This is a genomic window from Stenotrophomonas sp. WHRI 8082 (genome assembly GCF_040223995.2).
Lineage (GTDB): Bacteria > Pseudomonadota > Gammaproteobacteria > Xanthomonadales > Xanthomonadaceae > Stenotrophomonas.
Genome location: NZ_CP167826.1, coordinates 853,289 through 1,083,974, shown reverse-complemented (window position 1 = coordinate 1,083,974; position 230,686 = coordinate 853,289). Strand labels below are relative to the sequence as shown.

Genomic DNA, 230,686 nt, shown 5'->3' with positions numbered 1-230,686 from the left:
CTCCGGATTCCCCTGCGGAACGACAATGCCGTTGCAGGGGCCGCAGATTCTAGCTGGCTGCGCGGCCGGACACAAGCACCTTCGGCGGCAGGCGGGGGGACTGGACAGGCGTGGCACAATGGACGTCCTGATGAAGACGGTGGCCTGATGTCCTATCTCGTCCTTGCCCGCAAGTGGCGTCCGAAGCGGTTTGCCGAGCTGGTGGGCCAGGAACACGTGGTCCGCGCGCTGACCAATGCGCTGGACAGCGGCCGCGTGCACCATGCTTTCCTGTTTACCGGTACCCGCGGCGTGGGCAAGACCACCATCGCGCGTATTTTTGCCAAGTCGCTGAACTGCGAACAGGGCACCAGCGCGGATCCGTGTGGTCAGTGCCCGTCGTGCCTGGATATCGATTCGGGCCGTTACATCGACCTGCTGGAAATCGATGCGGCGTCCAACACCGGCGTGGACGATGTCCGCGAGGTTATCGAGAACGCGCAGTACATGCCGTCGCGCGGCAAGTACAAGGTCTACCTGATCGACGAAGTGCACATGCTGTCCAAGGCGGCCTTCAATGCGCTGCTGAAGACGCTGGAAGAACCGCCGGAGCACGTGAAGTTCCTGCTGGCCACCACCGATCCGCAGAAGCTGCCGGTGACCGTGCTCAGCCGCTGCCTGCAGTTCAACCTCAAGCGCCTGGACGAAGATCAGATCCAGGGGCAGATGACCCGCATCCTGGCGGCCGAGGACATCGAAGCCGACGAGAGCGCGCTGGTGCAACTGTCCAAGGCCGCCGATGGCAGCCTGCGTGACGGCCTGTCCCTGCTCGACCAGGCCATTGCCTACGCCGGCGGTGCACTGCGCGAAGACGTGGTGCGCACCATGCTGGGGACGGTTGATCGGACCCAGGTCGCGGCCATGCTGGAAGCGCTGGCCGACGGTGATGGTCAGCGCCTGCTCAAGGTAGTGGCGGCGCTGGCGGAGTTTTCGCCGGACTGGAGTGGCGTGCTGGAAGCGCTGGCCGAGGCGCTGCATCGCATCCAGGTGCAGCAGTTGGTGCCTGGCGCGATCGCCGCCGACGGTCTGGACCTTGCCCGTTTCGCGGACAGTGTGCGGCCGGAAGTGGTGCAGCTCTGGTACCAGATGGCGCTCAATGGCCGCCGTGACCTGTCGCTGGCGCCGAGCCCGCGCGCGGGCTTTGAAATGGCCGTGCTGCGCATGCTGGCCTTCCGTCCGGCCGCTGCGGTGCCGCCGGTGCCGCGTGCGCCGGAAGGAGGCGAGGGCGCGCAGCCGGGTGGCTCGTCAGGGTCGGGGGTGAATCCGGGGCCGACGGGTATCGCGGCCGCGTCCGCCGAGCAGGACGCGCCACAACCGAAGCAAGCGGCCCCCGCGGCCGTGAAGCAGGCAGCGCCGGACCCCAAACCGGTGCAGGAACCACCGCCTGTGGAAGATCCGCCGCCGGCACCGCCCGTGCCGGTGGAAGAGCCGCCGCCATCGTCCCCGGATGATGCCGATCTGCCGCCGTGGCAGGTGCAGGCAGCCGAGGGTGATGATGAGCGTGATGCCGCCCTGGCGGCTGAAATGGCCGGCCCGGACGCCGCCATGGTGGCGCCGTGGCAGCCGCCGGCAGAGCCGGCACCCGCGCCGGTCACGCCGTTCCAGGCCGAAGGCATCGCCATCGCGCCGGTCGCGACCAAGAAGGCGGACGCGTCGTCTGCAGCCGGCGAACTGTCAGCGCTGGCGTGCGCCGAAGACTGGCTGGAGCTGGTGGCTAGCAGCGGCCTGAGTGGTCCCTCGCGGCAGCTCGCCGCAAATGCGGCCTTCATCAGTTTCCAGCATGGGGTCTTGAAACTGGGCTTGTCGCCCGGATTTGAATACCTGAGCTCCGAGCGCGCCTTGGGTGCGCTGTCGGAGATGCTGGGCAAGGCGCTGGGTTCGCCGCCGAAGATCGTGGTCGATACCACGCAGGCGTCGGCCGAGACCCTGCACCAGCGCTCGGACCGTCAGCGTGGCGAACGCCAGCAGGCGGCCGAGGCGTTTTTCATGGCCGATCCGGAAGTACAGGTGCTGATCCAACAGCACGGTGCGCGGCTCGTGTCCGAATCCATCCGTCCCTTTGAAGAGTAAAGAACCATGCGCGGCAATATCGCCCAGATGATGCAGCAGGCCCAGAAGATGCAGGAGAACCTGCAGAAGGCCCAGGAAGAAATCGCGAAGCTTGAAGTCACCGGTGCGGCCGGTGGCGGCATGGTCAGCGTCACCCTGACCGGTGCCAAGGAGTGCCGCAAGGTGCGTATCGATCCGTCGCTGCTGGGCGACCAGGAAATGCTGGAAGACCTGGTGGCGGCTGCATTCAACGACGCCTCCAACAAGGTCGATGCGGAGTCCAAGACGCGCATGGGTTCGGCCACCGCCGGCATGCAGTTGCCGCCGGGCATGAAGCTGCCGTTCTGAGCAGCGGCTCCATCACCTGCAGCGGGCCGTCGGCCCGCTCCATCGAAGCGCGACCATGACCGCCCCCCTGCTTGAACAGTTGATCGATGCACTGCGTGTGCTGCCGGGCGTGGGCCAGAAGACGGCCCAGCGCATGGCGTACCACCTGCTGGAGCGTGAGCGCGAGGGCGGCGAGAAGCTGTCGGCGATCCTGGCCCAGGCGATGGAGCGCATCGGCCACTGTGCGCAGTGCCGGGACTTCAGCGAAACCGAACTGTGCGCGACCTGCGCCAACGGCAGCCGCGATCGTGGCCAGTTGTGCGTGGTGGAGTCACCCGCCGATCGCCTGGCCATCGAGACCGCAACCGGTTTCCGTGGCGTGTACTACGTGCTGCAGGGGCGCTTGTCGCCGCTTGATGGCATCGGCCCGCGCGAGCTGGGGCTGGAGCAGTTGGACCAGCGCCTGGCGCAGGGCGAAATCAGCGAGATGATCATCGCCACCAGTGCCACCGTGGAAGGCGAAGCGACCGCGCATTATCTCGCGCAGCTGGCGCGTGCACGCACCGTGCGCCCCAGCCGCTTGGCGCAGGGCCTGCCACTGGGCGGTGAGCTGGAGTTCGTTGATCGCGGCACGTTGTCGCATGCGTTCGGTACGCGCAGTGAAGTGCGGGAATAACCATCATCGAGGCAGCCATGAGCAACGAAACGCTTTTCAGCAAGATCATCCGCCGGGAAATCCCTGCCACCATCGTCTATGAAGACGACGAGGTCCTGGGCTTCAACGACATCGCCCCGCAGGCGCCGGTGCATGTGCTCTTCATTCCCAAGCAGCACATCATCCCCACCCTGGATGACCTTCAGCCTGAGCAGGCCCACCTGATCGGCAAGCTGGCGTTGGCGGCCGCCTCGTATGCGCGTGACCAGGGGCTGGCGCAGGATGGCTACCGTATCGTCATGAACTGCCGCGAGAATGCGGGCCAGACCGTCTTCCACATCCACCTGCACCTGCTGGCCGGTGCGCCGCTGGGTCACTTCGGCGCGCCGGGCAAGTAAGTACGCCGTGCACGAAAAAGCCGCCCGAAGGCGGCTTTCTGGTCAGCAACGAAACGGCAGGTGGCTTACCACCAGCCGTAACGGCCATAGCCCCACGGGCCCCATGCCGGACCCGGACCCCACGGGCCATACGGGTAGGGCACCACGTCCACCTGACGCTGCACCGGCCACAGATAGATCACGTCGGCGGCGAGTTTGGGCAGGCGGTAGTCGTACTCTCCGATCTTGACGCTCTCGAAGCCGTCCACGCGGCCGATGAAGGTCACATCGCGGCCCTCTTCGAACACGGCCGGATCGTAGAAGCCGGCGCGACAGGCCACGAACCGGCCATCGCTGGCGTCGGTCGAGGTGGAGGTCGGGCGGCCACTGGCGGTCAGCGGGCGCGAGATGATCTGGAAGCAGGTCTGGCCCTGCACCGGCATCGTCTCGATGATGCGGCCACCCCAGCGCACCGGCGCACCGACCTGCTGGGTCGATACCGAGTCACGGGGCGTGACGGGGTTGAACTGGCCCTGCAGCGGCTTGGGCGCCGTTGCGCAGGCGGCCAGTACAAGCGAAGCCGCCAAGGGAAGCAGAAGTTTCAGGTTCATGGTGTGGCTCCGGAAGTCGGACGATGCCTGCGCAGGTCGACCAATAATGAGGCGTGGTCGACGTGAGTGCCAGCGTAGCGCGCGTCGACGAAACGCTGGCTGAGCGCCAGCAATGCAGGGTCGCTCCGTTGGGCGTGAACGCGGCGTGCCCAGTCCATGGCAGGCTCGGCCGATTCGCGTCCCAGACCGCGCCGCGCGTACCGCCGCCCAAGGCGATGCCACGCGCGCAGAAGGGGGTCGCGCTCGCGTTCGCCGCGTGCCAGCACCCACGCCATGGCACCGACGGCGAGCAACGCGATGACCACGAAGCCGATGATCAGTTGCCCCGGCTTCAGGTCCGGCATGCCGAAGGTGCGCAGTAGGTGCTGCTGGCGGTTGGCATCGAAGGACAGCACCAGGTCGTTCCAGCCACGCCGCAGCCAGTCCAGGGCTTGTCCGGTCTGCAACCACGCCCCCTGCACGCCGCCCGGATTGGCGCCCAGGCGATCGTCGAGGGTGTCGTAGATGCGCTCTGGTGCCACCGCAGCGGTGGGGTCCACGCGAACCCAGCCGCGCCCCGCCAGCCACACTTCGGCCCACGCGTGAGCGTCCATGCGGCGCACCACCCAGTAGTCGCCGATGGGATTGCGCACGCCGCCGGCAAAGCCGGTCACCACGCGTGCCGGCACCCCCGCATTGCGCATCAGCACCACGAAGGCAGAGCTGAAGTGTTCACAAAATCCCACCTTCTGGTCGAACAGGAATTCGTCCACGGCGTTGCGGCCCGGCAGCGGGGTTTCCAGCGAGTACGCAAACTCGGCGCGTATCCACTCCAGGCTGCGGCGTACCAGCGCGGCGTCATCGGTGCCGGCCTGCGCGCGCCATTGCCTTGCCAGCGCGGCGGTGCGCGGGTTGAAGTCGGCAGGCAACTGCAGGGCCAGTTCGCGCTGGATCGGTGACAGGTCGCCGGCAAATACCTGCGGGGGGGCGGACTGCAGCGTCCATCGGGTCAGTGCGCTCAGCGGGCGGTCGCTGACCAGGCTGTAGTCCGCTGTCAGCCGGCTGCCTTCGGGCGCTGCGCCGGGCAGATCCAGCGCGACCAGCTGCCGGCGGTCGGTGGGTTCGTAATCGATGGTGTAGTCCCAGCGCTGCGCACCGGGCTGTACCGCTGCCGGCGGGGCCTGTTCCAGGCCGCGATCGCGCTGCCAGCGGCGCCCGTCGAAACGGCTCAGCACGGGGCCGCGCCAGTAGCGCTGTTCGGCCGCCGGCACCGGCCCGCGGAACTGCGCGCGCAGGGCGGGGGTGTCGTCTGCCATCAGATCCAGCCATTGCCCGGGTTCCATGCTGTCGGACAGGCCGGGTCGGGCGACCGCGCGCTCGGGCAGACCCCACAACGGTTGCGACAGCCGCGGGAACAGCCAGAACGTGGCCATCGCCAGCGGCAGGCCGATCAGCAACAGGCGCATCACGCCGCGTAGCTGCGTGCGCAGGGCCGGTGGCGGTGCATGTCCTTCAGCCTGCGCCAAGCGCTGCAAGGCGAGCAGAGCGCAGGTGCCGGCCAGTACCGCCAGCATGGTGGTGATCGGTCCCTGGTCCAGCAGGAAGGCGGCGAACGGCGCGAACAAAGCAAAGCCGAGCAGGCTGCGGGCATCACGCAGCGTGCGCAGTTCGCTGGATTTGATCGCCAGCATGGCCGCCAGCAGGGCGCAGCCGGTATCGCGTCCAGGCCGCATGCCCATCTGCGCATAGATCAACGCCAGCATCGCCACCACCAGCAGCAATCGCACGGGCACCGGTAGCAGGCCACGACGCGATACCAGCGCGGTCAGCACGGCCGTGCCGGCAATGGCCGACGCCAACAGCGTGGGCAACTGCAGCAACAGCGGAAGCAGGGCCAGCGCAGTGCTGGCCAATGCCCAACCGCGTGCGTGGCGATCCAGCAAAGCGGCAGGTTCAGTCATGAGGCAGCAGCGCCAGCGCGCGCAGGCAGAGGTGATGATGGGGCGCGCCCTGGGCCGGCCCCAGCGGTGGCTGCCCCGGCAGCTTCAAGGTGTAGCGCCGCCCCTGGCGTTCGGCCAGGTCGACCCAGCGCGCCAGACGGGCCACGCGTTGTTCCGTGCCCAGTCCCTGCAGGTGGCGCCAGTCCAGTACGGCATCGATCCCTACCGGTTTTTCGTACTCGCGCACCAGCAGCGTGTCGCGGCGCGCGGAATGCTTCCAGGAAATGCTGCGGCGAGGATCCCCTGCGCGATACGGACGCAACTGATGCAGCTCTTCGCCGGCAGCGTCCATGCGGCTGTGCAGCGGGTCGCTGCCCTGTTCGGGTAGTCCCGGTCCCTGCGTTTCCGCTTGTGGATACACCAGCAATGGCTGGTCCGGCCAGAACCATGCCCATGCGCGTACCAGGCCGAGCGGCTGCGTGGTGGACAGGCGGATGCGCTCCAGGTCCAGCCAACCGCGCTGTTCCGTAGGCAGGTCGAGCGTGGCTTCCACGCGGCCGCTGGCCGGCAGCGTGACCCAGCTGCGGGCATCACCATGATCCAGTTGCAGGCCAGGGCGGTTGCGCTGTTCGCGCTGCGACAACGCCAGCCGCAGCCGCAGGGGCTGGCCGGCCGGCACCGGCTCGGCGGCCACCGCATCAAGGCTTACCCCGGAGAGCGCGAGGTGGGCGCTGATCGTGCTGGCCACTGCCGCGCCAGACAACAGCAGGGCCAGCAGCAATGCGGGATTGTTGTTGTAGTTCAGCGCCCCCAGCAGCATCGCCAACAGCAGTGCCGCGACGAACAGCCCGAACCGCGTGGGCAGCACGTAGATGCGCCGCCGATGCAGTCGCTGTGGCAGGGTTTCAGTTTGACGCGGCTGGGCAAGCGCCAGCAGACGCTGCCGACGCGAAGGCGCAGGCGCGTTCAATCCACCGGCACCGTCTGCAGGATGGCGCGTGCGAGCGCAGGACCGGCGGAGGATTCCGCCTCGCCCACCAGGCGATGGCCGGCGACCCCAATGAACAGCGTCTGCACGTCTTCGGGCACCACGTGCGCACGTCCCAGCAGCAAGGCATGGGCCTTGGCCGCTCGCAGCAGGGCCAGCCCGGCACGCGGCGACAGGCCCACGCGCACGCCGGCATGCTGGCGGCTGCGGGTCAGCAGGGCCTGCACGTAGTCCACCAGCGCATCGCTGACGTGTACCTGCAGCACGGCATCGCGCAACTGCCGTACCTGGTTGTCGTCCAGCTTCGGGGTGGCACGCGCGATCAACTCGCGGCGGTCCACGCCACGCAGCAGCTCGCGTTCGGCATCCACGTTCGGATAGCCCATCGCCAGCCGCAGCAGGAAACGGTCCAGCTGCGAATCCGGCAGCGGGAAGGTGCCCGAGAGGTCCACCGGGTTCTGCGTGGCGATAACGAAGAACGGGTCCGGCAGGGCATGGGTCTGCCCGTCCAGCGTCACCTGCTGCTCGGCCATCGCTTCCAGCAGGGCGCTCTGCGTACGGGGCGGGGCGCGGTTGATTTCATCGGCCAGCAGCACGTGGGTGAACACCGGCCCGGGATGGAAGGCGAACTCGCGGCTTCCGGGATCGAGGATCGACACGCCCAGCACATCGGCAGGCAGCAGGTCGGAAGTGAACTGCACGCGCTGGAAGCCGAGCCCCAGGCTGGATGCCAGCGCGTGGGCGAGGGTGGTCTTGCCCAGGCCGGGCAGGTCCTCGATCAGCAGGTGCCCGCCGGACAGCAGCGCCACGAAGGCCAGCCGCACCTCATGGGCCTTGCCCAGCACCAGCGAATTGACCTGCTCTTGCGCAGCATGCAGGGCCTGAAGCAGTTCATCGGTTAGCATGCGGGACACGCGGGGCGAAGATTCCATCGTCGTCTCTGGCTCGGTCTTCCTTCGATTCTATAGAGCAATGCAGGGCGAACAACGCGCACGCACGATATTTCTGTGGTTATGGACGCTGATCACGGCTGTGAAGCTGGTCGTGGCGGCGCGTCTGCCGTTGTTCGTGGACGAAGCGTTTTATTGGCAGGAAGGTCAGCATCTGGCCGCTGCGTATTCCGATCTGCCCGGGCTCACCGCATGGTTGGCGCGGGTAGGCGTGGAGATCGGTGGCCATCACGTGCTGGCGTTGCGGCTGCCGTTCCTGGCCATCGGCGCCTGGCTGCCGTGGGCGGTGTCGCGCATTGCCACGCGCTGGTTCGGCAATGTCGCCGGCTGGCAGGCAGGCAGCCTCACGCTGCTGATGCCGCTGTCGGCCACCTTGGGCATGCTGGCGGTGCCGGACGTGCCCATGGCGATGGCGGCGGTGTTGTGCCTGGGTGCCGGTGCGCGCCTGCTGCGCCAGGTTGACGCCGGCGCGGCGGTACGGCTGGCGCTCGGCCTGCTGATCGGTGCATTGAGTCATTACCGTTTCATCGGCGTGATCGCGGTGGGCTTCGTTGCGCTGTTGTTGATGCCGCAGGGCCGCCGCATGCTGCGCGATCCGCGCATCTGGGTGGCACTGGCGGTGGGCGTGCTCGCATGGCTGCCGTTGCTGGCGTGGAATGCAGACAACCACGAGGCCGGCCTGAAATTCCAGATGGTGGATCGCCATCCCTGGGATTTCCAGTGGTCGGGGCTGTGGTTCCTGTTGATCCAGCCCATGCTGGTCACCCCGTTGCTGTGCATCGCGATGTGGAAAGTGGCCGTGGCCGGCACCCGTGCAGGCGACGGCGCGCGCGCGCAGTGGCGCTATTTCGGCCTGGTGGGTGGGGTGTCCACGCTGGCGATCTTCGTGTTGGGCTTCTTCACCGACGTGGAGCGCATCAGCTTCCACTGGCCGCTGCCGGGGTACCTGGCGCTGCTGGTGGCCGTGCCGGTCGTACTCAACGGTTGGCCGCGCTGGCTGCGCCGTACCGCCTGGTGGACCGCAGGCGTCGGTCTGGCATTGGCCTTCAGTTACTACCTGATGGTGTCCTCACCGGCGCTGCGCGAGCAGCTTGCCGGCTACAAGTATTACCCGCGCAACTTCGCCGGCTGGGAGCCGCTGGCCGCGGCAGTGCGCGATGAACTGAAACAGATGCCGCCGGAAACCAAGGTGCTGGCCGGTAACTTCAAGGTCGGCGCGGAGCTGGGTTTCCAGCTGGGCAATGCGGAGATCGAGGTGCTGCCGCACCCGTTGAACGACAAGCACGGCCGGAGTGTGCAGCTGGGGCTGTGGGGGCTGTTGCATGAGGGTCAGCGCGATGGACCGCGCTTGCTGGTGCTGTCGCCCAGCGACCAGCGTTACCGCGAGCTGTTGGACCGCTACCACGCCATCTGCACGCAGGTCGGCCCCTTGCCGCCGCCTCGCGTGGTCAGCAACGATCACGGTTTCCAGCGTTTCCTGCTGTTCCGCTTGCCGCCGCAGCGCGACGAGCGGCCGTGCGTGACCCCGGCGATGGCGTGGTTCGATACGCCGTCCTCGGGCGACCGCGTGGATGCACAGATGCCGGTGAAGGGATGGGCATTCAAGGACGGGGTGGGGCTGTCGCGCGTGGAAGTGCTGGTGGATGGCCGCTACGTCACGGACGCGGTGTACGGGCGCACGTTCGATATCCGCCCGGCCTGGCCGCAGTCGACCGATCCGCAGCATCCGCAGGTGGGCTTCGACGCGCGCATCGACACCACCACCCTGGCACCCGGCCGGCACTGGCTGGGCCTGCGGCTGCACGGTCACGACGGCAGCGTGGAAACATGGCAGGAACAGCCGTTCGTGGTGCCTGCGCGGTAGGGCGATAGCTGCCGGGATTCCGGTTGGTGAGGCCGGGCCTGGGCGCTCAGGGAACGGCGAAGCCGGCCTGCCGCAGCAGCCCGCACAGTGCGATCAGCGGCAGCCCGACCAACGCGGTGGGATCGCGGTTGTCGATTGCGTCGAACAGGGCAATCCCCAGGCCCTCGCATTTGAAGCTGCCGGCGCAGTCGAGTGGCTGTTCGGCGTCCACGTAGCGCGCGATCTCCGCCGCCTGCAGATCGCGGAAGCGCACGCTGGTGGTGTCCACTGCGTGCAATTGCTCCGTATCACGCATCAGGCAGATCGCGGTGTGGAAGTGCACCATCTTGCCGGACATGGCCGCCAACTGCGCCTGCGCGGCCGGCACACTGCCGGGCTTGCCCAATGGATGGCCGTCCAGATCGGCGACCTGGTCCGATCCGATCACCCAGGCGCCCGGGTACCGCTTGGCGACCTCCGCTGCCTTGGCTGCCGCCAGCCGCACCGCCAGCGCACGCGGTGGCTCGCCAGCCAGCGGCGATTCATCCACGTCGGGCCGTACGCAGTCGAAGGGCAGGGCCAGCCGTTGCAGCAGCGCGCGGCGGTAGGGGGACGTAGAGGCCAGCAGCAGGGTGCTCATGCGGCATGATGACAGTCTGGGCGGGCCAGTCTGGCCCCTGCGCGGCCCCTGCGACAACCCTGAAGTCATCGGCATTTGACAGGGGCGGCGGCGATCCTTAACATTCAGCGGCTTATGTCCGCGAACGTGCCCGAAACGCTGGATGCTTGGCGGATGGTCGCAGCGCGAAGGCGCTTCGACGGCCAAGTCGATCTGGCTCAATTCACCCGCCTGCAAGGCCTCGTTGCCGATGCGGAAGGTCAGTGCACGTTTGCGCTGGAATTCTCGCACGACGACATCCTGCGGGTATCCTATGTGGAATTGACCATCGATACCGAGCTGCCGCTGATCTGTCAGCGCAGCCTGCAGCGTTTCCTGCTGCCGGTGAAGCTGGTGCAGAAGATCGGCCTGATCCGCGAGGAAGACGAGGAATCGTCGCTTCCGGAAGACTTCGAGGCTTTGCTGGTGCCGGTAGATGGCCAGTTGGCACCGTTGGAGCTGGTCGAGGATGAGTTGGTGTTGGCGGTTCCGGTCGTAGCCCTCTCGCCCGATGGCGAAGCAGTCGAGCGCGAATGGGCACCGACGAAGGAAGAAACGGACAAGGTCAACCCGTTCGCGGCGCTGGCCTCTCTGAAGAAAAAAGATCCGTGATGTCGAGTTCGCTCGACTGACGAATTTGCAGCCGGGTATCGTCGGCGGCTGCGGCGAAAGCGAAAAGTGTGCTGGACGCTGGCGTCCTGTGCGACGAAACGACGAAGAAAATCGAACCGAGTTTGGAGCAATCCCATGGCTGTGCAGAAATCCCGTGTTACCCCGTCCCGCCGCGGCATGCGCCGTGCGCATGACGCCCTGAGCGCAAAGCAGCTGTCGACCGACCCGACCACGGGTGAAGTGCATCTGCGTCACCACATCACTGCCGATGGTTTCTACCGCGGCAAGAAGGTCATCCAGACCAAGACTTCTTCCGTCGAAGAAGATTGATGTGAGTGAAGGCCGCTGCCGTCCAGGCAGCGGCCTTTGCCGTATCTTCCCGGGTTACCGTCTGCGGTTACCCGCGCAACAGGAATGTCGATGAGCAAGCGGATCTACTCGAGGATCGCGGGCACCGGTAGCTATTTGCCGGAGAAAGTGCTGACCAACGCCGACCTGGAACGCATGGTCGAGACGTCGGACGAGTGGATCGTTTCGCGCACCGGCATCAAAGAGCGGCACATCGCCGCTGATGAAGAAACCACCAGTGACCTCGGCTACCACGCTGCGGTAAATGCACTGGAAGCGGCCGGCATCGATGCCAGCCAGCTGGACATGATCGTGGTCGGTACCACCACGCCCGATCTGATTTTCCCGTCCACTGCGTGCCTGATCCAGGCCAAGCTCGGTGCGAGCGGTTGCCCCGCTTTCGACGTCAATGCCGCCTGTTCCGGCTTTGTGTTCGCGTTGAGCGTGGCCGACAAATTCATTCGTTCCGGTGATGCACGCTACGTGCTGGTCATCGGTGCGGAAACCCTCACCCGTATCGTCGACTGGAAAGACCGCACGACCTGCGTGCTGTTCGGTGACGGTGCCGGTGCGGTGGTGCTGAAGGCCGATGAAGAGACCGGCATCCTCAGCACCCACCTGCATTCGGATGGCAGCAAGAAAGAACTGCTGTGGAATCCGGTCGGCATCTCGGTCGGGTTCGGCAAGGGCGAAGAAGCCCGCGGCGCGATCCTGATGAAGGGCAACGACGTCTTCAAGTACGCAGTGAAAGCACTGGACTCGGTCGTCGATGAAACCCTGGCAGCCAATGCGCTGACCAAGGACGACCTGGACTGGCTGATCCCGCATCAGGCCAACCTGCGCATCATCGAAGCGACCGCCAAGCGCCTGGACCTGTCGATGGACCAGGTAGTGGTGACGGTCGACCAGCACGGCAACACCTCATCGGCTTCGGTGCCGATGGCGCTGGATCACGCGGTGCGTTCGGGCCGTGTGGAGCGTGGTCAACTGCTGCTGTTGGAAGCCTTCGGTGGCGGCTTCACGTGGGGTTCGGCGCTGCTGCGTTATTGATAACCCTCTGTTACGACATCGTTATATCGTCGTTGCGGCCCTTCGGGGCCGTAGTGCGTTATGGAGAAACCCCATGGTCGAACCCATCACCCTCGAAGGCCAGCGCGCTTGGCTGAAACAGTACGGGGAAGGCAGTCGCGCCGTTGCGCTGGGCCTGCTCAATTTCATCGCCAATCGCTTCCATCTGGATGCACTGCGCCCGCCGCCGCACCGCGGGGGTGATGCCGCTGCGCGTACCGAGGCGCGTCGGTTGGGTGAGTTGCAGGCGCAAGGGGTGAACGTACCCGCTGTGCTGGGCACCGGCCACGCCGCGCTGGTGCTGGGCGATAACGGCAGCTCGTTCAATACCTGTCTGCGAGAAGCCAATGACGCCGGTCGTGATCGGCTGGTGGCTGCTGCGATGCAGGCCATGGCGGACGCGCATGCGCAGGGTGCCTACTTCGGTCAGCCGCTGCCGCGCAATCTCACGTGGGATGGCGAGCGTGTCGGCTTCATTGATTTCGAAGAAGATCCGCTGGAAGTGATGGACCTGGCGCAGGCGCAGGCCCGTGACTGGCTGATGTTCGGCTACGGCGTGGCCAAGTATTACGCTGACCGGCCGCAGCAGTTGCAGGCGTTGATGGCCGCAGCGATGGACGGCGCGAACGAACCCGTGCGTGAGCATGCGCATGCGGTGACCGGCCGCCTGCAGCACGTCGCCAAGGCCAGCAAGAAGCTGGGTCGCTCGGCGCGTGCGCTGGCCAACGCCATCCTGATCGTGCACGGGGCCACCACGCTGGGCGTGCTGATGGTGCTGATGGTGTGCGTGGACTGGTTGGCCGACGGCCACCTGGACCTGCTTGAACTGCTGACCTGATCGACCGGGCTGGCGGCCTACGGCCGTCACTACCCCCCGCCGCACACATTCCGCCCAGCCGACCTCCCGGCAGAGCCGAGGGTAGAGCCGACTTCAGTCGGCTGCCTTACCTTCCGCGCGACTCACACATTCCGCCGAGCACGGCTCGGCGCTACCACCTGCGAGCTCCCGCCCGTGCCCCGGCGCGCCCCCTGCATACGCGCACGTACAGACGGCCGACGGCAATCGCCTTTATCATGGCCTGCTTCGATTAAACCAAGCGGATGACCGCGTGACCGATTCCACTCTTGCGTTCGTGTTCCCCGGCCAGGGCTCCCAGTCTGTGGGCATGCTGGCCGAGTTGGCTGAGCTGCACCCGCAGGTGCGTGAGGCGTTCAGCGAAGCATCCGATGGCGCCGGTGTCGACCTGTGGGCGCTGTCCCAGGGTGGCCCGGAGGAAATGCTCAACCGCACCGAGTACACCCAGCCGGCCCTGTTGGCGGGCAGCATCGGGGTGTGGCGCACATGGCAGGCCCTCGGCGGGGCACAGCCTGCCGTGCTGGCCGGCCACAGCTTGGGTGAGTACACCGCGCTGGTTGCCGCTGGGGCGCTGAGCCTGCACGACGGTGCCCATCTGGTACGCCTGCGTGGCCAACTGATGCAGGAAGCCGCGCCGGCCGGCGTGGGCGCCATGGCCGCCGTGCTCGGCGCCGAAGACGCCCTGGTGCTGGAGGTCTGCGCCGAAGCCGCAGGCAGCCAGGTGCTGGTGCCGGCCAACTACAATTCGCCCGGCCAGATCGTGATCGGGGGCGACGCCGCTGCAGTGGATCGCGCGCTGGCGCTGCTCGCTGAAAAGGGCGTGCGCAAGGCGGTCAAGCTGGCCGTCAGCGTGCCCTCGCATACCCCGTTGATGCGCGAAGCTGCCAACCGCCTGGCCGAAACCATGCGCGGCCTGGCCTGGCAGGCGCCGCGCTTGCCGGTGGTGCAGAACGTGGATGCCAAGGTGCATGACGGCGTGGAAGCCATCGCCCAAGCGCTGGTGCAGCAGTTGTACCAGCCGGTGCAGTGGACGGGCTGCGTGCAGGCGCTGGCTGCACGCGGTGTCACCCGCATCGCCGAATGTGGCCCGGGCAAGGTGCTGACCGGCCTGATCAAGCGTATCGACAAGACCATCGACGGCCGTTCGCTGGCTACCCCGGGCGACGTTGAAGCCGCCCGTGAGGCATGGTCGGCCTGACCCCTTCCCGTTACCCGCCGCGCCGTGCCGTTCTGGCAGGGCCGTGCGCGGGTTACCGAACTGTTTCGAGGACTCCATCATGAGCAAGCCCCTGCAGGGTGAAATCGCACTGGTCACCGGCGCAAGCCGCGGTATCGGTGCCGCCATCGCCGATCTGCTGGCCGCCCAGGGCGCCACGGTGATCGGCACGGCCACCACCGATTCCGGCGCTGCCGCCATCGGCGAGCGTCTGGCGGCACAGGGTGGCCATGGCCGCGCGCTGAACGTCACCGACGCCGCTGCGCTGGACGCCGTGCTGGCCGACATCGCCAAGGAATTCGGTGCGATCAGCATCCTGGTCAACAACGCCGGCATCACCCGCGACAACCTGCTGATGCGGATGAAGGAAGAGGACTGGGCGTCGATCATCGACACCAACCTGACCAGCGTGTTCCGCACCAGCAAGGCCGTCATGCGCGGCATGATGAAGGCACGCAAGGGCCGCATCATCAACATCGCCTCGGTGGTGGGTGTGACCGGCAATGCCGGCCAAGCCAACTACGCCGCGGCGAAGGCCGGCATCATCGGCTTCTCCAAGTCGCTGGCCAAGGAGATCGGCTCGCGCGGGGTGACCGTCAATGTCGTCGCGCCGGGCTTCATCGACACCGATATGACCAAGGCATTGCCGGACGAAGCGCGCGCTGCGCTGGTGGGCAACATCGCCCTGGAACGCCTGGGTTCGCCGGAGGATATCGCCCATGCGGTGGCCTTCCTGGCCAGCCCGGCGGCAAACTACATCACCGGAGAAACCCTCCATGTGAACGGCGGCATGTACATGCCGTAAGCACCGGGCGCACGGACCGCGCCGCAAGTGGTTGATCTGGATCGCATTTTGCAAGCATGCAAGGCGCTGCCGGTTTCCACTACACTATCCCACGGCCATCGCCACCGATGGCGTCTTTTTTGAACCACTACTCCATCTGGAGCGATACCCCATGAGCACCATCGAAGAACGCGTCAAGAAAATCGTCGTCGAACAGCTTGGCGTCAAGGAAGAAGAAGTCGTCACCACCGCATCGTTCGTCGATGACCTGGGTGCCGATTCGCTGGACACCGTTGAACTGGTGATGGCGCTGGAAGAAGAGTTCGAGTGCGAAATCCCGGACGAAGAAGCGGAGAAGATCACCACCGTCCAGGCGGCGATCGACTACGTCAAGGCACACATCAAGAACTGATGTACGGCCGCTGGTGCGCGGAGACGGCCTGCCCGTACCCGCGCACGGCACCCCATGGGGCCGCGCATGCGGCCCTGTGTGTTTGCATGGTTCCACAAACTGAGCACCACCCCGCGTCATACCCGCACCACCTTCGGGTCAGGAGAGAGCAATGAAGCGTCGCGTCGTCGTTACCGGCATGGGCATGGTTTCGCCACTGGGCAATGACCTGGCCAGCAGCTGGCAAGGTATCACCGAGGGCCGTTCGGGCATCGGCCCGCTGACCCACGTTGCAGACTCCTACCTGGACCGTTTCACCACCAAGATTGCAGGTGAGGTCAAGGATTTCGACATCACCGCCGACAACGAACTGTTCGGCAAGTACCGCGTGTCCGGCAAGGACGCGAAGAAGATGGATCCCTTCATCCACTACGGCCTCGGCGCATCGTTCATGGCGCTGGCCGATTCGGGTCTTGAGATCAACGAAGGCAATGCCGAGCGCATTGGCGCCATCGTCGGCGCCGGCATCGGCGGCCTGCTGGGCATTGAAGAACAGACCATCGACTTCCACGAAGGCAAGAAGATCTCGCCCTTCTACGTGCCGAAGACGATCATCAACATGCTGCCGGGCCAGCTGAGCATCATTGCCGGCCTGAAGGGCCCGTCGTTCTCGGCGGTGTCGGCGTGCGCCACGTCGAACCATTCCATCGGCACCGCGATGCGCATGATCCAGTACGGCGATGCCGACGTGATGGTCGCCGGTGGCGCCGAGCGTGGCTCTTCGCCGACCGCACTGGGCGGCTTCTGCGCGATGAAGGCCATGTCCACCCGCAACGATGCCCCGACCGAAGCGTCGCGCCCGTGGGACAAGGACCGCGATGGCTTCGTGCTGGGCGATGGCGCCGGCATCCTGATCCTGGAAGAGTACGAGCACGCCAAGGCACGCGGCGCGAAGATCTACTGCGAACTGGCCGGCTTCGGTGCCAGCTCTGATGCGTACCACATGACCGCCCCGGCAGAGAGCGGCGAAGGCGCCGCGCGCTGCATGGTCGCGGCCATGAAGGACGCGGGCGTCAACCCGGATCAGATCGGTTACCTCAACGCGCACGGCACCTCCACGCCGCTGGGCGACCTGGGCGAGACCATGGCGATGAAGACCGCTTTCGGCGACCACGCCTACAAGATGCTGGTCAGCTCCACCAAGTCGATGACCGGCCACCTGCTCGGCGCGGCCGGCGGCGTGGAAGCCATCTTCTCCGTGCTGGCCCTGCAGGACGGCGTGATCCCGCCGACCATCAACCTGCACCAGCCGGGCGAAGGCTGCGACCTGGACTACGTGCCCAACGAAGCGCGCCAGGCCAAGGTCGACGTGGTGATGTCGAATGGCTTCGGCTTCGGCGGCACCAACGGCACCCTGGTGTTCAAGCGCGCCTGAGCGCGACCACCAGGCTCCGGTAGAGCCGACTTCAGTCGGCTGTCCTAGCCCGCAGGGCGGCCGCCACCGCCCGGCCCTGGTAGAGCCGACTTCAGTCGGCTGCCGTAGCCTTCGGTGTGACAGCTGCCGCTTCGCTCGCCGAGCATGGCTCGGCGCTACCCTCCAGGCTCAGGCTTCCGCAGCATGCCCGATCCGACTCCAAGCTCAGGCTTCCGCAGCATGCCCGATTCGACTCCAGGCTCAGGCTTCCGCAGCATGCCCGATTCGACTCCAGGCTCAGGCTTCCGCACCATGCCCGATCCGACCCCACGCTCAGGCTTCCGCGCCATGCCCGATCCGATCCTGATCCAGTCCCTGAGCACCCCCGTCGATCTGCTCGCCCTGCAGCAGGCCGACCCGGCGCGGTTCCCGTTGCTCATGGAATCCACGGCATCGGGCACCGCCCAGGGCCGCTGGGACCTGCTGCTGGTCGCCGGCGAGGAATACCTGCGTCTGGACGCCGACGGCGTCACCCGCGACCACCACGGCCGCGCGCACGACGGCAGCTTCCTCGACGCCCTGGACGGCGCGTGGCACGCCGAGCGTCTCCCGTCATCCACCGACCGCAGCCTGCCGTTCCGCGGTGGCTGGGCGCTGCTGCTGGACTACGAAGTGGCCAGCCAGATTGAAACCGTGCTGCCGCCGATGGCCCGTATCGACGGCCAGCCCGCCGCGCTGGCCCTGCGCTGCCGCGCCGCGGTGCTGCACGACCACCAGCAAGGGCGAAGCCACCTGATCGCCGAAGCCGGCCAGGAAGCGGTGCTGGAGGCCCTGCGCGCGCAGCTGACGCAGCCGCAAGCCGAAGCAGGGGAGGGCTGGCAACCGCCCGTCAGCGTCGAAGAAGACGCGCCCATCCGTTTCACCGACGGCGTGCGGCGGATCATCGACTACCTGCGTGCCGGCGACGTGTTCCAGGTAAACCTGTCGCGGCGCTGGTGCGCACGCTTCGCCGAGCCGGTGAGCCCGCAGGCGCTGTACGCCCAATTGCGCCGCGCCAACCCCGCGCCGTTCGCCGGCCTGTTCACCGGCCACGGCCGCCACGTGGTCAGCTCATCGCCCGAACGGCTGGTATCGGTGCACGGTGGCCATGCCCAGACCCGCCCGATCGCCGGCACCCGTCCGCGCTTTGATGGCGACGACGATGCCGCCCGCATCCAGGAGCTCGTCGGCCACCCCAAAGAGCGCGCCGAACACGTGATGCTGATCGACCTGGAGCGCAATGACCTGGGCCGCATCTGCACCCCCGGCAGCGTGGTGGTGGACGAACTGATGACCGTGGAAAGCTATGCCCACGTGCACCACATCGTCAGCAACGTCAGCGGCCAGCTGCGTGCGGAGGTAACGCCCGGCCAGGTGATCGCCGCTACGTTCCCCGGCGGTACTATCACCGGCTGCCCCAAGGTGCGATGCATGCAGATCATCAGCGAACTGGAGCAGGTGCCACGCGGTGCCTACACCGGCGCCTTCGGCTGGCTGAACCGCGACGGCGACCTGGACCTGAACATCCTGATCCGTACCGCCGAAGTGGACGGCCACGAGGTCAGCTTCCGCACCGGCGCCGGCATCGTCGTCGATTCGGAGCCCGACAAAGAACTCGACGAAACCCGGGCCAAGGCCCGCGGCCTGATGCGCGCCCTCGGCCAGACCGGCTGACCGCACCCGGTAAAGACGGCCGCTTGACCCGGTAGTGACGGCCGCTGGCCGTCAGCCGTTGCCCCGGCGTCGCTCACGCCGCGCACGGCTCGGCCTGCACGTTCGCGGTATCCTGCTCTCCTGATTCAAATCCCGAGGTAATCCATGGCGGCAGCCAAGCGCGGGTGTCTGTTTGTCGTAGGTACGCTGATCATCCTGGGCGCCATCGCGGTCGGTGCCGGGGCCTGGTTCTACTACGAACAACGCCAATTCGCCGATACCCCGCTGACCCCCAGCGAGGAGAGCATGGTCATCGCCAGCGGCGATGGCTTCAACACCGTGCTCGGCAAGCTGCGCACCGCCGGCGTGGACGAAGGCCAGGACGCGCAGTGGCAACTGCTCGCGCGCCAGCTCGATGCTGCCGGCAAGCTGAAAGTGGGCGAGTACGCGCTTGACGCGTCGCTGACTCCGCGCGAGCTGTTGCTGCGCATGCGCCAAGGACGCGTGCTGCAGCACCGCCTGACGATCATCGAAGGCTGGAACATCCGCCAGGTGCGCGCCGCACTCAAGCGCGCTACGCCGCTGGTGCACACCACCGATGATCTCGACGACAGCGCGCTGATGCAGCGCCTCGGCTTCGGCGGCGAGCACCCGGAAGGCCGTTTCCTGCCGGAAACCTACGTCTACCAGCGCGGCGACACGGATCTGGACGTGCTCAAGCGTGCGCATGCCGCCATGGAGAAGGCCCTCACCGAGGCCTGGGAAAATCGCGCCGCCGACCTGCCGATCAATTCGCCGTACGAACTGCTCACCCTGGCCTCGATCATCGAGAAAGAAACGGCCCTGGCCAGCGAGCGTCCGCAGATCGCGGGGGTGTTCGCCCGTCGCCTGGAAATGGGCATGCGCCTGCAGACCGACCCCACGGTGATCTACGGCATCGGCCCGGCCTACGACGGCAACATCCGCCGCGTGCACCTGACCACCGACACGCCGTACAACACCTATACCCGCACCGGCCTGACGCCGACCCCGATCGCCATGCCCAGCCGTGATGCGCTCAATGCGGCTGCGCAGCCAGCGCCAGGCAACACGCTGTACTTCGTCGCGGTGGGCGATGGCAGTGGCGCGCACATTTTTTCGGCCAGCTATGCAGAGCACAACGTGGCCGTAGCGCGTTACCTGCAGCAGTTGCGCCAGAACCGCAGCAAGGAGACCCCGGCGCAATGAGTTCCGCGCTACTGCGCCACCCGCGTTTCGTCAGCCTGGAAGGCGGCGAGGGCGCTGGCAAGACCACCGCCATCAATGCCATCTACGCCGCCCTGCGCGCGCGCGGACACGAGGTCGTGCTGACCCGCGAACCCGGCGGCACGCCTCTGGCCGAACGCATCCGCGCCATCGTGCTCAAGCCCGACGCCGACATCGCCGACGAACCGCTGAGTGCCGAGGCCGAGCTGCTGCTGGTGTTCGCTGCACGCGCCCAACACGTGCGCCAGATCATCCAGCCGGCCCTGCAGCGCGGCGCCTACGTGGTGACGGATCGTTTCACCGATTCCAGCTATGCCTACCAAGGCGGTGGCCGCGGGCTGGAGGCCGACTGGATCGCCGATCTGGAGCGCCGCGTGGTCGGCCTGCTGCCCGGGCTGACGCTGCTGCTCGACGTGGATGTGGATGTCGGACGCGCACGCGCCAACAGCCGTGACATGTGGCCGGACCGCATCGAAAACGAGCAGGACGATTTCTTCCAGCGCGTACGTGAAGTCTTTCGCGACCGCGCCCGCCACGATGCACAGCGCTTTGCGCTGATCGATGCCAGCCAGCCGCAGGACCGCGTCGCTGCCGATGTGGTGGCGCGCGTTGAGCAGTGGCTCCAGGAACAGGAGCGCGCATGAGCACGACACCACTCCACGGATTCTCACCGTGGCAGCAGCGCGCCTACGACCAGATGATTGCGGCACTGGATGCCGGGCGTCTGGGCCATGGCTTGCTGATCTGCGGACCGGCCGGGCTGGGGCAGCGTGCCGTGGCCGATGCGTTGGCGCTGCACGTGCTGAGCCAGGGCGGCGGCCCGCAGGCCGAGCGTACCCGGCAGCTGATTGCCGCCGGCACCCACCCGGACCTGCAGATCATCAGCTTCATTCCCAACAAAAGCGGCGACAAGCTGCGCACCGAGATCGTCATCGAACAGGTGCGCGAGATCGGCCAGAAGCTCTCGTTGACCCCGCAATATGGCGTCGCGCAGGTGGTCATCGTGGATCCCGCCGATGCGATCAACCGCGCGGCCTGCAATGCGCTGCTGAAGACCCTGGAAGAACCGCAGCCCGGCCGCTACCTGTGGCTGGTGAGCAGCGATCCGGCACGGCTGCCACAGACCGTGCGCAGTCGCTGCCAGCGGCTGGAGTTCAAGCTTCCGCCGCGCGAAGAAGCGCTGGCCTGGCTGCAACAGCAGGGGCACCGTGAAATCGATGCCCTAGAAGCGCTGGACGCCGCGCGCGGCCACCCCGGGCTGGCCGATTCCTGGCTGCGCGAAGAGGGGCTGGAGCTGCGCCGCGAAGTCACCAAGGACCTGGAGCAGCTGGCCGCCGGCCGCACCGGAGCCGTAGCGCTGGCGCAGAAATGGACCGGCGATGACGATGCCGCGTTGCGTCTGCGCTTTGCGGCGGACCTCGCGTTGGCCCAGGCCAGCAGCGATGGCTTGACCGCGCCGGAGCGATTGCACAAGCTGGCAGCCTGGTTCGACGCTGCCAACCGGACCCGCGACCTGCTGCGCACCACCGTGCGCGCGGACTTGGCCGTGGTGGAACTGTTGCTGGCCTGGAACAAGGTCAACGAACGGCAGCACCCAAGGGGTAATCGATGAGTGCCACCAACGCCCGACAGGGCATCCTGTCCCTTGCCGTCAAGGACAAGGCCGCGCTGTACAGCGCCTACATGCCATTCGTGAAGAATGGCGGCGTGTTCGTGCCTACGCCCAAGCGCTACTTCCTGGGTGATGAAGTGTTCCTGCTGCTGACCCTGCCCGATTCCAGCGAGCGCCTGCCGGTGGCTGGCAAGGTGATCTGGGTGACCCCGGCCGGAGCGCAGGGCAATCGCACGGCGGGCATCGGCGTGCAGCTGGCCGACGGCCAGGAAGGGGAGAGCGTGCGGCACAAGATCGAGACGCTGCTGGCGGGTCTGACCACGTCGGAAAAGCCGACGCACACGATGTGAAATCGGCGATGTGAAAAGTGTTGACGCTCTCGGAAAAGTTCCTATAATGAGCGGCTCAGCAGCATCGGGCGGTTAGCTCAGCGGTAGAGCATTGCCTTCACACGGCAAGGGTCACAAGTTCGAACCTTGTACCGCCCACCATGATTCAGTCGAAAAAGCCTCCGGAAACGGGGGCTTTTTTGTGTCTGTGGGGCTGGGGTCTGCAGATCACCCGGCACGGCATCCCAAGAGTTAGTTGTTTCGCAGAAAGGTCGGCTGAAGCGCCTGTCGTATTGAGCCCGTTAACCGATCCACGGACTGGCAGCACGTCTAATCACCGGAGATGCGTAACTTGGCTATCGATAAGGGCCTGTGCCTTGATCGACGCTGGCTTCTCTACATCCAGGCGCCTCAGCCAGGCGCTGTGACCGCTAACGAATGATATTGACCGTCGAACTTGTCTTCCGGTTAATCAGACTGACATTCTCGCCGGCCGCACTGCAGACGAGACAGGGTGACATGATTTGAGGATGCCCGCAGACTCTCCTGTGGCCGTGCATCTCAGCTCCTATGTCGGCAGGATGTCCCGCTAAAAAGCAAATTTCGCGTCATGGCACGCAGGCGCCGTCTCCAGTCGGGGCCGTCACGTTCGCCACCGATCTCACGCTGCTTGCTGGAACATCCGTGCCGGAATAAGATCAAATCGTCAAGGATTGGCGTCAGTACTATCCCTGACTGGGTGCTTGAAGGCCTGTCTCAAACAACTCGTCGCTCAAGGTAAACAGGGAGTCAGGGATGAATAATAGTTTGCATGATGCCGGTAAGGCGCCTGCCGCCAGGATCACCTCTTCGCGGCGTTTGGATCGAACCACTGACGAGATGGTAGGCATCTGTAGGGGCCTGCTTGCCGACGGACACGTGTCCCAGCAAGAGGCCGAATTTCTAAAAGGATGGATAGAACGGAACTCCGAGTTCATCGGTGAATATCCGTTTGATCGTCTTTACAGCCTGCTCGCTGACATTCTCAGCGATGGCTTCATAGACCTCGACGAGTCTGGCGACCTGCATGACACGCTTATCCGCTTCGTCGGCGGAGAAGTGTCGGACCCTGAGAACGGCGCTGCATCGGTTTCCACCTCACTCCCACTCTGTATTCCAGAGCCCACCATTTTCTATCCGGAGAAGACCTTCTTGGTGACGGGTACGTTCTCCTACGGGACGCGCCGAGAGGTGCATTCGGTAATTGAGGCGCAGGGAGGACGTGTCGCGAGTAATGTCTCACGAAAGATGAACTATCTGATTATTGGTGACTTGGGGTCCAGGGACTGGATCAACAGCAATGCTGGTCGCAAAATTCAAGCGACCATCGACCTTCGTAGTCAGGGGCTTCCCATATCGATTGTCGCCGAACGTCATTGGTCAGCAGGTCTGAGTTGATAAGCTGAAGCGCCCGCCGCAGGCGACAAGCCAAGCCCCCGCGAAAGTACCAGTGACCACTGCTGTGAGAATGCTGCAAGACTGAAGGCGATCTCATTGTAGTTATTAACGGATAGGCTCGGGCTGATTGTCTAGCGGCGCTGCGCAATCAAGTATCGATCCCATGCGTGCGACTTTTACACGGTTGCCGTCTTCGAAGCTTCGTCCAGGTCTTGCTCTCCACGGACGCCATTACCGCATCCGGCACGTCGATCACGACGTGCAGGCCGAGCTCAGTCAGCACGGTGAAGAGCTTCTCCCACTGAACGGTGCCGCCGCCACGTTCCACTTTGGCGAGGAAGTTCTCGCTGACGCCGATTCCTTCAGCGGCGTAATCCTGCCGCATGCCTTGCTGCTTGCGCGTGGCGCGCACCAAGGGCCCTAGATCCTCGGGTCGGTGCAGCCTTATCTTCATCGGGAATCCTTGCGATCGTGCGGATTTTCAGCTTCATCGACGCCGGCGGGTGATTTTCCCCACGATCGTAAGGATTTTCAGTCCAGCCCACGTGTGCCGGGTTGTTGGGTCTGCGGAAGCTTGCGTAGGTCGGGCCATGGATGTCGAGCCTCATCAGCCCCGTTGCGTGTCGCATGCTCCTCGTGCCAATGAACACGCCCTCTCAGCGCCTCTGCGAGTAAAGGTCGAGTGCAGGGGAAACGCGTCGATTCGACCTGATGCGATGGGCACGCATCCGCAACACCCACTTCCCAACTTTCCTCATGGACGCAAGCACTTACCGCTGCGCACGATAGCCACGCTGTCGCCACGGGGTGGCAGCCGGGATTGCCATCCTGTCAGAAGAAATCAGTGAAGCTCTGTTATGCCCTCGGGGCACGGCGGAGAATGCACTGCGCTGCCCTCCGGTTACATGGCGGGCGGTGTGGGGGATCCCTGATCCGCCGGTTTCTCGATTTCTTCTCCGGTATGGCAACCCGCATCGTCCGCCACCTTGCGCCCTCGCGCGGGTGGCCTCAACGCATCCGAGGTCGTACCGATGACAGCCGAACAGCCCTTGGGCAGCGCGCGCGTGGCGGCGCTGCTGGGCGAGCAGATCCACGACGTGCCGTCCTGTTTCATTGCAAAGCTGGAGCGTCGGCTGCAGGAGTTCGAGCGGCTGACGCCCGTGGTAGGTCATCTCAGCAGTCGAATGGTCGTGCCCGCTGCGCGGGCCGCCGTAACCCCGTGCTTCGAGGACCTGGAGCGGCACGGCAAGGTCGCCGTTCCCCTGCGCGTGATGCAGGCACTGGATGCAGCGCTGGAGATTCTCCATGCCGAACAGATAGCGCGGCGCGATGGCGATGACGGCACACTGTTGGGTGATCATCTGCTGGAGGGGTTGCTGATCGCCGGACGCGAGTTGATCAAGGCATCGGCAGGCACGCAGTTGTCCCTGCGATGACGGGTTCCTCACCGTCCAGTTCGAAAGCGGGCGCACGCGTGGCCTGATCCAGAGCGCGTCACCGACGCGCCGTAGATGCTGGTTGCGATGCCTTGGTGGCATGGAATCTGAGGGGTGTCGCTGGCTCGCGGGAAGCGGGACGGCCAGCGGCCGTCACTACCGAAAGCTGGGATGGCCAGCGGCCGTCATTACCGCAAGTTGAGGCGTAGCCGGAAGCCAAAACGCAGACGGGGCCGCATCCGTTGGGATGCGACCCCGTTACCTGCTTACTTGGGCAGCGCGTACGCCACCACGTAATTGCCGCGCGGGGTATGCATGAAGTGGTGTCCCGTTGCGGTGATCACCAGGTACTCCCGGCCGCCTTCTTCGTAGATCATCGGCATGGCTTGGCCGCCGGCGGGCAGCGGGGCCGACCACACGGTCTTGCCGGTGGTGATGTCGATGGCGCGGATCAGGTCATCGGTGGCTGCGGCGATGAACACCAAGCCGGATTTGGTCACCACCGAGCCACCGTTGTTCGGTGTACCGATGACGATCGGCAGGCCAGTCGGCAGACCGAACGGTCCGTTCTTGCGGGCGGTGCCCAACGGGCGGTCCCACACGGTGCGGCCGTCGCGGACGTCGATCGCGCGGATGCCGCCGTACGGGGGTTCCTTGCACAGCATGCCGGTGAACTTCATCTGCCAGCCAGCGTTGACGTCCACCGCAACCGGCAGCCCTTCCTGGGGATCGCCGTCGCCTTCGCCGTGTGCCTTGTAGCCCGGATCATTGATGATCTGCGGCGCCTTCCAGCCCTTCTTGTCAGCCTCTGCACGCGTCACCAGACGGGTGTAGTTCGGCATGTCGTTGTAGTTGGCGATGATCAGGCCACGGGCCGGATCCAGCGCGACGCCACCCCAATCCGATCCACCGTTGTAGCCGGGATAATTGATGATCGGCTTGTCCACGCTGGGCGGGGTGTACTGACCGCGATAATCCGCCTGGTGGTACTGGATACGGCACGCCAGCTGATCCAGCGGCGTCAGGCCCCAGGTTTTCTCCGGCGTCATGTCACCCTTGGCCAGGCTGTTGAACAGTGAGAACGGCTGCGTTTTCGAGCGCGCAGCCGGCTCGAACCCACCCTGCGGGACAGCGCGTTCTTCCACCGGGAACAGCGGCTTGCCGGTCTCGCGGTTGAGCACGTACACGTCACCGCTCTTGGTCGGGAAGATCACGGCCGGCACGCGCGTGCCATCGGCCTGCGGATAATCGAACAACGTAGGCGGTGAGCCCGGATCGTTGTCCCACACATCGTCGTGCGTGTTCTGGAAGGTCCAGCGCGGCTGGCCGGTTTCCACGTCCAGCGCAGTCAGCGACGGCGAATACTTCAGCTCTTCGGGTGTGCGCTCGGAGGAATAGTAATCACCCGACGCATTGGCCACCGGCAGGTAGACCAGGCCCAGCTTGTTGTCGCCGGTGAACGAGCTCCACACATCCGGCGAACCGCGCTTGTAGACGTCCGTGCCGGTACGCGGTGCCGTATCCATCGGCGTTGCAGCGTCCCACGCCCACTTCGGCTTACCGGTGCGCACGTCGTACGCCTTGGTTACGCCGGACGGGCCGTACGCGCGCTGGCCGTCGATGGTGGTGTGGCCAACGATCAACGTATCGCGCACCACGACGGGAGCGGAGGTGATGGCCACGTAGCCTTGGTAGACCTCGCCCATGCCTTCGGTCAGTTTCACTTCGCCATTGTTGCCGAAGGATGCGCAACGCTTGCCGTCACGTGCATCCAGTTCGATGATCCGTGCGTCCAGTGTGCCCACGATGATGCGGGCCGCGCAGGCACCCCCGGTGGCGGCGACGTCGGTGTTGGGCGCGGCGGCGGGCTCTGCGAAATAAGCCAGCGAGCGGCAGGCCGGGGTATACGGCACGGCCTTGGAGGTTACGCCGGGGTCGAAGGTCCACTTGGTCTTGCCGGTGGCGGCGTCCAGTGCGGTCACCGTGTTGAGATAACCGCAGACGAACAGCGAATCGCCGATTTTCAGCGGCGTGTTCTGTACACCCCAGCGCGAATCCGTGGGTGTCTTGCCGACTTCCGCGGTCCAGGCAACGCTCAGATTCTTTACATTTTCCGGGGTGATCTGACTGGCCAGCGAATAACGCATGGTGGCCTGGTTGCCGCCGTAGCTGGGCCAATCGGAGGAGGGCAGTGCACTGTCGGTGCCTTCGCCGGTACCGGCTTCGAACACGTTGCCGGCGATGGCGGGCACGTTGTCTGCTTCGGTTACGCCATGCGGCACGAATGCCAGTCCAGTGGCGACCAGGAAACCCGCCACCAGCACGCCGGTCACTGCACCGGCCTTGCGGCGGCTGATGCGCGCATGCAGCGTGGGCAGCAGCAGTGAGAACGCAATGGCAAAGACCAGCACCAGCGCAAAGCGCGGCACCCACGCCCAGTAACGCGTACCGGCTTCCCAGATGGTCCACGCCAAGGTGATCAGGAACATGGTGCCAAACCACAGCGAGGCCGATGGTCGCCTGCGTGCCAAGGCGATCGCACTGGCCAGGCTGAGTACGCCGGCGATGGCGTAATACCAGTTGCCGCCCAGTGATATCAGCCAGATACCGCCGCCGATCATGTACAGGCCGAATGCGCCCAGTATCAGTGACAGTAGCCACCTGCCTGCGCGAGTGATGGGTTTTTCCGAGGAGTTCATTTTAATTCCGAGGGAGGTGGACGTCCCTGTGACCCATCCGGACCGTCTTGCGGTGCGTGGTGGAGGGAACCGATGGCCAGGTGACTGCGCGGTTGGCACAGAGGCATGGCGCCAGATGCCATGCCCTCTCCGCATGACCGTGCAAGGCTATGCCTGCCGGAGTGAAGAGGGCATGGAATTTGGACCCTGTTTCATGCGATTGTTTTGCAGCATCGGGCGGCTTGCGGGGACGCGGGTTGTTGGCGAAACAACAGGTCGTGTCGAAGCCGCTATGCGCCATTTCTTTTGAATAAGCGGAGCGACGACAATGGACAGAACCGACACAGGGAAATCGAACGCTTCGGATTACTACGCATTCCGAATCAAAAAGCGCGACGCTCGCTACATCGCGGCGATTGTGATTTTCTGGTTTATCTGGAGCGAGGCCGGGGAGTTGTCCGCCCTGTTTCAGCGACTTGGTGGGTCGGTAATCTAAGCCTCTCTTCGGACCCCTATTCAGCTTCCATCAAAAATATGAATGCGTTCAGCTGATACGCTTTCGGCTTGGTTTAGGCCGCGCAGAAGCGCAAGGAGTTTCATGTCCTTGGAAGCTGTGGTGTACACAAGCCGGGTCAGCAAGCGTATCGACCCCCATGAGCTTCAGGCGCTGGTATCCGATGCCGAAGCATTCAACAGCGGTGCCGATGTCAGCAGCGTGTTGCTGTTCGACGGTGGGCGCTTCCTGCAGTATCTCGAAGGCCCTGCCAGGGGCCTCACCGATGCGTATGGACGCGTGCGGCAAGCCAGCCGCCATACGAACATCATCGAAGTCGCCAAAGGGGTGGCCGGAAATCGGCTGTTCCGCCACTGGCCGATCAAACGGTTCGATGTGGACAGCATGGTGCTGGGGTCCATCGCACGTGCTGACTGGTCCGGCTTCCTGCAGGGGCACCATCGTCCCGGTGCGGTGGATCACCTGCTCGATGTGGTGAGTCGCCGGCTGGATCCTGCATAAGGGTTATCCACCCTCATCAGCCTGCACGACATTGACCCGACTCCATGGGCGTGCGATAGAAACGCATGACGTGGGTTACCAACGGAGTTTGGAATGAGTGCAGGGACGATGGCCCTCAGAGGGTATTGGTTGCTGGGGACGCTAGCCGTGGCCGTCGCGATATGGGGCGTGCTCTTCAAGCGCGATGCGGCAACTGAGAAAGTCGATACGACACATGCGATGTCGGCCAGTGAAGCTTCAGCGGGCGTGTCAGCGGATGCTGGACACGTGCAGACCGCTGGCACCTCAACGCTACCGCTGGCAGGTGAGACGCAGCCGGGCGTGCACGGTTGGGTCCAGGGCTATCCGTGGGATCCGGCGCGGCCCGGAATTGCGATCAGTGAGGCGGACGCAGCGTGGCTGGACAGCCACGGTTTTCCGAGCGTGGATGTGGAGATGCGCCTGCGTGGCCTGCCACTGCCGACGCTGCAGGATCTGGCCAACAACGGAAATGAGCCTGCCAAGGCAATCTATGCGTACCGCATCGCGCGGCAGGGCGCACCACGCGCTCAGGTGCTTGAACTGCTTGAGAGCAGTGCCATGGCAGGTTCCGTCTATGCATTGAAGACCGCAGGCGATATCCACATGCTGGTGGAGGGGTATCAAGATCCCGCGATGGCAAACGCGTACTACATGTTGCAGGCACGGGCGGGCGATCAGGCGGGCTTTGCACAAGGCACCCTCATCGACTATCACCTCGCCCCCGAACAACGTTTTCGCGCGCGCGTGCTCGAGCAGGGGCTGTGGGATCGCCTCGCGCTCTCCGAGCACGCCGATTCTCCGGCCAGGCCAGGCTATGACGAGTTTGTCGAAACTGTCTTCGCGGCACCGGGCGAAGGCCCTTGATGCAGCGCACCGTGCATTCCGCCTAGATCGATCTAATACTGAAGCCATCAATCCGGTTTGGGGAGGGCAGGGCATGGCGCTGGGCAGGAAACTGATCGCTGTGGCAATGGCAGCAACCCTATCGTTCGGCGCGCTCGCAGCGCCTGCGGGTCAAGACAGCACGAACGCGATGTCTGGCAATCCCATCCTGCCCGGCTGGTACGCCGATCCAGAAGCCGCGGTGTTCGACAATACCTATTGGATCTATCCCACCACCTCGCGCCCCTACGCGGAACAGGTGTTCTTCGATGCGTTTTCCTCGCCGGACCTGGTGACCTGGACCAAGCATTCCGCCGTATTGAAGATTGAAGCCATCAGCTGGGCCAAAGAGGCGCTGTGGGCACCGTCGGTGGTGGAAAAGGACGGCAAGTACTATTTCTTCTTTTCCGCCAATGACATCAAGAACGATGACGAAGTCGGCGGCATCGGGGTCGCCGTGGCGGACAAGCCCGAGGGCCCGTTTCGCGACCATCTGGGCAAGCCGCTGATCAGTACCTTCCATAACGGCGCGCAACCGATCGATCAGTTCGTCTTCAAGGATGACGATGGTACGTGGCACCTGATTTATGGCGGCTGGAAACACGCCAACATCGTGCGCTTGAAGGACGATTTCAGTGGTCTGCAGCCGTTGCCGGATGGGACGCTGTACAAGGAAATAACGCCCGCGCCGGAATACGTGGAGGGCTCGCTGATGTTCAAGCGCGATGGACGCTATTACTACATGTGGTCCGAAGGCGGATGGGGGGAGCCGGACTATGCGGTGGCCTACGCCATCGCCGATACACCCACCGGTCCGTTCAAGCGAATCGGCACGATCCTGCAGCAGGATCCGGCCATCGCCACCAGCGCCGGCCACCACTCGGTGATCCATGCGCCGGGCAGCGAAGACTGGTACATCGTCTACCACCGCCGCCCGTTGGGTGAGACCAGCCGCCACCACCGCGCGACCGCAATCGAGCGCATGTCGTTCGACGCGCAGGGGCACATCCTGCCGGTGAAGATCACGCACGAAGGGGTCAAGGCACATCCGCTGAAGTGACAGGATGGACAGGGCGCTGGCGTGGGCGGTCGAGCGCACAGGGTGAGCGGCGTGGCGGGCGTGGCGCGTTCAGTCCACTATGCCGATCGACCCTTCTGCTTTCCCACCTGACCACAGGCAACCGCCACCATGGCCGATCCGTACAACAGCGCAGCGCGTCCTTCCACCGGCCACCTGCTGGCTGATTCCATGGTCACCACCGCGCTGGAGCTGCCGGGCTTCCGCGTGGTGCGTAACCTCGGCGTGGTGCGCGGCATCACCGTGCGCTCGCGCTCCATCGTCGGCAACTTCCTGGGCGGCATCCAGACCCTGTTCGGCGGCAACATCACCATCTATACCGAACTGTGCGAGCAGGCCCGCGAAGAAACGTACCGGGACATGGTCAAGCACGCGCGCGTCCTGGGCGGTAATGCGGTGATCGCCATGCGCTACGACGCCACCGACATCATGACCGGGCTGACCGAGGTGCTGTGCTATGGCACGGCCGTGGTGGTGGAGCCCAGTCGCTGACAGGCCATGCGGGCCTCTGGAACGGGGCTGGAGGTGCGGGCGGCTTGGGCACCCATCAGGCCGCCACGTGAGATGATCCGAGCAACCTCGCTGCAGCGGAGAATGCGTACACATGGACGTCCGCTACACGAGCACGACAGAGGGAATCGACTGGGACGCGCTTGCCTACCTGTTGAGCCGGGCAGGGCTGGGAAATCGACCTCCTGCAGTGCTCGAATCCCTCTTCCGGCAGAGCCAGGTCACGGTGTTTGCATACGACGACGGCCAGTTGGTCGGAGCGGCGCGCGCGCTGTCCGATTACACGCTCTGGTCCGTTGTTTTTGATGTCGCCGTAGATCCCGCATGCCAAGGCAAGGGCATCGGTGCAGCGCTCGTCAAACGCATTCTGCAGTTGGCGGGCACGCCGAATGCCATGCTGAAGTCGAATCCGGGCAAGGAGCGGTTCTACGAAATGCTGGGATTCGAGATCATGCCGCTCGGGATGGAGCGCAGGTCGTGATGTTGTCTTCAGGACAGGCGCTGCCGCCGTAACCAGCGCGCCGCCTCTGCTTCCGGCGTTGCCCCTTTGAGTGCTTGTGCGCGCGCATGCTGCAACCCATTCCGTCCTTGGCAGAGCGCTCAGTCTACTGCCGTCGCGGCTCCTCTTGCTGCAGCTCCGGCGAGTGGAGGATGCGATGAAAGCCGTGCCGGACGTCCATGTCAGCGCGGCTGCCAGCGCACCGGATGCGGCTGAGGCCTGCGTTGCTACACTTCCGCGTTGTCAGTGATTTCAGGGAAGCAGTGCAAATGGATGTAGTGCGACATTTTCTCAGCACCGCGATGATGGTGGTGCTGGCGGTTGTTGGTGTAACGCCGGCATTGGCAGCGCAGCACAGCCTTGAAGGGCCGGCGGTGTACTACGTCAGCTATACGATCAGCAGTGAGGCCGCCGACGAGGGTGAGGTCTCCAACATCGGCTATTACCGCGCAGACCTGCACGCGTCGCGTCGCGGATCTGCGCAGCTGGAGCTGGCTCCCCTCTGGACGCGGCAGGTCGACGCGTCGGGCGTGATGCGTTATCTGCTGGATCTGCAACCAGGCACGGACGACGAAGTTCTCGATGTACTGACCGACGGGTTTGCTGCGCCGCTGACCAAAGAAGGTGAGCCGGGACCGCTGCGTCCGATGGACCAGAACGCCTGGTCGGTGCTGACGAAGGCATCACCCGACGAGGCAGGCGCGTTGCTGGCAACGTATCAGGCACCCGGCCTGCGGCCGGTGCTGCTGCCTGCGTCGGTGGCCGTCGGTGACCGCATCAGCGGCTGGCAACGTATCGAGCCCTACGGCAACCTGAAGACCACGCTGCGCGTCATCGAGGTGACGGACACGGCGGTGTTGATGGGCATGACACTCGACGGCGCGCGCGGCGACGGGCGAATGGTCGTGCAGCGCGTTGATGGCATGCCGATTGAGCTGCGCATGGACGTAAACCTTCCGGGCAGCAAGGGACAGCCGGCGACCCGGCATCGTGTCCATCTGGCCGACATGCGCCATGACCTGATGCTGCAGATGGCAGACGAGGTGGAGAGCTACGTCAGCTATGTCGAACAGATCAATCAGCAGCTTGCCAGGCCGCCCTTCAGCGCGCCGTCCCCGGCGTCGTCTGCGTATACCCACCATCCCGCGCCATTGGGTGCGCTGGAGGACTACATGGTCGGTGCGGAGGTACTTCCTGCACTGGCGCCGCACATGGGGTCGCTGTGGATCCCTGCAGAGACCGGCAGCGGACGGTGGTTGGCCATCGGTGCGCGCATGCCTGCCACCACGCCTGCAGGCGGGCGTCGAAGCGCGCACGAGCCCATGCTGATGTCGCGGCTGCATACCGTTGAGCTGTTGGACGCACAGGCGGCACCGATCATCGGCCTTGAAGCCCAGCCTGTTGCGCGGACCTTGTTCTTGTCAGAGAGGTACTCGGCGGCACAGAACGAGCTGAGCTTCCCGTTCCACCTGCCGCTCGGTGCGTCGCGCGCGCTGTTGGGGCAGGTGGAAGCCGTACGCATGTCGGTGGATGCCGAGGTCTACGCCTTCGACACGTCGGAGACCCTCGAGGCAGGCGCGCTTGCTACACGCAATCCCGATGCAACGCTGCTGAGGCCCTCTGCCCACCGTGTGACGCTGGTGCAGGGACGGCAGACCTGGAAACAGAAGACGGGGCTGTACACGGTGGTCGTGCCACTCGATGCGGACGGCAACGTGATGCCATCCGAACAGATATCGGTCGCTCCGCTGAAAGCCGCGCAGCCCACGCGGATCGCCGAGCTGCCCTTGGCCTGGGAGAACAGCACGTTGCCCATCCGCACTGAAATCGCGACGCCCCGGCCGATTGCCCGACTGCAGGTGCGGCACTACCGGTGGACGTCGATCCCGGTCCAGTGGACCTTCCCGATGTATCCCTGATGGCTGGGATGGACGTGCGTTAGCCGGGTCAGGCCGTCAGCCAGACCCGGATCAACGACACCAGCTTGTCCACGTCCAGCGGCTTGGCCACGTAGTCGTTCGCACCCGCCTGGATGCATTGCTGCTGGTCGTCGGGCATCGCCTTGGCGGTCAGGGCGATGATCGGCAATGTGTCGAAGCGCCCGTCCTGGCGTATCTCGCGACTCGCGGTCAGGCCATCCTTGACCGGCATCATGATGTCCATCAGCACCAGTTCAATGGGGGCAGGACCGGTGACGGCAGCGGTCAGGACATCGATGGCCTCCTGACCGTTGCGCGCGATGGTGACCTTGCAACCGTGTGGCTCGAGCACGTTCATCAGTGCATAGATGTTGCGGACGTCATCCTCCACGATCAACACGCGGCGCCCTTCCAATGCAGTGTCCCGGTGCTGCGCGGTGCGGAGCATGCCCTGTTTGGATTCGGGCAACTCGCTGACCACCTGGTGCAGGAACAGCGTCACCTCATCGAGCAGACGTTCGGGTGAGCGCGCGCCCTTGATGATGATGGAGCGGGAGTAGCGGCCCAAGCGCACTTCTTCGGCGGTCGATAGCACCCTGCCGGTATAGACGATGATCGGGGGCAGGGCCTCTGCGCTCTGCGCGCTGAGCATCTCCAGCAACTCGAATCCAGACGCATCGGAGAGCGTCAGGTCCAGCACCATGCAGTCGAAGGAATGTTCGCCCAGCGCTTGGAGGCACTCTGCCGCCGAACGCGCACCGATCGTTTGCACATCCGCCAAGGCCAGCAGCTCGCGCACGGCATCCAGCTGGACGGCGTCATCTTCAACCACCAGTACCAGGCGCGGACGCAGCGAAAGGCGGCGCTCTAGAGACAGGAGCACATCGGCGAGCTCATCGCGGGTGGCAGGCTTGCCGAGGAAGCCCACTGCGCCCAGCGACAGCGCCTTGCGCGAATGATCCAGCGCGGACACCACGTGGATGGGGATATGCCGCGTGTGCATATCGCGCTTGAGCACGTCCAGCACGGACAGACCCGATTGGTCGGGCAGGCCGACGTCCAGCACGATGGCATGCGGCAGCTCTGCGCGCGCAGCCGCCAACGCTTCGCCTGCCGTCTGCGCCACGCGCGCGCGGAAGCCCATCTCGGTCGCCAGGTCGCTGACGATCTGCCCGAAGGCGATGTCGTCCTCGACGATCAGGATCAAGCCGCGCTCGGTGCTGTCGGCTCTGTTGCCTCCGCCGCTGGTCGGACGCGGCTCCGGTGTCGCCGCCGGGGCGTTGGCAACGTACGTGGCGCGAGCGGATGCTGCGGCCGTGACCGCTACGGAGACAGCAGGGCGCGCTGCGGTCGCCAACCGGGTCGCAACGACCAGCCGGAAGCAGCTGCCCTTGCCCGGCTCGCTCTCCACGGTGATGTCGCCGCCCAACAGACGTGCAAGCTCCTGCGAAATGGAAAGCCCCAGGCCCGTTCCGCCGTAGCGACGGCTGATCGATCCATCAGCCTGCTGGAATGCCTCGAAGATGCGCGCCTGCTGCTGGGGTGCGATGCCGATGCCGGTGTCGGTCACTGAGAACACGATGTGGCCATCGCCGCTGGCCGAAGCGGAGACCGTGACGCCGCCCTGTTCGGTGAACTTCAAGGCATTGGACAGCAGGTTCTTGAGGATCTGCTCGATGCGCTGGCGATCGGATTCGATCACCGGCGGGCAGTCGGCTGTCATCAGCACGTCCAGCGACAGGCCCTTCTCACTGGCCACAGGGCCGAGCAGGGCCGCAATGCCGGACAGCAGCTTCTCCACGCCGAAGCGCTCGGCATGCACCTCGATGTGGCCGGCCTCGATCTTGGATAGATCGAGGATTTCGTTGATGAGGACGAGCAGGTCCGTGCCGGAAGAATGGATGGTCCGCGCGAACTTCACCTGCTCTGCGGTGAGGTTGCCATCGCGGTTGTCGCCCAGCAGCTTGGACAGAATGAGCGCGGAGTTGAGTGGCGTGCGCAGCTCGTGCGACATGTTGGCCAGGAACTCCGACTTGTACTGGCTGGCACGCTGCACCTTGTGCGACTCGGCAAGGATGGCGGCGTTGGCGCGTGCGAGTTTGTCGCGCTCTTCCTCGAGTTGTTGTGACTGGTCGAACAGCTGGCTGTTGGTCTGCTCCAGCTCGGCCTGCTGTTCCTCCAGCTCGTGCTGGCTGCCACGCAGGGCACGGCTCTGCTCCTCCAGTTCCTCGTTGGAAACTTTCAGCTCCTCGCTCTGCACCTGCAGCGCTTCGGTCTGCCGCTGCGTCTGCGCCAACAGCTCGGAGAGCCTTGCCCGGTAGGCCGCTGACCGCAAGGCGACCGCCATGTCGGCGGAGGCCAGTTCAAGCAGTTCGACGACCTCTGTCGGTACCGCTCCGAAGAAGCCCAGCTCGATGACCCCGCTCACCTCGCCCTCGTGGATGCTGGGAGCGATGACCAGGTGGCGCGGCTGCGCCTGCCCAAGACCCGAGCCCACCGTGAAGTAGCCCGGCGGCACATCCGATACCACCAGGACGCGTTTCTCATCCACCGCACGACCGAGCAGGCTGCCGCGGTCACGCTGCACGTTGGCGCCGTCGGGGGAGGACGCGGCGCCCACCGCGCCGATCTGGCGGAAGCCCGTGGTTGCCGGTTCGAACAGCATGCCGGCCTCTGCGCCGGTGAAGCGCGTCAGGAAGCCGAGGCTGGCGCGTGCCAGTGCGACGCTGTCCAGGTCGCCACCGGTGGCGGTGGCCAGCTCCAGCCGGCCCCGCTGCAGCCAAGCATCGCGCTCGCGTGCCCGCGTATGGCGGCGGAGCAGGAAGGCGATGAAGATCGTCAGCACAATGCCCAGCACGGCGCTTGCCGCACCGGAGCTCAGCGCTGCGCTGTAGGCAGATTCCATCTCTTCCAATCGCCGGGCGCGCTTGTCCAGTTCGACTGCGCCCATGGCGGCCAAGCGCGCACGGATGTCATCCATGGCCGCCTTGCCGCGGTTGGAGCCGACCACGGCGAGCGTGGGCTCCAGCCCCTGCGTGCGCCGCACTTCGATCGTCTCGTGCAGTTCGTCCAGCTTGTCCTGCACCCTGCGGGCCAACAACTTGAGCCGGTCCCGTTGCGCCGGGTCATCGGCCAAGGCTTCCTTTACCGCCTCCAATCGCGTGCTGGCCACACCCAATGCGGCCCGGTAAGGCTCGAGGTAGTTGTCATCGCCGGTGAGCAGATAGCCGCGTTGGCCGGTTTCGGCATCCTGCACCGACGAGAGGACATCCGCCAAAGCGGTCATCGTCTCCTGGGAGCGGATCACCAGCGCGCTGCCCTCGCGGATGGTGTGGATGTTCTTGACCGCCAGGAACCCGCTGGCGAGGAAGAACACCATGACCGCCAACAGCGGCCACAGCGTGCGGGAGGCAGTTCCGGTCTGGATGGCTGCGCGGGGTTTGGGCGAGGAGGGCATGGCGTGGCAAGGGGCGGCGGATGCAACCGTTCAGATTAGCATGGTGGGGTGGGTGACCGGTGGCTGGGTTGGGGCGGGGTTGTCGGGCTGGGTTTGCGGTGCGGTTGTTTGCTGGGTGGTGGCGGGGGATAAACGCATGGTGCGATCAGGGTATGTGGGACTGGTCAGCGGAACCATGCTCGCGGACCTGGATCAGAAATGATCGGGCCGACGCATTCTTTTGTGGTTGCAGTGGCCGCTTTTGGCCAGAAGCGGACACTCGGTGAGGTTCGTCGGCCACGCCCTGGCAGCCGAGCGCCAAGCAGCAACAGTGCATATACTTCGCCTCAACCATGATCCAGCTTGGATTACAGCCCCATGCGTTTCACTGCATCCGCCGGTTCTATTGTCGTCTTACTGACCATGTCGTCCGCTGTCCCGGTATCTGCGGCGGAAACTGACATTTTCGGCATCAAGTTAGGGGCGCCACTAACGCTGCCCGTTTGCGAACTATCCTTACCCGCTCCAGCTGCCCGGAAGAGCAACACCGGATTGGGGGCGAGGGCGTTCAACAAGCTGACGGCCCCGCCGCCGGAGCCGCTGAAGGCCACGCCACCTGCAACGGGCTTGTGCGTCGCGCCAGGCACGACAAACATGGCCGTAGGCAATACCGAGTTCGGGCCAGGCGAGTACGGTTACCTGGTCTTTGCCACGGCTGAGGCCCCGGCGTGGGTGGCGCCCATCGGCATGGCGATCGGCGCGGGCGCAGGTGACGCTTTCTCTCTGGAAGGTGCGGGCGGCCTGGTTTTGCTGCACAACGGGCGGGTGATTGCCTTGCGCTTCAACACCTCGGGGTTCGAGGCGGAGCCGCGCGTGATGGAGCTGCTCAAGCGCAAGTTCGGTTCGCCCGGTTCGCAGAGGGCCGTGACCTGGAACAACGACTTGGGCGGCAGTCGCGATTCGATTTCTGCGCAATGGCGCAAGCCCGATTTCTTTGCGGATTATTCTTCGGTCGTGCAAGCGCAGGCTATGCGAGCACAAGGGCTGTCGGGCGGGATCGGATTCCTCAACATCGGCAATGATCTAGGGCAGCAAGTGCTGCAACCTGCTGCTAGCAAAGAAGCGGAATTCTAAAGAACCGACGACCTGGCGGGAGGCAGTGGTTAGATCCCGCATTGAGTCCTTGGGAGGAACGCTCTTGTGGGCGAAGGAGATGACCTGACGATGTCCGGTTCTGGCCGAAAGTGGACGTTCGGCGAGGACGGAGGCGCCGACCGCTGGTAATGTCCGCTTTCGACGGCGGTTTCAACTGGTCAATGCAACAGCTTGTTGATATCGCTCGATCGGTGTCTGGAAGTCCAGGGTCTTGCGTGGCCTCTCGTTTAGTTGCCTGGCCACGCTGTTGAGCTTGGCTTGGGAGAAGCTCGACAGATCAACGCCTTTCGGGAAGTACTGACACAGCAGCCCGTTCGTGTTTTCGTTCGAGCCGCGCTGCCAAGGATGCTGCGGGTCGCAGAAGTAGACCTGGATGTCCGTGGCGAGGCTGGTGCGGCCGTGGTCCGCCGTCTTCTGGGTGCGGTGGCGCGACCGGCGGATCGCGCGTGTCCGCCGCAAATGCGCCAGCAGCTCCTTTTCCGGGCACCGCGCGACTGGATGACGAGCGTGCGATAGATCGTCTCGTGTGAGACCTGGCAGCTCGGATCGTCCGGGTAAGTCCGCTTGAGCCAGCCAGCGATCTGTTCGGGCGACCACTGCTGCTGCAGCTTGTCCGATACCCGTCTCGCCAGCGTGGGATGCAGCGCCAGCTTACGAGCCTTGGAGCGGTGTGCCTGGTCCCAGGCCGCTCGGTCGGCATGGCTCGCCCGGTAGTGGTCGATGCCTCCGTAGCGCCCGATCTCCCGGCTGATCGTGCACGGAGCGCGGCCCAGCATCGACACCACGGGCGACGACTCAGCGCCATTTCGTCGGCGATCCGGGTGATTCATCGGCGGCGTCTGTGGCTTGGTCGCAAACGGGTTGCTACGCCCCCCGCGCGGATGGCAACTTGCAGCGGCGATGACGTCGACATGGAGCCCCGCATGACCCCCGTTGCCCTGTATTCGCCCGATCCGGCGCGCGGCTGGCTGCCCTGGGCTTGGCTGACGCCGATCCTGATGATCCTGTTCAACGCGGTACCGGTGATCGCGCTGGACGGGTGGATGCAGTCGCAGCATTGGTCGACGCCGCGCGGCGATCCGATCGGCCTCGCTGGCTTGTATGCGCTGCTGTGGATCGGCGTCGCGCCGACGCTGGCGGCCGTGCTCGCCTGGGTACGCTTCGTCGAAGGGCGCTCGCTGGCGAGTATCGGGTTGACCGGTCCGGCGCCGCTGAAAACCTTCCTGCGCGGACTGGCCTTTGGAATCGGCACGATCGCGCTGGTCGTAGTCGCGATCTGGATGGCGGGCGGCATGCAGGCGGCGGGCTTGGGGCAGGCTTGGCGGTCGCCCGTCAGTCTGCTGCACATCGGTCTGCTCCTATTGAGTTTCATATTCCAGGCGAGCGTGGAGGAAGTCATCTTCCGCGGCTGGATGCTGTCGGTGGTGGCGCGCAAGACCAATGTCGCGGTGGCAGTGCTGCTGGTGTCGCTCGTTTTCTGCTTCCTGCATTTCAGTCCGCACCAGCCGCCCCGGGTCATGCTCGGCACGTTCCTGTTCTCGCTGTTCGCCTGCGCCTGGGCGCTGCGGACCGGCAATATCTGGGGCGTGATGGGCTGGCACGCGGGGTGGAACTGGTTGCTCGCGACCGGCTTCGAACTGCCCGTCACCGGCATCGATGCGCACTTGCCGGCGCTGCTGGTGGCGCTGCGCCCGCAAGGCCTCGACACCCTGACCGGTGGCGCGCATGGGCCGGAAGGCAGTTACCTGTGCAGCGTCTTCTTCGTCGCCGCGATCGCGTGGATCCAGTGGCGAAAGACGCGCGGAGCTCAGAACTTCTCGCCGACCAGCAGGTAACGCCACTGCCCGGGCGGCATCGCCCCGTCCGGGCCCTCGCCGATCGGATGCTGGTTCGCGCCGTACCGGCGACAACCAAGCAATGGAGCGTCTGCTAGCGCTCGGTGGGCCGATCAACGCTCCGCTACGGGGTTTCTCGGTATCGACCGACCCGCGGCCGGGCCCTTGCTGATCGGGAAGGCCTTGCGTGCTCTGACGGCTGAGTTCGCGATCTATGCCTTCTCGCTCTTGGCGGAGAAAAGCGCTGTAGCCCAAGCGGTGAATGTTTGGACGATGGGCGATCCATAGCGGTGATGCGGATACAGGATCGAAACCGGCACCGACGGCGGACGCCACTGCTGCAGCACCTCGACCAAGCTGCCATCGCGCAACTGCTTCTCGACCAGTACGCGTTGCAACTGTGCCAAGCCGTATCCCTGCATGCACAGCTTGATGTAGAGCTCGGTCTCATTCACGGCAACCGAGCCGTCAATGGCTACCACCCGTCGCTTCCCATCGACAGAGAAGAGCAGGTTGCCGCCGCCCCTCGAACCAGGGGAGAAATGGTGGACCGCGCGGTGGCCGGCGAGGTCTTCAAGTGATTGCGGGACGCCATATCTCTCCAGATAGCTTGGCGCGACGCAGGTGATCCAACTGAAGTTTCCCAGCGGCCGGGCCACGAGGCTGGAGTCTTCCAGCGGCCCAGTCCGGATCACGCAGTCCACGCCTTCCTGGACGAGGTCCACCGGTCGGTCACCCACGCCGATCATCAGATAGATCTCGGGATACTGGCGGCGGAAACTTTCCAGATTCGGAAGGATCACCGAGTGCGCGATGCCGCCCGGCATGTCGATCCTCAACCGCCCCCGCAGGTCCTTTGGCGCGGGCTTCAGGCCGGTCTCCGCCTGTTCGATCAGGTTGAGGATCTCGCGGCACTGGGCGTAGTAGCGTTCGCCGTCCGAGGTGGGGCTGACGCTGCGCGTTGTCCGGTTGAGCAGGCGGACGCGCAGGTGCTTTTCCAGGCCCTTGATCAGACCGGTGACGGTGGAGGGAGGCAGGGAGAGGGCCTCGGCGGCACGCACGAAGCTCTTGGCTTCCACCACGCGCACGTAGACCTGCATTGCGAGGATTCGATCCATTTCGCTCACCCCCCTTGGGCTGACGGCACGTTCGATCCAGATTATGCCGATTTTACAAATAATAAAACCGGTAAAAGCGGCTTTTTCGCACGGAAGGACGGCAATAGAGTGCCTGCATTCCAGAAGCCGAGCCTTCCTCAATGAGCACCTACTCGCGAGACATCCTTCAGCATTCCGCATCTACTGCCGAAAAGACGCTTATCCGAGGCGCAACCATCATCAGCATGGACCCGGACGTGGGCAACCTTGTGCGGGGGAACATCCTGGTCACGGGACGCACCATCACTGCCGTTGGGGAACACGTGAGCGCAGAGGACGCCGTTATCATCGACGCCAACGACATGATCGCCATTCCGGGCATGGTGGACTCCCACCGCCACGCCTGGGAGGGGCAGCTGCGACGGATCAACTCCAACGCCGAGACGCTGGAGCACTACTCCAACGCCACACATTTCTCGTTTGCCAAGCATTACCGGCCGCAGGACATGTATGTGGGCACCCTGCTGTCCGCGCTGGGGGCGATTGATGCGGGCATCACCACGGTGATCGACAATTCCCACAACAGCCGCACTGCCGCGCACTCCGACGCGGCAGTCGACGCGCTGCTCGATGCCGGTATCCGTGCGCTGCATGCATCAGGTGCGCCGGTTTCTGGCACCTGGGACCACGCACACTGGCCGGGCAATCTTGAGCGCCTGCAGGAAAAGTACTTCAAGGACCCGGCCAACGAGTTGGTCACACTGGCCACCATGGCCAACATCGAGCCGGAGCTCTGGGCCGAGGCGCGCCGGCTGGGCATCCCGATCGTCACCGAGTTCTTCGGTGAACAGATGGGCGCCCAGCTCCCCGAGCTGCATGCCCAAGGCCTGCTTGGACCGGACAACATCTTCAACCACTGCACCTGTCTTAAGGATGAGGGCTGGGAAATTCTTCGCGATGCCGGTGTGCACATCAATGTCTGCCCGCGCTCGGACGCGCACTACGGCATCGAAGATGGCATGTTTGCCTGGGATGCGGCGGTCCGGCATGGGCTGCGCCCTGGTTTCAGCGTCGACAACGAGACGTCCTACAGCGGCGACATGTTCATGGAAATGCGCGTGGCCTATTACCTGGAGCGCGTGCTGCGTGTCAACGCCCGCCCGCCACGTACTGCTGGCACAAAGCAGGACCCGCTGAATTCCCACCGCCTGCTCGAGGCCGCCACGCTCGATGGTGCGGCTTGCGCAGGGCTACAGGACAAGATCGGCAGCCTGAAGCCTGGCAAGCAGGCAGACATCGTGCTGTTCCGCACCGGCGACATCAATCTGTATCCATCCAACAATGCGTTCGGAACGGTGGTGCACGCCGCTGAGCGCAGCAACATCGACACGGTGATGGTCGGTGGCCGCGCGCTGAAGCGGGGTGGCGAGATGTGCGGCCTGGATCTGACCAAGCTGCGCGCTGCGGTGGACGAATCCTGCGAGCACCTGTTCTCGGCAGCCGGCTACGAGCCGGACGTGTTCGGCACGTCCTTCCCCGCACTCGCCCCGAACTGAGGACCACCATGAACAGCTTCGGCGTTTGGGCCTTTCCGTTGGCGATGGTTGCGGGAATGGCCGTCACATTGCAGACAACGCTCAATGGACAGTTGTCGAAAGGCCTGGGTGGCGACCCTGTCGCAGCCGCCATGTTCTCATTCATGGTGGGTCTGTTGTCGCTCACCATCATCGGCCTTGTGCGGGGTGATACGTTGAGCCTGCTTGCAGGCATCCCCGCGCAGCCGGCCTGGGTGCTGCTGGGAGGTGTGATGGGCGCATTCGCATTGCTCAGCAACGTAATCCTAGTACCCCGCATTGGCATGGTCGCGCTGGTGGGGCTGGTCATCGCTGGGCAGCTGCTTTCCTCACTCGCCATCGACCATTTTGCGTTACTGGGTTCTGCCCATCGCCCTGTTTCCATCATCAAGCTTGCAGGTGCGCTGATCATGATGATGGGGCTTGCCATCTCTCTGTTCGGAGAGCGTTGTCAAGATTGATTGCGTGACGGCGAGATGGCCGACGCAGGAATGCATCGAGGGGCAAGCCTATAGTCCGCGCTTTCAGACCTTGCCTTGGCCGCCGGAGCGGACCCACCAATGTGAGCTATCTCCGTCGCCAAAGCGCCGCGTATTTCAGACGCTGGATAGCGTGAGTGCTCTCTTCTGAGTCAACGCACGGATATCAGCGAACGTCGCGGTACAGCGCCGCCATCCTGCCGGTGGACTCTACCCAGCCATCGTTGTCGAGCAGTCGCTGCAGCATCTCGGCACCTGCGCCCGCTCATCGTTGCAGCCATGCCAGGACACAACCCAATCCTAGCCAACCTTCAGCCCCCTCAACAACAGATCGAGCGCTGCCTTCGCCTGCACCAGACGCACGTTTCCGTCATCGCCTTCCGCGATCCAGAACGCAGCCTCGGCGAGGCTGCCGTAGATCAGTGAGGCCAGCGCCAGTGCATCCACCTTTGCAATCACGCCGCGCTCGATGAGCCCTTCGATGAGCCGTTGCATCGACGTCACGCAGTAGCGCTGCGAATCCGGTGAGGCACCGCCCAGCACGGCACGTGCATCGCGCAACACGATGCGCTGGATGTCCGGCTCCAGCGCCATGTCCAGGTACGCGCCGCAGCGCTGACGGAAGCCTTCCCACGGGTCGGCCATCTGATCGCTGATCGCCTGCAGACGTGCGTCGGTCTCTGCATCGATCTGGTCGACCACCGCTGCCAGCAGGCCACGCTTGTCCCCGAAGTGGTGGTACAGCGCGCCACGCGTGAGCCCTGCTTGGGCCGTCAGGTCATCCATGGAGGTCGCGGCATAGCCGTGTTCGCCGAACACCCGTCGGGCGGTGGAAATCAGGCTGGCACGGGTCTGTTCCATCTCTGCACGGGTGCGGCGAACCATCGGAGCTCCTGGTGGTGGGCATGCATGATCGTTTACATACGGGGCGTATGAATGTAGCCTCTTATTCATACGCACTGTATGTATTGTCATGTCCAAGCCTGCCTGAGGCAAGCGTGGACCCTTCTGGAGAACCCAATGGCAACGCCTTACCGCGAGCTCTTCGACACGACCGGCACCCGCGCCCTCGCTTTGGCCGGGCTGATTGCACGCGTACCACTGCCGATGACCGGCATCGGCATCATCACCCTGCTGTCCGCCGTAAAAGGAAGCTATGCGCTTGCAGGCGCGGTGTCGGCGGTGTTCGTTTTCACCTATGCCGTTGTGTCACCGCAGGTCTCGCGGCTGGTCGATTGGCACGGACAGGGCAGGGTGCTTCCCCTTGCCACGGCCATCAGCATCGGCGGGCTGCTGCTCCTTGCCGTCAGCACCTTCGCGCAGGCGCCGAACTGGGTGCTGTTTGCCGGCGCCCTGCTTGCGGGGTGCATGCCCAGCGTCTCGGCGATGGTCCGCGCACGTTGGACCACGCTGCACCGGGGTCGTCCCCAGTTGCAGACCGCGTTCGCTTTGGAAACGGTGTTCGATGAGCTCAGCTTCATTGCCGGCCCGCCCATCGCGGTTGCGCTGTCGATCGGGCTGCTGCCGCAGGCGGGTGTGCTGGCGGCGGCTGTGCTGCTGGCTGTCGGAGTAGCCGCGCTGGTGGTGCAGCGGGGCACCGAGCCTGCCGTGGAAAACAACGCCCTGGCACGGGGTAGACAGCGGTCGATGATCGCCTTGCCAGGTGCGCGCTGGCTGGTCCTGCTGATGCTGGCAATGGGCCTCATTGTCGGCACCATCGACATCACCAGTGTTGCATTCACTGCATCCCTTGGCCAACCCGCCGCAGCCAGCCTCGTTCTTTCCGCATACGCCCTCGGTTCCTGCGCGGCAGGATTGCTGTTCGGCGCGCGGGTGTTTCCGTTTCCCCTGCATCGGCTGCTCTTGTGGGGCGGCGTCGCCACAGCGCTCACCACGCTCCCGCTGCTGTACGTCGCGGCTGTCGTTCCGCTGGCACTGGCGGTACTGGTGGCCGGTTTGTTCTTCGCGCCAACCATGATCGTCGCCATGTCATTGGTTGAACGGCAGGTGCCCGCGCATCGCGTCACCGAGGGCATGACCTGGCTGCTGTCCGGCCTGAATGTCGGCGTGGCGGCAGGCGCTGCCTCCTCGGGTCAGGCGGTGGATCGCATGGGCCCTTCGGCTGGGTTCGTGGTTGCGCTCGGCGCGGGCGGCCTCGTGCTAATCAGTGCCCTGATGGCCAGCCGCGCACTTGCGCGCTTGGATCGTGTTGAACCCATCGCGCGAACCGTCACCGATGCCGGTTGATATCGACTCCTGTCTCGTTAGAGGTCACTCCCATGCCCACCCCCTCGTCGGCGGCCGCCCAGCCGCTCGCGCGTCATCCTTGGCTGGCCGTTTCGGCCGTAGGCCTGTCCACGTTTTCCGTCGTCACCACCGAGATGTTGCCGGTGGGATTGTTGACTCCCATTGCTGACGCACTGGGCATCAGTGCCGGCGACGCTGGCTGGCTGATCTCGCTGCCCGCACTGCTGGCGGCAGTGTGTGCACCGTTGCTCGTCATTGCCGCCGGCACGCTTGACCGCCGACTGATCCTGCGCGCACTGCTGGCGTTGCTGGTGGTGGCCAACCTTGCATCGGCGCTGGCACCAGGCATCGGATCGATGCTCGCGGCGCGGGCGCTGGTGGGCCTGTGCATGGGCGGCGTGTGGGCCATCGCGGGCGGGCTGGCTGCACGTCTGGTGGCTGCACACCGTGTCGGGCTGGCGACCTCGATCATCTTTGGCGGCGTGGCGGCGGCGTCTGTGCTGGGTGTCCCGCTGGGCACGATGATCGGCGAAGCGCTCGGCTGGCGCGCCGTATTCTTCGCGATGTCGGCGTTCAGTGCATTGGTGTTGCTGCTGCATCTGGGCGTCATGCCCGCACTACCCGTAGCGCTGGGTACGACTGCGCGGCTGTTTCTGCAGCAACTGGGCAACCGTGCCTTGCAGGTGGGGCTGCTGCTGACTTTGCTGCTGGTGTCCAGCCACTTCGTGGTGTTTACCTTCGTGCGTCCCTTGCTTGCGGCCTGGTCCGGCATCGATGCACGCTGGATGGGCGCGTTGCTGTTCGCCTACGGCGTCGCAGGGATTGCCGGCAACTTCGTCATGGGCCCACTCGCTGCGCGTCGTACGTGGCCGGCAGGTGTAGCCCTCTCGGTCGGGCTGCTGTTGACGCCCTTGCTGCTGTTGTCCGTTGGTACGTCCTTTGGGGGCGCTATCGTCGTGCTGGTGGTGTGGGGACTGACGTATGGAGGCGTGTCGGTGGGTCTGATGACCTGGATGATGAAAGCCGTGCCCCGTGCGATGGAGGTTGCCGGATCGTTGTATGTGGGCGTGTTCAACATCGGTATTGCGGCCGGAGCCTGGGCAGGAGGCTGGTGGTTGGATCGCACCGGGATCCAAGGGAATCTGTGGATTGCGGCAGCGCTGTCACTGGCCGCACTGATCCTCTGCCTGATTGCGCGCTGCCTACCGCGCGCGGTGCCGTGGGTGCGGGGGTAATCGTCTTGGGCGTGGGAGCGTCGTAAAGAATGGGGTCATCAAATCTGAGTTGGTTGAGCAGCCACGCTTACATCGGAAGAAGTTCCTGACTGTGCGTGCTTGGCGCCAGCGCGCTCAAGGAGTCGGCGGCATGCGCCGACTGCTTGAGGCACCTACGAGGGTATGGAGTTGCCGTGCGGACGCGCGGTCAAGGTGCCGCGTGGGTCTGAAACACTTTGCTGATGACCAGCCACTTGCCATCGATCTTCAGCAGGTGGAAGAAGTCAGTGAACGAGAGGCCCGACATTCCATTGGCATCAATGCGGGCGCTGGCCGCTGTGCCGACGATTTCGATTCGGGTGACTTCCGCCTCAGCGTCAGGAGAGGGGTGGAAGTGCGTGTCGATACCTTCAAACAGCACCGTGATGGCGCCACCCGACAGCTTGCCCTCGGGGTCGATGCTGTACATCGTTGCTTGCGGGGCGAATGCAGGCTTCATGATGCTGCTCTGGCCCTGCCTGCAGCCCGCGATGTACTGGTTCAGTACCTCCGCGATGGCGCGGTAATCCTGGACGTAGGTTGATTCGGTCATGACTGCTCCTTGATTGAGGTGTGGGGTTGAGGCCGTTCGGTACGCTTTCGCGTCAGTTGGCGAGCGTCGGCCAGTCGGTGTAGCCCTTCTCACCATTTCCGTAGTACGTATCGCGCGGCGCGTCGGCGAGCTCGGCCCCTTCTTTCAATCGACGCACGAGATCCGGATTCGCGATGAACGGGCGGCCAAATGCCACCGCATCGATCTTGCCTTCTTCCCGACGCTTCACTGCCAACGCCAGGTCGTAGTTGTTGTTGCCGATATAGGGGCCGCTGAAGAGGGCGCGCAGTGCGTCTAGATCAACGTCTTCCGGCACCACGCGAGAGTTTGCCGTGGCGCCTTCCACAAAGTGCAGGTAGGCCAGTTGGAATCGGTTGAGCTGCTCGATCAGGTAGCCGTACGTCTTCATCACCTGGCTGTCCAGAGGCGTGTTGCCTGCATCAGGCGTCACCGGCGAAATCCGGATGCCGACCCGGTCGTGACCCCAGACCTCAACCACTGCAGCCGTGACCTCCAGCGTCAGTCGGCTGCGATTCTCGATGGTGCCACCGTACGCGTCGTCACGTTGATTGGTGGAGTCGCGCAGGAACTGGTCAAGCAGGTAGCTGTTGGCCGAATGCACTTCCACACCATCGAAGCCGGCGCGCTTTGCGCATTCGGCGGCATGCCGATACTGCTGGATGATGCCCGGAATCTCGGACGTCTCCAGCGCCCGGGGTGGCGAGACATCGAGCATTCCCTTCGCGGTAAACGTCTGCCCTTCTGCCCGGATCGCCGACGGTGCGACCGGCTGGGCTCCATCCGGCTGCAGGTCCACGTGGGAGAAACGCCCCACATGCCACAGTTGGCAGACGATCAGGCCACCGGCCGCGTGTACTGCGTCGGTTACTACTTTCCAGCCGGCCACCTGTTCTTCCGACCAGATACCGGGCGTCAGGTCGTAGCCCCGCCCCTGAGCGGAGATGTTGGTGGCTTCACTGATGAGCAAGCCGGCGCTGGCCCGCTGTGCGTAGTACCGCGCATGCATCTCGTTCGGCACACCATCCGCGCCCATGCGGCTTCGCGTCAGCGGCGCCATGACGATCCGGTTCGCCAGCTTCAGCGCGCCGAAGGCTGCCGGAGAGAAGAGATCACTGGGAGAGGTGCTGGGCATCATCGCTGTTCCTTTCGGCAACCGGGTTGCCTGCTGAATTCATTTGATTTCAGGAGTATGCGAGCGTGCGATAATGACGTGAATAGACACAACGGGACATACGGTATGGACCATAAGTTCACAATCCGGTCTGCAGCGCAGGGTGACAGTGCGGCAAATGCTCACTCTGCTCCCCCGGTGTATCTGCAAGGACTCCTGACGTTCGAGTCAGTGGCCCGACATCTGAACTTCTCCAAGGCGGCAGGCGAACTGGGCGTTACCCCGACTGCGGTGTCCCGCACCATCAAAACCCTTGAGGCGCAGTTGAATGTCCGGCTCTTCAACCGGACCACGCGCAGCGTCAGCTTGACCGAAGCGGGGGCGTCACTCAGCTCCACGTTGTCACCCGCGCTTGCGCTGATCAGGACCTCTTTGTCAGAGACGCTGCAGGCAACCGATCAGCCCTCCGGCACCGTGCGGGTCAACTCTTCCTACGTGGCCTACCGGACGTTGATCGAGCCGCATCTTCCCGAGTTCCTCGCCAGATTTCCCTTGATCCACGTCGAGATATCACTGGACAACGTGCTTGGCGACATCGTCGGTAGTGGCTATGACATCGGCATCCGCATGGGAAAAAGAGTGCAGAACGATATGGTTGCCAAACAGCTCGGGGCTGCGCAGAAACGGATCGTGGTGGCTGCGCCAGAGTACTTTCAGGAGCGGACGGAGCCCAGGACGATTGACGATCTGCTGCAGCATGACTGCATACGACAGCGCTACTCCGGGGGAGGACGATGGTTCGACTGGAAGTTCGATGCCGATGGGCAGACCGTCCAGATCGAAGTTCATGGACGCCTCCTCTTCGATGAAATGAAGTCTGTCGTGGATGCCGCCGTCCAGGGCCAGGGCATCGGCTTCGTGTTTGAGGATTTTGCGAAGCAGGAGCTGGAGGGCGGCCGATTGCAGCGAGTCCTGCAAAAGCACAGTGGAATGGACGACGCGTTCCATCTGTACTACCCACATCGAACGCATATGCCAGGCAAGCTTCGTGCATTCATCGATTTCATGACGGACAAGAATGCAGCGTAGCGAGCCGGGTCGAGCTGCTCAAGGGCGATACCTGCAGCTCGCGTGCCACGACGGCTACATCGCCCTGATCAGGAAGGTAAAGTCCCCCGCATCGATGCCACTGTGCACTTCAACTTTGTACGCAGCCTCAGGTGCCTGCAAGCGTTTGGGTGAAGAACGCCACCAGCTTGTCGAATGGAATCAGATCCACGCGATCATACAGATCCACGTGCCCTGCGCCGGGTACCAGGTAGAGCTCCTTTGGCTGTCCGGCGAGCGCGTAGGCCTGCTGGCTGAACTCCAGCGAATGCGCCTTGTCACCGGCGATGAACAATAGGGGGCGCGGCGAGATGGTCTCGATGTCAGTGAACGGATAGAAGTTCATGAAGCGCACCTCGCTGGTCAGCATGCGGTTCTGCGTGGTTTCCAGCGTACGGCCCTGCGGAATCGAGATGCCGCGCGGCGTGCGGTAGAACGCCCAGAACTCCCGCGTCACCGGATCGGCGTCGGCCGGCAGTTTCACGGGCAGATAGTCGAGGAATACGCCCTGGCCCGTGGTGAACTCCGCATAGCGCTGCTCCGCTGCTTTCGCCAACAGATCCTTGCGCTGCTGCAGCGATACCGAATTCCCCAGGCCGTGGCGTGTCACCGCGCCCATGTCGTACATGCTCACCGTGGCGATGGCACGCAGGCGTGGATCCAGTTTCGCGGCGCTGATGGCAAAGCTGCCGCTGCCACAGATGCCGAGCACGCCGATCCGGCTGCGGTCGACGAAATCGCGGGTCCCCAGATAGTCCACGGCCGCGCTGAAGGCTTCGCTGTACATCTCCGGCGCCACCAGATTACGCGGCTCGCCGGCACTCTCGCCCCAGAAGGGCAGGTCGATGGCCAAGGTCACGAATCCGTGTTCTGCCAGTTTCTGCGCGTACAGCAGGGAGCTCTGTTCTTTGACCGCACCCATCGGGTGGCCCACGATCACCGCGGGCAAGTTGCCGGTGGTCGCAGCTGGATACGTGGGGCGCACGAGGCTGCCCACAACCTCCATGTGGTACTGATTCTTGAAGCTCACTTTCTCGATGGTGACGTCGTCGCTTCGGTAGAAATTGTCTGCGCCGGTCGGCATGGTGGCTCCCATCGCGGTGAATGTGCTGGCGGTGAGCGCCAGCAACAGGGCAAGGTGTTTCATCGGGTCTACTCGGTAAGAGGGCAGGGCGGCGTCGCACAGGAATGGCGCAGTCCACGGTAGCCGCCCGCAATGCCCCTGATTAGCCGGTGCATTGTTGAAGGGTTACTGAGCCCTGCTCACCAATCGCGGTGATACTGTCGGTCACCACGTAGGCGCCTGGGCGGAATCAGCAATGGCAGGGTTCAAGACCAATGATCTGCAAGCCTTCCTCGCTGTCGCGCAGGAGCAGAGCTTCACCAAGGCGGCCGCCAGGCTGGGCGTGTCGGCGTCGGCGCTGAGCCACACCATGCGCCAGCTGGAAGAACGCCTGGGTGTGCGGCTGCTGGCGCGGACAACGCGCAACGTGGCGCCCACCGAGGCGGGTGAACGCCTGATGCGCTCCATTGCTCCGCATTTCGATGCCATCAGTGCGAGCGTGGAGGCGCTTGGTGACCTGCGCGACCGACCAGCGGGAACCCTTCGCATCACCTGCAGCGACGATGCCATCGAGATGGTGATACGTCCGCGGCTGGCCGCCTTCCTGGCGGCCTATCCGGACATTACGCTGGAGTTCCATGTCGATTACGGCTTCTCCAATGTCGTGCTGGAGCGGTTCGACGCGGGGATCCGCTTGGGTGAGGCCTTGAGCAACGACATGATCGCGGTACGCATCGGTCCGGATTGGCGACTGGTGGTGGTGGGTTCGCCGGCGTACTTCCAGCGTCACGCCATGCCCACCACGCCGTATGACATCACCGGGCTGCCCTGCGTCAACATCCGCCACCGCCCGACGGGGAGCATCTACGCCTGGGAGTTCGAGAAGGACGGGAAAGAGTTCACCGTGAAGGGTGAGGGGCAGCTCGTTTTCAACAGCATGTACCACGTCATCAACGCGGCCGTTGATGGTATCGGCCTGGCCTACGTCACCGAGGACCTTGTCGCTTCGCACATCGCCCGCGGTGAACTGGTGCAGGTGTTGGATGCATGGTGCCCGACGTTCGCCGGTTACCACCTTTACTACCCCAACCGCCGCCAGCCATCGCCTGCGTTTTCTGCGCTCGTCAACGCGCTGCGATACCCGACGTGATCGTCGTACGTGCGGTCAGCGCGGCCAGCAGCGCACCGACCACCAGCACGACGGCGCTGGCGGTGAAGGTCGCGCGGTAACCGCTGCCGTCGAACAGCAGCCCGCCTACCGTGGACCCCAGCGCGATCGCCAACTGCACGATCGCCACCATCAGTCCGCCGCCGGCCTCGGCATCATCGGGCAGCGATTTGGCCAGCCAGGCCCACCAGGCCACCGGCGCGGCCGTAGCCACCAGTCCCCACACTGCAAGCAGGACGAACACCGCGCTGCCGGACTGTCCGAACACCGTAAGGGTGAGGGCGATGGCGGCCATCAGCAGCGGAATGATCATCAGGGGGCGGTACACACTGGTCTTGATGAAGCCACCGATCAGCACGGTGCCGATGAAGCCCGCCACGCCCAGCGCCAGCAGCATCAGGGACAGCGTGGCCACATCCACCCGTGTCACGGTCTCCAGGAACGGGCGCAGATAGGTGAACAGCATGAACTGTCCACAGAAGAACACGCCCGCAGCTGCCATGCCACGCAGCACGAGTGGCCGCCTCAGTACGGCGAAGACGCTGGGCGTCACGCCGGAGCGCGTTGCTACCTTCAACGAAGGAAGGCTGATCCACTGCCAGACCAGTGCGACCAGCGCGACCGGTACCAGGCACATGAAGGCACCGCGCCAGCCGATGATGCCGCCCAGGTAACTGCCCAATGGTGCAGCAATGACGGTGGCCAGCGCGTTGCCGCCGTTGAACACCGCCAGCGCCTTGGGCACGCTTTGCGGTGGCACCAGCCGCATCGCGATGGCGGCGGACATGGACCAGAAGCCACCGATGACGACGCCGATCAGTGCCCGACCGACCATGTAGACCGGGTAATTCGGGGCAAGGCTGACGATGACTCCGGAAACGCCCATCAGCACCGTCAGCAGCAGGAGCAGGGTCTTGCGGTCCAGGTCCCCCGCGATGCGACGGATGGACAGGCTGGTGATGACGGCGAACGCGCCCGAAATGGCGATGCCGTAGCCCGCCCACCCCTCGCTGACGCCGAGCGACGTCGCGATGGGGGTCAGCAGGCTGACCGGCATGAACTCCGATGCGATCAGCCCGAACACGCACAGGGTCATGGCAAAGACACCGGCCCAGTGCGCGGGGGCGTCGGCAACGGGCGCGGGTACACGCTCCGCAGCGGCGGATGTGGTGACAGGATTCATGGGAAACAGCCTTAGGGGGAGTCAGGGTGCTGCCGCAACATGGGATGCGACAGCATCCGGCGCGCTGCACCGGAGACCATGATCTCCTGCTCCACCGCCTCCGATAAGGGGGGCTGATCTGGATGAACTGTTGAGTGATATTCAGGAGTCAGCGCGCTGGCGAGGGGCGGGCCATCGCGCGGGCTCAGCGCAGTACGTTCTCGGCATCCACCAGTTGCACATCGTGCATCAGGTTGAGGTACGCCTCGTAGTACGGCTTGTGCGATGCGCCGACGATGGCCAGCAGGCGCGTGCCGGGCGCGTGCCCCAGCACATCACGGATGTTGGCCACCATGCGCAGGTTGCGGGTTTCCCAGTAGCCCACGTAATTGCGCCCGAAACCCTGCGATGACGTCTCCATCAGCGCCGCGCCGAAGTCACTGCGATAAGTCTGCAGGGCCGCTTCCGGCGCGTTGTACGCGCGATAGATCGCCAGCAAGCCGCCGGGCTTGCCGAGGTTGGCATGCAGCGCATCGTCGGCGTCAGAGCGCGCCTTGGTATACGGGTTGTCCCATGCCTTCATGATGGCTTCGCCGGAGGCCTTCTCCAACGCCTTCGGTGTGGCCGAATCGGCGGTGTGGTCATCCACGGCCCACACGCGCTCCAGGCCGAGTTTTGCAGCCAGCGTAGCGGCGATAAGAATCGACTCGTCGCGCCGTTGCAGGCGTTTGTCCAGGTAGGCGACCAGATCATCGGTCAGGCCGTCGGCCGCGATGCGCTGCGGCGGGGGAAGACGCAGCCACTGCACGATGGCGGAATTGCGTTCGCCGGCCGCCAGCAGCACCAGGGCCAGTCGGCGTCGCTGTGCGGAGGTGGGCGCGGCGGGCAGGCTGGCCAACAGCCGCTCGGCTTCGGCGTTCGCCGCAGGCACGTCCAGGCCGGCAGCGATCTGCGCAGGGCCGGTATCCGGGCAGTAACTGTCGATGCTGTCGACGTAGCGGGACGGGAAGCGCCGCATGTAATCGCACTGCAGGCCGGATACCGCCTCCACCGCGATGGCGTCCGGCTTCCACGCCGTCAGGCGCTCCATCAGGGGCTCCAGCTGGGCAGAGGTGAAGGTGTCCGGCAGCCCGGACAAGTGGGGCGAGCCGAGCACCAGCACCTCATTGGCGCGGCCCGCTGGCGGACCCTTCAAGGTCTCTGGGTGGAAGTCGGGCTGATAGCCGGGGCTGGCTGCCAGTGCGGTGGCGCTGCACAGTCCAAGGATGAAACTACCGCCGATGCGCCTGATCATGCTGCTTCCTCTGCAAAGGCCGATGCCTTGCCTGTGGCCGATGCTGGGCGACACGGAGCGTGGACGAAAGCCCCTTTGGTCATTGCAACCATCCCGCTGTTTGCCGCATCGCCGGCATGCCGTCAGGACAGGTCGTGTAGATCTTTTCCTGAAGCAGGTCCCAGCGTCCAGTCCGAGAACGTGACACGGAGGCCCCCGCGTTTCGGGCTGCACGCCATCGGACCCACCTGGTAATGCGCGGCAATGGGCACCGGGCAGAGTCGAACCAGGGGCCAGTGTGTGCCGTCCGCAGAAACCTGCAGCCGCAGCACGCCGGCGTCGACGGTGGCGCGCATCCAGAAGTCCGTGGGGTCGCCCGGGTAGGGCGCCGTTGCCCAGTCGGATACGCCATCGGTGCGGACGCTGCTGAGCATGGCCCGTCCGTCGCTGAGTTCGATGCCGGCCTTGATCCAATGCTGCTCGTCCACGCGCACCATGATGCCGGCCTGATCGTAGAGTTCCTGGTAGTCACCGCGTACACGCAGTTGGCAGGTAAAGCGAGCCGGGGCCTTCACCGCAAGGAAGTGACCGTTGTCATGGGTGAATCCGTAGTGGGTTTCGCGCCAGAAATCGGTGCCCGGTGCGGTGACGACCTGAAGCTGGCCGTCCGCATCAAGCGGGTGTTCTGCCGGCGCGTTGTGCCAGATGCCGTGCTGCAGTGTTGGGTAATGCATGTGGGTGCTCGTCGTCTCTCGTTAAGCGGTCGGTTCATGCGGTGAGGTGGGCGGCGGGTTGCGCGGGCGACTCACACGCCGCCAGCGCGCGGCGTCAGCCGCAGCAGCTTTCCCTCGACCCCATCGGTGAGCACATGGATCGACCCATCAGGAGCGACCTTGACATCGCGTATGCGCTCATCGAGGTCAGCCAGCAGCAGCTCCTGTCCCACGATGCGACGGCCATCGCGCAGCACACGCCGCACCGCGCGTTCCTTCAGTGCAGGCACGAGCAGGTTGCCGCGCCACGCCGGAAACAGGTCTCCGTCGTAGACCGCAAGGCCCGCTGGCGCAATCGACGGTGTCCATTCGAGCATCGGATCCTGGTAACCCTGCAGGCGGCGGAAAGGCGTCACGCGGGCGAAGGGATAGTCGATGCCACCCGTGACGAGCGGCCAGCCGTAGTTGCCGCCCGCCACGATGCGGTTGATCTCATCGCCGCCGCGGGGACCGTGCTCTGAGAGCAGCAGATCGCCGGTGGTGGGGTCGACGGTGATCCCCTGCGCATTGCGATGGCCGAGGCTGTAGAGTTCCGGCGCGGTACCGGGCTGGCCGATGAAGGGATTATCGGCGGGCGGGCGGCCTTCGCGGTCGATCCGGATCACGGCGCCCAGGTGGTTGGCGGGATTCTGTGCTTCCTCACGCCGCGCGCTGCCGTCGCCGACCGTCAGCACCAGCGTGCCATCGGCAAGAAACGCGATGCGGCCGCCGTTGTTGCCGGCACTCGCTTTTGGCGTTGTATCGAACAGGACGCGGACCTCCTCGATCCTGTCGTCGGCAAGGCGTGCACGTACCACGCGTGTGCCATTGGCCGACGCCACACCGTAGCCCATCGTCAGGTACAGCCAGCCGTTCTGGTCGAACTGCGGGTCCAACGCGATGTCCATCAGGCCGGCGGTGCCGCCCTGCCGGAAGATCGGGGCCAATCCGTCCAACGCAATCTCCGAACGGGTGCCATCGGCGGCGATGGCCAGCAGCCGTCCGCCCATCTCCGTCACCAGCACGCGGCCATCGGGCAGGAACGCGAGTGACCAGGGGCGGTTCAAGCCGCTGGTGACCGTCTGCACCTGGTAGCTCGCAGCAGGCGTGTCGACCGGCCTGTCGCCGGCAAGCGGCACGATGGTGAAGAACAGCAGGGCAGGTACCAACAGCAGCACGGCGGCCAGCACACCATGGCGCCACGGCCACCCCGGTGCGGTCGCCTGCGCTGTGGCACGCCCCGGCGCGCTCATCGTGGCGTACAACACACCGCCGACCCCGCCTGCCAGTGACATCAGGATATGGCCGAGTGGACCACGCGTTCCGGGCAGGGCCGGCATGGGAATCACCGAACGCATCATCCAGAACGCCACCCACACACCGGCCAGAGAGGCGGCAGCGAACACGCCGTTCCGCCATGCACCGGGGGTGATGCGCATGATCCGATGCGCCACCACGATGGCAGGCAGCAGGGCAGCGAACGCGATGCCGGTCATGACCGGGCCGAACATCGCCAGGTCTCCCAGCGTGGTCCACGTCCGCAGAGCCGCAGGCAGGGGAATGCCGAAGCCCGACAACTCACCGAGGACGAGCTGCGTCTGCACGATGCTGGCCACAACACCGGTCGCGGTGGCGGCGGCCAGCAATGCAGCGATGTGGGGAAGGTAGCGCTTCATCTTCAACCTGTCGTTCCTCTTTCAGGATCGGCATCGCCGTCTGCCTCCATTCTAGGGGGCGAGGGGCGTCTGCACGGCTGACGGACGCCGCAGGCAGGTATCCTGGAAGTTCCAGGCGACCGGTAGCGCCGAGCCATGCTCGGCGGCGTGCTAATCGCCAGGCACGCCGTACATCAAGCCGCCGCGGTTCTTCAGTGCGATGGCGCTGACGTCCTTGTGTCCCTTCTCTACCAGCATCGCGCCGGTCTGCTGCAGATACGCGCTGAAGTGCGGCGTCTTCCTGTGTGCAGCGTAGGCGTCAGCATCGGCGTAGATTTCGAAGAAAATCCACTTCTCCGGATGGTCCCTGTGGGTGACCGCATACATCGCAAGCACGCCGGGCTCGACGGCCATGGATTCGCGCATCTCTGTGATGACGATCTGGCGGAATGCTGCCAGATCGGATCGCTTGACGGTGACCTCGACGATCCGGACCTCGGGTGTTTTGCCGCGCGTCATGACGGAGAGCGGTTCCGGCTTCTCCGCCAGGAAAGCCGGTGTGGTGTCGATGACGGTTTTCTTTGAGATCAGTCGCTGCGTCTGACGGAGGAAATCCGCGTAATGGGACGTCGCCAGGTGAGCTTGATAGGCCTGCGTGTCCGCATAAATCTCAAACACGTAGACCATCCCCGGCTGACGACTGTCGGCTGCCGTGTGGATCGCCAGTACGCCCGGCTCCGAGGCGAGCGATGCGGCCATGTTCTGCCTGCCCGCGGCGTCGAAGGCGTCCTGCTGCAGCGGATCGGTCTGCAGCTCGAACAACCGCACCACAGGCTGGGCAGCAGCGTCGCCGGCAGCAAAAGCCAGTGACGCGAGCATCAGCGCATTCCATCCCATCATGACGATATTCCGTTCATTGGAGGGCAAGACATCTAGTCGGCCAGGCTCTGCCGGCGTGCGCTGTCGGCACGCGCTGCAGCATCGGTACCGACCTCTTCGCGGAGTGCATCAACCACACCCTGCAACTGCACTTCGCTGAGTCCCACGTTGCGGCTTATGCGCATGTGCGACTGCACCTGTGATTCCGCGCCCGCGAGGGCGGACAGTGCCGCAACGGTGGCAAGCTCCCGGTCGCGCCACGGGAGATTGTCGCGGGCGAAGACCGCGCCGAACAGGTGTTCCTTGAGGTACCGGTCAATCTGCGGCGAGAACGCGAACAGTGGACCGGCGACCGGTTGGCCCGACAGCGTGGTCTGGTTCTCAGTGCCCACCTCCAGCATGCGCTCAGGGGCCGGCAGGGGGCCGGGTGCATTTCCCTCCACGTCGGTGATGCCGTGCGCCTTGCGATCATCGACTACCTTCATGAACGTGCCGAGCGCATTCAAGGCGCGCGGGAAGCCTGCATAGGCATACAGCTGGCCAAGGATCTCTTTGATCTCATTGATGGTCAGTCCTGCCTCCAGGCCGGTTCGAAGTGCATCGTCCAGCCGTTGCAGATCACCGGCCATGGTGAACGCGGCGATGGGCAGGATGGCCTTTTGGCGGGGGGAAAGTGCGTGCTGGGTGCTCATGGTGTCATCCGTGGAAGGGGGTGGGGTCGGTCTTCTGGCGTGTGCCCCTCCCCCGGTAGAGCCGACTTCAGTCGGCTCTATCAGGGCATTCCGTGCATTCCGTGCATTCCCTGCAGATCACCGGAGGCCTAGGGTGCCCCGCTTCTTTATCTGGATAAACCCGCTGGCGACGAATAGAGTCATAAACACAGCTTATCAATGGGGCGATCATGCGGCGCGAGCACTACAACGACCTACGGGCGCTGATGGTGGTGGCCCAAGAGCGCAGCTTTACCCGTGCGGCAGCCCAACTGGGCGTTTCGCAGGCGGCGTTGAGCTACACGGTGCGCATGCTTGAGCAGCGGTTGGGCATCCGCCTGCTGACCCGCACCACCCGCAGCGTCACCCCGACCGAGGCAGGCGTGCGACTGCTGGCGCAGGTGGGGCCGCTTTTCGCGAGCATCGACACGGCCATCCACGATCTGGGTGAGCTGCGTGACAGACCCAGTGGTCGACTGCGGATCAACAGCAGCGACCCTGCCAGCGAGCTCGTGTTGTGGCCCAAAGTGGCGGCCCTGATGGACGCGTACCCCGACATCGAGGTGGAGATCGCAGACCAATCCGGCCTGACCGACATCGTGGCCGAGGGCTTTGATGCCGGCGTGCGGCTGGGCGAGCAGGTGGCCAAGGACATGATTGCCGTGCCCATCACACCGCCGCTGCGCATGGCGGTGGTGGGCACGCCGGAGTACTTCAGGCGGCACGGGGTGCCACGCGCGCCACAGGATCTCACCGCGCACGATTGCATAAACATGCGGCTGCTGACGCAGGGCGGGCTGTATGCGTGGGAGTTCGAGAGAGCGGGCCGCAGCGTGAACGTGCAGGTAGCGGGTCGGTTGACCCTGAGCAGCGTCCGCCTGATCGTGCAGGCCGCGTTGCAGGGCCGCGGTCTGGCCTGCGTGCCCGACCTGATCGTGGCGGAGGCGCTTGAGACCAAGCGACTGGTGCGTGCAATGGGTGACTGGTGTCCGCCGTTTCCCGGATTCCACCTCTACTTCCCGAGCCGTCGCCAGAACTCGTTGGCATTCACGCTGCTGGTTGATGCGCTCCGGTGGAATGCAGAGTCGCTTGGCGCTTGAGGTGAAGATTCCGCTACGCTCGCCGAGCAACGCTCGACGCTACCAATCATTGGTTAAAGCCAGATGAGGCGAAACATGATCAACCTTCAGGCACGTGACGTGCGCACCTTCCTTCCTGCACAGGATTTCGCGATATCGCAGGCGTTCTACACCGCGTTGGGGTGCGTGTTGGAGTGGTCCAGTGCGGACCTGGTGCTGTTCAGGCTAGGCGAATCGCGTTTCTACGTGCAGGGACACTACGCCAAGGAATGGGCCGAGAACACCATGCTCCACGTGTCGGTCGAGGACGCTTCGGCTTGTTTCACTGCGGTGCGGGATGTCTTGGCTACCGGCGCGTTTCCCAAGGCAAGGGTCGCGCCGCCGAGGGCTGAGCCTTACGGGGCGGTGGTGACCTACGTGTGGGACCCGGCGGGCGTGCTGCTGCATCTCGCGCAATGGGACGACGCGGTAACAGGGGGATAACGCCGCGCACTGCACGCTCTGGGGTGGGCGTACTGTACGTGCCGGCCAGGCCCATCCCGTCGTTTCTGCTCAGTCCAGCGCGCAGTCGCCCTCTCGTCTGGTCCCACATCTCCGGAGATCCCCATGCGTTTCAGAGCGCTGCTTGCCAGCCAACACAACGACACCATCAACACTGAAATCGTCGATCTACAGGACCACGACCTGATGCCCGGTGACGTCACCGTTGCCGTGGAGTATTCGACGGTCAATTACAAAGATGCGCTGGCCCTGAGTGGACGGTCCCCGGTGATCCGTAAGTTCCCGTTGATTCCCGGCATCGACCTGGCGGGCATCGTGGAGAGCTCCGGCCATGCCGGTTTCTCGGCGGGTGACCGCGTACTGGTCAACGGCTGGGGATTGAGCCAGACCCACCATGGCGGTTTTTCACAGAAAGCGCGCGTACCCGGGGAATGGTTGGTCAAGGTCCCCGAGGCATTTTCCACGCAGGATGCGATGGCGATCGGAACGGCCGGCTATACGGCGATGCTGTCCGTGCTGGCGCTGGAACACGGTGGATTGACGCCCGACCACGGCGACGTGCTGGTGACGGGGGCGAATGGCGGGGCCGGGTCCATCGCGATCGCGCTGTTGTCCCGGCTCGGTTATCGCGTCGTGGCGTCGACAGGGCGCCTGCAGGAAGCGGAGTATCTGAAGGAACTCGGTGCCGCTGAGATCATCGACCGCGCCACGCTGTCGGCGCCGGGAGCGCCCATCGCGAAGGAGCGCTGGGCTGGCGCCATTGATGCCGTGGGCAGCCATACGCTTGCCAATGTGCTGGCCCAGATCCGCTATCGCGGCGTCGTGGCGGCGTTCGGGCTGGCGCAGGGGGCGGATCTACCAGGTTCGGTGTTGCCCTTCATCCTGCGCAATGTGACCTTGGCCGGCATCGACTCGGTCAATGCGCCGTACGCCGCGCGCGAGCAGGCCTGGGCGCGACTGGCCACGGATCTGGACCTGCACAAGCTTGCCCGCACCACCCGGATGATCGGCCTGGCGGACGTTCCCGGACTGGCGGCGGACGTGTTGCAAGGGCGCGTGCAGGGCCGCACGGTGGTCGACGTCAACGCGTAAGGGGCGGAACAGGGCATGCAGTGAGAAACTGATTTCTCGGATATCTCGATAATCGTGACCGGGGTCTCAAAGTTAATCCTCAAGGTAATCTGCGAACTGCCGTTACAAACTTCGCGGCATTCTGCTCTCCCTGCTGCGGCCTTCGTTCGTCCCCACGCCACCGCGTCGCCCCGCCGTGTATCTGCACGGCCCAGCCCTTCAGCCTGTTGGACCCGAGGACCCTGCAATGCCCAGCCCAACTGTCGGTACCCGGGTACCCGCACGCCTCTCTGCCTTTCTGTTTCGACCGTCCGCCACCCGGCACGCGGCGGCGGACGCGGCGGCGCGCAGGGACCAGGACCTGCAGGCGCAGGTCGATGCACTGCACCGGGTACAGGCGGTCATCGAGTTCGGGTTGGATGGCACCGTGCTGAAAGCCAACGCCAACGTGCTGGCGACCCTCGGCTACACGATGGAAGAGATCCAGGGCCGGCACCATTCCATGTTCATGGAGCCGGAGCAGGCGCGCAGTGCAGCGTACAAAGCCTTCTGGGAAAAGCTGGGCCGTGGCGAATTCGATGCGGGTCAGTACAGGCGGGTAGGCAAGGGCGGGCGTGAAATATGGATCCAGGCGTCCTACAACCCGGTCTTCGACAGCAAGGGCACGCCTTGTAAAGTCGTGAAGTTCGCCACTGACATCACGGAAGAACGGCAACGTGCCGCAGATGTCGCGGGCCAGCTTGCCGCGATCAACAAATCGCAGGCGGTCATCGAGTTCAGCCTGGACGGGCGTATCGAGACCGCCAACGAGAACTTCTTGGAGACCACGGGCTACTCGCTCGATGAGATACGCGGCAAACACCATTCCATGTTCGCCGACCCCGTGTATGCCCAGAGTGCCGAATACCGCCAGTTCTGGGAGAAACTCGGGCGCGGCGAATACGATGCGGGACGCTATCGTCGGTTTGGCAAGGGCGGCCGTGAGGTGTGGATCCAGGCCTCGTACAACCCGATCCATGACATGGATGGGCGGCCGTTCAAGGTGGTCAAGTACGCAAGCGATATCACGGCGCAGGTGATGGAGTCACAGGCACTGCAGCAGGCGGTGGACCAGACGCGGGACGTGGTCGCTGCCGCGCAGGGCGGTGACCTGAGTCGCCGCATCGACCTCAACGGCAAGCGCGGCGCGATCGGCGAGCTTTGCCAAGGGATCAACCTGCTGGTGGAGTCGATGGCCGGCATGATCGGGCGGATCAAGGCATCCGCGGATGCGGTCGCGATGGGCGCAGGCGAGATCGCGGAAGGCAACGATGACCTGGCACGGCGAACCGAGCAGCAGGCAGCGTCGTTGGAGGAAACCGCCGTATCGATGCAGGGTCTGACCGCAGCCGTGCGGCAGACCGCAGACAGCGCACAGCAGGCCAGCGAGTTGGCCGGCGCGACGGTGCGGGTGGCCGAACAGGGCGGTCAAGCCGTGCATGACGTGGTCTCGACCATGTCGCTGATCGCGGCGTCTTCGCATCGCATCGGCGACATCATCGGCGTGATCGACGGCATCGCGTTCCAGACCAATATCCTGGCATTGAATGCTGCAGTAGAAGCGGCGCGTGCTGGCGAGCACGGCCGTGGATTCGCCGTGGTTGCATCGGAGATCCGGTCGTTGTCGCAGCGGTCGGCTACCGCCGCCAGCGAGATCAAACAGATCATCAGCGATTCGGTCGGCAAGGTCGGCGCCGGCAGCACGCTGGCGCAGGGGGCAGAGCGCACGATGGACGACATCGTCCAGAGCGTGCGGCGGGTCAACGATCTGATCCGCGGCATCAGCGCGGCCGCTCAACACCAGAGCGAAAGCATCGTGCAGATCAACCAGGCGGTGGATCACATCGACGAGGGAACCCAGCAGAACGCGGCCCTGGTCGAGGAGGCATCCGCGGCCGCGCGCAGCATGGAAGAACAGGCGACGCAGCTGCTGGGCACCGTGGCCGCGTTCCGCACCGAGGCGTTGTCCCGCTAACGCGGGCAGCGTTGATACGTGTTGGGTATCACTGCTGGCAGACAACGGTATTGGCCGTTGTTCATCCGGTCGTTCAGGCTGGACGGATGCATACCCCTGTTTCTTTCCAAGGCCAGGTTGGCCTCATCACCGGCGCCGCAGGCGGCCTTGGGCTCGCTTACGCGCGTTTGCTGGCGGGTCGTGGCGCAACGGTCGCGATGCACGATGTAGGTGCCGATACAGATGGCAGAGGCCTCGATGCGACCCGCATCACCCGCGCAGCGGAGCAGTTGCAGGCGCAAGGTCGCACGGTCAGCAGTCACTGCCTGCCCATCAACACGCGCGCGCAGTGCCACGCACTGGTCGACGACGTGCTGCAGCAGCACGGGCGCCTGGACTTCCTGATCCACAACGCGGGCTGGGTGGCCTACCAGCCGGTGCAGGACGTAGACGAAGCGCAGCTGGAGCACACGCTGCTTATCGCGGCCAAGGCGCCGCTGTGGTTGGCTCAGGCGGCATGGCCGAGCATGCGCGCCAATGGAGGCGGGCGCATCGTGGTGACGACCTCTGATCGGGCGCTGTATCCGCAGCATGTACAGCAGGGGCTGATCAGCTATGCGATGGCAAAGATGGCCGCTGTCGGACTGGTCAACGTGCTGGCCGCCGAAGGGGGTGCGGACAACATCGTGGTCAACGCGATATCGCCGGTAGCGAAGACACGGATGTGGGGACAGCAGGGCGAGCCTGATGAGCTGCATCCTGATGCGGTGGCAACGGGCGTTGCGTGGCTGGTGTCCACCCGTTGCACGGAAGGCGGCTGGATCCTGCGCGCAAGCAACGGGCAGTTCCATGCCACGCGCGCAGGCGAAGCGGCCGGCGTGGATTATCCGCGCGATCTGAAGGCGGTCGCGGTCGACACGGTTGAAGGATTCAATGCCGCGTGGTCACGCATTGCGTTGGCCAACATCGAGTCGCGCTCGACGCATTCCGGCTGAGCGCTGCTGCTACCCTGAGTGCCTTGTCTGCAAGGCGACCGCCATGATCGATCTCCGTCTGCTGCGCCAGTTCGTGGCCGTGGCAGAAGAGCTGCACTTCCATCGTGCCGCGGCGCGCCTGCACATGTCCCAGCCACCCCTCACCGCCGCGATCCGCCGCCTCGAAGAGCACGTGGGTGCCATGCTGGTGTTGCGCGGGCACAGGACACTTGGGCTTACGGCTGCCGGGAAAGTGCTGCTCGTCGAAGCACGACGCACCTTGCAGCAGGCCGACCATGCGCTCGCTGCGACCCGCGAAGCGGCAGCGGGGCGCACCGGCGTGGTGCGCGTGGCGTATGTCTGCAGTGCGCTGTACGGCAGCCTGCCGCAGCGGATCCGTTGCTTCCGGCGAAGCCATCCGGGCGTGCGCCTGGAGCTGCGCGAGGCGACCTCATTCCAGCAACAGACGATGCTGCGCCAAGGACAGATCGATGTCGGTATCCTTATCCCGCCGCTTCCCTCTTCCGCAGACCTGCGGCTGCACGCGTTCGACAGCGACACGTTGGCGATCGCACTGCCCCGCGATCATCCACTCGCCACCCGCGCCTCATTGCAGGTGGCCGACCTTGCCAGTGAGGAGTTTGTCGGCTGGCCGGCGGCCGAAGGGGAGGGTTTCCATGCGCACGTGATGCAGCAGTGCAGTGCTGCAGGCTTCATACCCAATGTCGTGCAGGAGGCACACGGCATGCATGCCGTACTTTCGCTGGTGGCAGTGGAAACCGGGATTGCGATCATCCCGGCCAGCATGATGGGCTTCCGCGCCGCCGAGATCGCCTATGTCCCCTTGTCGGCGCCGGTGACCACGTTCGATCTGTGCTTCTGCACCACCGTGCTGAACGATACGCCGGCGCTGCAGGCCTTCCTGCACGCGGCAGACGGTCGCATGGTGGCCAACGGCTGAGATCCAGCGCGCGGGCGACGCATATGACTCTTCAAGGGCGAATGCTTCGTCGCTAGCGTCTGATCACACGTTCCGGACACTCAAAGGATGATGTGATGACCGCGCACTACGACAACATGGTGGATCAGTACGTGGCCTACGCCAGCTCCTCGCCCACCCGTCCCATCGAGATGCGCACCATGCTGCAGTTGGCGGGCGAGATCGAGGGCAGGTCGGTGCTGGATCTCGCCTGTGGGTCCGGCTATTACGGACGCGAGTTTCTTCGCCACGGTGCCGGCTGCGCGCACGGGGTAGATCTATCGCAAGGCATGATCGACTACGCCCGCGCGCTTTCCGCGGACCGCGGTGACGACATGACCTTCGAGGTGAATGATGTGACCGCAATGCATGCAACGGCGGAGCACGACATCGTGCTGGCGGCCTATCTGTTCAATTACGCGCAGTCGCTGCACGCGCTGCAGCAGATGTTCGAATCGGTGATACCGCACGTGAAGCGTGGCGGCAGGCTGGTGGTGCAGACGCTCAATCCGGAATTCCGTATGGCGCTTGGCAACTATTCTGCTTATGGGGTGAAGGCGATCGAGGAGGTGCCGTGGCGGGAGGGTGCACGGCTGGTGTTCGAGTTCCCTGGCTCGCCCCCGGCGCGGATCACCAACTACCGGTGGGCGAGAGAACACTATGAGCATGCGATCCGGTCAGCGGGGTTCCGTGCTGTCAGCTGGCATGAACCGCATCTGTTGGAAACGGATATCCGCGGCCGTCCTGCCGGCTATTGGGAGGGATACGTACACAACTGCATGTCGGTGAACCTGGTGTGCGAACGTTGACGCATCAGCGCCGGGACAACACCCGGTCGAGTGCATCCATCGCGCGCTGTGCCACCGTGCGGACATCCTCTGCCTTCAACGCATCGTTGAATACTTCCAGGCCCACCGGGCCGGAATAGCCCATGTCCTGCAGCGCATCCAGCAGTTCGGGAAGTGGCCAGATGCCTTCACCCGGCAGGCAACGCGCGTGGCGGGCGGTGTCGATCATGTGGCCGGGCAGGGGCTGCTGCTGCACGTCACTCAGTTGCACCAGCGCAATGCGGTGCGCCGGAATGCCGTGCAGGTCGTCGACGCTGCGGCCTGCGGCAAACAGATGGAACGCGTCGATGACGATGTCGAGATTGTCAGCGTCCACCGCCTGTACCTGGCGCCAGACGGCGGGAAGCGTGGAGTTGAGCACACTCCACGCCATCCCCTCATATGCGATGCGCAGTCCTCGTGATGCCGCTTCCGCGCACAGCCAGCGCAGATCCGGCCCGACGCGATCGCCGATGCAGCGCGTGTCGGTGGAGGCGGGCACCAGCACCGTCCGGGCCCCCAATGCAGCCGCCAGATCCAACAGGCTGATGGCCTCGTGGCGTTTATCACGGCGATGCGGGTCGGGTGCACCGTCAAAATCGAGGAGCACCTGGACGTCGGTAAGTCCCATCCCGGTGTCCTGCAGCGCGGAACGCACCGCAGCGGCCGACGTCGGCTCTACATCCTGGCGCCATATTTCAACCTGATCGAACCCGGCGGACGCTGCGGCGGCGAGCTTCTGCGAGGTGCCGCCGCCAAGCAGCACGGTGTTGAGGAAACGAGGGGAGGTGGTGAGCCGCATCTGGCGAGGGTACCGACGCTGGGATGCAGGAGGTGTCGACGTGGCACGCGCCATCCAGAGCCGGCAATCGACGAAGGCCGATCGCCGACCGCGCACGCCGATCAGCGACGGTCGCGTTTGATCCAGGCCCGCACGAACAACGCGATCAGGCCACTGAAGATGACCCAGGACACAAGGTCGAACAGGCCGTCGCCGAGCAGCGCGCTGACCAGCCCGATGAGGCTGGCCAGCGTGATCCATGCAGGTGCGATGAAAGGACTCTTCATGCAACCTCCTGGGTCTGCGCACGTTCGATCTCCGCTACGCGCGTGGCAGTGCTTCCACGCTTGAACCAGAGGTACAGGCCGCTGATCAGCACGGCGATGGTCAGCAGGTCCATCAGCGCCCACAGGATCTTCAGCGGCAGCTTGCCGTAGTCGCCGAAGTGCAGCGGCTGGCTCAGCAGCAGCACGGTCATGTAGGTGGGCAACTGCGGCTGTGCCGTCAGGGCGCCGGTCTGCGCGTCGATCAATACGGGCCGGTACAACCGCTCGGTCACCGGTGAATCGCCCTGCATGAACACGCCATAGTGGTGGTCACCGCTGTAGCCGGTACCGGGGAAGCTGACGAACGCCGGGCGCATGTCCGGCTCGGCTGCGCGCGCGGTGTCTACCGCGGCCTGCAGCGACGCGAGCTGCGTCGGCTTGGGCTGGCCGGCGTAGCGTGCAGCGAACTCGCCCAGTTGCTGCGTCTGCCAGGCCTGTTCCAAGGGCTTGGCCAGCGTGTTGATGGCGCCGGTAAGGCCAACGACCAGCGCCCAGCCGAGGGTGACGATGCCGATCACGTTGTGCAGGTCGAGCCAGGCAAGACGGCGGCTGCGGCCCGTGCGCAGCGTGCCGAAGCGCTGCTTGCGCATGAAGGGGCCGTAGAGCACCAGCCCGGACACGATGGCGACAACGAACAGCAGCCCCATCGCGCCCATGAACAACAACCCCGGCAGGCCAAGGAACAGATCCGTGTGCAGGCGGTACAGGAAGTACATCACGCCTTCGTTGAACTGCGGTGCGGGGACCTGTTCGCCGCTGACAGTGTTCAGCAGCACGGTCTGCATCTGCGGCGCGGGCGTGTCGCTGCGCGCACCGGTATTGACGTACATCAGCGGTGCATCGGGGTCCCAGCCGACGAACAGGGGCACATTGCCGGGAAAGTGCTGCAGGGCGGTCTGAACCTGCGCATCCAGGTTGCGGATCCGTGCATCGGCAGGGGCTGCGGGAATCTCGGGGTCAGCGCCGGTAAGGTGCCCGATCTCATGGCCGAAGATGAGCGGCAGGCCGGTCAGGCAAAGCAGCAGCAGGAACAGCGTGCAGACCAGGCTTGTCCATTTATGGACGACGAACCAGGCTTTGATGGCGGAACGTTGCATGGAAGCAGAAAGCCTCGGGCGATGGCTGGAGGTGGCGCAGCGAGACGGACGCGGCGAAACGTCGGATTATCCAGATGCGGATATGTGAATACAAATGATTCGCAGTATCGGCGCGTTGAACAGGGTCAGTCGGATTGACCGCCTGTGCGCCCCACACCCGTCAGGCCAGCGCTTCGGGTGCGCAGCGAAGACTGAGCCAAGCACCCCCTCCGGCTGCGCGACCGGCACGCAGTCGGAAGCCATGCAGTCCGGCGATGGCGGCCACGATGGACAGGCCCAAGCCAAACCCCTCCGCACGCCCTGCCGGATCCTGGCCGCGATAGAAGCGCTGGAACACCAGCTCCCGGTCTTCTCGCGCGATACCGGGCCCGGTATCTAGGATGTCGATGCGCGGTGCCCCGTTGTCATCTACCGCGCGCAGCACGACGCGGCCGTTCTCGGGCGTGAACCGGATGGCATTGGACATCAGGTTGGCCAAGGCTTCGAACAGCAGTTCGCGGTCGCCGCGCAGGCTGCCGACACCCTGCTCGATCTCCAGCACCAAGGCCTGCTGTTTCTCATCCGCCAGCGGCAGGTAAAACGCATGCAGTTCTTCCAGCAACCCCCGCACGTCCATTTCTTCGAACGCTGAGCGACGCTGTCCGCTTTCCAGTTCGGACACGCGCAGCAACGCACTGAAGCGGGCCATCAGCAGATCGGTTTCCGCCAATGCCTTGTCGATCTGCTCCGTCTGCGGATTGTCGTCGCCCATGTCCACCCGCGTGCGGTACAGGTGGGCGCGCAGCCGTGTCAGCGGAGTGCGCAGGTCATGCGCGATGCTGTCACAGACGCCTTTGACTTCGGTCATCAACTGCTCGATGCGTTCGAGCATGGCATTGACGATGCTGGACAGGCGATCAATCTCATCGCGTCGATCCGACACCGGCAGTCGTTGTGCAAGGTCGCCGGCCATGATCCGGTTGGTGGCGCCCTCTATCTGCTGGATACGCTTCAACGGTCTCCGCCGGAGGAAATGCCAGCCGGCCAGGCCCGGTATGACGGTGAGCGATACGCCCCACCAGAGCGCGTCGAGGATGATGCTGTTCACCGCAGTCAGCTTGCCACTCTGCCGCACCAGCGCCAGCACCCGATCGTCCTGCGTGGTGACGGCCAGTGCGCGACCGGCGTCGGTGCGCAGGCCATCGGCCAGCAGCCAGCCCGGCACCTCGCGTGATGGCTGGTTGGCCTCGATGCCGTGCGGAAGCGCCAACAGGGGGCCGGCCAGATGCTCGCCCTGTGGTGTGAAAACACCGTAAGCGTAGGTGCCATGGATGTCGTAGCGCAGGCTGTCACTCAACGCCTCGTCCAGCATCTGCCCCTGAAAACGCTGGAACAGGTGGGCACGCTGCAGGAGGGCGGATTCGGCCAGTCCGTCCAGATAATCAGACACCCGCCAGTACATCACGCCCAGCAGAACGCTGGACCATGCGATGAACAACATGCAGTACAGCCCCAGCAGGCGGCTGCTGGACGAGCGCCAGCCTTCAGTGAGCCGCGTCGAAGACATAGCCGGTTCCTCGTACGGTCTTGATCGGTTGCGTCCGGTCGGGCTGGTCGATGCGGCGACGCAGGCGGCCGATATGGACCTCGATCAGATTGGTGCCCGGATCGAAGTGATACCCCCACACTTCCTGGAACAGCATGGTGCGGCTCAACACCTGACCGGTGTTTCGCATCAGAAACTCCAGCAGTTTGAATTCCGTCGGCAGCAGGCTGATTTCCTGTCCACCGCGGCGTGCACAGCGCGCCATCAGGTCCAGCTCAAGGTCACCGGCCCGCAGCACGCTGTCGGCGAGGGGCACCTGGGCATGGCGGCGTAACAGCACCTCGATGCGCGCCGACATTTCGTCGGAAGCAAACGGCTTGGTCAGGTAATCGTCACCGCCGGCCCGCAGACCGCGCACCCGCTCATCCACGTCGGACAGCGCGCTGATCATCAGCACGGGCGTGCTGATGCCATGATGGCGCAAGCGGGCGACCAACGCCAGTCCATCCAGTCCCGGCAGCATGCGATCCAGGGTGATCGCGTCATAGCGGCCGCTTTGGGCACATTCCAGTCCCTTGATGCCGTCATCGGCCACGTCCACGATGAACCCGCGGCTACGCAGTTCTGTCGCAATCTCCTCGGCCGTGACGGCGTCATCCTCAATGGTCAGTACGCGCGGCATGGCCGTAGCCGGGTTCAGGGGACAGTGCATCCTCGCAACCGCAGGCGTCTGCTGCAAATGAAGAAAGTTTCATTTAGTTTCCACACGTCCGTGCAGGGGTTTTCTTCTATATTCGCCGCACGCAGGATGCGGCATGGGCGACACCGCTGTGACGTGGCACACGACGCATCGCATCGGATTCGTCCGAAAACTCCCCGATTTCCTTCCCCCGCAGGAAAATATCCGATGGTCTCCCCATGTTTCGGCAGGCTGGTCCTCGCCGCCACCCTTTGCTTTGTTCTCAACGGGTGCACGCAGAAAGAGGCCGCCCCCGCTGCCGCGCCGCGCGACGTATCGGTGATGACCCTGCAGGCCCGGCCCGTCGCATTGGACCAGGAGCTGCCGGGACGAACAGTTGCCTTCGAAGAATCGGATGTACGCCCGCAGGTTTCCGGTGTGTTGCTGAAGCGGCTGTTCGAAGAGGGGGCTACCGTCCACGCAGGTGATCCGTTGTTCCAGATCGACCCGTCGCTGTACCAGGCGGCGTTGAACGAGGCGGCGGCGAACCTGCGCACGGCGCAGGCCACGGCCGTGACCGAGCGCCTGCGCGCCGGGCGGTTGCAGGCGCTGGGCCAGGAGCAGCTGACCTCGCAACAGGCGGTGGACGATGCGATCGCCACGGCCAAGCAGGCCGACGCGGCGGTGGATGGGGCCAATGCGGCCCTGCAGACCGCGCAGACCAATCTACGGTTCGCCGCGGTGTCCGCACCGATCAGCGGGCGGGTGGGCCGGGCGCTTTTCACTCCGGGCGCGCTGGTGACTTCCGGCCAGGCCGAGCCGCTGGCGAAGATCCAGCAGGTGGATCCGATGAATGTGGATATCACCCAGTCCAGCAATGAGTTCCTGGCGCTGCGCCGTGCCATTGCCGAGGGCGGCGTGCAGGCATCGGCGACGCCGGTGACATTGAAGCTGTCCGACGGCAGCGCGTACCCGCTGCAGGGCACGCTGGAGTTTGCCGATCTGGACGTGGACCAGGACACCGGCAGCATCACCCTGCGGGCGACCTTCCCGAACCCGGACGGGCAACTGCTGCCGGGCATGTACGTGCGTGCGATGGTCGGGCAGGGCACGCGCCAGCAGGCAGTGCTGGTGCCGCAGTCCGTGGTCGATCGCAGTCCGCGTGGCAACGCGCTTGCCTGGGTCGTGGATGCCGACGACGTAGTGCGCCAGCGGGAATTCCGCACCCTGCGCGCGGTCGGCGACCAATGGCTGGTGGCCGATGGCCTGAAGGCCGGGGAGCGCATCGTCATCGGCGGCCGGCAAGGTCTCGTGGATGGGGCGAAGGTGGCGGTGACGGACGCCAAGGACGGTGCCAAGGTTGCCGTGGCACCCGCCGACACCGCAGCGAAGAAGGGCTGACCTGCGCATGCTCTCCCGATTCTTCATCCACCGTCCGATCTTCGCCTGGGTACTGGCGATCTCCATCATGGCCCTGGGCAGCATCGCGGTCCTGCAGTTGCCGGTGGAGCAGTACCCTGACATTGCGCCTCCCCAGATCAACATCACCGCCAACTACACCGGTGCGTCCGCGCAGACCGTGGAAGACAGCGTCACGCAGGTGATCGAGCAGCAGATCAAGGGCATCGACCACCTGTTGTATTTTTCTTCCAGCAGCTCTTCCGCAGGGCAGGCACGCATCACGGTCACCTTCGACCAGCAGGCCGACCCGGACATCGCCCAGGTGCAGGTGCAGAACAGCGTCAACCAGGCGATCAACCGCCTGCCGCAGGAAGTGCAGCAGCAGGGCGTGACAGTGGCCAAGTCGCAGGGCGACTCGCTGATGGTGGTCGCGCTGTATGACACCACCGGCAAGATGCAGCGCGTGGACGTGTCGGATTTCCTGTCCAGCAGCGTGCAGGATCCGATGAGCCGTATCCCGGGCGTCGGCGAGATCGATGTGTTCGGCGCTCCCTACGCGATGCGCATCTGGATGGATCCCCATCAGCTTCGTGCCTACAGCCTGATGCCGAGCGATGTGCGCAGCGCGATCGAGGCGCAGAACACCCAGGTGACGGCCGGCGAGCTGGGCGGTCTGCCGGCGATGGACGACCAGAGCCTCAACGCCACGGTGACCTCGCAGTCACGGCTGCAGACCCCGGAGCAGTTCCGCGCGATCATCCTCAAGACACTGCCCAATGGCGCGGCCTTGACGCTGGACCAGGTCGCGCGCATCGAGATCGGTGCGCAGGGCTACACCATGAGCAGTTTCCTCAATGGCTACCCGGCCGCCGGATTCTCGGTCACCTTGGCCTCCGGTGCCAATGCCCTGCAGACCGCCGATGCCGTGCGTGCGGAAATCGAGCGCTTGAAGCCGACGTTCCCGCCGGGCCTTGAGGTGGCGTATCCACGCGACAGCACCCCGTTTGTACGGGTGTCGGTGGAAGGGGTGGTCCATACGTTGATCGAGGCGATCATCCTGGTGGTGGTGGTGATGTTCCTGTTCCTGCAGAACCTGCGCGCGACGCTGATCCCGGCGATCACGGTGCCGGTGGTATTGCTGGGAACCTTCGGGGTGCTGGCCGTCGCCGGGTTCACGATCAACACGCTGACGCTGTTCGCGATGGTGCTGGCGATCGGTCTGCTGGTGGACGATGCGATCGTGGTGGTGGAGAACGTCGAGCGCATCATCCACGAAGAAGGGCTGCCACCCGCCGAAGCCACCGAGCGCTCGATGGGCGAGATCACCGGTGCGCTGATCGGCATCACCGTGGTGCTCGGTGCCGTTTTCCTGCCGATGGCGATGTTTGGCGGAGCCACCGGCATCATCTACCGGCAGTTCTCGATCACCATTGCGTCGGCCATGGTGCTTTCCGCGCTGGTCGCGCTGACCCTGACCCCGGCACTGTGCGCCACCCTGCTCAAGCCCGCCGACAAGGAGCGCCCGCCGGGACGCTTCTTCCGCTGGTTCAATGGTCGGGTGGAACGCACCCAGGCCTCCTACCGTGCCGGCCTGGCCCACGTGGTCGGTCGGCCGCGGCGCTGGATGGTCTTCTATCTGCTGGTGGTCGTAGCGGTGGCGGGCCTGTACCTGCGCATGCCGACCGGCTTCCTGCCCGTAGAGGACCAAGGGCTGGTGATGTTCCAGTTCACCACGCCGGAGGGTACGCCCATGGCCAAGACCGAAGCATTGGGCGAGGACATCGGACGTTACTTCCGTGAAAATGAAAAGCAGAGCGTGGATGTCGCCTTCGTGGTGGTCGGTCGCAACAATGCCGGTACAGGGCAGAACGCGGGCCAGGGGTTCCTTGCGCTGAAACCGTGGAGTGAGCGCGATGGGGACACCAGCGCCGATGCGATCATCGCCCGCGCCAACGCGCACTTCCGTGCTGTGGCCGATGCCCAGGTCAACGTCCTGTCGCCGCCTGCGGTGCGCGGGCTGGGCCAGTCCAGCGGGTTCGAACTGTGGCTGCAGGACAGCAGTGCGGCGGGCCGCGAAGCGCTGAAGGTGGCGCAACAGCGCGTGGTGCAGGCGGCCAACGAGGACGCCGGCCTTTCATCGGTGCGCTTGAATGGACTGGGCGATCGCGCCCAGCTGCAGGTGGATATCGACCAGGCCCAGGCGAGCGCCCTGGGTCTGGCGCAGGCGGACATCAACACCACGTTGTCGGCCGCCTGGGGCGGAACCTACGTGAATGATTTCCTGGACCGCGGCCGGGTCAAGCGCGTTTACATTCAGGGCGACGCCCCGTACCGGAGCGTGCCCGAGGACATCAACCAGTGGTATGTGCGTGGCAGCGATGGGCAGATGGCATCGTTCGCCAGTTTTGCCCGCACGCATTGGGAGCGCGGGCCGCAGCTGCAGCAACGCTTCAACGGCCTGCCGGCGATGCAGCTGCAGGGCAGTGCCGCCCAGGGCAGCAGCTCGGGTCAGGCCATGGGCCGCATGACGCAGTTGGTGGCCCAGGAAGAGGGATTCGGCCTGCAGTGGAGCGGCCTGTCCTACCAGGAGCAGCTCTCCAGCAACCAGACGATCTGGCTGTACCTGGCGTCCATCGCCTTCATTTTCCTATGCCTCGCGGCGCTGTATGAAAGCTGGACAGTGCCGGTGGCGGTGCTGCTGGTGATTCCGCTGGGCGTGCTCGGCACCGTGTTGGCGACCACCGTCGCAGGCTTCGTCAACGACATCTATTTCCAGGTCGGCATGTTGACCACCATCGGCCTGTCGGCAAAGAACGCGATCCTGATCGTGGAATTCGCCGAGGCCGAGTACCGTGCCGGACGCTCTGCGGTGGATGCCGCACTGGAAGGGGCGCGCCTGCGGCTGCGGCCCATCGTGATGACCTCGCTGGCCTTCGTGGCCGGCGTAGTGCCGCTGGCCCTGGCCACGGGTGCCGGGGCGGTGAGCCGGCGCGAGATCGGTATCAGCGTGATCGGCGGCATGGTGTCCGGCACGCTGTTGGCGATCTTGATGGTGCCGTTGTTCTTCGTGCTGGTGCGCGGTCTGGGCCGGCGGAAAAAGAGCGCCTGAACGTGAGTGGCCGTGCCGTTCAGCACGGTCATCGTCATGTCATCGGCGGATCACATGGCGGTCGCCGGGGCGGACTTAGGGTGGGTGCACCCGCCCCCAACGGAGTTCCGCCATGTGGCTCATTGACCGCCTGCTTCCGCACACTGCACTACTGGCAACGCCAAGCGATGCAGGGCCGATCGAAGAGGGACCGGATGCGCCTCCCGAAGCAGGCGCCCGGCGCCTGACCTTGAAGCGCCCCGTACGCGCAGGTCGCTTGGCGATCTCGCCCTGGCAGAAGGTTGCCGCCCCGAGCCGCCGCAGCAGGCACTGACCTGGTATCTATCGGTCGGCCGGGTGGTTGACCCCGTCATTGGTGGGTATCACGCCCAGCCCGAACGGATCGATGCCCTCCAGGCAGGCCACGTTGTAGCCGTACTCATGCGGATTCGAGCGCCGACGGTGGTGTGTGTAGATTCCGCAGACATCGCAGAACCAGTGCTCGGCTACGTGGGTGTTGAACTGGTACAGACGCAGGTGCGCGTGTCCCTGCAGGACCTCGATCCCGTTTTCAGACACGGTGGCCGCGATGGCGCCACGACGCCGACACAACGAGCAGTCACACCGGCGCGGATCGACGATGCCGTCAGGCAGATGCAGGCGCAATTGCACGGCGCCGCAATGGCAACGGGCGGTGTGCCATTCGTTGACCGCCACAGCAGAAACCTCTTTGATGCCCATGATGTCTCCCGGTGCGTGGCGTCATTCTGCCCGAAGTATCTCCTGTCGCGCCGTGGCGCTCCCGGCGGCTACCGGGACCCCACCGGTCCGCGCGGCGGCCATTCCTGAACGCCTTCGGATTTCCCCGGCACCTCGCTTGTGGCTAACTAGGCGCCCCAAGATGAATGCGACAGGTCCCCGTGAAGGCAGCAGGCCGTTGGAGTATCGGAACCCTCATGCTGCTGGCCACCCTGTGGGTTGCTGGACTGGTGTTCTATCAAGTGCCGGGACCCGGCTGGCTGGCGGGGTGCGCGGCGCTGCTCTGGTTGCTGGCGGGTGGCTGGATGTCGGTGCGTGTGGCGCGCGGACGGGCGGGGCGCAGGCTGCCCGCCGCGTACGGGCTGTGCATGGTGGCTGCGGCACTGACGTGGCTCAGCCTGACGCCGCGACAGGACCGCGCATGGGCCGACGACGTGGCGCAGCGGCTGCACGTGGCCTCTTTCGATGGTCGGAGGGTCGTGCTGGACAACGTGCGCGACTTCACCTGGCGCACCGAGCAGGACTACGATGCGCGCTGGGTCCGCCGGGAGTACGACCTGCAGCAGTTGGCGTCGGCCGATCTGGTGATGTCGTATTGGATGGGACCTGCGATCGCCCACACATTGGTGTCGTTCGGATTCGAGGACGGACGGCAGCTGGTCTTCTCGCTGGAGATCCGCAAAGAGCAGGGCGAGTCGTTCTCCGCGCTGGGCGGCTTCTTCCGCAAGTTCGAAATGACTCTGGTGGCGTCCGAAGAAACCGACATCATCCGCACACGCACCAATGCGCGCGGCGAGGATGTCTATCTGTATCGGCTGCATGGCCTGAGCCAGGCCCAGTTGCGTACCTTGTTCGCTGCCTACATCGACGAGGCACGCACGCTCGATGCGGCGCCGGCGTTCTACAACACCTTGACCAGCAACTGCACCACGATCGTATTTGATCTGGCGCGGCATATCGCCCCCGGGCTGCCGCTGGACTACCGCCTGCTGCTGTCCGGGTATCTGGACCGCTACGCATTCGATCAAGGCGCGTTGACGCCGGGGCATTCGTTCAAAGAGCTCCGCGAGCGCGCACGCATCACCGATCGCGCACTGCAGCCGGCGTCTGACAAGGATTTCTCCAGATGGATCCGCCGTGGCGTGCCCGGCACCGCCCAGGAAGGTGAACAATGATCGACATGAGGGCGCCGGTTTACTTGCCGAAGAGGATACGCCTGCTGCTCGCTGCCGCCGTGCTGCTGCTGGGCAGTGGCTGCGCGATGGTAACGGTCAAGCAGGTGGCCAACACCGATTACCTGTCCAGCAAGCGCTCCGATGTGCTGACCACCGGCAAGCTCAGTGCGGCATCACAGGAAACACTGAGCGTGGTGGGGCTGGATGCCAGCCAGTGTGGCAAGGACGTAGTGGTCTGCCGCAGGACGTTGCTGGATACCGATGGCATCAGTGCCGAGCAGCGCATGTCGGCGCTGTCCGAACTGTGGGTGCAGACGGCGCTGGCCCTCAGTCCGAAACCCAAGCATGCAGACAAGGAGCCGATGAGCGACGCGGCCGTGGATGCATGGCTGGAAGCGGCGCGCTACGCGTATGCGTACCTGTTCTTCAGTGGCCGCGCGCCCTCTGATCGTGCCTTCGAGGATCGGCAGACGCAGGTGCGCGACTACTACAACTATGCTGCTGAGCAGACGGCGTCGGTGGTGTTCCGTCGGGCACGCGCGTCCGCACTGGAAGGCGAAGACTACAACGCGCCCGTGGCCGGCGAGCGCTGGACGATCACCTCCGACTACGATCGCCTGTCGATGCCCAGCATGCCCACCCGGCTGGTGTCGGCGGCAACGATCAGCTTCGTTGGCCTGCGCAGCACCTACCGCCGTGATGGGTTCGGTGCCGAGCTGGTGGTGGTGATGGACCCACCCCAGTTGAGCACCCCCTTGCCGGAGGCAGACGCGCCGGTGGATGCGGCTGCGCCCGCCAGGAAACACGAAGTGCCGAAGTACAGTGAGATGTCCTCGATCAACGCCACCGCGCTGCTGCGCTTCAAGGGCGACTCGCTGGACGACGTGCTGAAGACCAGCCAGGTATTGCTGGATGTGTATTCCCCGGAAGCGACCGAGCGGGTCGACCTGCACGGGCAGCAGGTGCCGCTGGCCGGCAACTTCACTGCGGCGTATGGGCTGTGGCTTGCACAGAGCGGGTTCGCCACGCAGGCGCTGCGCACCTTGTTCGGCTTGGCCGAAGGCATCAAGGAGCCGCACATCTACCTGATGCAACCCTGGGACCCGAACCGCCGCATCATCTTCATGCTGCATGGATTGGGCAGCAGTCCGGAGGCGTGGGTGAACGTGGCCAACGAAATCATGGGCGAAGAGGAGCTGCGCCGCGAATTCCAGGTGTGGCAGGTGTATTACCCGACCAATGCGCCGATTGCGCTGAACCGGTACGAGATCTCGCGCGCGTTCAACAGCACCCTGAAACACTTCGATCCCAGCGGGCAGACGCGTGCGTCGAAGGACCAGGTGTTCATCGGCCACAGCATGGGCGGTGTACTGGGACGGCTGATGGTCAGCGCATCCGGCGATGCATTGTGGAACGACCTGATGGCACGCTACGACCTGAAAGGCGAGCGCCTGCAGCGGGTGAAGACCAAGCTGGGCCCGCTGCTGCAGTTCCAGCCGCAGCCGAACGTGGAACGGGCGATCTTCATCGCGGCCCCGCACAAGGGAACGGACATCGCGGGCAACCGGGTGGGGCGCCTGATCGGTCGTCTGGTGCGTCTGCCGTTGACGATCCTGGGTTCATTCGAGGATGCATTCAACACCCTGCAGCAGGCCGATGCGCAACGTAGTGGGAGTGAAAAGCTGCGCGTGCCCAACAGCATCGACAACCTGAAATCCACCGATCCCTTCGTCATGGCAGCCGGCTCGCTGCCGATCCAGCCCGGGCTGAAATATCACTCGATCATTGCCCAGCGCAAGCCAGAAGTGCCGCTGCTGCAGTCCGATGACGGACTGGTGCCGTACTGGAGTTCCCACCTGGAGGGCGCCGTGTCGGAGAAGGTGATCATCTCCGGCCACAGCGTGCAGGAGACGCCGCAGGCCGTGCTGGAAATCCGCCGCATCCTGCGCGAGGACGTGGACGAGGTGGGTGCGCGGCCGTGAGCTGGAATCTGGTGGGTGACGACCGCTGGTCGTCACAGGCCCCGGGGGCGCTTCACCGTATGCGGTAGCTGCCTTGGCTCAGTCCACACGCGCGCGGGACGCAGGCGCGCGTTTCGGTGTTGAGAGAACCGGGCCGGTCGCCGCTGCAGCTCACACCCGTCTGCGCCGAAAGCTCGAAGGCACCCGCATGACGCTCGGCACTTTGAAAGTAGCACCGTCTGTCATCGACGCTGACGCTGTAGGACACAGCGCCGGCTACTGAGCTTTTCACGCTCATCGATCCGACGGCGAAGAACGGCTGCCCCAGTGCTGCACTCCCAGAGGGAGCGGCGGTACGTGCATAGTCTGTCCAGTTCTCCTGGCTTGATGCGGGCTCGTCGACCACGCGCTCGATTTCTTCGATTGTGGCCGGAGTGCCCTCTCGCGTTTCGGAAGATACGCACGACCAAGCGGCTATGGCATCTTCACCTCCGAGTACTCCCCGCTCCGTGCTGGGTCGCATCCCGCCCTCAAGGCACAGCGCTTCATGGTAGATCTTTGTGAAGGCAGGCTGATCGCTGAAGTCTATGGAAAACCGATCGCCAGAGAGACGTCGCAGCTTTTGTTCCAGACGAATTTTGCCTCCATTGAAATCGGAATGCTCGGAAGTGCGGAGGATGACGTCGCCGTCCGCGCTGGGTGCCACCACCCGGTCTATGTAACCGGTCACTGGGAGCGGGAGAAGGGCGGCCGAGAAAAGGAGCGCGGTGGCAAGCATGGCGTTGTCCTCTGTGGGGGGGCTGGCATGTTTGCGGTTTACTGAAGCGTTGAACGGGCCTGACGTCTCAGAATGCAGAGAAGCTATCGGAAAGCAATCGGGCGTTGTTCCGCCATATCAGCAGAGGTGGAACGCCGTCAATCAATGACGTGATGACCAACGGTCGTCACCCCAGCAGCGGCTGCGATCAGATGCGCCGCGCGACCACCGTGGCCAGCAGCGCCAGCAGCAGGGTCACCGCGAAGCACAGCAGGTAGCCCAGTGTTTCGCGACCATCGATGAAGGCGGCGAACAGTGCGCCGGACAACGCCAGCGTGGTCGCCACCGCGATGCCTTCGCTGAGCTGCAGCGCCGAGCTGTTCGCTCCCTGTTCGTGACGCGGTGACATCGACAGCGTGAGCACCGACAGACTGGGGTAGATCAGGCCCATGCCGAGCCCGGTCAGTGACCAGCCTGCCAAGGCCAGCAGCAGGGGCACGCCCTGTTGCAGCGTCAGCGAGGTGAGCAGCAGGCCGCCGCCCATCATCCACGAACCGGCCTGCACCAGATGCGCACGGGTCCAGCCAAAACGTTGATGTCCCTGCAGCCATGAGCCGGAGAACCAGCCCAGCGCCCCCATGCTGAGTGCAGCGCCTGCCCACAGGGGGGAGAGGTCACGTTCGCGCTGCAACAAGAGCGGCAGGAAGGCTTCCGCGGCGAAGAACGCAGACGCGGCGATACCGCGTAGCGCGATCACGCTGGGCAAGCCGCGGCGCAGTGCCAAGGTGCCGGGAGGCAGCAGGTGGCGGCTGCACACCACCAGCGCGACCAGTGCGCTGGTCATCAACACGAGCGCGGTGATGCCCTGCTGCTGTCCCCCCAGGTACAACAGAAGGGCGGCCAGCGCCGCGCCCACGGCCCACCGCACGACCGGGCGCGCAACGACCTCGGTGCGAACGTCCTGTGCACTGGCGCGCAGCGCGGGCACCAGCAACCAGGCAGCCGGCAGAGCGAGCACCGGAACCGCCAGGAATACCCAGCGCCACCCGGCGTACTGCACGATGAGGCCGCTCAGCCCCGGGCCTACCAGCGATGGGACCACCCAGCCCGCCGAGAAGGCGGCGAAGACTTTCGGCCGCAGCGGCTCGGGGAAGGTGCGCGCGACCAGCACATACAGCGACACCGATACCGCGCCGATGCCCACGCCCTGCAGCAGGCGTCCGGCCACCAGGACACCCATGCGCGGGGCGAGGCCGGCGACGATCAGACCGATGATGAAGAACGCGAGACCCAGCCACAGTGGCCGCGATGGTCCGCGTTGGTCGCACAGGCGACCCGCCACGGTCATCCCGATCACGCTGGTCGCCAACGCGCCGCCGAAGGCCAACGCGTACAGGCGCAGACCATCCAGTGCGAACGCGACGGTAGGCATGGCCGCGGCAACGGCCAGCGCTTCGAACGCCACCAGCGCCACCAGTGCGACCATGCCGACCGTCGTGGCGCGATAGCGTGGCGAGAGGATGGATGCCTTATCCACCAGGGCCAGGGAAGAGACGTCGGAGTTCATGTCAGGGCTTGTAATGGGAATGCGGAGGCGGCAGCATCCGGCCTCAACCATGGTTGAGGTCAAGAGATGGGGATGCAGGAGCTTAGTGTAGGCGAGGTCGCCAAGCGCAGTGGCGTGGCGGTGTCGGCGCTGCACTTCTACGAGCGCAAGGGGCTGATCCGCAGCCTGCGCAACGCAGGAAACCAGCGGCGTTACCCGCGCGATGTACTGCGGCGCTTGGCAGTGATCCGGGTGGCACAGCGGGTAGGCATGCCACTGGAAGCAATCGGTGCGGCGTTGGCAGAGCTGCCTGAAGGACGCACACCGACCAAGGCGGAGTGGGCGCGCATGTCCGCGCGCTGGCGCAGCGAACTGGATGAGCGCATCCACCTGCTGCAGTTCCTTCGCGATCAGCTGACCGGCTGCATCGGCTGCGGCTGCCTGTCGCTGAAACGCTGCTGGCTGGCCAACCCCGGCGATGTGCTGGCAGAACAGGGCGAAGGGCCGCAGCGCTGGGAATGAGGACAGCCCTCGGGCTGCTGCTCGCTGCTGGTTCGGTAGAGCCGACTTCAGTCGGCTGCTGCTCGCCGTCGGTTCGGTAGTGCCGACTTCAGTCGGCACCGCCTGCGCTAGTCGACTGAAGTCGACTCTACCGGGCATCCCCGAGATCCCGGACACCCCGGGCATCCCGGACTTGCTCGGTCAGTCGCCCGCAGCTCACCAGACCGTGAGCGTCTGCCCGCTCTGGATGCCTTCCACCGCCCGTTGGTAGGCCAGCGCGACCCGGCTGGCAGCCGCCGGTTCGAAGCCCGGGAAGTACGGCGCGTAGGCAACTGCGGATTCTTCCAGCACCGTAGGACTCACCACATTGATGCGCAGTCCGCGTGCCACCAGTTCGCATGCTGCCGCACGCACGAAGCCTTCCAGGCCAGCGTTCACCGCCGTCGCATTGCTGCCATCGCGGATCGGCTGGGCGCTCACTATGCCGCTGGTGAGGGTGATCGAGCCCCCTGCGCGCAGGTGATGCTGCGCGGCCAATGCCAGGCGCACCTGGCCAAGCAGCTTGTCCTGCAGTCCGCTGTTGAACTGGGCAGCCGTCATGTCCTGCAGGGGGCCGAAGTGCAACTGGCCGGTGGTGGCGATCACCGCGTCGAGCAGGCCGGTCTGCTGGAAGAGGGCGTGCACGCTGGCATCGTCGGTCAGATCCACGCGGTGATCGCCACTGCGACGCCCTGCGGTGACAACGTCATGGTGCTGGCCCAGATGCTGGGCTACCGCCTGCCCCAACGTCCCAGAGGCACCAACGATCAGGATCTTCATGCAGATACTCCTTCAGTAAGTGAGGCCAGTCTGGCGCGGCGATCGGCTTTGGATAAGGGGCGTATGATTCGCTCATTCCTAACCTGGAGTTAGTAGTGGACAGACTCCGCTGCATGCAGGCCTTTGTCGCCGTGGCCGATCTCGGCAGCTTCGCGCGCGCGGCCGAACAGTTGGACGTGTCGGCCGTGATGGTCGGCAAGTACGTCCAGCAGCTGGAGGCGCATCTGGGTACGGCGCTGCTGCAACGGAACACCCGACGTCAGCGTCTGACGGAGGCCGGCACCGCGTATCTGGCCGGATGCCGGCAGGTGCTCGAGCAGGTGCAGCACGTCGAAGCGAGTGTCGCGGGCCTGCAGTTGCAGCCACGTGGGCTGCTACGGATCAGTGCGCCCAGCACGTGGGGCAGCTGCGTGCTCGCGCCCGCGCTGGCTTCGTTGCTGGAAGCGCAGCCGCTGGTGAACATCGAGTTGGACCTCAGCAATCGCACTGTCGACTTGATCGAGGACGGTTTCGACGCGACGATCCGGGTAGGCCCGCTGCCGTCCCGCGAGGTGGTGGCGCGCCCCTTGCCGCCCTACGCGATGAGCCTGTGCGCGTCGCCGGACTACCTGCGGCGGAAAGGGACGCCGCGTGATCCAGCGGATCTCGCCCAGCATGAGTGCCTGAGCCATCTGTCCTGGCGCGGGGGCCATGGATGGCGGCTGGCGAACGGCGATGCGGTGGACTGGGAGCCGCGCGCACGGCTGAGCAGCAACGACGGCCAGGCACTGCGGCAGGCTGCGCTGGCCGGTGCCGGGTTGGTATTGCAGCCGACCGCGTTGCTGGGCGAAGACATCGCGGCGGGAAGGCTGGTCACCGTGCTGGCCGATCACGTGCCGGCCGCACGGCCGATGCACCTGATCTACCTGCCGGACCGCCGCCCCCGGCCACGCCTGCAGTGTTTCGTTGAGTTCCTGATGGAGCGGTTTCCGGTGACGCCCGAGGTACGGTAGAGCCGACTTCAGTCGGCTGCGCTGGGGGCGGCCCGCTGGGTAGAGCCGACTTCAGTCGGCTGCGCCAACACCAGCCGACTGAAGTCGGCTCTACCTGTGGTGGGGCAGCCGAAGCGCGGCCAGCGGCCGTCACCGCCGGGGTTCACCGTCACCGCCGGGGTTCAATCGTTGGCGGCGGACAGTTCGCGGCCACGTGTCTGTGCGGCAGCCAGTGCCGTTGCGACCAGCGCTTCAAAGCCGCCTGCCTGGAAGCTTTCGATTGCCGCCTGGGTGGTGCCTCCCGGCGAGGTGACGCGACGGCGCAGCTCACCGGGTGCCTCGCCGGCTTCGTCCAGCATGCGCGATGCACCGAGCAGCGTCTGCTGCACCAGCGTGCGTGCCGCTTCCGCGGGCAGGCCCTGTGCAATGCCGGCCGCTTCCATTGCCTCGGCCAACAGGAAAACGTATGCCGGCCCGCTGCCGGATACAGCAGTCACCGAATCCATCAGCGCCTCGTCGTCCACCCAGACCGTGCCGCCTGCGCTGGCCAGGATGCGGTCCGCCTGCGTACGTTGCGCGTCGGTAACCGCTGGCGTGGCGAACAGTCCGGTGACACCGGCCCCCAGCAGGGCCGGGGTATTGGGCATGGCGCGCACCACGGCCACGTCTCCGCCCAGCCAGCGGTCCAGTTGGGTGCTGGTGATGCCGGCGGCGATGGACACCAGCAGCGGCTTCGTTGCCGCGGCAAGCGGCTGCAGCGGCGCGCATACATCGCGCAGCACCTGTGGCTTGACCGCCAGCAGCCACGTGCCCGCCTGCGCCGCGGCTTCGCTGGCACCTGCATAGGTCTTGACGCCGAACTCGGCCGTCAACGCTTCGCGCAGCGCAGTCACCGGCTCGGCCACGTGGATCTGGGCCGGTGCCGTGCCCTGGCGCACCAGCCCGGCAATCAGGCTGCGCGCCATGTTGCCGCCGCCGATGAAGGCAATGGACGTATCGGTCATCTGGATCTTCCTTTCAATTCATGCGGGGCGCGGGCGGGCGCCAAAGAGTGCGGTGCCGATGCGGACCATGGTCGAGCCTTCCGCGATGGCCTCGGCGTAGTCGCCGCTCATCCCCATTGACAGGGTGTCTGCGCCGGGATGAAGGTCGGCAAGGGCCTGCTGCGCCTGATACATGCGCCTGAACGCCTGCTGCCGACGCGCGGCATCGGGCCATGGCGCCGGGATGGCCATCAGGCCGCGCAGGCGCAGGGTCGGTTCGGTCGAAATCGCCGCGGCCAGCGCATCCACTGCCTCCAGCGCGCATCCGTGCTTGCTGTCTTCGTCATCCACGTTCACCTGGATCAGCACATTCAACGGCGGCAAGGTGGCGGGACGGTGGCGGGCGAGCGCCTGCACGAGCTTCAACCGGTCTACGCTCTGCACCCAGTCGAAGGCGCGCGCAACCGCGTCGGCTTTGTTCGACTGCAGGTGGCCGATCAGGTGCCATTCCAGTGCCAGGCCTTGCAGCGCCTCGATCTTTGCCAGGGCCTCCTGCACGTAGTTTTCGCCGAACGCGCGCTGGCCTTGGGCGGCCAACGCGGCGATGGCGTCGGCCGGGTGGGTCTTGGACACCGCCAGCAGGGACGGGGTTGGCCGCCCGGCGGCCTGGGCCGCGTTCTGCAGGTTGCTCAGTATTCCGGGCAGGGGACTTTGCACGTAACGCGTTCCGGTCTGACAGAACGCTATACTGACGCCCGGGGAAAGATCCTTCCAGTCCAAGCCGTTATTGGGGAGTAGCCGCTCATGGATATCGCCGAGCTGTTGGCGTTTTCCGTAAAGAACAAAGCATCCGACCTGCACCTGTCCGCAGGCCTGCCGCCGATGATCCGTGTCGACGGCGATGTCCGTCGCATCAACATTCCTGCGCTGGACCACAAGCAGGTGCATGCGCTTGTCTACGACATCATGTCGGACAAGCAGCGTCGCGATTACGAGGAGTTCCTCGAGGTCGATTTCTCGTTCGAGATTCCGTCGCTCGCGCGCTTCCGCGTCAATGCCTTCAACCAGAACCGTGGCGCGGGTGCGGTGTTCCGTACCATTCCGTCCGAGGTGCTGACCTTGGAGGACCTGGCCTGCCCGCCGCTGTTCCGCGAGGTCATCCAGCAGCCGCAGGGGCTGATCCTGGTGACCGGGCCGACCGGCTCGGGCAAGTCGACGACGCTTGCCGCGATGATCGACTACATCAACAAGAACGAGTACGGACACATCCTCACCGTCGAGGATCCGATCGAGTTCGTGCACACCTCGCAGAAGTGCCTGATCAACCAGCGCGAAGTGCACCGCGATACGCATGGCTTCAACGAAGCGCTGCGTTCGGCGCTGCGCGAAGATCCGGACATCATCCTGGTCGGCGAGCTCCGCGATCTGGAAACCATCCGCCTGGCGCTGACCGCGGCGGAAACCGGCCATCTTGTGTTCGGTACGCTGCACACCAGTTCGGCCGCCAAGACCATCGACCGTATCGTCGACGTGTTCCCCGCCGGCGAAAAACCGATGGTGCGCTCCATGCTGTCGGAGTCGCTGCGTGCGGTCATCTCGCAGGCGCTGCTGAAGAAGGTCGGCGGTGGACGCACGGCGGCCTGGGAAATCATGGTCGGCACGCCCGCCATCCGCAACCTGATCCGCGAGGACAAGGTGGCGCAGATGTACTCGGCCATCCAGACCGGTCAGCAGTACGGCATGATGACCCTGGACCAGCATCTGCAGGATCTGGTCAAGCGCAGCCTGATCACGCGCAACCAAGCCAAAGAGTACGCCAAGGACAAGCGCCTGTTCGAGTAAGGCGCGGCAACGGCAGGGCGGGGCGCGTCCAACCGGCGCGCGTCGCACGCCGATGCATCGCGCCTACCGCCCCGCCATCTGGAGTCCGCCGTGAACAGTGCCGCCACCAATACCATCGATTTCACTTCCTTCCTCAAGCTGATGGCGCACCAGCGCGCCTCGGACCTGTTCATCACGGCCGGCATGCCGCCGGCGATCAAGGTCAACGGCAAGATCTCGCCGATCACCCAGACCCCGCTGACGCCGCAGCAGAGCCGCGATCTGGTGTTGAACGTGATGACGCCGGCGCAGCGCGAAGAGTTCGAGAAGACGCACGAATGTAATTTCGCCATCGGCCTGTCCGGTGTCGGCCGCTTCCGTGTCAGTTGCTTCTACCAGCGCAACCAGGTCGGCATGGTGCTGCGCCGGATTGAAACGCGCATCCCCACCGTGGATGAGCTGGCGCTGCCGCCGATCATCAAGACGCTGGCGATGACCAAGCGCGGCATCATCCTGTTCGTCGGTGCGACCGGTACCGGCAAGTCGACCTCGTTGGCGGCGATGATCGGCTACCGCAACCACAACTCGACCGGCCATATCATCACCATCGAGGATCCGATCGAGTTCGTGCACCGCCACGAAGGCTGCATCATCACCCAGCGCGAGGTCGGCATCGATACGGACAGCTGGGAAGCGGCGCTGAAGAACACCCTGCGCCAGGCACCGGACGTGATCATGATCGGCGAGGTCCGTACCCGCGAAGGCATGGACCATGCGATTGCCTTCGCTGAGACCGGTCATCTGGTGCTGTGCACGCTGCATGCGAACAACGCCAACCAGGCGATGGACCGCATCATCAACTTCTTCCCCGAAGATCGCCGCAACCAGCTGCTGATGGATCTGTCGCTGAACATCAAGGGCGTGGTCGCGCAGCAGCTGATTCCCTCGCCGGACGGACGCTCGCGCAAGGTCGCCATGGAGATCATGCTCGGTACGCCGCTGGTGCAGGATTACATCCGCGAAGGCGAGATCCACAAGCTCAAGGAAGTCATGAAGGAGTCCACCCAGCTGGGCATGAAGACCTTCGACCAGAGCTTGTTCGAGCTGTACCAGGCGGGCGAGATCAGCTACGAAGACGCGCTGCGGTATGCCGATTCGCAGAACGAAGTGCGCCTGCGCATCAAGCTGAGCCAGGGCGGCGATGCCCGCACACTGTCGCAGGGCCTGGACGGTGTGGAGATTTCCGAAGTCCGCTGACCACGACGGCACGCCCGTCCTGGTAGAGCCGACTTCAGTCGGCTGCTCCGCCCGCCCTGGTAGAGCCGACTTCAGTCGGCTGTCGGTGAAGCAGCCGACTGAAGTCGGCTCTACCAAGCGATACAACACAGCGGTAAAAAACAGCAGCGAAGCAAAGCAGCGAAGCAAGGCAGCGAAGCAAGGCAGCGAAGCAAGGCAGCGAAGCAAGGCGGTAAAGCAACGCGATCAAGCACACCGCCACAGGCCACTGCTGTTGCTTTCATGAGCCCGGCTCATCACCGCCAGCGCCGCAGGGGATCCAATCGTCGACACCGCACGGCGTACGGTGGGCTTCCTTTGTTGATTCCGGCATCGCCGGCAGGAGCATTTCCATGGAATCCCGTGAACTCGGCCGCAGTGGCCTGCACGTTTCCGCGATCGGTCTGGGCTGCATGGGCCTGAGCTTCGGGTATGGCCCCGCCACCGAACGCGCTCAGGCCGTCGCACTGCTGCATGCAGCGGTGGACCAGGGGGTGACGTTCTTCGACACCGCCGAAGCCTACGGTCCATTCGAGAACGAAGCGCTGTTGGGCGAGGCCTTGGGGCCGTACCGCGAGAAAGTGGTGATCGCCACCAAGTTCGGTTTCAAGGAAGGCCGCGCCGGCGCGGGACTGGACAGCCGTCCTGAACGCATCCGGGCGGTGGCCGAGGCCAGCCTGAAGCGCTTGCGTACCGATCGCATTGATCTGTTCTACCAGCATCGCGTTGATCCCAACGTGCCGATCGAAGACGTGGCCGGGACCGTGCGTGAGTTGATCGCCGAAGGCAAGGTGCAGCATTTTGGTTTGTCCGAAGCCGCTGCCGCGACCGTACGACGCGCCCATGCGGTGCAGCCGGTGACCGCGGTCCAAAGCGAGTACTCGCTGTGGTGGCGGCAGCCGGAAGCAGAACTGCTGCCTGTGCTGGAAGAACTGGGCATCGGCTTCGTACCGTTCAGCCCGCTGGGCAAGGGCTTCCTGACTGGCGCGATTTCGGCCGATACCACGTTCGATGCCAGTGATTTCCGGAACTCGGTGCCGCGCTTCGCAGCCGATGCCCGCGCGGCGAACCAAGCTTTAGTGGATCGCATCGGCACGATCGCCGCTGATACCGGCGCAACGCCGGCGCAGGTGGCACTGGCGTGGTTGCTGGCGCAGGCGCCGTGGATCGTGCCGATTCCGGGAACGACCAAGCTGCCCAGGCTGCAGGAAAACCTCGGCGCGGCGTCGCTGACGTTGGACGGTGCGGCGCGGGCGCACATCGAAGCGGCGCTGGCCGAGATCGCGATCGTGGGTGAGCGCTACAGCGCGGCGCAGGCCCAGCTGGTAGGGCGATAGCGCGGAGCCCTGCTCGACGGCATCGGGTCCGGCAGGGCGATGTCTGCTACAAGCCGCGCTTTGCGCTCGCAGCGCAGGGCGCGGCGCTAGCGGGCTTCGCGCAGTGCATCGAGGACGATGCGCAGGGCCACCGAGGCCTGGCGACGCGAGGGATAGTAGGCGTAGTACCCATCGAAATCCGGGCACCAGTCTTCCAGCACCGACAGCAGCTGGCCGCTGTCGACTGCGGCTCGGGCGAGGTCACAGGGCAGCCAGGCCAGGCCACCGTCCGCCAGCGCGGCCCGCAACATCAGTGCGCTGTTGTTGAACGTCCACTGCCCGCTTACGCGGACGTTGATTTCCTCGCCATCGCGCTCGAACTCCCATGGCATCAGGCCGCCATGCGTGGGCAGGCGCAGGTTGATGCAACTGTGCGCGGCGAGATCCTGCGGATGCATCGGGATGACATGGTGACGGAAGTACGCCGGCGTGCCGACCACGCACATGCGCAGCGGTGGGCTGATCGGCACGGCGATCATGTCCTTGGCCACCTGGTCACCCAGTCGGATGCCGATGTCATGCCGCTGGGCGACGATATCGCTCAGCCCGTAATCCACGGTCAGTTCCACCTTCAGATCCGGATAGTCGAGCAGTACGCGCTGCAGTCGCGGCCATACCACGTGCTCGGCGGCATGGCCGGCGGCACTGATGCGGATGGTCCCCGCGGGTCGGTCGCGGTATTCGGCCAGCGCGGTCAGCTCTTCTTCGATTTCCGCCAGCCGCGGCGACAGGGTGTCCAGCAGCCGTTGCCCGGCTTCGGTGGTCGACACGCTGCGCGTCGTGCGGGTCAGCAGGCGCACGCCGAGTCGCTGTTCCAGCGCACGCAGCGTATGGCTGAGCGCGGACTGCGATACGCCCAGCTGGGCAGCGGCGCGGGTGAAGCTGCCCTCCCGGGCAACATGGACGAACGCTTGCAGATCGTTGAGATTCTCGCGCGGCATGCGCGCATCATCGCGCGCTGGGTCACGGTGGGCAATGATTGATGAGCGGCGTTTCTGGATGCATCCGCTCAGGCTGCTGCAATGGCGGCCCCAGCGAGGCGTAGGCTGGCGTTTCCAACCGTTGCCAAGGAATACACGATGTCCCTGTTACTGACCGCTGCGATGGCCATGGCCACGACCGCTGGCACGCCGGAAGGCGCTTCCATCGCGGTCAACCCCGCCGGCAGCAAGGCATCTGCAGCCGGCCCCGCAGACTACTTCACGGGCACCGTTCGGATCGATGCGCCGTTCCAAGGCACCGAGCCTGCGCGCGTTGGCGGGGCGACGGTGACCTTCGAGCCCGGTGCGCGTACGGCCTGGCATACCCATCCGCTGGGGCAGACGCTGATCGTCACCACCGGTACGGGTTGGGTGCAGGAGTGGGGCAAGCCCCGGCAACCCCTGCGACCGGGCGACACGGTATGGATCCCGCCGGGCGTGAAGCACTGGCATGGCGCTCGCGCTGATGCAGCGATGAGCCACATCGCCATCGCAGAGTCGCTCGATGGCAGTCCTGTAACGTGGCTCGAGCAGGTGACCGACGGGCAGTATCGCGACGAGTAAGGCACCGACGGCCGCTTGCCGCTGGACTGTCGTCGACGGCCGCTGCGCTCGCCGAGCGTGGCGCGCGTTGCCGGGTGCGGTGTGACCACAGCGTGTCGCAGCGGGCGCGAGGAAGCCCGTCGAAGAGGGTGCGTCATGGCGCGATCGTTGTCGGATGAATCGACGCGTAGCCTTTGCACACAGGAGGGCATCCCCGCCTCCGGCGCGCTGGACGGGCCTGATGGAACGCCTCTTGGGCACGCCTCTGTCGGCGACCACGCTAGACAATCCGTCAAGCGTCTGCAGTGCGCTGCACGCGGGTGTCTCTACCGCATCGACGCGGACGTTCATGGGGATCATCTTCGAGCCAGCCGAGCCACGTTGGTGAGGCGGTTACGAAGGAGTCGCAGAGATGAACGTCATCACCCGCCTCGATGCCCGCCACGAAGCCTTGCAGAAGGGGTTCAATCTTCGATGGCCACCCAGCCTGGCGGAGGGGGCAGATGATATCCGCATATGCACCACGCCGGAGGAGGTACTCGCAGCAGCCAACGCCGCGCTCGCGGCAGGGCATCGCATCACCGTGCGCAGCGGCGGGCATTGCTATGAAGGCCTGGTGGCGAACAAGCTGGCAGGCGAGTCCCTGTCCATCATCGACCTGGGTGAAATGAAGGGGATGCAGTACGACGAGGGGCAACAGGTCACCTCGCCCTGGAACGAGGGTGCAGACCGTTACCGCTTCAAAATCCTTACCGGCAACCAGAACTGGGACGGTTACGTTTCGCTGTTCAAGCAGGCAGGGCGGACCCTCCCGGGCGGCTCGTGTTATTCCGTTGGCGTGGGGGGGCATATCAGTGGCGGTGGCTATGGCATGTTGTCACGCCTGCACGGGTTGACCGTGGATTGGGTGACGGGGGTGGATGTGCTCGTGCCGAACGCGCAGGGCACAGCGCTGGTGCCTTGGCACGTGCGTGCAGACAGTCGGTCTGACATTCAGCGCGCTCTTTTCACTGCCTGCTGCGGTGCCGGCGGCGGCAACTTCGGCATCATCATCGCGTACTACTTCGACGACCTGCCGAAGGCTCCCCGCAAGGCGTACTGGTTGCCCTTGGTCTATCCATGGTCGTCGTTGAAGGGGCGCTTCACTGGCTTCCTGCAGGCGTACTGGACGTGGTTCGAAGCGCATGATGCGGATGCGACGAATCCCATCCGAGGGCGTGGCAACGGCGGGTTGTTCACGGTGCTGAAACTCAACTACATCGACGCCTCGGACAACGTCGTGCTGGGCATCCAGTTCACCGGCCCGCAGGGGGACGTGGGCGGGGAGAATGATGCCCCACTGCTGGACTTCATCAGCACGATGAACACGGCAGCGGGCATCCCGGCAACGCGGTGCGCGGAATTCATCATGCCGAACATCCCGCCTTTGGCGCGGAGCGGCCCGCATCACCGCGACGTGATGCAACTGGAGGCCGACGATGCCATGGACTGGATCTACCTGACCCAGACCGTGAATGGTTCGGGCGCCAACCACCGTGGCAAGTAAAAATCGGTGTACCAGAACGCGCAGTTCTCGCCCGCGATGTGCGATGCGCTGTGGACGCATCTGACGACCGCGACGAGCGAACGTCGCTTCCGGCAGATGCTGGTGCAGATCGATTCCTACGGGGGAGCGATCAACCGCAACGGCATCGGCGCGACGGCTGTTGCGCAACGCGCATCGCTGCTGAAAACCCAGTTCCAGTCTTATTGGGCGGACTGCGCTGATGATGCGGCGCACCTTGGATGGATGCGGACGAGCTACGCTGCGGTCCATCAGGGAAAACCATCCCGCCCCGCGTTTGATGGCTGTTACATCAACTACCCCGACATCGACATGCGGTATGACGACGCTGGGCAGGAGGACGAGGACTGGCTGAACCTCTATTACGGGTGGAATACCGAACTGATCGAGAAGCTTATCGCGCTCAAGGCGAAGGTCGACCCGACCAACGTCTTCCGCCACGCCCTTTCCATTCCTCTGACACACCCCGGGCAGTGACGAACGCTGGCCGTCATCCCGGAACACGGACGACCCGCAGTCGTCACTGCCCTCATTCCATGCCGAGCTTTTTCAGCTTGTAACGCAACGCACGGAAGGTGATGCCCAGCTGGGCGGCGGTGCGCGTCTTGTTCCAGCGGTTCTCCTCCAGTGCGCGCTGGATGGCGGTGCGTTCCATCTGTTCGATGTAGGAGGGCAGGGCCGCGTTGCCGGCCGGCAGGTCGACCACCGCCTCCACCACCGGCCCGGCAGCGGCACCGGGCGCGCGCGTGGCCGCCTGGGGCAGGCGCAGGTCAGCGGCACCGATGCTGTCGCTCTCGGCGAGTGCCAACGCGCGTTCCAGGATGTTTTCCAGCTCACGCACATTGCCGGGAAAGCTGTAATGCGCCAAGGCGTCCAGAGCAGACGGCGCAAGCAGGGGAATGGCGCAGCCGTGATTACGCGCCAGCCGAGCCAGGATCGAGGCAGCCAGCTCGGTCAGGTCTTCGTGGCGCTCGCGCAGCGGCGGCACGCGCAGTTCGATCACGTTGATGCGGTAATACAGATCGTGGCGGAAGCGGCCTTCATCCACCAGGTGGGCCAGGTCTTTATGCGTGGCCGACAGGATGCGCACGTCGACCGGGATTTCCGCCGATGCGCCGACAGGGCGCACCGACTTTTCCTGGATCGCGCGCAGCAGCTTGACCTGCATCTGCAGCGGCAGCTCGGCCACTTCGTCGAGGAACAGCGTGCCGCCGTGCGCAGCCTGGAACAGCCCCGGCTTGTCGGCATGCGCGCCGGTGAAACTGCCTTTCTTGTGGCCGAAGAACTCGCTTTCCATCAGCTCCGATGGAATGGCGCCGCAGTTCACCGGAATGAACGGTCCTGCGGCGCGCGCGCCTTGTTCGTGGATGGTGCGCGCGACGAGCTCTTTGCCGACGCCGGATTCACCGAGGATGTACACCGGTGCCTGGCTGCGGGCCACTTTGCCCAGCGTAGCGCGCAGGGTCTCCATCGGCTGCGAACGACCGAGCAGGCGGCTGCTCTGCTCGCCCGGGGTCACCGCGCGTGGGCGTTCGGCGTTGTTGAGTTCCAGCGCATGCTTGACCAGCCCGCGCAGCACGGAAATGTCGACAGGCTTGCTGACGAAATCAAAAGCACCGGCCTTCAGCGCTTCCACGGCGAGGTCCATGCTGCCGAACGCGGTGATCATCGCCACCGGCGTGCGCGGGTAATGCTGTGCGATCTCGGTCACCAGCTCGATCCCATTGCCGTCGGGCAAGCGCATGTCGGTGATGCACAGGTCATACGGATTGCTGGCCAGCAACTCGCGGGCCTCTGCCAGGTTGGCCGCGGTGTTGATGCGCAGGCCCATGCGGCCCAGCGTCAACACCAGCAGTTCACGGATGTCGCGTTCGTCATCGACGACAAGTGCGCTACGGGTTTCGTTCATGTGGAGAAAGATAGCCGAGGGGGACGGTAGCGACAAATCATTGACGCGTGTGCGGCGCGATCATGGCCTGACCAATGCGTGCGGCGCGGGCAGGATCACCCGGAAGCAGGCCCCGCCCGCAGGCACCGGGACGTACTCCAGGCGCGCCTGGTTGGCGCGGCAGAGCTCGCGCGCGATGTACAGGCCCAGGCCGGTGCCATGCTCGGACGTGGTGAAGAACGGGTTGAACAGCTGCGCCGCCACCGCATCGGGAATGCCGGGGCCGCGGTCCATCACATCCACCACCGGGCCGCTTTCCTGGCGCGCCACGCGTAGCCGGATACGGGCGGGCTGCTCGCCGATCCGGCCGTACTTCAGCGCATTGTGGACCAGGGCGGTCAGGATCTGGTGCAGGTGGCGCGGGTCCACCTGGGCCGCAACGGAGGTGTCGGAAATGATCGATTCCACGCTGTCGGTTTCCAGCGACAGGCCCTGCTTGTACTCCAGTACGAAGCGGCGCACGAAGGCAGCCAGGTCCACGTTCTCCGGATTGGCGCGTTCGCGGCGGGCCAGTCCCAGCACGCTCTCCACGATGCCATTGGTGCGCTGGCACTGCTGGTGGATGATCTGCAGCAGCCGGCGGTCGCTTTCGCTGAAGTTGCCGTCTTCTTCTTCCAGCAGCTGCACGGCGTAGTTGATGGCGGCCAGTGGGTTGCGGATTTCATGGGCAAGGCTGGCCGAAAAGCGCCCCATCGCAGACAGCGTGAGGGATTCGGCCCGCCGCGATACCACGCTGGTGTCGTCCAGGAAGATCAGGGTCAGGTCGCTGCCGCTGCGCAGGCGGGCGAAGCGCGGCTGTACCTCCGGCTGGTCCGGTGACAGCTGCAGCGGCGCCTCTTCCTGGTTCCAGCCATTGCGCCAGCGCTGCAAGCGGCGTGACAGCTCCGGCGCCGCACTGCCCAAGCCCGCTCGGCCACCGTCACCCCCGCTGTCGCCCAGCAGGGTCGACGCTGCCTCATTGGCCAGCGTGATGCGGTTCTGCCCGTCCACCACCAGTACGCCGGTGCGCATGCGGCGGATGATCAGCTCGTTGATCTGGAACAGGTCGGCGACCTCGTCACCGCGTTGGTTGGCCAACTGTTGGTTGCGCCGTGCACGGTGGGCGACCTCCGAGCTGATGAAGGCCAGCGCCAGGTAGCTGGTCGTGAACATGGCCAGCTCGGCCAGCGTGCGGGTGGGGGCACCGCCCTCCAGCAGCTTCCACAGGTATTCGGCCACGGTGGCCACGCTCGCACCCAACGCCAGGGAAAGCCCGAGCGACAACGGCAGCATGGTGGCGGCGGCAGCGATATTGAACAGCAGCGACATCGATATGCCGGCGCTGGCACCCGGCAAGGCATGGGCCAACAACGAGGCGGCGAGGATGTCCAGGGTCACGCCGGCGAGCACGATGGGCCGCAGCCAGCGCTCGCTGCGGCCGAGCAGCAGCATCAGCACGGACAGCAGCCAGTAGCCGCCGGACACGTAAGCGGCCAGCGTCGGGTGGTGCGCCTCGCCCAGCAGCCCGGCCATCGGGCTGAACATCAGGCCGGCGATCGCGGTGGCGATCAGCAGGCGATACAAGGCGAAGAAATACAGTTCGCGCCGAGGGATGGACTCGATGCGGTCGATCAATGAGGCGGTGGGTGCCACGCCAAAACTCCCCTTCTGGCTGCCGCGCAGTATAGGCACGGTTGTCGTTCCTCCGCGCCGTTCGGGCTGGTCAGCGTGCGCGCAGGCCCTGGACGGGTCCACGGGCACGCCGCGGGGGGCACCACAAATGCCTGAAATCCCAGCAGAAAACGGCCGCATGCTGGATTTTGCGTCGCCGTCTTTGCGCCACGCGCCGGGGTCAGCCACAATAGCGGGCCCGCCGCTGTTCGTGCCGGTGCTCCTGCGAGGGAGCCTTGGAGATGCGTGCGGTCGTTCCTATTCCCACGGTGACGCATGAATTTCCACGAATACCAGTCAAAACAGCTGCTTGCCGAGTACGGCATTCCCGTCCCGGCCGGCAAGGTCGCGGCTACCCCGGACGAAGCAGTCGCAGCAGCGACCTCGCTGGGCCAGGGCCCCTGGATGGTCAAGGCGCAGATCCACGCTGGCGGCCGAGGCAAGGCTGGCGGCGTCAAGTTCTGCAAGACCACCGACGACGTGAAGGCCGCTGCGGCCAAGATGCTCGGCACCAAGATGGCCACCTACCAGACCGCAGGCGTCGAGCTGCCGGTCAACCTGGTGCTGGTGACCACCGCCGGTGAGATCGTCAAGGAGCTGTACCTCTCGGTGCTGGTCGACCGTGGCACCAAGACCATCACCTACATCGCTTCTTCGGAAGGCGGCGTGGAAATCGAGCAGGTCGCTGCCGAAACGCCGGAGCTGATCCATTCGCTCAACGTCGACTTCGTCGAGGGCGTGCAGGGTTACCACGGCCGTGATTTCGGCTTCAAGCTCGGCCTCACCGCCAAGCAGGCCGGCCAGTTCGCCAGCATCATGGTGAACCTGTACAAGCTGTTCAACGAAAAGGACCTGGCGCTGGTTGAAATCAACCCGTTGGCCATCCTGGACGACGGCAACCTGTACGCGCTGGACGGCAAGTTCGACAGCGACGACAACGCCGCGTTCCGTCAGAAGGCTCTGGTCGCCATGCGCGACAAGACGCAGGAAGACGAAACCGAAGTGACCGCTTCGGAGCTGGACATCAACTACGTCACCATGGACGGCAACATCGGCTGCATGGTCAACGGCGCAGGCCTGGCCATGGCCACCATGGACGTCATCAAGCTCAACGGCGGCGAGCCGGCGAACTTCCTGGACGTGGGCGGCGGTGCGAACAAGCAGCGCGTCATCGAAGCGTTCAAGCTGATCCTGTCCTCGGACAAGGTCGAAGGCATCTTCGTCAACATCTTCGGCGGTATCGTCCGCTGCGACATGATCGCCGAGGGCATCATCGCGGCAGTCAAGGAAGTGGGCGTCAAGGTCCCGGTCGTGGTGCGTCTGGAAGGCACCAACGTGGAAGAAGGCAAGCAGCTGCTGCGTGACAGCGGCATGGCCATCATCCCGGCTGACAACATCAACGACGGCGCCAAGAAGGTCGTTGAAGCTGTCAAGAACGCCGCCTGATTCGACACCGAAGGAAATCCAATGTCAGTTTTGATCAACAAGAACACCAAGGTGATCGTGCAGGGCTTTACCGGCCAGCAGGGCACCTTCCACGCGACCCAGATGATCGAGTACGGCACCCAGGTCGTCGGCGGCGTGACCCCGGGCAAGGGTGGCACCACCCACATCGACCTGCCGGTGTTCAACACCGTGGCCGATGCCGTGCAGAACACCGGCGCCGATGCGTCGGTGATCTACGTGCCGCCGCCGTATGCGGCTGACGCGATCCTGGAAGCGGCTGCGGCCGGCATCAAGGTCATCGTGTGCATCACCGAAGGCATTCCGGTGCTGGACATGCTGCGCGTCAAGAACGTGCTGACCCGTGCCCATCCGGACACCGTGCTGGTCGGTCCGAACTGCCCGGGTGTCATCACCCCCGGCGAGTGCAAGATCGGCATCATGCCGGGCCACATCCACATGCCGGGCAAGATCGGCATCGTGTCCCGTTCGGGCACCCTGACCTATGAAGCGGTCAAGCAGACCACGGAAGTCGGCCTGGGCCAGTCCACCTGCATCGGCATCGGCGGTGACCCGATCAACGGCCTGAACTTCGTCGACTGCCTCAAGCTGTTCAACGAAGATCCGCAGACCCTGGGCATCATCATGGTCGGCGAAATCGGCGGCGACGCCGAAGAAGCGGGCGCTGAATACATCAAGCAGTTCGTGAAGAAGCCGGTCGTCGGCTTCATCGCCGGCGCGTCGGCACCGGCCGGCAAGCGCATGGGCCATGCCGGTGCGATCGCATCGGGCGGCAAGGGCACGGCGGAAGGCAAGTTCGCAGCGATGGAAGCTGCGGGCGTGGTCACGGTCCGTTCGCCGGGCGACCTGGGCGCGGCCATCGCCAAGCTGGTCAAGTAAGATCGCTGTCGGCCCCGGCCGGCACGATCGGTAGCGCCGGGCCCCGCTCGGCGACTGCCAGCGAAAACAGAGAGCCGCCTTCGGGCGGCTTTCTGCGTATGGGCGGAGCGGTCCGGCAGGACGGCAGCACGCCAGCACGGCAGGTAGCGCCGAGCCATGCTCGGCGGAAGGCGTCCGCAAGGTTGCAGCAGGATCGCCCGCGATGGCCCGGCGCTACAATGGCGGCATAGCAACCACAGGCTGGAATCTTCATGGCTTCGATCCGCATCGCGATGGCGCAGTTTGATTTCCCGGTCGGCGCGGTCGCCGCCAACACCGATCGCATCATCGAAATGATCGAGCAGGCGCGCGACGACCACGGTGCCGACCTGGTGGTGTTCCCGGAACTGGCCATCAGTGGTTATCCACCGGAGGACCTGTTGCTGCGCCCCGGCTTCCTGCGCCACTGCGAGCAGGCGATGGAATGCATCGCGGCATCGTGCAAAGGCATCACGGCGGTGGTGGGCTGGCCGCAGCCGGCCGGGCCGGTGGTGTACAACGCCGCCAGCGTGCTCCGCGATGGCATCGTGGAAAAAACGTACCGCAAGCGCGAGCTGCCCAACTACGCCGTGTTCGACGAGCGCCGCTACTTCGACATCGATCCGGACGGCCCCAGCTGCGTATTCGAGGTCAACGGCGTGCCGGTGGGCGTGCTGATCTGCGAAGACCTGTGGTTCGCCGAACCGCTGGCCGATACCGTGCGCAGTGGGGCGCAGCTGGTGGTGGTGCCCAATGCCTCACCTTACGAGCGCGGCAAGCACGCGCAGCGCGATGCCGTGCTTGCCGCGCGCACGCGGGAAAGCGGTGCGGCGATCGCCTACCTCAACGTGGTCGGCGGCCAGGATGCGCTGGTGTTCGATGGCGCTTCGGTGGTGGCCGATGCCGATGGCACGGTCCACCCGGCGGCCGCTGCGTTCACCGAGCAGTGGCTGGTCGTGGAATACGAGAGCGAGCAGCGCCGGTTCCTGCCGCTACTGTGGATGGACGACGGCGATGAAAGCATGGACGCGCTGGCTTGGCGCGCGGTGACCCGTGGGTTGCAGGATTACTGCGCCAAGAACGGCTTCCAGAAAGTCTGGCTGGGCCTGTCCGGCGGAATTGATTCGGCGCTGGTGCTGGCGATGGCCGTGGATGCACTGGGAGCAGAGAATGTCACGGCCGTTCGGCTGCCATCGCGCTACACCGCAGGGCTGTCCAATGACCTGGCCGCCGAGCAATGCGAGGCGCTGGGCGTGAAGCTGGAGCAGGTGTCGATCGAGCCGGCGTTCAAGGGCCTGATGGAGGCGTTGGCGCCGATGTTCGAAGGCACCACGCCCGACATCACCGAAGAGAACCTGCAGAGCCGCAGCCGCGGGGTGATCCTGATGGCACTGGCGAACAAGTTCGGCGGGCTGCTGCTCACCACGGGGAACAAGAGCGAGTATGCCGTGGGCTACGCGACCATCTACGGCGACATGTGCGGTGGCTACGCGCCGTTGAAAGACCTGTACAAGACAGAAGTGTTCGGCTTGGCGAAGTGGCGCAACACCGTGGGGGGCGCGCCGGTCATTCCGCCTGCGGTGATCAGCCGGCCGCCATCGGCCGAGCTGCGCGACAACCAGACCGATCAGGACTCGTTGCCGGCGTACGACGTGCTCGATGGCATCCTGTACCGGTTCGTGGACCAGGAACAGTCACGCGAAGAGATCATCGCGGCCGGCTACGCCACCGAGGTCGTGGACCGGGTGCTGCGGTTGGTGCGGATCAGCGAGTGGAAGCGCCATCAGGCCGCGCCGGGACCGAAGGTGTCGCGACGCGCGTTCGGACGCGAGCGTCGCTACCCGATCACCAACGGCTATACCGGCTGAGGGCTGTCAACCAGCGTGCATCGGTGCGCGCGTGCGCGGGAAATGGCAGTGGCGGGCTGCCACGTTGATTAACGTTCAGCAGACCTTCCCTTGTCTGTGCCGAACGCATGCCCCTTTCCATCTGCTCCAACCCGCCGCCCTCGTTTTCCCTTGCCGGGCACAGCGCGCGTGCTGTCTCCGGCGTTGCCAACGCGATACGCCACGTCGGCGTTGCGGCCCTGACCGTGCTGGACGAACTGGCGCCCAACCGCGTGCTGCGTGGGCTTCGGCGCGTGCTGCCTGGCGCACTGGCGTTGTCGGCGATCAGCAATGTAGCGGCCAGCCCGCTCCGCCATGGCGGCGGTTATCAGACCGAGGCCAATTATCTTTTTGATCTCGATGCTGCTGAACTGCGCACGTGCCTGGGGGGAACCGGCGCTGGCCCGCTTCCCGCGGAGCGGTACGCAGCTCAATGCCTGACGGAGTCTCTGCTGCGTATCTGCGCGCAGGGGACGGATCCCGGCTGCGTGGACGCAGCGGCAAGGACGTTGAACAGGGGAATGCAGCAGGCGGTGAACAGCGCAACCGATAACCGTCGGGCTGACGTGGAGGTGGGAAGCAACGAGCTGGTCCGTGATGGGCAGCTCACAGCGCGCCAAGCATCGCAGAAGGCAAAACAGGAAACGCGAAAGCACTTTGTGGATTCGGACGAGTATCGCACCGCGATGTCGGTACTGGAGACGGCGCTGGGCAGGCAGACCCGACGTGATCTGACCGATACCACCGTTCGCTATACCGCCGACGAGGTGCAGCTACTCATCGGCAATCCGCTGCAAGGCGAGCCCTTCTGGAGCGAGGCCGTGGCGCCGGCCGTGCAGCTGGGGCGCGCCCGGGCTGAGGCAGGCGAGCAGGTGTACATCCAGCGTCCCGAGCTGGTGGACGAACAATGGCATGCGGATTTCCTGCAGGACGTTGCTCTCCGGTACCCGCAGGCGGGGCAGGCGAAATTGACGCCTGAGCAGGCGAAGCAGGTGTTGCGCGATCTTGCATTCTGGCTCAATCACCGCGACCCAGGGCCAGGACGTCCCGGCTGATGCGCTGGCACGGCGTCTGGTGGTACGCCTGCCGCCCGCACTACCGACGGGGGACCGACGCAGACAAAGGATGTGGCGCAGATGAAGGTTCATGACGGTTTTGTAATGGCGCTGGGCCTGATAGCTGCAGTGCAGGGACGTCCCTCGCTGTCTTCAGCGCAGGGTGGCCGGCACACGCGCCCGCTGATGGAACTCCCCCTTTCCGACATCTGCAACCAAGGTCGTCACTGGCAGGTGCCGGCCAACGCCGGCGACAGATCGGGCCGGAGTGCCCTGCCGTTGCGGGATGATGACAGGCAGCTGCATGGCTGCCTGCAACGGCACCAGGCGCACGGCCTACCCGATGCCCGTGCCGAGGCGTTGTGTCTGCAGGAGCAGGCCGTAGCGGCCCGTGAAGCGGGGGACGATCCCTGGTGCCTGCGCGCTCTCGGCCGACACGCCAAGCGTGCGCTGGAGCAGCGTGTACACCGCCAGGCGCCGGACCCCCGTCCCACTGCGGTGGCTCGTACGCTGCCCGACCTGCAGGATGTGATCCAGCGCAAAGCGCGGAACACCGGCGAGTATCAGCAGATTCTGCAGAGGCTGGAATCGGCTTATTTCGATCTGATCGACTCCGATCCAGATGGCGCGCCGCTGGGTATGGCAGGCAGTGATCTGCTGGGCCGAGTGCGCGAGCTTGACAGGGTCGAGCCGATCGGCAGCCGTGCCATGCAGCGGTTTGACTGGGCACTGCGTGCTGCAGGGGCAGCGCTGCATCCACTGTTGCAGCGCACCGGCCATCACCTGATCGACGCTCGCCCTGAACATTACGCCACCGCGCTGGGTCCGGAACTGGACGAGTGGCTCAACCTTTCGCTGCCGCAGGCGGATGGAAGAGCGATCAGTGACCTTCAGCGCGATCACGTCACCGGCTTGTTGGCCGCTTGGTTGAACCGACACTGACGACAGCGGCAGGACGCTGAGGCGGATTCATCATCACTTGAAAGAAGGACATCGACATGGAAATTCCAGCAGCTCCCGCGCTCGCCGCCCCCTGCACCATGGCGGGGGGAGTGCGCGATCATGGATCAATACCGTTACGTGGGCACCAGCGACTCGTGCCTGGTTGGGTCGGCAACGTCACCGCCGGGGTGGCAAGGGCGACGCTGGGCGCGCTCGATCTGATGGCCCCCCGGCGCGTGCTGGATAACGCGGCGCGATGGTTCACGATTGGCGTCGGTCTGGCCGCTGTAGGCAACGCACAGGGGCGCGGCTTGACCAGACACATCCCACCTCCCTTCAGTCCGGATATCGCTGGACATCCGCATTGGAACCGTCTTGATTCACTGCGCAGCACGGGCTGGCGGGGCGCAGATGCCGAGTTTCTTCACCTTGACGAAGATCCCGCTTTTGCAGTGGACCAGGAGCGTGACAGCGGCTCGCGCCCAACTGCGCTGGAGACGATGTTCGAACGGAACGTGGTGTCTGGTTTGCAGGCGTGCATGAAAAAGCTCGGCGATGCAGTGGAAACGGGCAAGGCCGAGCGCGACAGCCATGTCATGGCGCACTGCCTTGTTGCCGAGGCGATGGCGGTGTGCGGCGAATCAGGCGATGGCGCGTGCCTGGACGTGGTCGACCGCACGGTACAGACCCTGCAGCCGGCTGTGGCAGGCGATGAAGAGGCGGGACAGGAGGATGAAGATGCGCGGACACTCTTCGACGAACTGCATCCCAAAGCTGCTGCAGATCCCGTCTACCACAAGGCGCTGGACGGGCTTCGCCACGCGCTGAGGAAGTCGCTGGGCGAGGCGTTTACGCAGCTGGCGCGGCCTTGCACTGGCCAGGACGTGTACGCGCTGGTGGAGCAGTCTGCCCACCGAGAGGCGTTGCGTGGTGCGTGCAGCCAAGCCGGTCTGCAACTGCGCTCGGTTGTTCATCGGCTGGCTGCGCAGGCCTATCAGCTGCAGCCGCAGCGTTTGGATGACTCCGCGCTCGGGGCTGTTGAAAACGGGTTGGATCAGCGGTACCCGGTCGACAGCGTAGTGCCCATCACGAAGGGCCAGCTGAGGTTCGTGCTGGCCGAGCTCGCACAACGGCTCAATGAGCGCCATGCCGCCGCAGCAGGGACCGCATCGTGAGCGGCCGCCAGGTGCAGGAATGATCCTCTCGACAACCTGTCCGGGCGCTTGCGTCATACAGCGGGCGCCCGATGAGGGGCGATCACCTGGATTACTGCAGTTCGGCGCGGCGCTGCGCGGGGTAAGCAACACGGTAGTGCCGCTGGGTAGGGCGGTGATGGGCGCATTGGATGCTCTGGCGCCGGGTCGCCTGCTGCGCACTGCTGCGACGTGGTGGGCCATCGGCGCAGCGCTGACGCGGGTGTGCAGGGCAGAGGGCGGCGTACAGCCCCTGCACCTGGACGCCGTCGGTTCCGATCCTGCCGTCTTGTACACGTCACTGCAGCCCGCACTGGCAGCGTGCATCAGCGAACTCGGTGCGGGTTCGCACGAGGCTTCTTTTGTTGTCGCACACTGTCTGACGGCTGCTGCCGCCGCGGCGTGCGCCGATGGCGGCATCCCCGGCTGCGTCAGTGTGATCGAGCGAAGCGTTCAGCGGGATTCTGCAGGTGCGTGCGCGGTGGCGGCTGAGGAAATACGGGTCGACTGTATGCCGGCGCGTCGGCATCTGCTGCGGGATACCCGGCAATCCGACACCTATCTGAACGCGATGAACGCGCTGGAACGCGTGGTCGTGCAACTGCGAGGTGTCGATGCTCCGGCACCTTCGGCGGCGTATACCGCTGATGACCTGCATGCGCTTTTTGAAGGCGACATGAGCGTGGAAGATCCGTTGGAGCCGGTGGGCGTACAGGGCAAACTGATCCATGCCGCGTTGTCGGGTCAGCTTATGCACCTGTACCAGTTGCATCCTCAGCACATGGATACGGCCTGCCGTGGGCAGATCGGCCGGTGGCTGGACGAAGCATGGCCGCGTCCACGGCACCAAGGGGAGCGCCATGCGGATCTTTCCGACAAGCAGATCACGGGCGTGCTGCAGGAACTGGCGCGCTTCCTGAATCGGAAGCACGGCCTGGGCTGAGAGCTCTACGCTGGCCTGCGAAAAAAAAAACGCCCCGCGAAAGCGGGGCGTTTGTCTGACCGGTATACCCGTTGAACCTACTTGCGGTTCATCGTCGCATTGCGCTGGCCGGTGGTGGCCGACTTCTCACCCGCGAACGGGTTGAGCTTGCGGACCATCCACGGGTAGTCCGGCCACTCGTTCTTCAACCACGGATGGTCCGGGGCGTTCAGCTCCAGCACGCGACGGGCGTCGTCGGCCAGGACCTTGTTGCCTGCGTGGGTATAGGCATCTGCCAGCACCGCCACCGCGTCGTACTGGTAGGCACTCTGCGGATAGGTCTCCAGCAGATAGGTGGCACGGCCTGCGGCCGACAGCCACGCCTCGCGACGCAGGTAGTACAGCGCATTGTCCAACTCGTGCTGGGCGAATACGTCGCGCAGGTCGATCATGCGCTTGCGCGCATCCGCGGCGTAGCGGCTGTTCGGATAGCGGTCAACGACGATGTTGAAGTCCGCAAAGGCCTGACGCGGCGTGGACAGATCGCGGCGACTTGCATCGAGTGACCATACGCGGCGGAGGAAAACCGTATCGCGATTACTGTTGGCCAAGCCACGCAGGTAGTAGAGATACGACACGTTGCGGTGGGTCGGGTAGGTCCGGATGAAGCGATCGACGCTGGAAACCGCGTCATCGTTCTTGCCGGCCTTGTACTGGGCGTAGGCGGTTTCGATCATCGCCTGCTCGGTATAGGGACCGTACGGATACTGGGCCACCAGGCGGCGGAAGCTGGCCTCGGCGCCGCTCCAGTTGCCGCCTTCCATCAGGCCGTGGCCCTTCTGGTACAACGTCTCGACCGGCAGGCCATCATCAGGGTTATCGCCCTTGGTGCCGCGGTTGCAGCCGGTGGCGGCGATCACCAGGACCAGCAGCAGGGCGGTCAGGCGGACGGGCGCGAAGAACGGGGAAGAGCGTCGGATCATGGTGTCAAGGCGGGACGCGGCTGGAATACGAAGGGTCGATGATAGCCTAGTGTCCTGTCCAGCGACTGAAACAGGTCGCCGGGATCCCCGATTTCGTCTTGAAAAGTTGCCGCCATGTCCGATTCCTCTGCTGAACAGGCCCGCCAGGCCACCGTCCCCGATACCGCTGCAGGCCGCCGCTTCGATGCGGTGCTGGCCGAGCTGTTTCCGGAATACTCCCGCTCCAAGCTGACCGAATGGATCAAATCCGGCGATGTGCTGCTGGACGGGGTCACCGTGCGCGGACGCGACCCGGTCCGTGGCGGTGAGGTCGCCACCCTGAATGCGGTGCTGGAAACCCAGACCCACGCCGAGCCGGAAGACATCCCGCTGGATGTGCTGTTCGAGGATGAGCACCTGCTGGTGATCAACAAGCCGGTGGGCCTGGTGGTGCATCCGGGTGCCGGCAATTCCAGCGGCACGCTGGTCAACGCACTGCTGTACCGCGATGCGTCGGTGTCGGCGCTGCCGCGCGCTGGCATCGTGCATCGCCTGGATAAAGACACCAGTGGCGTGATGGTCATCGCCCGCACCATCCAGGCGCAGACCGCCCTCGTGGAGCAGTTGTCCGAGCGCCAGGTGCACCGCCAGTACCTGGCCGTCGTGGTGGGGGCGCTGGTGGCCGGTGGCACGGCCGATGCGCCGATCGATCGCCATCCCCGTGATCGCCTGAAAATGGGCGTGCGCGAAGACGGCAAGGAAGCGATCACCCACTACCGCCTGCGCGAGCGGTTCCGCGCGCACACCGCGCTGGAATGCCGCCTGGAGACGGGCCGTACCCACCAGATCCGTGTGCATATGGCGCATCTGCGCCACGCGATCGTCGGTGACCAGTTGTACGGCGGTGCGTTGAAGCTGCCGAAGGGCGCCAGTGACGAGCTCGTCGCTGCGCTGCGCGGATTCAAGCGGCAGGCGCTGCATGCCGAGACACTGGAATTCAACCACCCGATCACCGGGGAGCCGGTGCGTAACACTGCCCCCGCGCCGGCGGACATGCTGCAGCTGATGAAAGCCCTGCATGACGACAGCAAGGCCTTCGCCGAACGCGAGCGGAACCGCTGGTGAGTGCGGGTGCGCTGCCGCTGCTGACGCCGGATTGGCCAGCCCCGGCCGGCGTGCACGCGTTGACCACGCGGCGGTACGGAGCGGGGGTGTCGCAGCCTCCGTTCGATCAGTTCAATCTGGGCAATCGACACACCGCTGACGGCGACATTCCCGCCAGTGTGGAGTCCAATCGTCGCCTGTTGCAGGAGGGGCTTGGCCTGCCTTCCACGCCGCACTGGCTGCGGCAGGTCCATGGCACGACGGTGCTGCGCTTTGATGCAGCGCCTGCGGACGGAGGCGGCGAGCCGGTCGCCGATGCCGCGGTGACATCGGTCCCCGGTGTGGTGCTGGCCATCCTGACCGCCGACTGCCTGCCGCTGGTACTGGCTGCGCGCGATGGCAAGGAGGTGGGCGCTGCCCACGCAGGGTGGCGGGGGCTGGCTGACGGGATGTTGGAGCAGACGGTCGCGGCGATGGAGACGGCACCGGCCGATCTGGTGGCATGGCTGGGTCCGGCAGCGGGCCCGGCGGAGTATGAAATCGGCGAGGACGTCTACCGTGCATTCGTCGGGCACGATGCCGCGGCGGGCGCTGCCTTCGCGGCGACGCGGGCGGGGCATTGGAAGGTCGACCTGTACGCACTTGCGCGGCAGCGGCTGCAGGCGGCTGGCATGAACGCAGCCGATGTCCACGGTGGCACGCTGTCAACGATCGCAGATCCTGGATTTTTCTCGCACCGGCGAGACCGCCGTACCGGGCGCATGGCCACGCTGGTCTGGATGGCGTAGCGCGGAGCCGTGCTCGGCGGAATGTGTCCGCCAACGGCCCGCTGCGCTCGCCGACCATGGGTCGGCGCTACCGATGTCGGATGCTCTGCTAGCGCTGAGCCGTGCTCGGCGGCGTGTGTCCGGCCACGGCCCGCTGCGCTCGCCGACCATGGGTCGGCGCTACGGATGTCGGATGCTCTGCTAGCGCCGAGCCGTGCTCGGCGGAATGTGTCCGGCAACGGCCCGCTGCGCTCGCCGACCATGGGTCGGCGCTACCGATGTCGGGTGCTCTGGTAGCGCCGAGCCGTGCTCGGCGGAATGTGTCCGGCCACGGCCCGCTGTGCTCGCCGACCGTGGATCGGCGCCACCGATGTCCGATGCTCTGGTAGCGCCGAGCCGTGCTCGGCGGAATGTGTCCGGCCACGGCCCGCTGCGCTCGCCGACCATGGGTCGGCGCTACCGATGTTGGATGCTCTGGTAGCGCCGAGCCGTGCTCGGCGGAATGTGTCCAGCCAACGGCCCGCTGCGCTCGCCGACCATGGGTCGGCGCCACCGATGTCCGATGCTCTGGTAGCGCCGAGCCGTGCTCGGCGGAATGTGTCCGGCCACGGCCCGCTGCGCTCGCCGACCATGGGTCGGCGCTACCGATGTTGGATGCTCTGGTAGCGCCGCGCCGTGCTCGGCGGAATGTGTCCAGCCAACGGCCCGCTGCGCTCGCCGACCGCGGGTATGCCGGTCGTCCTGACCGGCACCCTACGGGCCGTCGCAAGCGACGTTGGCAGCGGCTCCTGCCGCTGCCTTCGGCGCTACCGGTTCAGGCTTCCAGGGCCTGCAGGAAGCTCTGCCGCCAGTGATTGATGTCATACGTGCGCAGGTGCTCCATCATCGCGTGCCAGCGCTCCTGGCGGCGTTTCAGCGGCATCGTGGCAGCGGTGGCAATGGCATCGGCCACGCCGTCCAGATCATGCGGATTGACCAGCAGCGCCTGCTTCATCTCATCAGCCGCACCGGCCAGGAGGGACAACACCAGCACCCCCGGGTTCTCCGGATCCTGCGAGGCCACGTATTCCTTGGCGACCAGGTTCATGCCATCGCGCAGCGGGGTCACCAGTCCCACGGCCGCCGCGCGGTAGAAGCCGGTCAGCGTGGAATGGGTGAAGTTCTGGTTGACGTAGCGCAGGGGCGTCCAGTCCGGTGCGGCATGGCCCCCGTTGATGTGTCCGGCGATCTGCTCCAGCTGGCTGCGAAGGTGGCGGTACTCGGTGACGTCGCCGCGTGAGACGGGTGCGATCTGCAGATAGGTCAGGCTGCCATGCTGGTCGGCGTGGCGTTCCAGATAACGCTCGAATCCCTGGAAGCGCTCCGGCAGGCCCTTGGAGTAGTCCAGCCGGTCCACGCCGATCGCCAGCTGACGGTTGCGCAGGCTGTTGCGCAGGTCCTTGACCGCGGTCTTGTTGGCGGCCGCCTTGGCCTGCTGGGCGATACGTTCGGTATCGATGCCGATGGGAAAGGCCGCCGCGCGGAAGTGCCGACCATCCGGGGCTTCCAGTTGACCATCGCCGAGCACGCGCCCCCCGCCGAACAATCGCAGATAGGTCTGGAACCGATCCGCATCGCGCTGGGTCTGGAAGCCCACCAGGTCGCAGGCGTACAGCGAGGAAAACAGGCGCAGATGGTCCGGCATCGCCTGCAGCAGATCGGCCGACGGCATCGGCACGTGCAGGAAGAAGCCGATCCGGCAGCCGATGCCGCGCTCGCGCAGCATGGCCGCGAGCGGGATCAGGTGGTAGTCGTGGATCCAGACGATGTCGTCCTCGCGCAGCAGCGGCGCGAGTTTGCTGGCGAACAGCTCGTTGACACGGTGGTAGGTCTCGCGCGTGCCCCGGTCGTAGTCCACCAGGTCCAGGCGGAAGTGCAGCAGCGGCCACAACGTGCGGTTCGCGAAGCCGTTGTAATAGCCATCCACGTCGCGCTTGTTGAGGTCCATGGTGACGTAGCGGATGTCACCCTCCACCTGTTCGTGCAGCGCGCCGCTGTTTTCCTTGACCGACTTGCCACTCCAGCCGAACCACACACCGCCGCGCTCCTTCAGCGCGGCGAGCAGGCCGACCGCCAGGCCGCCGGGCCGTGTATCGCCGGGGATCGCAACCCGATTGGAAACAACGACGAGCCGACTCACGAGGCCTCCTGCCAGGAACGCGACAAGCGCATCGCCGCAGTGATCAGACCCACGTGCGAATACGTCTGCGGGAAGTTACCCCAGGCCTCACCGGTCTCGAAGGAAAGATCCTCGGACAGCAGGCCCAGATGGTTGCGGCGCGACAACAGGACCTCGAACATCGCGCGTGCTTCGTCCATGCGACCGATCGCGGCGAGTGCGTCGATGTACCAGAACGTGCAGATGGTGAAACTGGTCTCCGGTTCGCCGAAATCGTCCGGCGCGACGTAGCGGTACAGCGCATCGCCATGCTTCAGGTCGCGGCCGATGGCTTCGACGGTGGCGACGAAGCGTGCATCTTTGGCTTCGATGAAACCGATGTCGGCGAGTAGCAACAACGAGGCATCCAGGCGGTGGCCACCGAAGGCATCGGTGAAGTAGCCGAGTTCTTCGCTCCACGACTCGCGCATGATGCGCTGGTGGATGGTATCGGCGCGACCGCGCCAGTAGTCCGCGCGGTCGTCGAGCTTCAAGCGCACGGCGATCTTGCACAGGCGATCGCAGGCGGCCCAGCACATTGCTGCGGTGTATGTATGCACTTCAGTGCGACCACGGAACTCCCACAGGCCGGCATCGGGCACGTCATGCAGCAGGAAGGCCTGTTCGCCCAGCGGCTCCAGCCGCGCGAACGCATGCTCATCGCCAGGGTCCTGCAGGCGACGGTCGAAGAACAGTTGGGTCGAGGCAAGTACCACGCTGCCGTACACATCATGCTGGCGCTGCACCCAGGCCAGATTGCCGCGGCGCACCGGGCCCATGCCACGGTAGCCGGACAACGAAGGCACTTCGTGCTCGTCCAGCGTGGCCTCGAAGCCGATGCCGTACAACGGCTGCAAGGTGCCGTCGGCGGTGGCGAGATTGAAGATGTAGCCGAGGAACTGCTCCATGGTGCGGGTAGCACCCAGGCGGTTGAGCGAACGCACCACGAAGGCTGCATCGCGCAGCCAGCAATAGCGGTAATCCCAGTTGCGGATGCTGCCGGGTGCTTCCGGGATGGATGTCGTCATGGCGGCGATGATCGCGCCGCTGTCCTCGTACTGGCACAACTTCAGCGTGATCGCGCTGCGGATCACCGCGTCCTGCCACTCCAGCGGGATGGAAAGATAGCGGACCCACTCGCGCCAGTAGTCCCGCGTGCGCTGGAACGCTTCCTGCACATAGCCGCTGAGTGAGCGGTTGAGGGATTCGTCCACGCCCAGCACCAGGTGGACAGGATGGTTGAGGACGAAGGGCAGGCTCTCGCGCACGAAGCGGATGGGCACATCGGTGGTCAGGCGCAGCACGTGGTCGGGCAGGACCCAGCGCACATGGTTGCTGCCCCAGGTGGAGTCCGGCACGCGCTGGCCCCAGTCTGCCAAGGGCCGCGCCAATACGCGGATGCGCGGGCTGCCCGAGATCGGGCGTACCTGGCGGATCAGGCTGACGGGCCGATAGAAGCGGTCGTTCTGACGCCAGCGCGGGGCGAAGTCGATGATCTCGATCGCGCCGCCATGGGTATCGCGCAACACCGTCCGCAGGATCGCGGTGTTGCTGATGTACTCCTGCTCGGTGCTGTCCAGGTCCTCCAGTTCAACGGTGAAGTCACCGCCTTCCTGTTGGTTGGGGCTGAGCAGGGCACAGAAGGTGGGGTCGCCGTCGAAGGTGGGGAGGCAGCTCCAGACAACGCGGGCCTGGCGGTCGATCAACGCACCAAAACTGCCGTTGCCGACAACGCCGAGGTTCAGATCAGGGTGGGTCATGGGCGGAACATCTCGTCTGCAGCCGTGGGGGCCGGCCTACCAGGCATTCTCACGCAACCATGCGTGCACGCTGCGTATGTCCTTGAGCTGGAACACCGCCGTGCTGGGGTCGCGTTCACCTACCAGCACGCTCCAGCCATGCAGGCCGTTGGCGGCGTCGAAGCCGTGCTCGTCGGTCAGGTCGTCGCCCAGGAACACCGGCAGACGCCCACGGAAGGGCAGGTACTGCATCATCCGGCGTACAGCGCGGCCCTTGTCGCTGCCGACCGGGACGAACTCGACGACGTGGTCGCCGGGTTGCAGCCGATAGCCCGCGTTGCCGCGGATATGACGGTCGGCGAAGGACCGGACCTGCTCGGCCGCGTGAGGTGCGGCACGCCAGTGCAGCGCCATGCTCGGGCCCTTGTCTTCCACCAGCACACCGGGGTGGCCGTGGGCAAAGCGCATGGCTTGCTCGTGCAGTGCATGCAGCCACTCGGTCGTGCTTTCGTCTTCCGTCGTGTCGTGGACCGTGCCGGACGCATCGCGCAGTTGGTGCCCATGCAGGCCCGCAGCCGGCAGATGCAGCGGCGCGAACAGCGCATCGAGCTGCGCCAGCGGACGGCCGCTGACCAGGGCGACGGCGCCCTCGAGTCGATCACTGATGCGACCGATGGCCTCTCGCACTTCGGGCAACAAAGTTACCGCGTCGGGGCTGTCTGCGAATTCGATCAAGGTGCCATCGACGTCGAGGAACAACGCGCAGGCGTCGTCCAGCAACGGTGGCGGCGGACGTAGGGGAAGGTCGTTTGCCATGCCGGGCACGATGCCAGCGCCGGTGTGAGCGCCAGGTCATCGCGGTGTAGCGCGTGGGGTCGGATCGCCTCCGCTGTGTGCAGCCGATCCGACCCCGGCGTCCTGCCTCAGAAGGTGTAGCGCACCCGCCCATAGAAGTACGCGCCGTTGCTGCCGATCGGTGACAACACGTCGTAGGGCAGGTTGCCGTAGTAGTAGATGTCTTCGTTGGACAGGTCGGGATAATTGTCGGTCAGGTTCTGCCCACCGATCGCCACGCTCCACTGCGGGGTGATGCGGTATTCCGCTTCCGCGTCCAGCTGCCACTCGGCCTGGTACGTCTGGGTGGGCTCGAAGCCGCCGCCGAAGTTGAACACCCGCGTGGCGCTGCCATGACGGCTGACACGGCTGGTCAGCGACCAGCGATCGTTGCTCCACGAGGCAGAAAACTGCGCACGTGTACGTGGCGTGGCATCGGTGAGGGTATTGCTTTCTTCCACGCCGAACAGCACATACGCCGGATCCAGCGCCTGCAGCGCCGACGGGGTCGGCAGCACGTTTTTCAGTTCTGTCTTGGCGTATGCCCAGGTGCCGGTCAGCTGCAGCTGACCATTCCCGAGCGCATGGCGCCAGTTGGCGACCAGTTCGGCACCCCGGGTGCGGGTATCGGCGGCGTTGACGAAGAAGCTGGCGCTTTCAAGGCCGGCGACGCCGTACTGCTGCTGCACGAATGCCGTCAGCGCATCGCCGGTGATTGCCTCGGAGAGTGCGATGCGGTCGTCGATGTCGATCTGGAACAGATCCAGCGACACATCGAAGTTCTCGCCGATGCGGCTGGTGAAGCCCAGGCTGGTATTGAGCGACTTCTCCGGCTTCAGGTCGGTGGCGCCAAGGCCGCGGGCGATCGGATTGTTCACCGAGAGCAGCCGCCCCTGCACCAGTTGGCCTGCGGCGTTGTAGCCGGTAGAGGTGGACTCGTAGCCGATCTGTGCCAGCGACGGTGCTCGGTAATTGTTCGATACCGAACCGCGCACAGCGAAGGCGGGGGTGAACTCGTAGCGCAGGCCGAGCTTGCCGGTCAGTTCGCCGCCGAAATCATCGTGGTGTTCGTAACGCGCGGCGACATCACTGGAAAGATGCTCGCCGAACTGGCTGGAGACGCTGGCGTAGACGCTGGCCACGTCGCGGGCCAGGTCGGCCGCGTCCTGCGGGGTCAAGCCGCCGCCGGCCTGCGAGCCGGTGGGACGGTCGGTGAACGGGCCGGCTGCATAACTGGCCGGATCGCCCGGGCGCGTCTCGTAGCGCTCATGGCGGGCCTCCGCGCCCACGCCCACGCTGTGGGTGATGTCCTCGCCCTGCTGGAAGACCCGGCCAAGGTCCAGGTTCGCCACGGTCTGCGCGTACTGGTAATCGGCGGTCTTGAAGCGGGTCGGGCTGGTGGGGCCCAGCGACGCATTCAACGTGTTGCGCATGCGATAGGTGAAGTCGTTCTGGCCGAAGTCCACGCTGGCGTCATAGGTCCATTCGCCCCACTGCCCACGGGCACCGGCCACCGCCTGCACGTCGCGGTTTTCGCCTTCGGAGATCGGGCGGTAGCCGTTGGGATAGAGCTCCTTCCAGTTCGCTTCGCCGTCGGGGTAGCGGAAGTAGTTGGCGCCTTCGCTGTCGCGCTGGTTGTAGGTGCCAAAGGCATAGAACGTACTGGTTTCGCCAAACGGGATCTCCGTGTTCAACCAGGCGTTGAGGTCCTTGCTGGCACCGTCGCCCAGGACGTAATTGCGCTGGCCCCGCAGCGCCAGGTTGGCATCAGTCTGGTCCCACGGCGGGATCTGGTCGAAGCCTGCGCGATTGGTGGCTTCGCGGTTTTTGTACTCCACGCCGACGCGCAGGAAGCCGCCGTCGTCGCTGAGTGCAGTGCCGACGTTGGCGCTGAAATTGCCGGTCTGGCCATCGGTCAGGGTGCGGCCGATCGGCTTGAGGTCGGTGTGATATGCGCCGAAGCTGGCCTCGATGGCGCCGCCTTCCGGGGTATTGTCCAGGATCACGTTGATGACACCCGCCACCGCGTCCGATCCGTACAGCGCGCCGGCACCATCGCGCAGCACTTCGATGCGCTTGATCGCGCTGACCGGGATGGCGTTGAAGTCCACCGGTGTGGTGCCGCGGCCGATCTTGCTGCCGGTGCTGACCAGGGCGCTGTGATGGCGGCGCTTGCCGTTGACCAGCACCAGTACCTGGTCCGGCGACAGGCCACGCAACTGCGCAGCGCGCACGTGATCGGCACCGCCCGAGTTGGACTGGCGCGGAAAGTTGAAGGAGGGCAGCAACGATTGCAGCGCGCTGCCGAGCTCGCCATTGATCACGCCGGCCTTGCGGATGTCTTCTGCCGTGAGCACGTCCACCGGCGAAATGGACTCCAGCACGGTGCGGTCCGATGCGCGGGTGCCGGTCACGATCACCGTGTCCAGGTTGGTGGCGTCCTGCGCGGTGGCCAGCAGGGGGAACAGTGCGAACGCGATGGCGAAGCCCAAGGGCGACGCGGTCAGGCGGTGGGACATGGAAACTCCGGTTGCGGGCACGACATGGGGAAGGGGCAGGATGGTTTCAGTTACATCCATCCGGATATAGCGATATATTATCTTGGCGTGATGGGAGATGCGACGCAAGTCCCTCTTTTTCATCGCATCAGCTGATGCCGCATCGGCATGTGGGTGGTTGCAGTTGCAACCTGTGTGGCTGTGTAGGCTGTGCCGTTGCGTGTCGTCCGCCGAGGAGACTTCGGCGTTACCGTGGGGTTCTGGAGAGTGTTGAAGATGAAGCGTTTTGCCGTACTGATTGCCTTGGCGTTGGCGACCACCGGGTGCACCACCTTGTCGGCGGGCACGCCGGCGGCATCGTCTGCCACCGCGGCCCTGCAGGGCGATGCCGCACGTCCGGCCAACGCCAACGGGTGGGTCCGCAGCGAGCTGTACTTCGGCGTAGGTGAGGAACGCGGTGCAGGTGAGCGCGAGCAGGCCAACACCATCAGTGACGCGCAGTGGCGCGCGTTCCTGGACAAAGAGGTGACGCCGCGCTTCCCCGATGGCTTGACCGTGTTCGATGCGTACGGTCAGTGGCTGTTCCGCGGTGACCCGGAACCCAATCGCCTGCGTACCAAGGTGTTGGTGGTGCTGCACGAAGACAGCCCGCAGCGCCGTGCCGACATTGAAGCGATCCGCCTGGCGTGGAAAACCGCGACCAAGCACCAGTCCGTGCTGTGGTCGCGCCAACCGGTGGAAGTGTCCTTCTGAACGCGCTGCGCTATGGGCTGCTGATCGCCGTGCTGGGCGGCTCCGGTGGGGTGGACGAGGTCCGTGCACAGGACCGCGAATCGATCCGCTTCGACGTCGCACCGGGTGTGCCCGTCGAGGCGACGGTGCGCGACGAGGGCGGTGTCGAGGTGCGCATCGGCAGCGCGGGTGCCATCCAACAGGTGGCGGGTGTGGCCGACGCGGATGGCAAGGCGCGGCTGGACCATGAGGACGTCGACTTCGACGGTCACCTGGATCTCGTGGTGCGGGCGAGCGTGGGGCAGGTCAACGAGGCGGTGGCGGTCTACCGCTACGACGCGGCCAGTAGGCGGCTGCAGACGCTGCGCGTGCCGTCCGGCACGCAGGCCAACTGCGATGGGTTGTGGTCGCTCACGGTGGATGTGTCCAGCCGGACGCTGGTCAGTACCTGCCGTGGCGGGCCCATGTGGTACACCGACCTTTATCGCTACGCGGGCGACGCGCTGTACCTGTATCGCGTCGAGCGGATGATGATGCTGGAGACGCCAGCGCTTGAGGCGGTGTTGGACGTCGACGTCGCCGAAGACGCTGGCCCGCTGGCGGTCTGGAGCACCTTGGCGGCCGACGGTCGGGTGCTGGAGCACGCCGTTGCCGGTGGCCTGGCAGTGCCCGCGCATGGCGTGCCCCTGAAGGGCGTGACGGCGCGTGTTGTCGCATCACGCCAACCGCTGTATGTCGCACCGGGAGATACGAGCACGCGCCGCTATCTGGTTGCCGGCGACCGCGTTGAGCTGTTGGACGAGCGCGATGGCTGGCTGCAGGTGCGCTACCGCAATCCATCCAAGGGACCGGTGCTGGGCTGGGTGCCCGTTGCTTTGCCGTAACCGGCGGCATGCCTACGGCGGTGTCACCGGAGGGGGCTTAGACTCCGGCGTTCCCTCTCCAGGAAGCCAAGGCCATGAGCAAGCGCGTCGCCGATATCGTTGTTGAGACCCTGCAGCAGGCGGGCGTACGACGCTGCTACGGCATTGTCGGCGACACCTTGAACCATGTCACCACGGCAATCCATGGCAGCGAGATCGACTGGGTGCACGTGCGCCACGAAGAGGTGGCCGCGTTTGCCGCCGGTGCCGACTCACTGATCAGTGGCGAGTTGACCGCGTGCGCCGGGTCGTGCGGGCCCGGCAGCCTGCACTTCATCAACGGCGTGTTCGAGAACAATCGCAATCGCGCGCCCATGGTCCTTATCGCCAGCCAGATCGTTACCAGCGAACTGGGCATGGAGTTTCCGCAGGAGGTCGATTTCAAGGCGGTGTATGCCAGTTGCAGCGTGTTCTGCGAGCAGGTGTACAGCGCCGAGCAGGCGCGCCGCGTGGTGACCCTGGCATGCCAGGCGGCGATCAGCCGACGTGGCGTGGCGGTGGTGATCCTGCCGTCCGACATCAGCGAACAGGCGGTCAAGCACGATCCGCCGTTCGCGGTGCATCGCGCGCAACCGGTGCTGCGTCCGTCGGACGAGGAGCTGCTGCGTATCGCCGAGCTGATCGGCCTCGGCAAGCGCATCGGCATCTATGCCGGTGCCGGCTGCGAGGGCGCGCATGCGCCGCTGCTGGAGCTGGCGAGGCGGCTCAATGCGCCCATCGCCCACACATCGCGGGCCAAGGATTTCGTCGAGCCTGAAAATCCCTTCAACATGGGCATGACCGGCATCTTCGGCATCGAATCGGGGTTCCACACGGTCATGGAGTGCGACACGTTGCTGCTGCTCGGCGCGGACTTCGCGTGGGGCCAGTACTACCCGGACAAGGCCACCATCATCCAGGTCGACCGTGATGGCAGCCATCTGGGCCGGCGCCATCCTGTGGACCTCGGTGTGGTCGGCGACATCCGGCCTACGCTGGAGGCGCTGCTGCCGATGCTGCCGCCGCGCGAAGACAGCGACTTCCTGGATGAGTGCATCAGCCACCGCGACAAGGCCCTGGCCAAGCGCGCCGCGGAGGAAGCGCCGGGTGAAGGGGGACTGATCCATCCGCAGTACCTGACCGCGCTGCTGGACCAGCACGCGGCCGACGATGCGCTGTTCACCGGCGACTGTGGCTCGCCGATGGTGTGGCTGCTGCGCCATATCCGCGTCAACGGCCGCCGGCGGACGCTGACCAGCCTGCTGCACGGCACGATGGCCAACGCCATGCCGCAGGCGCTGGGCCTGCAGAAGGCCTTCCCCGGCCGGCAGGTGGTCGCGCTGTGTGGCGACGGCGGCCTGACGATGCTGATGGGCGATCTGTTGACCGCGGTGCAGGAAAACCTGCCGATCAAGATCGTGGTGTTCAACAACGGCTCGCTCAACTTCGTAGAGCTGGAGCAGAAGGTAGAGGGCCTGTTGGACTACTACACCGAGTTGAAGAATCCGGATTTCGGCAAGCTCGCCGAGGTGATCGGATTCCATGGCCGCACCGTGACCCGCAGCGAAGAGCTGGCGCTGGCCGTGCAGGACCTGCTGGCACACCCCGGTCCGGCATTGCTCGATGTACACACCACGCCCACCGAGCTGGTGATGCCGCCGCAGGTCGAGGCCGGGCAGGTGGTGGGCACCGCGCGCTACATGGCCAAGGCGGTGCTGGCCGGGCGTATCGGCGAGGTCAAGGACCTGCTGGCGGACAACTTCCTGAAGCGCTGAAGCGGCCAGCGCCGCAGCCCTCCCGAGAGGGGAGGGCTCTGCGCCCGGGTGCAGGACGGTGCGGCCCGTGGCTGCGGTGATGCCCGGGTCGGGATGTTTCAGCACGAACCATCATTGGCATCCGGGCTTCGCGAGGCCTACCATCGGCGGTCCCCACACCCCCCACCGCCCCCACATGTCCGTTCCTGCTCCTGCCGCTCCGCGGCGCTGGTTCGTCGCCGGCGATCTCAATGGTTTCTTCGGCCTGGTGGTCGACAATCTGTCCATCCTCGGTTTCATCGCCATGGCGTTGGTGGGGATGTTCCAGTTCCCGGCCGAGGTGGTGTTCACCCGCATGTTCCCGGGCACCGCCTTTGGTGTGCTGGTCGGCAATGTGCTGTACACCGTCATGGCGCGGCGGCTGGCAGCGCGCACCGGGCGCGACGATGTCACCGCGATGCCGCTCGGGCTCGACGCGCCGACCAGCATCGGCATGGCCCTGCTGGTGCTGGGGCCGGCCTTCGTGGCCTTCAAGGCGCAGGGCATGGACCCGAACGCTGCAGCGATTGCCACCTGGCAACTGGGCATGGCCTCGCTGGTCATCATGGGCCTGCTCAAGCTGGTGCTCTCTTTCTTCGGCGAAGCGGTGACCCGCGCATTGCCGCGGGCCGCGTTGCTGGGCTCCATCGCGGGCATCGCGCTGGTGCTGATGGGCCTGTTGCCGCTGCTTGAAACGCTGCGCTCGCCCTTGGTCGGCTTCGTCACTTTGGGCCTGCTGCTTTATGTGCTGATCGCCAAGGGCAAGCTGCCGGTGCGCGGGCCTGGCGTACTGCTGGCCTTCGTCTTCGGTACCGTGCTGTATTACGGACTGGGCATGGCGGGGCTGGGTGCGCCCGGCTTCCAGATACCGGTGTGGGCAGCGCCGCAGATCGTGCTGCCGCTGCCGACGCTGGGCTTCCTCGACGGCATGCCGACGGCGATGACTTATCTGCCGCTGCTGTTGCCGTTCGGGTTGTTGATGGTGGTCGGTGGCATCAACGTGTCCGAGAGCGCGCGCGCTGCCGGTGATGACTACCGCACGCGTGACATCCTGCTGGTGGAAGCCGTCGCGACGCTGGTCGCGGGCGTCTGTGGCGGCGTTGCACAGACCACGCCGTATATCGGCCAGCCGGCGTACAAGCACATGGGCGCGCGTAGCGGTTACACACTGCTGACGGGGCTGTTCATCGGAATCGGCGGCATGCTGGGCATCGTATCGGGGCTGGTGCAGTGGCTGCCGCTGGCGGTGCTGGCGCCGATCATCGTCTACGTGGGCATCGACATCACCACCCAGGCCTTCCAGGCCACGCCGAAACAGCACGCCGGTGCGATGGTGCTGGGCTTCCTGCCATCGGCGGCCTACCTGTTGGCGATCAAGGCGCCGGGCTGGATCGCGCCGGAGCAGTTGGTGGCCATGCTGACCAAGGTGGATGGGCATGGGCTGCCCGAGCTGGCGGTGATCTTCGCGCTGGGCAATGGCTTCATCATCACCTCGATGCTGTGGATCGCCACGGTGGCGGCGATGGTCGACGGGCACCTGCGCCGGGCCTGTGGCTTCCTGCTGGTGGCTGCAGGGCTGACCCTGTTCGGGCTGATCCATTCGGTGGATCCCCGCGGTGGCATCTACCTGCCGTGGGACCTGCAGGGCCTGGCGCGCATCATCAGCTGGCAGTTCGCCGGGGCCTACGTTGCGCTGGCCGTGCTGCTGGCCCTGCTGTCGCTGCAGAAGCAGCCCGTCCCCCGCCCATGACGACCGCCGGTCGCTGACGGCCAGCGGCCGTCACTACCGTGCCATTCCGGCATAGGTAACCGTCTCATTCCGCCCCCCGGTAACCGTCTCATTCCGCCACCGGTAGCGCCGAGCCGTGCTCGGCGAGCGCAGCGGCAAGCGCCGACGCCAGGCGCCGACAGCCAGCGGCCATCTCTACCGTTTCATTCCGGCGCGTCCAGCTCCGGGTAATGGCGGAAGATGCCATTGGCGTTGAAGGCCACGCGCCGCTCGGATTTCAGGTACGCGGCAATGCCCGGCCGCTTTTCCACGCGGTCCTTCAGCGCTGCAAGCAGCGGCAACGAAGGCCACAGCGTGCGCATCCGCTGCGGGAACATGTAGTCCAGCCCGCTCAGCAGCTGGAAGAGCGACAGGTCGACGTAAGAGTGCTCGCGCAGCGGGTGCCGTCCGCCGTTCTCCTTGATCACGTTTTCGAAGTAGTCGAGGAACTTGGGCATCCGTTCTCCGCGCATCGAAGCTGCCCGCGCCTTCGCTTCGGCTTTCTGGTCTTCGTAGTACGCCGACGCCGCGATGGGGTGGTGGGTGTCATGTACCTCGGCGACCAGGTCGGCAATGGTCAGCTGAAGCTGCACGGCCTGCGTGCGTCGCGATGCGGCATGCGGCACCAGGTCCAGCGTGGGGCCGAGGAAATCCAGGATGGCGGCCACCTGTGCGACCACCTGCCGGCCGGCCTTGAGGAAGGGCGGGGCAAACGGGCGGCCCCCCTCGGCCTTGCCGGCGAGGAATGCGTCCATCACCTCATCCCCGTGTTCGCGCGCCATGTCGGTGTAACCGGCGCCGGCATCCTCCAACGCCAATCGGACGAACTCGCCACGCCCCTGGATCCCGGTCCAGTAATAAAGCTCGTAATGCATGTCGGTCCCGTGTCATGAAGGCGACGCCAGTATGTGACGCGGAAGGGCAGGGAACGGTGAGCATGGCCTGCACACCCTGTTTCCTCCGTCTGGCCGATGATCTCAGATGCCCTTGAAACCGGCGGCAGCAGCCGCATCTGGTGGGTAGTGCCGGCGTGGCCGGCTTCTCATGATCGAGGATCTGACATGCGGATGGACAAGCTCACCTCGCGTTTCCAGCAAGCGCTGGCGGACGCGCAGTCGCTGGCCGTAGGCCGCGATAATTCCATCGTTGAACCGGTGCACGTGTTCAGCGCCCTGTTCGACCAGGCCGGTGGCAGTACCCGGCCCCTGCTGTCCCAGGCGGGTGTCAACGTGACCGTGCTGCGTGAGCGCCTGGACGAGGCGCTGGCGGCATTGCCGAAGGTTTCCGGGCAGGCCGGTAACCTGTCCATCGGCAACGACCTCAACCGGCTGCTCAACCACACCGACAAGCTGGCACAGCAGCAGGGCGATGCCTTCATCGCGAGCGAATGGTTCGTGCTGGCGGCGCTGGAAGATGGCGGCACCCTGGGCATGGCGCTGCGCGCTGCCGGTGCCGACAAGGCGCGCCTGCAGGCGGCCATCGACAAGCTGCGCGGCGGCGAGAAGGTGCAGTCGGAAAGCGCAGAGGAACAGCGCCAGGCGCTGGAGAAGTACACCATCGACCTGACCGCGCGCGCTGAGAGCGGAAAGCTCGATCCGGTGATCGGCCGTGACGAGGAGATCCGACGCACCATCCAGGTGCTGCAGCGACGCACCAAGAACAATCCGGTGCTCATTGGCGAGCCCGGCGTGGGCAAGACCGCCATCGTAGAGGGCTTGGCCCAGCGCATCATCAACGATGAGGTGCCCGAAGGCCTGCGTGGCAAGCGGGTGCTGTCGCTGGACATGGGCGCGCTGATCGCCGGTGCGAAGTTCCGCGGTGAATTCGAAGAACGCCTGAAAGGCGTGCTCAATGATCTCGCCAAGAGCGAAGGGCAGGTCATCCTGTTCATCGACGAGCTGCACACGATGGTCGGCGCAGGCAAGGCCGACGGTGCGATGGACGCCGGCAACATGCTCAAGCCGGCGCTTGCGCGCGGCGAACTGCACTGCGTCGGTGCCACCACGCTGGATGAGTACCGCAAGTACATCGAGAAAGACGCCGCGCTGGAGCGTCGTTTCCAGAAGGTGCTGGTGGGTGAGCCGTCGGTGGAGGACACCATCGCCATCCTGCGCGGTCTGAAGGAAAAGTACGCGGTCCACCATGGCGTGGAGATAACCGATCCGGCGATCGTCGCGGCCGCCACGTTGTCGCACCGCTACATCAGTGACCGGCAGCTGCCGGACAAGGCCATCGACCTGATGGACGAGGCCGCCTCGCGCATCCGCATGGAGATCGATTCCAAGCCGGAAGAGCTGGACCGACTGGAGCGCCGGTTGATCCAGCTGAAGATCCAGCGCGAGATGCTGAAGAAAGAAAAAGACGAGGCGTCCCGGCAGCGCTTGGCGGACCTCGAGAGCGACATCGACGCGCTGGAGCGTGATTTCTCGGACCTCAACGAAGTCTGGAAGTCGGAAAAGGCGGCGCTGCAGGGCGCAACCCGGATCAAAGAGCAGATCGAGCAGGCGCGGCTGGAGCTGGAGTCGGCGCAGCGTCGGCAGGATTTTGGTCGCATGAGCGAAATCCAGTACGGCCAGTTGCCGCAGCTGGAGAAGCAGCTCGCTGCCGCGCAGGAGGCCGAGAACACCGAGTTCAAGCTGGTGCAGGACCGCGTTACGGCCGAGGAAATCGCAGAGGTGGTTTCCCGCTGGACCGGTATCCCGGTCAACCGCATGCTGGAAGGCGAGCGCGAGAAACTGCTGCGGATGGAAGACGAACTGCACCGGCGTGTGGTGGGGCAGGAGGAGGCCATCAAGGTCGTGTCTGATGCGGTGCGGCGCTCGCGTGCGGGTCTGTCCGATCCTGACCGACCGAGTGGTTCGTTCCTGTTTCTGGGCCCCACCGGCGTGGGCAAGACCGAGCTGTGCAAGGCCCTTGCCGAGTTCCTGTTCGACAGTACCGATGCGATGATCCGCATCGACATGAGCGAGTTCATGGAGAAACACAGCGTCGCCCGTCTGGTCGGTGCGCCTCCCGGTTACGTCGGTTACGAGGAAGGTGGCTACCTGACCGAAGCCGTGCGTCGTCGTCCGTATTCGATCATCCTGCTGGATGAAGTGGAAAAAGCGCATCCGGATGTATTCAACATCCTGCTGCAGGTACTCGACGATGGCCGGTTGACCGATGGCCAGGGCCGCACCGTGGACTTCCGCAACACAGTCATCGTGATGACGTCCAACCTGGGTTCGCATCAGATCCAGGACATGAGTGGCGATGATTCGCCGGAGGCCTACACCCAGATGAAGGCCGCGGTGATGGGCGTGGTGCAGGCGCATTTCCGCCCGGAGTTCATCAACCGGCTCGACGACATCGTGGTGTTCCACCCGTTGGACAAGCAGCAGATCAAGCAGATCGCGCGGATCCAGATGCGTGGCCTGGAATCGCGGCTGGCCGAGCGCGGCTTGAAGCTGCAGGTCAGCGACGCGGCATTTGAATCGCTGGGTACGGCGGGCTTCGATCCCGTCTACGGGGCGCGGCCGTTGAAGCGCGCGATCCAGTCGCAGCTGGAGAACCCCCTGGCGCAGAAAATCCTGTCAGGTGAGTTCAGTAGTGGCGACACGATTGGCGTGGAAGCCGAGAACGGCAGGTTGCATTTCAGCGTGCGGTGAACAAGCGCTGCAGCGGCCAGGTTCGCCTGGCCGCTGCAGCTGCGGTCAGAGGAAACGAATCTGCTGGTCGGCAGGCCGTGTCATGGCCATGCCGGCGGTGCAGTTGAAGGCTTCGGTGAACTCCGGCAAGTTCGACGGCGCACCGTCAGCGCGCACAGGCTCAGGCGGGTGAGCGACGATGGCGCGATCCAGCTCAGCCCGCTGCGGAGTCGAAATGGCTCGATGTGCCACCGCGTAGGCGATGAAGAATCGCTGCTCGCGGGTCTGGCCATCGATCATCGGATCCGGCGTCCCCGCCGTCGCCTGGCGCATTGCCTGCAACGCGATGGACAGCCCGCCCAGGTCGGCCAGGTTCTCATCAAGGGTCAGCTTACCGTCCACCGCAAGTCCGTCACCCTCGTAACGGTTGAACTGCTGGGCAAGCTGGTCTGCGCGTGCGTCGAACTGCTGCCGGCTGTAGGACGTAAGCCAATCGCCTTCGTGGCCACGCTCGTCGAAGGAGGTACCAACCGTGTCGAATCCGTGGGCGATTTCGTGGCCGATGATCGCGCCGATGCCTCCGTAGTTGAGGGCGGGGTCGGCGTTGGCGTCATGGAAGGGAGGCTGCAGCAGTGCGGCCGGGATCGCGATCAGGTTCAGCGAGACGTCCTGGTAGGCGTTCACTGTCTGCGGCGTCAGCTTCCAATGGTGGTGATCGGCGGGCTGGCCCAACTGGGCCACATTGCGACGCTGGGCATGTGCCCGCACGGCCTGCATGTTTTCCAGGAACGAGGTGCGCCCGGTGCCGACATCGCCCCAAACCGGCCATTGGCTGGGACAGCCGACCTCGATGCGCTGCGTGTTCGCTTTCTGCATCGCCCTTTCGCGGGTTTCGGCGTCCATCCAGTCACACTGGGCGATCCTGTTTTTCAGCGCGGAGGTCAGCTGCTGGGTGATGGTCTCCAATGAACGTGCAGTATCAGCGGGAAACGCAACCTGCGCGTAGGCCGGGCCCATCGCGTCCCCTGCTGCTTGCTGGATCATGCCGAGTATCCGCGCAAAGCGGGGCACGCGGGATCTGCGGCCCTTGATCACCCCGCCATGAAACGCATCATGGGTGTCGACGAAGGCGGCGGACAGACACGGAGCTGCGTCGTCGGTGGCATGGAAGCGCAGGTAGGCCTTCCAAGTCTCCAGTGGAGTGTCCCTCAGCAGGGTATCGAGCTTCTGGAAGAAGGTCGGCATGCCCAGTGAGAACGTGGCAGGTGGCTGCAGACCCTGGGCGTGGAAGAAGCGCCGCCAATCAAGATTGGGTGTCTGCTGTCGAGCCTGCTCGGGGGTGACGATGTTGTGGAACACGGAGATATCGGTAGCCAGTTTGGAGAAGGGTACCGAAGCCGCCGCCAGCTCACGCTCGATCAGTAGGATTTTCGGCGCCAGCCTGTCGGCGTCACTGCGGGGCATACCGGAAAGCACAAGCGTTTCCACCACGTGCGCGCGGTATGCATCGATGAGGGGGCCTTTTTGCGGGTCGTCGTACCACTCGCTGCTGGGCAGGCCCAGACCGGATTGCGCGAAATACCCGATATTGGTCGCCGGGTCTTCGAAGTCGGGACGCACGGTAAAGGTGAACAATGGATTGGCGTCACGCCGGGAGGCATCGAACAGATATTTGATGAGCGCGTTTGTGTCCCTTACCGCTTCGATGGCCTCCAGCGCAGGTTGCAGAGGCCGGCGGTCGGCCACCTCGATACCCACCTCATCCATGCCTGTTGCCCACAGGTCACCGATCACCTTGGCTGGCTTGTCCGGCGTCCGCTCGATGGCCATCTGTTCGGCCAACTGCTGGCAGACCAGCAGTGCATTGGTGCGCAGGTGATCGAGCGTGCCCAACTGGGTTCTACTGGGTTGCAGCGTGGTCGTCTCTTCCCACCGCCGGTTCACGTGTGCACCAAGCGAGACGCAGGGGGAAATGTCCGGTTCCAGATCACTGACATTGAAGCGCATCGGCGGCAGCAGCCGCTGCGGATCGAGCCTATAACGCGGGAGGGGCGGATGCGTGACCGGGGCCGGCGCTTCGGCCGCATCGTCGGTGGTGACCGGGTCGCGGTGGAGCAGATAGCCGGCCGTGGCTGCTGCCGCCCAGAAGGCAGTCACGCCGGCAGCCGTCACTACAGCCGGAGCGCACTGCCGGGGATGGCGCAGGCAGGTGGCCAGCGCCGCGTCGGTGGCGAGGTTGACGACGGCCGTCGGGGCACTGCCCAGCAGCGGTTCGTGCGCGGCCGCCGGCGCCGCGGCCGCCCTCATGTCACGCAGCTCGAAGCCGGTGTCCATCGCCTGCGCGGCGGGTGGCCACCCGGACGCGGGGCGAGGTGGCGGATGCGCCGCCGGCGTGGCCGGTGCAGGACGGTGGGCGACTGCGGGAAGCGCGGTGCTCAACAGCAGCACAAGCGCCAACTGGTTGCTCGCCCCCTGCAGATTGAATCCCGGCGGTTGTCGACCATAGCGCTGTTGGCACGTTGCAGTGTGGGACGGCGCAGCCAAACCGCGATGTTTGCGCTGGTAGGCGCCCTGCTGCTGGCGGGCCTGCGTGGCGTTGATGGGCATCGGGGCCTCAGCTGTTCAGTGTCGTGGGGATCACGCCAGCGGTATCGGCGTTCCATTCAAGGTGGCGCACGCCATCCAGCAGCGCGTTGGCGAATTCCACCGACATCGCAGGATTGACGCGGTGCAGGCGATCGCGTTCGCTGTGGATCATCGTGGGCGGTGCATTGGGGTGCGCATCGCGCAGCGCTTTGTACTGGTGATAAGCGCTGGCCGCTGCCTGGTAGCGTGTCTTCAGAATGCGCGCCTCCTCTGCGGGCAGCGGGGCCGTGCCGCTGTTCTGCGCCTGCCAGGCACGCCAATCCACTTCGGCATCACGCGCCTGCCATGTCTTGCGAGCGTCCTCCAATTGTCTCCACAGCGCGGCATCTGCGGCGCTCACCTGGGTAACGGCAACGCAGGGGATGGAGGCGTTCTGGAATGCGATGTTGTCCGAGGTGATCCACGGGCTGTGATCGGGGGACGCAGGTACGAAGCCCTGCGTGGCCAGGCGCTGTTCGAGCTGCTCACGCGCCTGCTGCTCCACCGGACTGACCGCCGGCGCACGCAGGTACATCGTGGGTTTGCCCAGATGCGGCGAGTCAGCCAGCCCATCGGTGCCGGTCAGCGCATAGCCGTGTCCGCCGCGACCGGTCATGTCCACGTTGATGACGAAAGTCGGGCAGTCGTCCCGCTGCAGGCAGTCGTCCACGTACGCCCGTGCACCCAGGAAGCCGAGTTCTTCGTTGGAGGTGACCAGCAATTCGACCTGGGTGCCGGCGAGGGACGGGTCCTCTTTCACCTGGCGGGCGATGTGCAGCAGCGTCGCGACGCCGGACGCATTGTCGTAGGCCCCTTCCGAGCCCCGTGAGCGTCCGATCATATCGCCATGGGCAACCAGCAGCAGCCGCTTCGCAGGAGGGGCCGCAGCGGCTGTCGGCAACGTCACCTGCAGATTGAAGGCTTCGCTGCCATCGGCGATGCCCAGATGCTGCAGTCCATGCAGAACGTACGGCACGCGCGTCACCGGTCCGGCGTCGCGCTCCAGCAGACGGGCGATGGCCTCCAGCCGCCGCTCATTGGCTTGTTTCCAGCGCTGCTGGATTTCGTCCCCGGTGCCCTGTCGTCCACTGGGTACGCTGGTGGTGCTGGCCACGATGGCTTCCATGTCGTCCTGGAAAGCGGCCACGCTGGGCGTGTACAGATCGGCAAGCACGTCGGCCAGCTCAAGCAGCAGGGCGTCGGCCGGCCAGGCGGCCGCTTCCGCGCCTGCAAGGGGCCAGCCGTCCTGCACCGGCGGCGTCGACGGTGCCACCGTGCGCGCCACCATCTGCTGCAGCTGGGACAGCGTGGCCGGTGGCAAAGAGTGCAGCAGCGCGTTGATGGCCTCGGCACGGCAGGCACGGTCACCCCCGCAATCGCGCGCGACCTGCAGCAGCGCCGCTTCCATCGGCGAGGAGGTGCCATCGGCCGACACCACGCTGGCCTGTTGTACCGTCTGCTGCACTTGGTCGCGGATCGGGACGCTGGGCGAGGGCAAGTGCGGAGGCACGGGCCGCGGCGGCCGCCCGGAGTCCCATGTTTCACGGGAAGGTTGGAAGCCGCCCTGTGCATTGAGGTAAACCAGCCCGCCGAACAGGCCGAGCGTGCCCAGCATCGTGGCAGCCGCGCAGGTGCGCGGCGCCAGCGCGCACGCGCCCAGCGCGGCATTGCCGATGGACCTGATGCCGCCGCACCCTGCCGGCGCGGCAGTACCCGGTACCGTGGTGTATGTCGGTGTGGCCTGCGCCGCGGGCACCAGGGCGGTGAGCAGCAAGGCGGCGGTGAGCAGCTGCGCCGGATGGTTGCCCACGCGCAGGGCAGGGCCATGCTGGCCCCATGCGGCGTGCTTGCGGGATGCGTGCGAGGCGGGCGCGCCGCCGTGGTGGTGGTTCTGGAACGCGCCCTGTGTGCGCCGTGCCGCACTGACTTGGTCGATAGGCATCGTGTCTGACCCTTTTCTGGACAAGGCTGCAGGTTGGCGTGCGCCACGCCGGTGCAGATAGGGGCGAATGCGACCCGATGATGCAGATGCGCATTTTTTGTCAGGCTCGGTCATGCTGCCATTGCGCAAGATCGGACACGCGCCTGGGCCGTATCCCCTGCATCCTGCACGCAGTCTTCCAACGGGAACCCGACATGAGCCACCTCGCCCAGCTGCGCCAGCGCCACGGAATCGACCGCGTGATCGAACATCTCCAAGCCTGCCTGCGCGCAGGCACGCCCTTGCCGGAGCTGGAAACGCTGGCGTCGATCGCTCATCAATCGCCGTTCCACTTCCACCGCCTGTACCGCGCGTTGACCGGGGAAACGCCGGGGCGCACCGTGGCGCGCCTGCGGCTGCTGCAGGCACTTCAGTTGCTCGCGCTGGCGGAAAGCCGCATCACGGATGTCGCCCTGAGCGTGGGCTACGAAAGCCCGCAGGCCCTGGCACGTGCCTGCCGCCAGGCGCTGCAGGCGACCCCCAGCGCACTCCGCGACGATGCGGTGCTGCGTTTCGATTGGCAGCAGCGGCTATCGCTGCCAGCCGGCGACGCGGTCGATGACCGGGTTCCGTTGCAGGTACGGGTGACGGCGCTGGATCCGTTCGATGTCGTGGTGCTGCGCACGCGCGGTGCGTTCGACGATCTGGACCAGGCCTTCGGCCGGATCCATGCGTGGGCTGCCGGGGAAGGGCTTGCCGACCAGTTGCAGCAGCTGGCGGGCATCGCGCTGAACGACCACCGTGATGTGCCGCCGGATGCGTGCCTGTTCGACTGCGCGATGGGCTTCGGTCCGCTGCAGGGGCAGGTGCCTGCACCGTTGCGGGTGATGACACTCGGCGGTGGTGACCACGCCGTGCTGCGGCACGTGGGCAGTTACGCAGGACTGGAAACGGCCACTGACGTGCTGCTGCGCCACTGGCTGCCCGACAGCGGACGTACGCTGCGCGATGCGCCGTTGTACTACCAGTACCTGGACGACCCGGAAGAAGTGCCCGAAGCGATCCTGCGTGCGGACATCTGCATCCCGCTGCAGTAACGCGGTTGCGCCGACTTCAGTCGGTTTGCACCACACCGGCACGGTAGAGCCGACTTCAGTCGGCTTCCATCCCCCAGCCGACTAAAGTCGGCTCTACCTTCAAGCCAGCCGACTGAAGTCGGCTTTACCGGCCCCACGGCAGGCCGCCGCGGTGGCTCACACCACCGGGATGGGGTGTGGCTGGCCCATCGTGCGATAGGGCGGCGTGGACATGATCATCTCGGCCAGCGAGTACGCCAGTTCGCGCTCGGCCATCACCGTGCCGTCGGCACCGTGTTCCAGCAGGTGGCGTACTTCCGCATCGCTGTGGGCGCGGGCCAGCAGGGTCAGGCCGGGGTTGATCGCGCGCAGCTTGGCCAATGCCTCGCCGGCTTCCAAGGGCTGCGGAATGGCCAGCACCGCGATCTTGGCGCGGTCCGGATGGGCTTCGGCCAGCACCTTGTCGGCTGCAGCGCTGCCCCGGATTGCGGCGATGCCGGCGGCATGTGCGCTTTCCACGTGCTCCTTGTTGTCATCGATCACCAACACCGGCACGCCCTTGTCGCGCAGTACTGCGGCCAGCTCGCTGCCCACCCGGCCGTAACCGATCACGATGGCGTGGTCATGCAGGTCGCGTGAGGGGCCGGCCGCCTCTTCTGCCTCGGCGATGGCCGGTTGCAGGGCCAGCTGGCGGGCCTGCCAGCGGTCCAGCAGACCGAATACCAGCGGGTTCAGCATGATCGACACCAACGCACCGGCCAGCACCAGTGATTGCCCGGTCTCCGGCAGGATCTGCAGTGCAACGCCCAGGCCGGCGATGATGAAGGCGAACTCGCCGATCTGCGCCAGACTGGCCGAGATGGTCAGTGCGGTACTGGTCGGATGGCCGAACGCACGCACGATGAAGAATGCGGCGGCCGACTTGCCGAACATGATGATCAGCACCGTCGCCAGCACCTGCCACGGGTGCTCGACGATGATCATCGGGTTGAACAGCATGCCCACCGAGACGAAGAACAGCACGGCGAACGCATCGCGTAATGGCAGTGAATCGGTAGCGGCCTTGTGGCTGAGCTCGGACTCGTTCAACAGCATGCCGGCGAAGAACGCGCCGAGCGCGAAGGACACGCCGAACAGCATGGCCGAACCAAATGCCACACCGAGCGCGATGGCCAGCACGGCCAAGGTGAACAGCTCGCGCGAGCCGGTGCCGGCGGTACGCTCAAGGATCCACGGAATGACCCGCCGACCGACGACCAGCATCACCGCTACGAACAGCCCCAGCTGCACGAAGGTCCAGCCGATGTCGGCCAGCACGCTGCCGATGCTGTGGTTTTCCTTCGCGGCATCCGGACCGAACACGCCGGCCAGCACCGGCATCATCACCAAGGCCAGCACGCAGGCCAGATCCTCGACGATCAGCCAACCCACTGCGATCTTGCCGCGCAGGCTTTCCAGCAGACGGCGCTCTTCCATCGCCCGCAGCAGCACCACGGTACTGGCGGTGGCCAGCGAGAAGCCGAACACGATGCCATGGATGGCGGGCCACCCCATCAAGCTGGCCACACCCCAGCCGAGCAGGGTGGCCACCAGGATCTGGCCGATCGCACCGGGAATGGCGATGGCTTTGACGGCCATCAGGTCCTTCAGCGAGAAGTGCAGGCCGACGCCGAACATCAGCAGCATCACGCCCAGTTCGGCCAACTGGTTGGCCAGTGCCTGGTCGGCGACAAAGCCGGGAGTGAAGGGCCCAACGCAGATGCCAGCAACCAGATACCCGACCAGTGGAGACAAACGCAGCTTGTTGGCCAGCGCGCCGAAGATGAAGGCGAGCCCGAGGCCAACGGCGACGATGTTGATCAGGTCGGTGTCATGGTGCATCAGGTCTCGCAGGCAAATCGGGGGATGTCCCGATTTTCACCGATGGGGGCCGATACAGCAAACGCCGGGCAGTGCCCGGCGTTTGCTGAAGTTGACGCTGGTGATGCCGAGCGACGGCATGCTGCCTGTTACCAGGTGTAACGGATGCGCCCGTACACGTACGCGCCATTGAAGCCGAACGGCGAATAGTTGCTGTACGGCAGCATGCCCCAGGTGGAGTTCTGCAGGTCGACGGTGCGGTCGGGGTATTCGTCCAGCAGGTTGTCGGCACCCAGGGTCAGGGTCCAGTTGTCGCTGGGCTTGTAGCTGGCCGATGCATCCAGCACCCATTTCGCGTCGTAGGTCTGGTCGCGGGTGGCGGTGGCGGAGTTGCGCACGGTGAAGCTGCCGTAGCGCGTGGCGGCCAGGCCCAGCTCCCAGTGATCCGAACGCCACGTGCCACTGACGATCGATTTGTCACGCGGGAAGCTGTCTTCGATACGGCCGATTTCATCGCGGCCGATCAGCGCCTGGGTGATACCCAGTGCCTGGAAGGTGGCCGGTGAGGCGTCGAACTTCTGCACTTCCGTGTCGTTGTAGCTGTAGGCCGCGGTCAGTTCCAGGCTGCTGGCGGTGAACGGCACGGTGTAACTGGCCACCGCATCGACACCGCGCGTGCGGGTATCCAGGCCATTGGTGAAGTACGAGAACGCCGTCACCTGCGGCAGGCCAAGGCCGGTCAGCAGATCGGCGACCGCCGTGTTGCCGGTGGTGGTGATGTTGGACGACAACGCGATACGGTCATCGATCTCGATCTGGTACGCATCCACGGTCAGGTACAGGCGATCCACCGGCTGCAGCACCAGGCCGACGCTGTAGGAGGTGGAGGTCTCGGCCTTCAGCGGTGCCGAACCCAGTGCCTGCGCGGCGGCGCTGCCCGCGGGGAAGGTGCCACGCTCGACGAAGTTGCCGTTGACGATGGTGCTGGTCACGGCCTGATAGCTCTGCTGGGCCAGCGACGGGGCGCGGAAGCCACTGGACGCGGTAGCACGCAGGGCCACCTTGTCGGTGAACGCGTAGCGCGCCGACAGCTTGCCGGAGAACTTGTCGCCGAAGTCCGAGTAGTCCTCGTAGCGGCCGGTGACGCCGGCGGAGAACTTGTCGGTCAGGTCCGCTTCCAGTCCCGCATAGACCGCGTAGTTGTGGCGGTCTTCGTCCACGGCGTTGATCGGCGTGAAGCCGCCGAAGCCCTGCGCACCGCTGCCGGTGTACGAGTTCAGCTCGCCCTGGCGCTGTTCCCAGGTTTCGCGACGGTACTCACCACCGAACGACAGGGTGACCGGATACGCCAGGCCCCAGTCCAGCGACTTGGTGAAGTCCGCGTTGAAGATGTCCTGCGTGTACTTCAGCGTGCCGTCGTAGAAGGAACTCGGGCTGGTCGCACCGAGGCTGTAGTTGATGCTGTTGCGGGTGTGGAAATCGAGCGTGTTCTCGCCATGGTTGGCGCTCAGGTCCCAGGTCCAGCCACTTTCCGTGCTGCCCTTCACGCCGGCAACGACCGAACGGTCCTTGGAGTACTGGTTGATCTGCGGCACATAGCCGTCCGGGTAGACCTGGGCCAGCAGGGCGGTCTGTGCCAGGTGGTTGGGCGAGCGGTAGAACGCGAACGAGGTGATGTCGCGGTTGCTGAGCATCGCGTTGGCGTAGCCGGTGACGTTGTCACTGAACGCGAAGCTGGCGTTGGCCGACACCGCCGAGGCATCGACCTGCGGATCGCCGACCACGAAGGTCTTCTCACCGATGTCGGGGAAGTTGCCGGTGTTCGGGGTGGTGCCCTGGTATGGCCCGGCGCGGTTGCTTTCGTCCTGCTGGCTGTACTGGCCGGCCACGTGCACCTGACCGCGACCGTCGCCGAAGGTGAAGCCGGCATCGCCGGACAGCTGGTCCTTGTTGCCATCGCCCGCCGCGTACTGGCCGTGGTCGATGGCCAGGCTGCCACCCGTGCCACTGCCCTTGAGCACGATGTTGATCACACCGGCGATGGCATCCGACCCGTACTGGGCCGACGCACCGTCACGCAGCACTTCCACCCGCTCGATGGCACCGATCGGGATGGCATTGATGTCCACCGCCGACGAGCCGCGGCCGATGCTGCCGTTGACGTTGATCATTGCCGAGGTGTGCCGGCGCTTGCCGTCCACCAGCACCAGCACCTGATCCGGCGAGAGGCCGCGCAGCTGGGCGGGACGGATGCCGCTGGTGCCGTCGGTGAGCGCCGGGCGGGGGAAGTTCAGCGACGGCAGGGCGCGCGACAGCGCGGTGGCCAGCTCGGAGGTACCGGTGGACTGCAGGGCCTCGGGGGTGATGATGTCGATCGGCGACTGCGATTCGGCGACGGTACGGTCGGCCACGCGGGTGCCGGTGACGATCACCGTGTCGAGGGTGTTGGCGGTCTGTGCGGCGGCGGCGAAGCTGGAGGCGGCGAGCACCACGGCGATGGCGGCGGCGAGCGGGCGGGTCTTGCGGGTCATCTGGACGTGGCTCCGGTTGGGGGCGGCGGCACCGGGCGACATCTCGGGGAGCGGGACGGCGTGTTGCGGCGCGCAATCAAGCAATTAACGACAATTTAATCCCCTGTCAAATGACGGTAACGTCAAAAACTATTGCAAATGCAACGGTTTAGCGGTTCTGGCAGGAGTGGGGGAGAGGGGCCCGGGAGCCGTGGGGCACCCTCCGTGGGAGAGAGAGAGGCGCCCTTGGCGTGCCCCCGGGATACGTCAAGTATTCGTTAACGTTAGAATTGCGTCGCAGGAAAGGTGCTCACCAGCACATTCCATTCCGTTATATGGACCTCCCCCAATGATCTCCCTCCGTAATTTCGCCTTGCGCCGCGGCGAGCGGCTGCTGTTGTCCAACGTCGACCTGACCCTGCATGCCGGTTACCGGGTGGGCGTGGTGGGCCGCAACGGTGCTGGCAAGTCCAGTCTGTTCGCGGCCGTGCAGGGCGAACTGGAAGCTGACAAAGGCGATGTCGAGCTGCCTGGCCGGGTGCGCATCGCCAGCGTGGCGCAGGAAACCCCGTCGTTGCCCGACCCCGCGCTGAGCTTCGTGCTGGGCGGCGACGTGGCGGTTGCTGCGGTACTTGCCGAAGAAGCCGCCGCCACCGCGCGTGAAGACTGGGAAGCGGTGGCCGAGGCGCACACGAAGATGGCTGAAGTCAGCGCTTACGACGCCGAAGCGCGCGCTGGCAAGCTGCTGCACGGCCTGGGCTTTCCCGCTGAAACGCATCACCGTGCGGTGTCCTCGTTCTCCGGTGGCTGGCGCGTGCGCCTGAACCTTGCGCGCGCGCTGATGATGCCCAGTGACCTGCTGCTGCTCGATGAGCCGACCAACCATCTGGATCTGGACGCGGTGTACTGGCTGGAGCAGTGGCTGTTGAAGTATCCGGGCACGCTGCTGCTGATCTCGCATGACCGCGAGTTCCTCGACAACGTCGCCACCCACACCCTGCACCTGCATAACGGGGGCGCCAAGCTGTACCCGGGCGGCTACACCGATTTCGAGCGGCAGCGTTCCGAGCAGCTGCGCCAGCAGCAGATCGCGCACGAGAAAGAACAGAACGAGCGCGCCCACCTGCAGAGCTTCATCGACCGCTTCAAGGCGACCGCGTCGAAGGCCGCGCAGGCACAGAGCCGCATGAAGCGACTGGCGAAGATGGCCGGCACCGAAGCCGTGCGCGCCGAGCGGGAGTTCCGCATCGAGTTCGCCCCGCCCGCGAAGCTGCCGTTCTCGCTGATCCGGCTGAACCATGTCGAGGCCGGCTACGGCGCCGATTCGGTGATCCTGCACGATGTCGGCTTCGGCCTGGAGGCGGGCCAGCGCATCGGCCTGCTGGGCCCGAACGGCGCCGGCAAGACCACCCTGGTGAAAACCCTGGTGGGCGAACTGAACCCCATCGCGGGTGACCGCGCGGCCCATCCGGACCTGCGTATCGGCTACTTCGCCCAGCACACGGTGGAATCGCTGCATGAAGGGCAGTCGCCGATGGAGCACTTCCGCGACATCGCGCCGGATGCGCCGAACCAGTCGTTCCGGGATTTCCTCGGCAAATGGAATTTCGCCGGCGACCGTGCCTTCGAGCCGGTGGATGGATTCTCCGGTGGCGAGCGCGCGCGCCTGGCCCTGGCACTGATCGCCTACCAGCAGCCGAACGTGCTGCTGCTCGATGAGCCGACCAACCACCTTGACCTGGAAATGCGCGAAGCGTTGGCCGAGGCGCTGAGTGACTTTGAAGGCGCGATCGTGATGGTGTCGCATGACCGCCATCTGATCGGTCTGGTCTGCGATACGTTCTGGCGCGTGGCCGACGGCGTGGTCGAGCCGTTCGATGGCGATCTGGATGAATATGCATCGTGGCTGCGCACGCGCCCGCAGGCGCAGGGCACCAAGGGCAAGCTGCCCGAGCCCGCCGCCGCTGCGGTCAAGAGCGAGCCGGTCGCCCAGGTCGTGCAGAAGAAGGCACCGAACCCGCACAAGCTGGCCGCTGCAGAGGCCAAGGTGGCTGAGCTTGAAGCCAGTTTGGCCGAGCTGGACCGCCAGTTGGCCGACCCGGCCAGCTACGCCGATCCGACGCGGATGGCGGTGCTGGGACGCGACCGCGAAACCGCCGCCGCCCAACTGGAAAAGGCCGAAGCGGCCTGGATGGCGCTACTGGACGGCTGAGCCGCGGCGGCGCCGATGGTGGCGCTGACGCTGACGTCGGCGCTGACGCTGACGGTAGAGCCGAGGGTAGAGCCGACTTCAGTCGGCTGCTCCGTAAAAACCGATGTCCGTCGGCTGGAAAGAGCAGCCGACTGAAGTCGGCTCTACCAAGAGTCCGGCGCCCCCCGACGCCGCGCACGCCCCCGAGGCCGCGCACGCCGCCGACGCCGACGCTGACGGTGGAGCCGGGGGTAGAGCCGACTTCAGTCGGCTGCTCTGTAAAACCGATGTCCGTCGGCAGGAAGGAGCAGCCGACTGAAGTCGGCTCTACCAGGACCCCGACGTCCCCCCACCTCAACTCACCCCGCATCACGCGCTCTGCAGCCATTCCCGGAAGCGCGCGGCGGGCTCGCGCTCTGGCCGCGAGCGCAGGCGCGCCAGCCAGTAACTGCCCAGCGCGACGGTCTGCGGGAACGGTTGCACCAGCCGACCCTCGGCCAGTTCCTGCTCGAACATGCATAACGGCAGCAGGGCCACGCCAGTACCTCCTGCCGCTGCTGCCGCCAAGGTCAACGAGGAATCAAAGACCGGGCCGCGCGCTTCCACACCTTGCACGCCGGCAGCCTGCAGCCAGCAGGGCCACTCATCGCTGCGGTACGAGCGCAGCAAGGCGAGTTGGGCGAGATCACGCGGGCTGTGCAGCCGACGCGCCACCGCGGGTGCGCAGAGTGGCGCGAATGGCGCGTCGAGCACCTGTGTGCACTCTTGCCCCTGCCAGTCTCCGTCACCGAAGCGGATGGCCAGATCGAGACCTTCCCCGGCCAGATCGATGCGGTTGTTATGGGTCTGCACGCGCAGCTCGATGTGCGGATGAGCGCTCTCGAACGAGGACAGGCGTGGCAACAGCCAACCGCACGCGAATGTGCCCACTACCCCGATGGTGAGCACATCCCGCCTGCCGCTGGCGCCACCGAATCGCGCCACGGCCGCCCCGATGCGGTCGAAGGCCTCGTTCAGCACGGGATACAACGCGGCCCCTTCGTCGGTCAGTGCAACGCCGCGTGGCAAGCGGTGGAAAAGTCGCGTACCCAAGCGGCCTTCGAGCTGCCGGATCTGGTGGCTCAGTGCGGCTTGACTGACACACAGCTCCAACGCGGCACGGGTGAGATTCTGGTGGCGTGCGGCGGCTTCGAACGCACGCAGCGCGGCAAGCGGAAGCTGGGAACGCAGCATAGGAGAGCCGTGAGCAAGGGTTATGGAATCCACTCATTCTAGATTCAATGCACCGATTTTCAGGGTGGGTTATGGCAGAAGGCATTCATCTGGCTCACGGCTCCTGCTGAAACTATCAGCTGGTTGCGCTGCATGTTCCCTTCGATACTCACGTTTCATCGCACTGGAGATTTCCCATGACCGACCGACGCCGTTTCCTGAAGGCAGGGGGCGCTGCACTCGCCTCGCTGGCTGCTGCTCCCCTGTTGGCACGTACAGCGGCGACGGGGACGCCCGCGGCCGTTTCCGCCGCAGTCGCCATTGCAGAGGCTAAGGATTTCGACGCGCTCGAGCGCATCAGTGGCGGGCGTCTCGGTGTGGCCCTGATGGACGCCCAGGGCAAGGTGATCGCCGGGCATCGACAGAAGGAGCTGTTCCCGATGTGCAGCACCTTCAAATGGCTGCTGGGTGCCGCCGCGCTGCATCAGTCGGAGCGCAGTCCCGGTCTGCTGGACCGGCGCATCCCGATGCGGGCGGTTGACCTGATCGAGCATGCGCCCATCACGTCCCGCCATGTGGGCAAGGATCTCACCGTGCGTGATCTGTGCCGGGCAACGATGATGACCAGCGATAATCCGGCGGCCAATCTGCTGTTGCGGCTGCTCGGCGGGCCGGCGGGCATCACCGCTTTCCTGCGGGCCAACGGCGACGACGTGACGCGCAATGACCGCTACGAGCCGGAAATGAACCGCTTCGAGCCCGGTGACCCGCGCGATACGACCAGTCCGGTGGCAACGGCCGGCAGCCTGCGCCGCATCGTGCTGGGCAACGTGCTGAACGACGCATCGCGGCTGCAGTTGACCGATTGGTTGATCGATAACGCGACCGGCGATGCCCGCCTGCGCGCAGGCCTGGGTCAACGCTGGCGTATCGGCGACCGTACCGGCGGGGATGGCAAAAGCATAAGCAATGACATCGCCGTGCTGTGGCCGCTGGCCGGCGGCACGCCGTGGATCCTGACCAGCTACCTGCAGGGGGCGACGGTCGACGGCACGATGCGCGACGTGGTGCTCAAGCAGGTAGGCGTGCTGGCGGATCGAATGATCGCCTGACGCCCTGTAAGCGCCGGGCTAATGCATGCCGCGCGGTGCGCTCGCCGAGCATGGCTCGGCGCTACGTCAGTGCACCGCGCAATGCGCGGTGCCTCCGATTCGGCATTGCGCCTGCTCAGGCGCCCGCTCTGTCCACCGCGTCGAGGAAATCGCGTCCCCAGCGGTCCACATCGTAGTGTTCGACGATGCCATACAACTGGCGCAGGCGACCGCCGGCTTCTTCGTCCGGCATGGACAGGGCCTGCATCAAGCCGGCGGCAAGATCGGCCGGATCATGCGGGTTGGTCAACACGGCGCCCTTCAGCTCGGCTGCTGCTCCCGCGAACTCGCTCAGCACCAGCACGCCGTTGCTGCCTTCGATGCCTTGCGTGGCAACGAACTCTTTCGCCACCAGGTTCAAGCCATCACGTAGCGGGGTGATCCACATCACCTGTGCGGCGGCGTAATGTGCAACGACCTCCTCGAACGGCAGGGCCTGGGCGAAGAAGCGCACCGGGGTCCAGTCCAGCCGCGCGAAGCGTCCGTTGATGCGACCTACGGCCTGCTCGATCTGGTTCTGCAGGGTGCGGTAGATGGTCATTTCGCGTGCCGCGGGCACACAGACCATCAGCAGCGTGACCTTGCCCTGCTGTTCGGGATGCTGCTCCAGCACACGTTCGAAGGCTTCCAGCTTGGCGAGCGTGCCCTTGGTGTAGTCCAGCCGCTCCACCGACAGCACCAGCTTGCGCGCCCCGATTTCGCGGCGCAGCTTGAAGATGTCATTGCGCACATCGCTACGCGCCAGCGTGTCGTGGATACGGCCCAGATCGGTGCCGACCGGATGTGCGCCCAGTGCCACCTCCCGGTCGCCCACGCGCAGGCGCGTGGTCATGGTGTCCAGGCCCACCGCGCAGCCGTAGGTGAGGAAGCGGGGTGCGCAGTTCTCCCACGCCAGCCGCTCCACCGGAGCCGCCCCCCGCACCACGTCGACGAAATTCTCCACCTGGCGCGGGATGTGGAAGCCCACGTAGTCACACGCCAGCAGGCTGCCGATGATCTCGCGACGCCACGGCACCACGTTGAACACATCCGCGGACGGGAAATAGGTGTGATGGAAGAAGGCGATCTTGACGTCCGGGCGCAGCTCGCGCAGGTACGCCGGCACCATCCACAGGTTGTAGTCGTGGATCCACACCGTCGCCCCGTGTGCGGCTTCGGCGGCGGTGGCTTCGGCGAACTTGCGGTTGACCTTCAGGAAGACCTGCCAGTCATCCTCGCGGAAGCGCGCGCGTTCCCAGAACACGTGCAGCATCGGCCAGAAGGCTTCCTTGGAAAAGCGCTTGTAGAAGATGTCCACTTCCTGGCGGCTGAGCGGCACCCGTGTCGCGCGCAAGGTGGGGTACTGCGCTTCGTCTACGGTCACATGTCGCTGGAACGGCCGATGCTTGGGATCGTCGATGCCCCAGGCAATCCAGCTGCCCTGTTGCCCGCCTTTGAAAAAACTCAGCAGCGACGGAATGATGCCATTGGGCGAGCGCGGCGGCCGTTGCACCAGCTTGCCGTCTTCGAAGCTCTCATCGAAGGGCATGCGGTGATAGACCATCAGCAGCTTGGCGCCTTCGTGGGACACCGGCGCCGGTGCGGCCAGGTGCGGATCACGGGCGTCGAGCAAACCGAAGTGTGTGATGGCTTCGAGGATACCGCCACAGCCGGGTGCTTCGGCATGCAGGGTGCGCTCCTGCCCGTCGGTCGCCTCCAGCAGAGCGGCCTCTGACTGGCCGACGCAGACGCCGCGGAAGCCGGCGACATACATCGACAGGTCGTTGAGCGTGTCGCCGGCCACGAGGATGCTATCGACCTCCAGGTCCAGCGTACGTGCCAGTGCGGCCAGCGTGCGGCCCTTGTCGGTGCCGGGCGGCAGGATGTCCAGGTAACGGTCAGCCGAGTACAGCACGTCGCAGCCGAGCCCGCGCGCGGTCTGTTCGATCTGCGCGCGCAGTGGCGCCAGGGTCTCCGGATCGCAGAAATACGAACACCGGCGCTCCTGGGGCACATCCTGGCGCTGCAGGGCAGTGAAGGGCCGCATGGCCTCGGCGACCACGTGCTCACCGGGCCAGTGCGCATCGATCATGGACTGCAGCGGCTGCACGGGCTGCAGCGTGTGGCCGTCGACCACCGTGGCGCCGACGTCGCAGACGATGTAATCGGGCACCGGGATGGAGGGGTCGGACAACAGCGGCATCACCGCTTCCAGGCCGCGGCCGGTGATGAAAATGAGGGAGATGCCGGGATGCTGGTCGATCAACCGGTAGAGGCGGTGCCGTTGCGCGGCGCTGCCGGCAAGGAAGGTGCCATCGAGGTCGGTGGCGAGGATCAGCTGTGGCGGTGCTGCGATTTCAGTAGCGGGGACAGCGGGTTCGGTTGCAAGGGTAGGGTACTCGACAGTCAATGTGTTTCCTTTTCAGGGTGGAGGGGAGTTTCGGTTTCCGGCATCAGCTCCAGCGCGGACGGGGTGGTCCGCACCATCGCGCGGAAGGGAGCCGGATGGGTGCGCAGGCGCGCGTGGCGCAACAGGCGGGTGGCGGTGAAGGCGGCCAGACAGGCCAGCACCACGGCGAAATACAGCGGCAGGGCCGGTGGCCCGAAGCGTGTCATCAGCGCGCCGGCGATGGCCGGCCCGATCGCCGCGCCCACGCCATGGACCAGCAGCAGGCTGCTGCAGCCGGACAGCAGGTCTTCGCTGGCCAGATAATCGAGCATATGGGCGACAGCGAATGGATACAGCGCGAACACCAGGCCGCCGTAGCAGAACACCAGCAGGAACATCACGTGGATCTGCTGCTGGATCAGCGGCATCGCCGCCAGCACGCCCAACCCAGCGGCCGCCAGGCTGACAGCCAGCAGGCCGATGCGGCGGTCATGCCCGTCGCTGATGCGCCCGAGCGGCCACTGCAGCAGGGCGCCGCCGGCGATGGCAGTCAGCATGAACAACGGCACGCCATCGCCGCTCAGGCCGATCTCGCCGGCGTACACCGGCAGCAGGCCCCAGAAGGGCCCCATGGCAAGCCCGGAGAGGCCGGCAGCCACGGTGGCGACGGGGGCCAGCGTGTAGAGGTTGGCCAACTTCAGGCGCGGCACATTGGGCACATCGGGCTGCTGCAGGCGGGTAGCGGTCACCGGCAGCATCGCGGCGCAGACGAGCAGGGCGGTGACCGTGAACATCGCCGCTGCACCGGCATCGCCGAGCATCAGCAGAACCTGGCCCAAGGCGAGCGCGGACAGGTTGATCATCATGTACAGCGAAAAGACGCGGCTGCGTCGTTGCGGATCCGGCTCAGCGTTGAGCCAGCTTTCGATCACCGTGTACAGGCCGACCAGCGCGATGCCGGTGACCACGCGGAGCAGGCCCCAGCCCCATGGGTCGAGCCACAAGGGATGCAGCAGGACGGCCATCGTCGCCAGCGCGGCATGGAAGGCGAAAGCGCGACTGTGGCCCATCCGGCGGATCAGCGGCGGGGCGGTGAACGTGCCGACGAAAAAGCCGGCGAAATAGCCGGACATCACCCAGCCCAGCGCGTTGGCGCTGAAGCCTTCCTGCCCGCCGCGCACGGCCAGCAGGGTGCCGAGCAGGCCGCCGCCGGTAAGCAGCAAAGCCACGCCAAGCAGCAGGGAAGTCAGCCGCAACATGGGTGCGACCTTCGTGGGGAAGGTTGGGCAAACACGTCAACGACCTTAACACAGCGGACCTGACCTCCCTGTTGCAATGGCTTACCATGCGCGGCTCGATACCCCTGCGATGCCCACGCCATGCCGATCTACGCCTTCGCCTGCACCGACTGCGGCCACGCCTTCGACCGTCTGCAGAAAATTGCCGACGCCGACCCCGTCGACTGTCCCCAGTGCGGCAAGTCCACGGTGAAGCGGCAGATCACCGCGCCGTCGTTCCGCCTGGCCGGTGGCGGCTGGTATGAGACCGACTTCGGCAAGAACAAAAAGAACCTCGTCGAGAAGCCTGCCGCGGCGCCGACGAGCAGCGGCGACTGATCACGGCAGGTTTGCGCGGAGTGGCGTGGCTGGGTAGGGTGGAGCGATGAACATGCTTCGACTCATACCCATGATGGGGCTGCTGGCCCTGGCGGGCTGCGATGGAAAATCCCGCGACGTGGTGTCCAACGAGGTGGCGACGGCGCCCGCGGATGCTTTCCTGGCCAGCGTGGCCGCGCACTGCGGCAAGGCCTACGCCGGCGAGATCGTCGAGGATAATCCGGTCGCCACCGGCCCCGACCCGTTCGCCGGCAAGCGCTTGGTGATGCACGTACGCGGCTGCGAGGACACTTCCCGCGAAGTGCGCATTCCGTTTCACGTGGGTGACGACCATTCGCGGACGTGGGTGCTCAGCCGCACCGAGCACGGGCTGCGGCTGAAGCACGACCACCGGCACGAAGACGGCAGTCCCGATGCGATCACCCTGTATGGGGGCGACAGCAAGCCACCGGGTACGGCAGAGCGGCAGCAGTTTCCGGCCGATACCGATTCGGTGGCGATGTTCCGCAAGGCGGACATGCTGGCGTCCACGCACAACACGTGGGCAATGGAGATCAAGCCGGACGAGGAGTTCGTTTACGAGCTCACGCGCCCTGACGGGCGGCGCTTCCGGGTAGTGTTCGACCTGACCCGCCCGGTGGCGCTGCCGCCGGCCCCGTGGGGTGCGGACCGCTCAGCCGCGCCCTGAACCCGCACGCCGTGGCAGCGCCGAGCCATGCTCGGCGGAATGCGTGAGCGCCTGTGCCGCTTCGCTCGCCGACCGTGGGTCGGCGCTACCAGCCTCAGCCCCTTGCCGCTGCGCTCGCCGACCATGGGTCGGCGCGACCGATCCCGCACGCCCTGGTAGCGCCGAGCCATGCTCGGCGGAATGCGTGACCGCCTGTGCCGCTGCGCTCGCCGACCATGGGTCGGCGCTACCGATCCCGGACGCCCGTGAAGCCTCCGTTGCCGGCGCCTCAGCGCACGCCGAAGCGTGCGCGGCAGCCGTTGCTGACCCACAGGCTGCCATTGCTGTAGCCCCAGCTCTGGCCCTCGCGACAGGCGCTGCCAGACAGTTGCTGCAGCAGTATCGGCTGGCCGCGGCGGGCTTCCCACGCGCAGGTGCTGCGGCGCTTGTCATTGCTGCTGCAGGTGACACTGTAGTTGGCGTTGCCACTGTTCCAGCCACCGCCCCAGTTGCCGCCGTTGCCTTGCCCGCGCGCTTCCGCGAACTCGGCGCGGCAGCCGCCGTTCACCCATACCGCGCCATCCCGCACGCCCCAGGTGCGCCCTTCCACGCAGGCCGTGCCGGATATCTGGCGGACCAGTCGCGCATTGCGCCAGCCGGCGTTGCAGACGCGCTCGCGGTTGTTCTGGCTTTCGCAGCGGATCGTCCCGCTATTACCTGCGTTGCCACCGTGACTGCCACCCGGCCGACCGTCATTCCACCCGCCGGAACCGCCTTGGCCGGCGCCTCTCAGTGAGGTGGATATGTCCTGCTTGATGCGCGAAAACGCCCAGCCCGAGCTGACCTGGTCCAGATAAAAGCGCAGTTGGTCGTCCGGAATGCGCCGTCCGTTCGACTGATCCGCGTATTCCTGGCTGATCACCCGGATCCGGTCATTGGCCGTCAGCTGGGCAAGGTTTTCAGGCGCGTAGGCACGGGTCCCGACCTGTGCGTGTGCAGCGGGCAGGGCGGTCGAGCCGGCCAAAGCGACGGCCAGACAGGCCAGAGTCCAACGGTTCATGGCGACATCCCCGAGCAGTCGATGGTGCGCGACTATACGAACCGGGTGGATTAAATCCACGTGACCGCGCGGGATTTGCCCCCGGAGGGGGCTGGGCCGCAGAATAACGGGCTTTCCGGCCCCTCCTGGTGCCGGCGTACTCCAGCGGAGCTTCCCCATGCGTACCCACTTCTGCGGCCTGATCGATGAAACCCTGATCGGCCAGACTGTCACCCTCGCCGGCTGGACCGACGTGGCCCGTAACCAGGGCGGCGTCTGCTTCATCGATCTTCGCGATCATGAGGGCATCGTGCAGGTGACGGTGGAGGTCGACAACGCCGCCGTGTTCGCGGTGGCCGCGTCGCTGGGCTATGAGGACGTGCTGCAGGTGGAGGGCGTCGTGCGGGCCCGCCACGCGGTCAACGACAAGATGCGCACGGGCAAGGTGGAAGTCATCGCCACCGCCATCACCGTGCTCAACAAGGCAGCCCCGCTGCCCTTCCACGCCCATGAAAATCCGGGCGAAGAAACTCGCCTGAAATACCGCTACCTGGACCTGCGACGCCCGGAGATGCAGCGCATGCAGCGCACCCGGATCAAGCTCGTGCAGGCCCTGCGTCGCCACCTGGATGGCGAAGGCTTCCAGGATATCGAGACCCCGATCCTGACCAAGGCCACCCCGGAGGGCGCCCGCGACTTCCTGGTGCCGGCGCGCATGCACCCGGGTGAGTTCTACGCGTTGCCGCAGAGTCCGCAGCTGTTCAAGCAGATCCTGATGGTGGCCGGCTTTGATCGGTACTACCAGATCGCGCGCTGTTTCCGCGACGAAGCCCTGCGCGCAGATCGCCAGTTGGAGTTCACCCAGCTGGACATGGAGTTCGCCTTCGTGCGCGAACAGGACGTGCAGGATTTTGTCGAGAACATGATCCGCGGCATCTTCAAGGAAGTGATCGACGTCGACCTAGCGGCGAGCTTCCCGCGCATGACCTGGGCCGAGGCGATGCGTCGTTATGGGTCGGACAAGCCGGACCTGCGCATCGCACTGGAGTTGGTGGACGTGGCCGAGCTGGTCAAGTCCAGTGAGTTCCCGGTGTTCACGGCCGCTGCCCACGATGCCGACGGCCGCGTCGCCGCGCTGCGCATTCCCGGTGGCGCCAGCCTGAGCCGCAAACAGATCGACGAGTATGCCGCGCACGCTGCCAAGTACGGCGCCAAAGGCCTGGCTTACATCAAGATCGGCGACAACGGCGAAGTCAGCTCGCCGATCGCCAAGTTCTTCACTGAAGAAGCCTTCGCCTCGCTGGTCGCCCACGTGGGGGCCGGCAATGGCGATATCGTGTTCTTCGGCGCAGGTGGCTACAACAAGGTATCCGACTTCATGGGCGCGCTGCGGCTCAAGGCCGGCAAGGAATTCGGCCTGGTCGCCGACAGCTGGGCGCCGCTGTGGGTCACCGATTTCCCGATGTTCGAATGGGACGAGGAGGCGCAGCGTTACGTCGCCCTGCATCACCCCTTCACCGCGCCTGCGGTGGATGACATCGCCGATCTGCGCACGAACGCGAAGACCGCTGTGTCGCGCGGCTACGACATGGTATTGAACGGCAACGAGATCGGCGGCGGTTCGATACGTATCCATCGCCCCGACATGCAGAGCGCGGTATTCGAACTGCTGGGCATCGACGCGGACGAAGCCCGCGCGAAGTTCGGCTTCCTGCTGGATGCGCTGAACTACGGCGCACCGCCGCATGGCGGCATCGCCTTCGGCATCGACCGCATTGCCGCTTTGATGGCGGGCACCGAATCCATCCGCGATGTCATTCCGTTCCCGAAAACCACCGGTGCGCAGTGCCTGATGACGGATGCCCCGTCGCCGATCGCCGATGTGCAGCTGGCAGAAGTGCATATCCAGGTGCGACTGAAGGGCTGACCCGTTTCCTTGGCGTGTCGGCTTCCCGTCGGCACGCTCGCCACCTTGGAGAGCGCCATGACCGCAGGCCACTACGCCATCCGCCGTGCCACTGTCGATGACGCCGCGACCTTGTCGGTGCTGGCAGCGCGCACCTTCACGGAAACCTTCGGTCATCTGTATCCGGCACAGCATCTGCAGGACTTCCTTGACGAGCACTACGTCGTCGAGCGACAGCAGGTGATCCTCGGCCACCCCGACTACGCGGTGTGGTTGCTGGAGCGTGACGGAGTGGCGGTTGGCCATGCCGCGGCAGGACCGTGTGGCCTGCCGCACGCCGAGGTCCAGCCCGGTGACGGCGAACTCAAGCGGCTGTATCTGATCAAGGACGAGCAGAGCTGTGGCTGGGGCAGCCGGCTGCTGGAGACCGCACTGGCCTGGCTGGAGCGCGAGGGCCCGCGCAGGTTGTGGCTGGGCGTGTGGTCGGAGAACTTCGGCGCGCAGCGCTTCTATGCACGCTATGGCTTCCATCGGGTGGGGGAGTATCTGTTTCCGGTGGGTGAAACCAACGACCTGGAGTTCATCCTGCGTCGTGAGCCGCAGGGCGGCTGAGGCCTGCGTTCACTGTCGTTTTTCGCGCGATGGCGCCCAATCGTGGCACCATGGAGCCGCATGCCACGCCACACAGCCAGCCGCCGCCGATGACCGCATCCGTCCTGCTCCTGCATGGCATCTGGAACGCCCGTGCCTGGGTCGGGCCGTTGGCATGGCGGCTGCGCGCGCGCGGCTTCAACGTGGAGACTTTCGGCTACTCCAGCGTGCTGGGAGGGCCGGAGGTGGCGGTGCCGCAGCTGTTGGAGCGCTTGCATGGGAGGGGCCCGGTTTCGCTGGTCGGGCACAGCTTGGGGGGACTGGTGGCCTTGGAGGCCCTGCGGCAGGATCCCGCGCTGTCGGTGAGGCGGGTGGTCTGCCTCGGCTCACCCCTGCGTGGCAGTGGCACCGCCCGTACGCTGGCCGATCACGGCTGGGCGGCGGCGTTGGGCCGTAGCAGCGAGCTGTTGCTGGACGGTCTGCCCGACTGGCAGGGCGAGGCCAAGGTCGGCCTGATCGCCGGCTGTGTACCCCATGGCCTCGGTAGCCTGCTCGGGGTGTTCGACGGGGATTCCGATGGCACTGTGGGGTTGGATGAGACGCGTCTGCCGGGATTGGCCGATCATTGCGTCGTCCGCTGCAGCCACAGTGGCCTGGTCTTCTCGCTGGATGCAGCCCGGCAGACCGCCCAGTTCCTCCGCCACGGGCATTTCCATCCGGGCCGCGACGCCGCGGCAGCCTGAGGACCGCCGGGCCGGGATGGGGGTTCCTGCTGATCCCTTCGCCTGTTCGACACGGTGCAGCCACGGGATCAGGTAGAATCCGCGCCCTGTTCCTGACGCTGCGAAACGGAAGCCCCCATGGGTAGAGGTCCCTCGATTGAAGGCCGCAAGAACGCGTCTGACGCGAAGCGCGGCAAGATTTTCACCAAGATCATCCGCGAGATCGGCGTTGCCGCGCGTGGTGGCGGAGGCGACCCCAACAACAACCCGCGGCTGCGCGTGGCGATGGACAAGGCGCTTTCGTCGAACATGTCCAAGGACGTGATCGAACGGGCGATCAAGAAGGCCACCGGTGAGCTGGAAGGCGTCGAGTACGAAGAAATCCGCTACGAAGGCTATGCGCCCGGTGGCGTGGCCGTGATCGTCGACTGCCTGACCGACAACAAGGTGCGCACCGTCGCCGACGTCCGCCATGCCTTCAGCAAGTGCGGTGGCAACATGGGCACCGAAGGGTCGGTTGCCTTCATGTTCAAGCGCCTGGGCGTGCTTCACTTCGCTTCCGCTGCCGACGAACACACCATCACGGAGGCCGCCATCGAGGCCGGTGCGGACGACATCATCGTCTACCCGGAAGACGGCGCCATCGACGTGGTCACCGCCGCAGACAGCTACCATGCCGTGAAGGATGCGTTGGAGTCGGGCGGCTTGAATCCCGATCATGCCGAGATCACCTTCCGCGCGGACAACGACATTGCCGTGGAGGGCGATACCGCCCTGCAGGTGAAGAAGCTGCTGGACATGCTGGAAGACCTCGACGACGTGCAGGATGTCTACTCCAACGCCGATCTCGGCGTGCATGCCTAGACCTGAGACCCCATGACCCGCATCCTCGGCATCGACCCCGGTTCGCAACGTACCGGGGTCGGCATCATCGACGTCGATGCGGCTGGCCGCGTTACCCATGTCCACCATCAGCCGCTGGTGCTGCTGGGCGCTGACGATTTCCCGCAGCGCATGAAGATACTGGTGCTCGGCCTGGCCGAGCTGATCATCGAGTACCAACCGCAGGAAGTGGCCATCGAGAAGGTGTTCATGGCGCGCAACCCGGACTCCGCCCTGAAGCTGGGCCAGGCGCGCGGCGCCGCCATTTCAGCGGTGGTGATCCGTGACCTGCCGGTGAGCGAGTACGCGGCCAGCGAGATCAAGCTGGCCGTCGTAGGGCGGGGTGGCGCGGAAAAACAACAGGTCCAACACATGGTCGGGCTCATGCTCGGCCTGAAGACGAAGCTGCAGGCCGACGCGGCTGATGCGTTGGCCGTGGCCATCACCCATGCCCATGTACGGGCGACGGCCAATCGCCTGGGGCTCAGTGCCCGCCAGGCTTGGGGCCGGAAATGAGGAGCAACGCTGCATGATCGGTCGCCTACGTGGAATCGTGGCCTACAAGGCACCGCCGTGGCTGGTGGTGGACGTCAACGGGGTCGGCTATGAGCTGGAGGCCCCTATGAGCACGTTCTATGACCTGCCCGACATCGGCCGCGAGGTGATCCTGTACACGCATTACGCGCAGAAGGAGGACAGCGTGTCGCTGTACGGCTTCCTGCGCGAGGGCGAGCGCCGCCTGTTCCGCGATGTGCAGAAGGTCAGCGGCATCGGTGCGAAAATCGCGCTGGCCGTGCTGTCGGCCGTGACCGTGGAAGAGTTCGTGCGCATGGTCCAGTCCGGTGACATCACCGCGCTGACCCGTATCCCGGGCATCGGCAAGAAGACCGCCGAGCGCATGGTGCTTGAACTGCGTGACCGCGCTGCCCAGTTGGGCGCCGGTGGCGCATTGCCGTCCAGCAGCGGCCCCGCCGCGGCCGATCCGGTGTCCGAAGCCACCGTGGCGCTCCAGCAGTTGGGCTATAAGCCCGCTGAAGCGGCACGGATGGCGCGCGATGCGCATGCCGACGGCGACGATGTGGCCCAGGTCATCCGCAAGGCGCTGCAGTCGGCGCTACGCTGAGCTGAGCCGTCTTACTCCCCTTCGTTACCTCCACCGAGCCCTTCCATGTCCAGCCCTTCCAACGCGCCTGATGGCCCTCATGGTCATGCTCCCACCGGGAGCAGCATGGCCCTGGTCATCGGCGCCATCGGCGTGGTGTTCGGTGACATCGGCACCAGCCCGCTGTACACGCTGAAAGAGGCGTTCTCCGGGCATTACGGGCTGACCAGCGATCACGACACCGTGCTGGGCGTGCTGTCGCTGGCGTTCTGGGCGCTGATCCTGGTGGTGACGCTGAAGTACGTCACCATCATCATGCGCGCCGACAATGACGGCGAAGGCGGGATCATGGCCCTGATGGCGCTGACCCAGCGCACGTTACGCAAGGGGTCGCGCTCGGCTTACGTGGTCGGCATCCTGGGCATCTTCGGTGCATCGCTGTTCTTCGGCGATGGCGTTATCACGCCGGCCATCTCGGTACTGGGTGCAGTGGAAGGCCTGGAAATCGCGGCCCCCGGCCTGCACAAGTTCATCCTGCCGATCACCATCGTGGTGCTGTTGGCGGTGTTCGCCGCGCAGCGCTTCGGCACGGAAAAGATCGGCAAGGCGTTCGGCCCGATTACCACCATCTGGTTCCTGTCGTTGGCGGCGATCGGCCTGTACAACATCGTCGATGCGCCGGAAGTGCTGAAGGCCTTCAATCCGTGGTGGGCGATCCGCTTCTTCATGGACCACGGCTGGCACGGGGTGTTCATCCTCGGCGCCGTCGTGCTGGCGGTCACCGGTGGCGAGGCGCTGTACGCGGACATGGGCCACTTCGGCGCCAAGCCGATCCGCCATGCGTGGTACTTCTTCGTGCTGCCGTGCCTGGTGCTGAACTACCTGGGACAGGGCGCGCTGGTGCTCGAGCACCCGGAAGCGGTGAAGAACCCGTTCTTCGAAGCGGTGCCGGACTGGGCGCTGTACCCGATGATCATTCTCGCCACGATGGCGGCGGTGATTGCGTCGCAATCGGTCATCACCGGTGCGTTCTCGGTGTCCCGGCAGGCCATGCAGTTGGGTTACATCCCGCGCATGCGGATCAAGCACACCTCGCACGACACCATCGGCCAGATCTACATTCCCGGCATCAACTGGGGCCTGGCGGTAATGGTCATCGGCCTGGTGCTCGCGTTCCAGAGTTCGTCGAACCTGGCGGTGGCCTACGGCATTTCGGTATCGGGCACGATGCTGATCGACACCCTGCTGCTGGCCTTGGTGGCGCGCAGCCTGTGGCCGAAGTCGCGGCACTGGATCGTCGCGTTGTGCGTGGTGTTCTTCATCATCGATCTGGGCTTCGTGATCGCCAACGGTGCCAAGCTGATGCAGGGTGCCTGGTTCCCGGTGGTGCTCGGCATCCTGCTGTTCACCCTGATGCGCACCTGGCGTCGGGGGCGTGAGCTGCTGCGTGACGAGATCCGCAAGGACGGCATCCGCCTGGATACCTTCCTGCCGGGGCTGATGCTGGCGCCGCCGGTAAGGGTGCCGGGCACGGCAGTCTTCCTCACCGCCGATCCGACGGTGGCCCCGCATGCGCTGATGCACAACCTGAAGCACAACAAGGTGCTGCACGAACGCAACGTGTTCCTGCACGTGGTCACCCTGCCGGTGCCCTACGCGGCGGAGGGCCAGCGGCTGAAGATCGAATCGGTGGGTGATGATTTCCATCGGGTCTACGTGAAGTTCGGCTTCATGGAGACGCCTGACGTGCCGCTGGCGCTGATGCGCTCGTGCGACCACGGGGGCATCTACTTCGATCCGATGGACACCACGTTCTTCGCCAGCCGCGAAACGATCGTGGCGACGGCCAACCGCGGCATGCCGATCTGGCGCGACAAGCTGTTCGCGCTGATGCATCGCAATGCAGCGCCGGCGACCGGGTTCTTCCGTATTCCCGGCAACCGGCTGGTCGAACTGGGCGCGCAGGTCGAGATCTAGTTTTCTTCCGCTGCGCTCGGCTTCGAAGCAGAAGCAACGGGGGTCGACGTCATCGCATTCGCGCTGCCGCTCCCACGCTTTGCTTCGCAAACCGCGGGCCCCGTCTCATCAGCATCCACACCCCGCCGCTTCGCGGCCGCCCCTGACTCAGGGGCTCCCTCCTCCAGATGGGTCGATGGGGTCGGCGCTACCGCTTTTCTTCTTTATTTTTTACGCGGCTGGCGGCCACGGAACCTGTCAGGGGGCCGGGCGGTGGGGCTGGGCGGGGGCGTTGAGCGCCATGGATGGCGCGAAACGAGCGCTACATGGACGTACTTGTGCGCGTCCCCCGCCCAGCCCCACCGCCCGGCCCCAAACTCGTAACCCGCTGTCAGAGGCAGCCGCGAGGGGCTGTTCACCCGTTCGACCATGCCAGTCGCACGAGGCAAGGGCGATTTGCCGCATAATCACCGGATGACCGAGCACCGCATCATCGGCGCCGACGCCACCCGCGAGGATGACGCCGTCGACGCCAGCATCCGCCCCAAACGCATGGCCGACTACCTCGGCCAGGTGCCGGTGCGCGAGCAGATGGACATCTACATCCAGGCTGCCAAGGCGCGCGGTGACGCGCTGGACCACGTGTTGATCTTCGGCCCGCCCGGGCTGGGCAAGACCACGCTCAGCCATGTCATCGCCAACGAACTGGGCGTTGCCTTGCGCGTGACGTCCGGGCCGGTGATCGAAAAGGCCGGGGACCTGGCCGCGCTGCTGACCAACCTGCAGCCGCACGATGTGCTGTTCATCGATGAGATCCATCGCCTGTCGCCGGTCATCGAGGAAGTGCTGTATCCGGCGATGGAAGATTTCCAGATCGACATCATGATCGGCGAAGGCCCGGCGGCCCGCTCGATCAAGCTCGACCTGCCCCCGTTTACGCTGATCGGCGCCACCACCCGCGCCGGTCTGCTCACCGCCCCGCTGCGTGATCGCTTCGGCATCATCCAGCGCCTGGAGTTCTATACCGCCGAAGAACTGACGCGCATCGTGCGCCGCTCGGCGAAGATCCTCGGCATCGACTGCACGGCAGACGGGGCAGGGGAGATCGCACGGCGGTCGCGGGGTACCCCGCGTATCGCCAACCGGTTGCTCCGCCGCGTGCGCGACTACGCTCAGGTCAAAGCCAACGGGCACATCGATGAGGATGTGGCCAAGGCCGCGATGGTGATGCTGAAAGTCGATCCGGAAGGCTTCGACGAGCTGGATCGCCGTTTCCTGCGCACCCTGGTGGACTACTTCGAAGGCGGCCCGGTCGGCGTGGAGTCGATGGCGGCGGCGCTGTCCGAAGAGCGGGGGACGCTGGAGGATGTGGTGGAACCGTATCTGATCCAGCAGGGCTTCCTGGTGCGCACCGCCCGTGGCCGGATGGCCACGCACCGCGCGTATCGCCACCTTGGGCTCAAGCCGAAGGTCGCCCCCGTGGATCTTTTCAGCGAGCCATCCGACAATGAGTGAGCCGCGGTTCAGTTGGCCGACACGCATTTACTGGGAAGATACCGACGCAGGTGGCGTGGTCTACCACGCGCGGTACGTGGCCTTCATGGAACGGGCGCGTACGGAATGGATGCGGGCGCTGGGCTTCGGCCAGGAGCGCATGCGCAGCGAGCACGGCATGGTGTTCGCGGTCCGCTCCATGGAGATGGATTTCATCAAGCCAGCAAGGCTGGACGATGCACTGGCGGTCACCGCGACGCTGGTGCAGTGCAAGCGTGCCAGCCTGGTCTTCGCCCAGCAGGTGCTGCGCGACGGCCAGTTGCTGCTGGACGCGAAGGTGAGGATTGCCGCACTGGATGCGCAGACCTTCCGCCCGCGCGGCATGGACGACGCGCTGCTGTTGGCGCTGAAACCACATCAACACCCTGATACTCCGAACAATCCTGATTTGCAGACTGAGGAACAACGATGATCGCAATGCTTCTGGGCCTGCAGGCCACGGTGGTCGAGGCGCTGCCGGAGGACGTCACCAGCGCCGCCGCCGAAACCGCCGTACAGGCCTCGCGCAGCGGCATCAATTACTGGGAGCTGATGACCAAAGCCAGCATCCCGGTGATTCTCATCGTGCTGCTGCTGCTGGCCGGCTCCTTCATCAGCTGGGTCATCATCTTCCGTAAGGCCCGTGTGTTCTCGCAGGCGACCCGCGAGGCCGACGAATTCGAGAACCGGTTCTGGTCGGGCGCCGACCTGGGCAAGCTGTATTCCTCGGCCACCGACCGCAACCGCAGCGTGGCGGGCCTGGAGGCGATCTTCGAGGCAGGTTTCCGCGAGTACAACCGTCTGCGTGACCGTCGCGGACTGGACGGGCGGGCGTTGCTGGAAGGCGCACAGCGCGCCATGCGCACCACCTACACCCGCGAAGTGGACCGGCTGGAACGTAATCTGGAGCTGCTCGCCAACATCGGCTCCACCGCCCCCTACGTGGGCCTGGTCGGGACCGTGTTCGGCATCATGGTCACCATGCACGACATGGTCAACAGCGGCGAGCAGGCCGGCATCGCCTCGGTCGCACCGGGCATCTCCGAAGCCCTGTTCGCCACGGCCATCGGTCTGTTCGTGGCCATTCCAGCCGTCTGGGCCTACAACCGCTTCACCACCCGCGTCGAGCGCATGGCGGTCCGGTTTGAAACGTTCGCCGATGAGTTCAGCTCCATCCTGCAGCGCCAGACCGGCGTAGACGACTGAACCCACCGAGGAGCCCGCCATGAGTGCTATCGGTCGCCGCAAGCGTCGCAAGCTCAAATCTGAAATCAACGTCGTGCCGTACATCGACGTCATGCTGGTGTTGTTGATCATCTTCATGGTCACCGCGCCGCTGCTGACGCTGAGCTACGACGTCGACCTGCCGCGTTCCAATGCCAAGGCACTGGACAGCAAGCAGAACCCGATCATCGTGGCCGTCCGCCAGGATGGCCAGCTCAGCCTGAAGCTGCCTGATGACAAGGAGCCCAAGGCCATGGGCGCCGAGGAGCTGCAGGCGCGGTTGGGTGGCATCGTGGCGCAGGACAAGGACGTGCGCGTCATCCTGGCAGCGGACCGTGCCGTCGCCTACCAGAAGGTGATGGATGCCATGGACGCGCTGAAGCGCGCGAAAGTAGAAAAGCTCAGCCTGGCCAGCGATGCACAGTGACGCCCTGCCACCGCCGCGCAAGGAAGAGAATGACTGGGGTTGGCCGGTTGGCTTGGCCCTGCTCATCCATCTGCTGCTCGCACTGATCTTCATCGTGGCCTGGCTGTGGTCGCCCGAGCGCTCCACCGATGCGGCCGCCGGCGATCCCGGCGTGCAGGCCGAGATGGCATCGGCCGCTGAAATGTCCGAGGCGCGTCAGGCGCTGCGCCAGTCCGAACGGCTGGAGACGCTGCCGGAGCCGATTCCCGAACCCATCGCCGAGCCCGAGCCGGTGCCGGAAGACACCGTACCGCCGCCGCAGCCGTTGCCCGAACCGCGCCCGATGGACGCGCCGACGCAGCAGCAGGCCCAAGCGCAGGAGCGCGTCGCGCAGCCGGACAAGGTCGACCAGGATGCGGTCAGCGCGTTGGCCATTTCGCAGGAAAAGGCCAAGCAGGAGCAGGAGGCCAAGCGTCGTCAGGAGCAGATCGATCTGACCGAGCGCAAGCGCCAGGAAGAGGCCGAGCAGCGCGCCCGACTGGCCAAGCAGCAGGAAGCTGACCGGCAGAAGAAGATTGCCGAGGATGAGCGCAAAGCAAACGAGACCAAGGCAGAGGCGGAGAAGCAGAAGAAGATCGCCGACCTGCGTTCGCGCCGCGAGCAGGCCGAGAAGGAAGCGAGGCTGGCTGAGCAGCGGCTGCGCCAGGTCGCTGCCGCGAGGAATGCAGCGGCGGCCAGCTCGAGCGCCAGCGCCAATTCCACTGCGCAGCCGGCAGGTGGCGCGGGCGGAACCAGTGACGATCTGACCGCCAAGTATGCCGCGGCGATCCAGGCCAAGGTGCAGGATGCCTGGATCCGTCCGGAGAACATCGCCAGCGGCCAGCGTTGCCAGATCGTCATCACCCAGCTGCGTGGCGGCCGGGTGCTGTCGGCCAAGGTCGGCGCGAACTGTCCGTACGATGAGGCCGGCAAGCGCTCGATCGAGGCGGCGGTACTCAACGCGCAGCCGCTGCCCTATGCCGGCTTCGAGCAGGTGTTCAACCGCGAGCTGATCCTCAACTTCCGCCCGGATTGAGTGCCCCGGTAGTGACGGCCGCTGGCCGTCACACGTCGGCCTCGGGCCAGTAGGCTGCTTGCCGGAAGGCGAGCGGCCCACCAGGTTGACGGCCAGCGGCCATCACTACCTTTGAGCAGCGACCTTGCTTTCACATGGGTCTGGTTCATGATTGCGAAACCATTCACCTCCATCCTGCTATCCCTCGCTGTGGTTCTTCGACTGAGCATTCCATGAAAAAGATGCCCCGCTGGTTCGTCGCGTTCGCGGCTTTGTTGCTTCCCTTCGCCGCGCTTGCGCAGCAGAAGGGCCTTGAGATCGATATCGTGGGCGGTAGTGCGTCTGCCACGCCGGTCACCGTCGTACCGATGCCCTACGAGGGGTCGGCCGCTGCGCCGCAGACGGATGTAGCGTCCGTCATCCGTGCCGACCTGGACCGGTCCGGCCAGTTCCGCACCCTGCCTGAAGCCCAGATCGTCGAGAAGCCCACCCGCGGCGCAGACATCCAGTTCCCGACGTGGCGCGCGCTGAAGCAGAACTACATCGTGGTTGGCCGCGTGCAGGATGCCGGTGCCGGCGCCTACCGCGTCGAATACGAGTTGTATGACGTGCCCAAGGGTGAGCGTCTGCTCGGCTTGGCAATGACCGCCCGCGGCAACGCGATGCGCGATGTAGCTCACCAGATGGCCGATGCCATCTACGAGAAGATCACCGGTGTACGCGGTGCCTTCTGGACCCGCATCGCCTATGTCACCGCCAGCGGTCGCGGCGATGCCATGCGCTATGCGCTGATGGTGGCCGACTCGGACGGCTACAACCCGCAGACGATCGTGCGGTCGGCCGAGCCGCTGCTCTCGCCGTCGTGGAGCCCGGACGGCGGCAAGCTGGCCTACGTGAGCTTCGAGCGTGGCAACTCGGCGATCTACATCCAGAACATCGCCACCGGCGCGCGTGAGCTGGTCACCAGCTTCCGCGGCATCAACAGCGCCCCCGCGTTCTCGCCGGATGGCCGCAAGCTGGCCCTGACGCTTTCGCGCTCGGGCAACCCGGAGGTCTACGCCATGGACCTGGGCAGCAAGCAGTTGACCCAGCTGACCAACCACCTGGCCATCGATACCGAGCCGACCTGGTCGCCGGATGGCAGCGCGGTGTACTTCACCTCCGATCGCGGTGGTCGTCCGCAGGTCTATAAGGTCTCCGCCAGTGGTGGCAGCGCAGAGCGCGTGACCTTCCAGGGCAACTACAACGCCAAGCCGTCGGTCTCCTACGATGGCAAGAAGATCGCCGTGGCGCAGGGCTCGGGGAACAGCTACAAGGTCGCGATGATGGACAGCTCGCTGGGCTCGCCGCGCTGGAGCACGCTCTCCACCGGCTCGCTCGATGAGTCGCCCAGCTTCGCGCCGAATGCCAGCATGGTGCTGTATGCCGCACGCGAGGGTGGTCGCGGTGTGCTGTATGCGGTGTCAGCCGATGCGCGCGTCCGCCAGCGCCTGGTGCTCGCCGATGGTGATGTTCGTGAGCCGGCATGGTCGCCTTACCGTACCAAGCGCTAAAAGAGTGTTAATATTTTCCTAGATTTACCCCATTCACCGGCTTAGGAGCCTCAAAGGTATCGCCATGAACAAGACCACCAACGTTCTGCTTGTTTCCCTGTTGTCCGTGGCCGTCCTGGCCGGTTGCTCGAAGAAAGTGAAGGAAGTCCCGGCCGAAACGACCGCACCGGCGACCACCACGCAGCCGTCGGGCCCGTCGACCTCCGGCCTGTACGGCCCGGGCGACCTGGACACCGACGCTTGCCTGCGCCAGCGCGTTGTCTACTTCGACCTGGACCAGGATTCGGTCAAGCCGGAGTTCCAGGCCATCATGGCGTGCCATGCGAAGTACCTGCGTGACCGTCCGTCCTCGCGCATCACCCTGCAGGGCCACACCGATGAGCGCGGTTCGCGCGCTTACAACCAGGCACTGGGCGAGCGTCGTGGTAACGGCGTGAACTCGGCTCTGGCTGCCAACGGCGGTTCGGCTTCGCAGCTGACCGTGGTGTCCTACGGTGAAGAGCGTCCGGTCTGCACCGATTCGGCCGAGTCCTGCTATTCGCAGAACCGTCGCGTCGAAATCGTCTACACCGCGCAGTAATCCATGCGCATCGGCATCAATCTGATGCTGGTCGTGGCGGCAGCCTTCATGGCTGCCGCTCCGGCGTACGCGCAGCGGCAGAGCCTCGCCGACCGCGTTGGCACCATCGAGCAGCAGCTGTACAACAACAGTGCCAACCAGGACCTGTTGAACCAGATCACCGAGCTCCGCCAGCAGGTCCGGCAGATGCAGGGCACGATCGAACAGCTGCAGCACGACAGCGCACAGCTCAAGCAGGGTAACCAGGACGCTTTCCTGGATCTGGACGAACGCCTGAACCGCCTCGAAGGTGGTGCAGCGCCGGTCGTCCCCACGGCACCCGGCAGCAATGCACCGCTTCCCCCGGTTCCGGCTGTACAGCCACCCGCAGCGGCCACTTCCGAGCGGCCGCCTTCGGTACACGGTGATGCCGGCAGCCTGGCCGTCAGCGGTGATGAGCGCACGACGTACAACGTGGCCTTCGACGCACTGAAGGCGGGCAAGTATGACGACTCCGCGCAGCTGTTCCTCAGCTTCCTGGAGCTGTATCCCAACGGGGTATATGCCCCCAACGCGCTGTACTGGTTGGGCGAAAGCTACTACGCCACCCGTAACTACCCGATGGCCGAGAGCCGGTTCCGTGAACTGATCTCGCGTTATCCCACGCACGACAAGGCATCCGGTGGCTTGCTGAAAGTAGGTCTTTCCCAGTTTGGCGCAGGCCAGGTGGAACAGGCCGAGCAGACCCTGGAAGGCGTCGTATCGCAGTACCCGGGCTCGGACGCCGCGCGCACCGCGCAGGATCGCCTGCAATCCATCCGGCTGGGCCAGCAGATCCGCTGATCGTGCCGCAGGATGCTTCACCAGTAGAGCCGGGCCATGCCCGGCTGCTCTCGTTTAAGAACACCAAGAAATCCGAATGCTCATTACGCCCGCCAACGCCGTCGCCACCCCCAGTGACATCGTTCAGTCGCCTCTGTCGCGACTGAAGATCACCGAGATATTCACTTCGTTGCAGGGCGAAGCGGATACCGCTGGCTGGCCGACCGTGTTCGTGCGGCTGACCGGCTGCCCGCTGCGCTGCCAGTACTGCGATACCGCGTACGCCTTCCACGGTGGAACCTGGTGGGATATCGACGACATCGTCGCCGAGGTGCTCGCGCAGGGCGTGCGGCATGTCTGCGTGACCGGCGGCGAGCCGCTGGCGCAGAAGCGCTGCCTGATCCTGCTGCAGAAGCTGTGCGACGCCGGCATGGACGTGTCACTGGAAACATCGGGCGCGCTGGATGTGTCCGAGGTGGATCCGCGGGTGTCGCGCGTGGTCGACCTGAAGACGCCCGGTTCGGCCGAGATGGCCCGCAACAAGCTGGAAAATCTGCCGCTGCTGACGGCTCGTGACCAGGTGAAGTTTGTCATCTGCAGCCGCGAGGACTACGACTGGGCGAAGGCCATGGTCGTGGAGCATCAGCTTGCCGAACGCACCATGGTGCTGTTCTCGCCCAGCAAAGGGGAGATCACCGCACGTGACCTGGCCGACTGGATCGTGGCTGACCGCCTGCCGGTGCGCTTCCAGATGCAGCTGCACAAAATTCTGTGGAATGACGAGCCGGGCAGGTAACCGGCCACGTCGCCCTGCAACACCCCGGCGCGGGACAGCGTGCTGGCTCTTTCCCCCAACCGGATGATTCACCCATGAAGAAGGCAGTAGTGCTTCTCTCCGGCGGCATGGACTCAGCCGCCGTCATCGCGCTCGCCCAGGAGCAGGGCTTTGCCGTGCACGCCCTCAGCGTGCGCTATGGCCAACGCCATACCTCCGAGCTGGATGCCGCCGTGCGCGTCGCTGCAGCCCAGGGCGTCATCGTGCACAAGACCGTGGATGTCGACCTGCGCAGCATCGGCGGTTCGGCGTTGACCGCTGACATCGATGTGCCCGAAGCGGGCGGCGAGGGCATCCCGGTCACCTACGTGCCGGCACGCAACACCATCATGCTGTCGCTCGCGCTGGGCTGGGCGGAAGTGCTCGGCGCCAATGACATTTTCTGCGGCGTCAACGCGGTCGATTACTCGGGCTACCCCGACTGCCGCCCTGAGTTCATCGCCGCATTCCAGGCGCTGGCCAACCTGGCCACCAAGGCCGGCGTGGAAGGCGCAGGCATCACCGTGCATGCGCCACTGCAGTTCATGAGCAAGGCGCAGATCGTCAGCGAAGGCGTGCGTCTGGGCGTGGACTTCGGGCTGACGGTGTCGTGCTACAACGCAGATGCCAGCGGCGCGGCGTGCGGTCACTGCGACGCCTGCGGGCTGCGCGCGCAGGGCTTCACCGATGCCGGTGTGGTCGACCCGACGCACTACGCCTGACGTTGCAGCAGAGGGCGAGTGGCGAGGGTCGGGCTTTACGCGTTTACCCCCTTCACCCGGCCGCCTAAATCAGGGTAGAATGCACGCCCTCCGCTGCGAAGCGGGGGCAGCAATGGGCCGTTAGCTCAGTTGGTAGAGCAGAAGACTTTTAATCTTTTGGTCGATGGTTCGAATCCATCACGGCCCACCATTGCAGGCTTCACCATCAAAGCGCCCAAGGGGCGCTTTTTTGTTGCCTACAGGTGATCGAAATCGAAGGGCGCCTGCTCAGGCATCCCCGACGACTCGGGGCCGCCGCGCGGTGCCAGATAGTTGATGACCGACCACAGCGCGTAGACCAGCGTCGCTGCGCCCAGCACCCGCCCTGCCATCCGTCGCGTTCGCTGCATGACGTCCACAGGTGCGTCCCGGCGGTTCGGCGGCAGTTCGCGGTTCTGCACCATCAGAACCACCACCGGGTCGTGCAGTTCCATCACCGGCTTTCCGCCTGGAAGCTGCAGCACGATGGAAGGCCGTCGCATCGCGGGTCCGCTATCGGGGTGATGCGCGCCGGGTGTGGCCTCCACGTTGCTTCTCTCGCTGGAAGAGAACACACGTTGGCAGGAGTCGGGTTGGACGCGCTACCGGAAACCGCGCACCACACTGAGGATTCGCAGTACTCGCCACTGCAACAAAGAGGGCTTCATGGCAGGTGCGGCGTCTCATTCACAGCTGACATTGCAGGCGAGTATGGTCAAGACTGGTTCGGGAGGACAGCACACAGATGGCGAAGCATGAACGACAGGACATGGCTGAAATACGGTGGTTGAGTTTCAGGTTGCGCAATGGGCAGTCAATCGCACCCGCGAAGCTGCGCGCAGGTTGGGCGGCCGCTGCCGCTGTACCGGGGATCTCGGTCCGCCGTGAAGATATCGAAAGTGGCACCATCGTCTACGCGCTCTACGGGCCGAGCAGCCTCAATGCGCCACAGGTGGCCGAGATGCGCATGCGCCAGTTCCTCATGGACGAAGGCTACACCTTCACCATGGGCACGCTCGGCGCTCGCCCGGGCATCCGCCTGTAGACCCTCACCGCGTGATGCCGGGCCAGGCCCGGCGCACCGCGCTGCTTACGCGAGATAGCGACGGAACCAGGCGAGCGTCCTGTCCCACGCCAGCGTGGCCGCGGCCTCGTCATAGCGCGGCGTGGAATCATTGTGGAAGCCATGGTTCGTGCCGGGATACACGTAGGCCTCGTACGTTTTGCCCGCCCCCTTCAGTGCCGCCTCGTAGGCTGGCCACGTCGCGTTGACGTTGTCGTCTTTTTCGGCGAAGTGCAGCAGCAGGGGGGCGTTGATCTTCGTGACATCCTCCGGCCTGGCCTGGCGACCGTAGAACGGCACTGCCGCGTCCAGTTCGGGATACGCCACGGCGGCCGCGTTGGACACCCCGCCGCCGTAGCAGAAGCCGGTGATGCCGACCTTGCCGGTGCCCAGCGCTGAACTGCGCAGGTATTCAATGGCGGCGAAGAAGTCGTTCATCAGCTTCTGCGGATCCACCTGGGCCTGCAGTTCGCGGCCGCGCACGTCGTTGCCGGGGTAGCCGCCCACCGAACTCAGTCCATCCGGTGCCAGGGCAATGAAGCCGGCCTTCGCCACGCGGCGGGCGACGTCTTCGATATAAGGATTGAGGCCACGGTTCTCGTGCACGACCACGATGCTGGGCAGCTTGCCGGCTGCTTTGGCGGGCTTCACCAGATAGCCACGCACCTGGCCATGGCCGTTCGGTGAGGGGTACTGGATGTACTCGGCCACGATGTCCGGATCAGTGAACTGCACCTGCTGGGCAAGCGCGTAATCCGGGCTGAGGGATGCCAGCAGGGTGGTGGCCGTGACGCCGACCACGGCGAATGCGGCCGCACGATCCAGGAAATCACGTCGGCTCAGGCGACCGTGCACGTAGCCGTCGTAGAGCTCCAACAGATCGGGGTGGAAATCCTTGGCAGTCAGTCGGGACATGCGCGGCGCATCCGTTGGCAGGCAGGGAATGCTGAATCTACCACCGCCGGGGCATGGTCTGACGGCTTCAGGCGGCCTGCGGGGTGTCGTGGGCCATGCCCTCATGGGTGTGGCGGAAGCACACCCGGATGGCGTCCAGCAGCTCGCTCATGTTGTACGGCTTGGGCAGGAAGTGGATGCCTTGGTGCAGCAACGGCAGCACCTCGTGCTGGCACATGCCGGAGGTGACCAGAATGGGCAGGCGCGGGAACGCGTCACGCACCCGGTTAGCGGTTTCAATACCGCTGATGCCGCCCAGGCAGACGTCGGTGAACAACAGGTCGAAGCGTTCGCCGGCATTGAGCAGGCCCAGCGCGGCTTCTGCCGAACTGACACCGACCACTTCGCAGGCCTGGCTTTCAAGGGTAAGGCGGCTGAGTTCGAGGGTTTCCTCGGAATCTTCGATCAACAGCACGCGCGGCTGGACATTCTGCTTGGACAACAACATGACGCATGACTCCGTACAGCGGGTGGAACAGCTCCGTCCAGGGCTCACGGTCCCCGGCGGCGGGCAGATTATGCGGTCCGCCCCGGTGAGTTCTGCGTGCAGGAATCGCAACGCGGGTGTTACAGCGGAGCGGGGGATCGCGTAGCGCAGGGCATGTAGCGCCAGCGCAGCACGGCGGCCAACGCGGCAGGGCAGGCAGGACGGGGCCAGCGTTGCACTGCAGCATCCATTCGAGGGGAGGGCGCACCATTGTGTTGCCGCCGCAGCAGGACCTGCGCCGGAGGTCGATGTCGATGGTCATGCCTGTTGCCATCCAGTCATCACGCGCCGGGTAGAGTGCGTGTTCCCTTCCCGGCAGGAGCGCCAGCAATGCTGTGCCCCGTATGCAAGACCCAGGCGCTTACCATGTCCGAGCGCCAGGGCATCGAGATCGATTACTGCCCCCAGTGCCGCGGTGTGTGGCTGGACCGGGGTGAGCTGGACAAGATCATTGAACGGTCTGCAACAGGCTCGGCTGTGCCACCGCCCGCACCTGTCCAGGCGGCAGCGGCCGCTTACAGCCAGCCGCCGCCGCCGGTAGCCGTGCAGCACCGCGATACGCGTCATCTTGGCCAGAACCCTTACAACCCGCAGGGCCAGCACGGCTACAAGAAGAAAAAGAAGGAAGGGTTCCTGTCCGAACTGTTCGACTTCTGATCGAGCAGCAGGCACGCCGCCCCTAAGCGGGGCGGCGCAGGATGAATTCCAGGTCGCGCGACGCGCCCACGATGAAATCGTATTCGTCGACTTTGCTGCAGCCATGGCGTGCGTAGAAGCGCTGCGCACCGTGATTTTCCGACCACACGCCCACCCACAGCGTGCGCCGTCGCGGCTGATCCAGCCACGCGAGGAACGCGTTCATCAGGCGCGCGCCGTGGCCGCCGTTCTGGTGGCTGGCCTGAACGTACAGGCGTTTCAGTTCGATGTCGCCCGGCCGTGCCAGCGTGTGCGGCAGGCTGTTGGGGCCAGCCGCCAGATAACCCACTGCGATGCCATCCTCCTCCAGCAGCCACGCGGCGCTGCTGGGATCGGCCAGTTCAGCGCGTTGCGGCATTGGACTGTAATGCGCTTGCAGGAAGTCCTGCAGGTCCTGCGCAGGATACGAGTCGCCGAAGGTTTCGGTGTAGGTCGCGATGGCGATGGTCGACAGCGCGTCGGCATCATCGACGCCGGCGCGGCGCAGGGTGACGGGCATGGGGGCAGGGCAGCAGTCAGCGGGGCCGCAGTTTACTGCCCCGGTGCGTGGCGCGCACCGGGGCGGCATGGATCAGAACCACATCCTGATGCCGGCAACCCAGCGTGTGTCACGCGCGTGGTCGCCCGTGGCATCGGCATGATCGGCACTGTCGCCGAATCGACGCTCATGGGTGATGCCGATGTAGGGCGCGAAGCGTCGGCTGAACTCGTAACGCAGGCGCAGTCCTGCTTCCGCTGTGTTCACTCCTCGCCCGATGCCTCGCTCTGGCTCATCGCGCGCAGCCAGGGTGGCCTCGAGCATGGGCTGCAGGACGAGGCGGTTGGTCAGAAGCACTTCGTACTCCACTTCGGCCTTCGCCATCACCTGTCCACCCGATCCCAGATACAGCGTTGCCGCCGTTTCGAACTTGTACGGTGCCAGGCCCTGGATACCCAGCGCCGCCCAGCTGCGTGACGGTCCGGTACCGACGTCCTGCTTCATGCCGGCCACCACGTCCCACCACGGTGAAATGCTGCGGCCGTACAGCAGTTCTACATCCGCCGTGCCGGTGCGCCCGCCGCTGCGCTCGCCTTCGCTGCGAAGCCACAGGCGGTTGATGTCACCACCGATCCAGCCACTGGCCTCCCACGCTTGGCTGCTGCCGTGGCGACCTTCCCCGTGCTCCAGGCGATCCACGCGCAGCAGGCTGTGGACGGAAGGTGCATGCTGCATGGCATCGTGGCGAATGGGCGGAAACGCCGCTACCCGATCCGCATCGGTCACGGCGGGGATGGGAACGCGCGGTTGCGCGGGCGCGGCCTGACTGTGCGCGGCCCCTGTCGAGTCATCCCCCTGCTCATGCGCTGTGTCCGAATGGTCCATCGAGGAATGATCCATCGTGGAGTGGTCCATCGCAGCGGCGGGTGGCGCGGCAGGGTGGTCATGCGAGTGCGAGTGCGGTTGCGCCATCGCGGCAAACGGGGCCAAGGCGATGAGCGTCAGCGCGCTGCGCTGGAGGGCCGTATGCAGGCTCATTCTTCGATCCTCACTTCGCGCATCATGCCGGCTTCCATGTGGTACAGCAGATGGCAATGGAAGGCCCAGCGGCCCAGTGCATCGGCCCGCACGCGGTAGCTGCGGCGGGTGCCCGGTGGCATGTCGACGGTGTGCTTGCGCAGGTGGAAGTTACCCTGCGCGTCCTCAACGTCACTCCACACGCCGTGCAGGTGGATGGGATGCTGCATCATGGTGTCGTTGACCAGCACGATGCGCATGCGCTCTCCATAGTTGAGCCGCAGGGGCTCGGCACCGGCGAAGGGGATGCCATCGAACGACCAGGCAAACTTCTCCATGTTGCCGGTGAGATGCAGCTCGACCTCGCGGCCCGGCTCGCGACCATCGGGGTCATCGAACAGGCTGCGCATCGCGCCGTAGGTCAGTACCTCGCGGCCATTGTCGCGCAGTCCGATCCCCGGATCGTCGAGCTTCGGGTCGGTCGCACTGCTTTGCATGTCCACCAGTGGATTGCCGCGTTCGCTGGCCGGGTGTGTCACGGCGGCCGCCGTCGTGCCGTGCGACGCGTGCGCGCCGTGGTCCATGCCGGCCATGTCGTGGTCCATCCCGGCTGCCGCTCCATGACCCATGCCGTGGCCCATGTCGGCCATGGTCAACAGCGGGCGCTGATCGCGTTCCGGCACCGGCGCCTGCAGGCCATGGCGCACGGCCAGCGTACCGGCGGCGAAGCCGGTGCGGCCCATGTCCTGGCAGAAGATCGTGTAGGCATCCTGGCCGCTGGGCTCTACCAGAACGTCGAACGTCTCTGCAGGCGCTATGCGGAATTCGTCGATGCTGACGGGATGGATGTACTGGCCGTCGGCTGCGACGACCGTCATTTTCAGACCGGGGATGCGCACGTCGAAGTACGTCATGGCTGCGCCGTTGATGAAGCGCAGCAGTACTTTCTCGCCACTGCGGAACAGCCCGGTCCAGTTGCCGGCCGGCGCTGTGCCATTCATCAGATAGGTATACGTGTGCGCGTTGACATCGGAGATGTCGGTGGGCGTCATGCGCATGCGCCCCCACATGCCACGGTCGGACAACGCCGCGCTCCAGCCGTCGCGGCGGACATCGCGCACGAAGTCGGGCAGCGTCCGCTTGTAGTAGTTGTCATGCTCGGCCAGCTTCTTCATGCGCCGGAACAGTGCACCGGGATCCAGGTCGGTCCAGTCGGAGAGCAGGACGACATGCTCGCGATCGAACGCGTAGGGCGGCGGCGCAGCGGGATCGATGATCAGCGCACCGTACAACCCGGCCTGCTCCTGAAACATCGAATGGCTGTGATACCAGTAGGTGCCCGACTGGTTCAGGGTGAAGCGGTAGTGGTAGGCCTCGCCGGGCGCGATGCCGTTGAAGCTCAGGCCCGGCACGCCGTCCATGTTGGCGGGCAGCAGGATGCCGTGCCAGTGGATCGAGGTGGGATGGTGGGCCAGCGTGTTGCGCACGTGGATGTCGACGGTCTGGCCTTCGCGCCAACGCAGGACCGGGGCCGGCAGGCTGCCGTTGACCGTGATCGCCGGACGGGTCCGGCCGGTAAAGTTCGCGGCTGATTCGCCGATGGCCAAGTCGATGCGGGAGTGGCTGAGCACCCGTGGCGCACCCGCCAGACCCGGCCCCGCCGCCGCGAAGGCGCGCGGCGTGATACCCGCCGCGGCGATACCGGCGACCACGCCACCGGCCGCCAGCCCCTGCACGAACAAGCGGCGCGACGGCATCGCGGGCAGGCGCCCGCTGTAAGAAGAAGAAACACTCATGTTGGGAACTCCAGACGCAGGAGGTCACCGGCCGTGCCGCAAGGACAGCGGGCCAGCGTCGAATCACGCTCGGGGCGTGCGCGTTGGACTCAACCGATGGGAGGACGTTGGATGCGCTGCAGCGAGGGCGTTGGAATATCCGTGGCGTGCTGCGGGAACGGGCCTGCATCGGCAGGCGCCACAGGCAACAGCAGCGCACCGGTAGCCGCCAGCGCAGGCTGCTGTGCGCATGCACGCAGGCAGTCCTTCAGCTTGCAGTGACTGTCGTCGATGGGCGCCTGCAACTGGCTGGCGTGCGGCTCTGCGGCCATGTCGGCGTGCGTGTGGCACGGCGGTGCCGTCTTGGCTGCGGTGTCAGCCGTCGGGGGCATGGCCTGGCTACTGGCCATGGCGACGTTCAGCCCGTTGAACAGCAGGCTGAGCATCAACACTACGCGCAGCAGGGTGGAGGCAACGGACATGGTCGTACTTTAACGGGAACCGGCGGCGGCTGCAGCCGCGGTCTGAACGGTCGGTTCAACGCTGGACCCGCACCAGGGCGGTGATGGCCGCGCGTTGCCAGTGCTGCTGGGGCATCACCCTTCTTCGCGCACCACGTCGATCAGCTTGGGGCCATAGCGTGCGAGCTTGGTACCGCCGATGCCGCCCACGCGGGCCAGCTCGTCCAACGAAGTCGGCCGTTGTTCGGCGATGTTGCGCAGCGTGCTGTCATGGAAGATGACAAACGCCGGCACGTTCTGCTCGCGGGCCAGCTCGGCGCGCAGCGTGCGCAGTGCGTTGAACAGCATCAGGTCCTGCGGCAGCACCGACAGACCGCTGCCGCTGCGCGGGGTGCTGCGTTCGCGGCTGCTGCTGGGCGCGCTGTCACGCCGCATGCTGACCTGCCGCTGGCCTTTGAGTACGTCACGGCTGGCATCGGTGAGGCGCAGGCCGCCGTGGCCGGCGGTATCCACCTCGAGCAGGCTGGTCGCCACCAACTGCCGGAACACGCTGCGCCAGGTGCGGCTGTCCAGGTCCTTGCCGATGCCGTAGGTACTCAGTTTTTCATGCCCGCTCTGGCGGACTTTCTCGTTCTCGCTGCCACGCAGGATGTCGATCAGATGGCCCACGCCGTAGCGTTGGCCGCTGCGATACACACAGCTGAGGGCCTTCTGCGCGGGGACGGTGGCGTCCCAGGCGGCAGGCGGGGTCAGGCAGTTGTCACAGTTGCCGCAGGGCTGCGGATAGGTCTCGCCAAACCTGGCAAGCAGCACCTGGCGGCGGCATTGCATGGATTCGCAGTAGCCCAGCAGGTGGTCCAGCTTGGAGCGTTCAAGCTGCTTGCGCTCCTCGCCTGCTTCGGACTGCTCGATCATCTGCTTCAGCAGCACCACGTCGCCCAGTCCGTAGCAGAGCCAGGCCTCGGCCGGCTCCCCGTCGCGGCCGGCGCGCCCGGTTTCCTGGTAATACCCTTCCATCGACTTGGGTAGGTCGGTGTGGGCGACGAAGCGCACGTCGGGTTTGTCGATCCCCATGCCGAAGGCGATGGTCGCGCACATCACGATGCCGTCTTCGCGCAGGAAGCGGCGCTGGTTGTTGGCGCGCACCTCTGCGGGCAGACCGGCGTGGTAGGGCAGCGAGGTGAAGCCTTGGCTGGACAGGAACTCGGCGGTTTCTTCGACCTTGCGCCGGGACATGCAGTAGACGATGCCGGCCTCGTTGCGGTGGCTGGCCAGGAAAGCGGTCAACTGCTGCCGCGCGTTGTCCTTCTGCACGACGGTGTAACGGATGTTCGGCCGGTCGAAGGAGCTGACGAAGTGGCGTGCCTGGGACAGGTCCAGGCGCTCGGCGATCTCGCGTTGGGTGGGCGGATCGGCGGTGGCGGTCAGGGCCAGCCGCGGAATTTCCGGCCAGCGTTCGTGCAGCACGGTGAGCTGGCGGTATTCGGGGCGGAAGTCGTGTCCCCACTGCGATACGCAGTGGGCTTCATCGATGGCGAACAAGGCGATGCGGCTGCGCGAGAGCAGGTACAGGAAGCGTCCGGTCAGCAGCCGTTCGGGGGCGACATAGAGCATGTCGAGGTCGCCGGCCAGCAGGTCGCGCTCCACGCGGGCGGCGGTTTCGCCATCCAGGGTGGAATTGAGGAATTCAGCGCGCACGCCAAGCTGGCGCAGGGCTTCGACCTGATCCTGCATCAAGGCGATAAGCGGCGAGATGATGATCCCGCAGCCGTCGCGCAGCAGCGCGGGCACCTGGTAGCAGAGTGACTTGCCACCGCCAGTGGGCATCAGGACAAGGGCGTCATGGCCGGCAGCGACGTGCTCGACGATGTCCCGTTGCGGGCCGCGGAAGTCGTCGTAACCAAAGACGCGGCGGAGCAGCTCGTGCGCGGGACTGGAAGGCATCCCGATAGTTTACCCCGTCGGGCGACTGCAGGTTTACCGGCAAAGGCAACGGCAAAGCAAAGGCAACGGCAACGGCAACGGCAACGGCTGCAGGGCCGTGGGTTGGCGGGGCGGGGTAGGTTGGCGGGGGACGGCAAGAGCCGCATCCATGCGGGCCTCGTTTCGTGCCATCCATGGCGGGGTCCACGTCATCGCATTCGCGCTGCCGCTCCCACGCTTTGCTTCGCAAACCGTGGGCCCCGTCTCACCAGCACCCACACCCCGCCGCTTCGCGGCCGCCCCTGACTCAGGGGCTCCCTCCACCCGACGGGATACTGTCATCGGTAGCGCCGACCCATGGTCGGCGAGCGCAGCGGGCCGTTGGCGGGAACATTCCGCCGAGCACGGCTCGGCGCTACCACGGCAATCCTCTCCATCCTGCCGGGTGCAAGCCCCCTTTGTTAAGGGGGCGCGCCGAAGGCGGGGGGATAGGAGGAATGCGCGGGCAGGAGCCGGGCGGCGCAGCCGTTCGGCCCCTGCTAAGGGGGCGCGCCGAAGGCGGGGGGATAGGAGGAATGCGCGGGCAGTAAAACAAAGGGGCCTCGCCCCGTCGTTTTACTGCAGCAGCGAACGCAGCATCCAGGCGTACTTCTCGTGGGTCTGCAGGCGCTGGGTCATCAGGTCTTCGGTGGGGGCGTCGTCGGCGTCGTCCGCGACGTCCAGTACCTGGCGGGCGGTGCGGCAGACCGCTTCGTTGGCGACCACCAACTGGCGTACCATCTCACGCCAGTCGGCGCTGTTGGACAGGCCCGCTTCTTCCGGTATGGAGGTCAGCGCGGCGAACTCGCGGTACGAACCGGGAGCATTGAAGCCCAGGGCGCGGATGCGCTCGGCGACTTCGTCCAGTGCGGCCCACTGTTCGGTGTACTGCGTTTCGAACATGGTGTGCAGCGAGTTGAACATCGACCCGGTCACGTTCCAATGGAAGTTGTGGGTCTTCAGGTACAAGGTGAACGCATCCGCCTGATAGCGCGAGAGGCCATCGGCGATCTTCTTGCGCTCTGCTTCCTTGATCCCGATATCAATGCCAGGTGCCGACGGGGCGGCATCGGCCAGCTTCTGCTTGCCGGTTTTTTCCTTGGCCGCCGGGGCCTTGGTGACACTCTTGGTCTTTGCCATGGGGACGTTTCTCCTTGTGGGTGAGATGATCTCTACGATAGACCAGAACTAATGACTGGTCGCTTTCAAAAAATCAAACGAATCGATTGATGAAGTCTATTGAAAAAAACCAGGCGTCCAGCCTGCGCGATCAGCGGGCCGCCCTCGACGGCGCCATGACCCGGGACCGCTCGCGATTGCTCGCGCTGTTGTCCCGGTGGCAGGCGAAGCCGGGCGACGCGGGCCTGAAGTCGGCCTTCGAACAGGCGCTGCAGGCCTCGTTGCAGCGCCGGCAGGCGCGTGCCCGGCAGAAACCGGCCATCACTCTGGACCCGCAACTGCCTATCGCGCGTGAAGCCGAGGCGATCACGGCGCTGATCCGCGACCACCAGGTTGTCGTGATCGCCGGTGAGACCGGTTCGGGCAAGACGACCCAGCTGCCCAAGCTGTGCCTGGCCGCGGGCCGCGGAGAGGCCGGCATGATCGGCTGCACCCAGCCGCGGCGGATCGCCGCACGGGCGGTGGCCACCCGCGTCGCCCAGGAGCTGAAGAGCGAGCTGGGCCAGCTGGTCGGCTATCAGGTGCGCTTCAATGACAAGGTCAGCGAAGAGAGCCGGATCAAGTTCATGACCGACGGCATCCTGCTGGCGGAAATCGCCAGTGACCGTTGGTTGTCGCGCTACGACACGATCATCGTGGATGAGGCGCACGAGCGCAGCCTCAACATCGATTTCCTGCTGGGCTATCTGAAGCAGCTGCTGAAGAAGCGTCCGGACCTCAAGCTGATCGTGACCTCGGCCACCATCGATACGGGTCGCTTCGCCGAGCACTTCGACAATGCGCCGGTGATCAGCGTCGAAGGCCGTACCTTCCCCGTGGACGTGCGTTACCGGCCGCTGGAAGGCGAGGGGGAAGCGCAGGGCGAGCGCACGGTCAACGATGCGATCGTCGGTGCCATCGACGAGATCACCCGTCTCGACGCGCGGGGCGATGTGCTGATCTTCCTGCCCGGCGAGCGCGAGATCCGCGATGCCCACCAGTCGCTGGAGCGTCGCAAGTACCGCCAGACCGAGGTGCTGCCGCTGTATGCGCGGCTGTCCAACCAGGACCAGGACCGGGTATTCAATCCGGGTCCGAACCGTCGCATCGTGCTGGCGACCAACGTGGCCGAAACCTCGTTGACCGTGCCACGTATCCGCTACGTCGTGGATCCGGGGTTCGCCCGGGTCAAGCGCTACAGCCCGCGGCAGAAACTTGATCGCCTGCACATCGAACCGATTTCGCAGGCCAGCGCCAACCAGCGTAAGGGGCGCTGCGGGCGCGTGTCCGAGGGCATCTGTTACCGCCTGTATGCCGAGCCTGATTTCCTGGCCCGGCCGGAGTTCACCGATCCGGAAATCCGCCGCTCCAGCCTGTCCGGGGTGATCCTGCGCATGCTGCAGCTGGGCTTGGGTCGCATCGAGGACTTCCCGTTCCTGGAGGCGCCGGACGAACGCGCCGTGGCCGATGGGTGGCAGCAGCTTGCCGAGCTCGGCGCGGTCGATACCGAGCGGCGCCTGACGGCAGTGGGACGGCAGATGGCGCGGTTGCCGGTGGACGTCAAGCTGGCCCGCATGCTGGTCGCAGCGCAGGCGGCCGGTTGCCTGAAGCCGATGCTGGTGATCGCATCCTTCCTCGGGATCCAGGATCCGCGGGAGCGTCCGCCCGAGGCGCGCGGTGCGGCCGATACGGCGCATGCGCAGTTTGCCGATGGACGCTCTGAGTTCGTGGGTGTCCTGCGATTGTGGGATGCCTACCGGCAAGCCCACGAAGACATGACGCAGTCCAAGCTGCGCGACTGGTGTGGGCGCAACTTCCTCGGCTTCCTGCGCATGCGCGAGTGGCGGGAGCTGCATCGACAGCTGCGCCTGCTGTGCGAAGAGCTGGGGTGGGCGGAGGAAGGCAACGAGGCCTCGATGGCGCCGTTGCTGGCCGGCAGCAAGGCGCCCCCTGCGAGCACCGACGACGCCACGGCGATCAAGGCGACGCGCGGCCAGTTGCATCGCGCCGCGCGGCTGGCACGCGAGGGCAAGCCTGCCGAGCAGGCACCTGCGCCGGTGGCGGCAAGTGCCCGCAAAGACGAGGCGCCAGAGGGCGGCGGCTTCAGCGAGCGTGCACGTGCCGCTGCCTACCAGACCCTGCATCGCGCGCTGATCGCCGGCCTGCCGACGCAGATCGGCCACCGCACGGAGAAAGGCGACTTCCAGGCCCCACGACAGCGGCGCTTCCAGCCGTTCCCGGGGTCCACGCTGGCCAAGCGGCCGCCGCCGTGGCTGCTCGCCGCCACCTTGCTGGACACCCAGAAAATATGGGGCCTGACCAACGCGTCGATCGAGCCGGACTGGGTGATCGCCGAGCTGCCCCATCTTCTGCTGCGTCGACACTTCGATCCGCATTGGTCGCGCGCGCAGGGTCAGGTGCTGGCGTCGGAGCAGATCAGCCTGTTCGGGTTGGTGCTGGCCCCGAAGAAGCCGGTGCATTACGGGCGCATCGAGCCGTCCGAAGCGCACGACATCTTTGTCCGTCAGGCCTTGGTGACCGGCGAAATCAACACCCGCGCCAGCGTCATCGCCGACAACCAGAAAGTGCTGGAGCAGGCGCGCGAAGAGGAGGCCAAGCTGCGGCGTGCCGGGATCGTCGCCGACGAAGGCTGGCAGGCGCGCTGGTACCTGGATCGCATTCCGTCGGAAATACATTCCGCTGCGGGGCTGGATGCATGGTGGAAGAGTCTGTCGCCTGCGCAGCGCCATGGCGTGAGCTGGTCACTGATCGACCTGCTGCCGGGCGAGGGCAGCGAGGAGGACCGGTTCCCGAAGTACTTGTCGCTGGGCGATGCACGGCTGCCGCTGCATTACCGGTTCGAGCCGGGAGCGGACGACGATGGCGTGACGCTGGACGTACCGTTGCACCTGCTCAATGCGTTGGACCCGGTGCAACTGGGCTGGCTGGCGCCCGGTTTCGTGGCCGACAAGGCCACCGGGTTGATCCGCAGCCTGCCCAAGGCGATGCGGCGCAATTACGTGCCCGCACCTGATTTCGCACGTGCGTTCGCCGAAGCATTCCCGCAGCCCAGCGCCGATGACATCCGCGGTGAGTTGGCGCGCTTCCTGTCGCGTGCAACCGGTGCGTCCGTGGCGCTCGTCGATTTCGACCTCGACGCAGTGGACACGCACCTGCACATGAACCTGCGGCTGCGCGACGAGCAAGGCAAGGTGTTGGCCACCTCGCGCGATCTGGATGGTCTGCGCGCCCGCTTTGGGGACAAGGCCGGGCAGGCGTTCGCGGCGCGTGCCGGCCGTGACATGGCGGAGGAGGGGCTGCGCGAGTTCCCCGCCACGCCCATTCCCCTGCAGGTTCCCGGCGAGGCGGGCGTGCCGGCTTACCCTGCGCTGGTGGACGAAGGGGACAGCGCCGCGCTGCGCATCTTCGCCGACCGGCAGCAGGCAGCTGACGCGCATCCGAAGGGCGTGCGCCGCCTGCTGGAGATCGCCTTGGGCGAAAAAACCAAGCAGGCCCGCAAGCAGCTTCCCGTCTCCCCCAAGACCGGCCTGCTGTATGCCGCCATCGAATCACAGGAGCGGCTGCGGGGTGACATTGTCGATGCAGCGATGAACGCGGTGCTGGCCGACGGCCTGGCCGACATCCGCGATCCCCAGGCGTTCGCGCAGCGACGGGATAGTGCCATCAAGACGCTGTTCGGCGAAGCGATGGAGCGCCTGAAGCTGGCGGAATCCATCCTTGGACTGGTGGCGGAACTGAAGCCGGCGCTGGAAGCACCGTTGATGGGGTGGGCGCGCGGCAACCTCGATGACATGGAGCGCCAGCTCGCAGGGCTGGTGCATGCCGGCTTCCTGCGTGAAACGCCGGCCGACGCGCTCGCGCAGTATCCGCGCTACCTGAAGGCGATGCTGCTGCGCACCGAGCGGGCCAAGCGTGATCCACCGCGCGACCAGGCCCGCATGCTGGAGCTGCATCCGTTCCTGGAGGCCCTGGAGCAGGGGCGCGGAAAGCGGCTGCAGGACCGCCCGCAGTGGCAGGCACTGCGTTGGGACATCGAAGAACTGCGCGTTTCCCTGTTCGCCCAGGAGCTGATCGGGCGCGGCGGTATTTCGGCGAAGAAGGTGGCGCAGCGGGCGGCCGAACTGCAGAAGCTGGGCTGAGACCCTTTGTGGCAGCGGGGGCGAGGGGGCGGCACGACATGACCGGTGGTCGGGCAGCCTCGGCGTTTACACCGCGCTGTCGCATCCGGAAATCTTTGAATTCGTCAGCCGCTTCATCGGAACTGCGCCAAGGCCGCGCGTCGAACCAGGGCGGGTCGGTGGACCCGCCCTCGGCGGTCGGGATCGCGTTCGGCGTGGTTGCGGTCGTGCGCAGGCAGACCGAAGCAGTGGTACACAGCGAAGAAGGCGGCACGGACGTCCCAGCCGTGAGCAGGCGGGAAGGCACAGCAGGTCACGCGTCCAAGCCTGTCATGACGGAGTGGGGACAGCTTTCTGGCGATAAGCGCACGCGAATGGCGCACCTCACTGATGATCAGACCCTATCCTGATTCGCAGTTCGATTGGTTCTGCCTAGGGCGTCTACTGGTGCGTGTCTTACAGGCGAGTCAGAGAAAGATGCTTGCCAAGTCGGAGCTGTTCCGACGGACATCAAGGTCTCTAGATGATCAAGCAGAACCGTATCTTCATGGCGCCCAGTTCCAGGCAGGGCGTGGGTGGGAACCTGATCGCTTGTGCCGTTATCTTGGGTGTACTGGCGCTTGGCCCGCTACAGGCCTATGCCGCTGCTCCGGCCAGCAGCACGGCCTCGCCGCAGCAGCAACGGGTCAAGCCCCTCATCATCGGAGGGTCCGAGGTTCCGCAAGGCCGTTATCCCTATGTGGTCGAGCTGGCGTCACAGCTACGGGGCAGCACTGCCGCACTGATCCACGACTGCGGTGCCAGCCTGATATCGCCGTCGGTGGTGCTCACTGCGGCGCACTGCGTGGAAGACATGGTGGGAAAGGAGGGTAAGGAGTCGGCTGACCCGCTGAGGCTGGTGTTCAACCGCGCCGACCAGCGACAACGGCAGCTGGGTGAGGAGCGGCGTCCCCGGTATGACTCCAGCAATGGCGAGTATCAGATCATTCTGCACCCGCGCTACCGCGAGGGTGGAACCTTGGCCTTCGATGTGGCGGTAATCCTGCTGGACAAGCCGGTGACCAGCGTGCAACCGCTGATGCTGCCGTCGCCCGGCTCGGATGTGCTTGAACGGCCGGGGAGCCTGCTGACGGTTGCGGGTTGGGGCAACACGTTCTCGGACGCTGGCGCCAGTGCTCCCTCGGTGTTGCAGTCGGTACGGGTGCCGGTTGCAGCGTCATGGGAATGCAGTTTCGCCTATCCGATGAGTAATCCCGATCCTGAGTTCCGCTTTCTGCCAGGCTCGATGATGTGTGCTGGCGTGCGTGGTCTCGATTCCTGCCAAGGCGACTCCGGCGGACCGTTGTTCACCGAGATCCCGGGAACCTCCATGGCCGTACAGGTGGGCGTGGTGAGCTGGGGCGAGGGCTGTGGAAAAGCCGGAAAGCCGGGTGTCTATGCGAAATTGTCGGCACCGGAGATCTACGAGTTCGTCTCGCAGTACAGCGGCCAGTAACACCGTGCGCAACAGGCTGCCGACCGTATCGGCAGCCTGGCCGCGGTTACTTGACCCGCTTCACCTTGGCGCGGGTGTTGACGCCCGGGATCTGCAGGAACCAAGCGCCGCTCACGGACGGGGCGATGGACACCTCAGCATCCTGGCGACGCACACCGGCCAGCGTGGCGCCGTCGGTCTGCTCCCAGCTCTGGCCGTTGGCGAGCACGTAGACGCGCCCTTGGGCGAATCCGCGGAACTCGCCCGGCAGCACGCTGACGATCGGCTCGCGGCTGCCAAAGTCGAAGAAGCCGCGGTTCTTCTCCACGACCTCCTTGCGGCCCTCTTCGCGCGCCACTTCCACCGCCGCTGCGGACGCGGCTTCGACCTTGCCCTGCAGCCAGCGGTTGAGCGCGCCCAGTTCATCGCGGCTCAATTTGTCCAGGCCGGCCGCCTTGAACTCGGTGGCGCTCATCTGGTTCTGCAGGTCGCCTTCAACCACGCGTTGCGCCAGCGCGGTGGACGATACGGCCAGCAGGGCGAGCGTGCAGACGAGCAGGTGGGGGGATGGCAAGGACATGCGGCTTCTCCGTTGGATGGCTGGATTGTAGGGCAGGCGGTCATCCAGATGCGGCATCAGCAGATGCGGCACCGTTACGTACGGGGTCATTGTCCCTGAACGGGTGCGGCGCTAGTGTAGGTCGTACTTGTCTCAATCGTGATCGTCATCGTAGTGAACCGTGCTTCCGTACCCGGGCTGGATGCCTTGTTGAACCGCCCTTCCGCCGCCGTGGTCCCCGCGCCCCTGCGCGAGGCCTTGTTGGCGCAATCGAGCACGACGGACGCACACGGTGAGGGTGCGGCCAGCTGGTCCTTGCTGGGCGACACCTTCGACGCGCTGGCCCTGCTTTCGGCAGATGAGAGCGCGCTGGTGGCTGCACTGCTGTTCGATCTGCCGGGCCTGCGGGCGGGCATCGCGGCGCTGCCGTTGTCCCACCCCGCGGCCGTGCACGGTCTGCTCGATGGCCTCGATGCGGCCGATCAGGTATGGGCGCTGCACGCAGGTCGCGAGGCCGGGCGCAACAGCGAAGGCCTGCGTCGCCTGCTGCTGGCGATCATCCAGGACCTGCGCGTGGTGCCGGTGCTGCTGGCCCGCCAGTTGGCGCGCATGCGCGCCGCCGACAAGCTGGATGAAGAACAGCGCCGCGCGCTGGCCCAGCTGACGCGGGACATCCATGCGCCGCTGGCCAACCGCCTGGGTATCTGGCAGTTGAAGTGGGAGCTCGAGGATCTGGCGTTCCGCTACCTGGAGCCGGACACCTATCGCCGTATCGCGCGCGAAGTCGATGAAACACGCATCGCACGCGAGCGTTACGTCGACAACGTCAAGAAGCTGCTGCAGCGCGATCTTGCGGCCAATGGCATCAAGGCCGAGGTCAGCGGCCGACCCAAGCACATCTACAGCATCTGGCGGAAAATGCAGAAGAAACGGCTGTCCTTCGATCAGCTGTATGACATCCGCGCGGTGCGGGTGATGGTCGAGGACGTGGGCGCCTGCTACGCCGCGTTGGGCGTGGTACACGCGCTGTGGGCGCCGGTGCCGAGCGAGTTCGACGACTACATCGCGCGGCCCAAGGCCAACGATTACCGGTCGTTGCATACGGCCGTGGTTGGACCGGAAGGACGCACCATCGAGGTGCAGATCCGTACCCACGACATGCATGCGCAGGCCGAGCTGGGCGTCGCCGCGCACTGGAAATACAAGGAAGGCGGCAAGGGCGCGGAGAAAGCATTCGACCGCAAAATCACCTGGATGCGGCAGTTGCTGGAGCAGGCCCAGGACGCACCGGGCGGCGAGCTGGCGGGCGCGTTGGACGCCGAACTCACCGAGGACCGGGTGTATGCGCTGAGCCCCAAGGGTGAAGTCATGGACCTGCCGCAGGGCGCCACACCACTGGACTTCGCCTACCACGTGCACACGATGGTCGGGCACCGCTGCCGCGGCGCCAAGGTCAACGGGCGCATCGTGCCGTTGACCTACCGTCTGCGCAGCGGCGACCGGGTCGAGATACTGACGGCGAAAGAGGCCGATCCGCGCCGTGACTGGCTGTTGCCGGCCAATGGCTACCTGGCCAGCAACCGCTCGCGCGAGAAGGTGCGCAACTGGTTCCACAAGCTCGATCGCGCGCGCAACGTGCAGGCGGGGCGCGACTTGCTCGAGCGCGAGCTGAAGCGGTTGGGCCTGGGTCAGGCCGATCTGTCCAGCGTGCTGAAAAAATTCCATGCCGACAGCAATGATGACCTGTACATCCAGGTGGCATTGGGCGACACCGGTCCCAACCAGGTCAGCCGCGCCCTGCTGGAAGCCGAGCGGGCCGCCAACCAACCGCCTGCCCCGCCGGCGCTGCCCCGCCCGACGGCGCGACGCGAAGGCCTGGGAAAGAGCAACTTCACCGTGCAAGGGGTCGGCAACCTGCTGGTGCAGTTGGCCCGCTGCTGCCAGCCGGTGGCAGGCGAGCCGATCGTCGGTTACCTGACCCGCAGCCGCGGTGTCACCGTGCACCGTGCCGACTGCGCTGCCTTGGCACGTCTGTCGGCTGCCAGCCCGCAACGCATCCTGCCGGTGGAGTGGGGGCGTGCAGGCAGCGGTTATGAGGTCGACGTGGTGGTCGATGCGGTGGACCGGCGTTGGCTGTTGAAGGACATCACCAACCTGATCGCGCAGGAAGAGGCCTATGTGCTGGATATCCACAGTGACAACGTCCGCGACAGTGGACGTGCGCACCTGCGGCTACGCCTGAAGGTCACTGACTTCGACCAGCTGTCGGCGCTGCTCGGCAAGATGGATGCCTTGCCGGGTGTCATGCATGCGCGGCGGCTGGGATGAGTTTCACGCTGCACCGGCTACGCTTGGCGCATGCACCGACCTCATCGCTCCGACAATCCGCATGCCCATGAGGCACTGGCGCGCGTGCGCCGTGAGGGGCGGTGGTGGTGGTTGCAGGCACGCCACACGCGTCGCATCTGGCGCTGGGCGGTGCTGGGAGCCGTGGTGCTGTTCGTGCTGCTGGCGGTGTTCCGCCGCCCGCTGGCGGACTGGTTCTGGGCCGAGCCACGCATCGAACAACTGATAGAACAGGGCGACCACGCCCTCGCGGCCGGCCGTCTGAGCGCGTCGGACGGGAGTGGCGCGCGTGAGTACTACCAGGCGGCGCTGGCGCTGGACGGCGATCGCGGTGCCGCCCGCGCCGGGCTGGCGCGTACCGGTGATGCGGCCTTGCAGGCCGCACGCAGCGCACTGCAGCGCAATGCGCTGGACACGGCGGCGGAGGCGCTGCAGTTGGCACGCCAGCTGCAGGTGCCGCAGGCACGCAGCGATGCCATCGCCTTGCAGCTGCGTGAGCGGCGGGCGGCAGGGGCCGGGCTGGACGCACTGCTGCAGCAGGCGCGCACTGCGTTGGCGGCACACCGACTCGATGGGGATGCCGATAGTGCGTTGCCGATCGTCCAGCAGGTGCTTGAGCTGCGCCCTCAGGAACTGGCAGCGCTGGAACTGCGCGAGGATGCACTGAGCGACCTGCTGCTGCAGGCCAGGCAGGCAAGTGGGGAGGGCGAGGTGGTGCAGGCCGCCGATCTGGTGCGGCGTGCCCGCGGGTATGACCCTGGGCATGCTGATCTGCCTGCCAGCCAGGAGGCGCTGTCCCGCGCGCTGGAAACGCGCGTGCGGGCGACCGCCACGGCGCTGCGCCGGGGCCGCCTGGATGCGGCGGTAACGCAGTTCGCGCCGGCACTGCAGGCAGCGGCAGACGACGCGCTGGTCGCCGCCATGCGGGAGCGGCTGGTTGCCGAGCTGTTGCAGGACAGCCGCGCGCGCGCTGCAGATTATGACTTCACCACCGCCCTGCAGCGGATCGACCAGGCAGCCGTGCTCCAGGGCTCTCCCCGCGAGCTGGCATCCGTCCGGCAGGACCTCGAACGCGCCCGCGCGGCTCGCCATGCCATGCCGCAGGCAAGCGGGGCCGGTACCGTGGCAGGAAAACGCAGATTGGACCGCCTGCTGTCCCAGGTGGCCGAGGCAGAATCCGAGGGACGTCTGATCTCTCCGCCGGGCGCCAGTGCCTACGACGCACTGCGTGAGGCGCAGGCCCTCGCACCGGGTGATCGCCGCGTGGCCGCGGCCGCAGCACGCCTGCTGCCTGCCGGGCGTCAGTGCTTCGAGCAGGCGCTGATGCAGAACCGGGTGGAGGCCGCAGGGGCGTGCCTGCAGGCATGGCAGGCGTTGGCCCCCGGGGGTGCCGGCATTGCCACGGCCAGGAACCGACTCGCCCAGCGCTGGCTCGCGGTTGGCAGCGAGCGCTTGGGGCGGGGCGACCTTGCCTTCGCCGAACATGCCGCCGTCCAGGCACGGCAGCTGCAGCCCTCACTGTCGGAGCTGACGGCCTTCGAGGCACGGGTGCAGCAGGCCGGCGGCCTGCAACCGTGAACCCGCGTGCTGTCGATGCACGGCCGGGTCGGCTATAGTCCTGCCGCTGCATACCCCGGCCACGGCTTCTCATGTCTACTGCGGTTTCCCCTGCCTGCGTTGCGCGCTCCGTTCCATCGGATACCGGCGCGTCGTTCGATGCCCGGAGCGTGTGCGCAGCCATCGTCACCTACGGCCCGGACCCCGCGTTGCTGCATCGCGTCGTGGACAGCGTGCAGACGCAGGTCGGCCACGTGGTGGTGTTCGACAACGGCAGCCGCAGTGTCGATGTGGCGCAGCTGCTGGACGGACGCGCGGACGTCAGTGTGGTCGCTTCGCCGGTGAACGTCGGCCTTGGCGCGGCGCTTAATCGCGCCTGCGAAAAAGCCGCGGCGTTGGGATTCGCGCATGTGCTGCTGATGGATCAGGACAGTGTGCTGGCCGAAGGCATGGTGCAGACGCTGGGCACGGCGCTGCTGGCGCTGCAGCAGACCGAAGCCGTGGCAGCGGTGGGCCCGCAGTTCCGTGATTCCCGCAGCGGGACCCTGGCCCCCTTCGTGCGCTTCGGATTCCCGCTGAACACCAAGCTGCGTGGTGCGCCCGGTGAGCGGGTGTCGTGCGATTTCCTGATCACCTCGGGCTCGCTGGTGCCGGTCGCGGCGCTGCAGCAGATCGGGGCGATGGACGAAGGCCTGTTCATCGACAACATCGACATGGACTGGTGCTTCCGCGCGAAGCGTTCCGGCTACGCGCTCTACGGTATCTGCGACGCCCAGATGGTGCACAGCATCGGCGAAGAGCTGCGCCCATCGCGGGTGAAGCAGGACGGCGTCATCGTGCACAAGCCGTTCCGGCTGTACTTCATCAACCGCAACCGCGTGCTGCTGTACCGCAGGGCGTACACACCGGGGGTGTGGATCGCACAGGACCTGCCGCGGTTGCTGCTGAAGCTGGTCGGCAATGCGCTGTTCCTGCCGCAACGGTGGCAGCGCTGCAGGTTCATGTACAAGGGCCTGCGAGACGGCCTGTTCGGGCGCACGGGTGGGCTTCCTCCCTGAGCCGGGCGGCGACGCTGTCAGCTTGAACTGAAGCCAACGGGGTAAAGCGGGACAAGCGGCGTTCGCGGGGGCTGGGGTAGACTCGGCGCATTCAAATATCGCGCCCTGCCTGTGCCCCGACGCTACGATTCCGACGACATCGACGATCTCGACGACGACAACGAGACCGGACCTTCGCCCTGGCGCCGCCGCGTGATCACGTGGGCCATGGCCGCCGTGGCCCTCGGCCTTGGCTTCCTGATCCCGTACACGGTTTACCTGAATCACCAGGTCACCCAACGCTTTGGCGAGCTGCGCTGGCAGATCCCCACGCGCGTCTATGCCCGGCCGCTGGTGTTGCTGCCGGGGAAGGCGATGGACGCGGCGACACTGAAGACGGAGCTGGCCGCCTCGGCGTACCGTGACGATGGCAACGGCAAAGCGCCTGCGACCTACACCGTGCAGGGCACGCGCTTCACCATCTCCAGCCGCGGCTACAACGATGTGGACGGTCGTGTTGCCCCACGGCGGGTCGAGCTGAGTCTGTCCGGCGGTACGATCACCTCGCTCCGCGATCCTGACAGCCGCAAGGCGCTCAAGGCGGCCCGGCTGGACCCCGCTCGGATTGCCACGCTGTATGGCCAGAAGCAGGAGGAGCGTCGCCTGATCCGCATGGAAGAGGCGCCCGACCTGCTGGTCACCGGCCTGCAGGCGGTGGAAGACAAAGACTTCAACCGGCATCACGGCATTGATCTGTCCGGCATCGCGCGCGCCGTCTGGGTAACCGTGCGGTCGGGCGGACAGAGTCGGCAGGGTGCGTCGACGTTGACCCAACAGCTGGCGCGCAGTGGCCTGCTGGGTATCGGCAAAGAGCAGACCATCACCCGCAAGTTCAACGAGGTACTGTTCGCGCTGATCATGGAAGCGCGCTACGACAAGCGCACGATCTTCGAGGCGTACCTCAACCAGGTCTATCTCGGCCAGCGTGGCAGCCAGGCGATCCATGGCATGTCGTCGGGTGCGGAGTTCTGGTTCGGGCGCGATCTGTCCTCGCTGGAAAGCGAGCACATCGCGCTGCTGATCGGCCTGGTCAAAGGACCGTCTTTCTACGACCCGCGGCGTAACCCGGAACGCGCCCTCGACCGGCGCAACTTCGTTCTCGGCAAGCTGCACGAGGCCACGCTGATCGACGACGCCGAGTACCAGCGCGCCGTCAAGGCGCCGCTCGGCGTGCCGGAAAACCCCGGCCTGGTGGCCGCGAACCGTTTCCCGGCCTACGTCGATCTGGTGCGCCGCCAGCTGGGGCATGACTACCCCGAGTCGGTACTGCAGGGCGCCGGCATGAGCGTGATGAGCGGCATGGCACCGTCCGCGCAGGCGTACGCCGAAGGGGCTGTGACCCGCACCGTCAAGTCGCTGGAAAACAAGCGTCGGCCGGAAATCCAGGCGGGGCTGGTGCTGACCGATGTGCACAACGGCGACGTGCTGGCGGTGGTCGGCGGCCGCGACGTGGCCGCCCCCGGTTTCAACCGCGCCATCGAAGCGCAGCGACCGGTGGGCTCCCTGCTGAAGCCGTTCGTGTACCTGCTGGCATTGGCGCAGCCGGATCGGTACTCGCTGGCCAGTTGGGTGGATGACTCCCCGGTTACCGTGAACCTTGGCCGCAACCGCAACTGGTCGCCCGGCAACGCCGACAACCGCAGCCATGGCACGGTGCGGCTGATCGATGCGCTGGCGCATTCCTACAACCAGGCGACGGTGCGCGTGGGCATGCAGGTGGGGCCTGAGCGCGTCACCCAGTTGATCCATGTGCTGGCCGGCATCAAGGCCGACTCCAATCCATCGGTGATCCTGGGTTCCACTGACCAGAGCCCGTACGCGATGGCGCAGCTGTACCAGTTCCTGGCCTCTGGCGGCGAGATCCAACCGCTGCACGCGGTGCGTGGTGTGCTGGATCCGCAGGGCAAGCTGCTCAAGCGTTACGACAAGACCCCGGCACCGGCACAGGAGGGTGACTCGATCGCCGCCAACCTGATCAGCATCGGCCTGCAGCAGGTGGTATCCAGCGGCACCGCACAGCGCTTGAATGCCGATGGCCTGGGCCGTCTGCAGGCGGCGGGCAAGACCGGCACGTCCAATGACGGTCGCGACAGCTGGTATGCCGGCTACACCGGTGACCACTTGGCGGTGGTGTGGATGGGCAACGACCAGAACGAGCAGACCGGCCTGTTTGGCGCGACCGGTGCGATGCGGGTCTGGTCGGGCATCTTCTCGCGCCTGCCGACGGCGCCGCTGAAGGTCAGTGGCAAGGGCGTGGACTGGCAGTACGTTGATGCCACCGGCAGCAGCGCCACCGATGAAACCTGCCCGGGTGCGCGACGCTTCCCGTTCGTGGTGGGCTATGCACCGGCCTATGCGCCGTGCACGCCACCGGCGGCGTTGCCGGAAGAAGGCGGCGGGGGCGAGGGCGGTGGCTGGCGCAGCTGGTTCGGTCTGGATCCCAAGCCGGAGGCGACTCCGCAACCTGCCGCGCAGCCGGCTCCTACGACGTCTCCGAGGTAACTGTCATGACCTTCCGTACCCTGCGTGTTTCCCTGCTCTGCGCAGCGCTGTGCGCATCGCTGGCCGCCTGCGTGACCGCGCCGCCGCCGGTTGTTGCGCCCGTGGACACCACGACCCCTGCACAGCGTATGGCCGCCGTGGAAAAGGTCGCCGGTCACGACGACAAGGAACTGTCCGTACAACCGCTGCGCGATCCGCAGGTGGACGACCTGCGCCAGAGCGCCCAGGCCGCGCGTCAGGCGAACGACCTGGCAGGGGCGGCTGGCCACCTGGACCAGGCGCTGACATTGGTGGCGGAAGATCCGGCGGTGCTGCAGGAGCGTGCCGAAGTCGCGTTGCTGCAGGGCCAATGGGCACCGGCCGAGCAGTTCGCACAGCAGGCCATACAGCTGGGATCGAAGACCGGACCGCTGTGTCGCCGCCACTGGGCGACCATTGAACAAGCGCGGCTGGCGCGCGGTGAGAGCGAAAACGCGGTATCGGCGCATGCGCAGATCGAGCGCTGCACCGTGCCGGGCATCATGCGCTACTGAGGTTGGCGAACGGGTTGAACCCCCTCGCGGGTGGCTCTCAGGCTTGAGCTGAGCTTGGTCCGGGCGGTGGGGCTGGTCGGGGGACGGCAAGGGCCGCATCCATGCGGGCCTCGTTTCGCGCCATCCATGGCGGGGTCCACGTCATCGCATTCGCGCTGCCGCTCCCACGCTTTGCTGCGCAAATCGTGGGCCCCGTCTCACCAACACCCACACCCCGCCGCTTCGCGGCCGCCCCTGACTCAGGGGCTCCCTCCACCCGACGGGTCAATGCGGCCTGTGGTAGCGCCGACCCATGGTCGGCGAGCGCAGCGGGCCGTTGGCGGGAACATTCCGCCGACCATGGGTCGGCGCTACCGATGGATGTTGATGTTGCCTTGGCCTCTGCTCCGTCGGGCGCCGCTCGGCGAAAAAAACCGCCAGCCGGTATCCTGTGGTGGTTGATGAAGCCTGATCTTGTCCATGCCAGCCGCGAGGCGCTGAGCGAGGGTGGGGCACTCGCCTCCCACGTGGATGCGTTCGTGCCGCGTCCGGCGCAGCTGCGCCTCACCGAAGCGATCGCCGAGACGCTGCAACAGCGTGACCTGTTGTTGGCCGAGGCCGGCACGGGTACCGGCAAGACCTATGCGTATCTGGTGCCGGTGCTGCTGTCGGGCCTGAAAACCATCATCTCCACCGGCACCCGCGCGCTGCAGGACCAGCTGTACCACCGCGACCTGCCGCGCGTGCGCCAGGCGCTGGGGGTGGGCCATCGCAGCGCATTGCTGAAAGGCCGCTCGAATTATCTGTGCCGTTACCGCCTGCAGCAGGCGCGTGGCGAGCCGCGGTTCTCCACCCCCCAGCAGGCGGCAGAGTTCCAGCGCGTGCTCGCCTGGTCCGGACGTACCCGCCACGGTGACATGGCGGAGCTGGAAGCCTTGGCCGATGACTCGCCGCTGCTGCCGATGGTCACCTCCACCGTCGACAATTGCCTGGGCACGGAGTGCGCGTTCTACGACGACTGCTTCGTGGTGCAGGCACGGCAGCGGGCGCAGGCTGCCGATGTCGTCGTGGTGAACCATCATCTGCTGTTGGCTGACCTGGCGCTCAAGCAGGAAGGCTTTGGTGAACTGCTGCCGGGAGCAGAGGCGTTCGTCATCGACGAGGCGCACCAGTTGCCCGAGCTTGCCGCGCAGTTTTTCGGCGAAGGCTTCGGCATGCGGCCGTGGCAGGAGCTGGCGCGCGACTGCCTGCTGGAGTCGCGCAGCGTGGCGGGTGCGCAGGCATCGCTGCAGGCCCCGGCCGGCGCACTGGAGCACGCGCTGCAGGATCTGCGCACGGCGATGGATGGCTTGCCGCCGCGTGGCACGCAGTGGCGTGCGCTTGCGGTGCCGCAGGTGCGTGACGGATTCGATGCGGTGATGAGTGCGCTGCATCTGCTGCTGCAGGTACTGGACACGCTGCGCGAAGCATCCGCCGGCCTCGATGCGTGTCATGCGCGTGCGCGCGAGGCGGTGTCCCGCCTGACCCGGTGGCTGGGCGACGATGCGCCACTGCTCGACTTTGACGCCGAGCCGGAGCCGCCGTCCGCGCCTGCGGCGGACGTGCTCTGGTATGAGCTCACCCCGCGTGGATTCCGCTGCCAGCGCACGCCGATGGATGTCTCCGGCCCCCTGCGTGAACATCGTGAGCGCACAATGGCCGCCTGGATTTTCACCTCGGCCACGTTGACGGTGGGGGGCGGCTTCGAGCATGTCATCCAGCGGCTGGGGCTGGACGATCCGCGTACGCTGCTGCAGGCCAGCCCCTTCGACTGGCCGCGCCAAGCGCTGTGCTATCTGCCCGAGGGCTTGCCTGATCCTGCGGCACGCGGCTTCGGTACCGCCCTGATCGCTGCGCTTCGGCCGGTGCTCGAGGCTTCGCAGGGCCGAGCGTTCCTGTTGTTTGCATCGCACCGTGCGCTGCGCGAAGCGGCCGAAGCGCTGCGCGGTGCGCCGTGGCCCTTGTTCGTCCAGGGTGAGGCGCCCCGCGCGACGCTGCTGCAGCGCTTCCGCGAATCGGGCAATGGCGTGTTGCTGGGATCGGCCAGTTTCCGCGAAGGCGTGGACGTGGTCGGCGATGCGCTGAGCGTGGTGGTGATCGACAAACTGCCTTTCGCCGCACCGGATGACCCCGTGTTCGAGGCGCGCCTGGATGCGATCCGTACGCAGGGCGGCAACCCGTTCCGTGACGAACAACTGCCGCAGGCGGTGATCGCACTGAAGCAGGGCGTGGGGCGCTTGATCCGCAGTGAAACCGACCGTGGGGTACTGGTGCTGTGTGATCCGCGCCTGCTCAACCGGAGCTATGGTCGGGTCTTCCTGGATTCGCTGCCGCCGTTCCGCCGCACCCGCGCGCTGGCCGATGTGCAGGCCTTCTTTGCGCCACAATGGACGCCTCCGGCGGCACAGGCTGACGATCCCCCGGGCACGCCCCTCTCTTTGTTCTGACCGCTGACCCCACGATGAAACTGCTCGCTTTTGAACTGTCCACCGAAGCCTGTTCCGTTGCCGTCCATGTGGACGGTGCGGTGCTGCAGCGTTTCGAGATCGCACCACGACGGCATGCCGAACTGGCGCTGCCGTGGGCCGAGGCGCTGTTGGCGGAGGCCGGCATCGCGCGTTCGCAGCTGGATGCGATCGCGCTGGGGCGCGGTCCGGGGGCATTCACCGGTGTCCGGCTGGCGATTGCGATAGCGCAGGGCGTGGCGCTCGCACTGGACCGGCCACTGCTGCCGGTTTCCACGCTGCAGGCGCTCGCACTGCGTGCGCCGGCGGATGCGCAGCACATCCTGGCCGCGATCGACGCCCGCATGGGCGAGGTGTATGTGGCCCGATACCACCGCGTCGACGGCCTGCCGCAGTTGCAGGACACCGAGCGCGTGTGTCCGCCGCAGGCCGTGTCGGTGCCTGCCGGTCTGCGCTGCTTTGGCGTGGGCACCGGGTTCTCGGCCGCCGATGGCGCGGTGCCGACGTTGCTGGGCGGTACGCTGAGCGGCGTGGACGCAACCGCGTTGCCACAGGCATCGGATGTGCTGGCACTGGCGTTGCCGATGCTGGCACGGGGCGAGGCGGTTGCGCCGGAACGGGTGGAGCCGGCCTACCTGCGCGACAACGTGGCGTTGACCCTGGTGGAGCAGCAGGCGCTGCGTGCGTCCAAGCTGAAGTAGGTCGGCAAACGGGTGGGACCCCCTCGCGGTGGGCTGCTTCAAGGCTAAGTGCTTGGGGCCGGGCGGTGGCGCTGGGCGGGGGACGGCAAGAGCCGCATCCATGCGGGCCTCGTTTCGCGCCATCCATGGCGGGGTCCACGTCATCGCATTCGCGCTGCCGCTCCCACGCTTTGCTTCGCAAACCGCGGGCCCCGTCTCACCAGCACCCACACCCCGCCGCTTCGCGGCCGCCCCTGACTCAGGGGCTCCCTCCACCCGACGGGTCAATGCGGCCTGTGGTAGCGCCGACCCATGGTCGGCGAGCGCAGCGGGCCGTTGGCGGGAACATTCCGCCGACCATGGGTCGGCGCTACCGATGTCGGCATGCCCGACGGTTCCACGGCCGCCATGGACCTGTCGAGGGTGGGGCGGGGTGGGTTGGCGGGGGCGTTGAGCGCCATGGATGGCGCGAAACGAGGCCCGCATGGATGCGGCCCTTGCCGTCCCCCGCCAACCCACCCCGCCCCGCCCAGCACACAGCCCTGCAGGCTTTTGACGTTGCTGTTGCCGTTGCCGTTGCCGTTGCCGTTGCCGTTGCTTCAAAGCAGGTGCCGGGCGCAGCCCGGCTCCATAAACCCTCAGTCGTCGCGCAGTTCGCCGCCGGGCAGGAACGCCCAGGTACGCGTCACCTGCAGGATGTCGATGTCATCCTTCGTCTGCGGCAGGGCGGGGAAGGGCTGGGCCAGGCGAACCACGCGCAGCGCGGTCTCGTCCAGCAGCGGCGTCCCACTGGATCTCAGGATGCGCGCGCTTTCCACGCTGCCATCGCGGCGCACACCGACCGTGATCACGACCTGCCCGCCAAGGCGACGACGGCGCACGTCATCGGGGTAGTTCAGGTTGCCCACGCGCTCAGCGCGGTCCACCCAGGCGCGCAGATACGTGGCCCACGCATACTCGCGGGTGCTGGCTGAAACGAACTTGCGGTTTGGCCGCTTGGCGTACTGCGCCGAACGCAGGTGCACCTCGGCCGCCAGGCGCGCCATGTCGGCATCGCGTTGCTCGCGTGCGTTCAACGGCGCGTCGGGGCGTGGCTGCTCCGGCATCGGCTGCGACTGGGCCTGTGCGACCTGCTGCTCACCATTGCGGCTGCTGACCACACGCGACTGCGGTGGCGGCGGGGCCGCGGCATCCTGGCGCTGCTGCGGCACCGGACTGCTGCCTGGCAGCGCCTGTGGCACCACTCCGGCCTGGCTGTCGCGTGGGCGCAGCGCCTTGTCGTGCTCGCCACCACCGACCTGACTGGCAGCGGCCAGGAAATCCGCCTGCTTCGGCGTCAACGCGGTGCGCGTCTGGCTGAAGATCACATCCAGCGTCGGCACCAGCGGCGCTTCGCCGCGAACGGCGAAGCCGACGCCCAGCAGCAGCGCGCCATGCACCGCCACCGACAGCGCCAGGGTGGTGCCCAGACGCTGCGCGGAGCGGTCCGCCAAGAGCAGGGGCGCGACCACGGGCATTACGGCAGGCTGGCCTCGATGGCATCGAAGAGGGTGCCGGCGATGTTCAGCCCATACTGGGCATCCAGTTCACGCACGCAGGTCGGGCTGGTCACGTTGACCTCGGTCAGGTAATCGCCGATCACGTCCAGGCCGACGAAGCGCATGCCGCGACGCTTCATCTCAGGCCCCACCTGGGCGGCGATCCAGCGGTCGCGCTCGCTCAGCGGGCGGCCTTCGCCGCGACCACCGGCAGCCAGGTTCCCGCGGAACTCGTCGCCCTGCGGAATGCGGGCCAGGCAGTAATCCACCGGTTCGCCATCCACCAGCAGGATGCGCTTGTCACCGGCGGTGATGTCGGGGATGAACTTCTGCGCCAGGGTCAACTTGCGGTCGCCGTCGGTCAGCGTTTCCAGGATGACGTTGAGGTTCGGGTCGCCCGTGCCGCTGCGGAAGATCGAGCGGCCTCCCATGCCATCCAGCGGCTTAAGCACGGCCTGCCCGTGTTCCAGCACGAAGGCCTTCAACGCCTTGGCATCCCGGCTGACCAGGGTAGGGGGGCAGCACTGCGGGAACAGCAGCGCGGCGAGCTTCTCGTTGTAGTCGCGCAGTCCCTGCGGGTTGTTGACCACCAACGCACCGGCCGTCGCGGCCACGTCCAGCACCTGCGTGTCGTAGATGAATTCCGCATCGACCGGCGGATCCTTGCGCATCAGCACGACCTGGCCGGGACCGAATTCGGTCAGGCTGAACTCGCCCAGCGTGTACCAGTCGGCCGCGTCGTCGCGGACCTGCAGGGGCGCCGTGCGGGCAACGGCCCGTCCGCTGTCCAGGCTGAGGCCGCCGGGTTTGACGTAGTGCAGGGCATGGCCGCGCCGCTGCGCTTCGAGCAGCATGGCGAAGGTCGTGTCCTTGGCGATCTTGATGTGGGCGATGGGATCCATCACCACGATGACGTTCAGCGGCATGGGAGCACCTGTGGGGCAAGGTGCTGATGGTAGCGGCTCCGGCCCGGTGTTGCCTGCCCCGTGGCGCGCAACGCTGCGTGCGGCCGATGGCCGCAGGCCCGCCGGACGGGGGTTGCGCAGAAGATTCATCGCCGAACTTGCTGGCGGTCACGCAAGTGCGATATAGATACGCCTTCGCAGCGGCACCGACCGAAGTGCCGCGCATGGGGAACGGCAATGACTGAGAACATGACTGCGGGCGGGGAGCTCGCAGGACTCCGGGTGATGGTCATCGATGATTCGAAGACGATCCGCCGGACCGCGGAAACGTTGTTGAAACGGGAAGGCTGCGAGGTCGTCACCGCGACCGACGGCTTCGAGGCACTTGCCAAGATCGCCGACCAGCAGCCGCAGATCATCTTCGTGGACATCATGATGCCGCGTCTGGATGGGTATCAGACCTGCGCGCTGATCAAGGGAAACCAGCTGTTCAAGTCCACGCCGGTGATCATGCTGTCCTCCAAGGACGGCCTGTTCGACAAGGCGCGTGGTCGCATCGTGGGTTCGGAGCAGTACCTGACCAAGCCCTTTACGCGTGAAGAACTGCTGGGTGCCATCCGCACATACGTCAACGCCTGACCAGGGGGGAAAGGCAAAATGGCTCGAATCGTTCTTATCGAGGACTCACCGACCGACAGGGCGGTGTTCACGCAATGGCTGACCAAGGCCGGGCACGAAGTTCTGCAAGCGGACAACGCCGAGGACGGGATCGTGCTGGTCAAGGAACACATGCCGCAGCTGGTCCTGATGGACGTCGTGCTGCCGGGCATGAGTGGCTTCCAGGCTACCCGCTCGCTGGCCCGCGACGCGGCGACCAAGAATATTCCGGTCATCATCGTCAGCACCAAGGCGATGGACACGGATAAGGCGTGGGGCCTTCGCCAGGGTGCGCGTGACTACATGGTCAAGCCGCCGCGCGAAGAAGACCTGATCGCCCGCATCAACGAGCTGGTGTCCTGATGCGTTCCCCCTTCGACATTCTTGAAGCCTACGAACGGCGCAGCCTCGCCCATGCCGTGCAGTTGCCCGAGCGGCAGTTCGCGCAGGATCTGTGGCGTGGCGTGGGCTACCGGGTCGGCAACCGTCGGCTGGTATCGGATTTCCGCGAAGTGGTGGAAATCGTCCCGATGCCGCCGGTGACGCCGGTGCCCTGTGCGCAGCCGTGGCTGCTGGGCGTGGGCAACCTGCGAGGCAATCTGTTTCCGGTGATCGACCTGAAGCTGTTCCTGGAAGGCAACCGCACCGTGCAGCAGGAAGGTCAGCGCGTGCTGGTGATGCGGCAGGCCGGCGGTGACGTGGCGCTGACCATCGACGAACTGTTCGGCCAGCGCAGCTTTGAGCTGGACCAGGAAGTATCGGTTGGTGGCTTGGCCGAAGGCCGCTACGGCCACTTCGTCGACCGCGCATTCCAGGCCGACGGGCACGATTGGGGCGTTTTCTCGCTCTCGCTGCTGTCGCGCACTCCTGAATTCCGACAAGCCGCTGCCTGAAGGCACCGGCACGTCGTCTCTGCATTGCATTGAACATCGAGGTCGAACGATGAGTACTACTTCGGATTCCAACAAGGCCAGCAAGCTGCGCCTCGGTGGCACCAACGCGTGGTTGATCCTGTTGCTGGTGGCGATGGCGCTGTTCGGCCTGAACACCGGTGTGGCGACCTGGCAGGGCAGCCGTCTGGCCGACGCCAGCACCAAGGCAGCCGATCTGCAGGTGCTGTCCCAGCAGTTGGCCAACCAGGGCCGTGATGCGGTCGCCGGCAATGCGCAGGCGTTCACCGCGTTCAAGGCCACGCGCACCGCGATCGACGAGAACATGTCGACGCTGCAGGGCCGTTACGGCAATGAGCCGGGCGTGTCGTCGCCGATCAGCAAGCTGGCCGCGACCTGGCAGCCGCTGGGCAAGAGTGCGACGCAGCTGATCGCCAGTGAGTCGGCGGTGCTGACGTTGGCGGGCAACGCGAACAACTTCAGCGGCGCGATCCCCGGCCTGCAGGCACAGCTCAACGAAGTCGTCCGCGCGATGAGCGCCGCCGGCGCCCCCTCCTCGCAGATCTACAGTGCATTGCAGCAGGTCGTCGTGGCCGGCTCGATGGCCCGTCGCATCACCGAAATCCGGGCCGGGGGCTCATCGGCATCGGCGGCCGGTGATGCGCTTGCCCGCGATATCACGGTCTTCAGCCAGGTGATGGATGCATTGCGCAACGGCAATGACGAACTTGGCATCGTTGCGGTGCGCGGTGCGGCCGCGTTGGCTGCGCTGGAGCAGTCGCAGCAGCAGTGGTCGGCGATGAAGACCGACGCCGATGCCATCCTGGCCAGTTCGCGCCAGCTGTTTGCCGCGCAGGCCGCATCCGCCAGCTTGGCCACCGGCTCGGCGGACATGCTGGCCGACAGCAAGACGCTCTTCAATGCGTTCTCCTCGTTCGGCTCGGTCAGCGATACCCGCCTGTTCCCCAATTTCTGGATCGGCGTGGTCTCCGGTGTCCTGTCGCTGATCGCGATCATCGGCTTCGTCAGCACCTCGGTGCGCGGCCGCTCGCGCGAGCAGGAGCTGCGATACCAGACCCAGGTGGAATTCAACAGCCGCAACCAGCAGGCCATCATGCGGCTGCTGGATGAAATCAGTTCGCTTGGTGAAGGCGATCTGACGGTGAAGGCATCGGTCACCGAAGACATGACCGGCGCCATCGCCGACGCCATCAACTATGCCGTGGACGAACTGCGCCATCTGGTGACCACCATCAACGACACCTCGGCCAAGGTCGCGCTGTCCACCCAGGAAACGCAGGCCACGGCGATGCAGCTGGCCGAGGCGGCAGGCCACCAGGCCAACCAGATCACCAACGCGTCGGACCGCATCGGCGAAATCGCAGCAAGCATCGAACAGGTGTCGCGCAACTCGTCTGAATCGGCCGAAGTGGCACAGCGTTCGGTGGTGATCGCCGCCGAGGGTGCCGGCGTGGTGCGCGAGACGATCCAGGGCATGGACCAGATCCGTGACCAGATCCAGGAAACGTCGAAGCGCATCAAGCGCCTGGGCGAGTCCTCGCAGGAGATCGGCTCGATCGTGGAACTCATCAACGACATTTCCGAGCAGACCAACATCCTGGCACTGAACGCCGCGGTGCAGGCGGCTTCGGCAGGCGAGGCCGGCCGTGGCTTTGCCGTGGTGGCCGACGAAGTGCAGCGCCTGGCAGAACGTACGTCCGGTGCGACGCGTCGGATCGAGGGCCTGGTACAGGCCATTCAGGCCGATACCAACGAAGCGGTTACGTCGATGGAGCAGACCACGGCCGAAGTGGTGTCCGGTGCCCGCCTGGCGGAAGACGCCGGTACTGCACTGACCGAGATCGAGCGCGTTTCCAATGCGCTGAACAACCTGATCAAGAACATCTCCGTCGCCGCCCAGCAGCAGTCGTCGGCTGCATCGGACATCACCCAGACCATGGGCGTGATCCGGCAGATCACCGGCCAGACATCGCAGGGTGCGGGGCAGACCGCCGAATCGATCGGCCACCTGGCACAGCTGGCCGCCGACCTTCGCCGCTCGGTCGCCGACTTCAAGCTGCCCGCGTAAGCGGTGTGGCGCGGAGAAGCAAGGATCACCTGATGAAGCATCGACATGACATCCGCCACATTGAACGTCCTGCCCGCGTGTGCAGGGTCGTACTGGCGACCGGAGCCCGCCCATGAGCAGCCTGCGTGACGCAATGAGCCACGCCGCCCTCGGCTGGGTGAAACCTGAGCTGGACGAGACCCTGCGCCAAGTGCGCAATGAGGTCGAGTACTTCGTCGAGGCCCCCGCCGATGGCAGCCGCATGCGCCTGTGCGCCGGCTACCTGCACCAGGTGCAGGGCACCCTGCGGATGGTGGAGCTGTACGCCCCGGCGATGGTGGCCGAAGAGCTGGAGCAGCTCGCGCTGGCGATCGGCACCGGCGAGGTGGCCGAGCGTGATGAATCCTGCGCGACGCTGATGCGTGGCAGCGTGCTGCTTCCCGACTATCTGGAGCGCCTGCAGAATGGCCATCGCGATATCCCCATCGTGCTGCTGCCGCTGCTCAATGAGATCCGAGCCGCGCGCGGCGTGGCCGGCATCAACGAAAGCGTGCTGCTGGCCTTCGCGCCCGACAGCGTCAGTGCCAGCGAAGCCGAACTGGACCACGCACGGGGCAGCCTGAGCGGACGCAACCGTGAACTGCTGGATACCGTCGGCAGCGCGGTGAAGGAAGAACTGCTGCGCATCAAGGATGCCCTTGACCTGCACCTGCGCACGGGCGGGCAGCCCGAACAGCTGCACCAGCAGGTACGTGAGCTGACGGCGGTGGGTGACACGCTGGCCATGATGGGCCTGGATGTGGCACGCAACGTGGTGGTGCAGCAGCGTGACGCGCTGAGCGCGGTGGTGGAAGGCAATCAGGCAATCGATGAGGGCATGCTGCTCGATGTCGCCGGTGCGCTGCTTTACGTCGATGCGTCGCTGGATGACCAGGTCGCCCATCTGGGCGCAGCGGGAACCGGCGAGGACGATCCGTCCGCCGCAGAGACCCGCCGCACGCTGGAGGTTCTGGCCCACGAAGCCATCGCCAATTTCACCGTGGCCCGCGAGCACTTCGTCGCCTTCATCGAGACAAACTGGAACCACGCCGAACTGCAGGACGTGCCACGCCTGCTGGGCGAGGTCGGCGGCGCGCTGCGCATGCTGGACCTGCAGGTGCCGGCGGATTACCTGAAGGGCGTGCAGCTGTACATCAAGGCAGAGCTGGTGGAGCGCCAGCGTGTGCCCAGCGGTCGCCAGCTGGACACGCTGGCCGATGCGATGGCCAGCCTGGAGTACTACCTTGAAGCGCTGCGCGACCGCCGTCCGGGGCGCGAGAACATTCTGGACATCACCCGCAGCAGCCTGGAAAGCCTGCGTTACTGGCCGCTGCCGGTGGCCGATGCCATCGCGGCCGAGGCCGTAGCCAGCGAGCCGGTGCAGCCGGTAGAACGCGAGTCCATCCTGCCGCCGCCGTTGGACGTGCCGGAATTCGACACGCGCCCGTTGGCGGCCGTGTCGCCGCAGGGGCCTCCGCCGTTGCCGGATCTCGTGTTCGACGCACCGCCCACCGCGCGTGATCAGGACATCGCAGAAGACGACATCCACGCGCCGTCGTCCGAACCGACGCTGCTGTTCGCCGCCACAACCGCCGCGCCGCCCGAGGTCCCCGCGTGGGAGCTCGGCAGCTTCCAGGTCGAGCAGACGTCGGACCCTACACCGACCTTCGCCAGCTTCGACCCGGTATCGGCCGAAGATGCGCCGGATCCGTCCGCCTGGTCCATCGAACCGACCCCGCAGGTGGATGGTTCACTCGACATGGCGGCTGCAGATCTTGAACATGCCGTTTCCGTACCCGCCGGCGCAGCCGACGACACGCTGATCAGCTTCGAGGGCGGCGTGTTCGATCCGGTGCTGGCCGAAGGCGATGCAGACGATGCGTTTGCGGTTCCGGTGAGCTTCCGCTTCGACGACGGCGAGCTCAGTCGCGCCGATGACGTGCTGTCGCTGGATGCCGTGGAAGCGGATGTCATCACGTTCAACGCCGATGGCCTTGCGATGGACAACGTGCCGGACGCCGATCCGCCGTCCATTGGCGCCGCCGACGACGACGCTACCAGTGCCAGTGCCAGCGACTTCGCCGAGGCGGATGCGCGCTTTCTTGCCGAGCTCGCGGCTGAAGCGGCGGCCTTCAATCCCGCGTTCGGATCGCCGGCCGTGCCGGTGGTGGACGAGGTACCCGCGGCACCGGTCATCACGGGGCTGCAGGGCGGTTTCGACGAGAACGCCGAGAATATCGATCAGGACATCCGTGATGTCTTCCTCGAAGAGTTCGACGAGGAACTTGAAAACCTGGGCAATCTGCTGCCGGCATGGCGCGCCCAACCCGACAACATGGACCGGCTGCGGCCGATCCGCCGCGTGTTCCACACGCTGAAGGGCAGCGGCCGACTGGTCGGTGCCCGCACCCTGGGTGAGTTCGCGTGGAAGATCGAAGGCATGCTCAACCGCGTGCTGGATGGCACGCGGCCGGCATCGCCGGCCGTGGTGGCGGTGGTCGAGCAGGCCTTCGGCGTGCTGCCGGAACTCAACGCAGCGCTGCGTGGCGGTCACCTCATCACCGCGGACCTGCAGGCGCTGCAGTCCATCGCGGATCGCGTGGCGGCCGGCGAGGAGACCTTCCATGTGCCGCTGCCTGCCCGCGCGGTGGACAGGGTGGAAGAAGCCTCTGTCGGGGTATCTGCCGACGACGCGGTCACACCCGCCGCTGACGGCGCCGAGATCCCGGTCGCCGTGGAACTGGACGGAACGCCTGCCAGCATCGACAGCGTGCTGCGCGAGATCCTCGAGGCCGAGGTGGAAGCGCACATGGCCACGTTGCACGGCTGGCTGGAAGCCTCTGATAGCGAACCGCAGCCGGTCAACGATCCCTTGCTGCGCGCAGTGCACACCATGAATGGTGCATTTGCGATGACCGATGTGCCGGAAATCACCACGGTCACCGGTGCAGCCGAAACTTACATCAAGCGCGCCCTGGCCGCTGGCGAAGTGCCTACCGCGGATGCGGTGGATGCACTGGCGGCGACCGCGCAGGCAGTGGACGTCACCATGCGTGCCCTGCAGGCCGACGCCCCCCGGGTGCCGCTGCAGCACGCGCTTGCCGAGCGTCTGCAGGCCTTGGCCGCGACGCTGCCGGAAGCACGCTGGCCCGTCGCCGACGGGTTCGAAGACATCGACGACCTTGCCGACGTGGACGAGCATGTTGAGGCCCTCGAAGCCACTGGGGAGGAGGAAGCACCTGTCGCGCCGTGGCAGCATGCCGACACTGCCGACACTGCCGACACTGCCGACACTGCCGACACTGCCGATACGCAGGTGGACGGACCGGTCGAGGCCGACGCTGGCCTGGCGCCGACCGACCCGACGGACGGCGATGCGGACCTCGAGGCCCTGGCCGAATCCATGGTCGAGGAGGGCGAGCTGCGGTTGATCGACGGTGACGAAGCCGCGGAGTGGACGCCAGACGAGGCAGTCGGGCAGGACGCTGTGCCGGTCGACCTCTCTGCTCCCGTCGTGGATCCGCCGATCGAATTGACCGGTGCCACCGATCTGTCGCGCTTCTTCGAAGCAGCATCCAACGTAGACGATGCGCCACTGCGGGATGCGGCCGACGCCGCCTCTGTCGACGCTGTCGAATCGCTCGAAGACGTGGCCGAGCCGGTCAGTGCAACAGACGTAGACGTGCAGCTGACCGGCGCCGAAGACCTGTCGCTCTATCTGGACGATGCCGCGCACGCTGCACTGCCGTCCAGTGCGGGCCCGGATGTGCACGAAGTTGCTGCAGCGGACATCACCGACGCCGAGCAGGCGCCGGCTGACGCTGAGGAAGACGCCGAAGACGAACTGCCTGCCGCGCCGACCTTTGGCGATGCCGTCGCCCTGCAGGACGCGCTGGACGAAGGTCTGCACATCATCGAGGAGGGCGCCGAGGACGAGGAGGACAGTCCGCTGCTCTCGATAGAAGGCCACGACGTGTCTTCGCTGGAGACCACCGCATTCGCCGAACAGGCGGAAGACGAGCAGCCCGAAGCAGAAGCCGAAGCCGAAGCCGAAGCCGAAGCAGAAGCCGAAGCCGAAGCAGAAGCAGAAGCAGAAGCAGAAGCAGAAGCAGAAGCAGAAGCAGAAGCAGAAGCAGAAGCAGAAGCAGAAGCAGAAGCAGAAGCAGAAGCAGAAGCAGAAGCGGTCTCCGCTGACCGTCAGCCCTACTTCGAGATGGAGCCCCCGACCGTCGCGCCTGCAGGCGAGGACGTGGCGGACGAACAGACGGGGCAGGACGACGAGGTGGCGGCTGCCGATGCGCTGGACTTCAACGTGCTGGACCGCGAACTGGTCGATATCTTCGTCGAAGAAGGCAAGGATCTGCTGGATCATTGCGATGGCCTGATCAGCGACCTGCGCGCCGAACCGGAGGACCGCGACGCGTTGGCTGGCCTGCAACGTGATCTGCACACGCTGAAGGGCGGTGCACGTATGGCGGGCATCAACGCCATCGGTGATCTGGGGCATGGCATCGAGTCGCTGCTGGAGGCTGTCGCAGCCGGGCGCACCAGCATCGGACACGCCGATGTGCAGTTGCTGGAGCGCGGCTTCGATCGCCTGCACCAGATGCTGACCCGCACCGGTGCACATCGCGGCGTGGACGCTGCCGATGACCTGGTGGCCGCCTTCGACGCACGTACGCGTGGCCAGGTCGTTCTCGATGGCTCGGCCCCTGAGCCGGCTGTCGCACCTGCGCAGCCGACCGCCGCTGACCTCATCGCCAGCCTGCCGTTGTCAGCACCCCTGCCGCTGGATGGCGGTGGCGAAGAAGAGGGTGGCGCACGACCGCAGCAGGAGCAGGTGCGCGTGCGCGCCGACCTGCTTGATCGGCTCGTCAACCACGCCGGTGAAGTGGCGATCTACCGCTCGCGGCTGGAACAGCAGCTTGGTGCCTTCCGCGGCGCCATGGGCGAGCTTGAACGTACCAATGCCCGACTCCGTGATCAGTTGCGTCGTCTTGATCTGGAGACCGAAGCGCAGATCGTGGCGCGCTACCAGCGTGAGCAGGAGCAGGCAGACCACACGTTCGATCCGCTGGAACTCGACCGCTTCTCCACGCTGCAGCAGCTGAGCCGTGCACTGAACGAATCGGCGGCCGATCTGGGCGGGCTGCAGGGTGTGCTGGACGACCTGTCGCGGCAGTACGACACCTTGCTGCAGCAGCAGTCGCGCGTCAGTTCGGAGCTGCAGGATGGCTTGATGCGCGCACGCATGGTGCCCTTCGATGGCCTGGTGCCGCGTCTGCGCCGGGTGGTTCGCCAGGCAGGGGTGGATACCGGCAAGCAGGTCCACCTCACCCTGGAAGGCACGCATGGCGAACTCGATCGCAACGTGCTCGACCGGATGGTGGCGCCGCTGGAACACATGCTGCGCAACTCGGTGGCGCACGGTCTGGAAACGGCCGAGCAGCGCCGCGCCGCCGGCAAGCAGGAAGAGGGTGAGATCACCCTGCGTCTGCACCGCGAAGGCTCGGAAATCGTGCTCGACGTGTCGGATGATGGCGCCGGGCTGGACCGCGAGGCGATCCGTCGTCGTGCGTTGGAACGCGGGCTGATCCAGGCCGAGGCGGTGCTGGCGGACAACGAGCTGGACAACCTGATCTTCGCCGCCGGCTTCAGCACCGCCGACCAGTTGAGCCAGTTGTCCGGACGCGGCGTAGGCATGGACGTGGTGCGCAACGAAGTGCGCCAGTTGGGTGGCAGCGTGGAAATCCACTCGGTCCGTGGCCAGGGCGCGCGCTTCACGTTGCGCCTGCCGCAGACGCTGGCGGTGACCCAGGCGGTGCTGGTGCAGATCGGCGAGACCACCTACGCCGTGCCGGTGGCATCGGTCAGCGGTATCGGTCGCATCTCACGCGAACGCTTCGAAGCGGGCGACAGCACCTACCGCTACAGTGGCGAGGAGTACACGCTGCACGATCTCGGCAGCCTGATCGGCCAGGCGCCGGCGCGTGCCGAGGGCCAGGCGCAGGTGCCGCTGCTGCTGGTCCGCGCAGGCGACCTGCGCGCGGCGGTGGCGATCGACCAGGTGCTCGGCAACCGCGAAATCGTGGTCAAGCCGGTCGGCCTGCAGATTGCGTCGGTTCCGGGAATCTACGGCGCCACCATCACCGGCGATGGCCGCGTGGTGGTGATCCTGGACGTGGCCCCGCTGGTGCGCCGCTTCGTCGCCAACCCGCAGCGTCCGCTGCTGGTTGCCGAACAGGAACTGCAGCGGCAGGTGCCGCTGGTGATGGTGGTGGACGATTCACTCACCATGCGCAAGGTCACCGGGCGCATCCTGGAACGCCACAACTTCGATGTCAGCGTTGCCCGCGACGGCGTGGAGGCGCTGGAGCTACTGGAAGAACGTGTGCCCGACCTGATGCTGCTGGATATCGAGATGCCGCGCATGGATGGTTATGAACTGGCCACGGCCATGCGTGCCGACCCGCGCTATCGCGACGTGCCCATTGTGATGATCACTTCGCGCAGTGGCGAAAAGCATCGCCAGCGCGCCTTCGAAATCGGCGTGCAGCGTTACCTGGGCAAGCCCTACCAAGAGCTTGACCTGATGCGTAACGTGTACGACCTGCTGGGGATCGCCCGTGTCCGTGAATGACGTAATGCCGCCGCCGGCCGTTGCACTGCTGGCCAGGGAGGGTGCCGCGCGCGACCGCCTGCGTGAAGCACTCGTGCAGGCCGATGTAGCGCTGGTGCTGGAAGAGGATCCCAACGTGCTGGACCCGGCCGCGCTGCTTGCGGTTGCGCCGCAGGCGGTGGTGATCGCGTTGGAGCCTGCCGTGGAGGACGCATTGGAACGCCTCGATGCGGTGCTGTCTTCGCCTGATTTCACACTGGTGTTCGACGAGGCCGAACTGGCGGCACGCCGGGAAGGGTGGGAAACCCAGCGCTGGGCACGCCATCTGGCAGCCAAGCTGCATGGCCACCGCCAGGTGCTGCCACCGGGTGCGGAAGTTGAAGAAGAGCTCGTGCCGGAACCTGGCCTGCCGGACACCCCCGAGCAGTTGCATGCCAACGCACCGCTGGCGTTCCATGTGGATGAAGCCGTCGACGCGGCCGACCTGCTGGCGGGCGACAGTCTGTACGAGCCCCCGGGCCCTTGGCAGCCATCGCAGGTGACCGAGCGGGACGTCGAGCAGACAACCGATCGCCACGAGCCGGACGCCATCAGCAGCCCCGTGCTGCCGTCGGTGCCGCTCGATCACGGAAGCTGGTCGTTGCTGGACGACGAGGCATCCTTTGCCCCCGCCGCACGCGTGGACGTGGGACCGCCGCCCCTGCCGGCGTTTGATTCGGATCGACTGTCACTGGTCGAGATGGACGAAGCGGCCGGCCCACGTCGCGGTGCCAAGGGCGCGGTGGTGGTACTGGCCGGTATTGGCGGCCCCGATGCGCTGCGTCGCCTGCTGGCCGCGCTACCAGCCCGCCTCGACGTGCCCCTTCTGGTCCGCATGCCGCTGGATGGCGCGCGCTACGGCAACCTGGTGAAGCAGATGGCACGCGTCTCTCCGCTGCCGGTCGAGCTGGCTGAAATCGGTGCCGACGTCGTCGAGGGGCAGGTGTACATCCTGTCCGATGATACGGCCGCCGCCCTGCGGGATGGCGGGTTGTATTTCCTCGGCAGCACGCAGGGTCTGGACCTGGCCGCGTTGCCGCCCGCGCACAGTGCGGTGATCCTGCTCAGCGGTGCCGATCTGTCCCAGGTCGACCCGGCGCTCACCCTCGCCGAAGCCGGTGCGTGGGTCGGCGGTCAGGTCGGTGAGGGATGCTATGACCCGGCTGCCGCAACCGCGGTGGTCGCTGCCGGCATGTTCGCCGGCGAACCCCAGGAGCTGGCGCAGGCAATCAGTGCGCGCTGGGAACTGCCTGAGCAAGGAGAGCCGTCGTGAGCCATGCCAATAATGATGAAATCCGCGGTGTCCTCATCCAGTCCGGACCCGAGCGCGTGCTGCTGCCGAATGCGACCGTCGCTGAAATGATGGCCAAGGTGCAGGTCGAGCCGACGGCGGACGGCCCGCACTGGCTGCTGGGTCGGCTGGCCTGGCACGGCTGGGACATACCGCTGGTGTCCTTTGCCCGCTTGTCCGGCTTGGGCGAAGAAAGCGTGGGCAGCAACAACAAGGTGGTGGTGTTGAAATCGCTGGCTGGCAACGCAGAGCGGCCGTATTACGCGGTGCTGACCCAGGGCTTTCCGCAGTTGATCTCGGTGCCGCGTGACGGTCTGCTGGCAGACGCATCGGAAGAGAACCTGCCCGACAGCGTGCACATGCGCGTGCTCTTGGGCGAGCAGAGCGCACTGCTGCCGAACCTGGATGCGCTGGAAAGGGCGCTGGATTCACTGCACTGAACTGCCCGCGCTTCGCGCTCGCCGAGCACGGCTCGGCGCTACCGTCAGAAGACGGCGTCCCGTCACCGTGAGATATCCGTAGCGCCGAGCCACGCTCGGCGGATGGCGTCCGCGAGCTGGCGCAGGGTGAACTGCCCGCGCTCCGCGCTCCGCGCTCCGCGCTCGCCGAGCGTGGCTCGGCGCTACCCGTCAGCCGAGGTCACCCAGGCGTGCCTGCAGCGCGGCAATCGCCGCGAGGCCTGCCGTTTCCGTGCGCAGGATGCGAGGCCCCAGCTGCAACCCCTGGAAGCCGACCGTGGCGAGCAGGTCGCGGTCACGTGGCGACCAGCCGCCTTCCGGGCCGATGGCCACGACGATGCCGCCGGGCGGGGCCGCGTGCAGAGTGGACAGGCGATGGCTGCCCAAGGGATCCAGAGTCAGCCGCAGCGTGTCTTCGGGCAGCGTCGCGACGGCGGCCGCCAACGACAACGGAGCGCCGACCTGCGGAATCCGCGCGCGTCCGGACTGGCCGCACGCCGACTGCACCACGCTGTTCCAGTGCGCGACCCGCTTTTCTGCGCGCGCGCCATCCAGTTTGACCTCGGTCCGTTCGGCATTGACCGGGATCACGGCGGCCACCCCCAGTTCCGTTGCCTTCTGCAGGATCAGATCCATCTTCTCGCCACGCGCTACGCCCTGCAGCAGGGTGAGGGGCAGGGGGGATTCGTTGTCCAACCGGCTGGCCCGGTCGATCCGTACCTGCGCATCGCGCTTGCCCACCGTGACCAGGGTGGCGTGGTAATCGTGGCCGTCCCCATTGAAGAGCACGCAACCATCGCCCTCGCGCAGGCGCAGCACGCGCACCAGGTGGTTGGCGGTCTCTTCAGGCAGTGAAAATGTCTGGCCCGCCTGCAGTGCAAGCGGCACCGGGCAGCGGGTCACACGCATGCACAGGTCTCCTTGCGGCGCGCAGGCCACGCACCGCGGTCATGGAACAACGGGTTTTCGAACGGGTTGCCCTGCGGGGAGGGCTGCGTCTCTGCTAGCATCGTGAGCTCATGAACATGTTGCTGCCTTCGTCCATTCTATCGGCCCGCGCGGGGCATTCCGCATGAGCCGTCGGCTGCCCATCATCCATCGGATCATCGACGAGGAAAACGGGCCCTTCCAGCGCCAGCATCTGGACCTGGAGTTCTCCAATGGCGAACAGCGGCGATTCGAGCGCCTGGTCAGCCGTGGCCACGGCGCCGTCGTAGTGGTGCCGATGCTGGACGAGGACACCGTACTGCTGGTGCGGGAGTACGCCGCGGGCATGCACCGCTACGAACTGGGCCTGGTGAAGGGACGGATCGACGCCGGCGAGACGCCGGAACAGGCAGCCGATCGCGAGCTGAAGGAAGAAGCCGGTTATGGCGCGCGGCGCGTGGACGTACTGCGCGCGATGACGCTGGCCCCTACGTACATGAGCCATCAGTCATGGCTCGTCGTGGCACGCGATCTTTATCCGGAGAAACTGCAGGGCGATGAACCCGAAGAGCTGGAAGTCGTGCCGTGGAAGCTTGCCGAACTCGATCAGCTGATGCTGCGCGAGGATTTCTCAGAAGGCCGTTCGCTGGCGGCGCTGTTCATCGCGCGGCAGTGGCTGCAAGGTCGCGCATGAGCCGGCATGCCGCCGCGTCACGGTGTCGCGGGCGCCTGCTGCCGTGACCCACGTACGCATTACGACCGACCTGCGCGAAACCGTCATCGCCATCGCCCAGGATGCGGCGGCGGCCATCATGCAGGTGTATGCCACCGGGTTCGACGTCAGCCTGAAGGATGACGACAGCCCGGTAACCACGGCGGACCTGGCGGCCAACGACCGCATCGTCAGTGGGCTGCTGCGGCTGACGCCGGACCTGCCCGTGCTGTCGGAGGAGTCCGTTGCCGCCGACTGGGAGACGCGACGCCACTGGGGCGCGTACTGGCTGGTCGACCCCTTGGACGGCACCCGTGAGTTCATCAAGCGCAATGGCGAGTTCAGTGTGAACATCGCGCTCGTCTACCAGGGGGCACCGACCTTCGGGGTGGTACTGGCACCGGTAACCGGCCTGGTGTGGCACGCGATGCGGGGTGAGCAGGCGTATCGACGGCAGGGCGTGCATGACACGGTGCTGCGCACGCGCGCGCCCGCCCATGCCCCGCTGCGCGTTGCCGCCAGTCGTTCACACCGGTCCGCGCGCACCGAGGCGCTGCTGCAGCGGATGGGCGACATCGAGACCGTGGCACAAGGGTCTTCGCTGAAGTTCTGCCGGATCGCCGAGGGCGATCTGGATGTCTATCCGCGGTTGGGACCCACCAGTGAATGGGATACCGCCGCGGGCCAGTGTGTCCTGCATGCCGCCGGCGGCGCCGTGCTGTCGGCGAGCACCGGTAAACCATTCCGCTACAACCGCCGCGAGAGCCTGCTCAACGGTGACTTCATGGCACTGGGTGATCCTGCGTTGCCCTGGCGCGGTTGGCTCGACGACAGCAACGGGAATACCGAATGAGCGCGACCGACGCAGCAACCGAACTGGGCCGCTTGCTGGCGATCATGGCGCGCCTGCGCGATCCGGACGGTGGCTGTCCGTGGGATCTTGAACAGGACTTTTCCACCATCGCCCCGTACACCATCGAAGAGGCGTACGAAGTCGCCGATGCGATTGATCGCGGTGACCTGGATGATCTGTGTGACGAGCTTGGGGACCTGCTGCTGCAGGTCGTGTTCCATGCCCGGATGGCGGAAGAGCAGGGCGCGTTCGCCTTTGCCGACGTTGCCCGCTCCATCAATGAAAAGATGGTCCGCCGCCATCCGCATATCTTCGCCGATGCCAGCGTGGACGATGCCGCCCATGTGCTGCGCAACTGGGACGCCATCAAGCGGGAAGAGCGTGCGGCCAAGGGCGAAACGGATCGCTCGGCGCTGGCAGGTATCTCGCGTGGGCTGCCGGAATGGCAGCGCGCACTGAAGCTGCAGTCGCGCGCCGCCAAGGTGGGATTCGACTGGTCCGGTCCCCTGCCGGTGCTGGACAAGGCGGCGGAGGAACTGCAGGAGCTGCGCGCGGAGTTCGAGCGGGGTGACATCGCCGGCAACAAGGCGCGGCTGCAGGAAGAGCTGGGCGACCTGCTGTTCGTCTGCGCGAAACTGGCCCGGCAGGCCGATGTCGACGTGGGCAGTGCACTGCGCGGTGCGAACCACAAGTTCGAACGTCGATTCCGGGCGATGGAAGGCTACGCCGACGCTGCGGGCGAGCGCATGGCGGACCTGGACCTGCAGGCGCAGGAAGCACTCTGGCAACGCGCGAAGGCGGACGAAGCCGCGTCGTGAAGACCTTTGGGCTGTTCCTGATCACGGCGCTGGCCGAGATCATCGGCTGTTACCTGCCGTGGCTGTGGCTGCGTCGTGATGGCAGCGCGTGGCTGCTGCTGCCGGCCGCGGCCAGCCTGGCATTGTTCGCCTGGCTGCTGACCCTGCATCCCGATGCCAGTGGGCGCATCTATGCGGCCTACGGTGGCGTGTATGTGGGCACGGCGCTGCTCTGGCTTTGGCTGGTCGACGGCATTCGTCCCGGTCGGTGGGACGTGCTGGGCGTGTCGCTGTGCCTGGCCGGCATGGCCGTGATCATGTTCGCTCCACGCAGCGGGGCGTAGTCAGCGCCCGACCCACCCGTGCAGGCCACGCATCGGGTGCTCAACGTGCCTGACAGCCCAGCATCGTCAGGTCGATGGCATCGGCCATGCGCGCATAGCCTTCGTCGTTGGGATGCAGGTGATCGCGGGTGATGCCGGCAGGCAGGGATTCCGGCGTGGCCGGGTCGCGCAGCGCCGCATCGAAGTCCACTACGCCGTCAAAGCCGCTGTCATCGCCGCGCGCCCATGCATTGATCGTGGTCCGGGTCGCGGCCGATAGCGGCTCATAGCGCTCGGAGCCCCCGAAGGGCGTCAGCGTGCCGATGAACGCGCGCGCGCCGTGCTGGTGCAGGCGCGTGGCGATCTGTCGATAACCCAGCAGCATGTCGTCGGCCGTGCGGCCGGGCAGAGGTGTGGGGCCGCCGCCATGACGGATATCGTTGATGCCTTCGAAGAGGATCATCTGATCGGCATCGGCCACGGCGATCACATCGCGGTCCAGCCGGGACAGCGCGCTGTGGCTGCGCCCGTGGTCCAGCAGCTTGTTGCCGCTGATGCCTTGGTTGAGCACGACGAAGCGGTCCGGGCAGGCCTGCTGCAAGCGCACGGCCAGGCGCTCGGGCCACTGGTTGTACGAGCCGCGTGCTGCGGTGGCGCCTTCGGTGATGGAATCACCCAGCGCCACGATGACCGATGGTCGATCCGCGCGCTGTACCAGCACCGCCGAAATCACATTCTGGCGATAGGACACGGCCACGCTGTCGGCCACACGCGGCTGTCGGCCGTCGGCCACCCGCACGGTGGTACGGCGCACGGCGGGGCGCGTCGCCTGTGGGAAATAGGCGGTGACCTGGATCTCATCCAGCGCCGCGGCCTTCAATGGCAGCGGATCAGTCAGCAACGCAGCCCCAACCGGTACGTCGATGACCCTGCGTCCGTCCACCTGCACGGGCAGCGGGCGGCCGGAGGAACCGCGTACGGTCATGTCTTCGACCCGCAGTGGGGACGTGCCCAGTTCATTGCTGATGCGCAGGCGCAGCGCATCGGCGCGGCTGCCCAGCCGGATGTCCTGGCGGACGGTCTGTGCAGCGAACTGCACGGGGGCCTGCGGCGTGCCGTCCAGGCGGTCCGGCGCGGGTGATGCGGTCCAGGCGGTGACCCACACCGGCTGCGCGGGGGCAGCCGATGCGGACAGCGCGGAACCAACGGCAAGGGAAAGAGCGGTGATCCAGCGCAGCATGGTGAAACTCCGGTCAGGAGAAGAACGTGCCGCCGTTGACGTCGATGTTCGCGCCGGTGATGAAGGCGGCCTCGTCCGAGGCCAGATACACGGCCACGTCCGCTGCTTCCTGCGGACGACCCTGGCGCCGCAGCGGCGTACCGGCGGCTACGGCGGTGCGCACTTCCGGCTTGGTGAACTCGTCATGGAACCGCGTGGCGATCATGCCGCAACACAGCGCGTTGACCCGGATGCCCTTCGGGCCCAGTTCCTTGGCCATGGCGCGGGTGAAGGTCATCACGCCGGCCTTGGCGGTTGCATAGATGGATGCACCGGGGCCACCGCCATCGCGACCGGCCTGCGACGCGAAGTTGACGATTGCCGCGCCTTCGCCCATGTGCGGCACTACGGCATGGGTGGTGAGGTAGGTCGAGGTCAGGTTGAGGTCGATCACCTTGTGGAAGAACGCCGGATCGATGTCGGCCAGCGGGCGACGCTCGACCATGCCACCGGCCACGTTGATCAGCAGGTCGATGCGGGGACCGAACGCGGCCTGCGCGGCAGCCACCAGCCCGGCGACGGCGGCCGGATCGGTCACGTCGGCACGATGCAGGATGGCCTGGCCACCGGCGGCTTCGATCTGCGCCAGTGTCTCGCGCGCGCTGGCTTCGTCGTTGGCGTAGTTGAAGCAGACGCGGGCGCCGGCGGCGGCGAGTTTGATCGAAATGGCGCGACCGATATCGCGGCCGCCACCGGTGACGATGGCCACCTTGTCCTGGAATGACATGCGTTGGAACTCCTTTGTTACGTGGGGTGTGTGAGAGAAAAAAGGGGCGGGGAACGTAGGCGTGCGCTCAGCGCTGCGGCGCAGGCGTCGGCGTGGGTGCATCGAGGCGACGGATCGTGCCGGTGAGCCACCACAGCGCGACCAGCGACAGCGGCACGAGGGCGGCGACGAGCATGAACATCGGGGCATAGGACTCGCGGGTCAGCACCGGCACCAGCCACGTGGTGATCAAGGTGCCGGCAACGGCGGCCAGGCCACCCAGGCCGGCCAGCGTGCCCACCGAGCGCCCACCGAACAGATCGCCCGGCAGGGTCTGGATATTGCCGATGGCGACCTGGAAGCCGAACAGCACGGCGGCGATGGTCAGCACCGCGGCCAACGGGCCGGCGGCCATCACCGCGCCCAGCAGGGCAGGCGCCATGATGATGCAGCCGAGGGTGATCGACCATTTGCGGGCGCGGTCCACGCTGTGCCCGGCGCGGATCAGCCGGCCGGACAGCCAGCCGCCGGTCAGGCTGCCGAGCATCGCACCGACGAAGGGCACCCATGCGAACAGGCCGATCTGCTTGATGTCGAAGCCGAAGGTTTCTGCCAGGTAGATCGGCAGCCAGGACACGAACAGCCACCAGATCGGGTCCAGCAGGAAGCGGCAGGCGAGCATGCCCCAGCTCTGCCGGTGCGCCAGCAGCTCACGCACGCTGCGGCGCGGTGCGGCGGGATCGGCGGCGCCGGCCTGGTCTTCCATGATCAGACGACGCTCGGCATCACTGACCCACGGGTGTTTGTCCGGCCCTGCGCGGTACACGAACAGCCACGGCAGCAGCCACAGGAAGCCCATCGCACCGATCACCACGAACGTCCCGCGCCAGCCCAGCCACAGGTACAGGCCGGCAATGGCGGGCGCAGACACGATCGCGCCGATGGAGGCGCCGGCGTTGAAGACGCCCTGTGCCAGCGCACGCTCGCGTGCCGGGAACCACTCCGCGTTGGCCTTGACCGCACCCGGCCAGGCGCCGGCTTCGCTGACGCCCAGCATCGCCCGCACCAGACTGAACGACAGGATGGAATGGGTGACCGCATGCAGGGCGATCGATATCGACCACACGCTGATGGACAGTGCGAACCCCATGCGCGTGCCGATCAGGTCGAACAGCCGGCCGAACAGGAACTGCCCAGCGGCGTAGAACAGCATGAACACCGTCACCAGCAGCGCGTAGTCATCCTTGGTCGCCCCGACCTCGCGGGCGATCTCCGGCCACATCACCGCCAACGCATTGCGGTCGATGTAGTTGATGACCGTCGCGACCGCGATCAGGCCCACGATCAGCCACCGCACTGCCGAGCGGACCGGCACCTTGCGCAACTGCGCGCCGGCAGAAGACACGTTCATCGGCCGCTCCGCTTGCCGGCGGCCTGGTCCATGCGCGCGTGGCTGCCGCGCCACGTGTAGGTATGGCCATCCACCACCACGTTGTGTTCGCTATCGGTACTGCTGTCATCGGCAACGCCCAGTGCGATGCGCGCGCCACTGGCCAGCGTCAGCTGCAGCAGTTCGGCGTCCTTGCCGCGCACGCGCACCAGCGCAGTGATCTGGCTGTCGGCCCCGTGCACGTACTCGGCCGTGCCGTTGTATTCACCGTGCGGTTCCAGCACGCTGAAGAAGCTCACTTCGCGCTGGCCTTCCACGCGCTGCACCAGCGCCGGTTCGCGGCGCAGGTTGAACTCGGGATCGTTCGCACCGCTTTCCACCAGCAGCGCCCGCGATGGCGCGGTGCTGCCGAAACGGTAGGTGTAGAAGCGTCCATCCAGCAGCCAGGCCAGGCTGCGCTGTTCAGTGCCGGGCGCGCTGCGCGCGTCCACCCACAGATGCTGGTAGCCGTTTTCCGCGCCCAGCACGGGACGCTGCTCGACGAACCGTTCGGCTTCGAACCCGGTGCTGACGATGTGGCCGTTGAAGTGCAGGGGCAGGTCGAAGCGGGCCGCCTTCTCACCCTTCACCTGCATCAGGTCCAGCACGACCGGCAGGGCCAGATCCGGATGGCGCAGCAACGCCTGGGTGCGGGTGAACGTCACGCCGGGGTACGCATCGCGCATCGTGGCCGAGGCAACCTGGGTATCTTTATCGGCCTGGAAGAAACGCACGGTCGGCGCATGCACTTCGCCCCGCTTCCAGTCGCCGTTGAAGTGGCTCTTTTCATCCACCACCAGCGTGTTGTGGGCGATGGTCTGTTTGGCCCAGCTGCGGTTTTCGGCCAGGTAGATGCCGCCGCGCTTGGCTTCCACGTTGAGGAAGCGCGCTGAACCGTAGTCCGTCACCACGCGCTGCCCGTTGTCATAGAACAGCCAGTTGAGCTTGTCGAAGTGACCATGGCCCATGCCCTGCATGGTGTCTTTCTGTACCAGTACCTGGCCGTCTTCGTCGCCCATGCGCAGAATCGCCAACCCGCCGCGATCACCGTCCGGGCCATCGCGCAGCAGCATCGGGCGGTAGTCGAAGGGTTTGGCCTTGCCGGCGGCCAGCGCCTGGGCGACCTGCAGGCCCTCCGGGGTCAACAGCAGGCGGTCCTGGTGCTGGGCCACTGACAGCAACTGGTCGTCACCGCTGCGCGCGTATGCGATGCCGATGCCCGCCACCAGTTCTTCCGTATCCACGCCCTTGTCGAGGATGGCGTCGTTGATCGGGAAAAACAGGCCGCCGTAGCTGCTCTGCACGAGCACATCGACGGCCTTCAGCAGCACGCCGTCGCGGCGCTCGAAGATCTTCCGCTGCGGCTCGTTGCGCTCGATGGCATTGGCGAACAACAGGAATGGCGCCAGGGCATAGCGCTGGTAGTAGGGGCCTTCTTCGTAGTAACCGTCGGGCGAGAACAGCAGGTCGACCTGGCGCAGGAACCCGAATTCGTCATCCTTGCGGCTGCCGCGCAGCGATTTCTCCACCAGGTCCTGGTCGCGCAGCACGTAGCCGGTCATGCCGGTGGCCGCCACCGCCCAGGTGGAGTGATTGTGGATCTGGTCGAAGTTCTTCGGCTCGCTGGCAAGGAACTCGGCCATCGGCCGGAACACGCGGTCATCGATGGTCTGACGGTCCTTGGCGGGCAGCGCGTCGCGGATCGCGTCGTAGCCCTGCACGGCGTTGACCAGCCACACCGAGTCATTGAGCACCTGCCAGAACACCCGGCCCGGGATCTGCCCGCGTCCTTCCGGATGCGGACCCAGGGTGGGGTACAGCGCGGCGTATTCCAGCAGCATGCGCCGGGCGTAATCGACGTAGGCGGTGTCGCCGGTCAAGCGGTACAGCGTGCCGGCGGCCAGCAGCGCCTGGTAGTTGCGCTTGTGCTGCTCATGCGTGCGCCCGCCGCCCTTGTCCTTGGGAAAGGGGACGTCGATGCCGGCCTTCATCATCCGCCGCAGCATCGCCTCGTTGCGTGCCTGCTCCTTGGCGAAGGAGGGATAACGGGCGCCCTCGCTGGCCATCTGCTTCCATTGGCTGACGGTGACCAGCACCGGCGCCACCGCGGTTTCGGCCGGCGTGGACGCCGCCGTCGCCGCATAGGCGGGCGCGGGCAGCACGGCCACGGCGCCGCTGGCCGTGGCCAATGCGAGGGCAAGCGAGAGGTACGTGTGCTTCATCGATCAGCTCCATTGGTGGGCAGGCGGTGGCCGACAGCGGCCGCATCCGTCCATTCCCCTTGTTTGGGATACCAGGCCACGCCGGTGGCATCGCGGGATGTCACGCTCAGGGTGGCAGAGGCGCCGGCCGATGGGAGGGCCGGCGAGGGCACCCACAGTCCGTTCGACGCCTGTACGAGGGTTGCCGCGACGCTGTCCACGCCGCCGGGCAGGGCGGGGGACGCGAGCGGCGACTGCAGGTTGCCGGTGGAGGCGACGCCGGCCATGCTGCCGTTCACCGTGACCGGATCCGCGCCAGTGCGGTTGACCAGCAGGTTGTTGCGGAAGCGGCTGTTGCTGGCGGGCACGACGATGCCGGTCGCCGCGTTGTAGCCGACGCCGAAACTCACCTTGGACACATCGACGAAGGTGTTGCGCTCGATCGTCGCATTGACCACCGGCGCGTAGCCGGACAACGCCGGCGCGGCCTGGCCATGCATCACCGCCAGCGCTGCGCGGTTGCTGCTGCCGGCCAACCCCTGGAAGTAATTGTTGCTGACCTGCTGCTGCGCATTGATCACCCGCACGCCGCCGGTGCCGGACTTGCCATCACCGAGGAAGATGTTGTCGATGACCTGGTTGCCGTTGCCATGACGCAACGTCAATGCGCCGGCCGAGCGATAGAACACATTGCCGCGGTAAACGTTGCCGCCGGACTTGTTGGAAATGATCTCGGTCTCGCCGTCGCAGCCCTCGAACCAGTTGTACTCGACGGTGCTGTTGGAATCGCTGAGCGAGCTGTCACTGGTGCCCACGCGCAGGGTTTCGCCGCCGTTGACGCCCAGCGCCGGGCGCGGGCCGAACCAGTTGTGGTCGATGCGGTGCTGGTTGTCCAGCCCCTGCGCTGCATCGCGCACCACCACCACGGTGGGGCCGGCGTTGGTCTTGCCGCGCAGCTGGCTGTGGTCGAGCCGGTTGAACGCGCCGTAGAGCATCACCCACTGATCCTGGTCGCTGCTGTCCGGGTTGCTGTAATCGTCTATCACCACACCGCTGACCCGGCTGTGGCGGGCGACCGCCTTGCTCGATTCACGGAAGGCCACCACCGCCTCGCTGGGCGAAAAGCCATCGCGGAACACCAGATCCGCCACGTGCAGGTACTCACCCGCCAGCCGCAGGTCCGATTGACCGCTGAGGATCACCTGGCCGGGCGTCTGCGCGCGCAGGGTGATCGGCGCCGCCGCGGTGCCGCTCGCCTTCAGCAGCAGCCGTGCATCGGTCCACGTGCCATTGGCCAGAACCACTTCGTCACCGGGCTGGAGAGCGGCCGCCACGGTGTTGAACTCGCTCACGTCGTGCACCAGGTGGCTCGCCGCGTGAGCGGCCCCGCTCCACGAAGCACCCGTGACCAACAGCAGTGCTAAAGACAGGGATTGTGATGGAAACTTCATGGTGTCTCCTCCGGACGATGGCACTGACGCAGGACGGATTGTAAGCCGGTTTACTAGACCAGTGGGATGCAGTTGTAGGGCATGTTTGTCGGCAAGTCATGCTGCAACAGCACAAGATTTCTTGCTGAATTGGCCTATAGCAAAGGTAAGACGAAAGAATCAGTCCAATTGGTTGACATTTGTGTGTCCGCATGTCGAAAGTGCGCCCCATGCCCGCAGTGCGGGACATCCTTTGGGAGGAGGACACCATGCGTCGTATCGAAATGCCTGCAGCACCGTTCCACCGAAATGCCCTGTCCCTTGCCCTGATGGCTGCGCTCTGCGCCAGCGGCCCGGCAATGGCGCAGCAGACCGACCCGCCGCCGGCAGGCGGCACCGCGACCAACCTGGACCAGGTCCAGGTGACCGGCATCCGCGAGTCGATGCAGAGCTCGATCAACAAGAAGCGCGACGACACGGTCATCTCCGACGTGTTGTCGGCCGAAGATATCGGCGACCTGCCGGCCCCGTCGCTGGCGGACGCCATCGAAACGCTGACCGGTGCAGCGTCTACCCGCGACAAGACCGGTGCATCGGAAATCTCGATCCGTGGCTTGGGCGCGTTCCTCAGCAGCACCAACTTCAACGGGCGCGAGATCACCAACGGCAGCGGCGATCGTTCGGTGAACTTCAACATGTTCCCCGCCGAGCTGATCAACACGGTCGCGATCTACAAGACCCAGCGGGCCGACATCATCGAAGGCGGTGTGGCCGGCACCATCGGCCTGGAAACGGTCAAGCCGCTGGAGTACGGCAAGCAAGCGATACAGTTGGACCTGCGTGGCAGCTGGGCGGAGTACGACAAGAAGTATCGCGACGACGACGGCATCGGCTATCGCGGCACCGCCAGCTACATCGACCAGTTCGAATTCAAGAACGGCGGAAAGCTGGGGGTATCGCTGGGCGTGCAGCGCCTGGACGGGTCGGATCCGGAAGAGAGCATCACCAGCGGATCCACCTGGTATGCCTGCGATGGCCGGGTCAATGTGGCCAACGCGAACTGCACCGAGCCGGGTGCAGCGGCCATCGCGGCCGGCACGCCGTTCTACCTGGTGCCCAGCAGCCGCATCTATCGCCTGAAGCAGGAACGCAACGACCGGCAGAGCGAGTTCGCTGCGGTGCAATGGCGCCCCAACGACGTCGTCGAGGTCAACGTCGATGTCGAGCACACGGACCGCAACTGGTATGAAAACCGCAGCGACCTGAGCCTGTCGAATGCGCGGCGTGGCATCGTCAACCGGGTGGTCGACGAAGACGGCGTGCTGCGCCAGCTGTCCGGCAGTACCTCCATCGATTCGACCTCCAACCGCTACACGCGCAACGAGGAATACACCGGCGGCGGAATCAACCTGATCGTGCGGCCGAGCCCGGCCTGGGAGCTGTCCACCGACCTATCCTATTCGCACACCCAGCGCGTGGACGACGAGCGTGCCACCCGCCTGCGGGCCAACCAGCGCGATACCGCCAATGCGATCGTGCCGGGCATCAGCAGCGGGACCACCGGCTATGTGAACTACGACTGGGCCTGGCAGGGCGAGGTGCCCAGCGTGGCACTGGATCCGGCGTTCGATGCGAGCAATTGGGACGCCTACACCGGCGCCGCCCGCGTCACCTCCAGCCAGACCGAGAACGACCATCAGATCCGCGCCGGCCGCTTCGATGCCAGCTTCATGCCGGAGGAAGGATTCTTCACCCGCATCAAGGCAGGGCTGCGCGCCAGCCAGGCGGATTACACCTTGCGTGACAATACGCTGATCACCGATTACGACCAGCGCGTGGCGGGCGACAAGGCCGCCATCATCGCGGCCAACACCAGCTGCCGCGCGGCGTTCCCGCAGAAGGATTTCATGGATGCCGCCAGCGGCAACACGATCTCCGAGTGGGCGTACTTCGATCCGATGTGCCTGTACCAGTCCTTCCGCGGTACTACCGACAACCTGCTCGATCCGGATCGGCCGGACCCGAACAACGTCGACATCACCGAGAAGACGCGCTCGCTGTATCTGCTCGGTGAGTTCAGCAGTGAGTGGTTCGGCCTGCCCGTCACCGGCAACGTCGGCGCGCGCTGGGTCAAGACCGACGTGCGCTCCGAAGGCGTACGCACCGGCCTGACCGTGCGTGACAACGGCGACGGCACGATCCGCCTGCAGCCGACCGGCGAGTTCAGCACGCAGACGTTCAAGGCCGGCAACGACAAGCTGCTGCCCAGCGCCAATGCGTCATTCGCGCTGCGTGAGGACCTGCTGCTGCGTGTCGCCGGCTACCGCGCGATGTCGCGCCCGGACATTTCCGCGCTGGGTGCGGGCCGCACGATCAACGTCAACAGCGATGCGACCTTCGGCAACCTGGCCGATGCACTGGACGACATCAGTGCCAGCGGCAACCCCGCCGCGCAGCCGCTGATGAGCTGGAACGGCGATCTGTCGCTGGAGTGGTACCCGAACCCGGATACGCTGCTGGCCGCCGCCGTGTACTGGAAGCAGTTCAATGGCGGAACCGCGACCTCGCTGGTGGATGAGACCTACACCATCGATGGCCAGACGGTGACCGTGCCGGTGCGCCAGCAGGTCACCACCGACGAAGACAGCACGCTGACCGGTATGGAGCTCAGTGCGACACACCGCTTCTCGTACCTGCCGAAGCCGTTTGACGGCCTGGGCTTCAAGGTGAGCTACAACTACGCCGATTCGGATTACGAGACGCAGGATTCGCGTCTGGGCGAGCAGTTGGCCAGCGATGGCAGCGTCATCCCGGCGATCGTGCCGACGGCCGGCTTGAGCGGGTTCTCGCGGCACGTGCTGTCCGGTTCGCTGTACTGGGACGTGGGCCCGTTCAACATCCAGGCGATCGCCAAGTTCCGCTCAAGCTACTACCAGGATTTCACCGGCAACACCGCACAGCAGAATCGCTACTACGACGACAACACCAGCGTGGACCTGCGCGCGCGTTACCGGGTGAGCCGCAACCTGTCGCTGTCACTGGAACTGATGAACCTCACCAACGAACCGCGCGTGGCGTACCAACCGTCCTTTGGCAACTTCCGCGAGGTCGTGAGCTACGGGCGACGTGCGTTTTTCGGTGTACGATACAAGTTCTAAATCGAGACGGCGCGGCCTTCAGGGTCGCGCCGTTGCTCCAACCGGACCAGCCCCGCGCGCGGTGGCCCGGGACGGTGCCGGAGGGAACCACCAAGGGTCAGCCCATGTCCGCCAACCGCCTGTACCAGACCATCGCCTCCAAACTCCGCACGTTGATCGAGGACGGAGAGTTCCCGCCCGGCACACGGCTGCCCGGCGAACGCGAACTGGCCGAACGCTTCGGCGTCAGCCGGGTCACCGTGCGTGAAGCGGAGATCGCCCTGGAAGCTCAGGGCTGGATCGCGATCCGCATCGGCTCGGGCGTGTATGTGAAACCGCGGCCACTGGATGGCCTGGGTGGCTTTCCGGATGTCAGCGCATTCGACCTGACCGCGGCGCGTGCGGTGTTCGAGGCCGAGGCCGCCGCGCTGGCGGCCGGCAACCTGGAAGACGCGGACATCGCCGAACTGCGGGTGCTGGCCGAGGCGCTCTGCCGTCGCGACCTGACCGATGCCGAGGCGGGTGATTTCGACCGCCGCTTCCATCTGACCATCGCCCGCCTGTCCGGCAATCCGGTGGTGGAGTATTTCGTGCAGCAGATCTGGCGCATGCGCAGCGACATGCCGCGCGTGGCAGAGGTGTATGCCCGTGTCTGCCACGACGACGGCGCCAGCCGTGCCGACGAGCACATGGCGATCTTCGAGGCGCTGGCGTCGCGCGATCCTGCTGCAGCGCGCAATGCGATGCGCTACCACTTCCAGCGCCTGTTCGAAGCGATGCTGGAGGCGACCGAGAACCAGGCGCTGGCCGAGATCCGCCGACGCACCGCGCAGGACCGCGAACGCTTCATGGCCACCACCCGCATTTAGAGCAACGTGCCGGCGCCTGCTGGCGTGAGGCAGGGGCCGGGACTGCGCGGGACACGCCGCAAGTCCCGCTCCGCGGCCCGGCCCAGCAGCCGGCGGCTGTGCGTTCGAGCGCATGCGAGGCAGTGCCTCGCAAGCAATGCGGGCTCACCCAGGTAGGCTGCATCGCCGCATCCATGCGGCTCTGCGTCCCGCGCAGCCCCGCCCCCTGCCTCTTGGACACTTCGCGAGCGCATCGTCAAAAAAGCCGAGCAGCAGCTCGGCTGCTCTTTCTTTTCCTCTCGTTTGCTCTGGGCGGACCGACCTGCTGTCAGGCGGCGGCGGGATAGGCTGCACGGGACACTGTGAGGCAGGAGCCGAACAGTAGCCTACAAGGACGTACTTGCGGCGTGTCCCGTGCAGCCTCTCCCACCGCCGCGAGACTCAGACGAAAACGCCCGCCAGCGCGGCAAACCCACCCCGCGGGGTATGCTGCAGGTCGGTTTTCATGGAAGAGGAAGCGAGATGTTCCCGACGATGTTCTTTACGGTGGTACTGGCGATCGTGGCCGTGATCGTGCTGTTCAAGGCAGTGCGCATGGTGCCGCAGGGCTTTGAATGGACGGTGGAGCGGTTCGGCCGCTACACCCATACGATGTCGCCCGGCCTGCATTTCCTGATCCCGATCGTGTACGGGGTAGGGCGCAAGGTGAACATGATGGAGCAGGTGCTGGACGTGCCCAGCCAGGAAGTGATCACCAAGGACAACGCCGCGGTGCGCGTGGACGGCGTGGTGTTCTTCCAGGTGCTGGACGCGGCCAAGGCAGCCTACGAGGTTTCCAACCTGGAAGTGGCGATGATCGCCCTGGTACAGACCAACATCCGCACCGTGATCGGCTCGATGGACCTGGACGAATCCCTGAGCCAGCGCGAGGTGATCAATGCGCAGCTGCTGAGCGTCGTCGATCAGGCGACCAATCCGTGGGGCCTGAAGGTCAACCGGATCGAGATCCGCGACATCCAGCCACCGCGCGATCTGCTGGACGCGATGGCGCGGCAGATGAAGGCCGAACGCGAGAAGCGCGCGCAGATTCTCGAAGCCGAAGGCGCGCGCCAATCCGAGATCCTGCGTGCCGACGGTGAAAAGCAGGCGACCGTGCTGGAGGCCGAGGGCCGCCGTGAGGCCGCATTCCGCGATGCAGAGGCACGCGAGCGCCTGGCAGAGGCCGAAGCCAAGGCCACCCAGATGGTGTCGGTGGCGATCGCCGAAGGGGACGTGCAGGCAATCAATTACTTCATCGCACAGAAGTATGTAGAAGCGTTCAAGGCCCTGGCGACCTCGCCGAACCAGAAGCTGGTGCTGATGCCGATGGAGGCCAGTGGCGTGATTGGATCGATCGCCGGCGTCGCCGAACTGGCCAAGCATGCTTTCGCCAAACAGGACGACAAGCCTGCCCGCGCGGTGCCGCCGCGCTTTGGAGACTGACATGCGCTGGGAAGTCGTCGGATGGGGGGCACTGGCGCTGCTGTTGTTCGCTGCCGAAGCGATGGCGCCGGGTGCGTTCATGCTGTGGATCGGCATCGGCGCGGCGGCGGTGTTTCTGATCACCGCACTGGTGCCCGGCATTCCGGTGCTGTGGCAGGTGGTTGCGTTCGTGGTCCTCAGCGTGGTCGCCATCCAGGCGTATCGCCGCTGGGGCAGGACGCACGGCCGGCAGAGCGATGCGCCGCTGTTGAACCGTCGCAGTGCGCAGTTGGTGGGCCGCGTGGCGGTGCTGCAGCAGGGCATCGTGGCGGGGCAGGGGCGGGTCAGCATCGATGATTCGTCGTGGCAGGTCACCGGACCGGAGCTGGCGGCGGGCACGCCGGTGCGCGTGGTGGCCGTGGTCAATGGTGTGCTGCAGGTGGAAGCGAACGGGTGAGCCCCCCTCGCGGGTGGCTGATTCAAGGCTACGTGCAAGGGGTCGCGGGCGGTGGGGCTGGGCGGGGGACGGCAAGAGCCGCTCCTGCGGGCCTCGTTTCGCGCCATCCATGGCGGGGTCCACGTCATCGCATTCGCGCTGCCGCTCCCACGCTTTGCTTCGCAAACCGCGGGCCCCGTCTCACCAGCACCCACACCCCGCCGCTTCGCGGCCGCCCCTGACTCAGGGGCTCCCTCCACCAGACAGCCTGCTGTCATCGGTAGCGCCGAGCCATGCTCGGCGGAAATCATCAGACCTCATTTTCCAGCGAATCCGCCGACCATGGGGCGGCGCTACCAACGCAGCACCGTGGACCTGTCGAAGGTGTGGCGGGGTGGGGTGGCGGGGGCGTTGAGCGCCATGGATGGCTCTCAACGAGGCCCGCAGGATGCGGCTCGTGCCGTCCCCCGCCACTCCACCCCGCCCCGCCAACATGCAGCCCTGTGGCTTATGCCGTTGCCGTTGCCGTTGCCCTTGCCCTTGCCCTTGCCTTTACTTCTGCAGTGCAGCGCGCAGCGCCCTCGTGCTATCTGGGATAATGGGGGTCTTGTTTCCTAGTTGCCGGACCGGTCATGACCCAGAAGACGCTGCTCAACGATTCCCACCGCGCCCTCGGCGCAAAGATGGTCGACTTCGGGGGCTGGGACATGCCCATCCACTACGGCTCGCAGTTGGATGAGCATCACCTGGTGCGCCGCGAGGCCGGCGTGTTCGACGTCAGCCACATGACCGTCGTCGATCTGCGGGGTGATCAGGTCAAGCCGTTCCTGCGTCGCTTGCTGGCGAATTCCGTGGACAAGCTGAAGGGCCCAGGCAAGGCGCTGTATTCCTGCATGCTCAATGCGCGCGGTGGCGTCATCGATGACCTGATCGTCTACTACGTGGCCGATGATTTCTTCCGCATGGTCGTCAATGCCTCGACGCGCGAAAAAGACCTGGCGTGGCTTACCGAACAGGCCATCCCGTTTGCCGTCAGCGTGCAGCAGCGTCCGGATCTGGCGATCCTCGCCGTGCAGGGGCCGCAGGCCCGTGACGCGGTAGGCGGGTTGGTCGACACCGACGACAAGGACGCACTGGCCAAGCTCGGTCGCTTCGCCGCCACCCAGGTAAGCGCCGCCGATGGCGTGCCGTTGTTCGTCGCGCGTACCGGCTACACCGGCGAAGACGGTTTCGAGATCCTGCTGCCGCAGGATGCGGTCGTCGCGTTCTGGGACAAGCTGATCAAGGCCGGGGTCAAGCCGGCCGGTCTGGGCGCGCGCGATACATTGCGGCTGGAAGCCGGCATGAACCTGTATGGCCAGGACATGGACGAAGCGATCACGCCGTACGAGGCGGCGCTTGCCTGGACGGTATCGCTGGATGAGGGCCGCGATTTCATCGGCCGCGATGTACTGGAAGCGCAGAAGGCCGCCGGCGATGCACGGCAGATGATCGGGCTGGTGATGGACGAAAAGGGCGTGCTGCGCCACGGTCAGGTCGTAACGACCGCAGGCGGCCAGGGCGAAATCCTCTCCGGCACCTTCTCGCCCACGCTGGGCAAGGGCATCGCCTTCGCCCGCGTACCTGCGGGTGCACTGGGCGGCGTCACCGTCGACATCCGCGGCCGCGCCGTCCCCGTGCGCGTGGTCAAGTTCCCGTTCGTGCGCGAAGGGCAAGCGCAGGCCGGTGTGCTGGGCGAGGCGTGATCGCAGGTTTGTCGGCACGGGCCTGCCAGCAGGCCCGGCCGGTTGGTTACACTAGCGGCGTTTTTTCCACACCCTGTATTCCTGGAGCAGTGTCATGAGCGAGATCCCCGGCGACCTCAAGTTCCTCAAGTCCCACGAGTGGGCGCGCGTCGAGTCCGACGGCCGCATCACCGTTGGCATTTCCGACCACGCCCAGGGCCTCCTCGGCGATCTGGTCTATGTCGAGCTGCCCGAAGTCGGCATCGAGGCAAAGGCGGGCGAAGCCATCGCCGTTGTCGAATCGGTCAAGGCGGCTTCGGACGTCTACAGCCCGGTCACCGGCACCATCGTCGAGGTCAATTCGGCGCTGGCTGACAAGCCGGAGACCATCAATGAAGATGCGTACGGCGAAGGCTGGCTGTATGTGGTCGATGCCGCGGGTGCGGGTGAGCTCGATGAGCTGCTCGGTCCGGACGACTACGCCGAGGTGCTGGAAGACGACGATCACTGATCGGGGTTGACCGGTTGCAGCGAAGGACCGCCCCCAGGGGCGGTCTTTTTTTTGGCCGACGCGTGATGCGTTTTCTCTTGCGCCGGACCGGCTCCGACCGCGCGCTGATGGCATGCGTGTCACCCGCGCCCGTTCGATGTGCGGTCGGAACCCCGCACCTGCTGGTCGCGTAAAGCGGAAAAGTTTTGCGCAAAACCGCGTTTGCACCACGTGCATCGGCTTCATTCGTGTGAAAAAAAAAACGGCACGTTTCCGAAGTGTTCCGGTAACCAGGTTGCAGCGATACGTTTGCCCACGGGTAACGTGCGCGCCAACGCATGCGTTGCACGCCGTTTTTGAAAAGGACTTGTTTAAAGCACTTTCGCGCGCGACCGAGGCGCTGCGCGTCGCGCCGTCGAAGGCGCGCAAGGCCCTCGCGGGGCGCCGGTGCCGTGCCTGCGCTGCAGTGATCGAGCAGGCGCGAGGCGGGTTCTGCGTGAAAGTTTTTGCCTGGGGTTGTTGACAGCCCAAAAAAGCGTGATTAGGTTTCGCCCAACGGACCTTTCTTCGAAACCGAGTGCACCCGATCAACCGACAGGCGCGAAGCACAACCCGGACATCCACTGCACGTCGAGCGACGGTGGAGTCGGCACAGCTTCCCCCGGAGATTCGCACCATCCGTTCTGCCGCGATGCCAGCCTCGCCGATCGAAGCGGGCACCGCAGCACCCGTCACGACGCGTGGTACGCGTCGGCGGTCCCCGCCAACCCATCCGGCGGGTTCGATTTACCTGGGCGTTTCAATTCTCCATCACTGACGAGGAGCCATCCCATGGCCACTGCGAAGAAGAAGCCCGCCGCCAAAAAGGCGACGAAGAAGGTAGTCAAGAAAGCCGCTGCGAAAAAGGCAGTGAAGAAGGTCGCGAAGAAGGCGACTGCCAAGAAAGCAGTGAAGAAGGTCGCCAAGAAGGCAACGGCGAAGAAGGCAGTAAAGAAGGCAACCAAGAAGGTCGCGAAGAAGGCAACGGCGAAGAAGGCCGTAAAGAAGACCGCGAAGAAGGTAGCCAAGAAGGCGACCGCGAAGAAGGTAGCCAAGAAGGCGACCGCCAAGAAGGTCGCGAAGAAGACCACCGCGAAGAAGGCTGCCAAGAAGGTCGCGCGCAAGCCCGCCAAGAAGGTCGCCAAGAAAGCGGTAAAGAAGGCTGCGGCCAAGAAGACCGCCAAGAAGGCGACCAAGAAGGTAGCCAAGAAGGCAACCGCGCGTAAGGCGACCGCGAAAAAGGCGACCGCGAAGAAGGCCGTAAAGAAGACCGCCAAGAAGGCGGCGAAGAAGGCCACCGCGAAGAAGCCGGCTGCGAAGAAAGCAGCGCGCAAGACCCCGGTCCGTCGCAAGAAGTCTGCTCCGGTGGCCTTGCCCGCAACCCCGGCGCCGCTGATCTAAGCACGTCCCGATAGCGATACCTGAAGCCCCCTCTCCGACAGCCCAGCGGAGCGGGGGTTTTTTTATGCAGCAAAAAGGGGACGGAGGGAATTAATCGAGATTAATTCCCTCCGTCCCCTTTTTTTGCTCCGTTATCGGGGTGAGGCTGTAGCGCGGCTGGAGGAGGCGCCCTTGCGCTTGTCCTGGGCCGGTGCGCCTTCCGCCATCAGGCTGTCGCTGCCGAAATCGGTATCGACATCCAGCCAGCGCTGGGTCGGCAGGCCCATGGCCGCATCCAGCACGGTGGGCAGCAGTCCGCTGGGCAGGCTGCTTTCGCCATTCCAGAGGATGGCGATGCCCAGGTCACGTTCCGGCACAAGCGCCACCAGGCCGCGGTAGCCCTGCACGGCGCCGGCATGGAACACCACTTCGTGACCGGCGTAATCGAAGTTGCGCCAGCCCAGTGCGTAACCGGCCGAGCGCAGGCGCTCACGGCGCCAGCCCGAGCGCATTTCGCCGGGTGTGTTGACCAGCGAGGCGTGCAGGGTGGCCAGCAGCGGCGCGGGCAGCACGTCAGGGCGATGTCCGGTCTGTGCCAGCAGCCACTGCGCCATGTCGTTGGCGCTGGCGTTGACGCCCGCCGCCGGTGCGAGGCGGTAGTAGGTCGGCTTGGGCGTCAGCGAGACCCAGCCGTTGCGGCTGCGCACGTGCGGGCGCGCCCAGCGCGAGCTGGCCTGGATGCCCGCCAGCCCGAGGCTGGCATCGTCCATGCCCAGTGGCTTGAACAGCCGGCGTTCCACCGCCTGTTCGTAGAAGCTGCCGGAGGCGGCGTAGACCACATCGCCGATCAGGCTGTAGGCCACGTTCTGATAGGCATAGCAATCACCCGGCAGGCATTTCAACGACGTGGACCCCAGCTTCTGGGTCAGCGTGTAGTACTCCGCATTCGCTTCGATATCGCGGTCATACGCGTTGTACGGCAGGCCCACCCGGTGGCTGAGCAGATCGGCGACGGTCAGCCGTTCGGTGGCCTCGGGCGTGGTGAGCTGGAAGCCGGGCACGTAGTCGGTGACCTTGCTGTCCCAGCGCAGGGTGCCATCGTTGACCAGCAACCCGGCCATGGTGCCGGCGAAGGCCTTGGACAACGAGGCCAGGCGGAATACGGTGTGCGAATCGACTGGCAGGGGATTGTTGACGTCGGTGACCCCGTAGCCGCGCGCGCTGAGGATGCGACCGCCCTGGACGATGGCCACGGCCATGCCCGGCACACGCTCGCCATAGGTCAGCTGCTGGGCCATCGATTCGATCTGGCTGACATTGAAGCCGGCGGCGGGGGCCTGTGGGTTGGCCGTCAATCCGGTGCGATAGGCCGCCGGTTGGGTATGCGCCGGGGCAGCGGCTGCCACTTCGATGTTGGCCGGCATCGGCGGCAGCGCCGACGTCTGCGCGGTGGTGGACAGGGCAACGGGCATCAACATGCCCAGCATTCCGGTGGCCGCCGTACGGAACGGACGACGGCGGCTGTTCTTGTTCATTAGATCGGGACCCGAGCGAGACTGCTGTGACCGATTCTATCCCCGCTTTTCGTCATTGCACAAACAAAGCGAAGATGAATGCGCATCTTATTGAATAATCGATGATTTGAGGGGCAAAAGCAGCGCTCATGAGCGCTGCCATGCGCAGCGGTACTGTTGGTGTACGGGGGACATCCGGTCTGGACCGGCCCGCGATGCTGGCGATGTTGCAGTGCATTGGATACCGTACGCGCTTCCCCGCATCCGGAGTCGCCCATGCCTTCCTGCTGCCGCCTGACGCGCGCGCCGGGTGACACGTGAGCGCGCCGCTGGCACCTGCCACCGTGGGCGGACCGGTACGGCAACTGATGCAGGCGCTGCGCGAGACGCCCGCCTTGTGGTGGTCGTTCCTGTATTTCTTCTGCCTTCTCAGCGGGTATTACGTGCTGCGGCCGGTGCGCGAGGCGATGGCGTCCTCGTCGGACATGCAGGAAGTGTTTCCGCCTTCGTTGATCGCCTGGTTTGCCAGCCATGGGGTGGCGCTGCAGGATTTCGTCCTGCAGTTCCTGTTCACCTGCGTGTTCCTGATCATGCTGGTGCTGCAGCCGATATATGGCTGGCTGGTCAGCCGCCATCCACGGCGGGTGTTCATGCCGGTGGTGTACGGGTTCTTCATCGTCACCCTGCTTGGTTTCCACGTCATGTTCGACAGCGACGTGCCGGGACGCGGCATGGCGTTCTTCTTCTGGATCACCGTGTTCAACCTGTTTGCTGTCGCGGTGTTCTGGAGCTTCATGGCCGATGTGTTCACCAACGTGCAGGCACGGGCGTACTACGGTTACATCGGCGCGGCGGGAACCATCGGAGCGTTTCTCGGCCCGATCATCACCGGTGCGCTGGTGCAGCGGGTGGGCATCGCCAACCTGATGCTGGTCTCCGCCGGCTTCCTCAGTGTGTGCCTGCTGTGCATCTGGCGGCTGCGGCACTGGGCCGTGCTGCGCGAGCGTGAGCAGCAGCTGGTGTCGGGCGAAAAACCGATGGGCGGCAGCGTGCTGGACGGGCTGAAGTTGATCGTGCGTGAGCCGCTGTTGCGCTGGCTGGCGGTACTGGTGGTCTTCGGCGTGGGCGTAGGCACCCTGCTGTACAACGAACAGGCGTCCATCGTGCGGGCGGCCTACCCGGATCCGGAAGCGCGCACTGCGTTCTATTCGCATATCGACCTGGCCGTGAACGCACTGACCCTGCTGGTGCAGCTGGGCCTGACGCGCTGGCTGCTGTCGCGCCATGGCGTGGCGCCGGCCCTGCTCATCCCGGCGTTCGCGATCATCGTCGGCTTCTCGGTGCTGGCCGCCTCGCCCTTGCCGCTGTTGGTAGCGGTGGTGCAGATCGTTACCCGCGCCAGCGAGTTCTCGCTGTTCAAGCCGGCGCGCGAGACGATCTATACGCGCGTTGACCGCCAGTGGCGTTACAAGGCCGGTGCGGCCATCGACACCGTGGTCTACCGCGGTGCCGACCTGAGCTTCGCCTGGCTGCACAAGGTGCTGTCGCTGATGGGCCCGCACCTGGTGTTCGTCGGCGGTGTGCTGGTGGCCGGCATGATGACCGTGGCCGCGTACGGCGTGCTGCGCGAAGAAAAGAAGCTGCCGCGCGATCAATAGCCTGCCGCTGCGCTCGCCGAGCATGGCTCGGCGCTACCGGTGAGGGCGCTGCTCAGTTCACCCAACTCTCAGAAGGACCGTCATGTTCTGGATTTCCGTTGCCCTTTCTCTGACGCTGCTGGTAGCCGCGTTGCACGTTTACTTCCTGGTGCTGGAGATGTTCCTGTGGACGCGTCCACTGGGCTTGAAGACCTTCCGCAACACGCCGGAGAAGGCGGAGGCCACGCGCGTGCTGGCGGCCAACCAGGGGCTCTACAACGGCTTCCTGGCGGCCGGCATCCTGGTGGGACTGGTCCGGCATTTCGAGATCACCATTTTCTGCCTCGTCTGCGTGGTCGTGGCAGGCTGCTACGGCGCATGGTCCGTCAACAAGCGGATCTTCTATGTGCAGGCGCTGCCGGCACTGCTGGCGCTGGCCGCGATCTGGCACGCAGGCAGCCGGTTGTAACGCCGCGCCAGCGGCGACGGTCTCTCAGCCGCGTGGTGCGGGTCGCTCGCCTGGGATGGCGCGACGCTGCAATGGAAAACGGCGAGCCGAGGCTCGCCGTTTTTTTCTTCATTTTCCAAGGTGATCAGGCCGCCTGCTGCGAACCGGACTCCTTGCGCGGCAGATCGTAGTAACCCGCCGAACGCAGTTCATGGGTATCGAAGTCATCTACCGTGATGGCCTCCAAGGTGATCGCACGCAGCTCGTCCAGCAGGGTGCGCTCGTCCTGGGTCAGCACGCCTTCGGCCACGGCTTCGTCGAGCTGCTTGTTGTAGTCCAGCGCCTCGATGCCCTTGCTCTTCAGCGCCTTCAGGAACTTGCGCTCCACCGGCTCGGCCATGATGGCCTTGGCCAGGTAGCTGTTGATGCGGCCACCCGGGTTGTTCTCGCACGGCGTCAGGAACACGCCGTCGGCCAGGCGGTCACGGGCCTCGTTGGGGGCCATCAGCAGGGCGGCGACGCGCCGGCTCAGGCGGTCGCCCGGCGCTTCGGCACGGCGGCCCAGCGGGAAGATCAACAGCCACATCAACCAACCGATCGGGCGGATCGGGAAGTTGCGCAGCGCCGCCGACAACGACTCTTCGATCTTGTGCACGCTGTCGTGGAAACCCCAGGCCAGCAACGGCTGGTCAGCCTGCGGTGCGCCTTCATCGTGGTAACGCTTGAGCATGGCGCTGGTCATGTAGACATGGCTCAGCACATCACCAAGGCGACCGGACAGCGATTCCTTGAACTTCAGCTTGCCGCCGAGCGTCATCATCGAGATGTCGGCCATCAGCGCCAGGTTGGCGGAGTAGCGGTCCAGCTTGCGGAAGTAGCGGCGGGTGTAGGCATCGCCCGGGGCGGCACCGAAGCGCGCGCCGGTCAGGCCGAACCAGAACGAACGCACGGCGTTGGAGATGCCGTAGCGGATGTGGCCGAACAGGCTGCGGTCGAATTCCTGCAGGCCGGCCTTGCGGTCCGGATCCTGCGCAGCCTTCATTTCCTTCATCACCCAGGGGTGGCAGAGGATCGCGCCCTGGCCGAAGATCAGCAGGCTGCGCGTCATGATGTTCGCGCCTTCCACGGTGATCGCGATGGGCGCGGCCTGCCAGCTGCGGCCGGCGAAGTTGCGTGGCCCCAGGATGATGCCCTTGCCGCCGATCACATCCATCATGTCCGAGATCACTTCGCGGCTCATGCTGGTGCAATGGTACTTGGCGATTGCCGACGGCACCGACGGCACGTCGCCGCGGTCAACCGCCGCAGCGGTGGCCTGGGCCAGCGCGCTGATCTTGTAGGCCTTGCCACCGATACGCGCCAGCGCTTCTTCCACGCCTTCGAAGCGACCGACCGACAGGCCGAACTGCTTACGGATGCGTGCATACGCACCGGTGATGACCGCGCCGGCCTTCGCACCGCCGCTGCCCGTGGAGGGCAGGGTGATCGAGCGGCCCACGGCGAGGCATTCGTTGAGCATGTTCCAGCCCTTGCCGGCCATGGCGGCGCCGCCGATCAGCTGGGTCAGCGGGATGAAGACATCCTTGCCCTTGATCGGGCCGTTCTGGAACGGCGAGTTCAGCGGGAAGTGGCGACGGCCGACTTCAACGCCGGGCGTTTCGCGCGGCAGCAGGCCCAGGGTGATGCCGATGTCGCGCGTGTCACCAATCAGCTTGTCCGGGTCGTACATGCGGAAGGCCAGGCCGATCAGGGTCGCGACCGGGGCCAGCGTGATGTAGCGCTTGTCGAAGGTCAGCTTGACGCCCAGCACGCGCTCGCCGTTCCACTCACCGTGGCAGACGATGCCGTAGTCGGGGATGGACGTCGCATCGGAGCCGGCGAACGGGCCGGTCAGGCCGAAGCAGGGCACTTCGCGGCCATCGGCCAGGCGCGGCAGGTACTGGTCTTTCTGTTCTTGGGTGCCGTAGTGGTTGAGCAGTTCACCCGGACCGAGCGAGTTCGGCACACCGACGGTGGAACTGACCACCGACGACACCGAGGCCAACTTCTGGATCACCTTGTGGTGGGCCAGCGCGCTGAAGCCAAGGCCGCCATATTCTTTCGGAATGATCATGCCGAAGAAACGGTTCTTCTTGATGAAGGCCCACATCTCCGGCGGCAGGTCGGCATGGACATGGGTGATTTCCCAGTCGTTGACCATCTTGCACAGTTCTTCCACCGGGCCGTCCATGAAGGCCTGTTCTTCGGCGGTGAGCTGCGGCTTGGGATAGTTCAGCAGGATGTTCCAGTCCGGGTCACCGGTGAACAGCTCACCTTCGAAACCGACCGAGCCGGTTTCCAGGGCAATCCGCTCGGTCTGCGACAGCGGCGGCAGCACCTTGCGGAACACCTTCATCATCGGCGCGGTCAGCAGCGGCTTGCGGACGAAGGGCAGCAGCAGCGGAATCGCGATGACCGCCACGATGGCAGCGGCGACGATCGTTGCCGTCTGGTTGATATACGGGACGAACCAGCACACGGCCAACACGGCCACGCTGATGATCGTCCACGTAATGAGGCGCATGCGGTGATAGGCCGCGAATGCACTTGCCAGCAGAAGGGCAAGGAAGGGAAGAACGATGCTCATGAGCGTACTCCGGTGACGTGCTCGGGTTCGGCGGACGATGCTGCGGCCAGGGCCGGTGGCAACACGTCCAGATAGTTCAACACAGTAGCGGTAAAAGCGTCGTTGTCGTCGCCGGCCACCATGTGGGTGGCCTGCGGAAGCTGTACGTGTGTGGCATGCGGTGCCAATGCAAGGAAATCGGCGATGGTCTGCGGTGTCACCAGATCACTGCGTCCGCCACTGACCAGCAGCAGCGGGCACTTCACCTTGCTCGCCGCCGCTGCGAGTGCATCCTGGTGCTGTTCACTGTCACGCACCAGCTCAGCCACCAGGCGCGGATCCCAGTGCCAGCGCCAACGGCCGTGGCCGTCTTCGCGCAGCAGGGCGCGAAGGGAATCGTCCGCTTTGCGTGGCCGATGCGGCAGATAGGCCGCGATGACATCCGCCGCCTCTGCGAGTGACGCGAATCCCTGCGGATGCGCGGTCATGAAGGCAAGAATGCGTTCGACACCGGCGGTGTCCCAGCGCGGTGTGATGTCCACCAGCACCATCGCGGAGAACAGGCCGGGCCAACGCGATTCGGCCAGCAGGCCGAACAGGCCGCCCATCGACGCAGCCACCAGCACGGGCGGCCGGGTCTGCTCGCCCGCCAGCACGATCAGGTCATCGGCGAACTGGTCACCGTGATAAGGCACATCCGGTGCGTTCCAGTCCGAATCACCGTGGCCGCGTGCGTCATAGGCGAGGGTCTGGAATCCATGGGCGGCGAGCGCGTGTGCCGCCGGCGTCCATGCGTGACGGGTCTGCCCGAACCCGTGCGCGAACAGCACGGGCCCGCGGCGACCGGTCGTCTCGGCCGATACGGCCAACGTCGCGCCGTGGGCAGCGTCCAAGCGCAGATCGTTGAGGGTGACGGAGGGGGTGGGGGTAACCATACCTATTAGTATGGAGTGCCTGCGAAGGAAGTCAATACTCCGACGTATGGTGCATCGCAGCGGGCTTGGAAAAGCCAACTGCAACGAACCTCCGAGCGTGGCTCGGCGCTACCGGGCGGCATCAATGCGCCTGCCTTCATACTGCAACCAACCCCTGCGTATGGTTAAATCAGCGGATGAGCGAATCCGAAACTCCTGCCAGCGACGTGCGCGCTGGACGCAACAGCCGCCTCAGTGCGGAAGACTGGGCCCAGGCCGCCCTTGATCTCATTGCCGAGCAGGGCGTCAGCGCGGTGGCGGTGGAGCCTCTTGCCCGCCGCCTTGGGGTGACCAAGGGCAGTTTCTACTGGCATTTCCCGTCCCGCGATGCGCTGCTGCAGGCGGCGCTGGAGCGCTGGGAACTGTTCGAACAGGAGCAGGTGTTCGGCAGCCTGGAGGAGGTGCCGGATCCGCGGGTGCGCCTGCGCCAGCTGTTCCAGGTCGTGGCCCATGAAGTACAGCCACATATCATCTACAGCGAGTTGCTGAAGGCGCTGGACCACCCGATGGTGCGCCCGGTGATCGACCGCGTGTCGCAGCGTCGCATGGATTATCTGATCGCCTCATTTCGCCAGGCCGGGTTGAGCTCGACCGATGCGCGGCATCGCGCGCGCCTGGCCTATGCGGCCTATGTCGGCTTCCTGCAGCTGTCGTTGCAGTTGCAGCAGCCGAAGCAGGCGCGTGAAGAGTTCGAGGCGTACGTGGAGCATGTGATCGATACGCTGATCCCGGGCTGATCCGGCGCCAGATTCGCGTTACCCGAAGCCGCGCACCAGCGCGGCTTTTTTGTGGCTGCGATCCCCGCCTTGCCGGCGCAGACCGCACAAACAACAACGGCCCCTTTCGGGGCCGTTGCATCAGACATTTCCGATCAGTGGATCGATCAGAACTTCTGCTTGTACTGCATGTACATGTAGCGGCCCGGCAGGTCGTACTGCGGGTCGAACATGTTGTACGACACGGCGTAGGACTGCGGCGGATCCTTGTCCCACACGTTGTTCAGACCCACCATGACGGTGCCGTTCCACGGGGTGTTGTAGCGGAACTGGACGTCGTGATAAACGGTCGAGCTGATGTGGTTCTCGCGGTTCACAGCATCCGAGCAGTATGCGCGGGTTGCGGCGCCCAGCAGGCAGGCTTCGGTCATGCCCGACTTGTAGCGGAAACCGTAGTTGATGCCGAAGTCCTGGTAGCTCCAATCCAGGTACAGATTGGAACGGATGCGCCAGTACGGATCCTGGTTCAGGTACTTGCCCTGACGACCTTCAACTGCCGAGTCGGCCGTTGCCTGCGTTTCCCACTTGCTCAGGTACGTGCTGTCCCAGCTGATGGTGAACTGGCCGAAGGAGAACTCGGGCAGGCGGTACAGCATGCCCAGATCCCAGCCTTCCACCTTGTAGGAGGACAGGTTCTGCAGCGGCATGTCGACATTGACGATGGCGCCGTTCTCGGCGGTGGTGCCGTAGTTCGGGTCACGCGTGATCAGGCCGCAGTACGCTGCCTGTTCCTGCGCGGTGCCGCCGTAGCAGCGGTCCATGATGTCGTCGATCGACGGGCGGGTGATCGCGTCTTCGATCTTGATCTGCCACCAGTCCAGGGTCACGTTCAGGCCCTGCACGAAGCTCGGGCTGAAGACCAGGCCCAGCGTCTTGCTGGTCGAGGTTTCCGGCTTGAGGTTCGGGTTCGAGGTCCAGGTGAACGGCTCGACGGTCTGCAGCGGACCTGCGTCGCCATCGGTACCCGGCTGGACCAGGCCAGCCGGCACGCCCTGCGCCTGGCACTGGGCCAGAACGGCACCGGTGGGCAGGTTGGCGGCGGCGCACGGATCGGCGTAGGTTTCGAACGAATCGGTGTTGCCGCGGAACAGATCGTTGATGCTTGCTGCGCGGAAGCCTTCGGAGTAGTTACCACGGACCATCAGGTCGTCGATCGGCTTCCAGCGGAAACCGAACTTGTTGTTCGTGGTGTTACCGAAGTTGCTGTACTTGGAGTAGCGGGTCGCCACGCTGAAGTCCAGCAGCTGGGCGCCCGGCAGGTCGGCCAGCACCGGGATCGACAGCTCCAGGTACATTTCGTCCAGATCGTACGAACCCTTGGTCGGGCTGGCGCCGTTGCCGGTGCTCAGGCCCGATGCGATGAACGCATCCGGGTCGAACTGGCCGCTTTCCTTGCGGTATTCATAACCGGCCGCGAAGCCCAGCGCACCGGCCGGCAGCTGCACGATTTCACCGGAGATGTTGGCGTAGTAGCCCTTCGACTCCTGGGTCGCCGAGTCATGCGCGGTGAACGTGGTGTACTCCAGCGCTTCCGGGCTGATCGAGCCCAGGCCGCCCAGCGGATTGATCGGGGCACAACCGGTGATCACGTCGCCGCCCGGGGCGGTGACGCAGACCGGCACGCCGCCACGGATCTCGGACGGGCCATAGGCTTCGTCCAGACGCGCCACGTTGAGCAGGCCGTAGGTCAGGTCGTTCTGGTCGGTCTTGTCGTAGCGGTAGCCGACGTCCCAATCGAAGGTACGGTCAGCAAACTCGAAGAAGCCTTCGAAGCCACCGTAGAAGTGCCAGTTCTTGACGTTCTGGTTGAACGAACGGCCGCCGGTCTCGTTGAAGCGGCGGTTCACGCCGGTCAGGTCGACGCCGTACGGGTTGTAGATGCTGTCGGCGCTGAGGGTCATGCCGGTCACCGGCATGGCGGCCAGCAGCTGCTCGGACTTGCGCTCGTTGTACATCGCTTCCGTACGGAAGGTGACGTTGTCGGTGATGTTGTACGAACCGGCAGCGAACAGCGAGGTGCGCTCGTTCGGGGTCAGCAGGTAGTTGTCCGGCGAGGTGTTGTAGCCGTGCACGTTGCTGACGAACGGAACTTCCGCGCCATCGATGATGATGCGACGGGTGCCGTTACGGACGTACGAACCCGGGATGCCGGTGCCGCTCTGGCCGCTGAAGAACGGCGGGCCACCAGCGGAGATCGCACGATCACCCGCCATGACTTCCTTTTCATTGACGTACGAGGCGCCGATCATCACCGATGCGCGATCGGTGGTGGTGCCCAGCGTGAAGTCATAGGCTTCGCGCTCGCCGTCGCCGTCG

General features: G+C 65.7%; 191 protein-coding genes, 3 tRNA genes and 1 pseudogene (2 of these 195 cut by a window edge). 124 read left to right on the top strand and 71 right to left on the bottom strand.

Features of this window, described 5'->3' with window-relative positions; translation table 11 throughout:
* A tRNA-Ser gene (locus ABRP17_RS04725) sits at window positions 1-4 on the bottom strand; it reaches 89 nt to the left of the window's first position.
* Window positions 5-147: 143 nt separating this feature from the next.
* Between ABRP17_RS04725 and dnaX the strand changes: the two genes are divergently transcribed.
* The 4 genes from dnaX to ABRP17_RS04705 are packed head-to-tail and all read left to right on the top strand — an operon-like array spanning window position 148 to window position 3,468.
* Entirely contained in the window at window positions 148-2,109 is a 1,962-nt protein-coding gene (dnaX, locus tag ABRP17_RS04720) for a DNA polymerase III subunit gamma/tau (protein ID WP_349984960.1), read from the top strand.
* Window positions 2,110-2,115: 6 nt separating this feature from the next.
* Window positions 2,116-2,436 carry a YbaB/EbfC family nucleoid-associated protein gene (locus tag ABRP17_RS04715; protein WP_192080928.1) on the top strand — a complete coding sequence of 107 codons (321 nt, stop codon included), beginning with the start codon at window positions 2,116-2,118 and terminating at the stop codon, window positions 2,434-2,436.
* 55 nt (window positions 2,437-2,491) lie between these two features.
* On the top strand, window positions 2,492-3,091 hold the full coding sequence (gene recR, locus ABRP17_RS04710) for a recombination mediator RecR (protein ID WP_349984959.1): 600 nt from the start codon (window positions 2,492-2,494) through the stop codon (window positions 3,089-3,091).
* 17 nt (window positions 3,092-3,108) lie between these two features.
* Window positions 3,109-3,468 carry a histidine triad nucleotide-binding protein gene (locus tag ABRP17_RS04705; RefSeq protein WP_349984958.1) on the top strand — a complete coding sequence of 120 codons (360 nt, stop codon included), beginning with the start codon at window positions 3,109-3,111 and terminating at the stop codon, window positions 3,466-3,468.
* A 65-nt stretch (window positions 3,469-3,533) separates the two neighbouring features.
* On the opposite strand, the gene ABRP17_RS04700 is transcribed toward ABRP17_RS04705, so the two are convergent.
* From ABRP17_RS04700 to ABRP17_RS04685, 4 genes are read right to left on the bottom strand one after another with little or no spacing between them, the layout of a single operon-like run.
* Window positions 3,534-4,058, bottom strand: a complete 525-nt coding sequence (locus tag ABRP17_RS04700; protein ID WP_188324847.1) for a Slp family lipoprotein — start codon at window positions 4,056-4,058, stop codon at window positions 3,534-3,536.
* The gene (locus tag ABRP17_RS04695; RefSeq protein WP_349984957.1) at window positions 4,055-5,998 is read right to left on the bottom strand and encodes a DUF3488 and transglutaminase-like domain-containing protein; all 1,944 of its coding nucleotides are present in this window, start codon (window positions 5,996-5,998) and stop codon (window positions 4,055-4,057) included. Before ABRP17_RS04695 ends, ABRP17_RS04700 begins: the two co-directional genes overlap by 4 nt.
* Entirely contained in the window at window positions 5,991-6,947 is a 957-nt protein-coding gene (locus ABRP17_RS04690; RefSeq protein ID WP_249405695.1) for a DUF58 domain-containing protein, read from the bottom strand. The genes ABRP17_RS04695 and ABRP17_RS04690 overlap by 8 nt, the downstream gene beginning before the upstream one ends.
* On the bottom strand, window positions 6,944-7,897 hold the full coding sequence (locus ABRP17_RS04685; protein ID WP_372486895.1) for an AAA family ATPase: 954 nt from the start codon (window positions 7,895-7,897) through the stop codon (window positions 6,944-6,946). The genes ABRP17_RS04690 and ABRP17_RS04685 overlap by 4 nt, the downstream gene beginning before the upstream one ends.
* A 40-nt stretch (window positions 7,898-7,937) precedes the next feature.
* Here ABRP17_RS04685 and ABRP17_RS04680 point away from each other — a divergent pair, with 40 nt between their 5' ends.
* Window positions 7,938-9,779: a glycosyltransferase family 39 protein gene (locus ABRP17_RS04680; RefSeq protein WP_349984978.1), complete on the top strand. Its 1,842-nt coding sequence runs from the start codon at window positions 7,938-7,940 to the stop codon at window positions 9,777-9,779.
* A 46-nt stretch (window positions 9,780-9,825) separates the two neighbouring features.
* Here the strand turns inward: ABRP17_RS04680 and ABRP17_RS04675 are convergent, their stop codons facing one another.
* On the bottom strand, window positions 9,826-10,398 hold the full coding sequence (locus ABRP17_RS04675; RefSeq protein WP_349984956.1) for a Maf family nucleotide pyrophosphatase: 573 nt from the start codon (window positions 10,396-10,398) through the stop codon (window positions 9,826-9,828).
* Between the two features lie 114 nt (window positions 10,399-10,512).
* On the opposite strand from ABRP17_RS04675, the gene ABRP17_RS04670 reads away from it, so the two are divergent.
* The 15 genes from ABRP17_RS04670 to ABRP17_RS04600 all read left to right on the top strand — a co-directional run bounded on the left by ABRP17_RS04670 (window position 10,513) and on the right by ABRP17_RS04600 (window position 23,420).
* Window positions 10,513-11,028 carry a DUF177 domain-containing protein gene (locus ABRP17_RS04670; RefSeq protein ID WP_188327348.1) on the top strand — a complete coding sequence of 172 codons (516 nt, stop codon included), beginning with the start codon at window positions 10,513-10,515 and terminating at the stop codon, window positions 11,026-11,028.
* A gap of 135 nt (window positions 11,029-11,163) precedes the next feature.
* Entirely contained in the window at window positions 11,164-11,358 is a 195-nt protein-coding gene (gene rpmF, locus ABRP17_RS04665) for a 50S ribosomal protein L32 (protein ID WP_042613380.1), read from the top strand.
* A 90-nt stretch (window positions 11,359-11,448) separates the two neighbouring features.
* Window positions 11,449-12,426 carry a beta-ketoacyl-ACP synthase III gene (locus ABRP17_RS04660; RefSeq protein WP_349984955.1) on the top strand — a complete coding sequence of 326 codons (978 nt, stop codon included), beginning with the start codon at window positions 11,449-11,451 and terminating at the stop codon, window positions 12,424-12,426.
* A 73-nt stretch (window positions 12,427-12,499) separates the two neighbouring features.
* Window positions 12,500-13,282: a serine/threonine protein phosphatase gene (locus tag ABRP17_RS04655; protein ID WP_349984954.1), complete on the top strand. Its 783-nt coding sequence runs from the start codon at window positions 12,500-12,502 to the stop codon at window positions 13,280-13,282.
* Between the two features lie 271 nt (window positions 13,283-13,553).
* A complete protein-coding gene (fabD, locus tag ABRP17_RS04650) occupies window positions 13,554-14,498 on the top strand; it encodes an ACP S-malonyltransferase (protein ID WP_188324841.1) in 945 nt (314 codons plus the stop codon).
* Window positions 14,499-14,577: 79 nt separating this feature from the next.
* Complete coding sequence (fabG, locus tag ABRP17_RS04645; RefSeq protein ID WP_188324840.1) at window positions 14,578-15,321, top strand: 3-oxoacyl-ACP reductase FabG; 744 nt, start codon at window positions 14,578-14,580, stop codon at window positions 15,319-15,321.
* Window positions 15,322-15,472: 151 nt separating this feature from the next.
* The gene (gene acpP / locus ABRP17_RS04640; RefSeq protein ID WP_188324839.1) at window positions 15,473-15,712 is read left to right on the top strand and encodes an acyl carrier protein; all 240 of its coding nucleotides are present in this window, start codon (window positions 15,473-15,475) and stop codon (window positions 15,710-15,712) included.
* Window positions 15,713-15,863: 151 nt separating this feature from the next.
* Window positions 15,864-17,126 carry a beta-ketoacyl-ACP synthase II gene (gene fabF, locus ABRP17_RS04635; RefSeq protein ID WP_188324838.1) on the top strand — a complete coding sequence of 421 codons (1,263 nt, stop codon included), beginning with the start codon at window positions 15,864-15,866 and terminating at the stop codon, window positions 17,124-17,126.
* Between the two features lie 327 nt (window positions 17,127-17,453).
* The gene (locus tag ABRP17_RS04630) at window positions 17,454-18,818 is read left to right on the top strand and encodes an aminodeoxychorismate synthase component I (RefSeq protein ID WP_349984953.1); all 1,365 of its coding nucleotides are present in this window, start codon (window positions 17,454-17,456) and stop codon (window positions 18,816-18,818) included.
* Between the two features lie 144 nt (window positions 18,819-18,962).
* A complete protein-coding gene (gene mltG, locus ABRP17_RS04625; protein ID WP_349984952.1) occupies window positions 18,963-20,024 on the top strand; it encodes an endolytic transglycosylase MltG in 1,062 nt (353 codons plus the stop codon).
* The gene (tmk, locus tag ABRP17_RS04620) at window positions 20,021-20,686 is read left to right on the top strand and encodes a dTMP kinase (protein WP_349984951.1); all 666 of its coding nucleotides are present in this window, start codon (window positions 20,021-20,023) and stop codon (window positions 20,684-20,686) included. The genes mltG and tmk overlap by 4 nt, the downstream gene beginning before the upstream one ends.
* Window positions 20,683-21,654: a DNA polymerase III subunit delta' gene (locus tag ABRP17_RS04615; protein WP_192080939.1), complete on the top strand. Its 972-nt coding sequence runs from the start codon at window positions 20,683-20,685 to the stop codon at window positions 21,652-21,654. Before tmk ends, ABRP17_RS04615 begins: the two co-directional genes overlap by 4 nt.
* Entirely contained in the window at window positions 21,651-22,004 is a 354-nt protein-coding gene (locus ABRP17_RS04610; protein ID WP_188324833.1) for a PilZ domain-containing protein, read from the top strand. Before ABRP17_RS04615 ends, ABRP17_RS04610 begins: the two co-directional genes overlap by 4 nt.
* A 66-nt stretch (window positions 22,005-22,070) precedes the next feature.
* Window positions 22,071-22,145: transfer RNA gene (locus ABRP17_RS04605), tRNA-Val, on the top strand.
* Window positions 22,146-22,778: 633 nt separating this feature from the next.
* Window positions 22,779-23,420 (top strand): BRCT domain-containing protein, encoded by a 642-nt coding sequence (locus ABRP17_RS04600; protein ID WP_188324832.1) that lies wholly within the window; start codon window positions 22,779-22,781, stop codon window positions 23,418-23,420.
* Between the two features lie 148 nt (window positions 23,421-23,568).
* Here the strand turns inward: ABRP17_RS04600 and ABRP17_RS04595 are convergent, their stop codons facing one another.
* Window positions 23,569-23,874, bottom strand: coding sequence for a helix-turn-helix domain-containing protein (locus ABRP17_RS04595; RefSeq protein WP_349984950.1), 306 nt, complete (start codon window positions 23,872-23,874; stop codon window positions 23,569-23,571).
* A 577-nt stretch (window positions 23,875-24,451) separates the two neighbouring features.
* Here ABRP17_RS04595 and ABRP17_RS04590 point away from each other — a divergent pair.
* Entirely contained in the window at window positions 24,452-24,856 is a 405-nt protein-coding gene (locus tag ABRP17_RS04590; protein WP_188324830.1) for a hypothetical protein, read from the top strand.
* Window positions 24,857-25,122: 266 nt separating this feature from the next.
* On the opposite strand, the gene ABRP17_RS04585 is transcribed toward ABRP17_RS04590, so the two are convergent.
* The gene (locus ABRP17_RS04585) at window positions 25,123-27,555 is read right to left on the bottom strand and encodes a membrane-bound PQQ-dependent dehydrogenase, glucose/quinate/shikimate family (RefSeq protein WP_349984949.1); all 2,433 of its coding nucleotides are present in this window, start codon (window positions 27,553-27,555) and stop codon (window positions 25,123-25,125) included.
* 577 nt (window positions 27,556-28,132) lie between these two features.
* Between ABRP17_RS04585 and ABRP17_RS04580 the strand changes: the two genes are divergently transcribed.
* The 6 genes from ABRP17_RS04580 to ABRP17_RS04555 all read left to right on the top strand — a co-directional run bounded on the left by ABRP17_RS04580 (window position 28,133) and on the right by ABRP17_RS04555 (window position 33,458).
* Window positions 28,133-28,549, top strand: coding sequence for a BLUF domain-containing protein (locus ABRP17_RS04580; protein ID WP_349984948.1), 417 nt, complete (start codon window positions 28,133-28,135; stop codon window positions 28,547-28,549).
* Window positions 28,550-28,642: 93 nt separating this feature from the next.
* Window positions 28,643-29,434: a hypothetical protein gene (locus ABRP17_RS04575; RefSeq protein WP_349984947.1), complete on the top strand. Its 792-nt coding sequence runs from the start codon at window positions 28,643-28,645 to the stop codon at window positions 29,432-29,434.
* A gap of 169 nt (window positions 29,435-29,603) precedes the next feature.
* Window positions 29,604-30,512 (top strand): glycoside hydrolase family 43 protein, encoded by a 909-nt coding sequence (locus ABRP17_RS04570; RefSeq protein ID WP_349984946.1) that lies wholly within the window; start codon window positions 29,604-29,606, stop codon window positions 30,510-30,512.
* Between the two features lie 129 nt (window positions 30,513-30,641).
* Entirely contained in the window at window positions 30,642-31,022 is a 381-nt protein-coding gene (locus ABRP17_RS04565) for a YbjQ family protein (RefSeq protein WP_349984945.1), read from the top strand.
* Window positions 31,023-31,134: 112 nt separating this feature from the next.
* The gene (locus ABRP17_RS04560) at window positions 31,135-31,521 is read left to right on the top strand and encodes a GNAT family N-acetyltransferase (protein ID WP_349984944.1); all 387 of its coding nucleotides are present in this window, start codon (window positions 31,135-31,137) and stop codon (window positions 31,519-31,521) included.
* A gap of 197 nt (window positions 31,522-31,718) precedes the next feature.
* A complete protein-coding gene (locus tag ABRP17_RS04555) occupies window positions 31,719-33,458 on the top strand; it encodes a hypothetical protein (protein ID WP_372486891.1) in 1,740 nt (579 codons plus the stop codon).
* A 28-nt stretch (window positions 33,459-33,486) separates the two neighbouring features.
* Here the strand turns inward: ABRP17_RS04555 and ABRP17_RS04550 are convergent, their stop codons facing one another.
* Window positions 33,487-36,837 (bottom strand): response regulator, encoded by a 3,351-nt coding sequence (locus tag ABRP17_RS04550; protein ID WP_349984942.1) that lies wholly within the window; start codon window positions 36,835-36,837, stop codon window positions 33,487-33,489.
* Between ABRP17_RS04550 and ABRP17_RS04545 the strand changes: the two genes are divergently transcribed.
* The gene (locus ABRP17_RS04545; RefSeq protein WP_349984941.1) at window positions 36,836-37,117 is read left to right on the top strand and encodes a hypothetical protein; all 282 of its coding nucleotides are present in this window, start codon (window positions 36,836-36,838) and stop codon (window positions 37,115-37,117) included. The two genes, ABRP17_RS04550 and ABRP17_RS04545, sit on opposite strands and share 2 nt — an antisense overlap.
* Before the next feature lie 155 nt (window positions 37,118-37,272).
* Window positions 37,273-38,028, top strand: a complete 756-nt coding sequence (locus ABRP17_RS04540; RefSeq protein ID WP_349984940.1) for a hypothetical protein — start codon at window positions 37,273-37,275, stop codon at window positions 38,026-38,028.
* A gap of 171 nt (window positions 38,029-38,199) precedes the next feature.
* On the opposite strand, the pseudogene ABRP17_RS04535 reads toward ABRP17_RS04540, so the two are convergent.
* Window positions 38,200-38,852, bottom strand: a pseudogene (locus ABRP17_RS04535) (IS30 family transposase); the annotation flags it as partial.
* On the opposite strand from ABRP17_RS04535, the gene ABRP17_RS04530 reads away from it, so the two are divergent.
* Window positions 38,763-39,884, top strand: a complete 1,122-nt coding sequence (locus tag ABRP17_RS04530) for a type II CAAX endopeptidase family protein (protein WP_349984939.1) — start codon at window positions 38,763-38,765, stop codon at window positions 39,882-39,884. The pseudogene ABRP17_RS04535 and the gene ABRP17_RS04530 sit on opposite strands and share 90 nt — an antisense overlap.
* Before the next feature lie 212 nt (window positions 39,885-40,096).
* Here the strand turns inward: ABRP17_RS04530 and ABRP17_RS04525 are convergent, their stop codons facing one another.
* On the bottom strand, window positions 40,097-41,002 hold the full coding sequence (locus ABRP17_RS04525) for a LysR family transcriptional regulator (RefSeq protein WP_188324817.1): 906 nt from the start codon (window positions 41,000-41,002) through the stop codon (window positions 40,097-40,099).
* 140 nt (window positions 41,003-41,142) lie between these two features.
* Between ABRP17_RS04525 and ABRP17_RS04520 the strand changes: the two genes are divergently transcribed.
* Both ABRP17_RS04520 and ABRP17_RS04515 read left to right on the top strand, forming a co-directional pair.
* A complete protein-coding gene (locus ABRP17_RS04520) occupies window positions 41,143-42,537 on the top strand; it encodes an amidohydrolase family protein (RefSeq protein ID WP_349984937.1) in 1,395 nt (464 codons plus the stop codon).
* Between the two features lie 8 nt (window positions 42,538-42,545).
* Window positions 42,546-43,016: a DMT family transporter gene (locus tag ABRP17_RS04515; RefSeq protein ID WP_349984936.1), complete on the top strand. Its 471-nt coding sequence runs from the start codon at window positions 42,546-42,548 to the stop codon at window positions 43,014-43,016.
* Window positions 43,017-43,334: 318 nt separating this feature from the next.
* Here ABRP17_RS04515 and ABRP17_RS04510 read toward each other — a convergent pair whose 3' ends face one another.
* Window positions 43,335-43,919 carry a helix-turn-helix domain-containing protein gene (locus ABRP17_RS04510; protein WP_349984935.1) on the bottom strand — a complete coding sequence of 195 codons (585 nt, stop codon included), beginning with the start codon at window positions 43,917-43,919 and terminating at the stop codon, window positions 43,335-43,337.
* 222 nt (window positions 43,920-44,141) lie between these two features.
* On the opposite strand from ABRP17_RS04510, the gene ABRP17_RS04505 reads away from it, so the two are divergent.
* Complete coding sequence (locus ABRP17_RS04505; RefSeq protein ID WP_372486890.1) at window positions 44,142-45,281, top strand: MFS transporter; 1,140 nt, start codon at window positions 44,142-44,144, stop codon at window positions 45,279-45,281.
* A gap of 32 nt (window positions 45,282-45,313) precedes the next feature.
* Window positions 45,314-46,516: an MFS transporter gene (locus tag ABRP17_RS04500; protein ID WP_349984933.1), complete on the top strand. Its 1,203-nt coding sequence runs from the start codon at window positions 45,314-45,316 to the stop codon at window positions 46,514-46,516.
* 187 nt (window positions 46,517-46,703) lie between these two features.
* Here ABRP17_RS04500 and ABRP17_RS04495 read toward each other — a convergent pair whose 3' ends face one another.
* The gene (locus tag ABRP17_RS04495; RefSeq protein WP_188324811.1) at window positions 46,704-47,087 is read right to left on the bottom strand and encodes a nuclear transport factor 2 family protein; all 384 of its coding nucleotides are present in this window, start codon (window positions 47,085-47,087) and stop codon (window positions 46,704-46,706) included.
* A gap of 52 nt (window positions 47,088-47,139) precedes the next feature.
* The gene (locus tag ABRP17_RS04490) at window positions 47,140-48,243 is read right to left on the bottom strand and encodes an alkene reductase (RefSeq protein WP_349984932.1); all 1,104 of its coding nucleotides are present in this window, start codon (window positions 48,241-48,243) and stop codon (window positions 47,140-47,142) included.
* A 207-nt stretch (window positions 48,244-48,450) separates the two neighbouring features.
* On the opposite strand from ABRP17_RS04490, the gene ABRP17_RS04485 reads away from it, so the two are divergent.
* A complete protein-coding gene (locus ABRP17_RS04485) occupies window positions 48,451-49,308 on the top strand; it encodes a LysR family transcriptional regulator (protein WP_372486889.1) in 858 nt (285 codons plus the stop codon).
* Window positions 49,309-49,435: 127 nt separating this feature from the next.
* Here the strand turns inward: ABRP17_RS04485 and ABRP17_RS04480 are convergent, their stop codons facing one another.
* Window positions 49,436-50,473, bottom strand: a complete 1,038-nt coding sequence (locus ABRP17_RS04480) for an alpha/beta hydrolase (protein WP_349984930.1) — start codon at window positions 50,471-50,473, stop codon at window positions 49,436-49,438.
* 172 nt (window positions 50,474-50,645) lie between these two features.
* On the opposite strand from ABRP17_RS04480, the gene ABRP17_RS04475 reads away from it, so the two are divergent.
* Window positions 50,646-51,539, top strand: coding sequence for a LysR family transcriptional regulator (locus ABRP17_RS04475; protein ID WP_349984929.1), 894 nt, complete (start codon window positions 50,646-50,648; stop codon window positions 51,537-51,539).
* On the opposite strand, the gene ABRP17_RS04470 is transcribed toward ABRP17_RS04475, so the two are convergent.
* The 6 genes from ABRP17_RS04470 to ABRP17_RS04445 form a co-directional block, all read right to left on the bottom strand.
* Window positions 51,514-52,740, bottom strand: coding sequence for an MFS transporter (locus ABRP17_RS04470; protein WP_349984928.1), 1,227 nt, complete (start codon window positions 52,738-52,740; stop codon window positions 51,514-51,516). The genes ABRP17_RS04475 and ABRP17_RS04470 overlap by 26 nt on opposite strands.
* A 184-nt stretch (window positions 52,741-52,924) precedes the next feature.
* The gene (locus ABRP17_RS04465) at window positions 52,925-54,013 is read right to left on the bottom strand and encodes a DUF5694 domain-containing protein (RefSeq protein WP_349984927.1); all 1,089 of its coding nucleotides are present in this window, start codon (window positions 54,011-54,013) and stop codon (window positions 52,925-52,927) included.
* Between the two features lie 122 nt (window positions 54,014-54,135).
* The gene (locus ABRP17_RS04460) at window positions 54,136-54,726 is read right to left on the bottom strand and encodes a DUF1349 domain-containing protein (protein WP_349984926.1); all 591 of its coding nucleotides are present in this window, start codon (window positions 54,724-54,726) and stop codon (window positions 54,136-54,138) included.
* Between the two features lie 71 nt (window positions 54,727-54,797).
* Window positions 54,798-56,420, bottom strand: a complete 1,623-nt coding sequence (locus ABRP17_RS04455; RefSeq protein ID WP_349984925.1) for a PQQ-dependent sugar dehydrogenase — start codon at window positions 56,418-56,420, stop codon at window positions 54,798-54,800.
* A 150-nt stretch (window positions 56,421-56,570) separates the two neighbouring features.
* Complete coding sequence (locus ABRP17_RS04450) at window positions 56,571-57,299, bottom strand: antibiotic biosynthesis monooxygenase (protein ID WP_349984924.1); 729 nt, start codon at window positions 57,297-57,299, stop codon at window positions 56,571-56,573.
* Between the two features lie 32 nt (window positions 57,300-57,331).
* The gene (locus ABRP17_RS04445; RefSeq protein WP_349984923.1) at window positions 57,332-57,970 is read right to left on the bottom strand and encodes a carboxymuconolactone decarboxylase family protein; all 639 of its coding nucleotides are present in this window, start codon (window positions 57,968-57,970) and stop codon (window positions 57,332-57,334) included.
* Between the two features lie 209 nt (window positions 57,971-58,179).
* On the opposite strand from ABRP17_RS04445, the gene ABRP17_RS04440 reads away from it, so the two are divergent.
* The 7 genes from ABRP17_RS04440 to ABRP17_RS04410 all read left to right on the top strand — a co-directional run bounded on the left by ABRP17_RS04440 (window position 58,180) and on the right by ABRP17_RS04410 (window position 65,394).
* Window positions 58,180-59,088 (top strand): LysR family transcriptional regulator, encoded by a 909-nt coding sequence (locus tag ABRP17_RS04440; RefSeq protein ID WP_349984922.1) that lies wholly within the window; start codon window positions 58,180-58,182, stop codon window positions 59,086-59,088.
* Window positions 59,089-59,163: 75 nt separating this feature from the next.
* Window positions 59,164-59,550, top strand: a complete 387-nt coding sequence (locus ABRP17_RS04435; protein WP_188324800.1) for a hypothetical protein — start codon at window positions 59,164-59,166, stop codon at window positions 59,548-59,550.
* A gap of 123 nt (window positions 59,551-59,673) precedes the next feature.
* A complete protein-coding gene (locus tag ABRP17_RS04430) occupies window positions 59,674-60,660 on the top strand; it encodes an MDR family oxidoreductase (RefSeq protein ID WP_188324799.1) in 987 nt (328 codons plus the stop codon).
* Window positions 60,661-60,886: 226 nt separating this feature from the next.
* Complete coding sequence (locus ABRP17_RS04425; RefSeq protein ID WP_349984921.1) at window positions 60,887-62,653, top strand: methyl-accepting chemotaxis protein; 1,767 nt, start codon at window positions 60,887-60,889, stop codon at window positions 62,651-62,653.
* Between the two features lie 86 nt (window positions 62,654-62,739).
* Window positions 62,740-63,627: an SDR family oxidoreductase gene (locus ABRP17_RS04420; RefSeq protein ID WP_349984920.1), complete on the top strand. Its 888-nt coding sequence runs from the start codon at window positions 62,740-62,742 to the stop codon at window positions 63,625-63,627.
* A 43-nt stretch (window positions 63,628-63,670) separates the two neighbouring features.
* Entirely contained in the window at window positions 63,671-64,567 is an 897-nt protein-coding gene (locus tag ABRP17_RS04415) for a LysR substrate-binding domain-containing protein (protein WP_349984919.1), read from the top strand.
* A 95-nt stretch (window positions 64,568-64,662) separates the two neighbouring features.
* Window positions 64,663-65,394, top strand: coding sequence for a class I SAM-dependent methyltransferase (locus ABRP17_RS04410; protein ID WP_349984918.1), 732 nt, complete (start codon window positions 64,663-64,665; stop codon window positions 65,392-65,394).
* Window positions 65,395-65,398: 4 nt separating this feature from the next.
* Here ABRP17_RS04410 and ABRP17_RS04405 read toward each other — a convergent pair whose 3' ends face one another.
* The 5 genes from ABRP17_RS04405 to ABRP17_RS04385 all read right to left on the bottom strand — a co-directional run bounded on the left by ABRP17_RS04405 (window position 65,399) and on the right by ABRP17_RS04385 (window position 69,823).
* Window positions 65,399-66,214, bottom strand: a complete 816-nt coding sequence (locus tag ABRP17_RS04405; RefSeq protein ID WP_349984917.1) for a sugar phosphate isomerase/epimerase family protein — start codon at window positions 66,212-66,214, stop codon at window positions 65,399-65,401.
* A 101-nt stretch (window positions 66,215-66,315) separates the two neighbouring features.
* Window positions 66,316-66,480: a hypothetical protein gene (locus tag ABRP17_RS04400; RefSeq protein ID WP_188324793.1), complete on the bottom strand. Its 165-nt coding sequence runs from the start codon at window positions 66,478-66,480 to the stop codon at window positions 66,316-66,318.
* On the bottom strand, window positions 66,477-67,616 hold the full coding sequence (locus ABRP17_RS04395) for a PepSY domain-containing protein (protein WP_188324792.1): 1,140 nt from the start codon (window positions 67,614-67,616) through the stop codon (window positions 66,477-66,479). Before ABRP17_RS04395 ends, ABRP17_RS04400 begins: the two co-directional genes overlap by 4 nt.
* 160 nt (window positions 67,617-67,776) lie before the next feature.
* Window positions 67,777-69,162, bottom strand: coding sequence for an ATP-binding protein (locus tag ABRP17_RS04390; RefSeq protein ID WP_349984916.1), 1,386 nt, complete (start codon window positions 69,160-69,162; stop codon window positions 67,777-67,779).
* Window positions 69,140-69,823 (bottom strand): response regulator transcription factor, encoded by a 684-nt coding sequence (locus ABRP17_RS04385; protein ID WP_349984977.1) that lies wholly within the window; start codon window positions 69,821-69,823, stop codon window positions 69,140-69,142. Before ABRP17_RS04385 ends, ABRP17_RS04390 begins: the two co-directional genes overlap by 23 nt.
* A 225-nt stretch (window positions 69,824-70,048) precedes the next feature.
* On the opposite strand from ABRP17_RS04385, the gene ABRP17_RS04380 reads away from it, so the two are divergent.
* A complete protein-coding gene (locus ABRP17_RS04380; RefSeq protein ID WP_349984915.1) occupies window positions 70,049-71,221 on the top strand; it encodes an efflux RND transporter periplasmic adaptor subunit in 1,173 nt (390 codons plus the stop codon).
* Window positions 71,222-71,228: 7 nt separating this feature from the next.
* Window positions 71,229-74,330, top strand: coding sequence for an efflux RND transporter permease subunit (locus ABRP17_RS04375; RefSeq protein ID WP_349984914.1), 3,102 nt, complete (start codon window positions 71,229-71,231; stop codon window positions 74,328-74,330).
* A 321-nt stretch (window positions 74,331-74,651) separates the two neighbouring features.
* On the opposite strand, the gene ABRP17_RS04370 is transcribed toward ABRP17_RS04375, so the two are convergent.
* Complete coding sequence (locus tag ABRP17_RS04370) at window positions 74,652-75,050, bottom strand: GFA family protein (RefSeq protein ID WP_349984913.1); 399 nt, start codon at window positions 75,048-75,050, stop codon at window positions 74,652-74,654.
* 215 nt (window positions 75,051-75,265) lie between these two features.
* On the opposite strand from ABRP17_RS04370, the gene ABRP17_RS04365 reads away from it, so the two are divergent.
* Window positions 75,266-76,243 carry a DUF4105 domain-containing protein gene (locus ABRP17_RS04365; protein ID WP_349984912.1) on the top strand — a complete coding sequence of 326 codons (978 nt, stop codon included), beginning with the start codon at window positions 75,266-75,268 and terminating at the stop codon, window positions 76,241-76,243.
* Window positions 76,244-76,248: 5 nt separating this feature from the next.
* On the top strand, window positions 76,249-78,225 hold the full coding sequence (locus ABRP17_RS04360; RefSeq protein ID WP_349984976.1) for an alpha/beta hydrolase: 1,977 nt from the start codon (window positions 76,249-76,251) through the stop codon (window positions 78,223-78,225).
* A 52-nt stretch (window positions 78,226-78,277) separates the two neighbouring features.
* Here the strand turns inward: ABRP17_RS04360 and ABRP17_RS04355 are convergent, their stop codons facing one another.
* Together ABRP17_RS04355 and ABRP17_RS04350 are read right to left on the bottom strand one after the other, a co-directional pair.
* Window positions 78,278-78,982, bottom strand: a complete 705-nt coding sequence (locus tag ABRP17_RS04355) for a hypothetical protein (RefSeq protein WP_349984911.1) — start codon at window positions 78,980-78,982, stop codon at window positions 78,278-78,280.
* 187 nt (window positions 78,983-79,169) lie between these two features.
* The gene (locus tag ABRP17_RS04350; protein WP_349984910.1) at window positions 79,170-80,528 is read right to left on the bottom strand and encodes an MFS transporter; all 1,359 of its coding nucleotides are present in this window, start codon (window positions 80,526-80,528) and stop codon (window positions 79,170-79,172) included.
* Window positions 80,529-80,594: 66 nt separating this feature from the next.
* Here ABRP17_RS04350 and soxR point away from each other — a divergent pair, with 66 nt between their 5' ends.
* Window positions 80,595-81,029, top strand: coding sequence for a redox-sensitive transcriptional activator SoxR (soxR, locus tag ABRP17_RS04345; protein ID WP_349984909.1), 435 nt, complete (start codon window positions 80,595-80,597; stop codon window positions 81,027-81,029).
* Window positions 81,030-81,224: 195 nt separating this feature from the next.
* On the opposite strand, the gene ABRP17_RS04340 is transcribed toward soxR, so the two are convergent.
* Complete coding sequence (locus tag ABRP17_RS04340) at window positions 81,225-81,827, bottom strand: short chain dehydrogenase (RefSeq protein ID WP_188324783.1); 603 nt, start codon at window positions 81,825-81,827, stop codon at window positions 81,225-81,227.
* Window positions 81,828-81,922: 95 nt separating this feature from the next.
* On the opposite strand from ABRP17_RS04340, the gene ABRP17_RS04335 reads away from it, so the two are divergent.
* Complete coding sequence (locus ABRP17_RS04335) at window positions 81,923-82,819, top strand: LysR family transcriptional regulator (protein WP_349984908.1); 897 nt, start codon at window positions 81,923-81,925, stop codon at window positions 82,817-82,819.
* A gap of 161 nt (window positions 82,820-82,980) precedes the next feature.
* On the opposite strand, the gene proC is transcribed toward ABRP17_RS04335, so the two are convergent.
* Both proC and ABRP17_RS04325 read right to left on the bottom strand, forming a co-directional pair.
* A complete protein-coding gene (gene proC, locus ABRP17_RS04330) occupies window positions 82,981-83,802 on the bottom strand; it encodes a pyrroline-5-carboxylate reductase (RefSeq protein ID WP_349984907.1) in 822 nt (273 codons plus the stop codon).
* Window positions 83,803-83,820: 18 nt separating this feature from the next.
* Entirely contained in the window at window positions 83,821-84,498 is a 678-nt protein-coding gene (locus ABRP17_RS04325) for a YggS family pyridoxal phosphate-dependent enzyme (RefSeq protein WP_188324780.1), read from the bottom strand.
* 87 nt (window positions 84,499-84,585) lie between these two features.
* Here ABRP17_RS04325 and ABRP17_RS04320 point away from each other — a divergent pair, with 87 nt between their 5' ends.
* From ABRP17_RS04320 to ABRP17_RS04310, 3 genes are all read left to right on the top strand, one after another.
* Window positions 84,586-85,623: a type IV pilus twitching motility protein PilT gene (locus tag ABRP17_RS04320; RefSeq protein ID WP_188324779.1), complete on the top strand. Its 1,038-nt coding sequence runs from the start codon at window positions 84,586-84,588 to the stop codon at window positions 85,621-85,623.
* Window positions 85,624-85,764: 141 nt separating this feature from the next.
* Window positions 85,765-86,859 (top strand): PilT/PilU family type 4a pilus ATPase, encoded by a 1,095-nt coding sequence (locus ABRP17_RS04315; RefSeq protein ID WP_197974053.1) that lies wholly within the window; start codon window positions 85,765-85,767, stop codon window positions 86,857-86,859.
* Window positions 86,860-87,230: 371 nt separating this feature from the next.
* Entirely contained in the window at window positions 87,231-88,214 is a 984-nt protein-coding gene (locus ABRP17_RS04310) for an aldo/keto reductase (protein ID WP_349984906.1), read from the top strand.
* A gap of 86 nt (window positions 88,215-88,300) precedes the next feature.
* Here the strand turns inward: ABRP17_RS04310 and ABRP17_RS04305 are convergent, their stop codons facing one another.
* Window positions 88,301-89,194 carry a LysR family transcriptional regulator gene (locus ABRP17_RS04305; RefSeq protein WP_349984905.1) on the bottom strand — a complete coding sequence of 298 codons (894 nt, stop codon included), beginning with the start codon at window positions 89,192-89,194 and terminating at the stop codon, window positions 88,301-88,303.
* A 138-nt stretch (window positions 89,195-89,332) separates the two neighbouring features.
* Between ABRP17_RS04305 and ABRP17_RS04300 the strand changes: the two genes are divergently transcribed.
* From ABRP17_RS04300 to ABRP17_RS04290, 3 genes are all read left to right on the top strand, one after another.
* Window positions 89,333-89,797, top strand: coding sequence for a cupin domain-containing protein (locus tag ABRP17_RS04300; protein WP_188324775.1), 465 nt, complete (start codon window positions 89,333-89,335; stop codon window positions 89,795-89,797).
* A 391-nt stretch (window positions 89,798-90,188) separates the two neighbouring features.
* Complete coding sequence (locus ABRP17_RS04295; RefSeq protein ID WP_349984904.1) at window positions 90,189-91,322, top strand: FAD-binding protein; 1,134 nt, start codon at window positions 90,189-90,191, stop codon at window positions 91,320-91,322.
* Window positions 91,323-91,328: 6 nt separating this feature from the next.
* The gene (locus tag ABRP17_RS04290) at window positions 91,329-91,817 is read left to right on the top strand and encodes a BBE domain-containing protein (RefSeq protein ID WP_349984903.1); all 489 of its coding nucleotides are present in this window, start codon (window positions 91,329-91,331) and stop codon (window positions 91,815-91,817) included.
* Between the two features lie 52 nt (window positions 91,818-91,869).
* Here the strand turns inward: ABRP17_RS04290 and ABRP17_RS04285 are convergent, their stop codons facing one another.
* Both ABRP17_RS04285 and ABRP17_RS04280 read right to left on the bottom strand, forming a co-directional pair.
* Complete coding sequence (locus tag ABRP17_RS04285) at window positions 91,870-93,249, bottom strand: sigma-54 dependent transcriptional regulator (RefSeq protein WP_188324774.1); 1,380 nt, start codon at window positions 93,247-93,249, stop codon at window positions 91,870-91,872.
* 60 nt (window positions 93,250-93,309) lie between these two features.
* A complete protein-coding gene (locus ABRP17_RS04280; RefSeq protein ID WP_188327344.1) occupies window positions 93,310-94,920 on the bottom strand; it encodes a PAS domain-containing sensor histidine kinase in 1,611 nt (536 codons plus the stop codon).
* Between the two features lie 294 nt (window positions 94,921-95,214).
* On the opposite strand from ABRP17_RS04280, the gene sucC reads away from it, so the two are divergent.
* The 7 genes from sucC to ABRP17_RS04245 all read left to right on the top strand — a co-directional run bounded on the left by sucC (window position 95,215) and on the right by ABRP17_RS04245 (window position 103,318).
* Window positions 95,215-96,384, top strand: coding sequence for an ADP-forming succinate--CoA ligase subunit beta (sucC, locus tag ABRP17_RS04275; protein ID WP_057506903.1), 1,170 nt, complete (start codon window positions 95,215-95,217; stop codon window positions 96,382-96,384).
* 21 nt (window positions 96,385-96,405) lie between these two features.
* Window positions 96,406-97,281 carry a succinate--CoA ligase subunit alpha gene (sucD, locus tag ABRP17_RS04270; RefSeq protein WP_188324773.1) on the top strand — a complete coding sequence of 292 codons (876 nt, stop codon included), beginning with the start codon at window positions 96,406-96,408 and terminating at the stop codon, window positions 97,279-97,281.
* Between the two features lie 251 nt (window positions 97,282-97,532).
* Window positions 97,533-99,167: an NAD+ synthase gene (locus tag ABRP17_RS04265; RefSeq protein WP_349984902.1), complete on the top strand. Its 1,635-nt coding sequence runs from the start codon at window positions 97,533-97,535 to the stop codon at window positions 99,165-99,167.
* 107 nt (window positions 99,168-99,274) lie between these two features.
* Window positions 99,275-100,240 (top strand): hypothetical protein, encoded by a 966-nt coding sequence (locus tag ABRP17_RS04260; RefSeq protein ID WP_349984901.1) that lies wholly within the window; start codon window positions 99,275-99,277, stop codon window positions 100,238-100,240.
* Between the two features lie 81 nt (window positions 100,241-100,321).
* Window positions 100,322-101,182, top strand: a complete 861-nt coding sequence (locus ABRP17_RS04255) for a hypothetical protein (RefSeq protein ID WP_349984900.1) — start codon at window positions 100,322-100,324, stop codon at window positions 101,180-101,182.
* A 56-nt stretch (window positions 101,183-101,238) separates the two neighbouring features.
* Window positions 101,239-102,357, top strand: coding sequence for a hypothetical protein (locus tag ABRP17_RS04250; RefSeq protein WP_349984899.1), 1,119 nt, complete (start codon window positions 101,239-101,241; stop codon window positions 102,355-102,357).
* Between the two features lie 19 nt (window positions 102,358-102,376).
* Window positions 102,377-103,318, top strand: coding sequence for a hypothetical protein (locus tag ABRP17_RS04245; protein WP_372486888.1), 942 nt, complete (start codon window positions 102,377-102,379; stop codon window positions 103,316-103,318).
* A 77-nt stretch (window positions 103,319-103,395) separates the two neighbouring features.
* Here ABRP17_RS04245 and ABRP17_RS04240 read toward each other — a convergent pair whose 3' ends face one another.
* A complete protein-coding gene (locus ABRP17_RS04240; protein ID WP_188324767.1) occupies window positions 103,396-104,280 on the bottom strand; it encodes an outer membrane protein assembly factor BamD in 885 nt (294 codons plus the stop codon).
* Between the two features lie 114 nt (window positions 104,281-104,394).
* Here ABRP17_RS04240 and rluD point away from each other — a divergent pair, with 114 nt between their 5' ends.
* Window positions 104,395-105,384, top strand: coding sequence for a 23S rRNA pseudouridine(1911/1915/1917) synthase RluD (gene rluD, locus ABRP17_RS04235; RefSeq protein WP_188324766.1), 990 nt, complete (start codon window positions 104,395-104,397; stop codon window positions 105,382-105,384).
* Window positions 105,381-106,151, top strand: a complete 771-nt coding sequence (pgeF, locus tag ABRP17_RS04230; protein ID WP_349984897.1) for a peptidoglycan editing factor PgeF — start codon at window positions 105,381-105,383, stop codon at window positions 106,149-106,151. The genes rluD and pgeF overlap by 4 nt, the downstream gene beginning before the upstream one ends.
* Before the next feature lie 793 nt (window positions 106,152-106,944).
* Here pgeF and otsA read toward each other — a convergent pair.
* The 4 genes from otsA to ABRP17_RS04210 form a co-directional block, all read right to left on the bottom strand.
* The gene (otsA, locus tag ABRP17_RS04225; protein WP_188324764.1) at window positions 106,945-108,309 is read right to left on the bottom strand and encodes an alpha,alpha-trehalose-phosphate synthase (UDP-forming); all 1,365 of its coding nucleotides are present in this window, start codon (window positions 108,307-108,309) and stop codon (window positions 106,945-106,947) included.
* Complete coding sequence (locus ABRP17_RS04220; protein WP_349984896.1) at window positions 108,306-110,087, bottom strand: glycoside hydrolase family 15 protein; 1,782 nt, start codon at window positions 110,085-110,087, stop codon at window positions 108,306-108,308. Before ABRP17_RS04220 ends, otsA begins: the two co-directional genes overlap by 4 nt.
* 36 nt (window positions 110,088-110,123) lie before the next feature.
* The gene (gene otsB / locus ABRP17_RS04215) at window positions 110,124-110,882 is read right to left on the bottom strand and encodes a trehalose-phosphatase (protein WP_349984895.1); all 759 of its coding nucleotides are present in this window, start codon (window positions 110,880-110,882) and stop codon (window positions 110,124-110,126) included.
* Between the two features lie 107 nt (window positions 110,883-110,989).
* The gene (locus ABRP17_RS04210; protein WP_349984894.1) at window positions 110,990-113,419 is read right to left on the bottom strand and encodes a TonB-dependent receptor; all 2,430 of its coding nucleotides are present in this window, start codon (window positions 113,417-113,419) and stop codon (window positions 110,990-110,992) included.
* 255 nt (window positions 113,420-113,674) lie between these two features.
* Between ABRP17_RS04210 and ABRP17_RS04205 the strand changes: the two genes are divergently transcribed.
* The 4 genes from ABRP17_RS04205 to ABRP17_RS04190 all read left to right on the top strand — a co-directional run bounded on the left by ABRP17_RS04205 (window position 113,675) and on the right by ABRP17_RS04190 (window position 118,575).
* A complete protein-coding gene (locus ABRP17_RS04205; protein ID WP_192081002.1) occupies window positions 113,675-114,151 on the top strand; it encodes a DUF3574 domain-containing protein in 477 nt (158 codons plus the stop codon).
* Complete coding sequence (locus ABRP17_RS04200) at window positions 114,118-115,014, top strand: SH3 domain-containing protein (protein WP_349984893.1); 897 nt, start codon at window positions 114,118-114,120, stop codon at window positions 115,012-115,014. The genes ABRP17_RS04205 and ABRP17_RS04200 overlap by 34 nt, the downstream gene beginning before the upstream one ends.
* Window positions 115,015-115,088: 74 nt before the next feature.
* Entirely contained in the window at window positions 115,089-116,807 is a 1,719-nt protein-coding gene (locus ABRP17_RS04195) for a thiamine pyrophosphate-dependent enzyme (protein WP_188324759.1), read from the top strand.
* 175 nt (window positions 116,808-116,982) lie between these two features.
* On the top strand, window positions 116,983-118,575 hold the full coding sequence (locus ABRP17_RS04190) for a hypothetical protein (RefSeq protein WP_349984892.1): 1,593 nt from the start codon (window positions 116,983-116,985) through the stop codon (window positions 118,573-118,575).
* 182 nt (window positions 118,576-118,757) lie between these two features.
* On the opposite strand, the gene ABRP17_RS04185 is transcribed toward ABRP17_RS04190, so the two are convergent.
* Window positions 118,758-119,468, bottom strand: coding sequence for a glutathione S-transferase family protein (locus ABRP17_RS04185; RefSeq protein ID WP_349984891.1), 711 nt, complete (start codon window positions 119,466-119,468; stop codon window positions 118,758-118,760).
* A 186-nt stretch (window positions 119,469-119,654) separates the two neighbouring features.
* Here ABRP17_RS04185 and clpB point away from each other — a divergent pair, with 186 nt between their 5' ends.
* Window positions 119,655-122,240: an ATP-dependent chaperone ClpB gene (gene clpB / locus ABRP17_RS04180; protein ID WP_188324756.1), complete on the top strand. Its 2,586-nt coding sequence runs from the start codon at window positions 119,655-119,657 to the stop codon at window positions 122,238-122,240.
* Window positions 122,241-122,285: 45 nt separating this feature from the next.
* Here the strand turns inward: clpB and ABRP17_RS04175 are convergent, their stop codons facing one another.
* A complete protein-coding gene (locus tag ABRP17_RS04175; protein ID WP_349984890.1) occupies window positions 122,286-124,826 on the bottom strand; it encodes a M13 family metallopeptidase in 2,541 nt (846 codons plus the stop codon).
* A 7-nt stretch (window positions 124,827-124,833) separates the two neighbouring features.
* Entirely contained in the window at window positions 124,834-126,786 is a 1,953-nt protein-coding gene (locus tag ABRP17_RS04170) for a M20/M25/M40 family metallo-hydrolase (RefSeq protein WP_349984889.1), read from the bottom strand.
* Window positions 126,787-126,980: 194 nt separating this feature from the next.
* Between ABRP17_RS04170 and ABRP17_RS04165 the strand changes: the two genes are divergently transcribed.
* The gene (locus ABRP17_RS04165) at window positions 126,981-127,862 is read left to right on the top strand and encodes an AraC family transcriptional regulator (RefSeq protein ID WP_349984888.1); all 882 of its coding nucleotides are present in this window, start codon (window positions 126,981-126,983) and stop codon (window positions 127,860-127,862) included.
* 156 nt (window positions 127,863-128,018) lie between these two features.
* Here ABRP17_RS04165 and ybaL read toward each other — a convergent pair whose 3' ends face one another.
* Together ybaL and ABRP17_RS04155 are read right to left on the bottom strand one after the other, a co-directional pair.
* Window positions 128,019-129,722: a YbaL family putative K(+) efflux transporter gene (gene ybaL, locus ABRP17_RS04160; RefSeq protein WP_188324752.1), complete on the bottom strand. Its 1,704-nt coding sequence runs from the start codon at window positions 129,720-129,722 to the stop codon at window positions 128,019-128,021.
* Window positions 129,723-129,850: 128 nt separating this feature from the next.
* Complete coding sequence (locus tag ABRP17_RS04155; RefSeq protein ID WP_188324751.1) at window positions 129,851-132,232, bottom strand: TonB-dependent siderophore receptor; 2,382 nt, start codon at window positions 132,230-132,232, stop codon at window positions 129,851-129,853.
* 328 nt (window positions 132,233-132,560) lie between these two features.
* Between ABRP17_RS04155 and ABRP17_RS04150 the strand changes: the two genes are divergently transcribed.
* Window positions 132,561-134,423 (top strand): ATP-binding cassette domain-containing protein, encoded by a 1,863-nt coding sequence (locus ABRP17_RS04150; RefSeq protein ID WP_349984887.1) that lies wholly within the window; start codon window positions 132,561-132,563, stop codon window positions 134,421-134,423.
* Window positions 134,424-134,771: 348 nt separating this feature from the next.
* Here the strand turns inward: ABRP17_RS04150 and ABRP17_RS04145 are convergent, their stop codons facing one another.
* Window positions 134,772-135,635 carry a LysR family transcriptional regulator gene (locus ABRP17_RS04145; protein WP_349984886.1) on the bottom strand — a complete coding sequence of 288 codons (864 nt, stop codon included), beginning with the start codon at window positions 135,633-135,635 and terminating at the stop codon, window positions 134,772-134,774.
* A 176-nt stretch (window positions 135,636-135,811) separates the two neighbouring features.
* Here ABRP17_RS04145 and bla point away from each other — a divergent pair, with 176 nt between their 5' ends.
* Window positions 135,812-136,726: a class A beta-lactamase gene (gene bla / locus ABRP17_RS04140; RefSeq protein ID WP_349984885.1), complete on the top strand. Its 915-nt coding sequence runs from the start codon at window positions 135,812-135,814 to the stop codon at window positions 136,724-136,726.
* A gap of 115 nt (window positions 136,727-136,841) precedes the next feature.
* Here bla and ggpS read toward each other — a convergent pair whose 3' ends face one another.
* Both ggpS and ABRP17_RS04130 read right to left on the bottom strand, forming a co-directional pair.
* Window positions 136,842-139,082 (bottom strand): glucosylglycerol-phosphate synthase, encoded by a 2,241-nt coding sequence (ggpS, locus tag ABRP17_RS04135; protein ID WP_349984975.1) that lies wholly within the window; start codon window positions 139,080-139,082, stop codon window positions 136,842-136,844.
* A 68-nt stretch (window positions 139,083-139,150) separates the two neighbouring features.
* Window positions 139,151-140,392: an MFS transporter gene (locus ABRP17_RS04130; protein ID WP_349984884.1), complete on the bottom strand. Its 1,242-nt coding sequence runs from the start codon at window positions 140,390-140,392 to the stop codon at window positions 139,151-139,153.
* Window positions 140,393-140,512: 120 nt separating this feature from the next.
* Between ABRP17_RS04130 and ABRP17_RS04125 the strand changes: the two genes are divergently transcribed.
* A complete protein-coding gene (locus ABRP17_RS04125) occupies window positions 140,513-140,749 on the top strand; it encodes a zinc ribbon domain-containing protein (RefSeq protein ID WP_192081013.1) in 237 nt (78 codons plus the stop codon).
* A 46-nt stretch (window positions 140,750-140,795) separates the two neighbouring features.
* Window positions 140,796-141,437, top strand: a complete 642-nt coding sequence (locus ABRP17_RS04120; RefSeq protein ID WP_192081014.1) for a hypothetical protein — start codon at window positions 140,796-140,798, stop codon at window positions 141,435-141,437.
* Window positions 141,438-141,705: 268 nt separating this feature from the next.
* Here ABRP17_RS04120 and ABRP17_RS04115 read toward each other — a convergent pair whose 3' ends face one another.
* Window positions 141,706-142,476, bottom strand: a complete 771-nt coding sequence (locus ABRP17_RS04115) for a DUF3011 domain-containing protein (protein ID WP_349984883.1) — start codon at window positions 142,474-142,476, stop codon at window positions 141,706-141,708.
* 157 nt (window positions 142,477-142,633) lie between these two features.
* Between ABRP17_RS04115 and aspS the strand changes: the two genes are divergently transcribed.
* The 18 genes from aspS (at window position 142,634) to ABRP17_RS04025 (ending at window position 158,491) form a co-directional block, all read left to right on the top strand.
* Window positions 142,634-144,382: an aspartate--tRNA ligase gene (gene aspS / locus ABRP17_RS04110; protein WP_349984882.1), complete on the top strand. Its 1,749-nt coding sequence runs from the start codon at window positions 142,634-142,636 to the stop codon at window positions 144,380-144,382.
* Window positions 144,383-144,439: 57 nt separating this feature from the next.
* Complete coding sequence (locus ABRP17_RS04105) at window positions 144,440-144,973, top strand: GNAT family N-acetyltransferase (RefSeq protein WP_349984881.1); 534 nt, start codon at window positions 144,440-144,442, stop codon at window positions 144,971-144,973.
* Between the two features lie 89 nt (window positions 144,974-145,062).
* Entirely contained in the window at window positions 145,063-145,695 is a 633-nt protein-coding gene (locus ABRP17_RS04100) for an alpha/beta fold hydrolase (RefSeq protein WP_349984880.1), read from the top strand.
* Window positions 145,696-145,812: 117 nt separating this feature from the next.
* Window positions 145,813-146,538 (top strand): YebC/PmpR family DNA-binding transcriptional regulator, encoded by a 726-nt coding sequence (locus tag ABRP17_RS04095; protein WP_349984879.1) that lies wholly within the window; start codon window positions 145,813-145,815, stop codon window positions 146,536-146,538.
* Window positions 146,539-146,550: 12 nt separating this feature from the next.
* Window positions 146,551-147,072 (top strand): crossover junction endodeoxyribonuclease RuvC, encoded by a 522-nt coding sequence (gene ruvC / locus ABRP17_RS04090; protein ID WP_188324736.1) that lies wholly within the window; start codon window positions 146,551-146,553, stop codon window positions 147,070-147,072.
* A 13-nt stretch (window positions 147,073-147,085) separates the two neighbouring features.
* Window positions 147,086-147,679 (top strand): Holliday junction branch migration protein RuvA, encoded by a 594-nt coding sequence (gene ruvA / locus ABRP17_RS04085; RefSeq protein ID WP_188324735.1) that lies wholly within the window; start codon window positions 147,086-147,088, stop codon window positions 147,677-147,679.
* A gap of 105 nt (window positions 147,680-147,784) precedes the next feature.
* Window positions 147,785-149,635: a potassium transporter Kup gene (locus tag ABRP17_RS04080; RefSeq protein ID WP_188327341.1), complete on the top strand. Its 1,851-nt coding sequence runs from the start codon at window positions 147,785-147,787 to the stop codon at window positions 149,633-149,635.
* A gap of 453 nt (window positions 149,636-150,088) precedes the next feature.
* Window positions 150,089-151,129 (top strand): Holliday junction branch migration DNA helicase RuvB, encoded by a 1,041-nt coding sequence (gene ruvB, locus ABRP17_RS04075; protein WP_188324734.1) that lies wholly within the window; start codon window positions 150,089-150,091, stop codon window positions 151,127-151,129.
* On the top strand, window positions 151,122-151,580 hold the full coding sequence (gene ybgC, locus ABRP17_RS04070) for a tol-pal system-associated acyl-CoA thioesterase (protein ID WP_188324733.1): 459 nt from the start codon (window positions 151,122-151,124) through the stop codon (window positions 151,578-151,580). Before ruvB ends, ybgC begins: the two co-directional genes overlap by 8 nt.
* On the top strand, window positions 151,577-152,353 hold the full coding sequence (gene tolQ, locus ABRP17_RS04065) for a protein TolQ (protein ID WP_188324732.1): 777 nt from the start codon (window positions 151,577-151,579) through the stop codon (window positions 152,351-152,353). The genes ybgC and tolQ overlap by 4 nt, the downstream gene beginning before the upstream one ends.
* Before the next feature lie 19 nt (window positions 152,354-152,372).
* Window positions 152,373-152,798, top strand: a complete 426-nt coding sequence (gene tolR / locus ABRP17_RS04060; protein ID WP_188324731.1) for a protein TolR — start codon at window positions 152,373-152,375, stop codon at window positions 152,796-152,798.
* On the top strand, window positions 152,788-153,852 hold the full coding sequence (gene tolA / locus ABRP17_RS04055; RefSeq protein WP_349986446.1) for a cell envelope integrity protein TolA: 1,065 nt from the start codon (window positions 152,788-152,790) through the stop codon (window positions 153,850-153,852). The genes tolR and tolA overlap by 11 nt, the downstream gene beginning before the upstream one ends.
* 212 nt (window positions 153,853-154,064) lie before the next feature.
* The gene (gene tolB / locus ABRP17_RS04050) at window positions 154,065-155,384 is read left to right on the top strand and encodes a Tol-Pal system beta propeller repeat protein TolB (RefSeq protein ID WP_188324729.1); all 1,320 of its coding nucleotides are present in this window, start codon (window positions 154,065-154,067) and stop codon (window positions 155,382-155,384) included.
* Window positions 155,385-155,448: 64 nt separating this feature from the next.
* Window positions 155,449-155,964, top strand: coding sequence for a peptidoglycan-associated lipoprotein Pal (gene pal, locus ABRP17_RS04045; RefSeq protein ID WP_188324728.1), 516 nt, complete (start codon window positions 155,449-155,451; stop codon window positions 155,962-155,964).
* A gap of 3 nt (window positions 155,965-155,967) precedes the next feature.
* On the top strand, window positions 155,968-156,786 hold the full coding sequence (gene ybgF, locus ABRP17_RS04040; protein WP_188324727.1) for a tol-pal system protein YbgF: 819 nt from the start codon (window positions 155,968-155,970) through the stop codon (window positions 156,784-156,786).
* A gap of 76 nt (window positions 156,787-156,862) precedes the next feature.
* Window positions 156,863-157,561: a 7-carboxy-7-deazaguanine synthase QueE gene (queE, locus tag ABRP17_RS04035; RefSeq protein ID WP_188324726.1), complete on the top strand. Its 699-nt coding sequence runs from the start codon at window positions 156,863-156,865 to the stop codon at window positions 157,559-157,561.
* A gap of 74 nt (window positions 157,562-157,635) precedes the next feature.
* Window positions 157,636-158,301: a 7-cyano-7-deazaguanine synthase QueC gene (gene queC / locus ABRP17_RS04030; RefSeq protein WP_349986444.1), complete on the top strand. Its 666-nt coding sequence runs from the start codon at window positions 157,636-157,638 to the stop codon at window positions 158,299-158,301.
* A gap of 114 nt (window positions 158,302-158,415) precedes the next feature.
* A tRNA-Lys gene (locus ABRP17_RS04025) sits at window positions 158,416-158,491 on the top strand.
* 46 nt (window positions 158,492-158,537) lie between these two features.
* Here the strand turns inward: ABRP17_RS04025 and ABRP17_RS04020 are convergent.
* A complete protein-coding gene (locus ABRP17_RS04020; protein ID WP_349986443.1) occupies window positions 158,538-158,774 on the bottom strand; it encodes a hypothetical protein in 237 nt (78 codons plus the stop codon).
* A gap of 290 nt (window positions 158,775-159,064) precedes the next feature.
* Between ABRP17_RS04020 and ABRP17_RS04015 the strand changes: the two genes are divergently transcribed.
* Window positions 159,065-159,364 (top strand): hypothetical protein, encoded by a 300-nt coding sequence (locus tag ABRP17_RS04015; RefSeq protein ID WP_223202892.1) that lies wholly within the window; start codon window positions 159,065-159,067, stop codon window positions 159,362-159,364.
* A 45-nt stretch (window positions 159,365-159,409) separates the two neighbouring features.
* Here ABRP17_RS04015 and yghX read toward each other — a convergent pair whose 3' ends face one another.
* Both yghX and ABRP17_RS04005 read right to left on the bottom strand, forming a co-directional pair.
* Window positions 159,410-160,297: a YghX family hydrolase gene (yghX, locus tag ABRP17_RS04010; protein ID WP_188324723.1), complete on the bottom strand. Its 888-nt coding sequence runs from the start codon at window positions 160,295-160,297 to the stop codon at window positions 159,410-159,412.
* A 67-nt stretch (window positions 160,298-160,364) separates the two neighbouring features.
* Window positions 160,365-160,784: a response regulator gene (locus ABRP17_RS04005; protein WP_188324722.1), complete on the bottom strand. Its 420-nt coding sequence runs from the start codon at window positions 160,782-160,784 to the stop codon at window positions 160,365-160,367.
* 369 nt (window positions 160,785-161,153) lie between these two features.
* Between ABRP17_RS04005 and ABRP17_RS04000 the strand changes: the two genes are divergently transcribed.
* The gene (locus tag ABRP17_RS04000; RefSeq protein ID WP_349986441.1) at window positions 161,154-161,480 is read left to right on the top strand and encodes a zf-TFIIB domain-containing protein; all 327 of its coding nucleotides are present in this window, start codon (window positions 161,154-161,156) and stop codon (window positions 161,478-161,480) included.
* Window positions 161,481-161,502: 22 nt separating this feature from the next.
* Here the strand turns inward: ABRP17_RS04000 and ABRP17_RS03995 are convergent, their stop codons facing one another.
* From ABRP17_RS03995 to ABRP17_RS03970, 6 genes are all read right to left on the bottom strand, one after another.
* Window positions 161,503-162,018 (bottom strand): GNAT family N-acetyltransferase, encoded by a 516-nt coding sequence (locus tag ABRP17_RS03995; protein ID WP_349986439.1) that lies wholly within the window; start codon window positions 162,016-162,018, stop codon window positions 161,503-161,505.
* A gap of 72 nt (window positions 162,019-162,090) precedes the next feature.
* Window positions 162,091-162,969, bottom strand: a complete 879-nt coding sequence (locus ABRP17_RS03990; RefSeq protein WP_372486958.1) for a copper resistance protein B — start codon at window positions 162,967-162,969, stop codon at window positions 162,091-162,093.
* Window positions 162,970-163,031: 62 nt separating this feature from the next.
* Window positions 163,032-164,810: a copper resistance system multicopper oxidase gene (locus ABRP17_RS03985; protein ID WP_349986436.1), complete on the bottom strand. Its 1,779-nt coding sequence runs from the start codon at window positions 164,808-164,810 to the stop codon at window positions 163,032-163,034.
* An 89-nt stretch (window positions 164,811-164,899) separates the two neighbouring features.
* The gene (locus tag ABRP17_RS03980) at window positions 164,900-165,271 is read right to left on the bottom strand and encodes a CopL family metal-binding regulatory protein (RefSeq protein ID WP_349986435.1); all 372 of its coding nucleotides are present in this window, start codon (window positions 165,269-165,271) and stop codon (window positions 164,900-164,902) included.
* 114 nt (window positions 165,272-165,385) lie between these two features.
* Window positions 165,386-167,194, bottom strand: coding sequence for a DNA helicase RecQ (recQ, locus tag ABRP17_RS03975; RefSeq protein ID WP_349986433.1), 1,809 nt, complete (start codon window positions 167,192-167,194; stop codon window positions 165,386-165,388).
* A gap of 594 nt (window positions 167,195-167,788) precedes the next feature.
* Window positions 167,789-168,352, bottom strand: coding sequence for a Dps family protein (locus ABRP17_RS03970; protein WP_349986432.1), 564 nt, complete (start codon window positions 168,350-168,352; stop codon window positions 167,789-167,791).
* An 89-nt stretch (window positions 168,353-168,441) separates the two neighbouring features.
* Between ABRP17_RS03970 and hrpA the strand changes: the two genes are divergently transcribed.
* Entirely contained in the window at window positions 168,442-172,530 is a 4,089-nt protein-coding gene (gene hrpA, locus ABRP17_RS03965; protein ID WP_349986431.1) for an ATP-dependent RNA helicase HrpA, read from the top strand.
* Between the two features lie 502 nt (window positions 172,531-173,032).
* Window positions 173,033-174,004 carry a serine protease gene (locus tag ABRP17_RS03960; RefSeq protein WP_349986430.1) on the top strand — a complete coding sequence of 324 codons (972 nt, stop codon included), beginning with the start codon at window positions 173,033-173,035 and terminating at the stop codon, window positions 174,002-174,004.
* Window positions 174,005-174,050: 46 nt separating this feature from the next.
* Here the strand turns inward: ABRP17_RS03960 and ABRP17_RS03955 are convergent, their stop codons facing one another.
* A complete protein-coding gene (locus ABRP17_RS03955; RefSeq protein WP_349986429.1) occupies window positions 174,051-174,563 on the bottom strand; it encodes a hypothetical protein in 513 nt (170 codons plus the stop codon).
* Window positions 174,564-174,716: 153 nt separating this feature from the next.
* Here ABRP17_RS03955 and ABRP17_RS03950 point away from each other — a divergent pair, with 153 nt between their 5' ends.
* The 7 genes from ABRP17_RS03950 (at window position 174,717) to tsaB (ending at window position 185,761) form a co-directional block, all read left to right on the top strand.
* Entirely contained in the window at window positions 174,717-176,870 is a 2,154-nt protein-coding gene (locus tag ABRP17_RS03950) for a bifunctional (p)ppGpp synthetase/guanosine-3',5'-bis(diphosphate) 3'-pyrophosphohydrolase (RefSeq protein WP_349986428.1), read from the top strand.
* Between the two features lie 30 nt (window positions 176,871-176,900).
* Window positions 176,901-178,466, top strand: a complete 1,566-nt coding sequence (locus tag ABRP17_RS03945) for a hypothetical protein (protein WP_349986426.1) — start codon at window positions 176,901-176,903, stop codon at window positions 178,464-178,466.
* A gap of 149 nt (window positions 178,467-178,615) precedes the next feature.
* Window positions 178,616-179,503, top strand: a complete 888-nt coding sequence (locus tag ABRP17_RS03940) for a glycosyltransferase family 2 protein (protein WP_349986424.1) — start codon at window positions 178,616-178,618, stop codon at window positions 179,501-179,503.
* Window positions 179,504-179,614: 111 nt separating this feature from the next.
* Window positions 179,615-182,044, top strand: coding sequence for a penicillin-binding protein 1B (gene mrcB / locus ABRP17_RS03935; RefSeq protein ID WP_349986422.1), 2,430 nt, complete (start codon window positions 179,615-179,617; stop codon window positions 182,042-182,044).
* Between the two features lie 5 nt (window positions 182,045-182,049).
* Window positions 182,050-182,577: a hypothetical protein gene (locus ABRP17_RS03930; RefSeq protein WP_349986420.1), complete on the top strand. Its 528-nt coding sequence runs from the start codon at window positions 182,050-182,052 to the stop codon at window positions 182,575-182,577.
* A 440-nt stretch (window positions 182,578-183,017) separates the two neighbouring features.
* Window positions 183,018-185,042, top strand: a complete 2,025-nt coding sequence (locus ABRP17_RS03925) for an ATP-dependent DNA helicase (protein WP_349986821.1) — start codon at window positions 183,018-183,020, stop codon at window positions 185,040-185,042.
* A gap of 14 nt (window positions 185,043-185,056) precedes the next feature.
* Window positions 185,057-185,761, top strand: a complete 705-nt coding sequence (tsaB, locus tag ABRP17_RS03920) for a tRNA (adenosine(37)-N6)-threonylcarbamoyltransferase complex dimerization subunit type 1 TsaB (protein ID WP_188324707.1) — start codon at window positions 185,057-185,059, stop codon at window positions 185,759-185,761.
* A gap of 617 nt (window positions 185,762-186,378) precedes the next feature.
* Here tsaB and ABRP17_RS03915 read toward each other — a convergent pair.
* Together ABRP17_RS03915 and gshB are read right to left on the bottom strand one after the other, a co-directional pair.
* Window positions 186,379-187,257 (bottom strand): energy transducer TonB, encoded by an 879-nt coding sequence (locus tag ABRP17_RS03915; RefSeq protein WP_192080155.1) that lies wholly within the window; start codon window positions 187,255-187,257, stop codon window positions 186,379-186,381.
* Window positions 187,257-188,204, bottom strand: a complete 948-nt coding sequence (gene gshB / locus ABRP17_RS03910; protein ID WP_188324705.1) for a glutathione synthase — start codon at window positions 188,202-188,204, stop codon at window positions 187,257-187,259. The genes ABRP17_RS03915 and gshB overlap by 1 nt, the downstream gene beginning before the upstream one ends.
* A gap of 216 nt (window positions 188,205-188,420) precedes the next feature.
* Here gshB and pilG point away from each other — a divergent pair, with 216 nt between their 5' ends.
* From pilG to ABRP17_RS03875, 7 genes are all read left to right on the top strand, one after another.
* Entirely contained in the window at window positions 188,421-188,822 is a 402-nt protein-coding gene (pilG, locus tag ABRP17_RS03905) for a twitching motility response regulator PilG (RefSeq protein WP_042614342.1), read from the top strand.
* Between the two features lie 18 nt (window positions 188,823-188,840).
* A complete protein-coding gene (locus ABRP17_RS03900; RefSeq protein WP_188324704.1) occupies window positions 188,841-189,203 on the top strand; it encodes a PleD family two-component system response regulator in 363 nt (120 codons plus the stop codon).
* Window positions 189,203-189,733 (top strand): chemotaxis protein CheW, encoded by a 531-nt coding sequence (locus ABRP17_RS03895; RefSeq protein ID WP_188324703.1) that lies wholly within the window; start codon window positions 189,203-189,205, stop codon window positions 189,731-189,733. Before ABRP17_RS03900 ends, ABRP17_RS03895 begins: the two co-directional genes overlap by 1 nt.
* 49 nt (window positions 189,734-189,782) lie before the next feature.
* Window positions 189,783-191,819, top strand: coding sequence for a methyl-accepting chemotaxis protein (locus ABRP17_RS03890; protein WP_188324702.1), 2,037 nt, complete (start codon window positions 189,783-189,785; stop codon window positions 191,817-191,819).
* Between the two features lie 112 nt (window positions 191,820-191,931).
* Window positions 191,932-198,477: an Hpt domain-containing protein gene (locus ABRP17_RS03885; RefSeq protein ID WP_372486887.1), complete on the top strand. Its 6,546-nt coding sequence runs from the start codon at window positions 191,932-191,934 to the stop codon at window positions 198,475-198,477.
* Entirely contained in the window at window positions 198,464-199,768 is a 1,305-nt protein-coding gene (locus ABRP17_RS03880; protein WP_349986068.1) for a chemotaxis protein CheB, read from the top strand. Before ABRP17_RS03885 ends, ABRP17_RS03880 begins: the two co-directional genes overlap by 14 nt.
* Entirely contained in the window at window positions 199,765-200,226 is a 462-nt protein-coding gene (locus ABRP17_RS03875; protein ID WP_188324699.1) for a chemotaxis protein CheW, read from the top strand. The genes ABRP17_RS03880 and ABRP17_RS03875 overlap by 4 nt, the downstream gene beginning before the upstream one ends.
* Before the next feature lie 189 nt (window positions 200,227-200,415).
* On the opposite strand, the gene ABRP17_RS03870 is transcribed toward ABRP17_RS03875, so the two are convergent.
* Window positions 200,416-201,153, bottom strand: coding sequence for a 16S rRNA (uracil(1498)-N(3))-methyltransferase (locus ABRP17_RS03870; protein WP_349986067.1), 738 nt, complete (start codon window positions 201,151-201,153; stop codon window positions 200,416-200,418).
* A 163-nt stretch (window positions 201,154-201,316) separates the two neighbouring features.
* Here ABRP17_RS03870 and nudE point away from each other — a divergent pair, with 163 nt between their 5' ends.
* From nudE to ABRP17_RS03850, 4 genes are read left to right on the top strand one after another with little or no spacing between them, the layout of a single operon-like run.
* Window positions 201,317-201,865: an ADP compounds hydrolase NudE gene (gene nudE, locus ABRP17_RS03865; protein ID WP_349986065.1), complete on the top strand. Its 549-nt coding sequence runs from the start codon at window positions 201,317-201,319 to the stop codon at window positions 201,863-201,865.
* Between the two features lie 43 nt (window positions 201,866-201,908).
* Window positions 201,909-202,736, top strand: a complete 828-nt coding sequence (gene cysQ / locus ABRP17_RS03860) for a 3'(2'),5'-bisphosphate nucleotidase CysQ (protein WP_188324696.1) — start codon at window positions 201,909-201,911, stop codon at window positions 202,734-202,736.
* Window positions 202,733-203,554, top strand: a complete 822-nt coding sequence (gene mazG, locus ABRP17_RS03855) for a nucleoside triphosphate pyrophosphohydrolase (protein WP_188324695.1) — start codon at window positions 202,733-202,735, stop codon at window positions 203,552-203,554. Before cysQ ends, mazG begins: the two co-directional genes overlap by 4 nt.
* Entirely contained in the window at window positions 203,551-203,877 is a 327-nt protein-coding gene (locus ABRP17_RS03850; RefSeq protein WP_188324694.1) for a YnfA family protein, read from the top strand. The genes mazG and ABRP17_RS03850 overlap by 4 nt, the downstream gene beginning before the upstream one ends.
* A 40-nt stretch (window positions 203,878-203,917) precedes the next feature.
* Here ABRP17_RS03850 and ABRP17_RS03845 read toward each other — a convergent pair whose 3' ends face one another.
* The 5 genes from ABRP17_RS03845 to ABRP17_RS03825 form a co-directional block, all read right to left on the bottom strand.
* A complete protein-coding gene (locus ABRP17_RS03845; RefSeq protein WP_349986064.1) occupies window positions 203,918-205,096 on the bottom strand; it encodes a GDSL-type esterase/lipase family protein in 1,179 nt (392 codons plus the stop codon).
* Window positions 205,097-205,109: 13 nt separating this feature from the next.
* Complete coding sequence (locus tag ABRP17_RS03840; protein WP_188324692.1) at window positions 205,110-205,862, bottom strand: SDR family NAD(P)-dependent oxidoreductase; 753 nt, start codon at window positions 205,860-205,862, stop codon at window positions 205,110-205,112.
* A 67-nt stretch (window positions 205,863-205,929) separates the two neighbouring features.
* A complete protein-coding gene (locus ABRP17_RS03835) occupies window positions 205,930-207,252 on the bottom strand; it encodes an MFS transporter (RefSeq protein ID WP_188324691.1) in 1,323 nt (440 codons plus the stop codon).
* Complete coding sequence (locus ABRP17_RS03830; protein WP_349986063.1) at window positions 207,249-209,492, bottom strand: oligoalginate lyase; 2,244 nt, start codon at window positions 209,490-209,492, stop codon at window positions 207,249-207,251. The genes ABRP17_RS03835 and ABRP17_RS03830 overlap by 4 nt, the downstream gene beginning before the upstream one ends.
* Window positions 209,489-210,922: a polysaccharide lyase 6 family protein gene (locus ABRP17_RS03825; protein WP_188324689.1), complete on the bottom strand. Its 1,434-nt coding sequence runs from the start codon at window positions 210,920-210,922 to the stop codon at window positions 209,489-209,491. The genes ABRP17_RS03830 and ABRP17_RS03825 overlap by 4 nt, the downstream gene beginning before the upstream one ends.
* Window positions 210,923-211,170: 248 nt before the next feature.
* Here ABRP17_RS03825 and ABRP17_RS03820 point away from each other — a divergent pair, with 248 nt between their 5' ends.
* From ABRP17_RS03820 to ABRP17_RS03790, 7 genes are all read left to right on the top strand, one after another.
* On the top strand, window positions 211,171-214,059 hold the full coding sequence (locus ABRP17_RS03820) for a TonB-dependent receptor (RefSeq protein WP_372486886.1): 2,889 nt from the start codon (window positions 211,171-211,173) through the stop codon (window positions 214,057-214,059).
* A 104-nt stretch (window positions 214,060-214,163) separates the two neighbouring features.
* Window positions 214,164-214,907: a FadR/GntR family transcriptional regulator gene (locus ABRP17_RS03815; RefSeq protein WP_349986062.1), complete on the top strand. Its 744-nt coding sequence runs from the start codon at window positions 214,164-214,166 to the stop codon at window positions 214,905-214,907.
* 501 nt (window positions 214,908-215,408) lie between these two features.
* A complete protein-coding gene (locus tag ABRP17_RS03810) occupies window positions 215,409-216,368 on the top strand; it encodes an SPFH domain-containing protein (protein WP_188324687.1) in 960 nt (319 codons plus the stop codon).
* A 1-nt stretch (window position 216,369) separates the two neighbouring features.
* Window positions 216,370-216,804: an NfeD family protein gene (locus tag ABRP17_RS03805; protein ID WP_188324686.1), complete on the top strand. Its 435-nt coding sequence runs from the start codon at window positions 216,370-216,372 to the stop codon at window positions 216,802-216,804.
* Between the two features lie 611 nt (window positions 216,805-217,415).
* Window positions 217,416-218,528 carry a glycine cleavage system aminomethyltransferase GcvT gene (gene gcvT / locus ABRP17_RS03800; protein WP_349986060.1) on the top strand — a complete coding sequence of 371 codons (1,113 nt, stop codon included), beginning with the start codon at window positions 217,416-217,418 and terminating at the stop codon, window positions 218,526-218,528.
* Between the two features lie 94 nt (window positions 218,529-218,622).
* Window positions 218,623-219,018, top strand: a complete 396-nt coding sequence (gene gcvH, locus ABRP17_RS03795) for a glycine cleavage system protein GcvH (RefSeq protein ID WP_188324684.1) — start codon at window positions 218,623-218,625, stop codon at window positions 219,016-219,018.
* A gap of 810 nt (window positions 219,019-219,828) precedes the next feature.
* Window positions 219,829-220,437 carry a hypothetical protein gene (locus ABRP17_RS03790; protein ID WP_349986058.1) on the top strand — a complete coding sequence of 203 codons (609 nt, stop codon included), beginning with the start codon at window positions 219,829-219,831 and terminating at the stop codon, window positions 220,435-220,437.
* Between the two features lie 131 nt (window positions 220,438-220,568).
* On the opposite strand, the gene ABRP17_RS03785 is transcribed toward ABRP17_RS03790, so the two are convergent.
* Entirely contained in the window at window positions 220,569-221,951 is a 1,383-nt protein-coding gene (locus ABRP17_RS03785; RefSeq protein ID WP_192080185.1) for a serine hydrolase, read from the bottom strand.
* A gap of 296 nt (window positions 221,952-222,247) precedes the next feature.
* Here ABRP17_RS03785 and ABRP17_RS03780 point away from each other — a divergent pair, with 296 nt between their 5' ends.
* Window positions 222,248-223,588 (top strand): MFS transporter, encoded by a 1,341-nt coding sequence (locus tag ABRP17_RS03780; RefSeq protein ID WP_349986057.1) that lies wholly within the window; start codon window positions 222,248-222,250, stop codon window positions 223,586-223,588.
* A gap of 82 nt (window positions 223,589-223,670) precedes the next feature.
* Entirely contained in the window at window positions 223,671-224,036 is a 366-nt protein-coding gene (locus ABRP17_RS03775; RefSeq protein WP_188324680.1) for a DUF1304 domain-containing protein, read from the top strand.
* A gap of 124 nt (window positions 224,037-224,160) precedes the next feature.
* Here ABRP17_RS03775 and ABRP17_RS03770 read toward each other — a convergent pair whose 3' ends face one another.
* The gene (locus ABRP17_RS03770; RefSeq protein WP_188324679.1) at window positions 224,161-226,641 is read right to left on the bottom strand and encodes an acyl-CoA dehydrogenase; all 2,481 of its coding nucleotides are present in this window, start codon (window positions 226,639-226,641) and stop codon (window positions 224,161-224,163) included.
* A complete protein-coding gene (locus ABRP17_RS03765) occupies window positions 226,638-227,555 on the bottom strand; it encodes an alpha/beta fold hydrolase (RefSeq protein ID WP_188324678.1) in 918 nt (305 codons plus the stop codon). Before ABRP17_RS03765 ends, ABRP17_RS03770 begins: the two co-directional genes overlap by 4 nt.
* Before the next feature lie 176 nt (window positions 227,556-227,731).
* Between ABRP17_RS03765 and ABRP17_RS03760 the strand changes: the two genes are divergently transcribed.
* A complete protein-coding gene (locus ABRP17_RS03760) occupies window positions 227,732-228,331 on the top strand; it encodes a TetR/AcrR family transcriptional regulator (protein WP_188324677.1) in 600 nt (199 codons plus the stop codon).
* 146 nt (window positions 228,332-228,477) lie between these two features.
* On the opposite strand, the gene ABRP17_RS03755 is transcribed toward ABRP17_RS03760, so the two are convergent.
* On the bottom strand, window positions 228,478-230,686 hold the 3' portion of the coding sequence (locus ABRP17_RS03755; RefSeq protein WP_349986056.1) for a TonB-dependent receptor. It continues 548 nt past the right edge of the window; the window shows 2,209 of its 2,757 coding nt (coding positions 549-2,757); the start codon falls outside the window, past its right edge; the stop codon is at window positions 228,478-228,480.

Excerpts from the sequence above, each read along its gene's own strand:
- ABRP17_RS03900 (WP_188324704.1), top strand. The coding sequence starts at position 188,841 with ATGGCTCGAATCGTTCTTATCGAGGACTCACCGACCGACAGGGCGGTG.
- ABRP17_RS04185 (WP_349984891.1), bottom strand. The coding sequence starts at position 119,468 with ATGCATTACGAGCTTTATTACTGGACCGGGATCCAGGGGCGTGGCGAG.
- ABRP17_RS03915 (WP_192080155.1), bottom strand. The coding sequence starts at position 187,257 with ATGCCCGTGGTCGCGCCCCTGCTCTTGGCGGACCGCTCCGCGCAGCGT.
- ABRP17_RS03785 (WP_192080185.1), bottom strand. The coding sequence starts at position 221,951 with ATGAACAAGAACAGCCGCCGTCGTCCGTTCCGTACGGCGGCCACCGGA.
- ABRP17_RS04300 (WP_188324775.1), top strand. The coding sequence starts at position 89,333 with ATGTCCCTGTTACTGACCGCTGCGATGGCCATGGCCACGACCGCTGGC.
- ABRP17_RS04390 (WP_349984916.1), bottom strand. The coding sequence starts at position 69,162 with ATGTCTTCGACGCGGCTCACTGAAGGCTGGCGCTCGTCCAGCAGCCGC.
- clpB (WP_188324756.1), top strand. The coding sequence starts at position 119,655 with ATGCGGATGGACAAGCTCACCTCGCGTTTCCAGCAAGCGCTGGCGGAC.
- ABRP17_RS04455 (WP_349984925.1), bottom strand. The coding sequence starts at position 56,420 with ATGAAGCGCTACCTTCCCCACATCGCTGCATTGCTGGCCGCCGCCACC.
- ABRP17_RS04365 (WP_349984912.1), top strand. The coding sequence starts at position 75,266 with ATGCTGCTGGCCACCCTGTGGGTTGCTGGACTGGTGTTCTATCAAGTG.
- ABRP17_RS04130 (WP_349984884.1), bottom strand. The coding sequence starts at position 140,392 with ATGTTGCGGCTGACTTCCCTGCTGCTTGGCGTGGCTTTGCTGCTTACC.
- ABRP17_RS03895 (WP_188324703.1), top strand. The coding sequence starts at position 189,203 with ATGCGTTCCCCCTTCGACATTCTTGAAGCCTACGAACGGCGCAGCCTC.
- ABRP17_RS04170 (WP_349984889.1), bottom strand. The coding sequence starts at position 126,786 with ATGCCTATCGACCAAGTCAGTGCGGCACGGCGCACACAGGGCGCGTTC.
- ABRP17_RS03890 (WP_188324702.1), top strand. The coding sequence starts at position 189,783 with ATGAGTACTACTTCGGATTCCAACAAGGCCAGCAAGCTGCGCCTCGGT.
- ABRP17_RS04695 (WP_349984957.1), bottom strand. The coding sequence starts at position 5,998 with ATGACTGAACCTGCCGCTTTGCTGGATCGCCACGCACGCGGTTGGGCA.
- ABRP17_RS04595 (WP_349984950.1), bottom strand. The coding sequence starts at position 23,874 with ATGAAGATAAGGCTGCACCGACCCGAGGATCTAGGGCCCTTGGTGCGC.
- ABRP17_RS03990 (WP_372486958.1), bottom strand. The coding sequence starts at position 162,969 with ATGGCGCAACCGCACTCGCACTCGCATGACCACCCTGCCGCGCCACCC.
- ABRP17_RS03820 (WP_372486886.1), top strand. The coding sequence starts at position 211,171 with ATGCGTCGTATCGAAATGCCTGCAGCACCGTTCCACCGAAATGCCCTG.
- ABRP17_RS04600 (WP_188324832.1), top strand. The coding sequence starts at position 22,779 with ATGAATAATAGTTTGCATGATGCCGGTAAGGCGCCTGCCGCCAGGATC.
- ABRP17_RS04470 (WP_349984928.1), bottom strand. The coding sequence starts at position 52,740 with ATGAATCCTGTCACCACATCCGCCGCTGCGGAGCGTGTACCCGCGCCC.
- ABRP17_RS04585 (WP_349984949.1), bottom strand. The coding sequence starts at position 27,555 with ATGAACTCCTCGGAAAAACCCATCACTCGCGCAGGCAGGTGGCTACTG.
- ABRP17_RS04480 (WP_349984930.1), bottom strand. The coding sequence starts at position 50,473 with ATGAAACACCTTGCCCTGTTGCTGGCGCTCACCGCCAGCACATTCACC.
- bla (WP_349984885.1), top strand. The coding sequence starts at position 135,812 with ATGACCGACCGACGCCGTTTCCTGAAGGCAGGGGGCGCTGCACTCGCC.
- ABRP17_RS04150 (WP_349984887.1), top strand. The coding sequence starts at position 132,561 with ATGATCTCCCTCCGTAATTTCGCCTTGCGCCGCGGCGAGCGGCTGCTG.
- ABRP17_RS04340 (WP_188324783.1), bottom strand. The coding sequence starts at position 81,827 with ATGAAGATCCTGATCGTTGGTGCCTCTGGGACGTTGGGGCAGGCGGTA.
- ABRP17_RS04380 (WP_349984915.1), top strand. The coding sequence starts at position 70,049 with ATGGTCTCCCCATGTTTCGGCAGGCTGGTCCTCGCCGCCACCCTTTGC.
- ABRP17_RS04450 (WP_349984924.1), bottom strand. The coding sequence starts at position 57,299 with ATGATGGGATGGAATGCGCTGATGCTCGCGTCACTGGCTTTTGCTGCC.
- ABRP17_RS04675 (WP_349984956.1), bottom strand. The coding sequence starts at position 10,398 with ATGAGCACCCTGCTGCTGGCCTCTACGTCCCCCTACCGCCGCGCGCTG.
- ABRP17_RS04445 (WP_349984923.1), bottom strand. The coding sequence starts at position 57,970 with ATGAGCACCCAGCACGCACTTTCCCCCCGCCAAAAGGCCATCCTGCCC.
- sucC (WP_057506903.1), top strand. The coding sequence starts at position 95,215 with ATGAATTTCCACGAATACCAGTCAAAACAGCTGCTTGCCGAGTACGGC.
- queE (WP_188324726.1), top strand. The coding sequence starts at position 156,863 with ATGCTCATTACGCCCGCCAACGCCGTCGCCACCCCCAGTGACATCGTT.
- ABRP17_RS03995 (WP_349986439.1), bottom strand. The coding sequence starts at position 162,018 with ATGCCCGTCACCCTGCGCCGCGCCGGCGTCGATGATGCCGACGCGCTG.
- ABRP17_RS04560 (WP_349984944.1), top strand. The coding sequence starts at position 31,135 with ATGGACGTCCGCTACACGAGCACGACAGAGGGAATCGACTGGGACGCG.
- ABRP17_RS04405 (WP_349984917.1), bottom strand. The coding sequence starts at position 66,214 with ATGCGGCTCACCACCTCCCCTCGTTTCCTCAACACCGTGCTGCTTGGC.
- pilG (WP_042614342.1), top strand. The coding sequence starts at position 188,421 with ATGACTGAGAACATGACTGCGGGCGGGGAGCTCGCAGGACTCCGGGTG.
- ABRP17_RS04660 (WP_349984955.1), top strand. The coding sequence starts at position 11,449 with ATGAGCAAGCGGATCTACTCGAGGATCGCGGGCACCGGTAGCTATTTG.
- ABRP17_RS03840 (WP_188324692.1), bottom strand. The coding sequence starts at position 205,862 with ATGTCATTCCAGGACAAGGTGGCCATCGTCACCGGTGGCGGCCGCGAT.
- ABRP17_RS03810 (WP_188324687.1), top strand. The coding sequence starts at position 215,409 with ATGTTCCCGACGATGTTCTTTACGGTGGTACTGGCGATCGTGGCCGTG.
- otsB (WP_349984895.1), bottom strand. The coding sequence starts at position 110,882 with ATGGCAAACGACCTTCCCCTACGTCCGCCGCCACCGTTGCTGGACGAC.
- ABRP17_RS04385 (WP_349984977.1), bottom strand. The coding sequence starts at position 69,823 with ATGCCGCGCGTACTGACCATTGAGGATGACGCCGTCACGGCCGAGGAG.
- ABRP17_RS04540 (WP_349984940.1), top strand. The coding sequence starts at position 37,273 with ATGCGTTTCACTGCATCCGCCGGTTCTATTGTCGTCTTACTGACCATG.
- ABRP17_RS04320 (WP_188324779.1), top strand. The coding sequence starts at position 84,586 with ATGGATATCGCCGAGCTGTTGGCGTTTTCCGTAAAGAACAAAGCATCC.
- ABRP17_RS04125 (WP_192081013.1), top strand. The coding sequence starts at position 140,513 with ATGCCGATCTACGCCTTCGCCTGCACCGACTGCGGCCACGCCTTCGAC.
- gshB (WP_188324705.1), bottom strand. The coding sequence starts at position 188,204 with ATGCCGCTGAACGTCATCGTGGTGATGGATCCCATCGCCCACATCAAG.
- ABRP17_RS04425 (WP_349984921.1), top strand. The coding sequence starts at position 60,887 with ATGCCCAGCCCAACTGTCGGTACCCGGGTACCCGCACGCCTCTCTGCC.
- ruvB (WP_188324734.1), top strand. The coding sequence starts at position 150,089 with ATGACCGAGCACCGCATCATCGGCGCCGACGCCACCCGCGAGGATGAC.
- ABRP17_RS04630 (WP_349984953.1), top strand. The coding sequence starts at position 17,454 with ATGCCCGATCCGATCCTGATCCAGTCCCTGAGCACCCCCGTCGATCTG.
- tmk (WP_349984951.1), top strand. The coding sequence starts at position 20,021 with ATGAGTTCCGCGCTACTGCGCCACCCGCGTTTCGTCAGCCTGGAAGGC.
- ABRP17_RS04005 (WP_188324722.1), bottom strand. The coding sequence starts at position 160,784 with ATGTTGTTGTCCAAGCAGAATGTCCAGCCGCGCGTGCTGTTGATCGAA.
- ABRP17_RS04015 (WP_223202892.1), top strand. The coding sequence starts at position 159,065 with ATGGCGAAGCATGAACGACAGGACATGGCTGAAATACGGTGGTTGAGT.
- ABRP17_RS04415 (WP_349984919.1), top strand. The coding sequence starts at position 63,671 with ATGATCGATCTCCGTCTGCTGCGCCAGTTCGTGGCCGTGGCAGAAGAG.
- ABRP17_RS04570 (WP_349984946.1), top strand. The coding sequence starts at position 29,604 with ATGTCTGGCAATCCCATCCTGCCCGGCTGGTACGCCGATCCAGAAGCC.
- ABRP17_RS03980 (WP_349986435.1), bottom strand. The coding sequence starts at position 165,271 with ATGTCCGTTGCCTCCACCCTGCTGCGCGTAGTGTTGATGCTCAGCCTG.
- ABRP17_RS04370 (WP_349984913.1), bottom strand. The coding sequence starts at position 75,050 with ATGGGCATCAAAGAGGTTTCTGCTGTGGCGGTCAACGAATGGCACACC.
- ABRP17_RS04285 (WP_188324774.1), bottom strand. The coding sequence starts at position 93,249 with ATGAACGAAACCCGTAGCGCACTTGTCGTCGATGACGAACGCGACATC.
- ABRP17_RS04315 (WP_197974053.1), top strand. The coding sequence starts at position 85,765 with ATGGCGCACCAGCGCGCCTCGGACCTGTTCATCACGGCCGGCATGCCG.
- gcvT (WP_349986060.1), top strand. The coding sequence starts at position 217,416 with ATGACCCAGAAGACGCTGCTCAACGATTCCCACCGCGCCCTCGGCGCA.
- tsaB (WP_188324707.1), top strand. The coding sequence starts at position 185,057 with ATGAAACTGCTCGCTTTTGAACTGTCCACCGAAGCCTGTTCCGTTGCC.
- ABRP17_RS03870 (WP_349986067.1), bottom strand. The coding sequence starts at position 201,153 with ATGCGTGTGACCCGCTGCCCGGTGCCGCTTGCACTGCAGGCGGGCCAG.
- yghX (WP_188324723.1), bottom strand. The coding sequence starts at position 160,297 with ATGTCCCGACTGACTGCCAAGGATTTCCACCCCGATCTGTTGGAGCTC.
- ABRP17_RS04095 (WP_349984879.1), top strand. The coding sequence starts at position 145,813 with ATGGGTAGAGGTCCCTCGATTGAAGGCCGCAAGAACGCGTCTGACGCG.
- ABRP17_RS04565 (WP_349984945.1), top strand. The coding sequence starts at position 30,642 with ATGGCCGATCCGTACAACAGCGCAGCGCGTCCTTCCACCGGCCACCTG.
- ABRP17_RS04305 (WP_349984905.1), bottom strand. The coding sequence starts at position 89,194 with ATGCCGCGCGAGAATCTCAACGATCTGCAAGCGTTCGTCCATGTTGCC.
- soxR (WP_349984909.1), top strand. The coding sequence starts at position 80,595 with ATGGGGATGCAGGAGCTTAGTGTAGGCGAGGTCGCCAAGCGCAGTGGC.
- ABRP17_RS04520 (WP_349984937.1), top strand. The coding sequence starts at position 41,143 with ATGAGCACCTACTCGCGAGACATCCTTCAGCATTCCGCATCTACTGCC.
- ABRP17_RS04505 (WP_372486890.1), top strand. The coding sequence starts at position 44,142 with ATGACCGGCATCGGCATCATCACCCTGCTGTCCGCCGTAAAAGGAAGC.
- ABRP17_RS04355 (WP_349984911.1), bottom strand. The coding sequence starts at position 78,982 with ATGCTTGCCACCGCGCTCCTTTTCTCGGCCGCCCTTCTCCCGCTCCCA.
- mltG (WP_349984952.1), top strand. The coding sequence starts at position 18,963 with ATGGCGGCAGCCAAGCGCGGGTGTCTGTTTGTCGTAGGTACGCTGATC.
- ABRP17_RS04575 (WP_349984947.1), top strand. The coding sequence starts at position 28,643 with ATGAGTGCAGGGACGATGGCCCTCAGAGGGTATTGGTTGCTGGGGACG.
- ABRP17_RS04255 (WP_349984900.1), top strand. The coding sequence starts at position 100,322 with ATGAAGGTTCATGACGGTTTTGTAATGGCGCTGGGCCTGATAGCTGCA.
- ABRP17_RS04165 (WP_349984888.1), top strand. The coding sequence starts at position 126,981 with ATGAGCCACCTCGCCCAGCTGCGCCAGCGCCACGGAATCGACCGCGTG.
- ABRP17_RS04350 (WP_349984910.1), bottom strand. The coding sequence starts at position 80,528 with ATGAACTCCGACGTCTCTTCCCTGGCCCTGGTGGATAAGGCATCCATC.
- mazG (WP_188324695.1), top strand. The coding sequence starts at position 202,733 with ATGAGCGCGACCGACGCAGCAACCGAACTGGGCCGCTTGCTGGCGATC.
- recR (WP_349984959.1), top strand. The coding sequence starts at position 2,492 with ATGACCGCCCCCCTGCTTGAACAGTTGATCGATGCACTGCGTGTGCTG.
- ABRP17_RS03770 (WP_188324679.1), bottom strand. The coding sequence starts at position 226,641 with ATGAGCATCGTTCTTCCCTTCCTTGCCCTTCTGCTGGCAAGTGCATTC.
- ABRP17_RS04105 (WP_349984881.1), top strand. The coding sequence starts at position 144,440 with ATGACCGCAGGCCACTACGCCATCCGCCGTGCCACTGTCGATGACGCC.
- ABRP17_RS04440 (WP_349984922.1), top strand. The coding sequence starts at position 58,180 with ATGCGGCGCGAGCACTACAACGACCTACGGGCGCTGATGGTGGTGGCC.
- ABRP17_RS04590 (WP_188324830.1), top strand. The coding sequence starts at position 24,452 with ATGACAGCCGAACAGCCCTTGGGCAGCGCGCGCGTGGCGGCGCTGCTG.
- ABRP17_RS04245 (WP_372486888.1), top strand. The coding sequence starts at position 102,377 with ATGATCCTCTCGACAACCTGTCCGGGCGCTTGCGTCATACAGCGGGCG.
- ABRP17_RS04715 (WP_192080928.1), top strand. The coding sequence starts at position 2,116 with ATGCGCGGCAATATCGCCCAGATGATGCAGCAGGCCCAGAAGATGCAG.
- ABRP17_RS04705 (WP_349984958.1), top strand. The coding sequence starts at position 3,109 with ATGAGCAACGAAACGCTTTTCAGCAAGATCATCCGCCGGGAAATCCCT.
- ABRP17_RS04490 (WP_349984932.1), bottom strand. The coding sequence starts at position 48,243 with ATGATGCCCAGCACCTCTCCCAGTGATCTCTTCTCTCCGGCAGCCTTC.
- ABRP17_RS04465 (WP_349984927.1), bottom strand. The coding sequence starts at position 54,013 with ATGATCAGGCGCATCGGCGGTAGTTTCATCCTTGGACTGTGCAGCGCC.
- fabF (WP_188324838.1), top strand. The coding sequence starts at position 15,864 with ATGAAGCGTCGCGTCGTCGTTACCGGCATGGGCATGGTTTCGCCACTG.
- ABRP17_RS04670 (WP_188327348.1), top strand. The coding sequence starts at position 10,513 with ATGTCCGCGAACGTGCCCGAAACGCTGGATGCTTGGCGGATGGTCGCA.
- nudE (WP_349986065.1), top strand. The coding sequence starts at position 201,317 with ATGAGCCGTCGGCTGCCCATCATCCATCGGATCATCGACGAGGAAAAC.
- ABRP17_RS03930 (WP_349986420.1), top strand. The coding sequence starts at position 182,050 with ATGACCTTCCGTACCCTGCGTGTTTCCCTGCTCTGCGCAGCGCTGTGC.
- ABRP17_RS04615 (WP_192080939.1), top strand. The coding sequence starts at position 20,683 with ATGAGCACGACACCACTCCACGGATTCTCACCGTGGCAGCAGCGCGCC.
- ruvA (WP_188324735.1), top strand. The coding sequence starts at position 147,086 with ATGATCGGTCGCCTACGTGGAATCGTGGCCTACAAGGCACCGCCGTGG.
- ABRP17_RS03825 (WP_188324689.1), bottom strand. The coding sequence starts at position 210,922 with ATGAAGTTTCCATCACAATCCCTGTCTTTAGCACTGCTGTTGGTCACG.
- ABRP17_RS04115 (WP_349984883.1), bottom strand. The coding sequence starts at position 142,476 with ATGAACCGTTGGACTCTGGCCTGTCTGGCCGTCGCTTTGGCCGGCTCG.
- tolA (WP_349986446.1), top strand. The coding sequence starts at position 152,788 with ATGCACAGTGACGCCCTGCCACCGCCGCGCAAGGAAGAGAATGACTGG.
- ABRP17_RS04395 (WP_188324792.1), bottom strand. The coding sequence starts at position 67,616 with ATGCAACGTTCCGCCATCAAAGCCTGGTTCGTCGTCCATAAATGGACA.
- ABRP17_RS04155 (WP_188324751.1), bottom strand. The coding sequence starts at position 132,232 with ATGACCCGCAAGACCCGCCCGCTCGCCGCCGCCATCGCCGTGGTGCTC.
- fabG (WP_188324840.1), top strand. The coding sequence starts at position 14,578 with ATGAGCAAGCCCCTGCAGGGTGAAATCGCACTGGTCACCGGCGCAAGC.
- dnaX (WP_349984960.1), top strand. The coding sequence starts at position 148 with ATGTCCTATCTCGTCCTTGCCCGCAAGTGGCGTCCGAAGCGGTTTGCC.
- ABRP17_RS04000 (WP_349986441.1), top strand. The coding sequence starts at position 161,154 with ATGCTGTGCCCCGTATGCAAGACCCAGGCGCTTACCATGTCCGAGCGC.
- ABRP17_RS04265 (WP_349984902.1), top strand. The coding sequence starts at position 97,533 with ATGGCTTCGATCCGCATCGCGATGGCGCAGTTTGATTTCCCGGTCGGC.
- ABRP17_RS04430 (WP_188324799.1), top strand. The coding sequence starts at position 59,674 with ATGCGTTTCAGAGCGCTGCTTGCCAGCCAACACAACGACACCATCAAC.
- queC (WP_349986444.1), top strand. The coding sequence starts at position 157,636 with ATGAAGAAGGCAGTAGTGCTTCTCTCCGGCGGCATGGACTCAGCCGCC.
- ABRP17_RS04240 (WP_188324767.1), bottom strand. The coding sequence starts at position 104,280 with ATGATCCGACGCTCTTCCCCGTTCTTCGCGCCCGTCCGCCTGACCGCC.
- sucD (WP_188324773.1), top strand. The coding sequence starts at position 96,406 with ATGTCAGTTTTGATCAACAAGAACACCAAGGTGATCGTGCAGGGCTTT.
- ABRP17_RS04020 (WP_349986443.1), bottom strand. The coding sequence starts at position 158,774 with ATGGAACTGCACGACCCGGTGGTGGTTCTGATGGTGCAGAACCGCGAA.
- ABRP17_RS04210 (WP_349984894.1), bottom strand. The coding sequence starts at position 113,419 with ATGTCCCACCGCCTGACCGCGTCGCCCTTGGGCTTCGCCATCGCGTTC.
- ABRP17_RS04545 (WP_349984941.1), top strand. The coding sequence starts at position 36,836 with ATGACCGCCAACAGCGGCCACAGCGTGCGGGAGGCAGTTCCGGTCTGG.
- ABRP17_RS04435 (WP_188324800.1), top strand. The coding sequence starts at position 59,164 with ATGATCAACCTTCAGGCACGTGACGTGCGCACCTTCCTTCCTGCACAG.
- ABRP17_RS04510 (WP_349984935.1), bottom strand. The coding sequence starts at position 43,919 with ATGGTTCGCCGCACCCGTGCAGAGATGGAACAGACCCGTGCCAGCCTG.
- aspS (WP_349984882.1), top strand. The coding sequence starts at position 142,634 with ATGCGTACCCACTTCTGCGGCCTGATCGATGAAACCCTGATCGGCCAG.
- ABRP17_RS04120 (WP_192081014.1), top strand. The coding sequence starts at position 140,796 with ATGAACATGCTTCGACTCATACCCATGATGGGGCTGCTGGCCCTGGCG.
- ABRP17_RS03775 (WP_188324680.1), top strand. The coding sequence starts at position 223,671 with ATGTTCTGGATTTCCGTTGCCCTTTCTCTGACGCTGCTGGTAGCCGCG.
- ABRP17_RS04360 (WP_349984976.1), top strand. The coding sequence starts at position 76,249 with ATGAGGGCGCCGGTTTACTTGCCGAAGAGGATACGCCTGCTGCTCGCT.
- ABRP17_RS04205 (WP_192081002.1), top strand. The coding sequence starts at position 113,675 with ATGAAGCGTTTTGCCGTACTGATTGCCTTGGCGTTGGCGACCACCGGG.
- ABRP17_RS04580 (WP_349984948.1), top strand. The coding sequence starts at position 28,133 with ATGTCCTTGGAAGCTGTGGTGTACACAAGCCGGGTCAGCAAGCGTATC.
- ABRP17_RS04500 (WP_349984933.1), top strand. The coding sequence starts at position 45,314 with ATGCCCACCCCCTCGTCGGCGGCCGCCCAGCCGCTCGCGCGTCATCCT.
- ABRP17_RS04685 (WP_372486895.1), bottom strand. The coding sequence starts at position 7,897 with ATGGAATCTTCGCCCCGCGTGTCCCGCATGCTAACCGATGAACTGCTT.
- ABRP17_RS03765 (WP_188324678.1), bottom strand. The coding sequence starts at position 227,555 with ATGGTTACCCCCACCCCCTCCGTCACCCTCAACGATCTGCGCTTGGAC.
- ABRP17_RS03955 (WP_349986429.1), bottom strand. The coding sequence starts at position 174,563 with ATGTCCTTGCCATCCCCCCACCTGCTCGTCTGCACGCTCGCCCTGCTG.
- ABRP17_RS03805 (WP_188324686.1), top strand. The coding sequence starts at position 216,370 with ATGCGCTGGGAAGTCGTCGGATGGGGGGCACTGGCGCTGCTGTTGTTC.
- ABRP17_RS03790 (WP_349986058.1), top strand. The coding sequence starts at position 219,829 with ATGGCCACTGCGAAGAAGAAGCCCGCCGCCAAAAAGGCGACGAAGAAG.
- acpP (WP_188324839.1), top strand. The coding sequence starts at position 15,473 with ATGAGCACCATCGAAGAACGCGTCAAGAAAATCGTCGTCGAACAGCTT.
- ABRP17_RS04195 (WP_188324759.1), top strand. The coding sequence starts at position 115,089 with ATGAGCAAGCGCGTCGCCGATATCGTTGTTGAGACCCTGCAGCAGGCG.
- gcvH (WP_188324684.1), top strand. The coding sequence starts at position 218,623 with ATGAGCGAGATCCCCGGCGACCTCAAGTTCCTCAAGTCCCACGAGTGG.
- ABRP17_RS03885 (WP_372486887.1), top strand. The coding sequence starts at position 191,932 with ATGAGCAGCCTGCGTGACGCAATGAGCCACGCCGCCCTCGGCTGGGTG.
- ABRP17_RS04475 (WP_349984929.1), top strand. The coding sequence starts at position 50,646 with ATGGCAGGGTTCAAGACCAATGATCTGCAAGCCTTCCTCGCTGTCGCG.
- ABRP17_RS04420 (WP_349984920.1), top strand. The coding sequence starts at position 62,740 with ATGCATACCCCTGTTTCTTTCCAAGGCCAGGTTGGCCTCATCACCGGC.
- ABRP17_RS04190 (WP_349984892.1), top strand. The coding sequence starts at position 116,983 with ATGTCCGTTCCTGCTCCTGCCGCTCCGCGGCGCTGGTTCGTCGCCGGC.
- ABRP17_RS03835 (WP_188324691.1), bottom strand. The coding sequence starts at position 207,252 with ATGAACGTGTCTTCTGCCGGCGCGCAGTTGCGCAAGGTGCCGGTCCGC.
- ABRP17_RS03925 (WP_349986821.1), top strand. The coding sequence starts at position 183,018 with ATGAAGCCTGATCTTGTCCATGCCAGCCGCGAGGCGCTGAGCGAGGGT.
- ABRP17_RS04700 (WP_188324847.1), bottom strand. The coding sequence starts at position 4,058 with ATGAACCTGAAACTTCTGCTTCCCTTGGCGGCTTCGCTTGTACTGGCC.
- ABRP17_RS04145 (WP_349984886.1), bottom strand. The coding sequence starts at position 135,635 with ATGCTGCGTTCCCAGCTTCCGCTTGCCGCGCTGCGTGCGTTCGAAGCC.
- recQ (WP_349986433.1), bottom strand. The coding sequence starts at position 167,194 with ATGCCTTCCAGTCCCGCGCACGAGCTGCTCCGCCGCGTCTTTGGTTAC.
- ABRP17_RS04610 (WP_188324833.1), top strand. The coding sequence starts at position 21,651 with ATGAGTGCCACCAACGCCCGACAGGGCATCCTGTCCCTTGCCGTCAAG.
- ABRP17_RS04250 (WP_349984899.1), top strand. The coding sequence starts at position 101,239 with ATGGAAATTCCAGCAGCTCCCGCGCTCGCCGCCCCCTGCACCATGGCG.
- ybgC (WP_188324733.1), top strand. The coding sequence starts at position 151,122 with ATGAGTGAGCCGCGGTTCAGTTGGCCGACACGCATTTACTGGGAAGAT.
- ABRP17_RS03815 (WP_349986062.1), top strand. The coding sequence starts at position 214,164 with ATGTCCGCCAACCGCCTGTACCAGACCATCGCCTCCAAACTCCGCACG.
- ABRP17_RS03985 (WP_349986436.1), bottom strand. The coding sequence starts at position 164,810 with ATGAGTGTTTCTTCTTCTTACAGCGGGCGCCTGCCCGCGATGCCGTCG.
- rluD (WP_188324766.1), top strand. The coding sequence starts at position 104,395 with ATGTCCGATTCCTCTGCTGAACAGGCCCGCCAGGCCACCGTCCCCGAT.
- ABRP17_RS03830 (WP_349986063.1), bottom strand. The coding sequence starts at position 209,492 with ATGAAGCACACGTACCTCTCGCTTGCCCTCGCATTGGCCACGGCCAGC.
- ABRP17_RS04495 (WP_188324811.1), bottom strand. The coding sequence starts at position 47,087 with ATGACCGAATCAACCTACGTCCAGGATTACCGCGCCATCGCGGAGGTA.
- ABRP17_RS04100 (WP_349984880.1), top strand. The coding sequence starts at position 145,063 with ATGACCGCATCCGTCCTGCTCCTGCATGGCATCTGGAACGCCCGTGCC.
- ybgF (WP_188324727.1), top strand. The coding sequence starts at position 155,968 with ATGCGCATCGGCATCAATCTGATGCTGGTCGTGGCGGCAGCCTTCATG.
- tolB (WP_188324729.1), top strand. The coding sequence starts at position 154,065 with ATGAAAAAGATGCCCCGCTGGTTCGTCGCGTTCGCGGCTTTGTTGCTT.
- ABRP17_RS04525 (WP_188324817.1), bottom strand. The coding sequence starts at position 41,002 with ATGGATCGAATCCTCGCAATGCAGGTCTACGTGCGCGTGGTGGAAGCC.
- ABRP17_RS04260 (WP_349984901.1), top strand. The coding sequence starts at position 99,275 with ATGCCCCTTTCCATCTGCTCCAACCCGCCGCCCTCGTTTTCCCTTGCC.
- hrpA (WP_349986431.1), top strand. The coding sequence starts at position 168,442 with ATGAAGTCTATTGAAAAAAACCAGGCGTCCAGCCTGCGCGATCAGCGG.
- proC (WP_349984907.1), bottom strand. The coding sequence starts at position 83,802 with ATGACCGATACGTCCATTGCCTTCATCGGCGGCGGCAACATGGCGCGC.
- ABRP17_RS04080 (WP_188327341.1), top strand. The coding sequence starts at position 147,785 with ATGGCCCTGGTCATCGGCGCCATCGGCGTGGTGTTCGGTGACATCGGC.
- ABRP17_RS04460 (WP_349984926.1), bottom strand. The coding sequence starts at position 54,726 with ATGCATTACCCAACACTGCAGCACGGCATCTGGCACAACGCGCCGGCA.
- ABRP17_RS04310 (WP_349984906.1), top strand. The coding sequence starts at position 87,231 with ATGGAATCCCGTGAACTCGGCCGCAGTGGCCTGCACGTTTCCGCGATC.
- ABRP17_RS04220 (WP_349984896.1), bottom strand. The coding sequence starts at position 110,087 with ATGACCCACCCTGATCTGAACCTCGGCGTTGTCGGCAACGGCAGTTTT.
- ABRP17_RS04655 (WP_349984954.1), top strand. The coding sequence starts at position 12,500 with ATGGTCGAACCCATCACCCTCGAAGGCCAGCGCGCTTGGCTGAAACAG.
- rpmF (WP_042613380.1), top strand. The coding sequence starts at position 11,164 with ATGGCTGTGCAGAAATCCCGTGTTACCCCGTCCCGCCGCGGCATGCGC.
- ABRP17_RS04680 (WP_349984978.1), top strand. The coding sequence starts at position 7,938 with ATGCAGGGCGAACAACGCGCACGCACGATATTTCTGTGGTTATGGACG.
- tolR (WP_188324731.1), top strand. The coding sequence starts at position 152,373 with ATGAGTGCTATCGGTCGCCGCAAGCGTCGCAAGCTCAAATCTGAAATC.
- ybaL (WP_188324752.1), bottom strand. The coding sequence starts at position 129,722 with ATGCACCATGACACCGACCTGATCAACATCGTCGCCGTTGGCCTCGGG.
- tolQ (WP_188324732.1), top strand. The coding sequence starts at position 151,577 with ATGATCGCAATGCTTCTGGGCCTGCAGGCCACGGTGGTCGAGGCGCTG.
- ABRP17_RS04400 (WP_188324793.1), bottom strand. The coding sequence starts at position 66,480 with ATGAAGAGTCCTTTCATCGCACCTGCATGGATCACGCTGGCCAGCCTC.
- ABRP17_RS03845 (WP_349986064.1), bottom strand. The coding sequence starts at position 205,096 with ATGCTGCGCTGGATCACCGCTCTTTCCCTTGCCGTTGGTTCCGCGCTG.
- ABRP17_RS03760 (WP_188324677.1), top strand. The coding sequence starts at position 227,732 with ATGAGCGAATCCGAAACTCCTGCCAGCGACGTGCGCGCTGGACGCAAC.
- ABRP17_RS04555 (WP_372486891.1), top strand. The coding sequence starts at position 31,719 with ATGTCAGCGCGGCTGCCAGCGCACCGGATGCGGCTGAGGCCTGCGTTG.
- ABRP17_RS04515 (WP_349984936.1), top strand. The coding sequence starts at position 42,546 with ATGAACAGCTTCGGCGTTTGGGCCTTTCCGTTGGCGATGGTTGCGGGA.
- ruvC (WP_188324736.1), top strand. The coding sequence starts at position 146,551 with ATGACCCGCATCCTCGGCATCGACCCCGGTTCGCAACGTACCGGGGTC.
- pal (WP_188324728.1), top strand. The coding sequence starts at position 155,449 with ATGAACAAGACCACCAACGTTCTGCTTGTTTCCCTGTTGTCCGTGGCC.
- ABRP17_RS04175 (WP_349984890.1), bottom strand. The coding sequence starts at position 124,826 with ATGCCCATCAACGCCACGCAGGCCCGCCAGCAGCAGGGCGCCTACCAG.
- ABRP17_RS04375 (WP_349984914.1), top strand. The coding sequence starts at position 71,229 with ATGCTCTCCCGATTCTTCATCCACCGTCCGATCTTCGCCTGGGTACTG.
- ABRP17_RS03960 (WP_349986430.1), top strand. The coding sequence starts at position 173,033 with ATGATCAAGCAGAACCGTATCTTCATGGCGCCCAGTTCCAGGCAGGGC.
- ABRP17_RS04550 (WP_349984942.1), bottom strand. The coding sequence starts at position 36,837 with ATGGTGTTCTTCCTCGCCAGCGGGTTCCTGGCGGTCAAGAACATCCAC.
- ABRP17_RS04295 (WP_349984904.1), top strand. The coding sequence starts at position 90,189 with ATGAACGTCATCACCCGCCTCGATGCCCGCCACGAAGCCTTGCAGAAG.
- ABRP17_RS03945 (WP_349986426.1), top strand. The coding sequence starts at position 176,901 with ATGCACCGACCTCATCGCTCCGACAATCCGCATGCCCATGAGGCACTG.
- ABRP17_RS03970 (WP_349986432.1), bottom strand. The coding sequence starts at position 168,352 with ATGGCAAAGACCAAGAGTGTCACCAAGGCCCCGGCGGCCAAGGAAAAA.
- ABRP17_RS04410 (WP_349984918.1), top strand. The coding sequence starts at position 64,663 with ATGACCGCGCACTACGACAACATGGTGGATCAGTACGTGGCCTACGCC.